This is a genomic window from Hahella sp. NS-SX17, assembly GCF_057367735.1.
In genome coordinates this window covers 340,819-571,504 of sequence record NZ_CM170632.1, presented here as the reverse complement: position 1 = coordinate 571,504, position 230,686 = coordinate 340,819, and the positions used below count along the sequence as shown (strand labels likewise).

General features: G+C 54.4%; 196 protein-coding genes, 2 tRNA genes, 1 pseudogene, 1 riboswitch and 1 other annotated feature (2 of these 201 running past the window's edge). Of the genes and pseudogenes, 112 read left to right on the top strand and 87 right to left on the bottom strand.

The genetic code is table 11. The features are described from left to right. The 3 genes in view from AC2IBB_RS02600 to AC2IBB_RS02590 are tightly spaced (each overlapping or abutting the next) and all read left to right on the top strand, a layout consistent with a single transcriptional unit that may run on beyond the window. Nucleotides 1-306, top strand: partial view of an ABC transporter permease gene (locus AC2IBB_RS02600; protein WP_486331354.1) — the final stretch only. The gene continues 828 nt to the left of window position 1, outside the view; 306 of the gene's 1,134 nt are visible here — the last part of the coding sequence; its start codon lies off the left edge, out of view; its stop codon occupies nucleotides 304-306. After that, nucleotides 303-1,370, top strand: a complete 1,068-nt coding sequence (locus tag AC2IBB_RS02595; protein WP_486331353.1) for an ABC transporter ATP-binding protein — start codon at nucleotides 303-305, stop codon at nucleotides 1,368-1,370. Before AC2IBB_RS02600 ends, AC2IBB_RS02595 begins: the two co-directional genes overlap by 4 nt. Next, nucleotides 1,370-2,095 carry an ABC transporter permease gene (locus AC2IBB_RS02590; RefSeq protein WP_486331352.1) on the top strand — a complete coding sequence of 242 codons (726 nt, stop codon included), beginning with the start codon at nucleotides 1,370-1,372 and terminating at the stop codon, nucleotides 2,093-2,095. Before AC2IBB_RS02595 ends, AC2IBB_RS02590 begins: the two co-directional genes overlap by 1 nt. Before the next feature lie 5 nt (nucleotides 2,096-2,100). Here AC2IBB_RS02590 and recQ read toward each other — a convergent pair whose 3' ends face one another. Both recQ and AC2IBB_RS02580 read right to left on the bottom strand, forming a co-directional pair. After that, nucleotides 2,101-3,912 carry a DNA helicase RecQ gene (gene recQ, locus AC2IBB_RS02585; RefSeq protein ID WP_486331351.1) on the bottom strand — a complete coding sequence of 604 codons (1,812 nt, stop codon included), beginning with the start codon at nucleotides 3,910-3,912 and terminating at the stop codon, nucleotides 2,101-2,103. A 139-nt stretch (nucleotides 3,913-4,051) separates the two neighbouring features. Continuing rightward, the gene (locus tag AC2IBB_RS02580) at nucleotides 4,052-6,196 is read right to left on the bottom strand and encodes a ricin-type beta-trefoil lectin domain protein (RefSeq protein ID WP_486331350.1); all 2,145 of its coding nucleotides are present in this window, start codon (nucleotides 6,194-6,196) and stop codon (nucleotides 4,052-4,054) included. Between the two features lie 663 nt (nucleotides 6,197-6,859). Here AC2IBB_RS02580 and AC2IBB_RS02575 point away from each other — a divergent pair. The 4 genes from AC2IBB_RS02575 to AC2IBB_RS02560 all read left to right on the top strand — a co-directional run bounded on the left by AC2IBB_RS02575 (nucleotide 6,860) and on the right by AC2IBB_RS02560 (nucleotide 10,182). Further along, nucleotides 6,860-7,132: an RNA recognition motif domain-containing protein gene (locus AC2IBB_RS02575; protein WP_011394151.1), complete on the top strand. Its 273-nt coding sequence runs from the start codon at nucleotides 6,860-6,862 to the stop codon at nucleotides 7,130-7,132. A gap of 337 nt (nucleotides 7,133-7,469) precedes the next feature. Further along, a complete protein-coding gene (locus AC2IBB_RS02570) occupies nucleotides 7,470-8,204 on the top strand; it encodes a glutathione peroxidase (protein ID WP_486331349.1) in 735 nt (244 codons plus the stop codon). A gap of 93 nt (nucleotides 8,205-8,297) precedes the next feature. Continuing rightward, the gene (locus tag AC2IBB_RS02565) at nucleotides 8,298-9,740 is read left to right on the top strand and encodes a dihydrolipoyl dehydrogenase (RefSeq protein WP_486331348.1); all 1,443 of its coding nucleotides are present in this window, start codon (nucleotides 8,298-8,300) and stop codon (nucleotides 9,738-9,740) included. Between the two features lie 25 nt (nucleotides 9,741-9,765). Then, entirely contained in the window at nucleotides 9,766-10,182 is a 417-nt protein-coding gene (locus AC2IBB_RS02560; RefSeq protein ID WP_486331347.1) for a CBS domain-containing protein, read from the top strand. A 19-nt stretch (nucleotides 10,183-10,201) separates the two neighbouring features. On the opposite strand, the gene AC2IBB_RS02555 is transcribed toward AC2IBB_RS02560, so the two are convergent. Then, nucleotides 10,202-10,675 carry an acyl-CoA thioesterase gene (locus AC2IBB_RS02555; protein ID WP_486331346.1) on the bottom strand — a complete coding sequence of 158 codons (474 nt, stop codon included), beginning with the start codon at nucleotides 10,673-10,675 and terminating at the stop codon, nucleotides 10,202-10,204. A gap of 322 nt (nucleotides 10,676-10,997) precedes the next feature. Between AC2IBB_RS02555 and AC2IBB_RS02550 the strand changes: the two genes are divergently transcribed. Beyond that, a complete protein-coding gene (locus tag AC2IBB_RS02550) occupies nucleotides 10,998-11,330 on the top strand; it encodes a hypothetical protein (protein ID WP_486331345.1) in 333 nt (110 codons plus the stop codon). 117 nt (nucleotides 11,331-11,447) lie between these two features. On the opposite strand, the gene AC2IBB_RS02545 is transcribed toward AC2IBB_RS02550, so the two are convergent. After that, on the bottom strand, nucleotides 11,448-12,104 hold the full coding sequence (locus tag AC2IBB_RS02545; protein WP_486331344.1) for a DUF2959 family protein: 657 nt from the start codon (nucleotides 12,102-12,104) through the stop codon (nucleotides 11,448-11,450). Nucleotides 12,105-12,378: 274 nt separating this feature from the next. Between AC2IBB_RS02545 and AC2IBB_RS02540 the strand changes: the two genes are divergently transcribed. From AC2IBB_RS02540 to AC2IBB_RS02525, 4 genes are all read left to right on the top strand, one after another. Next, a complete protein-coding gene (locus AC2IBB_RS02540) occupies nucleotides 12,379-12,801 on the top strand; it encodes a DUF4399 domain-containing protein (protein ID WP_486331343.1) in 423 nt (140 codons plus the stop codon). Nucleotides 12,802-13,061: 260 nt separating this feature from the next. Further along, complete coding sequence (locus AC2IBB_RS02535) at nucleotides 13,062-14,318, top strand: endonuclease/exonuclease/phosphatase family protein (RefSeq protein ID WP_486331342.1); 1,257 nt, start codon at nucleotides 13,062-13,064, stop codon at nucleotides 14,316-14,318. Between the two features lie 151 nt (nucleotides 14,319-14,469). Then, nucleotides 14,470-15,144 (top strand): hypothetical protein, encoded by a 675-nt coding sequence (locus tag AC2IBB_RS02530; protein WP_486331341.1) that lies wholly within the window; start codon nucleotides 14,470-14,472, stop codon nucleotides 15,142-15,144. A 196-nt stretch (nucleotides 15,145-15,340) separates the two neighbouring features. Further along, complete coding sequence (locus tag AC2IBB_RS02525) at nucleotides 15,341-17,146, top strand: ABC transporter ATP-binding protein (RefSeq protein ID WP_486331340.1); 1,806 nt, start codon at nucleotides 15,341-15,343, stop codon at nucleotides 17,144-17,146. Nucleotides 17,147-17,182: 36 nt separating this feature from the next. Here AC2IBB_RS02525 and AC2IBB_RS02520 read toward each other — a convergent pair whose 3' ends face one another. From AC2IBB_RS02520 to AC2IBB_RS02485, 8 genes are all read right to left on the bottom strand, one after another. Further along, a complete protein-coding gene (locus AC2IBB_RS02520; RefSeq protein WP_486331339.1) occupies nucleotides 17,183-17,980 on the bottom strand; it encodes a substrate-binding periplasmic protein in 798 nt (265 codons plus the stop codon). A gap of 212 nt (nucleotides 17,981-18,192) precedes the next feature. After that, nucleotides 18,193-19,656, bottom strand: a complete 1,464-nt coding sequence (gene thiE, locus AC2IBB_RS02515) for a thiamine phosphate synthase (RefSeq protein ID WP_486331338.1) — start codon at nucleotides 19,654-19,656, stop codon at nucleotides 18,193-18,195. Then, nucleotides 19,653-20,444 carry a thiazole synthase gene (locus AC2IBB_RS02510; protein WP_486331337.1) on the bottom strand — a complete coding sequence of 264 codons (792 nt, stop codon included), beginning with the start codon at nucleotides 20,442-20,444 and terminating at the stop codon, nucleotides 19,653-19,655. Before AC2IBB_RS02510 ends, thiE begins: the two co-directional genes overlap by 4 nt. Nucleotides 20,445-20,491: 47 nt before the next feature. Beyond that, complete coding sequence (gene thiS, locus AC2IBB_RS02505) at nucleotides 20,492-20,701, bottom strand: sulfur carrier protein ThiS (RefSeq protein ID WP_486331336.1); 210 nt, start codon at nucleotides 20,699-20,701, stop codon at nucleotides 20,492-20,494. Continuing rightward, on the bottom strand, nucleotides 20,691-21,770 hold the full coding sequence (gene thiO / locus AC2IBB_RS02500) for a glycine oxidase ThiO (RefSeq protein ID WP_486331335.1): 1,080 nt from the start codon (nucleotides 21,768-21,770) through the stop codon (nucleotides 20,691-20,693). Before thiO ends, thiS begins: the two co-directional genes overlap by 11 nt. Next, a complete protein-coding gene (gene thiC / locus AC2IBB_RS02495; RefSeq protein ID WP_486331334.1) occupies nucleotides 21,760-23,691 on the bottom strand; it encodes a phosphomethylpyrimidine synthase ThiC in 1,932 nt (643 codons plus the stop codon). Before thiC ends, thiO begins: the two co-directional genes overlap by 11 nt. A gap of 109 nt (nucleotides 23,692-23,800) precedes the next feature. Further along, nucleotides 23,801-23,905, bottom strand: a riboswitch (TPP riboswitch). 82 nt (nucleotides 23,906-23,987) lie between these two features. Next, on the bottom strand, nucleotides 23,988-25,814 hold the full coding sequence (locus tag AC2IBB_RS02490) for an Lnb N-terminal periplasmic domain-containing protein (RefSeq protein WP_486331333.1): 1,827 nt from the start codon (nucleotides 25,812-25,814) through the stop codon (nucleotides 23,988-23,990). A 12-nt stretch (nucleotides 25,815-25,826) separates the two neighbouring features. Then, the gene (locus AC2IBB_RS02485) at nucleotides 25,827-26,192 is read right to left on the bottom strand and encodes a hypothetical protein (RefSeq protein WP_486331332.1); all 366 of its coding nucleotides are present in this window, start codon (nucleotides 26,190-26,192) and stop codon (nucleotides 25,827-25,829) included. 319 nt (nucleotides 26,193-26,511) lie between these two features. Here AC2IBB_RS02485 and AC2IBB_RS02480 point away from each other — a divergent pair, with 319 nt between their 5' ends. Together AC2IBB_RS02480 and AC2IBB_RS02475 are read left to right on the top strand one after the other, a co-directional pair. Further along, on the top strand, nucleotides 26,512-26,940 hold the full coding sequence (locus AC2IBB_RS02480; RefSeq protein WP_486331331.1) for a hypothetical protein: 429 nt from the start codon (nucleotides 26,512-26,514) through the stop codon (nucleotides 26,938-26,940). 2 nt (nucleotides 26,941-26,942) lie between these two features. After that, nucleotides 26,943-27,383, top strand: a complete 441-nt coding sequence (locus tag AC2IBB_RS02475) for a hypothetical protein (protein ID WP_486331330.1) — start codon at nucleotides 26,943-26,945, stop codon at nucleotides 27,381-27,383. Nucleotides 27,384-27,590: 207 nt separating this feature from the next. Here the strand turns inward: AC2IBB_RS02475 and AC2IBB_RS02470 are convergent, their stop codons facing one another. From AC2IBB_RS02470 to AC2IBB_RS02460, 3 genes are all read right to left on the bottom strand, one after another. Then, the gene (locus tag AC2IBB_RS02470; RefSeq protein ID WP_486331329.1) at nucleotides 27,591-29,354 is read right to left on the bottom strand and encodes a DUF4153 domain-containing protein; all 1,764 of its coding nucleotides are present in this window, start codon (nucleotides 29,352-29,354) and stop codon (nucleotides 27,591-27,593) included. 136 nt (nucleotides 29,355-29,490) lie between these two features. After that, the gene (locus AC2IBB_RS02465; RefSeq protein WP_486331328.1) at nucleotides 29,491-31,254 is read right to left on the bottom strand and encodes a hypothetical protein; all 1,764 of its coding nucleotides are present in this window, start codon (nucleotides 31,252-31,254) and stop codon (nucleotides 29,491-29,493) included. A gap of 18 nt (nucleotides 31,255-31,272) precedes the next feature. Further along, nucleotides 31,273-33,015 carry a hypothetical protein gene (locus AC2IBB_RS02460; RefSeq protein WP_486331327.1) on the bottom strand — a complete coding sequence of 581 codons (1,743 nt, stop codon included), beginning with the start codon at nucleotides 33,013-33,015 and terminating at the stop codon, nucleotides 31,273-31,275. Nucleotides 33,016-33,194: 179 nt separating this feature from the next. Between AC2IBB_RS02460 and AC2IBB_RS02455 the strand changes: the two genes are divergently transcribed. Both AC2IBB_RS02455 and AC2IBB_RS02450 read left to right on the top strand, forming a co-directional pair. After that, on the top strand, nucleotides 33,195-33,923 hold the full coding sequence (locus AC2IBB_RS02455) for a pyridoxine 5'-phosphate synthase (RefSeq protein WP_486331326.1): 729 nt from the start codon (nucleotides 33,195-33,197) through the stop codon (nucleotides 33,921-33,923). A gap of 19 nt (nucleotides 33,924-33,942) precedes the next feature. After that, entirely contained in the window at nucleotides 33,943-34,497 is a 555-nt protein-coding gene (locus AC2IBB_RS02450) for an RNA 2'-phosphotransferase (RefSeq protein WP_486331325.1), read from the top strand. Between the two features lie 2 nt (nucleotides 34,498-34,499). Here AC2IBB_RS02450 and AC2IBB_RS02445 read toward each other — a convergent pair whose 3' ends face one another. After that, nucleotides 34,500-35,240: a DUF6901 family protein gene (locus AC2IBB_RS02445; RefSeq protein WP_486331324.1), complete on the bottom strand. Its 741-nt coding sequence runs from the start codon at nucleotides 35,238-35,240 to the stop codon at nucleotides 34,500-34,502. A gap of 136 nt (nucleotides 35,241-35,376) precedes the next feature. Between AC2IBB_RS02445 and AC2IBB_RS02440 the strand changes: the two genes are divergently transcribed. Next, nucleotides 35,377-36,000: a LysE family translocator gene (locus AC2IBB_RS02440; RefSeq protein ID WP_486331323.1), complete on the top strand. Its 624-nt coding sequence runs from the start codon at nucleotides 35,377-35,379 to the stop codon at nucleotides 35,998-36,000. A 39-nt stretch (nucleotides 36,001-36,039) separates the two neighbouring features. After that, complete coding sequence (locus AC2IBB_RS02435; protein ID WP_486331322.1) at nucleotides 36,040-36,831, top strand: SDR family oxidoreductase; 792 nt, start codon at nucleotides 36,040-36,042, stop codon at nucleotides 36,829-36,831. 20 nt (nucleotides 36,832-36,851) lie between these two features. Here AC2IBB_RS02435 and AC2IBB_RS02430 read toward each other — a convergent pair whose 3' ends face one another. The 4 genes from AC2IBB_RS02430 to AC2IBB_RS02415 all read right to left on the bottom strand — a co-directional run bounded on the left by AC2IBB_RS02430 (nucleotide 36,852) and on the right by AC2IBB_RS02415 (nucleotide 42,637). After that, nucleotides 36,852-37,544, bottom strand: coding sequence for a DUF2461 domain-containing protein (locus AC2IBB_RS02430; RefSeq protein ID WP_486331321.1), 693 nt, complete (start codon nucleotides 37,542-37,544; stop codon nucleotides 36,852-36,854). A gap of 168 nt (nucleotides 37,545-37,712) precedes the next feature. Further along, nucleotides 37,713-39,332 (bottom strand): endonuclease, encoded by a 1,620-nt coding sequence (locus AC2IBB_RS02425; protein ID WP_486331320.1) that lies wholly within the window; start codon nucleotides 39,330-39,332, stop codon nucleotides 37,713-37,715. A 253-nt stretch (nucleotides 39,333-39,585) separates the two neighbouring features. Continuing rightward, nucleotides 39,586-40,545, bottom strand: a complete 960-nt coding sequence (locus AC2IBB_RS02420; RefSeq protein WP_486331319.1) for a fatty acid desaturase family protein — start codon at nucleotides 40,543-40,545, stop codon at nucleotides 39,586-39,588. 175 nt (nucleotides 40,546-40,720) lie between these two features. Then, nucleotides 40,721-42,637, bottom strand: a complete 1,917-nt coding sequence (locus AC2IBB_RS02415) for a PhoX family protein (RefSeq protein ID WP_486331318.1) — start codon at nucleotides 42,635-42,637, stop codon at nucleotides 40,721-40,723. A 180-nt stretch (nucleotides 42,638-42,817) separates the two neighbouring features. On the opposite strand from AC2IBB_RS02415, the gene AC2IBB_RS02410 reads away from it, so the two are divergent. Further along, on the top strand, nucleotides 42,818-43,678 hold the full coding sequence (locus tag AC2IBB_RS02410; protein ID WP_486331317.1) for a dienelactone hydrolase family protein: 861 nt from the start codon (nucleotides 42,818-42,820) through the stop codon (nucleotides 43,676-43,678). A 3-nt stretch (nucleotides 43,679-43,681) separates the two neighbouring features. On the opposite strand, the gene AC2IBB_RS02405 is transcribed toward AC2IBB_RS02410, so the two are convergent. From AC2IBB_RS02405 to AC2IBB_RS02395, 3 genes are all read right to left on the bottom strand, one after another. Continuing rightward, nucleotides 43,682-46,909, bottom strand: a complete 3,228-nt coding sequence (locus tag AC2IBB_RS02405) for a DUF2339 domain-containing protein (protein ID WP_486331316.1) — start codon at nucleotides 46,907-46,909, stop codon at nucleotides 43,682-43,684. A gap of 272 nt (nucleotides 46,910-47,181) precedes the next feature. Continuing rightward, nucleotides 47,182-48,186: a serine/threonine protein kinase gene (locus AC2IBB_RS02400; protein ID WP_486331315.1), complete on the bottom strand. Its 1,005-nt coding sequence runs from the start codon at nucleotides 48,184-48,186 to the stop codon at nucleotides 47,182-47,184. 92 nt (nucleotides 48,187-48,278) lie between these two features. Beyond that, complete coding sequence (locus tag AC2IBB_RS02395) at nucleotides 48,279-49,034, bottom strand: Lcl C-terminal domain-containing protein (protein WP_486331314.1); 756 nt, start codon at nucleotides 49,032-49,034, stop codon at nucleotides 48,279-48,281. Nucleotides 49,035-49,486: 452 nt separating this feature from the next. Here AC2IBB_RS02395 and AC2IBB_RS02390 point away from each other — a divergent pair, with 452 nt between their 5' ends. Next, nucleotides 49,487-50,851: a substrate-binding domain-containing protein gene (locus AC2IBB_RS02390; RefSeq protein ID WP_486331313.1), complete on the top strand. Its 1,365-nt coding sequence runs from the start codon at nucleotides 49,487-49,489 to the stop codon at nucleotides 50,849-50,851. Between the two features lie 42 nt (nucleotides 50,852-50,893). Here AC2IBB_RS02390 and AC2IBB_RS02385 read toward each other — a convergent pair whose 3' ends face one another. The 4 genes from AC2IBB_RS02385 to AC2IBB_RS02370 all read right to left on the bottom strand — a co-directional run bounded on the left by AC2IBB_RS02385 (nucleotide 50,894) and on the right by AC2IBB_RS02370 (nucleotide 55,760). Then, nucleotides 50,894-52,324 (bottom strand): serine/threonine-protein kinase, encoded by a 1,431-nt coding sequence (locus AC2IBB_RS02385; RefSeq protein ID WP_486331312.1) that lies wholly within the window; start codon nucleotides 52,322-52,324, stop codon nucleotides 50,894-50,896. Nucleotides 52,325-52,674: 350 nt separating this feature from the next. Further along, nucleotides 52,675-53,559 (bottom strand): Tll0287-like domain-containing protein, encoded by an 885-nt coding sequence (locus tag AC2IBB_RS02380; RefSeq protein WP_486331311.1) that lies wholly within the window; start codon nucleotides 53,557-53,559, stop codon nucleotides 52,675-52,677. A gap of 100 nt (nucleotides 53,560-53,659) precedes the next feature. Beyond that, nucleotides 53,660-54,580: a hypothetical protein gene (locus AC2IBB_RS02375; protein ID WP_486331310.1), complete on the bottom strand. Its 921-nt coding sequence runs from the start codon at nucleotides 54,578-54,580 to the stop codon at nucleotides 53,660-53,662. A 409-nt stretch (nucleotides 54,581-54,989) separates the two neighbouring features. Continuing rightward, nucleotides 54,990-55,760: a glutathione S-transferase N-terminal domain-containing protein gene (locus AC2IBB_RS02370; RefSeq protein ID WP_486331309.1), complete on the bottom strand. Its 771-nt coding sequence runs from the start codon at nucleotides 55,758-55,760 to the stop codon at nucleotides 54,990-54,992. A gap of 254 nt (nucleotides 55,761-56,014) precedes the next feature. Between AC2IBB_RS02370 and AC2IBB_RS02365 the strand changes: the two genes are divergently transcribed. From AC2IBB_RS02365 to AC2IBB_RS02330, 8 genes are all read left to right on the top strand, one after another. Then, nucleotides 56,015-56,557, top strand: a complete 543-nt coding sequence (locus AC2IBB_RS02365; RefSeq protein ID WP_486331308.1) for a glutathione peroxidase — start codon at nucleotides 56,015-56,017, stop codon at nucleotides 56,555-56,557. Between the two features lie 205 nt (nucleotides 56,558-56,762). After that, nucleotides 56,763-57,440 carry an SIR2 family NAD-dependent protein deacylase gene (locus AC2IBB_RS02360; RefSeq protein WP_486331307.1) on the top strand — a complete coding sequence of 226 codons (678 nt, stop codon included), beginning with the start codon at nucleotides 56,763-56,765 and terminating at the stop codon, nucleotides 57,438-57,440. A 69-nt stretch (nucleotides 57,441-57,509) separates the two neighbouring features. Continuing rightward, nucleotides 57,510-59,423: an NAD(P)H-dependent oxidoreductase subunit E gene (locus AC2IBB_RS02355; protein WP_486331306.1), complete on the top strand. Its 1,914-nt coding sequence runs from the start codon at nucleotides 57,510-57,512 to the stop codon at nucleotides 59,421-59,423. Beyond that, nucleotides 59,420-60,178: a 2Fe-2S iron-sulfur cluster-binding protein gene (locus AC2IBB_RS02350; protein WP_486331305.1), complete on the top strand. Its 759-nt coding sequence runs from the start codon at nucleotides 59,420-59,422 to the stop codon at nucleotides 60,176-60,178. Before AC2IBB_RS02355 ends, AC2IBB_RS02350 begins: the two co-directional genes overlap by 4 nt. Continuing rightward, nucleotides 60,175-60,738, top strand: coding sequence for an NADH-quinone oxidoreductase subunit B family protein (locus tag AC2IBB_RS02345; RefSeq protein ID WP_486331304.1), 564 nt, complete (start codon nucleotides 60,175-60,177; stop codon nucleotides 60,736-60,738). The genes AC2IBB_RS02350 and AC2IBB_RS02345 overlap by 4 nt, the downstream gene beginning before the upstream one ends. A gap of 11 nt (nucleotides 60,739-60,749) precedes the next feature. Beyond that, the gene (locus AC2IBB_RS02340) at nucleotides 60,750-62,222 is read left to right on the top strand and encodes a Ni/Fe hydrogenase subunit alpha (RefSeq protein ID WP_486331303.1); all 1,473 of its coding nucleotides are present in this window, start codon (nucleotides 60,750-60,752) and stop codon (nucleotides 62,220-62,222) included. A gap of 18 nt (nucleotides 62,223-62,240) precedes the next feature. Then, complete coding sequence (locus tag AC2IBB_RS02335) at nucleotides 62,241-62,717, top strand: hydrogenase maturation protease (RefSeq protein WP_486331302.1); 477 nt, start codon at nucleotides 62,241-62,243, stop codon at nucleotides 62,715-62,717. 10 nt (nucleotides 62,718-62,727) lie between these two features. After that, nucleotides 62,728-63,051: a hydrogenase maturation nickel metallochaperone HypA/HybF gene (locus tag AC2IBB_RS02330; RefSeq protein WP_486331301.1), complete on the top strand. Its 324-nt coding sequence runs from the start codon at nucleotides 62,728-62,730 to the stop codon at nucleotides 63,049-63,051. 27 nt (nucleotides 63,052-63,078) lie between these two features. Here the strand turns inward: AC2IBB_RS02330 and AC2IBB_RS02325 are convergent, their stop codons facing one another. From AC2IBB_RS02325 to AC2IBB_RS02310, 4 genes are all read right to left on the bottom strand, one after another. Next, nucleotides 63,079-63,408, bottom strand: coding sequence for a hypothetical protein (locus tag AC2IBB_RS02325; RefSeq protein ID WP_486331300.1), 330 nt, complete (start codon nucleotides 63,406-63,408; stop codon nucleotides 63,079-63,081). A 155-nt stretch (nucleotides 63,409-63,563) separates the two neighbouring features. Further along, on the bottom strand, nucleotides 63,564-64,880 hold the full coding sequence (locus AC2IBB_RS02320) for a sulfite oxidase (protein ID WP_486331299.1): 1,317 nt from the start codon (nucleotides 64,878-64,880) through the stop codon (nucleotides 63,564-63,566). Nucleotides 64,881-65,006: 126 nt separating this feature from the next. Beyond that, the gene (locus tag AC2IBB_RS02315) at nucleotides 65,007-65,810 is read right to left on the bottom strand and encodes a rhodanese-like domain-containing protein (RefSeq protein ID WP_486331298.1); all 804 of its coding nucleotides are present in this window, start codon (nucleotides 65,808-65,810) and stop codon (nucleotides 65,007-65,009) included. 696 nt (nucleotides 65,811-66,506) lie between these two features. Continuing rightward, entirely contained in the window at nucleotides 66,507-67,832 is a 1,326-nt protein-coding gene (locus tag AC2IBB_RS02310) for a hypothetical protein (RefSeq protein ID WP_486331297.1), read from the bottom strand. A gap of 311 nt (nucleotides 67,833-68,143) precedes the next feature. Between AC2IBB_RS02310 and udk the strand changes: the two genes are divergently transcribed. The 4 genes from udk (at nucleotide 68,144) to AC2IBB_RS02290 (ending at nucleotide 71,085) form a co-directional block, all read left to right on the top strand. Continuing rightward, nucleotides 68,144-68,770, top strand: a complete 627-nt coding sequence (gene udk, locus AC2IBB_RS02305) for a uridine kinase (RefSeq protein ID WP_486331296.1) — start codon at nucleotides 68,144-68,146, stop codon at nucleotides 68,768-68,770. 224 nt (nucleotides 68,771-68,994) lie between these two features. Next, the gene (locus AC2IBB_RS02300) at nucleotides 68,995-69,357 is read left to right on the top strand and encodes a hypothetical protein (RefSeq protein ID WP_486331295.1); all 363 of its coding nucleotides are present in this window, start codon (nucleotides 68,995-68,997) and stop codon (nucleotides 69,355-69,357) included. 65 nt (nucleotides 69,358-69,422) lie between these two features. Next, complete coding sequence (locus tag AC2IBB_RS02295) at nucleotides 69,423-70,355, top strand: MbnB/TglH/ChrH family RiPP precursor modification enzyme (protein WP_486331294.1); 933 nt, start codon at nucleotides 69,423-69,425, stop codon at nucleotides 70,353-70,355. After that, complete coding sequence (locus tag AC2IBB_RS02290; RefSeq protein WP_486331293.1) at nucleotides 70,342-71,085, top strand: hypothetical protein; 744 nt, start codon at nucleotides 70,342-70,344, stop codon at nucleotides 71,083-71,085. Before AC2IBB_RS02295 ends, AC2IBB_RS02290 begins: the two co-directional genes overlap by 14 nt. A gap of 52 nt (nucleotides 71,086-71,137) precedes the next feature. Here AC2IBB_RS02290 and AC2IBB_RS02285 read toward each other — a convergent pair whose 3' ends face one another. From AC2IBB_RS02285 to AC2IBB_RS02270, 4 genes are all read right to left on the bottom strand, one after another. Then, nucleotides 71,138-75,481 carry an Ig-like domain-containing protein gene (locus AC2IBB_RS02285; protein WP_486331292.1) on the bottom strand — a complete coding sequence of 1,448 codons (4,344 nt, stop codon included), beginning with the start codon at nucleotides 75,479-75,481 and terminating at the stop codon, nucleotides 71,138-71,140. A 13-nt stretch (nucleotides 75,482-75,494) separates the two neighbouring features. Further along, a complete protein-coding gene (locus AC2IBB_RS02280; protein WP_486331291.1) occupies nucleotides 75,495-77,102 on the bottom strand; it encodes an autotransporter domain-containing protein in 1,608 nt (535 codons plus the stop codon). A 678-nt stretch (nucleotides 77,103-77,780) separates the two neighbouring features. Beyond that, on the bottom strand, nucleotides 77,781-78,404 hold the full coding sequence (locus AC2IBB_RS02275) for a class GN sortase (RefSeq protein ID WP_486331290.1): 624 nt from the start codon (nucleotides 78,402-78,404) through the stop codon (nucleotides 77,781-77,783). Then, nucleotides 78,401-80,602 carry a marine proteobacterial sortase target protein gene (locus AC2IBB_RS02270; RefSeq protein ID WP_486331289.1) on the bottom strand — a complete coding sequence of 734 codons (2,202 nt, stop codon included), beginning with the start codon at nucleotides 80,600-80,602 and terminating at the stop codon, nucleotides 78,401-78,403. The genes AC2IBB_RS02275 and AC2IBB_RS02270 overlap by 4 nt, the downstream gene beginning before the upstream one ends. Before the next feature lie 709 nt (nucleotides 80,603-81,311). Between AC2IBB_RS02270 and AC2IBB_RS02265 the strand changes: the two genes are divergently transcribed. The 3 genes from AC2IBB_RS02265 to AC2IBB_RS02255 all read left to right on the top strand — a co-directional run bounded on the left by AC2IBB_RS02265 (nucleotide 81,312) and on the right by AC2IBB_RS02255 (nucleotide 87,796). Next, nucleotides 81,312-82,910, top strand: a complete 1,599-nt coding sequence (locus tag AC2IBB_RS02265; RefSeq protein WP_486331288.1) for a cellulase family glycosylhydrolase — start codon at nucleotides 81,312-81,314, stop codon at nucleotides 82,908-82,910. 160 nt (nucleotides 82,911-83,070) lie between these two features. After that, on the top strand, nucleotides 83,071-85,305 hold the full coding sequence (locus tag AC2IBB_RS02260) for a glycoside hydrolase family 6 protein (RefSeq protein ID WP_486331287.1): 2,235 nt from the start codon (nucleotides 83,071-83,073) through the stop codon (nucleotides 85,303-85,305). Nucleotides 85,306-85,417: 112 nt separating this feature from the next. Continuing rightward, on the top strand, nucleotides 85,418-87,796 hold the full coding sequence (locus AC2IBB_RS02255; RefSeq protein ID WP_486331286.1) for a glycoside hydrolase family 9 protein: 2,379 nt from the start codon (nucleotides 85,418-85,420) through the stop codon (nucleotides 87,794-87,796). A 71-nt stretch (nucleotides 87,797-87,867) separates the two neighbouring features. Here the strand turns inward: AC2IBB_RS02255 and AC2IBB_RS02250 are convergent, their stop codons facing one another. Then, the gene (locus AC2IBB_RS02250; protein ID WP_486331285.1) at nucleotides 87,868-89,493 is read right to left on the bottom strand and encodes a methyl-accepting chemotaxis protein; all 1,626 of its coding nucleotides are present in this window, start codon (nucleotides 89,491-89,493) and stop codon (nucleotides 87,868-87,870) included. A gap of 261 nt (nucleotides 89,494-89,754) precedes the next feature. Between AC2IBB_RS02250 and AC2IBB_RS02245 the strand changes: the two genes are divergently transcribed. From AC2IBB_RS02245 to hypE, 12 genes are all read left to right on the top strand, one after another. Then, on the top strand, nucleotides 89,755-90,933 hold the full coding sequence (locus tag AC2IBB_RS02245) for a glycosyltransferase (protein WP_486331284.1): 1,179 nt from the start codon (nucleotides 89,755-89,757) through the stop codon (nucleotides 90,931-90,933). Further along, nucleotides 90,934-91,782 (top strand): hypothetical protein, encoded by an 849-nt coding sequence (locus tag AC2IBB_RS02240; protein ID WP_486331283.1) that lies wholly within the window; start codon nucleotides 90,934-90,936, stop codon nucleotides 91,780-91,782. It begins immediately after the preceding gene. Nucleotides 91,783-91,786: 4 nt separating this feature from the next. Further along, nucleotides 91,787-92,176 carry a hypothetical protein gene (locus tag AC2IBB_RS02235; RefSeq protein WP_216735299.1) on the top strand — a complete coding sequence of 130 codons (390 nt, stop codon included), beginning with the start codon at nucleotides 91,787-91,789 and terminating at the stop codon, nucleotides 92,174-92,176. A 10-nt stretch (nucleotides 92,177-92,186) separates the two neighbouring features. Continuing rightward, the gene (locus AC2IBB_RS02230) at nucleotides 92,187-93,350 is read left to right on the top strand and encodes a glycosyltransferase family 4 protein (RefSeq protein WP_486331282.1); all 1,164 of its coding nucleotides are present in this window, start codon (nucleotides 92,187-92,189) and stop codon (nucleotides 93,348-93,350) included. A 12-nt stretch (nucleotides 93,351-93,362) separates the two neighbouring features. Beyond that, nucleotides 93,363-93,977 carry a hypothetical protein gene (locus tag AC2IBB_RS02225; protein WP_486331281.1) on the top strand — a complete coding sequence of 205 codons (615 nt, stop codon included), beginning with the start codon at nucleotides 93,363-93,365 and terminating at the stop codon, nucleotides 93,975-93,977. Between the two features lie 2 nt (nucleotides 93,978-93,979). Then, entirely contained in the window at nucleotides 93,980-94,837 is an 858-nt protein-coding gene (locus AC2IBB_RS02220) for a hypothetical protein (RefSeq protein WP_486331280.1), read from the top strand. 75 nt (nucleotides 94,838-94,912) lie between these two features. After that, on the top strand, nucleotides 94,913-95,686 hold the full coding sequence (locus AC2IBB_RS02215; RefSeq protein ID WP_486331279.1) for an EAL domain-containing protein: 774 nt from the start codon (nucleotides 94,913-94,915) through the stop codon (nucleotides 95,684-95,686). 145 nt (nucleotides 95,687-95,831) lie between these two features. Further along, nucleotides 95,832-96,581, top strand: a complete 750-nt coding sequence (gene hypB, locus AC2IBB_RS02210; RefSeq protein ID WP_486331278.1) for a hydrogenase nickel incorporation protein HypB — start codon at nucleotides 95,832-95,834, stop codon at nucleotides 96,579-96,581. Further along, on the top strand, nucleotides 96,548-98,905 hold the full coding sequence (gene hypF, locus AC2IBB_RS02205) for a carbamoyltransferase HypF (protein ID WP_486331277.1): 2,358 nt from the start codon (nucleotides 96,548-96,550) through the stop codon (nucleotides 98,903-98,905). The genes hypB and hypF overlap by 34 nt, the downstream gene beginning before the upstream one ends. Next, entirely contained in the window at nucleotides 98,896-99,162 is a 267-nt protein-coding gene (locus tag AC2IBB_RS02200) for a HypC/HybG/HupF family hydrogenase formation chaperone (protein WP_486331276.1), read from the top strand. Before hypF ends, AC2IBB_RS02200 begins: the two co-directional genes overlap by 10 nt. Next, nucleotides 99,159-100,271: a hydrogenase formation protein HypD gene (gene hypD / locus AC2IBB_RS02195; RefSeq protein ID WP_486331275.1), complete on the top strand. Its 1,113-nt coding sequence runs from the start codon at nucleotides 99,159-99,161 to the stop codon at nucleotides 100,269-100,271. The genes AC2IBB_RS02200 and hypD overlap by 4 nt, the downstream gene beginning before the upstream one ends. Further along, nucleotides 100,272-101,300 (top strand): hydrogenase expression/formation protein HypE, encoded by a 1,029-nt coding sequence (gene hypE / locus AC2IBB_RS02190; RefSeq protein WP_486331274.1) that lies wholly within the window; start codon nucleotides 100,272-100,274, stop codon nucleotides 101,298-101,300. Between the two features lie 110 nt (nucleotides 101,301-101,410). Here hypE and AC2IBB_RS02185 read toward each other — a convergent pair whose 3' ends face one another. The 3 genes from AC2IBB_RS02185 to AC2IBB_RS02175 all read right to left on the bottom strand — a co-directional run bounded on the left by AC2IBB_RS02185 (nucleotide 101,411) and on the right by AC2IBB_RS02175 (nucleotide 104,852). After that, nucleotides 101,411-102,661 carry an ABC transporter substrate-binding protein gene (locus AC2IBB_RS02185; RefSeq protein WP_486331273.1) on the bottom strand — a complete coding sequence of 417 codons (1,251 nt, stop codon included), beginning with the start codon at nucleotides 102,659-102,661 and terminating at the stop codon, nucleotides 101,411-101,413. Nucleotides 102,662-102,771: 110 nt separating this feature from the next. After that, nucleotides 102,772-103,740, bottom strand: coding sequence for a glutathione S-transferase family protein (locus AC2IBB_RS02180; protein ID WP_486331272.1), 969 nt, complete (start codon nucleotides 103,738-103,740; stop codon nucleotides 102,772-102,774). 125 nt (nucleotides 103,741-103,865) lie between these two features. Next, nucleotides 103,866-104,852, bottom strand: coding sequence for a GlxA family transcriptional regulator (locus AC2IBB_RS02175; protein WP_486331271.1), 987 nt, complete (start codon nucleotides 104,850-104,852; stop codon nucleotides 103,866-103,868). Between the two features lie 126 nt (nucleotides 104,853-104,978). On the opposite strand from AC2IBB_RS02175, the gene AC2IBB_RS02170 reads away from it, so the two are divergent. Then, nucleotides 104,979-105,587, top strand: a complete 609-nt coding sequence (locus tag AC2IBB_RS02170) for a LysE family translocator (protein WP_486331270.1) — start codon at nucleotides 104,979-104,981, stop codon at nucleotides 105,585-105,587. 73 nt (nucleotides 105,588-105,660) lie between these two features. On the opposite strand, the gene AC2IBB_RS02165 is transcribed toward AC2IBB_RS02170, so the two are convergent. Then, complete coding sequence (locus tag AC2IBB_RS02165; RefSeq protein WP_486331269.1) at nucleotides 105,661-107,004, bottom strand: SPFH domain-containing protein; 1,344 nt, start codon at nucleotides 107,002-107,004, stop codon at nucleotides 105,661-105,663. Between the two features lie 236 nt (nucleotides 107,005-107,240). Between AC2IBB_RS02165 and AC2IBB_RS02160 the strand changes: the two genes are divergently transcribed. From AC2IBB_RS02160 to AC2IBB_RS02150, 3 genes are all read left to right on the top strand, one after another. Then, nucleotides 107,241-108,623 carry an ATP-binding protein gene (locus AC2IBB_RS02160; protein ID WP_486331268.1) on the top strand — a complete coding sequence of 461 codons (1,383 nt, stop codon included), beginning with the start codon at nucleotides 107,241-107,243 and terminating at the stop codon, nucleotides 108,621-108,623. Nucleotides 108,624-108,663: 40 nt separating this feature from the next. Beyond that, entirely contained in the window at nucleotides 108,664-109,335 is a 672-nt protein-coding gene (locus AC2IBB_RS02155; protein WP_486331267.1) for a response regulator, read from the top strand. A 103-nt stretch (nucleotides 109,336-109,438) separates the two neighbouring features. Continuing rightward, the gene (locus tag AC2IBB_RS02150) at nucleotides 109,439-109,825 is read left to right on the top strand and encodes a Spy/CpxP family protein refolding chaperone (protein WP_486331266.1); all 387 of its coding nucleotides are present in this window, start codon (nucleotides 109,439-109,441) and stop codon (nucleotides 109,823-109,825) included. Nucleotides 109,826-109,901: 76 nt separating this feature from the next. Here the strand turns inward: AC2IBB_RS02150 and AC2IBB_RS02145 are convergent, their stop codons facing one another. Continuing rightward, nucleotides 109,902-111,377: a cryptochrome/deoxyribodipyrimidine photo-lyase family protein gene (locus AC2IBB_RS02145; RefSeq protein WP_486331265.1), complete on the bottom strand. Its 1,476-nt coding sequence runs from the start codon at nucleotides 111,375-111,377 to the stop codon at nucleotides 109,902-109,904. A 181-nt stretch (nucleotides 111,378-111,558) separates the two neighbouring features. Beyond that, nucleotides 111,559-112,695 (bottom strand): succinylglutamate desuccinylase/aspartoacylase family protein, encoded by a 1,137-nt coding sequence (locus tag AC2IBB_RS02140; RefSeq protein ID WP_486331264.1) that lies wholly within the window; start codon nucleotides 112,693-112,695, stop codon nucleotides 111,559-111,561. A 97-nt stretch (nucleotides 112,696-112,792) separates the two neighbouring features. Here AC2IBB_RS02140 and AC2IBB_RS02135 point away from each other — a divergent pair, with 97 nt between their 5' ends. The 3 genes from AC2IBB_RS02135 to AC2IBB_RS02125 all read left to right on the top strand — a co-directional run bounded on the left by AC2IBB_RS02135 (nucleotide 112,793) and on the right by AC2IBB_RS02125 (nucleotide 116,855). Continuing rightward, nucleotides 112,793-113,491, top strand: coding sequence for a hypothetical protein (locus AC2IBB_RS02135; RefSeq protein ID WP_486331263.1), 699 nt, complete (start codon nucleotides 112,793-112,795; stop codon nucleotides 113,489-113,491). Between the two features lie 464 nt (nucleotides 113,492-113,955). Further along, nucleotides 113,956-115,725 (top strand): hypothetical protein, encoded by a 1,770-nt coding sequence (locus tag AC2IBB_RS02130; RefSeq protein ID WP_486331262.1) that lies wholly within the window; start codon nucleotides 113,956-113,958, stop codon nucleotides 115,723-115,725. 41 nt (nucleotides 115,726-115,766) lie between these two features. Next, a complete protein-coding gene (locus tag AC2IBB_RS02125; RefSeq protein ID WP_486331261.1) occupies nucleotides 115,767-116,855 on the top strand; it encodes an SMP-30/gluconolactonase/LRE family protein in 1,089 nt (362 codons plus the stop codon). Between the two features lie 16 nt (nucleotides 116,856-116,871). Here the strand turns inward: AC2IBB_RS02125 and AC2IBB_RS02120 are convergent, their stop codons facing one another. Beyond that, nucleotides 116,872-117,111: a hypothetical protein gene (locus tag AC2IBB_RS02120; RefSeq protein ID WP_486331260.1), complete on the bottom strand. Its 240-nt coding sequence runs from the start codon at nucleotides 117,109-117,111 to the stop codon at nucleotides 116,872-116,874. A 279-nt stretch (nucleotides 117,112-117,390) separates the two neighbouring features. Between AC2IBB_RS02120 and AC2IBB_RS02115 the strand changes: the two genes are divergently transcribed. Then, a complete protein-coding gene (locus tag AC2IBB_RS02115; protein ID WP_486331259.1) occupies nucleotides 117,391-117,747 on the top strand; it encodes a hypothetical protein in 357 nt (118 codons plus the stop codon). Nucleotides 117,748-117,776: 29 nt separating this feature from the next. On the opposite strand, the gene AC2IBB_RS02110 is transcribed toward AC2IBB_RS02115, so the two are convergent. From AC2IBB_RS02110 to AC2IBB_RS02090, 5 genes are all read right to left on the bottom strand, one after another. Further along, a complete protein-coding gene (locus AC2IBB_RS02110; protein ID WP_486331258.1) occupies nucleotides 117,777-119,042 on the bottom strand; it encodes a serine hydrolase domain-containing protein in 1,266 nt (421 codons plus the stop codon). A 118-nt stretch (nucleotides 119,043-119,160) separates the two neighbouring features. Next, entirely contained in the window at nucleotides 119,161-120,060 is a 900-nt protein-coding gene (gene cyoE / locus AC2IBB_RS02105) for a heme o synthase (RefSeq protein ID WP_486331257.1), read from the bottom strand. Continuing rightward, nucleotides 120,057-121,145: a COX15/CtaA family protein gene (locus AC2IBB_RS02100; RefSeq protein WP_486331256.1), complete on the bottom strand. Its 1,089-nt coding sequence runs from the start codon at nucleotides 121,143-121,145 to the stop codon at nucleotides 120,057-120,059. The genes cyoE and AC2IBB_RS02100 overlap by 4 nt, the downstream gene beginning before the upstream one ends. Nucleotides 121,146-121,239: 94 nt before the next feature. Then, entirely contained in the window at nucleotides 121,240-121,863 is a 624-nt protein-coding gene (locus AC2IBB_RS02095; protein ID WP_486331255.1) for a hypothetical protein, read from the bottom strand. Next, nucleotides 121,841-122,578, bottom strand: a complete 738-nt coding sequence (locus AC2IBB_RS02090) for an SURF1 family protein (protein ID WP_486331254.1) — start codon at nucleotides 122,576-122,578, stop codon at nucleotides 121,841-121,843. Before AC2IBB_RS02090 ends, AC2IBB_RS02095 begins: the two co-directional genes overlap by 23 nt. A 132-nt stretch (nucleotides 122,579-122,710) precedes the next feature. Between AC2IBB_RS02090 and AC2IBB_RS02085 the strand changes: the two genes are divergently transcribed. Then, nucleotides 122,711-122,914, top strand: coding sequence for a twin transmembrane helix small protein (locus AC2IBB_RS02085; RefSeq protein ID WP_041598329.1), 204 nt, complete (start codon nucleotides 122,711-122,713; stop codon nucleotides 122,912-122,914). Between the two features lie 77 nt (nucleotides 122,915-122,991). Here AC2IBB_RS02085 and AC2IBB_RS02080 read toward each other — a convergent pair whose 3' ends face one another. From AC2IBB_RS02080 to coxB, 3 genes are read right to left on the bottom strand one after another with little or no spacing between them, the layout of a single operon-like run. Then, nucleotides 122,992-123,876: a cytochrome c oxidase subunit 3 gene (locus tag AC2IBB_RS02080; RefSeq protein ID WP_486331253.1), complete on the bottom strand. Its 885-nt coding sequence runs from the start codon at nucleotides 123,874-123,876 to the stop codon at nucleotides 122,992-122,994. 53 nt (nucleotides 123,877-123,929) lie between these two features. After that, on the bottom strand, nucleotides 123,930-125,510 hold the full coding sequence (gene ctaD / locus AC2IBB_RS02075; RefSeq protein WP_486331252.1) for a cytochrome c oxidase subunit I: 1,581 nt from the start codon (nucleotides 125,508-125,510) through the stop codon (nucleotides 123,930-123,932). A gap of 39 nt (nucleotides 125,511-125,549) precedes the next feature. Further along, a complete protein-coding gene (gene coxB, locus AC2IBB_RS02070; protein ID WP_486331251.1) occupies nucleotides 125,550-126,671 on the bottom strand; it encodes a cytochrome c oxidase subunit II in 1,122 nt (373 codons plus the stop codon). Nucleotides 126,672-126,917: 246 nt separating this feature from the next. On the opposite strand from coxB, the gene AC2IBB_RS02065 reads away from it, so the two are divergent. Then, on the top strand, nucleotides 126,918-128,252 hold the full coding sequence (locus AC2IBB_RS02065) for an MATE family efflux transporter (protein WP_486331250.1): 1,335 nt from the start codon (nucleotides 126,918-126,920) through the stop codon (nucleotides 128,250-128,252). Between the two features lie 93 nt (nucleotides 128,253-128,345). Continuing rightward, complete coding sequence (locus tag AC2IBB_RS02060; protein ID WP_486331249.1) at nucleotides 128,346-128,993, top strand: hypothetical protein; 648 nt, start codon at nucleotides 128,346-128,348, stop codon at nucleotides 128,991-128,993. 126 nt (nucleotides 128,994-129,119) lie between these two features. Here AC2IBB_RS02060 and AC2IBB_RS02055 read toward each other — a convergent pair whose 3' ends face one another. Both AC2IBB_RS02055 and prlC read right to left on the bottom strand, forming a co-directional pair. Beyond that, nucleotides 129,120-129,359 carry a YheV family putative zinc ribbon protein gene (locus AC2IBB_RS02055; protein ID WP_486331248.1) on the bottom strand — a complete coding sequence of 80 codons (240 nt, stop codon included), beginning with the start codon at nucleotides 129,357-129,359 and terminating at the stop codon, nucleotides 129,120-129,122. Between the two features lie 69 nt (nucleotides 129,360-129,428). After that, nucleotides 129,429-131,462 (bottom strand): oligopeptidase A, encoded by a 2,034-nt coding sequence (gene prlC / locus AC2IBB_RS02050; RefSeq protein ID WP_486331247.1) that lies wholly within the window; start codon nucleotides 131,460-131,462, stop codon nucleotides 129,429-129,431. Nucleotides 131,463-131,672: 210 nt separating this feature from the next. On the opposite strand from prlC, the gene AC2IBB_RS02045 reads away from it, so the two are divergent. Then, nucleotides 131,673-132,215 carry a gamma carbonic anhydrase family protein gene (locus AC2IBB_RS02045; protein ID WP_486331246.1) on the top strand — a complete coding sequence of 181 codons (543 nt, stop codon included), beginning with the start codon at nucleotides 131,673-131,675 and terminating at the stop codon, nucleotides 132,213-132,215. A 229-nt stretch (nucleotides 132,216-132,444) separates the two neighbouring features. After that, complete coding sequence (locus tag AC2IBB_RS02040; protein WP_486331245.1) at nucleotides 132,445-132,894, top strand: Hsp20/alpha crystallin family protein; 450 nt, start codon at nucleotides 132,445-132,447, stop codon at nucleotides 132,892-132,894. A gap of 74 nt (nucleotides 132,895-132,968) precedes the next feature. On the opposite strand, the gene AC2IBB_RS02035 is transcribed toward AC2IBB_RS02040, so the two are convergent. From AC2IBB_RS02035 to AC2IBB_RS02000, 8 genes are all read right to left on the bottom strand, one after another. Next, nucleotides 132,969-133,277: a PA4642 family protein gene (locus AC2IBB_RS02035; RefSeq protein WP_486331244.1), complete on the bottom strand. Its 309-nt coding sequence runs from the start codon at nucleotides 133,275-133,277 to the stop codon at nucleotides 132,969-132,971. An 84-nt stretch (nucleotides 133,278-133,361) separates the two neighbouring features. Then, the gene (locus AC2IBB_RS02030) at nucleotides 133,362-134,189 is read right to left on the bottom strand and encodes a flagellar motor protein MotB (protein WP_486331243.1); all 828 of its coding nucleotides are present in this window, start codon (nucleotides 134,187-134,189) and stop codon (nucleotides 133,362-133,364) included. Then, nucleotides 134,186-134,974: a motility protein A gene (locus tag AC2IBB_RS02025; RefSeq protein WP_486331242.1), complete on the bottom strand. Its 789-nt coding sequence runs from the start codon at nucleotides 134,972-134,974 to the stop codon at nucleotides 134,186-134,188. Before AC2IBB_RS02025 ends, AC2IBB_RS02030 begins: the two co-directional genes overlap by 4 nt. A 109-nt stretch (nucleotides 134,975-135,083) precedes the next feature. After that, entirely contained in the window at nucleotides 135,084-135,896 is an 813-nt protein-coding gene (gene aroE, locus AC2IBB_RS02020) for a shikimate dehydrogenase (RefSeq protein WP_486331241.1), read from the bottom strand. A 48-nt stretch (nucleotides 135,897-135,944) separates the two neighbouring features. Further along, nucleotides 135,945-136,850, bottom strand: a complete 906-nt coding sequence (hemF, locus tag AC2IBB_RS02015) for an oxygen-dependent coproporphyrinogen oxidase (protein WP_486331240.1) — start codon at nucleotides 136,848-136,850, stop codon at nucleotides 135,945-135,947. A gap of 10 nt (nucleotides 136,851-136,860) precedes the next feature. Then, the gene (gene tsaC / locus AC2IBB_RS02010) at nucleotides 136,861-137,415 is read right to left on the bottom strand and encodes an L-threonylcarbamoyladenylate synthase type 1 TsaC (protein WP_486331239.1); all 555 of its coding nucleotides are present in this window, start codon (nucleotides 137,413-137,415) and stop codon (nucleotides 136,861-136,863) included. A gap of 79 nt (nucleotides 137,416-137,494) precedes the next feature. Then, the gene (dprA, locus tag AC2IBB_RS02005) at nucleotides 137,495-138,664 is read right to left on the bottom strand and encodes a DNA-processing protein DprA (protein WP_486331238.1); all 1,170 of its coding nucleotides are present in this window, start codon (nucleotides 138,662-138,664) and stop codon (nucleotides 137,495-137,497) included. Between the two features lie 58 nt (nucleotides 138,665-138,722). Then, nucleotides 138,723-139,751 (bottom strand): LysM peptidoglycan-binding domain-containing protein, encoded by a 1,029-nt coding sequence (locus tag AC2IBB_RS02000; RefSeq protein WP_486331237.1) that lies wholly within the window; start codon nucleotides 139,749-139,751, stop codon nucleotides 138,723-138,725. A gap of 163 nt (nucleotides 139,752-139,914) precedes the next feature. Here AC2IBB_RS02000 and def point away from each other — a divergent pair, with 163 nt between their 5' ends. The 5 genes from def to AC2IBB_RS01975 all read left to right on the top strand — a co-directional run bounded on the left by def (nucleotide 139,915) and on the right by AC2IBB_RS01975 (nucleotide 145,648). Next, on the top strand, nucleotides 139,915-140,421 hold the full coding sequence (gene def / locus AC2IBB_RS01995) for a peptide deformylase (RefSeq protein ID WP_486331236.1): 507 nt from the start codon (nucleotides 139,915-139,917) through the stop codon (nucleotides 140,419-140,421). Nucleotides 140,422-140,489: 68 nt separating this feature from the next. After that, nucleotides 140,490-141,446, top strand: coding sequence for a methionyl-tRNA formyltransferase (fmt, locus tag AC2IBB_RS01990; protein WP_486331235.1), 957 nt, complete (start codon nucleotides 140,490-140,492; stop codon nucleotides 141,444-141,446). Nucleotide 141,447: 1 nt separating this feature from the next. After that, the gene (gene rsmB / locus AC2IBB_RS01985) at nucleotides 141,448-142,791 is read left to right on the top strand and encodes a 16S rRNA (cytosine(967)-C(5))-methyltransferase RsmB (RefSeq protein ID WP_486331234.1); all 1,344 of its coding nucleotides are present in this window, start codon (nucleotides 141,448-141,450) and stop codon (nucleotides 142,789-142,791) included. Between the two features lies 1 nt (nucleotide 142,792). Beyond that, complete coding sequence (trkA, locus tag AC2IBB_RS01980; RefSeq protein ID WP_486331233.1) at nucleotides 142,793-144,166, top strand: Trk system potassium transporter TrkA; 1,374 nt, start codon at nucleotides 142,793-142,795, stop codon at nucleotides 144,164-144,166. Between the two features lie 33 nt (nucleotides 144,167-144,199). Next, on the top strand, nucleotides 144,200-145,648 hold the full coding sequence (locus tag AC2IBB_RS01975) for a TrkH family potassium uptake protein (RefSeq protein ID WP_486331232.1): 1,449 nt from the start codon (nucleotides 144,200-144,202) through the stop codon (nucleotides 145,646-145,648). Here AC2IBB_RS01975 and AC2IBB_RS01970 read toward each other — a convergent pair. Beyond that, a complete protein-coding gene (locus AC2IBB_RS01970) occupies nucleotides 145,623-146,579 on the bottom strand; it encodes an alpha/beta fold hydrolase (RefSeq protein ID WP_486331231.1) in 957 nt (318 codons plus the stop codon). The genes AC2IBB_RS01975 and AC2IBB_RS01970 overlap by 26 nt on opposite strands. 268 nt (nucleotides 146,580-146,847) lie before the next feature. Here AC2IBB_RS01970 and AC2IBB_RS01965 point away from each other — a divergent pair, with 268 nt between their 5' ends. Further along, nucleotides 146,848-148,527, top strand: coding sequence for a hypothetical protein (locus AC2IBB_RS01965; RefSeq protein ID WP_486331230.1), 1,680 nt, complete (start codon nucleotides 146,848-146,850; stop codon nucleotides 148,525-148,527). Nucleotides 148,528-148,550: 23 nt separating this feature from the next. On the opposite strand, the gene AC2IBB_RS01960 is transcribed toward AC2IBB_RS01965, so the two are convergent. After that, nucleotides 148,551-149,447, bottom strand: coding sequence for a lysophospholipid acyltransferase family protein (locus AC2IBB_RS01960; RefSeq protein WP_486331229.1), 897 nt, complete (start codon nucleotides 149,445-149,447; stop codon nucleotides 148,551-148,553). A 230-nt stretch (nucleotides 149,448-149,677) separates the two neighbouring features. On the opposite strand from AC2IBB_RS01960, the gene glyQ reads away from it, so the two are divergent. From glyQ to AC2IBB_RS01910, 10 genes are all read left to right on the top strand, one after another. After that, a complete protein-coding gene (glyQ, locus tag AC2IBB_RS01955) occupies nucleotides 149,678-150,625 on the top strand; it encodes a glycine--tRNA ligase subunit alpha (protein ID WP_011394022.1) in 948 nt (315 codons plus the stop codon). Between the two features lie 4 nt (nucleotides 150,626-150,629). Continuing rightward, nucleotides 150,630-152,708: a glycine--tRNA ligase subunit beta gene (glyS, locus tag AC2IBB_RS01950; RefSeq protein ID WP_486331228.1), complete on the top strand. Its 2,079-nt coding sequence runs from the start codon at nucleotides 150,630-150,632 to the stop codon at nucleotides 152,706-152,708. Nucleotides 152,709-152,727: 19 nt separating this feature from the next. Then, nucleotides 152,728-153,303, top strand: a complete 576-nt coding sequence (gene gmhB / locus AC2IBB_RS01945) for a D-glycero-beta-D-manno-heptose 1,7-bisphosphate 7-phosphatase (RefSeq protein ID WP_486331227.1) — start codon at nucleotides 152,728-152,730, stop codon at nucleotides 153,301-153,303. Between the two features lie 51 nt (nucleotides 153,304-153,354). Beyond that, nucleotides 153,355-153,431 (top strand) — tRNA-Pro (locus AC2IBB_RS01940). A 261-nt stretch (nucleotides 153,432-153,692) separates the two neighbouring features. Then, a complete protein-coding gene (locus tag AC2IBB_RS01935; RefSeq protein ID WP_486331226.1) occupies nucleotides 153,693-154,187 on the top strand; it encodes a nucleotidyltransferase domain-containing protein in 495 nt (164 codons plus the stop codon). Beyond that, complete coding sequence (locus tag AC2IBB_RS01930) at nucleotides 154,174-154,617, top strand: hypothetical protein (protein WP_486331225.1); 444 nt, start codon at nucleotides 154,174-154,176, stop codon at nucleotides 154,615-154,617. Before AC2IBB_RS01935 ends, AC2IBB_RS01930 begins: the two co-directional genes overlap by 14 nt. 149 nt (nucleotides 154,618-154,766) lie before the next feature. Continuing rightward, on the top strand, nucleotides 154,767-156,902 hold the full coding sequence (locus tag AC2IBB_RS01925) for an SO2930 family diheme c-type cytochrome (protein WP_486331224.1): 2,136 nt from the start codon (nucleotides 154,767-154,769) through the stop codon (nucleotides 156,900-156,902). Nucleotides 156,903-156,952: 50 nt separating this feature from the next. Beyond that, nucleotides 156,953-158,509: a Na/Pi cotransporter family protein gene (locus AC2IBB_RS01920; protein WP_486331223.1), complete on the top strand. Its 1,557-nt coding sequence runs from the start codon at nucleotides 156,953-156,955 to the stop codon at nucleotides 158,507-158,509. Between the two features lie 81 nt (nucleotides 158,510-158,590). Then, a complete protein-coding gene (locus AC2IBB_RS01915) occupies nucleotides 158,591-158,965 on the top strand; it encodes a hypothetical protein (RefSeq protein ID WP_486331222.1) in 375 nt (124 codons plus the stop codon). Between the two features lie 46 nt (nucleotides 158,966-159,011). After that, nucleotides 159,012-160,361, top strand: coding sequence for a class II fumarate hydratase (locus tag AC2IBB_RS01910; RefSeq protein ID WP_486333916.1), 1,350 nt, complete (start codon nucleotides 159,012-159,014; stop codon nucleotides 160,359-160,361). 43 nt (nucleotides 160,362-160,404) lie between these two features. On the opposite strand, the gene AC2IBB_RS01905 is transcribed toward AC2IBB_RS01910, so the two are convergent. Next, nucleotides 160,405-160,779, bottom strand: coding sequence for a metalloregulator ArsR/SmtB family transcription factor (locus AC2IBB_RS01905; protein ID WP_486331221.1), 375 nt, complete (start codon nucleotides 160,777-160,779; stop codon nucleotides 160,405-160,407). A gap of 427 nt (nucleotides 160,780-161,206) precedes the next feature. Between AC2IBB_RS01905 and AC2IBB_RS01900 the strand changes: the two genes are divergently transcribed. From AC2IBB_RS01900 to AC2IBB_RS01880, 5 genes and pseudogenes are all read left to right on the top strand, one after another. Beyond that, on the top strand, nucleotides 161,207-162,775 hold the full coding sequence (locus tag AC2IBB_RS01900) for an ABC transporter substrate-binding protein (protein WP_486331220.1): 1,569 nt from the start codon (nucleotides 161,207-161,209) through the stop codon (nucleotides 162,773-162,775). A gap of 548 nt (nucleotides 162,776-163,323) precedes the next feature. Then, nucleotides 163,324-164,271: an ABC transporter permease gene (locus AC2IBB_RS01895; protein WP_486331219.1), complete on the top strand. Its 948-nt coding sequence runs from the start codon at nucleotides 163,324-163,326 to the stop codon at nucleotides 164,269-164,271. Further along, nucleotides 164,268-166,163, top strand: coding sequence for a dipeptide/oligopeptide/nickel ABC transporter permease/ATP-binding protein (locus AC2IBB_RS01890; protein ID WP_486331218.1), 1,896 nt, complete (start codon nucleotides 164,268-164,270; stop codon nucleotides 166,161-166,163). Before AC2IBB_RS01895 ends, AC2IBB_RS01890 begins: the two co-directional genes overlap by 4 nt. Then, nucleotides 166,160-167,149, top strand: a complete 990-nt coding sequence (locus AC2IBB_RS01885; protein WP_486331217.1) for an ABC transporter ATP-binding protein — start codon at nucleotides 166,160-166,162, stop codon at nucleotides 167,147-167,149. The genes AC2IBB_RS01890 and AC2IBB_RS01885 overlap by 4 nt, the downstream gene beginning before the upstream one ends. A 38-nt stretch (nucleotides 167,150-167,187) precedes the next feature. Beyond that, nucleotides 167,188-167,865: pseudogene (locus AC2IBB_RS01880) on the top strand (IS3 family transposase); the annotation flags it as partial. Beyond that, nucleotides 167,305-167,409 (top strand) — a sequence feature (AL1L pseudoknot). It overlaps the preceding pseudogene by 105 nt. 33 nt (nucleotides 167,866-167,898) lie before the next feature. Here AC2IBB_RS01880 and AC2IBB_RS01875 read toward each other — a convergent pair. From AC2IBB_RS01875 to dnaA, 9 genes are all read right to left on the bottom strand, one after another. Then, nucleotides 167,899-168,963, bottom strand: a complete 1,065-nt coding sequence (locus tag AC2IBB_RS01875) for a DNA cytosine methyltransferase (RefSeq protein WP_486331216.1) — start codon at nucleotides 168,961-168,963, stop codon at nucleotides 167,899-167,901. A 2-nt stretch (nucleotides 168,964-168,965) separates the two neighbouring features. Then, on the bottom strand, nucleotides 168,966-169,679 hold the full coding sequence (locus AC2IBB_RS01870; RefSeq protein WP_486331215.1) for an MAE_28990/MAE_18760 family HEPN-like nuclease: 714 nt from the start codon (nucleotides 169,677-169,679) through the stop codon (nucleotides 168,966-168,968). Further along, on the bottom strand, nucleotides 169,676-170,770 hold the full coding sequence (locus AC2IBB_RS01865) for a DUF262 domain-containing protein (protein WP_486331214.1): 1,095 nt from the start codon (nucleotides 170,768-170,770) through the stop codon (nucleotides 169,676-169,678). Before AC2IBB_RS01865 ends, AC2IBB_RS01870 begins: the two co-directional genes overlap by 4 nt. 204 nt (nucleotides 170,771-170,974) lie before the next feature. Then, nucleotides 170,975-173,392 carry a DNA topoisomerase (ATP-hydrolyzing) subunit B gene (gyrB, locus tag AC2IBB_RS01860; protein WP_486331213.1) on the bottom strand — a complete coding sequence of 806 codons (2,418 nt, stop codon included), beginning with the start codon at nucleotides 173,390-173,392 and terminating at the stop codon, nucleotides 170,975-170,977. A gap of 23 nt (nucleotides 173,393-173,415) precedes the next feature. Then, the gene (gene recF / locus AC2IBB_RS01855; RefSeq protein WP_486331212.1) at nucleotides 173,416-174,543 is read right to left on the bottom strand and encodes a DNA replication/repair protein RecF; all 1,128 of its coding nucleotides are present in this window, start codon (nucleotides 174,541-174,543) and stop codon (nucleotides 173,416-173,418) included. Nucleotides 174,544-174,560: 17 nt separating this feature from the next. After that, nucleotides 174,561-175,163, bottom strand: a complete 603-nt coding sequence (locus AC2IBB_RS01850; protein WP_486331211.1) for a MarC family protein — start codon at nucleotides 175,161-175,163, stop codon at nucleotides 174,561-174,563. 72 nt (nucleotides 175,164-175,235) lie between these two features. Continuing rightward, on the bottom strand, nucleotides 175,236-176,513 hold the full coding sequence (locus tag AC2IBB_RS01845) for an ABC1 kinase family protein (protein ID WP_486331210.1): 1,278 nt from the start codon (nucleotides 176,511-176,513) through the stop codon (nucleotides 175,236-175,238). A gap of 139 nt (nucleotides 176,514-176,652) precedes the next feature. Further along, nucleotides 176,653-177,756, bottom strand: a complete 1,104-nt coding sequence (dnaN, locus tag AC2IBB_RS01840) for a DNA polymerase III subunit beta (protein WP_486331209.1) — start codon at nucleotides 177,754-177,756, stop codon at nucleotides 176,653-176,655. Nucleotides 177,757-177,857: 101 nt separating this feature from the next. After that, nucleotides 177,858-179,255, bottom strand: coding sequence for a chromosomal replication initiator protein DnaA (dnaA, locus tag AC2IBB_RS01835; RefSeq protein WP_486333915.1), 1,398 nt, complete (start codon nucleotides 179,253-179,255; stop codon nucleotides 177,858-177,860). Between the two features lie 879 nt (nucleotides 179,256-180,134). On the opposite strand from dnaA, the gene rpmH reads away from it, so the two are divergent. From rpmH to glmS, 22 genes are all read left to right on the top strand, one after another. Then, nucleotides 180,135-180,269, top strand: a complete 135-nt coding sequence (rpmH, locus tag AC2IBB_RS01830) for a 50S ribosomal protein L34 (protein ID WP_083769858.1) — start codon at nucleotides 180,135-180,137, stop codon at nucleotides 180,267-180,269. Between the two features lie 31 nt (nucleotides 180,270-180,300). Continuing rightward, a complete protein-coding gene (gene rnpA / locus AC2IBB_RS01825) occupies nucleotides 180,301-180,693 on the top strand; it encodes a ribonuclease P protein component (protein WP_486331208.1) in 393 nt (130 codons plus the stop codon). After that, entirely contained in the window at nucleotides 180,650-180,940 is a 291-nt protein-coding gene (gene yidD, locus AC2IBB_RS01820) for a membrane protein insertion efficiency factor YidD (protein ID WP_486331207.1), read from the top strand. Before rnpA ends, yidD begins: the two co-directional genes overlap by 44 nt. Nucleotides 180,941-180,955: 15 nt before the next feature. Beyond that, the gene (yidC, locus tag AC2IBB_RS01815) at nucleotides 180,956-182,659 is read left to right on the top strand and encodes a membrane protein insertase YidC (RefSeq protein WP_486331206.1); all 1,704 of its coding nucleotides are present in this window, start codon (nucleotides 180,956-180,958) and stop codon (nucleotides 182,657-182,659) included. 100 nt (nucleotides 182,660-182,759) lie between these two features. After that, complete coding sequence (mnmE, locus tag AC2IBB_RS01810; protein WP_486331205.1) at nucleotides 182,760-184,124, top strand: tRNA uridine-5-carboxymethylaminomethyl(34) synthesis GTPase MnmE; 1,365 nt, start codon at nucleotides 182,760-182,762, stop codon at nucleotides 184,122-184,124. A 17-nt stretch (nucleotides 184,125-184,141) separates the two neighbouring features. Continuing rightward, a complete protein-coding gene (locus tag AC2IBB_RS01805; protein ID WP_486333914.1) occupies nucleotides 184,142-184,474 on the top strand; it encodes a DMT family transporter in 333 nt (110 codons plus the stop codon). Nucleotides 184,475-184,592: 118 nt separating this feature from the next. Beyond that, nucleotides 184,593-185,369 carry a substrate-binding periplasmic protein gene (locus AC2IBB_RS01800; RefSeq protein ID WP_486331204.1) on the top strand — a complete coding sequence of 259 codons (777 nt, stop codon included), beginning with the start codon at nucleotides 184,593-184,595 and terminating at the stop codon, nucleotides 185,367-185,369. Between the two features lie 491 nt (nucleotides 185,370-185,860). Beyond that, nucleotides 185,861-187,750, top strand: coding sequence for a tRNA uridine-5-carboxymethylaminomethyl(34) synthesis enzyme MnmG (mnmG, locus tag AC2IBB_RS01795; protein WP_486331203.1), 1,890 nt, complete (start codon nucleotides 185,861-185,863; stop codon nucleotides 187,748-187,750). Between the two features lie 2 nt (nucleotides 187,751-187,752). Then, nucleotides 187,753-188,406 (top strand): 16S rRNA (guanine(527)-N(7))-methyltransferase RsmG, encoded by a 654-nt coding sequence (rsmG, locus tag AC2IBB_RS01790; protein ID WP_486331202.1) that lies wholly within the window; start codon nucleotides 187,753-187,755, stop codon nucleotides 188,404-188,406. After that, complete coding sequence (locus tag AC2IBB_RS01785; protein ID WP_486331201.1) at nucleotides 188,407-189,198, top strand: ParA family protein; 792 nt, start codon at nucleotides 188,407-188,409, stop codon at nucleotides 189,196-189,198. Between the two features lie 29 nt (nucleotides 189,199-189,227). Further along, nucleotides 189,228-190,103: a ParB/RepB/Spo0J family partition protein gene (locus AC2IBB_RS01780; RefSeq protein WP_486331200.1), complete on the top strand. Its 876-nt coding sequence runs from the start codon at nucleotides 189,228-189,230 to the stop codon at nucleotides 190,101-190,103. A 406-nt stretch (nucleotides 190,104-190,509) separates the two neighbouring features. Continuing rightward, nucleotides 190,510-190,854 carry a F0F1 ATP synthase subunit I gene (locus tag AC2IBB_RS01775; RefSeq protein ID WP_486333913.1) on the top strand — a complete coding sequence of 115 codons (345 nt, stop codon included), beginning with the start codon at nucleotides 190,510-190,512 and terminating at the stop codon, nucleotides 190,852-190,854. Nucleotides 190,855-190,883: 29 nt separating this feature from the next. Next, on the top strand, nucleotides 190,884-191,714 hold the full coding sequence (gene atpB / locus AC2IBB_RS01770; protein WP_486331199.1) for a F0F1 ATP synthase subunit A: 831 nt from the start codon (nucleotides 190,884-190,886) through the stop codon (nucleotides 191,712-191,714). Nucleotides 191,715-191,783: 69 nt separating this feature from the next. After that, nucleotides 191,784-192,038, top strand: a complete 255-nt coding sequence (atpE, locus tag AC2IBB_RS01765) for a F0F1 ATP synthase subunit C (RefSeq protein WP_011400738.1) — start codon at nucleotides 191,784-191,786, stop codon at nucleotides 192,036-192,038. Nucleotides 192,039-192,095: 57 nt separating this feature from the next. Next, nucleotides 192,096-192,566 (top strand): F0F1 ATP synthase subunit B, encoded by a 471-nt coding sequence (locus AC2IBB_RS01760; RefSeq protein WP_011400737.1) that lies wholly within the window; start codon nucleotides 192,096-192,098, stop codon nucleotides 192,564-192,566. Between the two features lie 12 nt (nucleotides 192,567-192,578). Further along, nucleotides 192,579-193,115: a F0F1 ATP synthase subunit delta gene (locus AC2IBB_RS01755; RefSeq protein ID WP_486331198.1), complete on the top strand. Its 537-nt coding sequence runs from the start codon at nucleotides 192,579-192,581 to the stop codon at nucleotides 193,113-193,115. Between the two features lie 61 nt (nucleotides 193,116-193,176). Then, a complete protein-coding gene (gene atpA / locus AC2IBB_RS01750) occupies nucleotides 193,177-194,721 on the top strand; it encodes a F0F1 ATP synthase subunit alpha (protein ID WP_011400735.1) in 1,545 nt (514 codons plus the stop codon). Nucleotides 194,722-194,796: 75 nt separating this feature from the next. Continuing rightward, nucleotides 194,797-195,660: a F0F1 ATP synthase subunit gamma gene (gene atpG, locus AC2IBB_RS01745; RefSeq protein ID WP_127974367.1), complete on the top strand. Its 864-nt coding sequence runs from the start codon at nucleotides 194,797-194,799 to the stop codon at nucleotides 195,658-195,660. Nucleotides 195,661-195,738: 78 nt separating this feature from the next. Further along, on the top strand, nucleotides 195,739-197,118 hold the full coding sequence (gene atpD / locus AC2IBB_RS01740) for a F0F1 ATP synthase subunit beta (protein ID WP_486331197.1): 1,380 nt from the start codon (nucleotides 195,739-195,741) through the stop codon (nucleotides 197,116-197,118). A gap of 28 nt (nucleotides 197,119-197,146) precedes the next feature. Then, complete coding sequence (locus AC2IBB_RS01735; protein ID WP_011400732.1) at nucleotides 197,147-197,572, top strand: F0F1 ATP synthase subunit epsilon; 426 nt, start codon at nucleotides 197,147-197,149, stop codon at nucleotides 197,570-197,572. A 223-nt stretch (nucleotides 197,573-197,795) separates the two neighbouring features. Then, nucleotides 197,796-199,169 carry a bifunctional UDP-N-acetylglucosamine diphosphorylase/glucosamine-1-phosphate N-acetyltransferase GlmU gene (glmU, locus tag AC2IBB_RS01730; RefSeq protein ID WP_486331196.1) on the top strand — a complete coding sequence of 458 codons (1,374 nt, stop codon included), beginning with the start codon at nucleotides 197,796-197,798 and terminating at the stop codon, nucleotides 199,167-199,169. A 95-nt stretch (nucleotides 199,170-199,264) separates the two neighbouring features. Further along, complete coding sequence (gene glmS, locus AC2IBB_RS01725; RefSeq protein WP_486331195.1) at nucleotides 199,265-201,100, top strand: glutamine--fructose-6-phosphate transaminase (isomerizing); 1,836 nt, start codon at nucleotides 199,265-199,267, stop codon at nucleotides 201,098-201,100. 150 nt (nucleotides 201,101-201,250) lie between these two features. On the opposite strand, the gene AC2IBB_RS01720 is transcribed toward glmS, so the two are convergent. Beyond that, a complete protein-coding gene (locus AC2IBB_RS01720) occupies nucleotides 201,251-201,577 on the bottom strand; it encodes a hypothetical protein (protein WP_486331194.1) in 327 nt (108 codons plus the stop codon). An 89-nt stretch (nucleotides 201,578-201,666) separates the two neighbouring features. Between AC2IBB_RS01720 and AC2IBB_RS01715 the strand changes: the two genes are divergently transcribed. Together AC2IBB_RS01715 and AC2IBB_RS01710 are read left to right on the top strand one after the other, a co-directional pair. Then, complete coding sequence (locus tag AC2IBB_RS01715; RefSeq protein WP_486331193.1) at nucleotides 201,667-202,086, top strand: hypothetical protein; 420 nt, start codon at nucleotides 201,667-201,669, stop codon at nucleotides 202,084-202,086. 160 nt (nucleotides 202,087-202,246) lie between these two features. After that, entirely contained in the window at nucleotides 202,247-202,888 is a 642-nt protein-coding gene (locus tag AC2IBB_RS01710; protein WP_486331192.1) for a YopT-type cysteine protease domain-containing protein, read from the top strand. Nucleotides 202,889-202,911: 23 nt separating this feature from the next. On the opposite strand, the gene AC2IBB_RS01705 is transcribed toward AC2IBB_RS01710, so the two are convergent. The 4 genes from AC2IBB_RS01705 to AC2IBB_RS01690 form a co-directional block, all read right to left on the bottom strand. Next, the gene (locus tag AC2IBB_RS01705) at nucleotides 202,912-205,095 is read right to left on the bottom strand and encodes a transglycosylase domain-containing protein (protein ID WP_486331191.1); all 2,184 of its coding nucleotides are present in this window, start codon (nucleotides 205,093-205,095) and stop codon (nucleotides 202,912-202,914) included. Between the two features lie 9 nt (nucleotides 205,096-205,104). Next, the gene (locus AC2IBB_RS01700; protein ID WP_486331190.1) at nucleotides 205,105-211,227 is read right to left on the bottom strand and encodes an alpha-2-macroglobulin family protein; all 6,123 of its coding nucleotides are present in this window, start codon (nucleotides 211,225-211,227) and stop codon (nucleotides 205,105-205,107) included. Between the two features lie 414 nt (nucleotides 211,228-211,641). Then, nucleotides 211,642-212,055, bottom strand: coding sequence for a hypothetical protein (locus AC2IBB_RS01695; protein ID WP_486331189.1), 414 nt, complete (start codon nucleotides 212,053-212,055; stop codon nucleotides 211,642-211,644). Nucleotides 212,056-212,065: 10 nt separating this feature from the next. After that, nucleotides 212,066-212,950 (bottom strand): CPBP family intramembrane glutamic endopeptidase, encoded by an 885-nt coding sequence (locus AC2IBB_RS01690; protein ID WP_486331188.1) that lies wholly within the window; start codon nucleotides 212,948-212,950, stop codon nucleotides 212,066-212,068. Nucleotides 212,951-213,071: 121 nt separating this feature from the next. On the opposite strand from AC2IBB_RS01690, the gene AC2IBB_RS01685 reads away from it, so the two are divergent. Continuing rightward, nucleotides 213,072-214,151, top strand: coding sequence for a cyclic nucleotide-binding domain-containing protein (locus AC2IBB_RS01685; protein ID WP_486331187.1), 1,080 nt, complete (start codon nucleotides 213,072-213,074; stop codon nucleotides 214,149-214,151). 71 nt (nucleotides 214,152-214,222) lie between these two features. Next, complete coding sequence (locus AC2IBB_RS01680; protein WP_486331186.1) at nucleotides 214,223-216,007, top strand: CPBP family intramembrane glutamic endopeptidase; 1,785 nt, start codon at nucleotides 214,223-214,225, stop codon at nucleotides 216,005-216,007. A gap of 8 nt (nucleotides 216,008-216,015) precedes the next feature. Here AC2IBB_RS01680 and AC2IBB_RS01675 read toward each other — a convergent pair whose 3' ends face one another. Next, on the bottom strand, nucleotides 216,016-216,900 hold the full coding sequence (locus AC2IBB_RS01675) for a LysR family transcriptional regulator (RefSeq protein WP_486331185.1): 885 nt from the start codon (nucleotides 216,898-216,900) through the stop codon (nucleotides 216,016-216,018). 138 nt (nucleotides 216,901-217,038) lie between these two features. On the opposite strand from AC2IBB_RS01675, the gene AC2IBB_RS01670 reads away from it, so the two are divergent. The 3 genes from AC2IBB_RS01670 to mddA all read left to right on the top strand — a co-directional run bounded on the left by AC2IBB_RS01670 (nucleotide 217,039) and on the right by mddA (nucleotide 218,991). After that, nucleotides 217,039-217,554: a hypothetical protein gene (locus AC2IBB_RS01670; protein WP_486331184.1), complete on the top strand. Its 516-nt coding sequence runs from the start codon at nucleotides 217,039-217,041 to the stop codon at nucleotides 217,552-217,554. A 27-nt stretch (nucleotides 217,555-217,581) separates the two neighbouring features. Beyond that, the gene (locus tag AC2IBB_RS01665; RefSeq protein ID WP_486331183.1) at nucleotides 217,582-218,109 is read left to right on the top strand and encodes an HD domain-containing protein; all 528 of its coding nucleotides are present in this window, start codon (nucleotides 217,582-217,584) and stop codon (nucleotides 218,107-218,109) included. Between the two features lie 120 nt (nucleotides 218,110-218,229). Further along, entirely contained in the window at nucleotides 218,230-218,991 is a 762-nt protein-coding gene (mddA, locus tag AC2IBB_RS01660; protein ID WP_486331182.1) for a methanethiol S-methyltransferase, read from the top strand. Nucleotides 218,992-219,021: 30 nt separating this feature from the next. Here mddA and pepQ read toward each other — a convergent pair whose 3' ends face one another. Continuing rightward, entirely contained in the window at nucleotides 219,022-220,338 is a 1,317-nt protein-coding gene (pepQ, locus tag AC2IBB_RS01655; protein ID WP_486331181.1) for a Xaa-Pro dipeptidase, read from the bottom strand. A 268-nt stretch (nucleotides 220,339-220,606) separates the two neighbouring features. Between pepQ and AC2IBB_RS01650 the strand changes: the two genes are divergently transcribed. After that, on the top strand, nucleotides 220,607-221,767 hold the full coding sequence (locus AC2IBB_RS01650; RefSeq protein ID WP_486331180.1) for an RNA ligase (ATP): 1,161 nt from the start codon (nucleotides 220,607-220,609) through the stop codon (nucleotides 221,765-221,767). 95 nt (nucleotides 221,768-221,862) lie between these two features. On the opposite strand, the gene AC2IBB_RS01645 is transcribed toward AC2IBB_RS01650, so the two are convergent. Further along, nucleotides 221,863-224,217 (bottom strand): hypothetical protein, encoded by a 2,355-nt coding sequence (locus AC2IBB_RS01645; RefSeq protein ID WP_486331179.1) that lies wholly within the window; start codon nucleotides 224,215-224,217, stop codon nucleotides 221,863-221,865. 15 nt (nucleotides 224,218-224,232) lie between these two features. Then, nucleotides 224,233-224,308, bottom strand: a tRNA-Ile gene (locus AC2IBB_RS01640). A 320-nt stretch (nucleotides 224,309-224,628) separates the two neighbouring features. On the opposite strand from AC2IBB_RS01640, the gene AC2IBB_RS01635 reads away from it, so the two are divergent. After that, on the top strand, nucleotides 224,629-226,476 hold the full coding sequence (locus tag AC2IBB_RS01635; RefSeq protein ID WP_486331178.1) for an ABC transporter ATP-binding protein: 1,848 nt from the start codon (nucleotides 224,629-224,631) through the stop codon (nucleotides 226,474-226,476). Here AC2IBB_RS01635 and AC2IBB_RS01630 read toward each other — a convergent pair. From AC2IBB_RS01630 to AC2IBB_RS01610, 5 genes are all read right to left on the bottom strand, one after another. After that, nucleotides 226,473-227,405, bottom strand: coding sequence for a hypothetical protein (locus tag AC2IBB_RS01630; RefSeq protein WP_486331177.1), 933 nt, complete (start codon nucleotides 227,403-227,405; stop codon nucleotides 226,473-226,475). The genes AC2IBB_RS01635 and AC2IBB_RS01630 overlap by 4 nt on opposite strands. Before the next feature lie 200 nt (nucleotides 227,406-227,605). After that, on the bottom strand, nucleotides 227,606-228,745 hold the full coding sequence (locus AC2IBB_RS01625) for an AAA family ATPase (RefSeq protein ID WP_486331176.1): 1,140 nt from the start codon (nucleotides 228,743-228,745) through the stop codon (nucleotides 227,606-227,608). Beyond that, a complete protein-coding gene (locus tag AC2IBB_RS01620) occupies nucleotides 228,742-229,611 on the bottom strand; it encodes an RNA ligase family protein (RefSeq protein ID WP_486331175.1) in 870 nt (289 codons plus the stop codon). Before AC2IBB_RS01620 ends, AC2IBB_RS01625 begins: the two co-directional genes overlap by 4 nt. Nucleotides 229,612-229,880: 269 nt before the next feature. Continuing rightward, nucleotides 229,881-230,645: a thioesterase II family protein gene (locus AC2IBB_RS01615; RefSeq protein ID WP_486331174.1), complete on the bottom strand. Its 765-nt coding sequence runs from the start codon at nucleotides 230,643-230,645 to the stop codon at nucleotides 229,881-229,883. Nucleotides 230,646-230,673: 28 nt separating this feature from the next. Beyond that, nucleotides 230,674-230,686: the 3' end of an ADP-ribosylglycohydrolase family protein gene (locus AC2IBB_RS01610; RefSeq protein WP_486331173.1), read on the bottom strand. 923 nt of this gene lie beyond the right edge of the window; the window shows 13 of its 936 coding nt (coding positions 924-936); its start codon lies off the right edge, out of view; it ends in the stop codon at nucleotides 230,674-230,676.

The window sequence follows — 230,686 nt, the reverse complement described above, 5'->3', positions numbered from 1 at the left end:
GAACCGGTTCTGGAGGCCGCCCGCGGGATGGGCATGAATGAAAGCCAGGTTTTCCTGCAGGTGCGCCTGCCCCTGGCCGCGCCAGTCATTTTGGAAGGTCTGCGCATCATGACTGTGCAAACCATCGGCCTGACCGCCGTCGCTGCGTTAATCGGCGCCGGGGGGATGGGAACTTTCATCTTTCAGGGCCTGGGTCAGGCGGCGATGGATCTGGTGCTGTTAGGCGCTATTCCCACTATCTTATTCGCGCTGATCGCTGACGCTCTGTTTGCATTCTTGGCCGCCACCACTCGAGACGCCCCATGATCAGATTGGACAATGTATCCATGCAGTACGGCGCCCAGTACGCCGTGCGCAACCTCTCTCTGGATATCGCCCGCGGCGACTTTTGCGTGCTCGTGGGCACATCAGGATGCGGTAAATCCACCACGCTGAAAATGATCAACCGATTAGTGGAGCATAGTGAAGGGCGCATCCTGATCAATAACCAGGAAATCGCCAGCTTTGAAATCAACGCGCTACGTCGCCGAATCGGCTACGCTATTCAAAATATCGGCTTGTTTCCCCACTGGAGTGTGGCGAGGAATATCGCCGTCGTCCCCCGATTGCTTAATTGGGACGAGCAGCGCATAAAGAATCGGGTAAATGAGTTGCTGGAGCTGTTCGCACTTGATCCCGCCATTTTCGCAGAAAAAATGCCTCATGAATTGTCAGGGGGACAGGCGCAGCGGGTTGGCGTCGCGCGTGCGCTGGCGGCGGACCCGGACATTTTGCTCATGGACGAACCCTTCGGCGCTCTCGACCCCATCACCCGGGAAAATCTGCAGGACGAAATGTTGCGGATTCAGTCACAGATAAAGAAAACCATCGTTTTCGTCACCCATGATATTGAAGAAGCGCTGAAGCTCGCCACCCGCATAGTCGTGATGGACGCAGGCCAGATCGTGCAGTACGACACCCCGGAAAACATCCTGCACAACCCCGCAAACCACTTCGTCGAAAATATCATCGGCAGCCAGGATCGGGGGTTAAAAGCTGCGTCCTGCAAACAAGTGCGCGACATCATGCGATCTGACCCGCCGCGAGCGCAGGGCGCGCCGCCGCCATGTCAGGGAGCCGGCAGGCTATGGGCGGTCGATGCGGCGGGGGCGCCTGTGCGACTGTTGCAAGCGACCGTCAACGGCGACGCCAGCTATCGCTGGCGGGAAATCGACGTCACGCCGGATATGCGCCTGCAGGCGGAAGACAGTGTCAAACTGGCGATATCCAAGATGTTATGGCGCAAAGTGGCGGCATTGCCGGTGTTATCCTCTGACGGAGTCCTATTGGCGGAGGTTCGTATGGCGGACTTGGTGGGAGGCTGCGCCTGATGTGGCGAACCCTGACGCCTTGGCGAGCGTTAATACCTGCGTTGCTGCTAATTCTGTGCGCCAGTTTGTTTCCCCACATGGAGCCGCTGTTTCGCTGGCTGCAGCCTGATTCCGCACAAGTGGTTTATGACCGTGACAGCTTTTGGCGCCTGTTATTAAGCCATGCCGGGCTGGTGTTGCTGTCCGGGGTGATCGCCACGGTGGTTGGCGTTGTTTCCGGCATACTGGTGACTCGGGAATCCGGACGGGATTTTCTACCCCTGGTGAATAATGTCGCCTCCATTGGTCAAACGTTTCCTCCCGTCGCGGTACTCGCGCTGGCTGTTCCAATGACGGGCTTTGGCGGTGCGCCCACAGTAGTAGCCCTGACGCTGTATGGTTTGCTGCCAGTGGTGCGTAATACGATTGCTGGCCTTGAAGGCGTCTCCGGCGCGGTGCTGGAGGCCGCTCGCGGAATGGGCATGTCCCCGACGCAAGTGTTATGGAAGGTGGAGCTGCCGCTAGCCTTCAAAGTAATCATGGCGGGCGTGCGCACCTCAGTGACCATTAACATCGCCACCGCAGCCATTGGCTCCACCATCGGGGCCAAGACCCTCGGCGATCCCATTGTGGCGGGTTTGATCAACGGGAACACCGCCTATGTGCTGCAAGGCGCTATCCTCGTGGCTTTGCTCGCAGTGGCGGCGGACTCCATCTTCGAACGCATAGAAAGCGCCTCTGCCTGACCCCCTCAGGCGTTGCGGACAATCTCCATGAAGTCTTCGCCGTAACGCTCCAGCTTGCTCTTACCGACGCCATTAAGAGCCAGGAACTCCATGTCGTTTTGTGGACGATGGCGCAAGATCTCCATCAGCGTGGCGTCATGGAAAATCATATAGGGCGCTACGCCTTGTTCCTCCGCCAACTCCTTGCGGCGGATACGCAACGCATCCCATAAAGGCTGATCTTCCTCACGCAAAGATTCGCCACTGCGGCGCGGCGCTTTCGACATCACTTCTTTGACGTCTCGTCGCAACCGCACTTCCTGTTCGCCGCGCAAAATAGGCCGACAGGATTCCGTCAGTTTCAAAGCGCCGAAACCATCCAGATCCACATTCAACAGTCCCCGCGCGGTCAGCTGGCGTAATACCGAACGCCACTGCGCCACATCCAGGTCTTCGCCAACGCCGAAGGTAGGAAGGCGCTCATGACCGAATTGTCTCACCTTGTCGGTCAGTTCGCCTCGCACTACATCAATAAGGTGATTGACGCCAAAGCGCTGCCCCGTGCGATAAATACAGGACAGAACTTTCTGCGCCGCCACCGTCGCATCCCAGGTTTCCGCTGGGTTCAGGCAGGCGTCGCAGTTGCCGCATTGCTCAGGCGCCGTCTCGCCAAAATAGCGCAACAGCGCCCGGCGACGGCAGCTGACGATCTCACAGAGTCCCAGCATGGCGTCGAGCTTCTGCCTCTCCGCCCGTTTGAATTGCTCTGCGCCAGGAGAGCCTTCCATCATCTGCCGCAGTTTGATCACATCCTGCAGCCCATACGCCATCCAGGCGGTGGACGGCAATCCATCACGGCCCGCACGGCCGGTTTCCTGATAGTAGGATTCAATGCTTTTGGGGAGATCCAGGTGAGCGACAAAACGCACATCCGGCTTATCTATTCCCATACCAAAAGCGATGGTGGCCACTACGATAACGCCGTCTTCCCTTAAGAATCGCTGCTGGTGTTCCTGTCGCACATCCGCCGGCAAGCCAGCGTGATACGGCAACGCGTTGAAACCTTCCTTGCACAGCCATTCCGCCACTTGCTCGACTTTATTGCGGGACAAACAGTAAACAATGCCTGCATCGTTAGCGTGTTCAGCGCGTAAAAAGCGCAATAACTGCTGCCGCGCGTTTTGTTTCTGCGTGATGCGATATTGAATATTGGGACGATCGAAACCGCTGATGAAATGCTGTGCGTCCGTCAACCCTAGGCGTTCGGCGATTTCCTTTCTGGTGCGTTCGTCGGCGGTGGCGGTTAAAGCAACCCGGGGGATATGAGGAAAACGTTCCTGCAGTAGACTCAGCTGTAGGTAGTCGGCGCGGAAGTCATGTCCCCATTGGGACACACAGTGGGCTTCATCAATGGCGAACAGGGAGATAGGCGTGCGTTGCAACAGCTCCAGCGTGCGCTCCTGAGTCAAACGCTCAGGCGCGATATAGAGCATGTCCAGTTCCTGATCCAGTAGCGCGCGCTCCATATCCCGCAGCTCCGTCAGGCTGAGGCTGGAGTTCAGGAAACCAGCGTTAACGCCGACCTGTCTCAGAGCGTCCACTTGGTCCTGCATCAATGCGATCAAAGGGGAAATCACTACCCCCACGCCCGTGCGCAAGATGGCGGGAATTTGATAACACAGCGACTTACCCCCGCCGGTAGGCATCAAAACCAAGGCGTCCCGACCAGCCATCAGCTCGCCGATGACGGCTTCCTGCGGGCCGCGAAAAGCGTCGTACCCGAATAAAGTCTGCAAAGCCTGCAGCGGCGATTGAAGAGAAGATGATATGCGGTTCATAGCCGCGCATTATACAGGTTGGAGGCCAGGCTCACAGTAGAGATAACCCTAGCGGATTATCCTCTTTTCTCATCCATAGCGCATTGTCACAAAAGCTGAGCATTCAAGGAGTGAAAGCAGGAAAAGTGACACCAAAAACTCATTCGCCCCACAACCAGAGTTGATTGGCGCCGCCGTGGAACATCCACTGCCCTACCAGGCCCCCTTCTTCAGACCCATATGCATCGACGACAATCGCTGCATCCGTCGTCGCTCTGATAGCCCCGTCCGCAAAGTCGAACGACTGGCTTACCGATGTAGAGCAAGACTCCACGAATAATGTCGCGCCGTTATAGTTTTCACCATGATGACTCAGACAGTCTCCCTCCGCGTTGTATAGCGTCCGCGCCACACTGTCATAAAACCAACGCTGCTGGGAAGCGCCGCCACATGCCTGCAATTCAGGGGACGAACCATCCGCCTGCACGCCCAGACACAATCCGCTGCGCGCGCTCTTCAATGGACGAAAGTGAGAGGCGACGACGCCGTTCACACGCTCCTCCTGTCCCCATTGCGCAAACTGTTTCTCAGTATTTTCTTTCAGGCTTTTCAACTGGGCGTAATCGAGCCAGTTGAAAATATCTTTTTCATAAGTGACGAACAGCGCTTCATTGCGCTTATTGCGCATACGGCCTTCTTCGAAGATCCATTCCTGATTATCGCCGCCATGGCAGCCCCAGAGCGCCAGATTCACGCCTGCCGTGACGCCCAGGCCATCAATGCAAAGTTTCGCGTTAGCTTTGGGATGGACTGCGCCATTCATATCCCACCACCACTTTTGCTTATCGCCTCCATTGCAGGCGACTGGGCGAATCATCGCGAGATGGCCGACATAATCCGGTTGCAGGCAGCGACCGGCGATTTTCAGTTCCCGCCAACGGGGACGGGCATTGGCTTCAGCCACCGTGTAGCCGCCAGCGGAATCATCTTCGTTGGCGGCGAGGCCTTTGACCAGGTCCACCAATTCTCCAGACAGGTTATCGCGAATAATGTCTTCACCGCTAACCAGCTTGCCCTGCATGGCGTCGCCAATGACGCCAATCACTCTGCCCGTCCCTGGCGGCGCCAGACCGTCATACTCAGACGAGGCGACCAAGCCCTCATAGCCAATCAGGTTGGATTCGTGAATCTTAAACAGTGTCTTATCAAACGCTTCCACTCGGAACGAAGCGCCAGCCTGCGCGCCCGCCCACAACTCATAGCTGGATTTGACGGGATTGATGGCGTCCACATCTGCATTCATGCGGGAAAAGACGTAAATGTTGGCGCCAGGACCAGCAACGCCGTAGAACATGAATTCCATTTCCGGGCCGGCATATACGCGAGCGTTAGCGGCGCCGTCGCCCTGAGGCAAAGGCATGTCGAACTTCTGTTGGCTTTCGTTCACAGTGGACCAACGATTGTCGGCATAAAGCAGACCAACCTGCGCGCTTAACTCATGGCTTGCGCTGATATCCACATTCACGTCGACTTTGCCATCTACGCCCATTACCAACACGATTTCCGGCACGATTACCACAGGTATAGGCCCAATCTGAAAAGTTATCGGCTCCACGTCAAAACGCGCCAGCTCGACCTTTTCATTAATGCTGGCCAGCGCCACATCGGACTTCAACGCCAAAGCGCCGCCGATTTTGCTATCCACTACGAATTCTGCGCGCGTCGCCTGAAAGCGCTCGATTTCCAGATCAAAAATGAAATTGCTGCTGAAGCCTACACACCCCGTAACGGTGACGTATGGCGCCGCTTCAGTGGCTTCAAAGGCGACGCGAAAATCCTTGTCCGCACAGGCGCCGGGAAGATCCGCTGACTCGCCGGGAGAATATACAGTGACGCCTCGCACGGACAGGTCCGCACCCTTGGCGGCCAATCGTGGCGTCGGGGAGGCGCTGGGGTTTAGCGCACCACTCAGAGAAACGGCGGCTTCCTCCACCACATCCGTAAGTTGCGCATCTTCCACTGACAGCACCGTGGAGCCGTCCACTTCCGTCTTGCTCTTAACCCGTTTCAGGAATCCATAAGGCGCATTATCCGAAGCGCCAGATACAATAACCGAACCTGGCTTCACATCAGCGACCGCTTTCTCAGATTCAAACACCATCTCAGATGAGCGCACAGTTTCCGGACGCAACGCCTCCGCGTCTTCAATCACCTTAGCGTCTTTAGACACCTTAGGGCCGTCGCTACAAGCAGCGAGCAACATTGTAAGCAGAGTTAGCGAAAGCATCCTTCTGAGCGTGGTCATCGCGGTCATCCCGGAATTAAGTATTTGGCAAGTATGAAAAAACCTTAATTTTAGGTGAAGAAACAACCTCGCGAAACGACAATAGGGCCTAGTCTCTAAAGCCTCGGGCTAACAAATACGGCTGGTTTATAGGGCCTGGCGGCGTAATGGCGTCATCATTCCTTAACATACTTCCTTCTTAATGCTCCCCGGTCGGCATGACATGACAAGCAGGTTGTGGAAAGTATTTTTCCACCAGGATCGCTGAAAAATTGATCTGGACGAAAAAGATGCTATTTATATGCTGCGACAATGGCCGCCCTTGAATTTCCTGCAATTGGCGCGATTACATCCGCCGGTTGCATTCTGCGGAAGCAACGAATGCTAAAACTCCAGTTGGAGTTATTTTCCGGGTCGCTCTAAGCGGCCCTTTTTTTGATTAAATGGGCGCATTTGAGGCTAAAAACAGAGCCAAAAAATCACACTAAAATCTTTAAAATCATAAAGTTATAACCAACATCAAACTTTTTTAATAAAAACCTGAATAAAATGCATACAACCTTAAAGATTACTGCTAGACTGCTTTCTGTTAGCTTAATCAGCTGATGGCGACTCCGCGAATTTGTGCGTTTGCTTGCGGCGTCACTTTATTTGTGGAAAACGCATAAATCACACGAGATCGATATGAATATTTACGTTGGAAATCTGGCCTACGGCGTCACTGAAGAAGAATTGAGAGAAGCTTTTTCCTCTTTTGGAGAAGTTACCAGCGCTAACCTGATCATTGACCGTAATACCGGCCAGTCCAAAGGTTTCGCGTTTGTCGAGATGTCGAACAACTCTGAAGCGGACGCCGCTATCAAGGGTCTGAACGACACAGCGTTGAAAGGCCGCAATATCAAAGTAAACCAAGCTAAGCCACGTGAAGAGCGTCCAGCTCGCAGACCACGTTACTAAGCAGTTTACTGCGGTCTGCGCAGTTTCGGCAGACTGACAAGGCGGGCGCTTCGGCGCCCGTTTTGTTTTTAGGCTTTTGATTTTCCTCCTCTCCCACTTATCTCTCTTTCTAATCTCCTCGACGCTTAGCTTAACGCTCTCAACTCTGCTCTCCCTTAAAGCCCGTTAGCGCCTATCTATCAATGCGCCTCTTTCAATAGCAATTAACAATCAAGTTGATATTTTTTTATAAATTTATTCAATCGTCCATCTCTGCGACACTGCTCCTCGTCTTAAAGATTAAGCACTTAGCTACCAGCTCAAGTGAATGAAAAACGAAATTATAGAGGCTCAATAAATGTTACAGAGTAAAGAAGGACAAACCGTACCCAGCGTTACTTTCAATCTGCGTGAAGGAGAAAAATGGGTTCAGGTAACCACCGACGATCTGTTCAAAGGCAAAAACGTCATCGTATTCGCATTACCAGGCGCGTTCACACCGACCTGCTCCAGCACGCATTTACCGCGTTACAACGAACTGGCTCCTGTGTTCAAGCAGAACGGCATCGACGCGATTATCTGTCTGTCCGTCAACGATACCTTCGTCATGAATTCCTGGAAGGCGGACCAGAAAGCAGAAAATATCTACTTCCTTGCGGATGGCAACGGAGAGTTTTCTGAAGGCATGGGCATGTTGGTGGAAAAAAGCGAGCTAGGCTTCGGCAAGCGCTCCTGGCGCTACAGCATGCTGGTGCGTGACGGCGTGATTGAGAAAATGTTCATCGAGCCGGAGCTGCCGGGCGACCCTTTCAAAGTAAGCGACGGAGACACCATGCTCAACTACATTAATAAAGAAGCGGTATTGCCCAGCCGTGTCACTGTATTCAGTAAACCTGGATGCCCGCACTGCGCCCGTGCGCACAAGCTGCTGAATGATCGCGGCATCAGCTTCGAGAATATCGTTCTGGGCGCCAACGGCCTGAGCTACAGCTCACTGCAGGCGGTAACCGGACAAGGCACCACGCCGCAAGTATACATAGACGGCCAGCGTATCGGCGGGGCTGATGATCTGGAAGCCCACTTCGCTCAGTAATGAGCGCAACCCATGTCGGCCCGGAATACTATGCACAAACCCGGGCCGACCGCCTCAAAGTTCAGGAATACAGCAAGCAGGGGAGATAACCCAGTGCAAACACGCAAAGTGGACGTAGCTATTATCGGAGCAGGCACCGCCGGACTCGGTGCTTACCGCGCCGCACGCGAACACACACAGAATGTGCTTTTGATCGAAGGCGGGCCTTACGGCACCACTTGCGCGCGCGTCGGATGCATGCCCAGCAAGTTATTGATCGCAGCGGCTGAGGCCGCCCATCACCACCGCCACTCCGATGTGTTTGGCGTCGCTTCCGACGACCCTTTTATCAACGGCCGCAAAGTCATGGATCGAGTGCGCAATGAACGAGATCGCTTCGCCGGATTCGTCGTCGATTCCGTGGAAGGATTTCCTGCCGAACATAAAGTTCGCGGCAAGGCGAAATTTATCTCACCGCATCGATTGCAGGTAGACGACGACCTTATCGTTGAAGCCCAGCGCATTGTCATCGCCACTGGGTCACGTCCCAATGTGCCGCCCTTTCTGAAAAACGCGGGCGACCGACTGATTATCAATGACGATCTGTTTGAATGGCGCGATCTGCCCTCCAGCGTCGCGGTGTTCGGCCCCGGCGTCATCGGCCTTGAGTTGGGTCAGGCCCTGAGCCGCCTTGGCGTACGAGTGCGTATGTTCGGCGTCGGCGGCGCCATTGGGCCCATTCAGGACCCGGACATTCGCGCCTATGCGGAGAAAGTCTTTAATCGAGAGTTTCCTTTAGACCCAGACGCTAAAGTCAGCAGCGTGAGACGCACTGAACAGGGAGTGGCGATTACTTTCCTAGACAAAGAGCAAGGAGAGATCACTGAAACATTCGAATACGTTCTCGCCGCCACAGGTCGCCGGCCTAATGTCGATAACCTGGATATCGAAAAGGCGGAACTGAGAATGGACGCCAGAGGCTTGCCGATATTCGACCGTTACACTATGCAGTGCGGCGACAGCCCTGTTTTCATCGCCGGCGACGCCAATAATGATCTGCCCTTACTGCATGAAGCGGCTGATGAAGGCCGTATCGCCGGGGACAATGCCGGCCGCTATCCTGATATTCGCGCCGGCAAGCGACGCACGCCGATTGGCGTAGTATTTACTGACCCGCAGATCGCGTTTTTGGGATTGAATATCAATCAAGTGAAAGAGCGTTGCCGCAGTTGCTATGCTGAAGGAGAGGTGTCTTTTGAAGACCAGGGACGCAGCCGGGTGATGGGCAAAAATCTGGGCATGCTGAAAGTGTATGGCGAGCAAGGCACGGGCTTGTTTTTGGGCGCTGAAATGTTCGGCCCGGCGGCGGAGCATATCGCCCACCTGCTGAGCTGGTGCGTACAGCAACGCCTGACGGTCAGTCAGATTCTGGAAATGCCTTTCTATCATCCGGTAATTGAAGAAGGCGTGCGCACGGCGCTGCGCGATCTGAACAGCAAGCTCCATTTAGGGCCGGACGTCATCGAGCGCTGTCTGGATTGCGGACCCGGCGCCTAAGTCACTAAACCGCAGGAGGTAAGCTATGAACGCAGATATCAAAATCAGCGACTTTATGGACACGCACCCCGCGTTCGTCGCCGCCGACGCTTCGATCATCGAAGCGGTGGACACCCTTCTGAAAAAAGGGATATCCGGCGCGCCAGTGGTGAATGAGCACATGCATGTCATCGGCTTCATATCCGAGAAAGACTGCATCAAGAAACTGCTGTTGAGCAGCTACCATTGCGACACGCCCGCTACAGTAGGCGAGGTCATGCATAAGGCTACGGTGACGGTGGACCCGGAGGCCAGCATCGTCGACCTGGCCAACTACATGGACGACCATCGCCCCAAAGTCTATCCCGTGGTGGACGACGGCAAGTTGGTGGGCGTCATCAGCCGCACTCACGTGCTGATGGCGCTCAAACAAAAGCAGTTACAGTGCAGTCAGCACTCCTGACGCATCCCTGCGTCATCGCTCAATCCAACGACGTCGTAAGGCCATGGGCTTCCATGGCTTTGCGGTGCGCCTCTACAAACTCCTTCGGCATACGGGTCGGCTTGCCGCTTTTCATATCGATGCAAGCGTAATGACTGTTGGCGCGAACAATGGTTTTGCCATCCGCGGGGCGGAAAATCTGAAAGTGACGACTGGACTGCAGGCGCCCGTCGCATGCTGTAATCCAAGTGCCGATAAACAACTCATCGTCGGCATGGGAAGCAGCAAGGTAATCCACTTCCGTACGGGTGATCGCCATGGCCCTGCCCAGTTTTTCATGGGCGGCCCAACTCATCCCGAGAGGATCAATATGGCGCCAGCTGACTTCCTCCATCCAGTTGAGGTAAGTCGTGTTGTTGGTGTGTCCCAGCCGGTCTGTGTGCGGCTCGAGAACTTTGATGGGCATGATGAAGGGGTTAAGCATGTCCCAACTGATTGCATCGACATAGGTCATTTCACGTTTTTTCCGTTTTTTGTTGGTTTGCAGGCTGCCGCCACCGGGTATGGGGAACCGGTAGCAGCCCTTTTAGATTAACGCAAACGGGATTTATGTGAACTCATCCAACAAGATTACGTTTTTCAGATTTTTGAAGCAAAAACACAACGGAAATAGGGACTTGCCGCTGTCTACACTGCATAGTGACTCAGGATCTTTTGCAATCCTGAGATGACATCAACCCGAGTTTATTTGCAGGAACGCTCCCGGTGGTTTGGGAGTCCGGGACGGTAAAGAACTCAACTGCGGGCGCTGAGCCGCCCGATACAAGGAGCGGGCAATGTTATACACCAACGAAATGTTTAATATTCTGAAGACCCTGCGTCGCCGTTTCAAAGAGGAAAACCTGGGAACCTTGCGTCTCACCGATCCCGATGTTCTGCAGAATGTCGTCGAATTCGCCAAACTCTCTGACATAAGCATGACCAAGGATATGGCGCACACACTATTGAAAATGACAGGGACCCCTGTCAGCAGAGTGGAGCTGGAAGGGCGGGACAATCACCCCGCCGCGCACTTGCCCGCAAATTTTCACGGTGAATCCATTCGCGGCCGCGTGGACGCAAGTCGAGAAGCCCACCTGAACGTCATGCCGGGCCGCGCCACAGCGTGAGCCTTACCTCCGTCCGCCGGGTGACAATAGGAATTGTCCCTTCAGCGCAAGCTTGCAGCTGGCCCGGCAGAGCGTAATTCCATCGGGCGCCCTCTTCGCCGCCCCCGCCCCTCGATATCAGCCCTTATCGCTCAGGGTCTCGATAAAAGACTCCGCTTCGGCGATGGATTTCTCCATGTCCGCGATCAACCGGGATACGTTGCTCTCCACTGAACGCAATTCTCCTTTCAGACCATCAATGGCGGAAGCGTTAAGGTTGTGTTTGAGATATAACACCTGATCGCGCAGCGCATTAAGCACCGGCTGCATACGATTTTCCGCCGCCCGCATAGCGGTAATGAGCCGTTGATACTTCTTTTTGGTGGCGGCCAGCTTGGCGGCGCTGTCCTGTTTCAGTTTGGGGCTGGTGTAAAGCTCCAGCTCCTCTTCCCACTCTTCAAACAAGGCTTCGGATACATCCTCCACCGCATCGATGCGTTTGCTAACCTCTTCCGCTGCATCTTCACTATCTTCAAACGCTGAGCTGAGCTGGTCGTATTGCTTCTGTAGAGAGGACTCTTTCTTTCCGAACATGCTTTGGAAGCGATCCAGCGCCGACTTGAACTCTTCCTTGGCTTCTTCCTGGGCGTCCCGAGCGGCGCCGACGCGGTCCACCATGATGTCGCGCTTATGCACGCCCACTTTCTCCATGGCGCTGTAATAGGCGCTTTGACAGGCGGATAGTCCCAGCAATAGACATATCAGCAGGGGTAGGCGAAATAACAGAGAAGACATGGCAAGTTCCTTATCCTGATTTCATAACAGTGCGCCCCGGGATTGTAGGCGTTGGATTCTGGCGCTGCAAATCGCCAGCGACGGCGAAAACACAGACTCCAAGCCTATACTATGTATACCTGCCCTGACGGGGAAAGCGATATCATGTCGCTTCGGAGTTAAGCCTGCGCATTGACGCGCGCGATATAAAGACGACCGGCCAAGCATCCACAATCATAATCAGGCCGGCGACCGTTTCTGCAACAACCTCAACCATTCATAATGGAGGCAATCCGTGAATATTCGTCATTTGGTTTCCGTATCCTTGCTTGGACTCAGTAGCGTCGCGATGGCGGCGGGCCTTCCCAAGACCGACAATCCTGACAACGCCAAAGCTTACATCATCTCGCCAACCGACGGCGAAACCGTACCCAGCAAGTTCGTGGTGCGTTTCGGCTTGGAAGGCATGGGCGTAGCGCCAGCTGGCGTTGAACGTGAAAACACCGGTCATCACCACTTGCTTATCGATGGCGAAAAGCTGCCGGACATGAACATGCCTCTGGGATCAGACGTCAAACACTTTGGCGGCGGTCAGACAGAAACCACGTTGGAGCTGCCGCCCGGTGAGCACACTCTACAATTGATTCTGGGCGACCACCTGCACCAGCCTCACGCTAACCCGGTAGTGTCCGAAAAGATCACTATTACGGTGAAGTAAGCTATTTAGAAAACGGAGCGATAGTCTTACAGCTATCATCTTTTCTTAATAATGCGTCTCTATAAAAGGAAACGACGCCCCTTAGAAACGAACGCCGACCCGTCCTTCGAGCTGTAAACGGGTCCGGCGGCTCTTTGACATTGGTTGTCTTCCCGCAACGGCTCGATTCATACCCCGCTCCTTTCTGGCCTTTCCAGAGTGCGACGCGCCGTTCGCTTATTCATACGTGTCAAACATTGCTGCATATAAAGAGGATTATCATGAATGCGTCCAAACTGCTTGGGACAGCAGCCCGCTTTTTCTTGGGCGGCGCACTGGCGGCTCACCCCTTCCTGGCTTCCGCAGAATCTCATTGGCGTGACCGTCACGCCACGGAAACGGTGAGATTCGCCACCTTCAATGCTTCGTTGAACCGTTCCGCGCCGGGAGAACTCATCGCAGACCTGAACAGCGGCGACAACGCCCAAGTACAAGCGGTGGCGGAAATTATTCAGCGCACCCAGCCCGATGTGCTGCTGATCAACGAATTCGACTATGACGCCGCAGGAGAGGCCGCCCGACTGTTCCAACAGAATTACCTGTCGATCAGCCAGAATGGCGCGGCGCCGGCGATCTACCCTTACGTTTACTCCGCGCCTTCCAACACCGGCGTGGCCTCCGGTTTTGACCTTAATAACGACGGCGTCGTTGGTGAGTCAGGGTTCGAGCTGGCCAACGACGCTTTCGGCTTTGGCGTATTTGAAGGACAGTATGGCATGCTGCTGTTGTCCAAATACCCCATTCAGGAGCATCGAACTCGTACTTTCCAGAATTTTCTCTGGCGGGATATGCCCAACGCCTTACTGCCGGATAATCCCGACACAGACGCGCCTGCGGACTGGTACAGCCCCGAGGAGCTGGAGGTGGTTCGACTGTCATCCAAGAGCCACTGGGATGCGCCGATCAATATTCGCGGACGCCGCATCCACGCTTTGGTCAGCCACCCCACGCCCCCTGTATTCGACGGTCCGGAAGACCGTAACGGGACCCGCAATCATGATGAAATTCGTTTTTGGGCGGACTACCTATCCGGCCGCCGCATCAGCCGTTACATAATAGATGATCAAGGACGCCGCGGCGGGCTCGGCGATAGGGAGAGCTTTGTGATCATGGGCGACGAAAACGCAGACCCGTTTGATGGCGACGCCACTCAGAACCCCATGGCGCAGTTACTGGAGCACCCTCGGGTCAATGTCAAACATACGCCAATGAGCGCCGGTTCGGCGGACGCCGCATTCAGGCAGGGACAGGCAAATGCGCTGCAGATCGGCAATCGGGCGCAGGACACCGGCGATTTCAATGATGAAAACCCAGGCAACCTGCGCACTGACTATGTATTACCCTCAACCGACCTGAACATCGTCAATTCCGGCGTGTTCTGGCCCAGCGCGGACGATGAGCTGTATCGACTGGTTGGCGAAGGCGGAGCAGTCAGTTCCGATCACCGCCTGGTCTGGGTGGATATCCGTCTGCGCTGAGCAAGCGCGCCCTCCTGATTTCCCTCTGAAAAACGCAGTTACACTCAGTAACTGCGTTTGACATTGTTTAACCTACATTTAAATAACTAACGCGTACAATTGCCAACAGTTTTATAACGTGACTTTCTAACTGCTTTTGTAAAGGTAACGCATGTCCAAGTTGTACGCCGCTCTCAGTTCGCTTTTGCTGACCGCTTTCCTGAGCAGCGCCGCTCAGGCCACGCCTGTCGTTTTGAACGCTTACGATTCCGGCTGGTATAAATCCAACGGCTATCACTCGCCGAGCAACACTAACTACTACGTCGGCAAGAAGCACAATAACTTCTTCGCTTTTGATATGGGCGACGTGGAAGGCTCCATCGTTTCCGCCACATTGAGCATCTTCAATCCCTGCAACGGTTACGAATCCAACGACTACTCCGAGTGGTTCGCGCTGTTTGACGTCAACACCGATATCAGCACATTGCTGTCCGGTTTTGGTGGCGTGAACGCCTACAATGATCTGGGCTCAGGCGAACTGTTCGGCGCTACTCGCGTGTCCTGGAGCAGCAACTACAGCTATATCGATATCGTGCTGAACAGCGCTGCGCTGACTGCTCTGAATGCAGCCAACGACCTGTTCGCTCTGGGCGGCAGTCTGATCACCGCCAACGATGGCGTCGACTTCCTGTTCGGCTACTCTGACAGAGGCTATAACGGCGGCAATATCAAACTGAAGCTGGAAACTGAGTCCGTGCCAGTGAGCGAGCCTGGCGTCCCAGCCCTGATGGCGATCGCTTTTTTCGCCTTCATCCTGAACCGCAGAGCCTCCGCCAACAAGGCCTGATACCTGTCGCGGCGTACGAAAACCGGAGCATTGCCTCCGGTTTTTTTTGTCCGTCATTTTCTCCCCGGCGTCGAACGCCATCCACTCACCCATATCAGAATAATTACCACTTGCATTTACGCCGTCACAGGATAGGCTGATGTGTCTGTCGCACCGCACGCGGCGCGTCCCTCCCAGTCTGTACACAAGGAATCCTATGGCCTCGCAATCCCAGTCCAGCTTTCAGGCGCTGCTGAGCCTGCTGCGTTACGCTCGCGGCTACCGTCGACGCATCATCGCCGCCGGTTCCTGTTCCATCATCAATAAACTCTTCGATATCGCCCCGGAAATTCTCATTGGCATCGCCATCGACGTGGTGGTGAACAAAGAGCAAAGCTTCGTCGCTGCAATGGGATTCAGTACCCCCCAGCAACAAATCCTCGCGTTAGGGGTTTTGACGTTTTTCATCTGGGCCGGCGAGTCCATTTTTGAATACCTCCACCTGATCATGTGGCGCAACCTTGGCCAAGTGTTGCAGGCCGATCTTCGACAGGACGCCTACGACCATGTTCAGCGCCTGGATATCGCGTTTTTCGAGTCGCGCAGCTCTGGACAGCTCGTTTCCATCATCAATGACGATGTAAATCAGTTGGAGCGCTTTCTCGACGGCGGGGCCAATAACCTGATTCAGGTGTTCGTCACCGTGGTTGCGGTGGGGGCCGTCTTCCTGGCGATCTCGCCCTTTATCGCATTACTGGCGTTCACCCCTATTCCTATCATTGTCTGGGGCGCATTTTTCTTCTTGAAGCGGGCCAATCCTCTGTACGCCGATGTGCGTGAAAAGGTGGGCGGCCTGGCTTCTCGTCTGGCCAACAACATTGGCGGCATCGCCACCATCAAGAGTTTTACGGCGGAAGCGCAGGAATCTGAGCGCCTGCGCGAGGCCAGCGATGCTTATGTTCAGGCTAATCGCAAAGCGATCGCCGTCAGCTCCGCCTTCATTCCGGTTATCCGGATGGCGATTCTGGCGGGCTTCCTGGCCACCTTCACAGTGGGCGGTCTACAGGCTTTGTCCGGCGAACTCAATGCTGGCGCTTACGGCGTACTGGTGTTCCTGACCCAGCGTCTGCTGTGGCCGTTGACCAATTTGGCGCAAACCGTAGACCTGTTTGAACGCGCCATGGCCAGCACCCGCCGTATCCTGGGTGTGATAGAGACGCCCATCGACGTGCGCGACGAAGGCGCTCGCTCCCTGCCACAGCCTGTTCGCGGGGAAGTCGACTTCCAGAACGTCAGCTTCGAGTACGCCGCTGGCGCTGGCGGGGTGGAAAACGTCAACTTGCAGGTCAAAGCTGGTTCTACCCTGGCGCTGGTTGGCGCCACCGGGTCTGGTAAGTCAACGCTTATTAAGTTGCTGCTGCGCTTTTATAGCCCCAGGCAGGGCTCGATACTGGTGGACGGCGTTCCCATTGAGCAGTTGCCGCTAAAGGAGCTTCGCGGCGCTATCGGTCTGGTCAGCCAGGATGTCTTTCTGTTTGAAGGCAGCATTCGCGAAAACATTGCTTATGGCCGTCCCACTGCCAGCGAAGAGGAAATCATCGCCGCCGCCAAGACCGCAGAAGCCTGGGAGTTTATCGCGCGTCTGCCGGAGGGGCTGGATACCCCAGTCGGCGAGCGCGGCGTCAAATTATCCGGCGGCCAACGCCAGCGTCTGTCCCTGGCGCGCGCACTGTTGAAAGACCCGCCGATTCTGGTGCTCGACGAAGCCACCAGCGCCGTCGACAACGAAACTGAAGCCGCGATTCAGCGTTCCCTGAAGCATATCGCCCACGGCCGGACAGTCGTGATGATTGCACACCGTCTTTCGACAATCGTCCACGCGGACAATATCGTGGTGGTCGATCACGGTAAGGTGGTGGAGCAAGGCGACCATCGCCAGCTGTTGGAGCGCAAAGGCATGTACTGGTCGCAATGGCAGGTGCAGACCGGCGGAGAGGCGGAAGTGGAAACCGTATTTTCCTGACCTGAAAACGGGCTGAGGCGTGCTTGCCGCAACGCCTCAGCCGCCGTCTAGGTAACGATTGACGATAGCGTCGAACTCGCCGCTCTGTTGCAGATGCTGCAGCGCCTGATTCAGGTTATCCATGGTTTTAGGCGACACAGAGGCTTTACTGCCCATGATGTAAAAAGTGGAAGAGACAAGGCCTAAGGGGTGCATCTCAATCTCGCCATTCCTTCCAATATCTTTCGCCAGACTGTATATCACGATGGGATCGGCGAATATGCCGTCTACACGTTTGGCCAGTAGCTTCATCAAATTCAGTTCATCGGACACCACGTCTTCCACGTGCAATTTTCCATCGCCTGTTTTGATGTATTCGTTAACGTCATCGCCGTAGAAATAGCCCCGGGTCACGCCTAACCGAAACCGGCTTTGCGTCATCGCTTCGAAGGAGTTGAAATGATATCGGTCGGCGTCTTCCCGCCGGATAATCAGATTGGAGGCGGAAGTGCGATAAGTCTGGGAAAACCACGCATATGCTTCCCGCTCCGGGGTCTTTTGCACTGAAGTGGCGAGATCAATTTTACCCTGACGTAATTGTAGAAGATGCCGTTTGAAAGGCGTTTCGGCGAACTCCAGCCGACATCCCATTCGATCCGCCACCGCCTGAATCAGCTCTATGTCCAACCCGCTCAGGCGTCCTTCCTCGTCCTTGAACATGTATGGTCGCCATGATTCCCAGCCTACGGACAGTGGACGCTCACAATCGGCGACGACCGGGGCGGCCAACGCCAGCCATAACAAAACGCCCAGAACGCCAGCTCTCTGACCGTATTCGCTTCTAGAATGGGCCATTGCGTTTATCCCGAATGTTGTGATTTTCCATTTCAGGAGTTTTCAGTATTGACCCTGAACACAAATTGTTCAATTTCTCTCTGGACAACCGCTGCAATCTCACTGAGACACTGACTCCCCGCCGACTTTTCACGCTCTCTGCAACCCAATCTACGAGCAGGCTGCACAGCCTTCCATCGACCGGTGTCGCACCGGGTCGGCATAATGCCGCGTTAATCCCACCCTTTCAAAAATTTGCGGTTCAGGTTCGTCACCGCCTCGCGGTAATCTTGCGCCTGGGTAATCGCGGAAACTACGGCGACCGAGTCAACGCCTGCGCCCAGAACCGCTTCCATATTGCTGAGATTAACGCCGCCAATTGCAGTGAGGGGGTAATGATTTTTCAGCAGCGCGGCCCAGCGGGCCAGTTTCTGCAGACCGACGATGCGCACCTCCTTGGTCTGAGTCGGAAAGATCGCGCCAATAGCGATGTAACTGGGCTGGATTGTCGCCGCGCGCGCCCACTCAAAATCGCCATGGGTGCTGACGCCGAGTCGCAGCCCTGCATCGCGTATGGCGTCCAGATCTGCGTCCGCAATGTCTTCCTGGCCCAAATGCACACCGTAAGCGCCATGCTTGATCGCGAGTCGCCAGTGATCGTTGATAAACAGGCGGCAGCCATAATGCCGACCTAATTCCGCCGCTTCTCTGATCGCATTTTCCAACAGCGTCTGGTCAGCGCTTTTGATGCGCAGCTGGCAGGTACTGATGCCCAGGGGCAATAACTTTCGCAGCCACTCCACCGAATCCACCACCGGATACAGCCCCAGGGACGAGGCGCCGCAATCTGGAAACGCGGAAAAATCCAGCCAATCCAAGCGGTCAGCGATCCGAGGAAAATCCGTCATCAGAGAGGGCCAGCCTTGACGCGCGATGGGCCCGGGTCCGGGGCCGATTGCGTATCCCTGACGCAGCCCTTGCTTCACATAAGCGCTGGCGAGTGACGCAGCATCAAGCAGGCGCTCTCCTCTGGCGACAAAAGCGGCCAGAGCGCTGGCGAGCGTACAGCCGGTGCCGCGACTATGGCGAATAGACAAGCGCGATTGCGCAAACCAACTGGGCGACTCTGAGAGCCAGACCAAATCCAGGCACTGATCGCCCTGGCCCAGGTGACCGCCTTTCAGCCAGACGCCTTTGGCGCCCAGCTCACGCAACCGGCTGGCGGCGGAGAGCATATCCGGCGGACTGCTGATACGCATATCCACCAGCTGCTCCGCTTCTGGGATATTCGGCGTCACCAGGTCGACATAGGGCAGCAGAGTTTTCAACGCCGCCACCGACATGCCAAAGCCCGCGCCAGTAGAGCTGCTCAATACGGGATCAAGCACGGCCAAACCGGAGTATTCACACAGAAATTCCCGGATGACATCGACCTGCTCCGCATTGCTCAGCAATCCGATCTTAATCGCCGCGGCGTCGCCGTCCGCACGCAACGCCCGTAACTGGTCCCGCAATGCGGCCGTAGAAACGGGATGGCTGCTGATGACTTCCTGCGAGTTTTGCGCGGTGACGGCGGTCACAGCGACGCCGCCATGGACTTCCAGGCCATGCAGCGTGGCGAGATCCGCCTGTATGCCGGAAGCCCCGGCGCTGTCCGATGCGGCGATTATCCATACTTTGGGCGTAGGGTTCGTCATTGCGACTGCCGCCGCCAAAATGGCATGCCGATAGTGGGCGTGCTGGGGCTGGCGGTTTGCCGCTTCAACATCAGGCCGGCGTTGTAACCGACGCGACCGGCCTCCACCGCCAGTTTGAACGCCCCGCCCATGCCGACCGGATCATGGGCTTTGGCGATTGCTGTATTCAGTAAAACGGCGTCAAAGCCCATTTCCATTGCTTCCGTCGCATGGGAGGGCGCGCCCAGCCCGGCGTCGATGATCATCGGCGTATCCGGCAACCGCTCCCGCAGCATGCCCAGATTGTATTTGTTCAACAATCCCTGACCGGTGCCGATTGGCGCGCCCCAGGGCATCAGCGCCTCGCAGCCTGCATCCAGCAGCCGTCGACACAGCACCAGATCTTCCGTGCAATAAGGCAACACCTTGAAGCCGCGTTTGTTCAGCTCCTTCGCCGCCTCGACCAGTCCATAAGGGTCCGGTTGCAGGGTGTAATCATCGCCAATAACTTCCAGCTTCAACCAGTCCGTCTGGAAAATCTCCCGGGACATTTCCGCCAGGGTCACCGCTTCTTTCGCAGACTTGCAACCAGCAGTATTCGGCAGCAGCTTGCAGCCGCTGGAGCGAATGTAATCCCAAATCGCCTTGCCATCCTGCTGCGCCGGATTCTGTCGCCGCAGGGATAATGTAATGATTTCCGCGCCGCTGGCCCGCACCGATTCCAACATGATGGCCGGTGACGGGTACAAAGCCGAACCGATCAGCAGACGGCTCGCAAAAGACTCTCCATACAGAGACAGCTTATCCACGTTTTACCTCCGGTGGCGATGGCCACCTGTACTTGTTTCACGGCGCGTCAGCCACCCGCCACCGGGGCCACCACATCCACCAGATCGCCTGCGTTCACGGCGGTTTGCGCATAAGCGGAGCGCGGCACAAACTCGCCATTGATGGCGACGGCGAAGCCAGCCCCCGTATAGCCGTACGCCTGCAGCACCTCGGAAAGGACATTGCCGCGAATCTGAGCGGTTTCGCCATTCAAGGTAATTTCGATTTCAGGCGGCATATTGTTTCTCGCTTTGAAATTGATCCAACACCTGCCCAGCCACCACTGGCCCCAGCAGATAGCCGTGACGATACAAACCATTGGCGCAGATCAGCCCCGGCTCCCGCGTTACCCGGGGCAGATTATCCGGCAGCGCTGGGCGGCAATTGACGCTGGTTTCCACCACTCTCGCCTCCGCAAACGCCGGGTTCAGGGCGTACAAAGCACTGCTCAGTTCCAGTGTGGATTGCAGACTGATGGGCGACATATCAGCGCTTTCTATTTCCGTCGCGCCAATAATGATCTGGCCATTCAAACGCGGTACTGCGTAAAGCTTGTAGCGGGGGTGCATCAGTCGCACAGGGCGGTTCAGGCTGACTTCAGAGGTCTCGATGATCATGACTTCACCTCTCACGCCGCGCAGTCCCGTCATATTGCGGCCAGCACCGAGCCCTCGGACGTCGATCACCCAGTCGAAGCGCTCGCTGCCGCTGTTCCAGTGAATGCGGTTCGCTGAACATTCCACCAATGTATCGGCGACCAGTCGCACGCGGCACTGCCTCAGTGCGACGAGCAACGCCTGCAGCAACAGACGGCTGTTAACGTCGGCTTCCGACGGCAGGTACAGGCCTTGCTCAAAGTGCTCCGCCAAACCAGGTTCAAGGGCGGCCACGCCCTCCCGATCCAGCCATTGCAGCGTCTCTCCAGCAGGCAGCTTGGCGTTGAGGTCGCTCTGAAACTGCGCCAGTTCCGCCTTATCCAGCGGGTGCGCCACCACTACGGAACCCGCCTGACGATAGCAGGCCGACAAGCCGGTCTGGCGCTCCAGCTCGGCGATCCACCGCGGCCAGATCTCCAGGCTGCGCATGCCCATGCGGTGCACCTCAGCCTCTGCTGACACCAGCTCGCTCAGGGGAGAAATCATGCCCGCCGCGGTCCAGCAGGCGCCGCCGGGACGCTCAAAGTCTCCGGCGTCAAACAGCGTGACCTCATGGTTTCGCAGCGCCAGCCGCCAGGCGCACAAACGCCCGAGCAGTCCGCCGCCGGCGATCCCGATGCGCAGCCGAGACCTCATGGAATTAGACTTCATGATACAGACGCCGCCCGGCGTCTTTGTATTTCTGCGACATCTCCTGCATGCCCTGCTCCGCTTCCTGCTGCGACGCGCCTTCGGCCTGCGCGCCCTCAGCCTGCGCCTTCTCGGCCTCCAGTTTGGCGGAATAATCGCGCACATCCTGAGTGATTTTCATGGAGCAGAATTTGGGTCCGCACATGGAGCAGAAGTGCGCCAGTTTGTGACCTTCTTTGGGCAAGGTTTCATCGTGATACGCACGGGCGGTATCCGGGTCCAGAGCGATATTGAACTGATCCTCCCAGCGGAACTCGAAACGCGCTTTGGACATGGCGTTATCCCTCAGTTGCGCGCCAGGGTGGCCTTTCGCCAGATCCGCAGCATGGGCGGCGATTTTGTAGGCGATCAGACCTTGTTTGACGTCATCCTTGTTGGGCAGCCCCAGATGCTCCTTGGGAGTGACGTAACACAGCATGGCGCACCCGTACCAGCCAATCATGGCGGCGCCGATGCCGGAGCTGAAATGGTCGTAACCCGGGGAAATATCCGTGATCAGCGGCCCCAGTGTGTAGAAGGGCGCTTCTTTGCAGTGCTTGAGCTGCTCTTCCATGTTTTCCTTGATCATGTGCATGGGCACATGGCCGGGGCCTTCAATGATGGTCTGCACGTCGTGCTTCCAGGCGATCTCGGTGAGTTCGCCCAGCGTGCGCAGCTCACTGAATTGCGCCTCGTCATTGGCGTCGGCGATACAGCCGGGACGCAGTCCGTCTCCCAGCGAAAAGCTGACGTCATAGGCTTTCATGATCTCGCAGATTTCCTCGAAGTGGGTGTAGAGGAAATTTTCCTTGTGATGCGCCAGACACCACTTCGCCATGATGGAGCCGCCTCGGGAGACAATCCCTGTCAGACGTTTGGCGGTCATGGGCACATATCGCAACAGCACGCCGGCGTGAATAGTGAAGTAATCCACCCCCTGCTCCGCCTGCTCGATCAGGGTGTCGCGGAACACTTCCCAGTTGAGATCTTCGGCGACGCCGTCGACTTTCTCCAGCGCCTGATAAATCGGCACTGTACCGATGGGAACCGGGCTGTTGCGGATGATCCACTCACGGGTTTCGTGAATATTTTTACCCGTGGATAAATCCATCACCGTATCCGCGCCCCAGCGGGTCGCCCACACCAGCTTCTCCACTTCTTCTTCGATGGAGGACGTTACCGCGGAATTACCGATATTGGCGTTCACTTTCACATGAAAGTTGCGGCCGATGATCATCGGCTCCGCTTCCGGGTGATTGATGTTGCAGGGAATCACCGCCCGTCCCGCGGCCACTTCCTGACGCACGAACTCCGGAGTGATGTAACGGGGCGTGTTGGCGCCGAAGCTCATACCGGGATGCTGGCTGCGCATGGCGCTTTCGATTTCCGCCTGCTCCAGCGCCAGATTTTCCCGAATGGCGATGTATTCCATCTCCGGCGTAATAATGCCTTTACGGGCGTAATGTAACTGGCTGACATTGCCGCCTGCCTGCGCTTTACGAGGGGCGTGGCGATGTTCAAAACGCAGATTGTCCAGGGACAGATTCTGTTCCCGGCTTTTGGCGTAAAACGAAGTCGCGCCGGTGAGATGTTCAGTGTCGGCGCGGTCATTGATCCAGGCTTCGCGCATTCGCGGTAAACCGCGTCGCACGTCGATCTCGACAGTGGGATCGGTGTAGGGACCAGAGGTATCGTATACCCGCAGCGGCGGGTTCTGTTCCGTAGCGCCCTCCTGCAAAGGAGTCGGCGTCAGCGTGATCTCGCGCATCGCCACCTGAATGTCTGGGCGACTGCCTTCGGCGTAAATTTTCTTGGAAGCGGGAAAGGGTTGCGTCGACAGCGCGTCCACCTGCGCCGACTCACTGAGTTTGCTGATTTTATTGATATCGATTGTGCCGCCCACAGTACTCTCCTAGTTGGTTGTATGGGGTAGCACCAGGGAGGAGAGAGGGCATCAACGTCTTGGTCTGCAATCGGGCCCGTATCACAAGGATGGAGCGCCGCTAAGAACTTTTGATGAACTACTTGTTTCCTACGCTGGTACTAACCAGATCAGGTTCTACGGGCCCCACTGTTGTGGTCTCAGCCTGTTACTCCAGGCACCCCGACAAGATGTGCTGATTAGTTTAGGCTCAGCGGCGGGTGGATGGCAAGTGGGCGTGACTCATCACGCGTTAGGGGGAGAGGCGGCTCCATCGCTTAGAAATAGTATTTAAATATGGCTTCCACGCCATCATTGGAATAAGAGCCGTTCCAACGCCGTTCATAATCAAGAATGATTGCATAGTCATCGCCGATGAACTTTGACTGCTTCAGGCTGAAAGAGTGGTATGCCTCGCCAGAGTCAAGCTGATTCCATACTGTCTGATAAGAGATGATGGATTTCATGTCATAAACTTCATTGATGATCATTCCTGCTTCTGGGTTCAGATACAGGTAAGAAGTTCCATCACCAAAGCCAACCCCTCCCATCGCAAGGAAGTAAACGCTCATATCTCTGTCTACGGCAAAAGTCACTCCAAGACCTCCGCTGATATTGGCTGCGCTATGTCGCCGTATACGCTCATCATAATGCTGCGCCAGCCCAACTTCTAAGCGACCAGACAGGCCTCCAGTGAAGCTATCCCATGGGATCAGAGAGGAGACCGAATATAACTGAAACCTATCAAGTTTCAGGTTCCCGTTTTCAGGTGAAACCAAGATAGAAAGATCGCCTAACTTCAGCTCATTTTCACTGAAAAACTGCCGATTATCGTCTTCGATACCATGAGATGCGGGCAAAAAGCCTATTCTAATGAATGCCTCATCATCGATGAACGCTAAGCCGCTATATATCTGGCTGTCCTTTGGCGTCTTTAAAGGATTTTTATACTCCGAGATATCAATTGCGTAGGCTTTTTCTTGCTTCGCTTTTCTCTGTTCCACTTTACCCGATAAACTGCGCCACGAGCGCGCGTCAATTAAGTCAGTTTCATGCAGATAATCAGCATAATAACCTGCGAGCTGAAGCATAAGAAAATCTTGCTCTGGATTATCTAAATCAGGGAGATCATTAATTTCATCATGATCAACGGACTTCTTAACGTTATCGGCCACGCTAGGAGGAAGGCTTTCCTCCAGCATACGAATTTTCCACCGATTTGACGGCAATACCGAAACGTGATCAATAATCCCTGCTTGATGCGCCTGCTTGACCACATCAAGCGGAGTCATCCATAGACCCTCCATCTTCAATACGCCGGGGTCAATAAAAGAAATCATAAAACTGGTTAGCGTTGCACAGTTATAATCGTGAAAGAAGTAATCCAGTTTTGTTTGCTTTAATTCCCATATATGATACTGAATTAGTTTTCTTTGGAACTCAGTCGAATCCAGTCTATACTCCCATACATTCCTCTGCTCACGCCTTAAATACTGATCCAGCTTGTCAGAATAAGGAGTCAGCGCAAAATATCCGGGTTTACCTACTACTAAGCTATCAAACATTATTTTAGGAACATTGACGCCTTTTACTTCGGTGAAAAAGGAAACGCCATGCTCAACTATCTGACTTTCAGCATTCTTGCCAGATATCTTTAGCAGTATATGTCCCATCATGCTTGATGGCTGCGACAGGTTTTCAGATGAATAGACCAGATCTATATCGTCAATGGGAGCGCGACTAATATAGTCTTCCAGATCAGAACAGTTTTCTAAATTCTTTGTATCTATCGACAATTTCTCGCCAAGCCAGTAATAGCGAGCAGGAAAACGGCATATTGCCTGACTATCTCCCGAACTATTCAATAAATAGTTTATTGTAAGTACAAGCTCATTCTTAGGATTAAATTCTGAACCAGACAATATGAAAGATTCATCATGAACTTTCGTATTACCATCCTGAAAGTGAATCAGCGACTTCCAGACAGGGTCTTGATATAACTCTTTTTTTAAGGCGAGGTCCACCACGTCTTTGACTGATGCGGCGAATACGGAAGATGCTAAAAAAAGGGAAGCAATTAAGCCCCCCTTAAAAATATTTTTCATCGCGAAAAATAATTACTTACAACTAACAGTGATTGAATCTTGGTATTTCCACATTTTCTCAGTTGAGTAGTCAGTGGTGGAACCAAAGGCGCCGCCAGACAGAACATTCACGAAGAATACTGGATCTACGCTCTTAGTCATCACGGTTTCTTTGGCGCATTCAGATGAGTCCACAAGGATTACTTGGTCTCTGTTCGCACGCTTTACTTCAACAACGCCAGGACCTTCAAAAGGAACGCCATCGATTGTACCGGAGAACTTCTCTCCGCTAGTGGACAGTACATTAACTTTCTGAGTGTCTTCGTTCAGGATAGATGCGCAGCCTGCTGAGAAAACCATTGAGGTAAGAGCGATTGCCTTTACTGCCTTAACTAACATTTAAATTCCTCTAAAACTTATGTTTTTCCTAACCCCATTTCAAAGGGGCAGGCAGTATACATAACTTGCATTTTAGGGAACAGATCAAGATCTCACCTTTAGGCCTCAGCTTTGTATCTATTTAGTTAATCCATTGTTTTGAAAATGTATTACGTCGACAAAACACGCTTACCAAGCCAGCTTTTCGGCATTTCCGGTTAGTCGCTTTTTCTTAAACCAAAACACCGATTCTCTTGTGCTTTTTCCTGCTTTATTTTCTTAAAAGCAATATTTATTGCCAATAAAAATTGAACTTAACAGGCTTTTGAGGAAATATGAGATGAATCCGACGCGGGCTGAGTTGAAGATTTCTGTCGCCAAACTGATTGAAACGGCTTATTCGACAGACAAGGGGCTGACGGCGAAGATTGTGCGTAGTAAGGGGCCGTTTAAGCTGGCGGTGGATCAGGACGGTAAGGCGACGCTGTCTGGTTCAGCAGGAGTGTTGACCTTCAGCGGAGACCCTGCGTTAAAGGCGATTGGCGCCAAGGTGAAATGGGTGAGCATTGCGTTCGCCAATGGCGAAGGCAATTTGATCAAGTACAACGCCACGTTCTCGATAGGGCTTATCAGTATCACCGTAGGCGGCAGTTTTGATCTTGAGGCGTTGATAACCTCCTGCTCCGGCCTGTTGTGCCGCGCCGCCAAAGCCATGCAACAGCGCAACCACGCTTACGACGAACAATTACGGAACATCATGGGGAACTGAGCATGAAAACCTGGGGACTGATTCTATGTCTGCTTGCAACAGGATGCGCATCCGTTGGCTCGCTCGATCCCTTATATCCGAGTTATCGCCTGTACGCAGAAGCCGTCGACGCCAACGCTCTGAGCGCAGACTATCCGTTGTACTTTTCCCGACAGATTGTGGACCAGGTGGAGGACGATCCGGCGGCGTTCGCACAGCTGGGCTTCAAGGCCTACATGCTTCGCGAGCACTCACACTCCACCGTAGCAGGAGAAGATAATGGCTGCCTGACGGTCAATGGCTATGGCGTCGGCGGCGAACCGCTAACCTTTTATCTGGCGTATGTACAGGAAGGCGCCGAATGGCTGATTGATGACGTGAATGTGGTGTTTCTGGAGCCGGAACAGGCATTTAGCGCCGCCGCAAAATGTCCGGCGGAAACGCGAGTGGACGCAAACGGCTAGGTGGCGAAAATGAGCCCCTTTCTGCGCGGATCTCTCCTTATACATGGCGACACCCAGCGCATGATCACGCCTGTAAGGCTACTCGCCATGGAAGATAGGACCTGACATACGCAGGCCCTATCATTTCAGACAGGTAGAAAGGCGCTAATTTCCTGCTGGATTAATAAAGCCCATTGCAAGCAGACGAACGCACCATTATTGCTTGATCTAATCAGGCGAGAAGGAAAATAGAGTGTCGCCGAGACGCAAAGATTGGTAGCGCGGTTGCTGCAACTCAAAGTCTCTGCTCTTCAATAGCTCGACGATATCCCTATTGCAACACGACGACGCTCTAGATAAGTCCAGCTGGCCCATTTTGCGCCACACACCAGCATTGTCAGCATCGTAGACTTTGAGGTCATACACGTACTCGGTCTCTTCCGCCACCAATACTTCTTTATCGCCGTCCTCGTCGAGATCTACCGTGAAAGCGAAACACAATCTCTCCCGACACATCTCCAACTCCACGGCGCTTTCAAATGCTGCAGTATCGGCGACGCCTTCATCCAGCCACTGTAACCCTATTGGCTTTGAGTACAGTTCCGCCAGACGTTCTTTCTCTTGCCAGTCATAGTAATAGTTGGCGGTTTTTAGTACTTCAAGACGTTGAGAGAGTACTTGCGCCTGAGCTTGAGACAGGGAGCTTTCGCCTTCCGCCATCGCTTTTATTTGCGTTAAATATTCTTGGCCGGAGCGGCCCAACTGAAAACGGAACAAGCCCAGATCGACATTTTCCGCCGTACTTTTTCCCGCCGCCAGTCTCGCAAACTGGTTGCTTGCACTGACTTCCTGAGAGTTCAGCCAAGGGGTAAGCGTTAACATCGCCATCAGCATCGCCGCCAGAATAACCGGGGTATTTACCGTATTCAGCGTCGTCCGCCAAGGCCCACGTTTCATGATAAACATGACGGCATAGCTCAAGGTCAGCGCCAGCGCCAACACAACCAATAATGCGGGGTAATAACGGTCCGGAGTCAGACCGTATTGTTCGATACGCTGATAGAGCGAGTAACCGGCCAACAGCGCGAATATCGGCAACAAACCCACCAATACATAAATCCCGACCCGCAGCCATTGAGGATAGGGATTACGATCGCCGCCGCAGAGCGCAGCCCCATTCAAGGACACCACCGCCACCAGAATCATCGCCAGCAGCATCGGTGTGGAGCGACCAGTACTCCAGATCATTTCCAGGCCTACAATGGGCAGGGTGACGGCGAAGGCAATCATGAACGCCGCCACTGGAGGCAGGATCGCACGACACACTGTAGCGATCAGACCGCTTAACATGTTCAATAAGTTAGGATAACGACATCCCAGGCTGATTCCCAAGGCGAAAATGATTGCTGACGCAGTCCAACCTACAGGCTCGTATTCAATAAACCGCCCCAGCTCAAAAACCTTCAGGATATCGAACAAAGCCGCGCATAGCGTCGCAACCAGCCAGTACAACCCGACTAACAGGCCGGCAAACGCCAGAATAAACAGGTTTTCCCAATACTTGCGATACAGCTCTACATTGAGAATATCGCTCATAAAACTCTGATTCTTTTGAAAATCACATTGAACAAAGGGCAGCAGCGCAAATAGCAGCGGCACGATTGTCACCCACCATGAGGTGACCAGATCTGAGGAACCCTCGTAGCTACCGCCCTCTGGTTTGAACGTGTTGGCGATTAACCCGACCGCGGATAAGCCAATTACAATGGCGATGCCCGTCGCCAGCGCCCAATTCGAAGCGCTCCTGCGCGTTCTGCCGGTAAACAAAAATGCGCCGGCGAAGACAAAAATAAAAGTGATCGCGACAGCCGCGGCCTTCTGAGCCATGAGGCCTTCCGGCCAATGCTCCGTGCCCAGCCAGGCGGCCACCCCCGTCGCGATACCGGCGAACAAGGTGGAGAATAGGGGAAAGCGGGTTTCTTGAGGGGTCATAGTGTCCACAACCAAATAAAGTCACAGGTTAAAGCGTCAGATTACTCAGCAATCCTGTCCTTAGGGAGGTGAGATTATGGCGAATTATGGCGAGAGAAACAGGGCGGGCGATAATGACCAGCCTACCCTCCGTCAATCAAGGCTGGAAAGCATTCAATATAGCCGGCTTTAGTTGCTCATGATACTGATTGTTCAAACCTGTATCGGACATCGTTATGCGTACGAAGCGGCCATACTGCCCTTGGGTTTTAGCGCCATAATACAATACCGCCAGCGGCCGGCCTTGCGCATCCTCATAGCGATTGAAATAGGTCATAAAGCCAGCGTCCCTATTGCCCCATTCGCCCTTCATCCTGGGTTGTCCGAGATAGGAAAAGTTTTGCGTAACGGCTTCTTTAAACCAATCATTCAACGACATGCCGTCCAGTTCATCTGTTGACGAAAACACCACGCGAAAGATTTCTCCTTCCTTAAGCTTCTTCGGAACGTAGTAACGCTCTTCATTGATACTGATCTGCATGCGCCATTCACGAGGCAGCTTGTCCTCCGGTCCTGATTTACTCATCCAAAACAGCGTGCCGCCAAAGAAAGGCTGTGTTCGATCGTTATAACAAAAGCCGAATAGACGCCTATCCGTCTCGCCATTATCGTAGGCCAGCTCCATGGCGTAGCCGTTCAAGCTGTATCGCCCCCGATTCCTGGAGCCGTCATTGCGTTTTTTCTGAGAGGCGACGCCGACGCCTGGGGAGTTTCCACTGACAATAGAACTATCCCCGGCGTCATCGCTGTAGGAAGCGGCGTAAACGCTGGTCCCCGCCGTGACGGAAGCCATCATGCCGCTGTTGAACAGGCTGGAGCGGCCTCGGGTGAAGCGGCCGGAACCGAGAAAGGTCCAACTGTTAGTGAATACCCCTCCGCCTCCGACCATGCCCATATTGTCCGAGGAGGATTTGTAAATGTAGCGGTTGAGTCGTTCGCCCATCCGCGCAGGCGCCAAGCGTCGGCTCTTGTATAGCGGGCGCCATTCCTCCGCGCTGGCGGGAATCTTTACCTTGTATCGCTTATCGTCATCTTCTTTCCAGATTCCCCAGCGGTCAGGCTCCTGACGACGTGACACCTCTATATTCAGATCTTCAGGCGGCGCCGTCAGACCTTTGTAGGCGGTTCCGTCTTTAAGCAACAGCACAACATAATCGTAGTAGGTGTTATTCAGCCTGTTCTCAGTGAAATCGCACACCAGCGCCTGATATGGTTCAGGTAGAGAATATTCAGGGGCGGAAGCATTATCGATTCGTTTTAACTCTGATGAAGCCGCGTTGGAAGTTTGCTTGGTTGCAGTGGTGGAGTCCGGCGCTGACTTTTCAACAGGCGCGTCGGACGCCGTCTGGGAAACGGCCACTCCCTGCAAGCGTTGCGGCATGGTCTCTCTCATTACCTGCTGCATACCGCTGGCGTAGCGCGCTACCAAGGTGCTCGCATCCGAAGACAGAACACGCAGGTATACCGCCTTGCCTTGTCCAAAGAACCCCATGTAGTGCGCGTAACGTGCGGCGCCATCCCGGCTCTGCAACATATAGGTCGCCGTCATTACGCCGCCCTCATTTTGCTTGAGCTCCGGCTTCGCCAATACTTCGCCCCACTTACTGGCGTCCAGACCGACGCGTTTTTTGAACCACTGCGGATAATCGCTTTGCGGAAGCGTCTCCGCCGGGGAAACAAAGAGGCGATATTCTTCTCCGCTGGCCAAATCACCTGGGATAAATATCTCTTCCCCGTTTTCGACCAGAACCGACCAGCCGTTTGGGGCCGCGGGAACGGCAGAAGCGGAAAACACGAGCGGCAGCGCGCCGATGACCATAGACACTCTGCGAACGGTTCTCAGGAAACGTTGGATGTTCAACTCGATTACCTCTGGCGACTACTGTCGGAAAGCCTCTTTGAAAGCAGGCTGCAGTTCCTTGGTGTAACGCTTAGCCATGGCGGAATCGGAGATGACGAGACGAACAAAGCGGCCGAATCGACCTCGCGTCTTCATGCCGTAATACACCACATACAGGTCTCTGCCATTTTCCTTAAACGCATTGTAGTACTGGTGCAGCCCCTGTTGGCTTGTCCAATTGGGCGAGAGTAGCGGGTCACCGAGATACGACAGATTTTGCGTCACGGTCTGCTTGAACCAGTCGTCCATTGAGCGACCGTTTAATTCCACTTTCGGAGAGATCACCAGACGATAGACTTCTCCTTCCTTGAGGTCCCCGGGAATATAAAACTGGTCCTCATTCTCAGTAATCACCATTTTCCAGTCGACGGGTAAATCACGCTCAGCCTCAGACTCCTTCATCCAATACATCGTCCCGCCCAGGAATGGATCGGTACGATCGCCATTGCAAAATCCAAACAGCATGCGCTGTTTTTCACCATTATCGAAGTTCAGCGTCATGGTATGGCCGTTCAGCTCGTATAGGCCGCGGTTTTTAGCGCCATCCTTGTTCTCTCTGGTAGTGGAAGTCACCATACCCGGCGCCATCCCGCCAGCCACCGAACTATCGCCATGCTCATCGCTTTTGCTGGAGGCGTATACGCTAGTGCCGGTCAGGGCTGACGCCGCCCCCCCCGAGCCATGCAGGCTGGATGACCCTTTGGTGAAACGTCCTGAGCCGTGAAAGGTCCAACTGTTGGTGTACACGCTGGTGGTGGCGGAGATGCCCGCCATACCATGCGCATTCATGATATAGATGTAGCGATTCAGGCGTTCGCCGATACGGGCTGGAGCCAGAATGGCGCCGCGCTTGACTTCACGCCACTCTCCGCCAACTTTCACTCGGTAACCATCGCCGTTCTTCTTCCATACCCCCCAGTTTTTCGGGTCCTCTTTGCGTGCTTTGGCGACGTTGAAATCCTCAGGAGGAACCGTCAAACGCTTGTATGCGCTGCCGTCTTTAAATAACAGATAAACATAGTTATCCACTTTGTAGTTGGAATTGGAGATGCCCGTTGTGTAATCGCACACCAGCGCTTCGTAGGTATTGGGCAAAGAGTAGCGAGGCGCTGCGCCGTTATCGACTTTTTGGATATTCGACTTTTTCGGCGCTGTCGCAGAGGGCGTTGCAGGCTTCTGCGCCGTCGCCGACTGTTGCGGCGGCGTAGCGCCGGACTGGCTGACGCCCTTGATCCGTAAGGGCAGAGTTTCCTTCATTATCTGTTGCATGCCGGCAGAGTAACGGGTCACCAATTTGGAGCCATCGGAGGTGAACATGCGCAAGTACACCGCCTTTCCCTGACCGTAGAACGACATATAGTGAGCGAAGCGGGCCTTGCCTGCGGTTTGCATCATTACTGTCGAGCTTAGCGTACCGGCGTTATGTTCTTTGACCGCCAAAGTGTCCACCACTTCGCCCAACCTGGCGCCGTCTTCCTTGAGCACCTGTTCAAACCAGCCGCGGTATTCGTCTTCCGGCATCTCCTCCGCCAGGGACAGGAACAGACGATATTCTTCGTCCGCCTTCAGGTCTCCGGGAATAAACAGCTCCTCGCCATTCTCCACCAGCACTTTCCAACCCTCCGGAGCGGCCAGGGCGGAAAAGGAAAACAGGAGTGCGAGCAATGCAGCGCTGCGTTTTATGAAGCGCGATATCTGTAGGGGACAAAGTCGTTGAGTCATCAGATGGGTGACCTCAATACCGGTTATTGGGCGCTTTATTTAACCATAATAAATACTTACAGACTGCTGGGGGAAACCCTTGGCGCCAGAACCCGACCTCGCGCCGCTGTGGGTTTGTCCGCAAGGGGGTGCTATGATCTTGCAGCGTTGCGTGACCGTTTAATAAGGACTCTGTAGATATGAAGACCGTTCTGAGTGTAAACCTCAATAAGATCGCCCTGATTCGTAACTCCAGGGGGCGGGATTACCCCAGCGTGAAAGCCTTCGGCCGTCGCGCATTGCAGGCCGGCGCCGGGGGGGTCACCATTCATCCGCGGCCGGATCAGCGTCACGCCCGTTACAGCGACATCGCCGACCTCAGCGAGCTGGTGAAGGAGTTCGGAGAAGCCGAGTTGAACATCGAAGGTTACCCGGAAGAAGAACTGATCGAGCAGGTGCTGCGTTACACGCCTCATCAATTCACACTGGTGCCGGACAAGCCCGACCAGATCACTTCCGATCACGGCTGGGACTTAAACCAGGACGGTGAATTCGTCACCGATATCGTACGCAAAGTACAGGCCGCCGGCGTGCGCGTCAGTCTGTTTATGGACCCCGACGAAGCCCAGATCAAACTGGCCCAGAAAACCGGCGCCAAACGCATCGAACTGTACACCGAAGAATACGCCCACGCTTATGGAACGCCGCAATTCGACGCCATCGCCGCCAAGTACCTGGCCTGCGCGCAATACGCCGTGTCTCTGGGCCTGACCGTGAACGCCGGTCACGACCTTAATCTGGAAAACCTGGCGCCGCTGGTGGCGGAAGGGTCCATCGCGGAAGTGTCCATCGGCCATGCATTGACGGTGGAAGCGCTGGAAATGGGCTTCGACCAGGTTATTCAAAAGTACGTCGACATACTCTCCTAGACTCTAAAGACAGGCGTCCATGGACAAGAAGCTGAAATCGAAAAGCAAATTTCTCAGCCTGGTGCTACGCCATCAACCGGAACTGATTCAGCTTCCTCTGGACGCCAATGGCTGGGCCGATATCGACGTATTACTGGCGGGCGCCGCCCGCCAGGGCGTGACTATCAGCTTAGAAGAGCTGCTGGAAATCGTCGCCGCCAATGATAAACAGCGCTTCGCCCTGTCCGAGGACAAACGACGCATTCGCGCCAGTCAGGGGCATTCCATCGACGTGGATCTACAGTTGACGCCCGTGGCGCCGCCGGATGTGTTGTATCACGGCTCCGCCACGCGATTCGCAGACGCTATCCTGGCGACGGGCTTACAGCCCGGCCAGCGTCGTCATGTGCATCTGAGCGCGGATGTGGAGACGGCCCATAAGGTGGGGAGCCGACACGGCAAACCCGTGATTTTTCGCATCGACGCCAGAGCATTGTCTCAGGCGGGGCATGCGTTCTACCTCTCCGCCAATCAAGTCTGGCTCACCGACACCGTGCCGCCGCAGTATCTGAACCTGCTCAGCGCCTCGCAGTAAAACTAATCCAGCTCTTTACCCGCCTGCTCCAGCACTCTGTCGAACAGCTCCGACATATAAGTATCAAACCAGCCGCGTATGTCTTCCAGATTGTCTTCGATGATGATGGGGATCACCGTGCTGAAGAGATCCAGCAGGACGACGGCGTTCACGGAAGAGTCCGCTTCCGACGCCGCGCGCAGGCGCTTGGATATGCATAGATTCAATTGGTGCAGATTGCGATAAATCGTCTTCAGTCCACGCAGAGTCAAATCGACATCCCGACCTTCCGCCGCCCGAAAATACTGCGCCAGCAGATACATGCCGGCGGCGCGAAACACAGTATCCTGCTCCGTCGCCATCGGCAGATGCAAGCGCGCCATAGGCCGGAAAAAGTCCAGATGCGGACAGCCGCTGGTGGACATCAACAAACCAATCAACGCGCTCAAGGCTTTTTGCGCCGAGGTATGCTGACTGATTTTCTTGTCCCCTATCGTCACCTCAAGATCCACCTGCTCGTAAGACATAATGTCCTGGCAACGCTGCACCACCTCCACCAGGCTTAACGCCGCCGGGCAGTGAGGATGGTACATGGAGTCGAGTGGACAATGAGGGCATTTATGACAATCCAGTTGAGTCCACTCCGGAAAGTCTTTTATATTTCGGTCAAGAACTTCTACATTGTTCTCATCGAGCGTAATTTCAAAATTTTCGCTGCGCGACTTATCGAGCTTGAACCGATATCCGATTTTGATGGGTTCCATTTCCGGCCGCCTTTATTTGCCGTCAGACCTTCTCAGTATAGTTGCCCAGTCTGAGGCAGGCGCAAAGATGGAGCGGAAAAAGCGCGGCGGCGACTCATGCGAGACAGCGCATCATAAACAACAAGGAGAATAACCCATGACGGAATACCTGATATTCCTGGCCATTGTCGCCACCGCCATCGCCAGCCCCGGACCGGCGGTATTTCTGGCGGTGAAGAATGGGGCCCAATATGGTCTCAAAGGCGCCAGCGTCAGCATCGCCGGCAATGTCACCGCCGTACTGATTCTGGCGGCGGTCTCCGCACTGGGATTAGGCTCCGCAATTCTGGCTTCAGCCACCTTGTTCACGATCATCAAAGTACTTGGCGGTCTCTATCTGATTTATCTTGGCGTCAAAGCCTGGCGCAGCAAAGAAGCGCTGCCGATTGATGCGGACGGCGCGGTTTCCGCACTGTCCTACGACCGCTGGGAGCTGTATCGGGAAGGTTTTTTGACAGGCGTCAGCAACCCCAAGGCCATCGCCTTCTTCACTGCCTTGTTTCCCCAGTTTATTGATGTATCCAAACCTTTCATTCAGCAGTTTCCGCCCCTGGCGCTTACTTTCGCCGTGTGCTCATTCGGATTCCTGTCTTTTTACGCCGCTCTGTCCACCCGGCTGCGCGCCTATTTAAGCAAAGAAAAAATCATGAGCCGCTTCAACAAGGTCACCGGCGGCGTATTCATCAGTTTCGGCCTGGTGATGGCTGGCTCCAGCCGCTGACGCCAGCCGCTCCTTGTCAATTTAAAGAGGTAACCGACGATGGAATTTGGTTTGCAGAATAAAACCGTCATGGTGGCCGCCGCCAGCTCCGGCCTGGGCTTCGCCATAGCGATGGAGTGCGCGCGTCAGGGCGCCCACTTATCCATTATGAGCCGATCACAGCAAGGCATTGACGCAGCGGCGGAAAAAATCCGCGCCGTCACTGGCGCCAAAGTGTTGGCGATGTCCGTGGACGCCAAAGATGCCTCCGCCATCAGCGCCTGGGCGCAACGCACCGCCGATGAACTGGGAGCCCCACAGGGGTTGGTGGTAAACGCCGGCGGACCTCCCGCGGGCCAATTTGACGACTTTGACGACGACGCCTGGAGCGATGCTTTCGAACTCACCTTAATGAGCAGCGTGCGCATGGTGCGCGCGGTCCTGCCCGCCATGCGCGGACAGGGCAAAGGCAGCATTCTCAGCATCACTTCTTCCTCCGTGAAAGAACCCATCGACATGCTGTTGTTGTCCAACGTCATGCGCTCCGGGGTGACCAGCCTGATGAAGAGCTTGTCGCGCAGCCTCGCGAGCGAAGGCATTCGCGTTAATAACCTGATTCCCGGACGCATCGATACGCCTCGGGTGCAATCCCTGGACGCCACCGCCGCGGCGAAAAAAGGCGTTCCAGTGGAGCAACAGCGCGACGCCTCCGCGTCCAGCATCCCCCTGGGCCGTTATGGCAGCCCGGAGGAATTCGCCAATGCAGCGGTATTTCTGCTGTCCGACGCCGCCAGCTACATCACCGGGACGTCATTAGTGGTGGACGGTGGAACCATGAAAACGCTGTTCTAGCGTTTCTCCCGAAGCGGCGGTTAGAACTGCACGTTCATCGCGCCGCACAAAAACTCCACCAGAGGTCCCGCCGCCGCAAAGCCGGCGGCGACCTGTTTGTGAAAATCCTTCTTCATCGCTGCATCCACAGGGCATTGCGTCATGGCGAAGAAACTCTTGCGCTTGATGTCTTCGATATAGGGCGTATCCGCATCAAAACCTTTCGGCGGCCGGGTTAGTCCATCTCCAGTGACGCCGCCATGCGCCTTTTTCAGTTGCTTATCCGCCAGCACTCTCTCCCAAGCCGCAGGCTTGTCGCGGATACGTTCACGTATACTCAACAGCTCTTTCGGTTCCGGCATCCAGATGCCGCCGCCGAAGAAAATTTCGTCTGTCGCCAAATGCACATAAAAACCGGGGGTATGCACGTTCTTGTATTGTTGATGCCGGAATTGCGCGGCGGCGTGGGTTTTGTAGGGCGTCTTGTCTTTGGAGAAACGAGTGTCCCGGTAGATACGAAAGATCGAGCCGCCGTTCAACCGCGGGTCCGCCACAAAATAGGGAGAGACTTTCATCAACTCCGGCGCCATGGCTTCAATAAAACGCACCAGCGGCTGCTGCACCTCCTGTTTGAAGCGCGCTTTGTTCTCTTCAAACCATTCCTTGTTGTTATTTGCCTGCAACTGCTGAAAAAACTCAAAAAAGTCCGGTGAAAATCCAGAAAATTCCGCCATGGTAACGCCGCCTCCTTCTTTGCGAGTGCTCGCCTGAATTCGAAGTACAAAAGCATAAACCCACGTTTATAACAGGAAAGTTCCCGCTTCGACTATGACGAATAAAGCGAGTGGATAAATCGCCGCGATCTCCACGACCGCGGCGCGCCTTTGCACGATTGGTAAGCGTTACTGGCAGGAAGCAGTGTAGATTTCCTGAGCCCACCCCGGATTATCAATAAACGGATTGCGATTACCCTGGCGTTCATAAATACGCTGGTTGCGGCGTTTCTCCCAGGCGTCCACCGGGTCCTGGTTATGCCATTGCAACAGCTGGCATAGCTTGCCCAGTTTGGGGTCGTTGGTTCCGGTGCCGGAATAATTGACGAGCTGCAAATTGGGCGTGCCGCTGTCATCGCCGCCTTCATAGCGCACGTCCATGTAGAAAATCATGCGCGCCACATCGCCTTTCACCGCATTTCTGGGTTCAAAGCTGTCAGCGTCCGTCTTGTTCTCCGGAGCCTCACTGATCGGGCTTCCGCCCAGATCGAAGTCTTTATTGCCGCGATCGCCATTAATGGAAACATCCGCCGGACGCAGGTGGTGGATGTCCGTATGCGCGTATTGGCTACTGCTGCTGAAACCATGACTCTTGGGCCATACATGCTCCCGGTTCCAGGCGTCGCCGGAATTGGACTGGCCGGCATTGTCGTCCTTGTCGATGGAGCGGCCGGAATACAACAACATCACATTCCCACTGTCGTCAGGGTCTTCATCCGTATACTTGAGGGCGTCCCAGACCTGGGAGTAACTCATTGCCGTGTGGTCACGCAGAATTCCATTGAGCGCAGACTTCAGCGCCGCCCCGGTTTTCCCCATCGCGGAAGAGTAATAACCGTCAACGTCGTCGTATCCATCATCGCCTCCGTTGTCGGCGCTGTAGCTCATCCGCAGGCTGAGCCCGCTGTAATCACTGTAACCGCTCACCATGACGTGATAATCCCCCGCGGCTGGGCCTTTAAATTCACAGGTTTCGTTGTTGCCCCCCGCATAGGGGCGACAGTCATAAACGGAGGAGGTCGGCGCCGCGCCGAAACGCACGAATAAGTCCGCATCGCCTTTGCCGCCATACTGCTCGAATTTAAGACTGACCGCGCCGGCGGGAACGCTGCCGACATAAAACGTCTGCGAGCCCGCCGCGCCCGCCAGTCCTGTCTTGGCCACGCCATTGACGAGCGTCGCCGTTGAGGAAGAATCGTCGCCAGGGCCTTGATCAGGTCCGCCGCATCCAGCGTCAAGATCGCCCACGCCCGGGTCGCCCGCTGTGGTGGCGACGACCCAGTCCTGTTGGGTGTCCGTGTCATCGCTGGCGAAGCGCATCAGAGACACATTCTGCGCACTCAAATACCACTGGGAGACCGCCCCTTCCCAGGCCACCATGTCCACTTCCTGAGACCCTTTCATCAGCTTGACGAAGTCCCCGGAATTGCCCAGGCTCAGAGACATCCCGGAAAGCGTCGGATTCATCCCGAACAGGCCCTGGAATCCAGTAGAGTTCTTCGCCACGCTGACGTAGGCGCCGGCGCCAATCACACCGCTCAACGGATAAGCGCCGCCGTTGTCCTGCAAACTGTAGTCCGCCAGATTGACGTTCTGGCAGGACGGATTGAATATCTCCACCCACTCTTGCGACGCATCGTTATCTGGCGCGTCGTACAGCACTTCACTGATCAGCAATTCCCCATGAGAAGACGGGCAGAGCATTTGCCCCATCGCCCCCAGCAGGATCATCCATAGGTTCTTATTCATTTAACTGGCTCCAGGTTAGTAATGCCGGGCGTACAACTGGAATACCCTACGTGGCCGCTATGACAGCTTATGGTTATTTTTATGACGATATTGATAGCCGGTTTTTGGACAGCAAAGAATAGGCCGTACAGGTGAAATGGTAGACGTTATATGGACTAAGACCGCTAAAACAGGGAGCTACAGATGAATTACGCGCATGTAAAATGTGCGCAGAGAGGCGCAAAGACGGGAATGAGAAAAAAGAAAGAGAGAATCAGGCGGAAGCGGCTTTACGGATGATCTCAGGATAACCAACAACCAACGCTTCGGGCTTATCCTGATAAAAGCCGCGCTCGCGCAGCATCTGATGCATACGCGGCAGGTTATAACCGGGAACAGTGGGCAAAGCGTGATGCTCACAGTGATAATTCACATAATGCGGCGCAAACAAGAGACGCTCCCACCAACGCGCCAGCGTGGTGCGCGTGGTGTCGCGCACGTCATCGGAGGACAACGCCGGCATGGCCCCATGCTCGGCGACCTGGCGCACGCGAATAATAAAGGGATACGTAAAGATATAGGCGACCCACCACAGCAGATAGACCTCCCAGTGGCCCAACGCCAGGCAAAGCCCCAAAAAGCCGCCGTGAACCAGCAGCAGATGGCTGAAATTACGCAGCGTGGTGCGACGCACCTCCGCCTTATCCGCCTGACGTGTCTGCACGCCCATGGATACCGCGTTGCCGGGTCTGCCGGTATTCACATACAGCAGCAGCGCCAACGCATTCTTCAGCCCGGACTGCCCGGTGAAGTCACGAAAAATCTTACGTCGCATACTGGTTTTACTGACCGGATAGCTGCGGATATTGCCCACGTCCGGATCTTCGTCCTCGCCAGTCTTAACGTGATGAATAAAGTGATATTTGCGATAGAAAGGCAACGGAACCAGCACCGGAACGCCAGCCAGCCAATGGCCCAACTGATCATTCAGCCACTGGCTGCGAAACCAGGATCGGTGCGAACAATCATGCAGCAGAATGCCCAGCGCCAATTGCCGGTTGGCGAGCACGACAAGCGCCAGAATCAGAGTGAAAACATTAGTATAGAGAGCAAAAAGCGCGCTCACACCGACGATCAGCCCCCAAGTAGTCACGAAGCCCATCATGCCCCGAAAATTGGAGCCCTGTCTTAGTTCTTGTTGTTCTTGTTTGGTGAGATAGCTGTCGAGTTTCATCGCTGTCGTCTAAAGTGTGAACGCAGATTCATACTATTAAGTTCGCCAACGTCAGAGAATGGCGTATTCTTCCAAACCATTGGCGAAAACGCTCAATAAATACTCATCCATAAAAAAACCGGTGTTGTTTCCAACCCCGGTTTTTTCGTTACCCTCAGATTATGCAATCGAAGCGTCAACTACCGATGCGGCCGCCGCCGGACTTATTGATCGCCACCACGGAAGGACGCGGCGGCAGATCGTTGCGGAAGTCAGGCCAACGGGTGGTAGGCTGATCGTAAGTACCTTCTTCCCCGGGGTGTTGCACCGAACAGAAGAAAGACTGATTGTCCGGGGTGAAGAAGGGTCCGCACAGCTCCGCCTGTAAGGGCGTACGCAGGAAGTGTTTGGTCAGCGCACGCGCTTCGCCGGACACCGCACAGGCCCATACGCCGTCAGCGACGCCGTCTTTGTAGGCGCCGTCAGTGGCGATCCAAAGGTTGCCGTGATTGTCGAAAGCGCAGTTGTCCGGGTCGGCGAACCAGCCGTTGGCGGAAATATCCGGGTGATATTTAGCGCCTTCCGTCTGCGGATTGCCGGCGACAATGAACATATCCCACATAAAGCGATCGGCAGTATGGTCGCCATCCGGCGGCGTCATTTCGATGATATGGCCGGACTGGTTCTTGGCGCGCGGATTGGCGGCGTTGGTGTCGTCTTCCTTACGCTTGCTATTGTTAGTCAGCATCACAAACACTGAACCGGTTTGCGGGTTCACCTCCACATCTTCGGGGCGATCCATGCGGGTGGCGCCGAGCAGATCCGCCGCCTTACGCACGTCAATCATGACATCGCCCTGATTACGGAATCCGTTGGCCGCGGTCAGAGGACCCTGGCCGAATACCAGCGGACGCCAGGTCACCAGACCGCCGTCCGTGAATTCCGCCACATATAAAGTTCCTTCCTCCAGCAGGCGCATGTTAGCGGCGCGATTGCCGGGATCGTATTTGTTCTTGCTCACGAACTTGTAGACATACTCGAAGCGTTGATCGTCGCCGGTGTAGGCCACCACTCGATTGTCCTTGTTCACAAAGACATTGCAGCCTTCATGTTTGCAACGGCCCAAAGCGGTGCGCTTTTGCGGCTTGGAGTCAGGATCGAACGGATCGATCTCCACCACCCAGCCCACATGCAGCGGCTCGTTGGGGCTTTTCGCCAGATTCCAGCGATCATAAAAGTTAGCCCAGGCGTACTCATGTTCGCCGGACAAGCCGAATCGCTTATAGTTTTCCGCTTCTTTGGTTGTGCTGGGATCGCCTTTGAAATAATTCTGCACGTTTTCTTCAGCGGTCAATACCGTGCCCCAGGGCGTCACGCCGCCAGCACAGTTGCCGTAGGTGCCCAGGGTTCTCACGCCATCCTGAGAAATTGCGGTGCGCAAACGGTCGCTGCCGGCGGCGGGACCTGTCATACGCATTTCCGTTACCGGAGTAATGCGACGGTTGTATTTTGAGCCTTGAACCACCGCCCACTTGCCGTCGGTTTTCTTGATTTCGATGATGCTGAGGCCATGCGCCATCATGTCGATATCCGCCTGCGCCTTGCTCATCTGGTCAGTCTTCGGCGAACCGGGGAACATTAGCTCAGAGATAGTGTATTCGTGGTTCACAGCCAGCAGGCCGTGATCCGAATTGTCGGAGCCCAACGGCAATGACAGGAAACCAACGAAGTCGTTGTTGTAACCAAACTGTTTGGATTGCGCTAGCGCGCTCTGGTTACGAGGATCAAACGCCGGCGCATCCGCTAACACTTTATCGCCCCAGCGGATCAGGATGTCGTGCTCATAACCGGGCGCCACGTGGAATGTTTCATCCTGGCCGTGAGGCAGCTCCGTGAAAGTCAGCTCACCCTTGTCCGAGCCGGCCATGATGGCGCTGCAACCAGTCAGAGAAACGCCTGAAGCCGCCGCGCCCGCGGCGAAACCGCGCAGTACGCTGCGACGGGAAGTCCGCGCCTGCAGGATGTCAAAGAAGCTCCGGCCCTGCTCAGGACTGGAGGGAATGTCATCAGAGTCTTTTATTTCCCAACCATATTGAGGATGTTGTACAGTCATTTTTTATACCTTAACAGCGTTGATCCGACAGCACTTTTACTGCAAGTAAATGACAGTTTCGTGAACTGCGCGATTACGGCTAAAGATTTTCGTTAGGAAAGCAGTACCCCAGAACAAGCATGCGCCTGCACGGCGACAAGTCGCGGTTCAACAGCTGATCAATAAGAAAAGGAGCTTTCCATGGAACAGAAGTTCATCCGGCTTTACGACGAATACACGCACTCCACCATGAGTCGCAGAACCTTCATGGAGCGCCTGACCAGACTGGCCGGCGGGACCACTGCGGCCATGGCGCTTCTGCCCCTGCTGGAAAACAACTACGCACGAGCGGAAACCATCGCCAAAGACGACGCGCGCAACAGCAGCGAATATGTTGAATACCCAGGCGGCGAAAGCGCCATCCGCGCTTATCTCGCCACACCCAAAGACACAACCGCATCGCTGCGCGGCGTGGTGATTATTCATGAGAATAAAGGTCTGCATCCTCACATTGAAGACGTGGCGAGACGGGCGGCGCTGGCGGGCTTCATCGCCCTTGCTCCGGATGGATTGTCCACTCTCGGAGGCACGCCGGACGATCAGGACAAAGCCCGCGGAATGATTGCGCAGTTGGACGGCGACAAGGCTCGCCGCGACTTTGAAGCGGCGGTCTCCTTCGTCAAAAAGCGCGAGGACTGTAATGGCAAAGTGGGCTGCGTCGGTTTCTGCTGGGGCGGAGCCATGGCTAACCAGTTGGCGGCTCACTCTCAGGATCTCGGCGCCGCTGTGGCCTTTTACGGCAGGCAGGCAAGCGCCGCTGACGCAGCCAGGATCAAAATCCCGCTACAACTCCACTATGCGGGGTTGGATGACCGCATTAATCAGGGCATTCCCGACTACCGTAAAGCCTTGGACGCCGCTGGCGCGCGCTACGAACTGCACATGTACGAAGGCGTCAATCACGCCTTTCACAATGACGCCAACGCCGCCCGCTATGACGCGAAAGCCGCTCAATTAGCCTGGGAGCGCACCATCGCCTTCCTTAAGCAGGCATTGGTCTGACGCTTACTCCGCGCCACGTTCCGCTTCCGACTCAGGCGCTTTCTCAGCGCCTTCCCGAGGCGGGACCGGCGCGAAGTAACCCACCAGCAGCAACACTACGCCAACACTGATAAAGGCCACGATACGGGCCACAGTGCCCGTACCGGAAAGATCGAACAGGAACAGTTTGGCGACTACCGCCACCATCAAGCCGCCGCCGACCATCCACACCGAGCGATGCAACCTGCGCGCGCCGACCAGCATGCACAACATACCCGCAATGCTCCACAGCAGACTCATGCCGCTCTGCACCACAATGGACGACACCATATCATCGAAGCGGTAAGGTATCGCCAGACTGAAATGGAAAGCGCGAAACAGGGCCGCATTGAGCCACAGGAAGCAAAACGCCGCCACTACGCCATAAGCAGCCACTCTCTGTTGCAGCGCATCCAGCGCGCCATGGCGGCGCACTTCCGACCAGAGCACCCACAACGCCAGCAGATTGACCAGATCAAGCGGATTCAACAGCGCCAACCCCTTGTCCGCCGGCGCAACCATATTGCTCCACAGCAGCCACAAGCCAACACTCGCCAGCAAGGCGCGTGGCAGCCATTGCAACAGTTCACGCGGGTAGCGGGCGAAGGGCCAGATGGCGGTCAGCGCGCGCCGCAAAAGCAGCAACGCAAGGGCCGGAATCAATCCCCACACCGCCTGCCCGGTCATGGTTTCGGGGTCAAATGCGCCAGTGATTTCAAAATGAATCTGCCAGGTGACCGCAAACACCAGAGCGAATAACATCACACAGTGAAACAGGCCAATTGGCGCATGGACACGGTCCTGCATCAAACGCAGATATCCGAAATGCGCCGCCCAGGCCACAGGGAACGCCAGCCAACCGACATTGGCGTACAGCGCCTGGTATTCCACCACGTAGACGAACAATACATACAGTATCGCCGGCGCCAGCAGTAACGCCGGATACGCCGCCATCGCCCATTTAAAACGCATGAACGAAAGCGCAAAAACGCCGATAAAAAACGTATAGAACAGCAGAAACGCCGCCGGCTCCAGCGCTGACGAATATTGCTCAATGGCCTCGGACCCGCCCGCCAGCGACCCTAACGCCACCGCCACGCCCAACACCAGCGCATTGACCATTTCCGCCGGCGCAAAATACCGGCTCTGCTCGCCGCGCCAGGCGAATATTCCCGCCCATAACGCATACGCCACCAATACCATGGACGCCAGGAAGTCCGCGTTCAGCCACGCGATAGCCTGTGCGTCTACTTGATAGTGAGTAAAGAGGTAAACCAGGCCAATGACAAAGCTCGCCATCGCCAGCCAGGGCAAATGCGGTGAACGCCATCTTCCCGCAAAAAACTGGCAGGACATCGCTGTCAACACCGTGAACAGACTGCCAGCTATCGGCAGGTGCGTATCAGCGATGTGGCGATGAATCTCAAATAAACCGCCCGCCATCCACCATGCATAAGCCCACAGAGACAGAATAATCGGCGCCCACTGTACTTCCTGACGCAACAGGCGATCCTGGTAACGCGTCGCGATGCGAGCGGCGAGACCGCCTGCGATGGTCACCAGCAGAGTACCAATAAAGTCGGCGTTCAACACAAACCATTGTGGTTCCTGGGATGGCGGCTCAGTGAGATACATCGCGCCGCCAAACAGCATCAATCCCAGTCCGGAAAAACGCGGCAACAGCCGCTGCTGGCGCGCGCCCACCCAAAACAGGGCCACACCCTCTACCGCCCACAGTGCAGACGTAACGCGGCCGTCAAAGGCGAGAGGAATCGCCAGAGTGAGAAACGCCACCGTCAGCGCCAGGTAACATTCGTACAACAGGCGCATCTGAGGCCGCGCGCGCACCAGCAAACTCAGGGTCAGATAGAAAATACCCACGCCTGCGCTGCTCCAGGCCATAGCGTATTGCGTGTCTTTAACCATCAACGATTGCAGGGCGATAAATACCGTAGGCGTACCGAACACCAGAGTTCCATCCACCAGCCCCTTCAAATTGGGGGGCTGACGCAAGGCGAACAGCAGGGCGATCAAGCTATACATCACCGCGAAAGCGATCAGGAAAGGCTCGGTGGAATGGAAAAACATGGGGGTGTAATACTGCGCTCCCCAAATCATGCCAACGCCGAAGGTGAAAACAAATCCCAGCCAGTTCAACGTGCGCCAGGACTTAAACCAGGCGATGGCGGTAACGCCCAGATTGAGAATCAAGTAGTAGGTGAACAGCTCCACATGTGAGCCCTGCCCGGTGGAAGCAAGAATAGGCGCCGCGAAACCGCCAATGACGCTGACCGCCGCCAGCGCCGGCGCATTTTGCAAGACGGCGATCAATACGCCGCAACAAACTACCGCCACCATCAAGGAAAAGCTGGTCAGCGAAGACAGTAAGCCATGCAGGCGGAAAGCGGCGAAGATAGTGATGTACAAAAGGCCAATCGCGCCGCCTTGCATAATGAGGCCATAGCCCTGGTTTTTGCGACGCAAGCGCCAGCCGATGGCGAACATGGCGGCGGCCCCCGCCGCTACCCCCAGATAACGCAGCTCCAGAGGAATAACCACTTTTTGCGACGCGTACTTCAATAGAAACGCCACGCCGAAAAACAGGATAATCACACCCACTCGCACGACAATATTGCCGCCGGTGAAATAGTTGGTCACCCAGGCGACCAGCTTATCCGCCACATTGGGAGCCGCCGGCTCAGCAGGCGTGGGACGTGGGGGGGCAGGTTGAGCAACCTCAACGGGCGACGCCGGCGCAACAACGGGTTCTTCCTGCGCAGATTCAGTTTCAGTCACAGGTGATGGAGTAACGGACGCCTGCTCTATCGCGACGTCTCGCACTGGAGGCTCTAAATCAAGTTGCAGGTCACTGATATCAAGGGAAACGTCTTCCTCTTTTTCTTTGACCTCATCCAACGTCTTCACGTTTTCCGACACAATGGTCGGGACCGCCGTCATAGGCTGCGATGAGGCCGCTGTTTCCATGTTTGAGACAAGAGGGGTATCCACCGTTGGCGGAGGTGCGGCGACAGATTCTGAACGCGCCTTTTCAAATGCGCTGACTTTTTTCTCCAGCTTTTGCACTTTCATCTGCAGGCGATGAAAGCTGGCCGCCAAAGCGCCCAACGCAGCGCCCATCAGCGCACCGCCAAAGGACTGCAAAGCGGCTCCGCCAACCGCGGCGCCGACTATTAGAAGAATAAGTATGTCCATGCTGACCACGCACCTTGAATAGTTTTACGAGCAAAGCTGAAATCGCCTATTTGAACTCACCATCCGCGCGCCGCATCTACGCCGGCAAATAGCGCAAAGCAACGTTTTTTTCTTTTACATCAATTATTAACGGTAGAGCTGATTTCAGCCATCTCTCAACATGTAGGAGCGTTAAAAAAAGCGGAAGCTGAAACTGGGAAGTGTTGGAATCCGCCATGCAAGGTATCGGTTTTCAATACCTGCATGGCGATTCCAATAGGGTGGTTAGGGTTTTAACGCACCTGATAGGAAGGAAGCTGCAATGGCTCTTCATTTAACGCCGCAAGTTGCTCCCGTAATTCCAGTATGTGGTCTCCCCAATAACGCGCGGAGTTGAACCAGGGGAAATTACGGGGAAACGCGGGGTCGCTCCAACGACTGGCCAGCCAAGCGCAGTAGTTCAGCATACGCAAGGTGCGCAGCGCCTCCACCAACCGTAATTCTGAGGGACGAAAATCATAAAACTCATTATAGCCCTCGACGATTTCCACTAGCTGCGCGGTGCGGTTGGGGCGGTCGCCGGACAGCAGCATCCATAGATCCTGTATGGCCGGCGCCATGCGAGTGTCGTCGAAATCCACAAAATGCGCCGCGTCGTCACGCCACAGCATGTTGCCTACGTGGCAATCGCCATGAGTGCGGATATAAACATAATCACCGCCATCGCCGATGATCTCCTCTAACGCCTGCAGCAGATCGCGAGTCAAAGAGTCATAGGAAGTGCGTAATTCACTGGGAACGAACTGCTCTTGCACCAGGGCTACCGCGTCACGGCCGTAGCTTTGCGTGTCGATGCGCGGGCGATGCTGGAAAGGCTTTACCGCTCCCACCGCATGAATACGAGCCAGCAGGCGGCCCAAGGTCAACAGACTGTCGAAGTTATCCAGCTCCGGCGCGTGACCGCCCTTGCGGGGAAACAGCGAAAAGTGAAATTCTCCCGCCTGCGGCAACGTTCCCCCATCATTCAGCCGAAGCGGCGCCACCACAGGCAGTTCCGCCTCCACCAGCTCGTAACAGAACTCATGTTCTTCGAGGATCTGCTCCCGGCTCCAGCGATTAGGCCGGTAGAATTTGGCGATAAGGGGCTCAGCGCCTTCGACGCCAACCTGATAGACGCGGTTCTCGTAGCTGTTGAGAGCGAAAATGCGCCCGTCGCATAAATAGCCCTGACTCTCGACGGCGTCCATGATGAATTCGGGGGTTAAGGCATCGAAAGGATGTGTGTTCGGCGCAGTCATGTTGAGGTCCTGTATCCAAGTGCGCCCAACATAACAGATCTGAACCGGTTCAGCGATAGTGGAGCTTACCCACCAAGCCCCCGGCGGCGGCCTTAGCGCGGGGGCCCGGAAGTCAGCCTGAGATGATGCGCCAGACGCTTTTCCGCAATGTAGGGAAAGCCATTATTGAAGTCCACGGACCATGCCAGGGTCCTGGCTTTTTCCACTTCCGTCGAAGTCCAGTAATTGCCGGAAACAGTGTTGGGAAAGAAGTCCGTATCAATATCCGGATAATAGCGAGTGGGGTGCTCCAGCGTTCGCAGCTCCGCCGCTTCCGGCATACGCCAATCAGCTGTTCCACACAGATGGGTTTCCCTTACTTCCCGCACATACGCCGCGGTATCGCACTCAGAATACAGACACAGACCACGGTTATAGACGCTGCCACCCGGTGGTGATGCGTCCGGCTCTGCTTCCGGGCCCGGCAGATCGCCATCACGCGCCCAGGAATAAGTATGTTCGGCGTCCTGCAGGCCGCCGTCAGTTCGCTTGACCTCCCACAGTAACCTTGTGCTTCGATCAAACACACAGGACCAGTCATTCGCCGCCATTGACAGCTCCGCGCCGCTGGCGTCGATTTTTACAAACCTCGGCGCGTCCTCTTCCTGCTCAGCGATCTGATCCTGCTCTCCCGAGCCGCTTATAATTTTTGGTAGTTGCGGAGACTCCTGTTCCAATGCTCCCCCCTCCTCCTGCAGTGGCCTCTCCGGCGTATTGAATATGTACAATAACGCGGCGATCAAAGCCGCCAGCAGCAGAATCGCGCACAGCACTTCCAGAAATGTGGCCCAAGCAACAGATCGACGCATGGCAGGCTCAACTCACTATTAGAAAGCAGATGATTCGGCCCTGAGGATAGCTTATTAACCAATTTATCAACATGGCAATGAAATTGGCATGTTGATAATCAGGCGCATGGACGCGCCTGCCCGGCCGCTAGCCGTGGGAGACAAAGGTCTGACCTGTGCAGGCCCTGTCGTTGCAGACAAATAGAAGGAAGCTATTCGTCTGCCTGATTATATTCGTCTGCCTGATTAATAGTATGGATGCTCAGGAAAAGAACGCCCCTTATCTATCATATTTTATTCATTTAGCGGGGCTATGCTTTCCCACACATGCGTGGCGAAGCTGAAACAATAGGGCTCCCAATCTGGAACCTTTTGTTACAGTTCTGTCATATTTTTGTCATAAATAATTAATAGCATCTACGCTCCTTTCCAACCTGACACACTGTTCTTTTCAAATGAATGATAAAAAAATTATGCGCGCACGTCGGTTCACTGCTTTTGTCAGCCTGGCGCTAATCTTCGCCAGCCTGCGTGTTTATGCGTTAGACCCCTTCAGTCAGGAAGACGTCCCCACAAAAGGATATTTATTCGAAGTTCATGGCTCCAACACCATTGGCGCCGCGCTGGCGCCAGCTTTGGTAAAACGCTACTTAGAGGAGCGCGGAACGCAAAATGTCACGGTGAAAAGCGCCGGCAAAGAAAATGAAGCCGTCGTCAGCGGAACCGTACAAGGCAAGACCATGGCGGTCAAAGTCGCCGCTCATGGCTCCAGCACCGGCTATAAGACATTGAAGTCCAGAGAAGCGGATGTCTGGGCGTCATCCCGTCCCGTCAAAGACTCTGAAGCACAGGAGCACAAAGCGCGCGCTGACCTGAAAGCGCTGGAATCAGAGCATGTTATCGCCGTTGACGGTCTCGCCATACTCGTGCATCCGCGCAATCCGGTGAAATCCCTCACCACCACTCAGGTAGCGGAGTTGTTTTCCGGCAAAATCAGCAACTGGAAACAGATCGGCGGGCCGGATATGGCGGTCTCCGTTTACGCACGGGATGAGCGTTCCGGAACTTGGGATACCTTCTCCAGTCTGGTGCTGAGCAAAGACTACAAATTGGTGAAGACCGCCAAGCGTTATGAGTCCAATGACCAGTTATCCGATGATGTCAGTAAGGATCGCGGAGCCATAGGCTTCAGCGGTTTCGCTTCCGTTCGTAGTAGCAAAGCTCTGGCGATAGCGGAAGCAGGCAGCCCAGCCATCACCCCGGACCAACTCAGCCTGGCCACGGAAGATTACCCGCTGGCGCGGCGTTTGTTCTTCTACACCAGCGGCCGTCCGGATAAATCCGCCATTGACGAATTTATCCACTTCACTCACTCCGCTACGGGACAAAACATTGTTGCAGAAAGCGGCTTTGTTTCTCAGAACATTGTGGAAGTCGAGCCTACGCTGGATAACAGCGTCCCGGAATCTTTCCGCCAGTTAACCCGTCAATACAATCGGTTGACGGTGAACTTCCGCTTCGCCGCTGGACGCAGCAAGCTCGATAACAAAGCCCACCGCGATCTGGAACGTTTATTGGCGTATTTGCGCGAAAGCGGTCGCTCGTCAACGGATTTGATGCTGATTGGTTTCGCAGACAAAAGCGGAGATGAACTGCGTTCGCAAATGGTGTCTGAGCTACGCGCGACCGCAGTCAATCGGGCGTTGAAAGAGCGCGGTGCAGAGGTGAAAGCCATTACTGGCTATGGTCAGTACATGACTGTCGGCGCCACCGGCGGCGAGCATGGCGCGAGCCGTAATGGGCGGGTAGAAGTCTGGGTGCGCAAAGACGCGAAGTAATCGCCAATCGCCGCTGGGTTCACTCGCGGCGATCCTGTCCTTTTAGATCGATTTACGCGCTTTGGAAATAAACTGGGTGCGTTCCGATTCGTCTGGAATGCTGTTGGCCAAATCCTTGAACAGCGTCTCCATATCCGATGAGCTTTTCACCGATTTACGCACCAGCCGCGACGCTAAAGGGCCAACATGATGCGCCAGCAACTGGGTCAGCTTCTGCAGGGTCTCTCCACTCAGCGTTAGCGGACCAGCGCCGGGCTTGATGGACGTACGCGACCCAATGGTGGTGATGCGCGATGCGCCGCTGCCAGTGGTTTCGCTGGGCATAGAGCGAATGCCGGTGCGATTCAGCGTATTGAGGAAATTTCGACGCTCCGCCTCATTAGGAATATGACGGGAAAGCTTCTCAATCATCTCCTGCAAAGTCGCAGATGACGCGGCGGCGTTACGAATCATATGATGCGCCACCGGCCCAAGGAATGGCGCCAGCGTCTGACTCAGGATCAAAGAGACTTCCGGCGACAACGCAATTTGTGAGCTTGAAGTCGAACTGTATGTAGAAGGTTGATCCGACTGACGCCCGGCGAAAGTGACCTTGCTTTGGATCACCGTGGCGGCGAGATCGTTAAGGTCCGGTACATACACTTGATTAGGCGCCAGCAACGTCTTCAAGGCGATGGCGAATTCCTGCCCGGTTTCATAACGGTCTTTTGGATCTGCGGTCAATGCTTTCGCCAGCAAACCAGCGAAGGCGCGATCCAATTGCACCGGCAGCGTAGGGCTGTCAGCGATGAATTGCAGGATCTCTTTTTCCGTCCAGGGCAGACCGCCCTTTTGCGGACGTTTACCGGCGATTAATTCCAGCAGTACGATGCCAGCGGAAAACAAGTCGCTGCGCCCATCAACACGGTCGCCGCGCAGGGCTTCCGGAGACATGTAACTGGGCGTGCCGATCACGTCGCCGACATTGGTCAGCTCGGAGGTATCCAGTTTTGCGACGCCGAAATCCGTCACTTTCACATGACCGGACTCCAGCAAAAGAATATTGGCGGGTTTAACGTCGCGGTGCACCACCCCTTTCAAGTGGGCGTAATCCAGAGCTTCCAGCACCTGAATAGCCAGATCGCCAATCTGGCGCACGGAGAGCTGCATGCTTTCCCGTAAAAAGGAGCGCAAATCTATGCCGTCGACGAACTCCATCACCATATAGGGCGAGTTTTTAAAGACGCCGAAATCAAAGACGGTAACGATATTGGTGTGCAGACAGCGGGCCGCCGCCTGGGCTTCCTGACGGAAACGGGCTAACAGGCCTCCATCAGTTTGGTCCACCATCAGGTGGGCGTGCAGCATTTTGATAGCGACCGGGCGATCAATATCCGGATCATGACCTTTGTACACCACGCCCATTGCGCCCTGGCCGATGGTGGTCTCAACGCTGTATTTTCCGATTACGTCAAATGGTGGTTTCGTCGACATAGTTCTTACGTACTGAGCAAAGCAAACCGCCACGCCGCTGATGAGCGGGCGCCGACAGCCGTCTTCCGTGTAACATCCGATTTAACCCGACTGCGCACAGAGCAGTGCGGCGTATCCCCAAAAGTCCTTCAGTATAGGTAAGCTTACTCTACGCTTACTCGAACCATACAAACCAATTCGTTGATTTTTGTAAGTTTGAGAAGAGGTCCCGGACTTGACTTACAGTGCGGCCAATATAACGCGAACCTTGATGCTATCGCCATAGCGGCCACTTAAAAGGTTGTAATCAAAACGCGCCCGGCACTGGCGTCGGGCGCGTCGGCGTCATGCCTGAGCAGGATATTTTATGCTCAAGGCTCGCCAGTTTCGTCTAACAATCTGACAGCGTTAGCCAAACTGCGGTGCATGCGGTTAAAGGACTGCGTCAGAGAAGAAATCTCATCGTTGCCTTTCACCGGCATTTCCTCCGCCTCAAGGGCGCCCAGACTGACCTCGTTGGCTTTATCGGACAACTTCTTGACCGGTCGGATAACCACGAAGTCCAGCATGACGTTCAGCAACACTGCAATAACCAGGAACACGCCCACCAGCAAGCCAATGAACAGTTTGAAGGTTTCGTCCGCCCGCTGCAGCGGCAGCGACATGGGCACCGATACGATCTGGGCGCCGACCACTTCATCCTGCTTCCAGCCAAAACCGTTAGAACTGCCATACATGTCGATCATTGTCTGCGGCGCCGCGCTGGGCGTGCTATGGCAGGCCAGACAATTCGGATCGGTGATCTTGATCGGGCGGCTCATGTACAGTGAGGGGCCTGTCGGCGTTGGCCGGGTGCCGACCAGCTCTGTCGCGCCATCGTTGTTGCGGAAGTGATTAATGATGTCCGCTTCCCAATCTGAAGCGCGATCCGCCGGGTTGGTTGGGTTTAATGTGGCTTCCCGATAGCTGTATTCAGGGTATTCCTTTTGCAGCTTGCCGATATAACGGTGCGCAGCGTATGCCGGCACGGTCTGCGGCAAAAACTGGCGTTTCTGCTGCAGCGCCAGCAGTGGGCGAACTTCATCAACGGTATAGCCACGAACGGCGAACGCGCTCTGCATCATGATCCGGGCGCTGTCGAGCACTTCTTCCCGCGCATTTTCCTGCAACAGTTTATAAACCAGGAAAGCCGCCAGAGCGATGCCCGCGCAAGAAGCCAAACCCAGTACAAGGTTAAATTTAAGTCTTAAGGTCATCCCCGAAACATCCTTCAGCTATGATTTACTTTATTATCAGGCTGGGCGGTCGTTGCAATTACCTTTGGCGCCGCCGCTCGTCCCGTATCTGGTCTTCGAATTACAGATTTTTGCAGTTGAGAAAAACTGGAATCGCCTGCTTCAATACCGACGCTGGTATTACCGCTTGCTGGATTTGGGTTTGCGGCCAGCTGGGCCAGAAACCTAATTTAACCGTCAGTTTGCTGGCGTTTAGCAGAGCGCGGCTATGATCCCCTTTTATCCGTGCGTTTGTGTCCTGAAACACTTCATTAAAGTCCAGGACTTTCTGTTCCGCTAATTGCAGCCCAACGCCTGGATAGGTCAGGTCGACATTCGACCTTGTGTAAACATTGACCTCTTTGGCCAACACCTCAATCCACACGCTGGAATTCTCATAGCCGTCGAAGATCGGATGACGCTCCGAGCGCAGTCGGCATACGCCGATGTGCGCGCTATCCCAATCCTTCTCCAACATCCAGCCGCCAAAATCATAGGGCAACATGCTACTGGTAATCTGTAGTCCTGATGTTTCTTTTGGTTGCGACAGCATAGCGGTCTCAACGACAGGTTTGGTCTCTGCGCTGGCTGCAGGCGCTTCTTTTTTCGTGGGCTCTTTATTTACGCTTTCTTTTGTCGTCGCCAACCTGGTTTGCGGCTTCTCCGCTTCTTTCTTTTTCGCGGAAGCGCCGTTTGAGGAGCTGGTAGTTTTTTTGGTCGCCGTTTTTTCCTTTACGGTCTTTTTAGCGGCGGGCGTGGCGCTTTTCTGTTTTGCATTCGGTGTGGTTTTCTGCGTACTGTCCCCTGCGCCTGCCTGATCAGCGCTGTCGACATTTTCCATTGTCGCAGATCCCGTTTCCGATGTTGCGTCGGTCACAACGGGCGTGATTCCTGTTTGCGAAGCCGTCGCATTTGTCGATTCAGGAGTAGTAGAGGCAGCGGTAGCGTATTGCTTGTCTTCCGTCGTGGCGCCGGAATCCGTCGAGGGTTTAAGCGACGACATGTTACAGCCACTGAGAGCGACCGCTCCCGCCAAAAGCAGATTACGCGGTATAGAGAAGCACAAGTCCTTCGCAGACAACTTATTTTTCATTTCTAGCCCTAGCACATTCATCCAGATAGTTATTCGAGATTCCATAATTGGCGCATCCGACCGCGTTAAGCGGCGCAGGCCGAGCTGCTAATCATGGCAATTGCCCGCGTTGGCTTCAATGCCTATTTTGTCAGTCATGAGAGTTTGTTGCGAAACGCCCTCCTCATTTCACCCACCCCCAAATGAAAGGAATCTCCCTGATCGAACACGCGGCGCACGTCCCACTAGGCTGCGAGGACGCGCGGTATGTTACGAAGCGACAGTATAACGCGGCGGGAATATGAATGCTTTCAAGTATTTATCAGCACAATCCGCAAGCTCAGACAGCGTAGGCGGTATTCAGATACTTGAGAATGTCGGCGGATTCAAACATTCCCGCGCCTTCTCCACGATTCGGATCAACCAGAAACGGCGCCTGCACCCGTCCATGCTCCTTGAGAAAAACCTCTCTTTTACTTCCCGGCACTGGCCTGTATTCACCCAAGTGCAGCCGCTGCAAAGCCGGTCCCAAATCCGCCCTCTGCTGTTTGCTCAAATTGATCAGACGATAGGGCAGCTCCAGCTCACACAGGCGTTCGCGCACTAATCGCGAATAGGGACTGGACTCAAAGCTGTACAGCGCCAGGGGCTTCCTCGGGGCACTCGACGGAGCCGCCTTCAGTCCTTTGCCCGCCCGCACCAGCGTGGCCAGCCTTGAGCCGGTCAGGTTGATGAAGGACTCCTTCAGCGCGGCTGGAGGCTCCTTGGCGCGATATTGACGAAACAGATAAATGATTATGTCCTGGGCGCCAGCGATTTTTTCATCCGTGTTAGGATCGTAGAGAAATGGGACCGTCTCGCTCCCGGAAAGTTCCTGCAAACGCTGGCGGTGTCTGACGCCGCCTTGCGGAACCGGATAGATCAGGGCGTCGAGGTTTAACTCCGTCAGCGCTTCCCGCACCAGGCGACAATGGGGACAGCCCTCACGATCAAATAGCTCCGGCGCTTTTTCAGGTTGCACCGTTTTCCGACTGCCCATAGTGCCCCGCCAGCGCCGCAGGGTGGACGCCAACGTGGAGCCGAACACATCAATGTTGTGGGAACTGAACATGGCGAACGCCTCGCAATGACCAAAGGTCAGTTATTCTAGGCCCGCTTTTTTCACCGGTTCAAGTGGCTCTCGCAATCTCTATGAAGGTGCGTGTCGTAAACACTATTAATCAGGCTGCCAAATAGCTTCCTTCTATTTGCGACGACAGAGCCGGCATAAGTCAGGCCCTGTCTCCCGCTGCTAGCCGTCGGAATAGACTTCCCACGGCTCCTTGACGCACAATCAGTCAGTCCTGACTAACAAGGAAAACAGTCATGTCCAAACTATTAAAACCCACGCTATTGAGTCTTCTACTTTGCCAGAGCGCCTCAGCGCTGGCGGGATGCCCCGCCTTACTGGACGGCGAGGTCAAGAAGCTGCACTCCAGCCAGACCATCAATTTATGTGAGCGCTTCGCCGGCAAACCACTGGTTATCGTCAATACCGCCAGTTATTGCGGTTTCACGCCTCAGTTCGAAGGCCTGGAGGCGATGTATAAACGTTATCAGGAGCAGGGACTGGAAGTCATCGGCATGCCGTCGGATGACTTCAACCAGGAAGATGATGACGCAGGAAAAACCGCTGAAGTATGCTTCGTCAATTACGGCGTGACTTTCACTATGACGGACGCTCACCCTGTAAAAGGCCCCAACGCCCATCCTCTGTTCCGGAATCTCGCAGAGCAGACCGGGCAACCGCCGCAATGGAATTTTCACAAATATGTGATAGACAAAGAAGGTCGCGTAGTCGCAGCGTTTCCCAGTCGCACCACACCGGAAGATCCAGACTTCGTCGCGGCGGTGGAAAGCGCGCTCTGAGGCTGATCCGTCCGAGCTTTACCCGGACGTCGCAGCGGGCTATGTTTAGCCGTAAAGGGCCGCTTATTAATCAGACAGACAAATAGCTTCCTTTTATTTGTCTGCAACGACAGGGCCGGCACAGCTCAGGCCCTGTCTATCGCGGCTCTTAACAGTCCGGCTTCAGCCGGTGAACGCACAGCGATACATAAACTGAGGAAAGCTCGTGACTCATATTGTCGTGCTCAGCGGCGCTGGCGTCAGCGCCGAAAGTGGTCTGCCTACATTCCGGGACGCAGGCGGGCTGTGGAATCAATACAGCATACATGATCTGGCGTCTCCCGGCGGCTGGGAACGCAACCCGCAATTGGTGCTGGAGTTTTACAACACCCGTCGCCAACTGGCCAGGGAAGCCCAGCCCAATGCCGCGCACATGGCCCTCGCCGCGCTGGAGTCGCAACATCGCGTCACCATCGTTACGCAAAACATCGACGACTTGCACGAGCGCGCAGGGTCCAGCAATGTTGTACACCTGCACGGTGAAATCATGAAAGCGCGCAGCAGTGTCGATGAACGTTATCTGGTTGATCTCGATGACCGTGATATTGCGCTGGGCGATCTATGTCCTCAAGGCAAACAAATGCGACCGCATGTGGTCTGGTTCGGAGAAATGGTCCCGATGCTGGAGACCGCTGCGGATATCGTCGCCACGGCGGACGTTCTATTGGTGGTGGGCACCTCTCTGCAGGTCTATCCCGCCGCGGGATTGGCGTACGCCGCGCCGCCCGGTTGTCCAATAACGGTGATCGATCCCGGCGAAGATGTGAAAGTCAAAGGCGCCACGATTATCCGTAAAACCGCCTGCGCCGGCGTACCTGAATGGATCGCATCTCTTAAGCTATAGATTTTTCAGGGAAAAACAGACGTAGGTCAAAATACCTTCCCTGTCTGACGATACTATGGAATACGCTGGGTGGCGTTGCGACCTGCGTTCGCCGCTCAGCGTCATCAACCCAATCGGGAAATCTCGCACGCGCCGACGGGACGAAGCATGGATAACAATAACGCAGCGCTCATCAAGCAAGCCTGCGCCGACTATGATAACGATCCGCGCCGGATGATGGATATCCTGTGGCAAGTGCAGGACAAGCTGCGCTGCATCGATGGCGAGGCGATGTCGCTGATCGCCTCGCTTACCGGCACCTACCGGGTGGAAGTGGAAGGCGTCGTCAGTTTCTATGCCTTTTTTTCCGACAAACGCAAAGGCGATATCACCATTCGCTTGTGCGATGACATCGTCGACCGTCATGCCGGCGCACAGGCGGTGGCCGAGGCGTTTTCCGACGCTCTCGGAATCCAGCCGGGCGCAACCAGCGCCGACGGCGCATTTTCCCTGGAACTTACGCCCTGCATCGGCATGTGCGATCAGGCCCCTGCGGCATTGATCAACGACGTTGTTGTCACCCGTCTGACGCCAGCCAAAGTCAAAAGCATCCTGCGAACCCTGCGCAAGACCAAAGACCCGCAAACGCTGATCGGCAAGACCGGCGATGGCGCTAACAGCCACCCTTTGGTCCAGGCCATGGTGCGCAATAATATTCGCCAGCCCGGACCGGTTCTTTTGACCGACGCCGATCCAGAACAGGGCCTACGCGCCGCTTTGCAATTATCTCCGCAAGAGGTGATCGCCCAGGTCGAAGAGTCGCTGCTGCGCGGACGCGGCGGCGCCGGGTTTCCTACAGGCAGAAAATGGCGGCTGGCGGCGAATACTCCCGCCGAAGAACGTTACGTCATCTGTAACGCGGATGAAGGCGAACCCGGCACGTTCAAGGATCGCGTGTTGCTGACCGAAAAACCTGATTTGCTGTTCGCCGGTATGACAATCGCCGCCTACGCGGTGGGCGCACGCCACGGCATTCTCTATCTGCGCGGCGAATACCGCTATCTGCGCGCCTATCTGGAAGAGATACTGCAACGTCGCCGGGAACAGAATTTACTGGGCTCGGGCATTCTCGGACGAGAGGATTTTACTTTCGATATTCGGATTCAGATGGGCGCCGGCGCCTATATTTGCGGGGAAGAAAGCTCTCTGATCAGCTCCTGTGAAGGCAAGCGCGGCGAACCCAAAAATCGTCCGCCATTTCCCGTGCAATCGGGGTATCAGGGCTATCCCACCGTGGTCAATAATGTGGAAACCCTGAGCTGCGTTCCACGCATCATGGCGCAAGGCGCACCCTGGTTTCGCGGCATGGGAACCACGGGCAGTTCCGGAACCAAAATGCTCAGCGTCAGCGGAGACTGCGCACGTCCCGGCATCTATGAAGTTGCTTTTGGCGTCACTCTGGAAGAAATTCTCGCGCAGGCCGGCGCAAAGGACGCCGCCGCTATCGTAGTCGGCGGCGCCAGCGGCCAGATAGTAGGACGCACCGAATTTCACCGCCGACTGTGTTTTGAAGATCTCGCCTCCGCCGGCGCCATTGTCTGCTTCAACAGTTCCCGCAACATTCTTGAAGCCGCCGCCTACTACATGGACTTTTTCATCGAGGAAAGCTGCGGCTACTGCACGCCTTGTCGCGTCGGCAACGTTTTCCTGAAAAAAGGACTGGAAAAAATCATGCACGGAGAGGGCGAACCGGAGGATCTGGATTATCTGCGCAACCTGAGCGACACCATCATCGCCACCAGCAGATGTGGGCTCGGTCACACCTCCCCCAACCCCATACTCTCCACTATGGAATATTTCCCCCTGGTGTACTCCGCCATGGTGAAAGAGCGACCCGGAGGCATGCAGGCGGGTTTTAATATTCAAAAGGCGCTGGACAAGGCCAGGATCATCGCCAAGCGGCGCTCGCTCATCTATGACCCGGCGTATGGAGACAAAGAATGAGCACAGAGTTCGAATTCACCGTAGATGGCGAAACCATCGTCGCCAAATCCGGCCAAACCATCATGGACGCCTGCGACGACGCCGGCGTTTACATTCCCCGTCTGTGCGACGCGGAGGGACTGGTTCCGCAAGGCAGTTGTCGCGTCTGTACGGTAAAGGTCAACGGTCGCACTGCCGCCGCCTGTACACAGCCTGCGGAACCTGGCGTCGTGGTGGAAAACGATACGCCGCAAGTCCAGGGATACCGCCGCGATCTGGTGCGCATGCTGTTTCACGAAGGCAATCATCTGTGTCCGATCTGTGAGGCCAGCGGTCGCTGCGAGCTACAGGCCATGGCGTACCGCCTGGGCATTTCCCAGGACAGCCAGTATCCCTATCTGCAACCGGTGCGCCCGGTGGACGCCTCCCACCCGGATATCGCCCTGGACACCAACCGCTGCATCTTATGCGGGCGCTGTATTCGCGCCTCCCGGGATGTGGACGGCAAGAATATCTTTGAATATGTGGGGCGCGGCATTCATAAGCGAATTGGCGTCAATGCGGAGAACCTGGCCGCCAGCGACGCCTCCATTGACGACTACGCCATGTCTCTGGAAGTCTGTCCGGTCGGCTGCATCATCCGTAAAAGAGAGGGCTTTTTCGCCCCGATAGGCCAACGCCAGTTCGACAACAAACCCATCGGCTGGGAAATCGAGTCCCGCCATAAAAACCGCATCGCCGTGCATCAGATCGATCCATCCGAGGAATCGTCATGAAACGTAAAAAGCGCATCGCCACGGTTTCTCTGGCGGGCTGTTTCGGGTGCCATATGTCCTTATTGGACATGGACGAGCACATCCTGGAATTGATGGAGCTGGCGGAGTTTGACCGTTCCCCGCTGACCGATTTCAAAACCTTTTCCCGCCGCTGCGATATCGGCGTAATCGAAGGCGGTTGCTGCAATGAAGAAAACGTCCACACCCTGCAGGAGTTCCGCAGGCACTGCGACGTGCTGGTGGCGGTGGGGCAATGCGCCATCATGGGCGGCCTGCCGGTGATGCGTAACGCCATCATGCATTCGGAAGACCCATTGCGAGAGTGCCTGGAAGAGGCCTATTCCAGCAGCGCCAAGGTGTATAACCCCGGTAATCAGATTCCCAATGACGCAGCGCTGCCGTTGTTGCTGGACAAGGTATACACCTGCGCGGAAGTGGTCAAAATCGACTACCAGATTCCCGGCTGCCCGCCTTCTGGAGAAGTGCTCTGGGCCACATTGGCGGCGCTGATCAAAGGCGAGCCGGCCCCGCAGGAATACCACATGATCAAATACGATTAGGACTGGCGCTGATGAATATTGATAAGCCCAAAACCCGCATTGTGGAAATCGAGCCGGTCACCCGCGTGGAAGGTCACGGCAAGGTCACCATTCACCTGGATGACGACAACAACGTGGCGGAGGCTCGCCTGCACATTGTGGAGTTTCGCGGCTTTGAGCGTTTCATTCGCGGACGCCTGTTATGGGAGGCGCCGGTGATCGTACAGCGTCTCTGCGGCATCTGCCCGGTCAGCCACCACATCGCCGCCGCCAAGGCGATGGATGTGATCGTCGGCGCTGACGCACTGCCGCCGACAGCGGAGAAAATGCGCCGTTTGATGCACTACGGTCAGGTGATGCAAAGCAACGTCCTGCATTTCTTTCACCTGAGCTCGCCGGATCTGTTATTTGGTTTCGACGCGCCTCGCGGCAAGCGTAATATCTTCAACGTCATCAAAGAGTTTCCCGATCTGGCCAAACAGGGCGTGCTGATGCGTAAATACGGCCAAGAGGTGATTCTGCATACCGCCGGCAAGAAAATTCACGGCACCGGTGCGATCCCCGGCGGCATCAACAAAAATCTGTCTCTGCAGGAAAGAGATCTGTTACTGCAGGACATTGAGCAGATGAAAGTCTGGGCCAAAGGCGCAGTGGACGTCGCCAAGGGTTACACGCTTGAACACCTGTCTCAGGTGGAGCAGTTCGCTAACTTCAACTCCAGCCATTTGTCCCTGGTGCGCGAAGACGGGGCGCTGGATCTGTATCACGGCGGCCTGCGCGCCACTGACGCCGCCGGCAATATTATCTTCGATCACGTGGATTATCAGGACTTTAATGACTACATCATGGAGGAAGTACGGCCCTGGTCGTACATGAAATTTCCCTTCATAAAAAGTCGCGGCGCGCTGGACGGCTGGTATCGCGTCGGCCCCTTGTCCCGCCTGAATAATGTCGCCTTTATCGATACGCCCCTGGCGAACGCCGAGCATAAGGAATTCAGGACGTTGACCCACAATAAGCCCAACCATATGAGTCTGGCCTATCACTGGGCGCGCATGATCGAAGTGCTGCACTGCGTGGAGAAGATTCACGAGCTGCTGCTGGACCCGGACCTGCAAGGCGCCGATCTGCGGGTCACTGGAGAACGTCGGGAAGAAGGCGTCGGCGTCATCGAAGCGCCGCGGGGCTCTTTATTCCACCACTATAAAGTCGACAAGAACGATCAGATCACTTACTGCAACCTGATCGTTTCCACCACTCACAACAACAACGGCATGAACCGGGCCGTCACGGATGTCGCGAGAAAATATCTGGGCGGTAAGAAGCGCATCACGGAAGGCATGCTGAACCACGTGGAAGTCGCCGTACGCGCCTATGATCCCTGCCTGTCCTGCGCCACCCACGCCTTGGGGCAAATGCCGCTGACCGTGGAGCTGTTCGATGCCGACGGCGCGCTCATACACAGCAACAGCCAGCATATGGGACAGGACATTGCGTCAGATTAAGTCCACAGGAACCCAGCTATGACCACGAAATTAAACTTGTCCACCCTGGTTATCGGTTACGGCAATCCCGGCCGCCAGGACGACGGGCTAGGACCCGCCTGCGCGGACCGCATCGCGGAGCTTAAACTGGCTGGCGTGACCGTGGAAACTAATTACCAGCTCACGGTGGAAGACGCTCTGGAACTAAGTCGTTATCAGCAGGTCGTCTTTATTGACGCCAGCCTGCGCGGATGCAAGCCCTTTTTTCTCCAGCAAATCGAAGCGGACGACGAGTGCCCCATGAGCAGCCACGTGCTGTCTCCGCAAGCAGTAGTGACCTTGTCCCGCACCCTGTTTCGCGCCGATACGGAAGCCTTCCTGATGGGCATTCGCGGATATGTTTTTGATCGCTTCGAGGAGGCGTTATCGCGAGAAGCCCAGCACAACCTCAATCAGGCTTTCGACTATCTGGCGAGCTGGCTTCAGAGCAGAGAGAAACTTAACGGCCATGCATGAGTTGTCGATCATGGAGAACGTCGTGCAATTGATTGAGGACAGCGCGGCAAAGGAATGCTTTCAGCGGGTGGTCAAAATCGTGTTGGAAATCGGCGAACTGTCACATGTCGAAACCAGCGCCATGGACTTCTGCTTCACCGCCGTCGCCAAAGGCACGGTTGTTGAAAACGCCACACTGGAATACCTCTCCATACCCGGCGCAGGCCAATGCCCCCACTGCCGTCAATCCACCCCGCTCCACCAACTCTACGACCCCTGCGCTCATTGCGGTGGGTTCGGCGTAAAAGTCACCGCCGGCATGGAAGTGCGCGTGCGCGGCGTAGAAGTGGCATAAACCTGAATCCGGCGTTGTATGGGCCCATCATGGCGCGTTATTGCGACGTTGCGCGTGCGTCTCCGGATTAAAGTTCGTCGACAGGTACTCCAAAATTAGACTGCGCAATTCCGCATTGAGTTCCGGCATGCCCTGTTCTTCCTGCATCCAGATAAGCACTTCATCCCAGCTTTCTTTGCTGAGCCCCTGCTGTTTCACCAGCGCCAGGGAATGACAGGCGCCGCACAATGCGCCGGCTTCCTGCGATCCTGGGCCTTCCGGCCAGTCCGCGCCAAAAGGAGACTCCGCGCTGGTTGTGGGACTCGTCAGGCTCAATGCGCTGGCGAACAAGAAAAGAGTCAGAGTTTTTATTGTCATGGTTTTTCCTCTTTTTAACGAGGATTAAAGTCGTAAGTATTCTGGTTAGCCAGGGTTACACAAGCACGCCGCTGGCTCTTCTTTCCAATGAGAGAAAAGCCAGGGGCGCTTCTGTCAGCATCCAAACATCATTGGGCGCTGACCACTTTCCCGGATCAGGCGTCCACAACCACCGCAATACGGTGCATGCTGTTGTTCAGGTACCCTTTAGGATTCCAGTTCACAGCGAAAGGCTGCATGTTGCCTTTGTCATCGGTGGCTCTGGCCCAGATTTCGTAGTATCCGCGGGTGGGGAAAGTCACTTCCGCATACCACTCCTGCCAGGAGTAGGGATTGGGTGGCGCTTTCAGGTCCGCCTGCACCCAGGTGACGCCGAAGTCATAGGAGATATCCATGCGCTTAACCACATTATCCCCCGCCCAGGCATGGCCATGCACTTTCAGGGTGCGCGTCTTGATAGTCTGGTTGGTTTGAGGCGTCGTGATCAGGGACTTGACCGGCATGGACTCTATGATTTGGTAGTCCTCGTCCGCAACATGCGCCCCCGGAGCCACGGGAAACCTGGGTACGCGATAGGAAGATCCGGTCATTTTGGGGCCATCATGCACCACCTCCCGCAACTGGATTCGGCTCAGCCATTTTTGCGAGGTGGACCCCGGCCAACCCGGACAGATGGTGCGCACAGGAAATCCATGCAGCGCCGGCAGAGGCTCGCCGTTCATCGCATAGGCGATGATGGAGTGAGGGTCCATCGCCTTGGAAATGGGCACGCCTCTGGAGATCGGGGTTTTGCTGGGATCGCCGGACAAGTGTCCGTCCAGACTGTGATGCGCGGTGTAAATCGCTGACGGTTGGACGCCCGCCGCCTTCAACAAATCCGCGTAACGCACCCCGGTCCACTCCGCGTTGCCGATGGCCCCCACCGTCCACTGATTGCCTTTCGCAGGAGGGTTAAACGCCGCGCGTCCATTACCGCCACACTCCAACTGCAGCTTCAGAGTGACCGGCTTAAACTTGGACTTGAGCTCATCCAGCGACAGCTCCAACACTTTCTCTACTTCACCATCGATGGTCAGTTTCCAGTCAGATGCGTCCATTCGGCGCGCAATATCCGGCACTACGCCGTTATTACGAACGAAATGACGGCTGGTGGGCGTAACCGCGTCATCAAGCAAGTGGGCGGGGGTTTCCGCATTGATCGGGCGATCATTCAGCAGCGTGAGTCCGTCTTTACCGCTGAACAAGCCTATTTCCGTGTCTTCCGCCATGGCGGCGGGTATCAGCCCGGAAGGGAAATTGCGATGAAAAGGAATCGCCATCCCCAACATGGCGCCCATAGCGCCGAGACCAGCGCCTTTCAGAAAACCGCGTCGATCGGAGTGAGCGCGTCGCCCGAATACCAGGTAATCCGCGCGTTCAGGATCGTCCGCGTACAACTCATACAGCCCCCGTTCTTTCTTATCATCCGTCATGGTGGTTCCTCACTTTTTATGTCCCTTGCCTAGGGTTTGTTTTATAAATTGGAATCAACGCTGATTTACGCTCAGGCGACGCGGAAAGCGCCCAGAAGGCCTTTCCGCGCGGCCGGCCAGATTCGCCTAGAGCGTTTTATAGTATTCGTCGATTCCTCCGGCCATGAAGTAGTAGGAAGATACGTTCTGCTTCTCCAGATAGTACTGCAGCCACCGGATCTGCTTGCCCGCCTGATCGTAGATCAGCAGCGGAACATCTCGCTTTTTCGCCTGATTGATGTAGCGATCGATTAAATCCGGGCGATCCAATGGCGCGCGCTTTTCACGCATGAAGAAAATGGCGATGCCTTCTCTTTGCTGCTTGTCGCGCACATCCAGAACAATGCCGTCAGTTTTGATGATTTTGTCTTCAAACTCCGCCACGGTGATCGTGTGCGCCTTGAGTTTATCCTTACCGATAAGACGCCCAGGGTCGCCCAGGACTTCCCCGAAGAGGTTGGTGTCTTGCGGATAGACTTTGGCGTAATCAAACACCCCCGCGTCGTAGACGATGACGTTCTCGATGCCGTATTTACGGCATTTGCTGGCGGCTTTGTACGACTTGAGACAGGTTTTTCCATTGCAGTACAGCGCCAGTTTCTTGCCGGGATGCTGCTTCTGCAGCGCCAGCATCTCTTCTGCAAAGTTGTGAGAAGTATAAGATACGTTGAAAGCGCCTTTTATATGCAGAGTGTTGTACTCATAGTCCGTCCGAACGTCGACGGCGACGATTTGGCCAGCAGCCAACTGCTGATAGAAATCCTGAAGTTCAACAAAATCAACCGCGGGGTATTGGCGACGACCAGGGAATTCGTCTTCCTCCGCATGGGCTGAGAGGGTAAAAAGAAGAAATACAATATATGCCAGATTGCGTGGCGAACATGTAAACATCTTATGACGTCCTTTGTTATAAAGCTGTTTATACCGAACTTATGTTTGCAAACATCAAGCGCGAACAGGCGTGTCGTCAGGCTTCCTTTTCTCTAAGCGGAGGGCGGCGCAATCTTTGTCGATACTCGCACAGACTGAGCGCCTGCGCAGCGAAAACGCAGGAAATTAGCCGAGCCGCTATGAATCCAGGGCAGCCGTACGGACTAAATGGTCAATCTGGAAAAGCTTGAGTGAGCGAAACCGATCAGGGGCAAGGTCGAGAGCATTCTATCCATGGGCAAGTCCATCTATATCCTCGTTTTCCATTAATAAAAAGCGCGCCGCTCACAGAGCTGCACGCGTCCGTTATGATTGCAGAGATGCGAAGCCACGTCATCTAACGTGATACTTCGTGGCGAACATTAATAAAACAATTGATGCGTGCAGATCAACTGAAATAACAGAATTTATTGAGATTAACGCTGTTAAGTAACATTTAAATCAATTCTGAAACATTTCTTTACATTACTACCTGTTTCTCCTCGATTTCCCACCTTATTCCCAATAATAAAAAAATCGCCTCTGACGCAGGCTAATCACCAACATCAGAGGCGCTTTTGTTTATGTATGGCTAACGCCAAGCTTGACCGCCATCAAAACACAAGTCAGCCCGCCATACTTTTTTAGGTTAAACAACTCAAGCTGTATAGTGCGCTATTAGTTGTTCGTTGTTTCTTTTTCGTAGAATCTAATATTACTGAATAAGCTATAGCCTGTTGGTGACGCTACGTCATGATCACGGATAAAGGTTAGATACCGGTATTCACCACTAAGGTATTCGCCGACAGGTATTTCATAGTGCTTTACTTTCTTATCGTTAGGGTAGTTATCGAAGTCACGAATACCAGCTCCCGTATTTTGAGTGCCGGAGAGTTTAAATGTTGCATTTTTATTATAATAGTTTGTATTAGCAAAGCCGATCGCTTCAATCTCAGCTTCCACATCACCGACATAATCAAACTCCAAGACTGTGTTAGGTGTGATAGTGTATGGCGCTTCAATTTTCTTCCAAGCATTTCCTGTTAGTTTAATGCCTAAATCATTATATCTATCTTCAGCCCCCCCTTTGTCCTGAGCAAGGTCATAGCTTGTATACTTCTCTTGAGGGAGTTTGAATAGAGTTGTATTCTTGTATACATAATCGTAAATATCTATTTTTAGATTATCCAAATAGAATACTGTTTCCTCTGAAAAGCCACTGTTTGACCACCCGAGAAGATAGCCTTTATCTATATAATTTCCGAATCCAGAATAATTATTCAAGTCTGATACAGCATAGTAAACACTACCATTTTTCCACCAAGTTATTTCTCCATTACTTTTTCCTTCTTCTGAAAACTTGACATGAACCTTATAGTTAACCCATTGCCCTGCATCAGATAGATCTATGATATGGTCTGTAGTTGGCCACTTATGACGATCATCATATTTTCCTGGCCCAAGGTGATAGTCAAGTTTAGAAGCACCATTCTGCAGTAGTGATGGGTGATATTCAAAAGCTGCAGAGTTATTAGACTCATAAGAGCTGTATATCCCAGACCACAATACTAAAAATTTATTATTATCTTGCCTTTTATTCGCATCAGCTACGTGATCTTGCGTTCGATGATAAAAGTTTTCTGGGATAAACAGATCATACTGAATTGTTAATTCAGAGGTTCCAGCAGGTATTTCAAAGCGCTGCTCTGAGCTTGAATCTACAGCATCAGGAGTACTCTTATACTCAAACTTCATTGAATAATTCCCGTCCTTCGGCCTTTCATTGCTCACTGAAGGATTATCGGGATTTCCCCACCAGCGAAAAACAGTCACTCCATCAATAACGACAGGGTCATAAGTCCTCATGCCTAATTCAAAATCCTGCTCAATAACGAAATGATGAGGTGTCGGGGCAGGCGCCGCCATAGCAGGCGCAGCAACAAATGTGAAAAGTGCGGCTGCAGCCAGGTAAGCGAACGGTTTCTTGGGATTCGTCGATATCATAATAACTCCATATTTCCTTGATATTTGCATAGCGAAATAGTGCCTTCGCCATAGATCCGCAGAGATGAGTGGGTTGTGACGGACGGCTGGAACGCAGTCTCTAGAAGGACGCCAGATCTGGCATATCACATTGTTTTTTATATAACTTATCTCTGCAGCGCTTAATTTACACGTTAAAACGACAGGCTATAACCTGGGGCGAACCCTATGCCGCTTACAAGGAATCTGGCAGGAATATTGACCCTGTTCATGACAGTTCAGGAGCAAGGCATTAAACTAGGCGGGTCTGACCACATTTGGATATTTCCTGCATGTCTCCCATTTTTATTGGCATCACCGGAGCCTCCGCATCCGGCAAGAGCCTTTTATCCGTCACCATCTATGACGAACTGAAAGAAGAAGTTGGCGCCCACCATATCGGCATTATCAAAGAAGATTCTTACTACAAGGACCAAACCCACCTTTCCATGGAGGAAAGGCTGAAGACCAACTACGATCATCCATCCGCCTTCGACCACGGTCTGCTGGTGCGCCATATGGACCAACTCAAGGAAAAGCGCGCCATTGAGGTGCCGGTTTATGACTACAAAGAACACAACCGGGCCAAAGATTCTATCTCCATGGAGCCGCGCCGGGTCATCATTATCGAAGGCATCCTGTTGTTGTCGGATAAAAATATCCGTAGTCGTCTGGACACCAGTATTTTTGTCGACACGCCCCTGGATATCTGCCTGCTGAGACGTTTACAGCGCGACATAGAAGAGCGTGGCAGAACCATGGAATCGGTCATCAAACAGTACAAATCCACTGTTCGACCTATGTTTCTGGAGTTTGTCGAGCCCACCAAGCAGTACGCAGACATCATCGTCCCTAAAGGCGGCAAAAACCGCGTCGCCATTGAAATGCTGAAAGCCCGTATCAAGCAGCTACTCGCTTGATTTTCAAGGACCCGCAGCCGCGTTAACGACGCCGCCGGGTCCTAACGCCAACGTTACCTTCCTCCCGTCAGCGCGAAACGTGAGTATTTCACAATTCCTTTGCGCCACATTACGCTGCCCAGTCGTTTCTCCAGATTTAAGCTCTGTCTTCAGGGGTTATTAAACGGGATTTTCCGTTTTACGCCCGGCCCCGCCAGACAATACAACCACAAAGGAGAGACACGATGTCCGACACAACTAACGACGTATCCACAAGCACTCATCCACAGGCCAGCGAAAGCGATCGCCGCACCTTCCTTCGCAATGCCGCGTTGGTGACCGGCGCCGCCTCGATCACCAGTTTCTCCGGCGTCGCTTCCGCCGCCGATGATAGTGGCGTATCCCGAGACCGTAAAACTGTCAGCGCTTCGTTCGATCCCCAATACGAAGTCAGTATCTGGGATCTGCAGAATATTCTGGAACAGATTCTCAACCAGTCAGGCTGCCCCACCTGCGGGCTGGTTGGCCTTGACCTGCGTCTGGGATTGGACCCTGTCGTAAAAATCCAGTCCAAGATTCCCGTCAACGTCACTATGTACGGTGGATAAGCGCCAATCACTTTGACCGGTCCGGGGCTTTCTGGACCGGCGATACAGCAGCCGGAGCCTTAGTCATGAACGCATTATCTTCCTTGCCCAAGTTGGGCGTCGGCATTAACTATCAGCCTGAGTTTATCCCCCTGCTACGGGCCTGTGGCGATGCAGTCGACTTTATCGAAGTCAGTCCGGACATCCTGTGTCAGGAATACTGGGACGGCGCGCAGCGGCGTACAGGGTTCAGCCCAGACCGACTCAGCGCAGCCATCGAATGGTGCCGGCTGTATCCAGTGGTCGCACATGGCCTGGGCTTATCGATAGGCTCCGCTAGTGGTTGGAATCAGGACTATATCCGCATTCTGGATGATTTTGCGGACGTGCAGGCGTTCCATTGGCACAGCGAACACCTGGGGTTTCTGCAGATACGTACGGCTGAGGGCGTCGGCTTACACGCCGGCGTGCAATTGCCCGTGCCGTTCACGGAGGAAGCATTGAACATCATTTGTCCGCGAATAGAAGCGATTCAGCAGCGTTATCAGGCGCCGTTTTTATTGGAGAACACGACTTATTACCTCCCCAGTATGCCGAATGACGCGGGCATGGACGAAATTGAGTTCCTCAACCGCATCACTGAACGAACCTCCTGTGGTCTCTTGCTGGATCTCTACAACCTGTACTGTAATGCGATCAATTTCGGCTTTGACGTCTATGAGGCGCTGGGTCGTCTGGACATGAGTAAAGTGGTGGAAATTCATGTGGCCGGCGGGGCTATCCATGAGGGCCTGCAATTGGACGTGCATAGTGACGAAACGCCGCAACCTGTCTGGGAGTTGCTGGATTGGACCTTGCAACACGCACCCAACGCCTGCGCGGTCACCTATGAGTTGCTGGAGCAGGCGCTGGATATCGTCAGCGAGAGAGGCGTCCAGCAACAACTGGAAAAAGCCAGGGAAATATGGCTGCGCCACCGCCAACCAGTCCAAGAGGAGCGTTGCTATGCCATTACTTGATCTGCAAGTTGCGATGGTGGAGATGATCCACTCTCACACCTCCGCATCCCCCGACAACCTGGATTTCAGCCGACTGGATTTGAACCCGGAGGAACACGCCTGGCTTCATAAGCTGAACGGCTCCAAGGGGTTTAAGGTAACTTGCGATGTGCAAAAATGGTGGCGCAAAGCCAGGCTGCAAATCGCAGCGCCGCTAACTCTGCGTCTGCTGGAAAGGCTGCAGTTGCAGGCGCTGATAGAGGAATACATTCGCGCAACACCTTGCCGCTCGCTCTATTTCGTGCCGGAAGCAATGTCGTTTAAAACATTTATATGCGAGCACACGGCGGACGCCCTGCTACAGGCGCTGGCTGTATTCGAGTGCGCCCTGAAGGCGGTTCACGAATATCGATTTTCGTCAGTGAGCCCTATGGAGTCGAGCAGTAATCGTTGCCGCAATTTTTCCGTCGCCCTCGCCCCCATGTCGCAATTGATAGAGTTCCCCGCTATGCCGGAAAAACTACTCTGCGCTCTGATGTTGAATCAGCCGCTTCCCACCATCGAAGGATCTCATCCCGTATTGGTGGCCCCTGGGATCAGGAAGTTCTGGCGCGCCGCCACTGCAATGGAAAGGGACCTGATACTTCAATGCGCAACGCCTCAGTCCTTGGACAGCCTGTTGGAGAAAGGTCCGCATATTATTCGAGTGGTGGAAAGGCTGGTCGCCGATAGAGCTTTAAGATTGGTTTAAATGAAAACGCCGGCGCATGGCCGGCGTTTCGTATGGATGACAATCCTTTGGGTTACATAGGCGTAATTTCCGGCAAGTACGAGAACTTAACTCTCACTAATCTGCGCCAGTCACTACCATCTGCTGAGCGCCACGTATCACCGAGCGGGATCACTTCCTCTATGTTGGACCTGCCGTCAAATAGCCACAGCTGTCCGCCGAAGACTAACGCCTGATGGGAAAACCTTGCAGTAAAGGAGGGAGTTTCTACAGACGTCCATGTTTTGCCATCCACAGAAGTCCAGATATCGTTGAACACAGCAAACTCATAACCCTTGCCGCCGATAATCCAAAGTTTCCCATCGTGTTCAAATAGAGTGTGGTCCGTCCTGCCGCTGAAAGGCGCCTCACCCTCCGCCAGTATTGGCGTCCAGTTAACGCCATCTGAAGTGGCCCACACATCATTCTGCAGCAATGGCCCGCCTTCAGCATCCGCCACCAGCCATAACTGATCGTTATGTACAGCCATCTGGTAGTCGCTGCGCAAGCTCATGCCTTCCATATCGATTTGCCGCGTCCAGTCAAACCCATCGCTGCTTTTCCATATAGAGGGGAAATCATCTCCCGAGGCGTAGCCGACAGACCACAATACGCCCTGAAACACCGCGAATCCCTGCCCTTCCATCACCCCAAACTCCGGCGCCAGGGAGTGTTTATCCCAGGTCACGCCATCGGCGGAGGACCAGATAACGCCTTCGTTATAAACAAATAGCGTATCGTTAAAGACAATGGCTTTGTGCCGCTTCATCCCTTCCGACTCAATAATCGCTCTTCGAGTCCAATAAATACCATCGGTGGAGTTCCACACCTCAGAGTTGGCTATATTGACCTCGCCATCATAGCCCATTCCTCCGATCATCCACAGAGACCCGCTGAACTCAACAATCTGGTGATCGTAGCGGCGCGGAATAGCAGCGCGAACAGTCGTCTCTTCACTTCCTGAGTCCCCGATTCCTGGCTGAATGGTGGCTGACGGGCTACTTCTTTCACCGTGCAACAACCAGTAATAGGCAGTTCTGTCGAGCAAAGCCGCATTTTCGGTGAACGTATCGCTGTCAATCAGCGTCATCGCTCCGTTTTCACACAGGCTGTAATTAGCGATGTCGCACTCCGGGTCAGTCGTACTGATAAGCGACAGGTCACTGACAGAGCTGTCAGCGCCGTATTTCAGCTGCACCTGTGTTTCTGTTGCGCCGACAAAAGCAGCGGCCCCTACACTTATCTCTATCGCAGAAATTCGGTATTGAAGAGAGACGGAATTATGATTCGCGTCTCCCGCTTTGGTCGCAGTCACCACGGCGTCGCCAATTCCAACGATGTTAAATACGCCTTCACCTGCGGCGGCTTCGACCACATCAGGATTATCAACGCTGTAGGTAATGACGCCAACGCCGCCTTCAACGGTGGAAGCTGGGTTATTGACTGCGTCTCCTACGGTAGCGTAAATCGGTCCTGAGTTCAGGAACGCAATGACCTGGTTTTTCTTGGCCACAGTAATCGTATAGCTGGCGGTAGCGGCTTCATAGGTCGCATCCGCTTCTTTAGTGGCGGTGATCGTCGCCACGCCGACGCCCACCAGCTGCACCACCGCTGTTTCACTGTTTACCGTCGCCACACTGGCGTTGTCAGACGCGTAGAGGACAGCGCCGGTTCCTGGCGCGCCTTCGTCTATTGCATTAGTCAGCGTGTCACCATAAACGCCATCCAACGGACCCGGTTGAGTGAAGACAATGGTTTGCGTTTTCTTAGATACATTCAGCGCATATGTAGCGCTTGTAGCATTGTGATTCGCATCACCCGCCTGCGACGCCGTAATTGAAGTGCTTCCAACCCCCAACGCTGTCGCCAGCCCGCTTTCCGAATCAACGGAAGCGATTGCTCCGTCCTCAACACTGTAGGTAATCGCCCCGGTTGAAGTACTGGTAGCAACGTTGGTCAGGGTTTCTCCGATGGTCAGGCTAAGGGGACCGGCGCTGCCAAAAGTAAGGGTTGGCGTCTTTTTCGCTACATTGATGGTGTAGCTGGCTTCCGCACTTTCATAGTTTGCATCCGCCGCTTTGGTGGCGGTAATCACTACACTGCCGACGCCAACCATGTTCACCTCGCCTGAAGCGCTATTTACCGTCGCAATACTTTCGTTGCCAGACGCATAGGTAACCGCGCCAGAGCCCGGGGCATCGCCAGTAATGACGTTGGTGTAGGTGTCGCCGTAGATGGATTCAACGGGCCCTGGCGTCGTAAAAGCAATGGTCTGAAGGCCTTTGCCTACAATCACTCGGTAACTCACGGAAGCCGCGTTATAGTTGGCGTCGCCTGCTTTGGTGATGGTGATCAGAGCTTCGCCAACGCTGACAGCATGGACTTCACCGGTTTCCCTATCCAGCTCAATCGCTGTTTCTGCGTCAGCGCTGTAGGACAAAGCGCCGGAGCCGCCCTCAACGACAGTCACGTCGTTAATGACCACCTCGCCCACGCTGGTTTCAATAGGGCCAGGATTTCTTAGCGAGAGCGTCTGAGCCTTCTTATTGACGGTTAAGCTGTACTTGGCGATTGCGCTGCTGTAGACCGAGTCGCCGGCCTTTTCGGCTGTGATCACAGCTGAGCCCGCTCCAACAAGTTGGACAACGCCGCTTTCGCTATTAACGAGCGCCACTGAGCTGTTGCTGGAGGTATAGGTTACGGAGCCACTGCCAGGAGCGCCTTCCGCGATGGGGTTATTAACGGTTTCACCATAGACGCCTTCTAGGGGCCCGGGATTCACGAACGCAATACTCTGAACTATTCTGCCCACCGAAACGGCGTAAGTAGCCGTCGCCGCTTTATAGAGTTCGTCATCCGCCCTGACTACCGTAATATGCGCATTACCCTCTCCAACGTAGGACACGAGGCCAGTTTCAGCATCCACAGAGGCGACCTCGGTATTGTCGCTGGAATAAGTCAGCGCGCCAGAACCTTTATTACCCAATAGCGTATTGGTATAAGTTCCGCCAACCACGCCCGCCACAGGGCCAACGTCTTTGAAAGACAAGTCCAGTTTTTTCCTATCCGCTTCTATTGCGTAGGTAGCGGCGGCTTCCTGATATACGTCGTCCGCCAGCTGCGTGGAAGTAATAACGGCGCTGCCCACACCCACAATAGTCACGACGCCGCCCGAGGTAACGCTGGCGACGGAAGTGTTGCTGGAAGCGTAGCGTACTTCGCCAGTACCAACTCCCGTAGCGATATTAGTGAAGGTATCCTCATAGGCGACAGCGTATGGTCCAGGCGTAGCGAATGTGACCGCACCAGGCCGTTTTTCAACAACCACGGTATACGTCGCCTGCGCGGCCTGATATTCAGAATCCGCCGCCTTAACAGCGGTAATTACTGTGGAGCCGGCGGACTTCAGTTGCACTACGCCTGAGGAAATATCCACGGTCGCGATAGTCTCGTCAGCGGACGCATAAGTGACAGCGCCGCTGCCCGGCGCCGACTCTTCGTCGATCACATTAGTGAGGCTGTCGCTGATCAGACCTGTCAGAGGGCCGGCGGACTCAAAGGCGATATTCTGCTCTTTCAATTCCGGCGTTGTATCCATCCCGTTACGAATGACGACTGTGCCCACAGCCGAGGCGACTACGCCGTTTTCCGTCGCGGTAATACGAACAGTAAAGGGTTCGTCCGCCTCTTCATCTTCGTCATCAATGATTTCAATGGCGATTGTCTTCTCGGTTTCACCCGGCTCGAAGGTGACCGAGCCGGAAGTCGCGACATAATCCACGCCACTGACGGCGGCGCCATCCTGGGTCATATACTGCACCGTGACCGGCGCATTAGAGGCTCTGTTCAGAATCAGTTTCAACGTCGCCTGACCCGCCGACTCATCAACGCTTGAGCCGGTCACTCGCACAAAACTGGCGAGCGGCTCCACCACAATACTGGCGATATCCGAGCTTTCTTTGCCCTTGGTGTCTTTCGCCGTCAATTTAAAACTCAGGGTCTGCGTCTTGGTGACGTCCGGAGCCAGAATCATATTGCTCAGGCTGTTAGGCGTGGACAGATGAACCGTAGGGCCGGACACCTGCGTCCAGGTAGTGCTTACGATTTCAGCGCCTTCCAGCGCCTCAGCGGTTCCCGCCAGAGACAACACGACATTAGGGTCGGCGTACTGATCGCCGCCAGCGCTGACTTTAGGCGCCGCGTCAGTGTCGCCGCCCGGCGAGGGCGTATCCGGATCGCCTGGGTCCGTCGGTTCCGTCGGCGTCGCGCCGCCATCCGTCGCTGGCGCATCGTCTGTCGAGCTGGAGCCGCCGCCACACGCGGAGAGCGACAACAATAAGATCAATAATGTGAAAAAGGATAGGCATTTTTTAAGCATGACTGACTCCCTGTTATAGCTCGTATCTCACGCCGGTCTGCACCTGATAGGCGGTGAGGTGCTCATATCCGAAAATCTGCTGGTACTCCACAAACACTGACAGGCCATGGGGCAAGACTGCGGTCGTTCCCACGCCGACCTGATAAAACAGTGATTCCTCTGAATCCGCCTGCAAATCAAACCGATTGTTCGGGTCTGGATCGTAGGAAAAACGCCCTGTCACCGCGTCGCGGTCAGAATGTACTTCACTCAAGGCGCTAAGCTGGAAGGAGGGAATCAATACGCCCCAGTCACGACTGATGGCATAGGTTCCCTGTACACCTGCCGCCAGCGTCAACTGATCAATGCTCTGTTCGCTGAGGGTCATGTTGAGACCGCCTGCGCCATTTTCACCATAACCGTCGATATTGCTGTTTAGATAATCGAAACGCACATACGGGCTTAAAGTCAAAGCGTTCCGCGACCACTGCCACTCAGCGCGTGTATTGAAAAGAAACTGGTCTCCGCTGGTTTCACCAATGGCGGTGACGTCCACGTCACCGGAGGGATCGGTATAGGCAATGCGACGCTTGGAGTCAAAGCGGGCGGAGCCATAACCCATCTGCACGTCAAAGCTGAAGTCGCCCACGAAGTAGCTGGCGTAGCCAAGGAAGGTGTATATATCCGTGTCCAGTTCGCCGCCTTGATTGCTGTAGTCGACGCCAGAGTGCGTCCAGCCGAAGGCACCGCCGACAAACAGGTCGCGACGCAGCGCATAGTCCGCGCCTAAAGTCAGCACCACCCCGGAGTAATCGTAGCCGCTCTCCAGGGACGTGCTATCGTATTCGCCGCCTTCCCGTTGAATGTTTGCAAACACCCCCACCCGCGACCAGGGGCTGGTTTCCTCTCCCGCCGCGCCGCCGCTGGCGGTATTGTTCCAGGCTACGCCATTTAAGGAAAAGCCTGTAGCGCCATTCTGTAATAACTTCTGGCGCTGACTGACTGCATTGCCCTGCGAGCGGCTGGTGGAGGCGGAGTTACGCATTTGCGAAGAAGTTTCTTCCGGCGCGATCTTGTTCAGCGCTTCCGCCACCAGTTCGGGATTATTAACGCCCAACTGGGAAAGACCCTCGCAACGGGCCAGCAGCAGGCTGCCGCCAGCAGAGATTTCATCGTCCGATTGAGCATTCAAACTACCGCAGGCGCTCTCGAACGCTTGCGCAACCTTGCGATCGTTATCACCGTCAGCCAGCGGCGTCACAGAGCTGTCCACCACATTAACGGTTACCGTGGCGGTAGCGCGAGTGGCAGGTTCAGCATCGTCTTCAATGGTGTAGGTAAAAGTATCTGAGCCGATAAAGCCCGAGTTGGGAATATAGCGCACGCTGCCGTCGGAATTGGCGGTAGTGGAGCCGTTATCCGGAGCTCCGACGCTGACCAGTCTGATAGCGTCGCCGTCAGAGTCAAAGTCATTCGCCATGACGTTGATGGTTAGCCTGCTGTCAGAAGCCATGGTGCGCGAGTCGTCCACTGCGCTGGGAGGCGCCGCCCACAAAGACTGCGACACAATGCATGAGCCCACGAGAATGGCGCTTCTGGAAGTCAAACCGGCATGCAATACACGAGATACGAATCTGATCATCTGACACCCTGATCTAAAACTATTGTTGTGGCGGCGCGCGCCCGCAGAAAAACCCGCCGTAACGGGCGCGGTCTCTTCTTGCAGGGTGGAAAGAGAGTGTGAATGGAAATTGTGATTATTTGAGGGCGATAAAGTGATTAACCCTTCAATGTCCGTATTGTCACCACACTCCGTAACCGATTGCTCAAACCGGCTATAGCAACCGCCACTTTTAAATTAGTGGCTTTATCAATCACCTATAGCGAGGGATTGTATGCAAAGGCGTCAAAAAAGTTAACGAAAATTTACATTAACTCTACAGAAGGGAGATTAAAAATGACAGGAATGGGAAGGGGTTCTCTCAGAGCCTGGAAATACATGCCTGGCGAGCAGATGAAACGTGATAGAAAAAGATTGTTTGGACCGCGCAAATAAAAAACGCGGCTTCCGTGCCGCGCTTTCGCATCAGATGCTTCCCTTGCCGTTCCTTATGGCTCGTTATTCATCCTTGTTGCTTCCCTGCATCGTGTCCTTACGTCTGATGAGTGTCCCTACGCTTTCTATGTTAGTCAGAAGCCCTATGACGTAACAGGCTACATATCCTCTGTGTGTTGTGAGAGATGTCTTATCGTCTTGAGACATGTCTCACCAAAGCCAGCGCCATTTCTTACAGTACGCTCATAAGCCCCTGTTTTTTATCTATAACGAAACAGTCTGAGGGGCGGGCTCCAGATAAAATAATTTCCTCAATGGCCCTCCCACCGGCCCGTCAAAGGGGTAACAGGTCGTCAGCACCAGTTGCGGCGGCGCAGCGGACGACGCTGAATCCGCTCCAGGCAACGCCAGCATGACTTCATCCGCATTCACCACCTGGGCCCCGGTAACGTTGAACTCAAGCCAGTGGCCTGCAGGCGTCTGCCAGCGCACGACATCGCCTTCACGAAGTTCACGCAGAGCCAGAAAGTGAGTGTCGCGGTGACCGCTGACCACGGCCATGCCTGGCTCCCCTACCACCGCGCTGGCTTCCATATGGGCCGGGCCAAACGCCAAGTTACGCCCACTAGCGCCCTCGAGCACAACCCAGCGCGCCGCCAATCGCGGCGCCTCCATAAGTCCCACGGGATAAGTGTCCGCCCAAGGCCAGGGTTTGTGGGTCACAGCCTCCTCTCCAGAGAAGGCGCGAGCCGCCAAAGTATCCCGCCATGCCTGTTCCAACAGTATTTGAGCCAGCCAGGCTTTAGCTTGGATGTATCCACCGCCGCCCAGACTTACAGCGCCGACAAGTAGAAATATCAACGCTGCAGTGCGCTTCGGAAGAGTCATGCGCGCCTCCCGAAGCGATGCTTACGGTTTCTCAGCTCCCGCAAATCTCTCCATCCCAATAAGCCCGCCACCGTCAGGCAGAATACGCCGACATGAATCATCAGCGGTGAAGCGGTCGCCGTTCTGGGCATACGCGCCATATTCGCAGACAGTCCCTGCGGCAGCAGATTCGGAACAGCGGAGCCTTCCAGCGCACTGTCCCGGGGACGCACAGGTGTTTCCTCCACTGCGACAAAGCTGGTATACGGACTCATCAAGGCGAAGTCCAAAGCCAGGGGCAGTACGGTGTCTCTCACATTCTGATCAGGCTCTCCCATGGTTTTGCGGTCCAGCCAATGATCGATCTTGCGACGGGCCCAGGCGCGGGCGACGCCATGACCTGAAGCCGCCTGTTGCAGATCCAGACTGCGCATCCACAAAGGTTGCTCATCCTGTAGCAGACCCACGCCGAATCCTTGCACCGCGGCCGGCAGTTCTGACGCCGCTGCGCCATCTTCGACTTTAAACAGCAGCTGCACCGGCTCACCGCGATAGAGATCAGGAATCGCCACCGGATACACTTCAGAATTCAGCGCCGACGGCATATCCAAATGCACATCCCGTAACGCCGGCTGTCGCAATGCAGCGGTCAGTTCCGCAATCTTGGCGCGGACTTCCGCTGTATCATTGATATGGCTGTACGCGCCGCGGCCAAATTGCGCCGCCTTACGCATGAAAAAGCGATTGGGCGATGGCCCGATGCCTACTGTGAATAAGCGCGAATCTCCTAATTGCTGGTCGATCTGCTTGAACAGCGCCATTTCGTTACCGACGCTGCCATCCGTCAAAAACACAACCTGACGCACGTACCCTTCAGGAGCCTTATCTCCCAGCGCACGATCCAGAGCCTCAGCGATCTCAGTGCCGCCATTGGCCTTGAGAGCGCGCACAAACTGACGCGCCTGCTGCAGAGCCCGCTCCTGGGCTGGGACCGCCTGAGGAAACAGTTTGGTCGCCGTCGAATTGAACTCAATCACATTGAAACGATCCCGGGGCGTCAACGTATCCAATGCTTGCAGCACTGCATCTCGCGCCTGCTGGAGGGAGACGCCTTCCATGGAGCCGGAGGTATCAATCACCCAGACCAGCTCTCGCGGCAGACTTAGTCCCTCATCGGAAATTTGCGGCGGCATCAGCAACAGTTGTGCGTAAACCTCATCCCCCACCACTTCTTTGAACAACGCCGCTTCCGGCTCAGCGCCCTGGCGCACTCGCCAGGTGAGCGTAAAGTCCCGATTCATCGGAATATCCCTGTCAGACTCCAGTGAAACCTCGTATCCGTTGGTTCGTTGCACCCATTGAATGCGGTGTGTGGCGCTTTCAATCGACTCCAAAGGCAGACCGGGATTCAGGTGTATGCGGATACGCGTTTGATGGGAAGGCGCAGCCAAATCTTCCGCCGCAATTGTCGGCGGCGTGATTTCCGGGGCATCCGCCACCTGATCCGTCGCTGGCGCCCAGCCGCTGTCGTTAATCAACGTGCGCTCATGAGAACGCAACTCGTTGCGCAGACGGTTTTTTTCTTCTTCAGACCAGGCAGGCGCCGCTGAGGACCCGGGGATATATCGCGGCGTCGCCGTTAAGGGCAAAGCCAAGGAGAATGCGCCAGAGCGATAGTTAATATTCTGCTGATAACGCAGCGTCAGTGTGATCATTTCACCAGGACCAATATTCGCCACCTTATGCGTGAACAGATTGGGCCGCTGTTGATGCACGACCGCAGCCCTTTTTCCCTCTGCTTTCGCCTGCTGATACACCTTTTCGGCTTTCTGCTTTTCTTCGATCTTGCCGACAATCAGCCGATCTCCCACCTGCATATTCATGCTGAATACCGCAGCGTCCTCTGGTAATGGGAACACATACACCGCCTCCCGCCACTGCTGAGAGTCATTACGGAATGTTTGCGTCATCTCTGTGGTAGCGATCAGACCCGCCACATTGGCGTCATAGCTCGTGGACAGAGTGACGGCGGGAAGATAGCTGGGGGATGCGGAAGCGTCATCTTGCAGGAAAAACAACTCTCCGGAGCCGACATCCGACCAGTCGTCGTTCAGGGCGCGGGCGAAACCGGTCCAACACAAGGTCGACAATAGTAGAAAAAACAGCGTCCAGGCCCGTGCCGGGCGGGACAGGATATGAGTTGCGTTTAGCGTTAGCATGCAGGCGTACCTTTTTTCTTGTAGAGCGAAGCGTGCCTGCAGTATGTGGTTCGCAAAAGGCGGCCACCGGGCCAATAAAGGCATGTGAAAGGATGAATTATGACGAAATGTGGCGAAGGGGATAGTGGTAGGGAGAAAGCTTTAAATGGATGCTTTTGAACGCAAAAAGAAAAGGCGCAGCTCCTTGCCGCGCCTTTTGATTTTGATGCCTTCCTGATCCATTCCTTTTGACTAAAATCGTCCTTGTCGCCTCCTTGCTGCGTTTCCTTACTTTGGCATCCGTGTCCCTACGCTTTCTATACTAATCATCTCGCCGTATGGGAGATAGCCGACTTGTCTGCAAAGCGTGTGAGATATCTCTCAAGCGCTCCCATAAAACCTAACCCAAAGTATCTATTGCGGGATGGGGGACCTGGGTCTAGGATTTTTACTGTTACAGCCCTTCGACTCGGGCATTTTTTTGAAATTTATTTGAAAACGTTTTCATATAGACAAGTGTCTAACCTAAACGCCTTGCGCAGCTTAGGCAAATAGTCAGATACCACTTTAATACCAGTAGGTTCTATGACTCAGGAAAGCATGCTGACAAGTCGAAAGAACGCATGAAGCGCAGTAAGTTCATGAAGCTATTTTTGAAAACATTTTCAAGCACGTCGCTCCTCTGGACATTTCCATTGATCAAAGGCGACCAGGAGATGAGGAATATTTTATGAAAGGAAAGCTTTTAAAAAGACTAACCCGCTGCAAACCGCGCCGATTACTGCTTGGCTGTCTGGCGGCGACGCTCGCGTCACCGAGCGCTTACGCCGGATTTCACGTGCAGGAGGGGCAGTTGCTGGATGGTTTAAACAACCCCTTTGTCATGCGTGGAGTCAATCATCCTCATGTCTGGTACGCCTATCGCACGGAGCAAGCGTTAAACGACATCGCCGCCGTGGGCGCGAACACCGTGCGCATCGTACTGGGTTCCGGCCATCAATGGCCCAGCACTTCCGCCGAGGAAGTCGCGCGCATCATCGCCAAATGCAAAGCCCGAAAGATGATCGCGGTGCTGGAGGTGCATGATGTCACCGGTTATGGCGAGAAGCCGGAAGCGGCGCCGTTATCCGCCGCCGTGGACTATTGGCTGAGCATTCAAGACACGCTCATGGGTCAGGAAGATTACGTCATCATCAATATCGGTAATGAGCCCCTGGGCAACAATGTTCCCACCACCGCCTGGGCGCAGATTCACCAGGAAGCAATCCAGCGTCTGCGGGATGCGGGGTTCACCCACACGCTGATGGTCGACGCGCCCACCTGGGGCCAGGACTGGCGGGAAACGATGCTGCAGGAGGCGCCGAATGTCTTCGCCGCAGATCCGCTGCAAAATCTGGTGTTCAGCGTACATATGTATCAGGTGTACGCCGAGCGCGAAAAAATCAACAACTACCTGTCCACCTTCGTCAATGTCCACAAGTTGCCTCTGGTGGTGGGAGAGTTTGGCGCAGATCATCAAGGGGAAGAGGTGGATGAAGCCGCCATCATGGAGCTGGCGGATTTCTATCGCATCGGTTACCTGGGCTGGTCCTGGTCAGGCAACAGCGGCGGTACGGAATCACTGGACATTACCCATGATTTTGACGCCAACCGCCTGACGCCCTGGGGAGATTTTCTCATCAACAGCGCTTACGGCATCCGCGCCACCGCCAGACCAGCCAGTGTATTCACCGGCGGAGAAACCGGACCCCAGCCGCCTAAAACGCTTCCTCAGTCCTTACAGGTCACACAAGGACGCTCTCTCGACATAACGCTTTTCGGCAGCGACGCGGACGGGGCTGTCGTCGCATTTCAGGTTGACGCCCAGCCCCGCCATGGCGTGCTCGTCGGCGCCGACCGTTTCTGGACCTACACTCCCGCGCCCGGCTTTGTCGGCGGGGACAGCTTCACCTACCTCGCATTAGACGACGACGGCCTGAGTTCGACTCCCGCGCGCGTAGATATACGCGTGGAAGCGATGTCCAACGCCAAAGCCCGCTGCGACTACAGACTCGTCAATGAGTGGGGCGCCGGTTTTATCGCATCCATGCGCATCACCAATACAAGCACAACACCTTTAAACGGCTGGGAAGTGGACTGGGCCTACGAAGACGCAACCCGCATCGTCAACGTATGGAATGGCGAGTTATCCGGGGAGAACCCTTATCACGTCTCCAGTATGAGCTGGAATGCGGAGATCCCTCCCGGCGCCAGCGTGGAGTTCGGCATGCAGGGCGTCAAAGGGGACGCCGCCAGCACACCCCGCGTTATCCAGTGCGGAGCGAACTGAGGCGTGTGCATTTTTCTGGTTTCTGTTTACTGCGGCGAGTTCAGCGGTATCGCCGCCGCCCATAGCGCCTTATGGCGCTTTTCCGGCGCACCGCGCCCCTAACGACAAAGCGAAAAGCTTGAATATCGGACTGACTTAATTCTCCAAAAAGGGAACGCCAATGAAACTTTCAATGAAATCGGGATACGGCCTTGCCGCCGCTCTTTCCCTGGGATTCGCCGCCGTGCAGAGTCCTCTCGCACAAGCCGCCAAGTGCGAATATGTCGTGCAGAATGAATGGAACAGCGGCTTCGTGGCGCTGATTAAGATCACGAACACCGGCGCCAGCGAAATCAACGGCTGGGATGTCGCCTGGCGTTATGACGACGGCTCGCTGCTAAGCAACTCCTGGAGCGCCCAGTTATCCGGCTCCAATCCTTATCGGGCCGCCAATATGAGCTGGAACGGACGCATCGCCCCTGGCCAGACCATCGAGTTCGGCATGCAGGGCGCTAAAGGCGCCGCAGCCGCCCCGGTTCCCGTCGTCACAGGAGACGTTTGCGATGATAATGGCGCGCCGGATAACCATCCCCCTGTCGCCGACTTCACCGCCTCCGTCAGCGTTGGCGACGCGCCATTGCCAGTGGTTTTCGATGCTTCCGCCTCCAGCGACCCGGACAACGATGCGCTCAGTTATCAGTGGGACTTCGGCGACGGCTCCAGCGCGACGGGCGTCAAGGTTTCCCATGACTACGCAAATCCTGGCGACTACAACGTCACTCTGACTGTCAGCGATGGCGCAGCGTCCGTCACTGCTTCCCAAAGCATTCGCGTGAAACAGCCGGATACGGCGGACCCGGTCACCGCCAGCTTCACCAGCAGCGTGGTGGATAAAACCGTCAGCGTGAACGCCGCCGCGTCGACCGGCGACAATCTCACCTATATCTGGGACTTCGGCGACGGCGCCACGGCCTCTGGCGTCAGCGCCAGCCATACCTATGCGGAAGCGGGAACCTACAGCATCCAGCTCACCGTCAGCGACGGCGAACAAAGCGATAGAGCCAGCAAAAGCGTCACCGTGGAGGAAGGCGATACCGATCCCGGCGACGATCCGGCGCACGTCAGCAATCCCTTCGCCGGCGCCAAGGCCTATATCAACCCGGATTATGCGAAGCAGGTGGACGCTTCCATGGCTAAAGTAGACGCCTCTCTGGCCGCGAAAATGGCGACATTGAAAGACACCCCCACCGCAGTATGGCTGGACCGTATCGACGCCATCTACGGCGGCGACGTCAACGGCGGTCGTCTGAGCCTTGAACAGCATCTGGAAGCGGCGCTGGCGCAAAAAGACGGCGATGAGCCGATCACCGCCACCTTTGTGGTGTACAACCTGCCGGATCGGGACTGCGCCGCATTGGCTTCCAACGGCACGCTGCATTCAGACCAGAATGGCCTGGCGATTTACAAGTCTGACTACATTGACGTGATCTATGACGTCATGTCCGACCCTCGCTTCCGCGATATCCGCATCGTCACGGTGATTGAGCCGGACTCGTTGCCGAACCTGGTCACCAACCGCGATATTCCCGAGTGCGCCAAGGTGGCGCAAAACGGCGTTTACGTCGACGGCGTACAGTACGCCATCAGTCGTCTGTCGCAACTGCCTAATGTCTATCTCTATCTGGATATCGCCCATTCCGGCTGGCTGGGTTGGGAAAGCAACTTCGCCCCCGCCGTGCAGTTATTTACGCAAGTGGTCAAAGGGGCTTCCGGCGGCGATTTAAGCGTCATTGACGGATTCGTTTCCAACGTCGCCAACTACACGCCAACAGAGGAAGTCTATCTGCCTGATCCGAGCCTGCGCATCAACGGGCAGGAAGTTCGCTCTTCCAAGTTCTATGAGTGGAACCCTCAATTCGACGAAAAAGGCTTTGCCAACAACCTGCATCAAGCCTTCGTCAACGCCGGCTTCCCCAGCGATCTCGGCCTGCTGATCGACACCAGCCGCAACGGCTGGGGTGGAAACGAACGCCCCACGGGACCGGACGCCTCCGCCAGCACGGTGGACAACTATGTTACCGCCGCCCGCCTGGATCGTCGTTTCCATCGCGGCAACTGGTGTAACGCCGACGGCGCCGGGGTGGGCGAACGTCCCCGCGCTGCGCCATTCGGCGCCGACGCGCCCGTGGACGCCTTCATCTGGATCAAGCCCCCCGGCGAGTCTGACGGCGCCAGCGATCCTTCACAAACCACGCCCGATGACGAAGGCAAGAGCTTCGACCCCATGTGCAGCCCCGATTACGTCGGCAAATCCGGGTACCCCACCGGCGCCAAAGCGGGCGCGCCCGCGGCGGGACATTGGTTCCACGAGCAGTTCCGCATGCTGGTGGAGAACGCTTACCCGCCGATTGAATAAATCGCGTTAAACGCCGGACCGGTGATTCGGTCCGCTTGCACGAACCTGAAACAGGGCGATCAGGGAGGATCGCCTGAGGACCAACAAAAAACCTGAAAAGGAGACGCTGATTATGCGCACGCCAATGTTTTTATTAAGTTCTATAAGTTTGGCCCTGGCCGCCGCCATGACCCCGATCCAGGCTTATTCCGCCGACGGCAACCCTCGCGTCAACCAGCGCGGTTATCTGCCGGAAGCGCCCAAAGTCGCTGTATACGCCACCGCAAATGACACCGCGCAAACCTGGGAATTATGGCGCAATGGCGCCCTGGTGGCGTCCGGCATGACCACCCCCAAAGGCGCCGACGCCGCTTCCGGCGAGCGCCTGCACCAGATCGATTTTTCCAATGTGGATATCGAAGGAGAAGGCTATGAACTGAAGGTCGGCGGCGACCGCAGTTATCCCTTCGCCATTGACGAGCAGGTCTTTTCCGGCCCGTTGTACGACGCCATCCGCTACTACTATCACAACCGCAGCGGCATTGAGATCGAACCCCAGTTTACCGGCGGCGGACGCAGCAGCTATGCGCCGGACGCCAAGCTGGCGCGCCCGGCGGGACACATCGGCGTCACGCCTAACCTGGGCGATTACAACGTTCCCTGCTGGCCGGGAACCTGCAATTACTCGCTGGACGTTTCCAAGGGCTGGTATGACGCCGGCGATCACGGCAAATATGTCGTCAACGGCGGTATTTCCGTGTGGAAGCTGTTGAACGCCTATGAACGCAATCAATACTTCGGCAAGCATAAAGAGGCTTTCGCCGACGGAACCCTGAATATTCCCGAAAGCGGCAACGGCGTCCCCGACCTGCTGGACGAAGCCCGCTGGCAGATGGAGTTCCTGCTGGCGATGCAGGTTCCGGAAGGCGAAGCCCTGGCTGGCATGGTTCATCACAAAATGCATGACGATAACTGGACCGGTCTACCGCTGGCGCCCCATGAAGACCCGCGTCAGCGCTATCTGGTTCCTCCCTCTACCGCCGCCACCCTGAACCTGGCCGCCACAGCGGCGCAAAGCGCGCGAATATGGAAAGACATTGATCCGGATTTCGCAGCCCGTTGTCTGACGGCGGCGCAACGGGCCTGGCAAGCCGCCAAGCAGCACCCCGATGTCATTTATAAAGACGACTTCAACAATGGCGGCGGCGGATACGGGGATCAGGACGTTAGCGATGAATTCGTGTGGGCGGCGGCGGAGCTGTTCGTCACCACCGGCGACGCCAGCTACAAGAACGACATTCAATGGGATGATGATCTCGCGCCGGACTGGGCCTGGCCGCAAACCCGCATTCCCGCGTTGATGTCCCTGGCCATGGTTCCCGGCGATCACAGCGCGACCTTGCGCGAGCGGGCCCGAGGTACGCTGGTGTTACTGGCGGACAAACTGGTCGCGGTCATTGATTCGCAAGGGTATCTGTTGCCATTGGGGAACGAGGAATATTACTGGGGCTCCAATAATGTATTGGCCAACAAACTGGCCATCACCGCCCTGGCCTATGATTTCACCGGCGAGGACAAATACGCCCAGGCTACGCTGAAATCCGTGGATTACCTGTTCGGCCGCAACGCCTTGTCTTTGTCCTATGTCACCGGGCATGGCGCGCATGCAGTCAAACAGCCTCATCATCGTTTTTGGGCCGGCGTTCTCAATAGCAGTTATCCCTGGGCGCCCCCCGGCGCACTGGCGGGAGGACCTAACCCCGGTTTAGAGGATGATGTGGCGAAAGCGGCGTTATCCGGCTGCGAAAGCAAACCACAGACGTGCTTTATCGACGATATCGGCTCCTGGTCCACCAATGAAATCACCATCAACTGGAACGGCGCGCTGGTGTGGACCCTGGCGTTCGTCAATGACCTGGCGGAAGGGGGCGATGAACCTGATCCAGACCCCAATCACGATCCAGTGGCGGCTTTCACCGCAAACGCAGCCGGCCTGACGTTGAATCTTGACGCCAGCGCCTCCAATGACCCTGACGGCGACACGCTCAACTATCAATGGGACTTCGGCGACGGCGCTGTCGGCTCAGGTAAAACCGCCAGCCATGATTACGCTGCGCCCGGCGTGTATAAGGTCACGCTTAAAGTCGCGGACGGCCGCGGCGGCGAAGCCAGTTTGACGCAACAAGCGACCCTCGACGACAGCGACTCGCAAGGAGCCTGCGAATACATTGTGCAGAACGAATGGAACAGCGGTTTCGTCGCGCTGATCCGTATTCACAACCAGGGATCAACGCCGTTGGACGGTTGGGAAGTCAACTGGGAGTACAGCGACGGCACGCTGATTAACAGTCAGTGGAACGCCAATTTATCCGGGCAAAATCCCTACAAGGCGAGCCCTCTGGGTTGGAATAAAACCATCCAGCCCGGCGCCTATGTGGAGTTCGGCATGGTAGGTCAGAAAGGGTCCGCTACGGCGCAAACACCGACTGTTACAGGCGACGTCTGCCAATAGCGCGAGAACACCTCCGCCACCTCAACATGCAGGGGTGGCGGAGCGCGATGGCTACGACATAACTACGCTGACTACAGCTTAAACCCGGCGACGATGCCGTTGAGGTCCTGGGCGAGATCCGCCAGCTCATGGCTCGCCGCCGACGTTTTCTGCGCGCCTTCCGCGGTGTGGTCCGCCACATCGCGGATATTCACCAGATTGCGATCCACTTCCCGGGCCACATGCGCCTGCTCTTCCGACGCACTGGCGATGCTCAGGTTCATCTCATTAATGCGTCCCACCATACGCATGATTTCCTCCAACGCGCCATCCGCCGCTTCCGCCAGCGACAAGGTTTTATGCGTGTGCTCATTGCTGGCGGTCATGGAGCTCACCGCGTTGCGGGTGACGCTTTGAATATTGTCGATCATCTGGGTGATTTCACGGGTGGATTCCTGGGTGCGATGAGCCAGTGCGCGCACTTCATCCGCGACCACTGAGAAACCGCGTCCCTGTTCCCCCGCCCGCGCCGCTTCAATGGCGGCGTTAAGCGCCAGCAGGTTGGTCTGGTCGGCGATGGAGCCAATCACGTCGAGCACCCGGCTGATTTCACCCACCTGGGTGGCCAGCGCCTGAATTTCTTCCCCGGTGCTGGTGACGGAGTTGGTCAACTCTTCCAGAGACTGTTTGGTTTCGCCCACCTGCTTGCGACCGCTGGTGGACGCGGACTCCGCCGCTTGTGAGGCCTCCGACGCGTCGTTGGCGTGTTTGGCCACATCGTCCACGGCAGTGGACATTTCCGTGACGGCGGTGGCGGCCATCTGAATCTCGCTGTTTTGCATATTCAGAGCGTTGGTGGCGTCCTCCGTCAGCGCGTTGAGGTTTTCCGATGCGGAGGCCACCTGAGCAGCGGCGGAAGTGACTTTCTGCAGCGTTTTACGCAATCGATCCTGCATTTCCGCGAGAGCTTTCTGAAGGTCGGAAATTTCATCCTGGCCTTCCACTTCGATGCTCTGAGTGAGGTCGTTCCTGGCGATGCGACGGGCGGCGGAGAGAACGGATCTAAGCGGCCTGTTGATACTGCGGGTCAACACCAGAGCGAAAGTGAACGTGATGACCGCCGCCAGCGCGATGGCGATAATCAACCATTCTTTCGCCCCCGCATACAGTTCGGTGGCGCGGGTCTTGGCGGAATCTGCGCCAGACCCCACGAAATCAGACAACTCCACATACACCGCGCGCAGCTGCTCCAGACGCTCATTGCTGGGCCCGGTCATCATCTCTCTGGCCTCTTCCTTGAACTTGACCCGGGACAGGCCAATCATTTCGTCATGGCTCTCCAGATAGCTCTTCCAGGACGCCGTCAACTTTTCGAACAGCTGCTTTTCCTGTTCAGACTCAATGAGCTTTTTGTAAGAAGCCATTTGCGCTTCCAGCTTGCTCTGAGCCGCCTTCATGCGTTCATCGGCGTCGATGATCTCCTGGTTGAACTCCGCCATCACATGCAGCAGTTCCTGAGTGCGGAAAAAGTTGAGAGAAGACTGTATTTCCCCCAACACCCGCTGACGCGGCAACCAGTCCTCGGCTATTTCCGCAGAGGATTGCGCGATCTCAGACATCTGCTTTAATGAGAACAAACCTAGACCAAGAATGAAGGCGAGGGCGACCACAAACCCGGCGGCGGTGCGATGGCCGATTTTGAAACGTCTGAAGTGCATGTTCACAACCCCGGAATATATACGTTTTCTCTAAGTCTAGACAGGGATTCGAGTTCTTACAGTCAAATTTACTGGAAAAACAGATAACTCTTGCGGAAATTGACGCTCCAGGGTGAAGTTCTCGCCCGCCACAGCTGGAGTGGAGACTCGATACAGGTTTCTGCTAGTATCCGCTAACGCTCCAGTGCGCGGGCGCAAAAACGCCCGCCAACGCCTGATTAAAAACACTCCGCAACCGCCTCATGGAATAAGCGCAACAACGTGAATTTACCCCTGCAACCTCATCCTGCTCTCTATGCCGCGTTCGATGTCTATCCTTCCGCCAAGGGCGCCGCCACTCACATCCAGCAAGCCGCCCAGACGCTGTTTGACGCCGCCGGCGGAGGCTTGCTTTACGTGCTGGGTAATGAGCGTCTTCCTCGCTATCAACGGGAGAACGCAGTGGAGATTCTGCGTTTCGGACGCCTGCTGGATAACTATCTGCATCGCGCGCTGGCCTACAGCAGCGAGTTGCATGGCGTACTGGAAAACGGCTTGCAGGACAGCCTGAAGATCGCCCAGTTCCGCGATCCCTGGGGAGGCGTTCCGTTGGTGCGTCGGGCGGCGGGATGCTATCGCACCGTCTATGAGGTCAACGGACTGCCTTCGGTGGAGTTGCCGATGGCGTATCCCAATGTGGCGTCGACGACACTGGCGAAAATCCGCACCCTGGAAGACGAATGCCTGACCCGGGCGGACCGCATTGTCGTTCCGTCTGGCGTAATCCGCGATAACTTAGTGCGTCGCGGCGTCGCGGCGCAACGTATCAGCGTCATCCCTAACGGAACGGAGCTTAACCATGGACATGCGCGCCCCGAAACGGCGCCAAAGCGCTATATTTTATATTTCGGGGCCGTACAGGCCTGGCAGGGCCTGGATGTCCTGTTGCGGGCGCTGCAGCGCCTTCAGGATATGCCGGACCTGCATCTAGTGATTTGCTGTTCAGTGAAGTCACGACGCGCCAAAGGCTACCAGAAGCTAGCGGATAAATTAGGCGTGGCGGAGCAGGTCACTTGGCTGCACCGGTTGACCAAAGAGGAGTTAGCGCCCTGGGTCAGCAACGCCTATGTCAGCGTAGCGCCGCTCACAGAGTGCGCCCGCAACATCGACCAGGGGTGTTGTCCGCTGAAAATCCTGGAGTCCATGGGGGCGGGAGTGCCGGTGATCGCCTCCGACCTGCCGGTGGTGCGCGAGCTGGTGAGCCACCGCGAAAATGGCTATCTGGTGGCGCCGGAACGCCCGGCGGAGCTGGCCCGCGGCTTGCGGGTGCTGCTGGACTATCCAGACGCCGTGGCGCAGATGGGCGCAGCGGCGCAGCGCAGCATTGCGGAGGGCCTGTTGTGGTCCCACGCCAATGCTGCGCTGAAACATATTCATGTAGAACTGATATCGGGGAAGTAGATGGCTAAAACTAAGCAACAAAGGGCGCTGACGTCCACCCCAGAGCTGGAGAAGTACTTTCGTGAAGTCAGACGCACGAAAAAGCTTACCGGGGAACGAAGCATCGATGAGTGGCTTGAGTGTCTCCGTTTTATCGCCGCGCGCGATAAAGGCGGAGATAAGATAAGGAAACGAGTTGCAATCGCAATGGCGCTCTGGATTGTGGGATTTATACTCTCCCTGGTCGTGGAATTCCCACCTGCCGCCGCAGGGTTCGCGGTTATATTCATCATAAACCTGATCATATTCTTCGCTCTTCAAAGTAAAGACGTTCCCAACCGGTTGCGCGACTCGGTGCTTCCTCTGTTGACGATATTACGTCAGGACACAGAAGCGAATGCCCGTCTTACCCTGAACGTTGACCTGGTTGGCCCCGAGCTGGTCTCCAAACGCACGGATCACCGCACTCTGGGCGGAGGCCCCCGCATAGAACAGTCCATCTTTCGCGATCCATGGTTCCGGGGAAGTCTGGGCCTCGCCGATAACAGCATATTGTCATGGGAAGTGCTGGACGTGGTCCGACGCCGTAAAATTCGCAAGCGCAACCGCCGCGGCAAGACCAAAACAAAAACCAAGTACAAGATTAAAACGCGTATGGACGTCAGCCTGAGCTACAAAAACGACCGCTATCAGGCGCAGGTCAGCTCCGGCGCCGCAGCGCCGCAGGTCAAGAAAGAAGGAGAACGCAGAAGCGTGCTCAGATGTCGCCGCCAAGCGCCGGGAGGCTCCAGCCCTGGCCAGAAAATGGCTCTCAAAGAGCTACTGATCGGCGTGTCCATGATTTATAAAAGCTTAAGACCGGTAGGGTGATGCAATGGCAAAATGTGAAGTAAAAGCTGGATTTTTCGTACTGCGCCCCTGTGAAGCGCTCGCAGCTCTGCAATGTTCGATTTGCGAGCGCCCGGTGTGCGCCCTGCACACCATGCCCGTTGAAGGCGAGATGCTGTGCACCGAATGCGGCGCCGTGCAGGGCGAAAGCGATACGGGCGATGATGAGATGTACATGGACGACGGCGGTAATTCCACACGCTGGTTTTACTACTACCGCCAGCACTACTACACCGAAACCGGCGACGCCGACATGCTGACGGAAGACCACGGATTCGGCGCGGACGAAGCCGCCGCCTTCGTCGGCGCCGATATGCTGGACATGCAGGACGACCTGAGCGGCGACGATGATTCCGCCGACCTGTTCGACAGTTGAAGGCGCGCTCATGACCGGAACCTTACTCTGGCTGACCCAGAATCATTTCCCACAACAGGGCGGTATGGCGCAAAGCTGCGACCGTATCGTATCGGGATTGCGTCGCCAGGGCTGGCGCATTGATCTGGTCCATTTCAGCAGCAAGTGGAGCGACCTGAATGCGCAGCGCAAGCTGGGCGGAGTCAATATCCGCTGTCCACTGGAGGCGGACGTCAGCCATACTCTGAATCGTCTTTGGTGCGCGCTGCCTCACCTCGGCGCGGAAAGCTATGATGGCGTGATCGCCTTCGGCGGCTATGTACCCATGCTGGCGGGACCGGTGTACGCCGCCTGGATGCAAAAACCACTGTCGGTGCTGATCCGCGGCAACGATTTCGACGCCGCCGTATTCGACCCGAAACGCTTCTCCGTATTGGAAAACGCGATTCGCGCTTCCACACGAGTGGCGGCGGTCAGTCGCGACAAAGTCGCCAAAATTCAGCGCCTGTGGCCAGGCGCAGCAGTGGAGTGGATCGCCAACGGCATCGATCTCGCCGCCTGGAGCCCCATTCACTCGGATCAGGAGCAGGCGCAGGCGCTGCGGCAAGAGAGCATTGGCGACGACAAGCGTCTGATGTTAGGTATGTTTGGCCATATCAAGCGTAAAAAGGGCGGCGACTACTTTATCAACGCCCTGCTGCGTTCAGGCCTGGCCAAGCGAGCCCATCTGCTGATCGTCGGCGAGATGGAGCCCATGTTGCAGGAGCAGCTGGCGAACGCCACTGAGCTGCATTACACCCACATTCCTTTCGCCGACCGCTACGCTTTGCTGCCCTATTATCTCGCCTGTGATTTTGTCTGCATCCCTTCCTATTACGACGGCATGCCCAACGTGATGCTGGAGGCGGCCGCCCTGGGCGTCCCCATGCTGGCGTCACGCGCCGGCGGCATGGCCGACGTGCTGGAGGACAACCGTCACGGGTATCTGTTTGAACCGGGCCAGACCGACGCCTGCGTCGCGGCGATCAAGCGCGCCTTTAGCGCCGCGTCGTCGCAACGCGAGGAAATGGCCCAGGCCTGTCGCGAACTGACGGCGCGACGCCTGAATCTGGAGGCGGAGATCAGTCGATATGAGGTTCTCTTCCGCGACCTGATCGGTCTGGAGCATAAAGTCAGTCACCTGCACAGTCTTTGAGGAAAATTCAGTATGTTTCATCTCTTATTAAAACCCTGGCGCATACTTTGGCTGCTGTGTCTGACGATGATGCTGGCGCAAGGCGCCGCAGCGCAGACACTCAAGGTCGAAGACGATCGCGGAGACTTAGTGGCGGAGTTCACGCTGTCTTATGACGACCTCTCCATACGCTATCGGCAACATGGCGTCATGACTCGGCTCAGCTCCAGGCTGAAGGGCGATAAACGCAAGTACTACGGACCGGGCGGCGCACTGGTGGCGGAAGTCAAAAGTAAAGGCGACGACTTCAAGCTGCGGGCGGACGACCTCAATGGCGACATTAAAGTCAAAGGGGACATAGAGAAGCTGAAAGTCGTCGTCAATGGCGACGAGGCGCGCCCAGTGAAGATCAAGGCGAAAGACGACAAGCTCAAGGTGTACCGGGTGTCCGGCGAAACGGAGATCTTTATTGGTCAGGCGCAGCTGACCCAGGACGGGAAGGAGGTGAAAGTCAAAGACGCCGACAAGGGTGAGCGTTATCGCATCAATGATTTCCGTCTGTCCTCCGCCTATGGACTGCTGCTGGACGAGCGTATCCGGCCTGAGCACCGCTATATCCTGATGGCGGAAATTCTGATGCGGCAGTAGCTATGATCTTCATCTACGCCTTGGGCGGCGGCCTCGGACACATCACCCGCGCCCAGGCGTTGGTTCATACGCTGGGGCTGGATGACCCCGTCACGCTTGCGATGAGTTCCGCCTGGAATGACACAGAGCCGCCTTTATCCCACCAATTCCACACACTACGGGCCCCACAGGAAATCAGCAAAGATCCGGACGGCGTGCGTCAGTGGCTGACCACAGCCCTGATGCAGAAAACCTACCGGCGCATCATCATCGACGCCTTTCCCGGCGGCCTGCTGGGAGAATTGTGCGACTTTCCTTTTCCTGCTGACGCCGAGCTGATCCACTGCGCCCGCCTGCTGCGTTGGCCAGTTTACGCCCCCATGCTCAAGGGCGCGTTGCCGCGCTATCAACGCTGCTTTCAACTGGAGTCCATTAACGACGACCACGCCGCCGCGTTGACCGCCAGCTGTGACCGCATCAGCTCTCTGCGTCTGATTGACCCGCCCCTGTCGACAACGCAGGAGTCCCCGCTGGAATTACCGGGGGCGACGCCGCTATGGCTGATTCTGCACGCCGGCGCCGACGAGGAAATTCTGGAGCTGACCGCTTTTGCCCAGGACAACGCCGCTATGGAGAGAGCCTCCCCGCAGCTGGTCCTGTTGTCGCCGCGACGCCCGGACGGCCTGCCGCCGGAGGTCATTCACCGCTGCGATTATCCCGCCACACACTGGACCGCCAAAGCGCAGCGCATCTTCAGCGCCTGCGGCTTTAACACCATGCGTCAATTGCAGCCTTATCGACACAAGCACCGCTTCCTTCCCTTTCCGCGCCGCTTCGACGATCAATTCGCCCGCGCCGCCGCCCTGCGTGAGGAAAGCTGACGGCAGACCTGAAAAACACGCTGTCTGTACTACACTGACAACAGATTGCGACTAACAACAGGAGGCTGCCAAAGGATGAAGGCGCAACACAATTTCAAATCGTTGAATTGTTCAGAATGCGCCCACGGGGCGGGTTTGAGCTTCGACTTTACCATGGCGTTCCAGCCCATCGTCAATTTACACGAGCGCAACCTGTACGCCCACGAAGCTCTGGTGCGCGGCGTCAACAATGAAAGCGCCGGAGTCATACTGGATCAGGTGGATTACAATAACCGCTATCGTTTCGATCAAGCCTGCCGGGTAAAGGCCATTGAGCTGGCCGCCAAGCTGAACCTGGATACGCGGGTCAGTATTAATTTCATGCCTAATGCGGTGTATCGCGCCGAGCTTTGTATCCGCACCACTCTGGAGTCCGCCCGCGCCCATGACCTCCCTCCTTCACGCATCATTTTTGAGTTTACCGAAGGTGAGCAAATCAAGGATCTGCCTCATGTCAGCGAGATCGTAGACGAATATAAAAAGCAGGGGTTTCTGATCGCTATCGATGATTTTGGGTCCGGCTATTCTGGTCTGAATTTGCTGGCGGAATTGAAAACAGACATTATCAAACTGGATATGCAACTGGTGCGCGACCTGCACCACCACAAACCACGCCAATCCATTGTCAGAGCCATCACGGAAGTCTGCCGCGAGCTGGATATCACTGTCATCGCCGAAGGCGTGGAGACCCTTAACGAGGCCAAAGCGCTGCGGGATTTGGGGATTTACCTGCTGCAGGGTTATTACTTTTCCAAACCGCAGTTCCAGTCTCTGTTTCAAGCCCAGCCGGATACCTTCACCGGCCTGTAAACGTCCACGTCATGACAACAAGTTTGACTTGGGGCAAGATACGGCCAAGCGCCCGCCCCAAATCCTTTGCCAAGGGGTACAATCGTCAAGGCTTGCAATGTGACGTCAATCAGCCCGCTGAAGGGCCAGCGAGAGGGAGAAAAACATGTGCGGCGTTTGCGGATGCGGCGATGAAAACACCAGCCTGAACGGCCGTCCTCTGGCGCCGGCTCACGCCCACGCGCCCGGCCTGGGACAAACCCGTATGGTGCTGATCGAGCAGGATGTCATGAACAAGAACAACCAGTTCGCCATGGCCAACCGGGATCTGCTCGGCGTCCATCAGGTGCTGGCGCTCAACCTGGTATCCAGTCCCGGCGCTGGTAAAACCACCTTGCTGACCCGCACTATCGCCGAGCTCAGCGAATCGCTGCATATGGCTGTAATCGAAGGCGACCAGCAGACTGAGTTCGACGCCGAACGTATTCGCGCCACCGGCGTCGAGGCCATACAAATCAATACCGGCAAAGGCTGTCATCTGGACGCGCATATGGTGGGCCACGCCCTGGAGCGCCTGCCTTTGCCGGAGCTGGATGTTCTGTTTATCGAGAATGTCGGCAATCTGGTCTGTCCCGCCGGTTTCGATCTGGGCGAAGCCGCCAAGGTCGCGATTCTGTCCGTCACCGAAGGCGAAGATAAGCCTCTCAAATATCCGGACATTTTCCACGCCTCCCAACTAATGCTGATCAATAAAATCGACCTTGCGCCTTACGTCGACTTCGACGTGGACAAAGCGCAGGAATACGCGCGTCGGGTCAATCCGAACATAGAAATCATCCATCTGTCCGCCAAAACCGGCGCCGGAATGGAGCAGTGGCGACAATGGCTGCAACAGCGTCTGCCCGGGAAATCCTGACCCTCAGCGGGGTGGTGCAGGGCGTCGGTTTTCGTCCTTTTGCATATCGTCTGGCCACCTCGCTGGGACTCGTCGGTAAAGTCTGGAATCAAGGCGGAGATCTGCTGATCGATATCCAAGGTTCGCCCAGTCAATTGCAGACCTATAAAACGCAACTGTTGGCGAATAAACCCACGCAAGCACAGGTTCGCGCTTTCGCCGCCCGCCCAGCGTCGGTGATTCCTCATCAAAATAGCTTTGCTATTGTCGCCTCCAAACCCGGCGCCATGCATGGCGCGCTCCCCACCGACCTGCGTTTGTGCGCCCAATGCCTTGCCGAATTATTTGATGCCCAGGATCGCCGCCACCTTTATCCTTTCATCACCTGCGCCGAGTGCGGCCCCCGCTACAGTTTGATGCGCAGTCCGCCCTTTGATCGCGCCCGAACAAGCATGAATGCTTTCCAGCAATGTCCAGAGTGTCTGCTGGAGTACAGCGACCCCGAACAACGGCGCCAGCATGCGCAAACCAACAGCTGCGCCGCTTGCGGTCCGACATTGAGCTGGCATGACGCGCAAGGCGCACTTTGTCCTGAGCCTGATCCCATTCACGCAGCCTGGCGACAACTGAGTCAGGGAGGGATCATCGCGGTGAAAGGCGTCGGCGGCGTCCACCTGATGTGCGACGCCAGCAACCTCCGCGCCGTGGCGACACTGCGCCAGCGCAAACAACGCGCCCATAAGCCCTTCGCCGTCATGGCGTTGAACCGCGCCTCGCTCACAGCGCTGGCGCAGATTGATGACCAAACGGAACACTTGCTGCAGGGTGTGGACGCTCCCATCGCGCTGACGCTCAAAGGCCCCGATTGTGACGCCCGCCTGCCCGGCGCAGCGCCCCAGTGCGCGGATGTAGGCGTCATGTATCCTTATGCGCCGATTCATTACCTGCTGTTTCACCAAGCCTTACAACGTCCCCCAGGCCTGAATTGGCTGCAGCAGGCGCATCCTCTGATCCTGATCGTCACCAGCGCCAACCTCAGCGGCGAGCCGCTGATCACCGATAACGCGCAATGCCTGCGAGAGCTGCAAGGCGTCGCCGACGGCTTCCTGTTGCACAATCGGGACATCCTGGCCCGCGCCGATGACTCCGTCGTACAACATTCACAGCCCGCCGTGTATGTCCGGCGCGGCCGCGGACTCGCTCCCCAAATCATCGAGCTGACGCAGAAAGGCCCCTCGACGCTGGCTTTCGGCGGCTTTCTCAAGAACAGCCTTTGTCTTACCCGGGATGACCGTGCTTATCTGTCGCCCTATATCGGCGATCTGGATCGCGCCGCCACCTGTCGCGACATGGATCAAAACGTGGAGCATCTATTGGCGACATTGGGCATCCAACCCGAAGTCGTCGTCTGCGACCTGCACCCTGACTTCTACAGCACCCGGGCCGCCCATGAATTCAGCAAACGTCTGAGGATTCCGCTATTGCAGGTACAGCATCACCACGCCCATTGTCTGGCGACCATGGCGGAAGCGGGGCTGCGCGATCCGGTCCTGGGACTCGCGCTGGATGGGTTCGGGCTGGGCGACGACGGCGGCATTTGGGGCGGCGAGCTGTTATGGATGAACGGCGCCGATTATCAACGTCTAGGTGGACTGCGTCCGCTGCCGCTTCCCGGTGGCGACAGCGCCGTGCGCGAGCCCTGGCGTCTTGGCGTCGCCGCCTTGCTGTCGCAAGGCCGAGAGGAGGACGCAAAGCGCCTGTTTGGCGCGCATCCGGGTTACGCGACGCTGCGCCAAATGCTGGCGAAGAACGTCAATTGTCCCCTCACCAGCAGCGCTGGACGTTACTTCGACGCCGCCGCCGCCATTCTGGGGGTGCGCCATCATACAGATTACGAAGCTCACGCAGCGATGACGCTGGAGTCCCTGTGCCGACAAACACCGCCGACTCCGGACCCCCCCCCCTTGTTTGAGATTACCTCTGAAGGCGATCTGGACCTTTATCCTCTGCTGGAAGCGCTGATTGACTGCGCTCCCCATGTCGGCGCGCGCCGGTTTCATGACCTGTTGGTTCGCGGGCTGCTGGCCTGGGTGGAGGACGCGCGCGCCAGGACTGGCGTCGACGCTATTGTGCTCGGCGGCGGCTGCTTCCTGAATCGCGTCTTGCGCGAGTCGCTGATGACCGGCCTGCGCACGCGGGGCATGCAGGTTTATCTCCCTCGCCAACTGCCGCCCAACGACAGCGGGATCAGCCTGGGTCAGGTCTGGTATGCTTATCTCCGCGCCCATCAACAACAACCTGCGCCTAACGCAACTACGGAGACGGACCAACCCGCATGTGCCTAGCCATACCGGTGCAGGTGGAAAGCCTGCTGGACAACGATGAAGCCCTGGTGGATATCGGCGGCCTGAAAAAGCGCATCTCCCTGGCGCTGGTGGAGAACGTCAACGTCGGCGATTACGTCATCCTGCATGTGGGCTACGCGCTCAGTAAGATCGATGAAGATGAAGCGCTGCGCACGTTAGCGTTATTCGACCAGATGCAGGCGCTGCAAGAAGAGCTGGACGCAAACCTGGAGCCCGGCGAGGGCGGCGACCGATGAAATATATCGACGAATTCCGTAACGGCGATTACGCCGCCGAAGTGGCGCGCCGCATCTGCGCAGAAGCGAGCCCCGGGAGACGTTATCGCTTCATGGAGTTTTGCGGCGGCCACACGCACACTCTGTTCCGCTATGGCGTCCCGGACCTGCTGCCTGCCAATGTGAACATGATTCACGGGCCCGGCTGTCCGGTGTGCGTGCTGCCCATGGCGCGCATCGACGCCGCCATTGAGCTGGCCGTGCGTCATCAGGTTATTTTGTGCAGTTATGGCGACATGTTGCGGGTTCCCGGCGCCCATCGCAGCAGTCTGCTGAAAGCGAAAGCCCAAGGCGCCGACGTGCGTATGCTGTATTCTCCGGCGGACGCATTGCGCATCGCCCAGGAACACCCGCAGCGACAAGTGGTGTTTTTCGCCATCGGTTTTGAAACCACTACGCCGCCCACCGCCGCCGTACTGCTGAAAGCGCAGGAACTAAAGCTGCGCAACTTTTCCGTCTTCTGCAACCACGTCCTGACGCCACCGGCGATCACCGGCATTCTGGAGCCCGCGCAGCAGGCTGGCGAATCTGTTATCGAGGGTCTGGTAGGACCCGGCCATGTCAGCGTCATCACTGGCGGCGACGCTTACGCTTCGCTGGCGCGGCGCTATCGCACCCCCATCGTCATCGCCGGCTTTGAGCCGCTCGACATCCTGCACGCAATCCTGTTGCTGGTGCGCCAGTGCAACGAAAAACGCTACGACGTGGAAAACCAATACTCCCGCGCCGTGACCGCGTCCGGCAACGCCAAAGCCCAATCAATGGTGGCGCAGACCATGACACTGCGCGATAGCTTCGAGTGGCGCGGCCTGGGCTGGATGCCGCACAGCGCCTTACAAATCAGGCCGCAATTCGCCGATTACGACGCGGAGACGCGTTTTGAATTGAGCCCCAGCGAGGCGCGGGAGAACAAAGCCTGCGAGTGCCCGGCGGTGTTGCGCGGCGCGAAGTCGCCGACTGACTGCAAACTGTTCGCCACCGTCTGCACCCCCGACAACCCCATCGGCGCCTGTATGGTGTCTTCCGAAGGCGCCTGCGCCGCCCACTACAGTTACGGACACGCCCGTTAGATGAGCCTGCAACCCGACTTTCGCCACGGCTGCGTGGAGATGATTCATGGCGGCGGCGGCCGCGCCATGCGACGATTGATTGACGACCTGTTTTTACAGGCTTTTGATAACCCGCTGCTGCGCGCCGGCGACGATCAGGCCTGCTTTCAGGTAGCGCCGGGGCGTCTCGTCATGACCACAGACAGTCACGTGATATCGCCTTTGTTCTTCCCTGGCGGGGATATCGGCGCTCTCGCCGTGCACGGCACAGTCAACGACGTCTGTATGGCCGGCGCGGTTCCCCTGTATCTGTCCGCCGCCTTCATTCTGGAAGAAGGGTTTCCACTGAGCGACTTGCGCCGTATTGTCTTGTCCATGGCGGCAGCGGCGCGGGAGGCGGGCGTCGCCATCGTCACCGGCGACACCAAGGTAGTGGAGCGGGGCAAAGGCGATGGTGTATTCATCACCACCACCGGAGTTGGACGACTGCCGGCAAACGTCAATTGCAGCGTGGCGCGAGTGGCGGTTGGCGATCGTATTCTGGTGAGCGGCTTCCTCGGCGATCATGGCGTTGCGATACTGTCGCAACGGGAAAATCTGGAGTTTGAGGCCAGCCTGCGCTCAGACAGCCAAAGCCTGCACGATCTGGTGGCGACCATGATCGATATCGAGCCGGATCTGCACTGCATGCGCGACCCCACCCGCGGCGGACTGGCGGCGACGCTCAATGAAATCGCGCAGCAGGCGCAAGTGGGTATGCGCCTGCACGAGCGCGCGATCCCGGTTCGTGAAGAAGTGCGCGCCGCCTGTGAGTTCCTGGGACTGGACCCGTTATACATCGCCAATGAAGGCAAATTGATCGCGTTCTGCGCGCCGGAGCGGGCGCAAGCCTTGTTGGACGCAATGCGTGAGCACCCGAAAGGAGGTGACGCCGCCATCATCGGCGAGGTTATGGAGGACCCTCGCTGCTTCGTGCGACTGCGCACAAATTTCGGCGGAGAACGGGTCGTGGACTGGCGCAGTGGCGACCCCCTGCCGCGCATTTGTTAGCAACAGATTAAGCTTCGGCGTCAAACGTTAATAACCAGACGCATACATGCGCCTGCGCGGCGGCTGGCCGCAGAAGTCAAGTAATAGAAAAAAGCTATGTGTCTGCCTGATTAATAGTGTTTTTCCCTGGCCCGCTCCAATGCCGCCTGAGTACGCTCAATATCCCGCACCACCATGAACTCGGTGAAAATTCTTACGGCCTCATCCGCCATCGCCTTAGGAGAATCCCGGTCGTAAAACTGGGAAATGCCCGCCGCTGACTGTAACAACTCCGCACCGGCGCGAATGAAGTAGTCGTCGCCGTGCGGCGCGCGTCGATGCGTGGAGATCTTGCCGACTTTGTCATTCAGAGCCGCCTGCACGTCCGCTCGGCCGATAAAAGCCAGGAACTTCCTGGCTAACGCTTTGTTGCCAGAATTGGCTGGCAGCAGAAAGACATCCGTCGGCGCCTCTTCGTAACGCGGCAAGTCAGGATTAATGACCGGGAAAGGCGCGAACCGGAAGTCCGCCGCCAGGTCATCCGGCAACGTGCTGCTGAAGAAATTGCCCATCAACAACATGCCCGCATGACCGCGATAGAGCAACGGCAGCGATTGCTTCCAGTCCCACTCCCTATGCAGCTTGTGATCGATAAAGCAGTCTTTATCCAGCAGGGTTTTCCAGTGCTCGAACACATTGCGTACACGCGGGTCTGTGTAGGAAGCAAGTCCACTGGTCAGCTCACGATGGAACGTCAGCCCGTTGATGCGTAGATTGAGATAGTCGAACCAGGCGGCGGCGGTCCAATGATAATGGGTGCCGATGGTGATCGGCGCAACGCCGGCTTTGCGCATGTCGCCGCATAGTTTTAACAGTCCATCCCAATCCTGAGGAGGTTGCAGCCCGAGCTGATTGAATACAGAGCGCCGGTAATATAGCCCCCACTGATAATAGGAGTAGGGAATAGCGTAAACGCGCCCTCGCCAGGATACGGTGTCTTTGATCGCCTCGGTGTAATCCGCATCGAAGTTTTCCGCTTCCCACAAATCGTCGAGAGGCTCGACAAAACCTCTACGCACATATTGCAGCAGACGTTCTCCCGCCTGCCAATAGAGCACATCCGCCGGCTCGTTTTTACTTAACCAGCGCTCAATGCCGCCTTTGTAGGCATCTTCGTCATAGGCCAGCCAACGTATGCTTAGACCAGGATTTTCCTTCTCGAACTGACGGGACAATTCATTGAACGCCGCTCGCTGATCTCCGCTGAACACCATCAGCGCCACTTTAAGATCCTGCGCCTGCGCCGTATGGGCCTGCATCGACATTGCAATCGCCAGCCACAGGAACGCGAGTAACCACTTTTTATCCTTGCCGCCTAACATAGCGCCATTTCGCCCTCCAGGCGACGCAGTGAGTGCTCGCGCCGCTCCGTATTATTTCAGGTAACCGCTAATAGCCTAGACCCTGTCGCCGCATCCAGCCACCCGACGATTTACGCCATGACCCGCACCGGTCCACGGTCATGCGGTCCGTTCAACACGCACTCCGGCCCCACAGGAACGATGCGCGTGGGGTTGATGGTGACGTGGCTGTAGTAGTAATGGCGCTTGATATGCGCCAGATTGACGGTCTCCGCCACTTGCTCATGCTGATACAGCTGACGCATGTATTGGCTCAGATTGGGGAAGTCGGCGATTCGCCGCAGGTTGCATTTGAAATGGCCATAGTAAACGACGTCAAAGCGAATCAAGGTGGTGAATAAACGCCAGTCCGCCTCCGTCAGAAACTCCCCCGCCAGGAAAGATTGCCGCGCCAGAATCGCCTCCACTCTGTCGAGGGCGGCGAAGAGTCCTGTGAATGCTTCTTCGTAGGCTTCCTGGGTGGTGGCGAAGCCACAGCGATACACGCCATTGTTGATCTGGGCGTATACCCAGTCGTTGACGGCGTCGATGCGCTCACGCAGCGGTTCGGGGTAAAAGTCGGCGTGATTGCCGGTCAGATCGTTAAAGGCGTCATTGAACATGCGGATGATCTCCGCAGACTCGTTATTGACGATCGTCTGCGTCTGTTTGTCCCATAACACCGGTACGGTGACGCGGCCGCTGTATTGCGCATGCGCCTTCAGGTAAAGCTGATACATGAAATCAACGCCATACAGGTGATCCGGCAGCCCTTTGGCGGCGTCAAACTCCCACCCGTTGTCCAACATGTCCGGAGATACGACGGAAACGCTGATATGAGGCTCCAGTCCTTTCAGCTTGCGGAAAATCAGGGTGCGATGAGCCCAGGGGCAGGCCAGACTGACATACAGATGATAACGACCCGACTGCGCCGGAAATCCATCTTCCCCCGCAGCGCTGACGCGGCGACGGAAGCGCGACGCCTCACGCTCGAACCTGCCTCCGCTTTTGGCGGTGTCGTACCATTGATCGCGCCAGACTCCGTCTACCAACAACCCCATAACCCACTTTCTCCCGGTGAACCTGTCAAACCCTCACATTAGAAGCTATACCATTGAATAAAAAGCTTAAAAATTGTGTTAAAAGGTTCGAATAAAGGGAAAGAACGGCCGGGCGAAAGCGGGATTCAGCCGCCGTTTTTACGAAACGCATCTGGACTGACGCCGAAACGCTGACGAAACATCTTGCAGAGGTGGCTGACGTCCTGCGCGCCGATTTCATCAGCCAGCGCAGCCAGACTGTGGTGGGAGTTCAGCAAGCGCCAGCGCACATGCTGCAAGCGCATTTCCCGCCAGTAAGCCCGCGCCGTACAGTGAAACTCAGCGATAAAGAGACGGTCCAACTGGCGGCGGCTGACGCCGATAGCCACTGCGATGTCTTCAATAGTAAAAGAGCCCTCCAACCACTGTCGCATCAGACTGACTGCGCGCCCCAGGTTGCGACCCAGTCCGCTCTCATGGGCCAGAGATTTCAACGAATGGGTTTCGCTGCGGGCTTCGTCCACCAACATATCCGCCAACCCTTTCAACGCCCGCGTTTTGCCACAATGACGCGCCAACAGCTCCACCGCCAGGTCCACTGCGGCGACGCCTCCCGCACAGCTGATGCGCCCGCCGTCGAAGCAATACAGCTGCCCAGTGCGGACTTCAATACGCGGGAAGGCGACCTGAAACTCCTGCACATGGCGCCAATGCATCGCGACTTTGGCTCCCTGCAACAACCCTGCGGCGGCCAGCAGAAAACAGGCGTTATCGATGCTGACCAGAGACAATCCCTGTGCGGCGGCCTTGCGCAGCACAGGCCCGTATTCACTGGCCAATTCCATGCTGCGACGGGCGGTGCGGCCGCCGAACACCACCAGATAGTCGAAATCAGTCAGGCGCGTATGCGCCGCCGTTTCCTGCACTTCGATCGCGACGCCGCTGCTGGAGACAATGTAACCCGGCTCCAGACCCAACACGCGCCAGGCGCAATAACGCTGCGCGCTGTAGTCCTCTTCATCCGCAGTAAAACGCAGCTTATCCAGAAAACCGCCGAAGGGCAGCATGGTGAATTCCGGCAGCGGCAATAGCAAAAAGCGCACGTCCGGGGTAGCGGGGCCGGGTTGGGTCATATTCACTCGTCGAGCTTCAGTCAAACACAATGTCGTAAATCTACCCTACTATGTCCAGTATCTACCATTCAAATCCGCGCTCTCGTCTTAGACTGTTCACATCACCCACTCACTAAGGCGTTAGCAATGACTCTGCAAACCTGGCTTTTATTCCTGGCCGCCAGCGCCGGCCTGTCCTGCTCCCCCGGTCCCAATGGTTTGCTGGCGCTGACCCATGGCGTTGTTTATGGACGCGCCCGAGCCATCTTCACGATTATTGGAGGCGTATTGGGGTTTCTTCTGTTAATGATGCTGTCCATGTTCGGCGTCGGCGCCTTGCTGCAATCCTCCGCCACGGCGCTGACCGTCCTGCAGTGGCTCGGGGGAGCGTATCTGGTGTGGCTGGGAATCCAGCAATGGCGGGCTCCGGGGCTGCGCCTCAATCCGAATGGGGAGACGGCGCGCACCAATGTCATGCTGTTCCGCCAGGGCGCCCTGGCGGCGCTGTCCAATCCTAAGGTACTGATTTTCTTCGCCGCGTTTCTGCCGCAGTTTGTCGACCCGCAACAAGCGCTGCCGGTCCAGTTCGCCGTCATGGCGCTGACCTTCGCCATGATTGAGTTCATGGTGGAGGCGCTGCTGGCGCAAACCGCGCATCACATCGGGCCTAAACTGGAACAACATGGCGCACGCTTCAATCAGGTTTGCGGCGGATTGTTTATCCTGATCGGCCTCGCCCTGCCGCTCTCACGCTAGGGACTGCGGACGTTTGACGGCGATTGTTATTAATCGGGCAGGCAAATAGCTTCCTTCCGCTTGTCTGCTACGATCAGTCGGCGGCTTTGCCGATCTCCCGCTCGTAGGCCAGTCGTTTGGCCGCGTCCAGCGTCAGCATTTGCATAAAGGCGGTGACTTCCGTATCGGAGCCCTGTGGGGCGCCGCCGGCGCTCCCCCCGCCAAAAACGTTGGTCGGCACCGCACGACGGGCGAAGGCGTCCGCCCACAGCTTGTGAATTTCGATTTCCGCATCCAGCTTCTGCGCCAGTGCGTTGTCCGCTTTCAGGATCACTTCTTTCTGGTAGGCTTCCGCTTCCGCCAGAGTGCGCTTGGTTTCCGCTTCAATGCGGGCTTTTTCCAGATTGATCTCAGCCGTTTCCTTTTCGATGCGCGCCTGCTCCTTGAGCTTGGTCGCAGAGGTCACAGCCAACTGTTTGTCCGTTTCCGCTTCGGTGGTTTTCTGAATCTGGTCCACCTTGGCCTTGGCCTGACGCTCTGCTACTTCGCGCTCGCCGCGGGCGATCGCCAGCAGGCGCTGTTCTTCTTCCTGAATACGCTGCTCACGGGCAATGGCGCGGTCGGCGCTGGCTTTCTGCTTCAATTGCATGCGCTCAATGAAACGATTGTTGGGGGTCATGTCGGTAATGCGCGCATCCACCACGCTGATGCCGAACTGGGTGAACTTTTGATCCTTGCGACGGGGAGCGCCCTCGCCATCCACCACTTTGCGCACCACGAACACCGCCTTGGCTTCGTCACCGTATTCTTCTTGAGAGGCTCCCATCGAAGCGTTGGCGGAACCGGAAATTTTACGCTGTGAGCTGATCAGCATTTCCTCGCGCTTGACGATGTAGATGCCGTTGGACATCTGGTTTTCGAATTCCGTGTTGAACTCAGTGCGTCCGCCGCTGTAGTAATCCTCTGCGCTCATCAGCGATGCGGTGGCCTGCAGGGTTTCCTTGAACGCCGGAATCAACGCCGTGCGCAACAGGTTAGCGGGAGTGCGGTACTCGTGCGCCAGACGAGTGAAACCTTCCTGATCAGTGGGAATGCTGAAGCGGACGGTGGCTTCCGCTGCGGCGTCCACCTGGTCCAGGAACATGATTTTCAGCGGCGGCAACGCGGCGCTGGTTTCTGAGTTCTCCACTTCGACGTAAGAAACGGAGCTGTCGCCGCCTTTCACCGCCTGCACGGTCAACGCGCGCTTCCAGGCGTTCCAGCGGCCCCACAGGTAAAACTGGTAGCCCACGTCAGACACCACGTGTTCATCCCCCAGAATCGTTCTGACGTGATACACATAGCCGGGCTCGGCGTAAAAGATGCTGTTCCAGGTGACGACGACAGTCAGAACAAGGCCTGTCAGGATGGATATCAATCCAATTGATAAATTGCGCATGGGAATTCCACAAGGTAGGTAAAAAAACCGGCGTATCTTAGAGAAAAATTAAATTTTGGTAAATAACGTCGAACCTTGGGTTTATGACCGCCTTCACACTCCTGTCGCGAGGGGGAAAATGTGAAAAAACTTAGGAAATCCCCCCACAGAGCCCGTCTAAGCTTAACGACGTCGGGAAAAGCCGCTAGATTAACCGGTGAAGCGACCTATCCCGACCAGGCCAACCGGAAACCGACGTGCGCATTCAAACCAAGCTTATTCTGGCGTTGCTGATAGCGACCACCGCGATGTTCGCCGCCATGTACTCCCTCATGCAATGGAGTTTCGACCGTGGATTTCTGGACTACGTCAATCGCCGCGACCTGCAGCGACAGGAGACGCTGATCAAAAACCTGCAACGGTTTTACCAGCATACGGGCGGCTGGGAGACGCTGCGCCGGGACCATAATCTGTGGCGCAGGCTGCTGGAGGCGGAGGACGAAGACGAGCAGCCCTGGCGGCGCTCCCGGCGCGACGAGGGCGCGCATCCGGAGCGTCCCCGTCCGCCGCGTCCCCCCACATTGCTGGACGCCGACAAACACGTAGTGATTGGCCGCTACCGCGACGACTTCATCATGGCGCCGATCAAGCTGAACGATCAGATTATCGGCTGGCTGGCGTTGCCGCCGCGGGTGCGGGTGACGGAACAAAACGACCTGGCGTTCAGCCAAAGCCAAGACAAAGCATTCCTGATCATAAGCACCCTGATGGTGGCCATATCCCTGTTGATCGCGCTGCCGCTGGCGCGCCAATTCGTTATTCCCATCAAACGTCTGGCCGCAGCCACCCGGCGCCTGGCGCAGGGTGCTTATGACGTGGAGCTGAAAGTCTCAGGCAAAGACGAACTGGGACAGTTGGCGCGGGACTTCCACCAACTGGCGCAAACGCTCGAATCCAATGAAACCGCCCGACGCCGCTGGATTGCAGATATTTCCCATGAGTTGCGCACGCCTTTGGCCATCGCCAAAGGCGAACTGGAGGCGCTGGTGGATGGCGTTCGCCCCACCAACCGGGACAATCTGTTATCAATCCAGCAGGAGATCGAACACCTGCAGAAACTGATCAACGACCTGTATGAACTGACCAACGCCGAAGTGGGGGCGCTGCGCTATCAGAAAGACGAAGAAGATCTGCGCCTGATTCTGCAGCACGCCCTGGACAGGCATCACGCCAATATCACCGCCGCCGGCTTTCAACTGATCACCGATCTGGCGCCCAGTCCGGCGATGGTGTGGGCGGACGCCACACGGCTGAGCCAGCTGCTGGACAACTTGTTCAGCAACACGTGCAAATACGCCGACCCAGGCGCTCAGGTGCGCGTCGCCCTCAGCGTGGACCCTGGCCATGTGCGACTGCGTATTGAAGACTCCGGCCCCGGCGCGCCGGATGAGGCGCTGCCCAAACTGTTCGACCACCTTTACCGGGTGGAGAACTCGCGCAATCGCAACACAGGCGGCTCCGGGCTTGGACTGGCGATTTGCCGTAAAATCGTCGAAGCTCATGAGGGCGAAATCAACGCCTCCCGCTCTCCTCTCGGCGGACTGGCCATAGACGTGACCCTGCCGGCCTGCAACGAATGAGCCCGGCCTTCTTATCTGAATGACAGCGGAGACATCGCACATGCCTCAGACCCGCATATTCATCGTGGAAGATGAACCAAAACTAGCCAGTCTGATGAAAGACTATCTGCAGCAGGAAGGCTATCAATGCGACATCATTGGCGACGGTCAGCAGGCGCTGGAGAAGATCCGCGCCAGCGCGCCGGACCTTATTCTGCTGGATCTGATGTTGCCGGGTCTGGATGGCCTCTCCGTATGCCGGGAAGTGCGCCGTTTCACCGACACGCCCATCATTATGGTGACCGCCCGGGTGGAGGAAATCGACCGCTTGCTTGGTCTGGAGCTGGGCGCGGACGACTATGTCTGCAAACCTTTCAGTCCACGGGAGGTGGTAGCCCGGGTCAAGGCTATTCTGCGACGCGTACGCAACAGGTCAGCGGAAGATGAACGCCCGCTGCTGCTGGACCCCTCGCGCTATCGCGCAGTCTTGCAGGGCAAACCGCTGGAGCTGACCGCCATTGAGTTTCAACTGCTGAAAATGCTGGCGGACGAGCCCGGTCGTATCTTTTCCCGCAGCCAGCTCATGGATGGCATCTATCAGGATCATCGCATCGTCAGCGACCGTACCGTGGACAGCCATATCAAGAAACTGCGCAAGAAGATGACGGAGCTGTTCCCCGATCAGGATTACATCCACTCCGTGTATGGACTCGGTTATAAATACGAAGGATGACAGCCCTGTAATCTCCGTTCCTTAATGCCTCCACATTTTCTGCACATTTCAGGCTTAGATTGAAACTCACACAAAGCCAAACAGGAAATTGAGGAAAACGGTTATGAAAAAATTCGCTGCATTCACCCTGACTTGTTTAATCGCCGCCAGCGGATTCGCAGTGGCCAAGGGCGGCCCCCACCAAGGCCCGAACATTGACCGTCTGGCGGAAAAGCTGTCGCTGACGGAAGAACAGAAATCACAGTTTCAGACCATCATGGAGGAAAGCCGCGAACAGCGTCATACCCTGATGGAGCAATACAAACCGCAACGCGAAGAGATGCGCACAGCGATGGAAAGTCTGCGTACGCAGACCGACGCGAAACTGTCCACAGTACTGAACGCGGAGCAAATGGAAAAACTGAAAGAAATGCACGAGGCGCGCGGCAAGCATAAAGAGCGTCGCCGTCACCCTGAAAACTGCGACAAAGAAGGCGACGAAGAGGCATAACGCTTCGTCCGTTGCAGGCTCCCCTTCTTCGCCGGCCGCCTCAGGGCGCGCCGGCTTTTTTGCGTGTGCGTGACGCTCAGTCCAGCTTGATGGAACGCAAGTGAGCCGCGCGCACGCGGGCGGTCTCCATCGGGTCGAGTCGCTCCTCCAAATGCGCTTTCAAACGCTGGCCGGCGATAAGCGAAGCATCTTCGTTATTGATGATAGGCAAAGGATAATCCTGCCCTAATACGCAACCGGACATGATTTGCTCCGCATGGGGCATTTTCCAGGGCGCATGCAGATAAGCGTCGCTCACTTCCCGCAACGCGGAACATTCCGCCCGGATAAATTTGCCGGCGGGATCAAGTCGATGAGACTCCGTGACCGGATTGTGGATCTTCTGCTCAAACATCCCCGTGGTGCCAGCGAACTGCTGGGTGAGAGGAAAGTGCACCGCAGGGTCGTAGTCCGTTGACAGGCGCGCCATATGCAACGCCGGTTCGCGCCAGTGCAGCCATAACTGATTAGCGGCGAAGGACAGCAACAGCCCACGTAACTGGTGGTTGATCCAACCGTAGTTGGTCAGCGCCTTCATGGCGGCGTCGATAAGAGGAAATCCGGTCTCGGCATTTTTCCAGGCTTCGAATTTAGCCTCGTCAAATTCATGCTCGCGCAGTCCGTTAAAACTTTTGTGCAGATTGAGGGACTCCATGCCCGGCTCATCCTCCATCTGCTGCATGTAGTGACTGCGCAGATATAAGCGGGACAGAAACTCGTTCATGGACTTCACCCAGTCCGCAGAGCGACGGGTATGATACGTCTGCAGGGCCCGCCTTGACTGCTGCACGGTCTCCCGTAAGCTGATCACGCCGTGCGCCAGATAGGGGCTCAGGCGGGAACCGCCTTCAAAGGAGGTGGCGGGGTAATGGGCGTCACGAAAGTAATGCTTACCTCGCGCCTGCAGAAAGCTCTTCAACTCCTCGGCGGCGGCGGCGCGTCCGCCTGCCTGTCGCAACACGCAGGGGCTGGGGTCCGCCCCGATGGTCTCCGGCCAGGTTTCAGGCTTGAGCGGGGACGTGCCCACCATTGGCAACGATTTGGGGCTGGGGTAGCGGGTCTGCGCCATGAAATCCTTCCAGGCGGCCTGCCAGCGCTCAGCGCCCGTAGCGCGACGCAGTACGCCGCAGACTGGCCACTCCCGCCACAGCACGCCATTACGGCGACACCATTCGCGAACGATCTGGTTGCGCCGATTGCACCACTGCACCCCGGTTTCCTGGTGGGAATACAGCTCAAAGACGCCAAACCGGTCTTTCAGGTACTCAAGCACATTGATCATGCTGTCATGCATAAACCACAGAGGCTGGCCCAGCTTGGTCAGCGTCTGGTCCAGCTCCAGCAGCGTTTCCCGCACAAATGCCCAACGCCGCTCGCCAGCGTCGGGCAACGCCCAATATTCCGGCTCCGCCACATACAGTGGCGCGACCGGACCTTGTCGGGCGGCGTGATATAGCGGCCCATGATCGGTGACCCTGAGGTCACGTTTAAACCAGACAACCCTTACTGTCACTGACTCCACACCTGATCAGACTCACACCATCAAAACGCTTAGACTCCCCGTTATTATGTCCCGGTTCGCTGTCCATCTCTGTCGCGGAGCCGGGATGTCCCTTCGCCATACGCAGCCTTTTACCGCGTTTAGACGTTCACAGCCAAATAAATAGTTGTAATCTAAGTGTCGGCAATGGCGCTTAAAGTTGCAACAAATTGCCGATTTTGCGATGCGGCAGCGGTTTTTCACCGCACACCTTGGCGATCTGATCTCCCGGCCGCACCAGTCGACGGTGGGTGCGCGCCATCAGATATCCCGCCGTGCGCGCCCGCACAAGCGTGCGCTGATTGGGCTGGTCGCTGTCCAGGCTGACGATCTCAGCAAAAACCTCCCCTTGCTCCAGCCAGGCGTCCAACGGCTTTTGAAACACCAGCAAACCGGCGGTCTCCGCCTTCATGGAATCCACGGACTCCAAGGCGCTGACATGGACGTCCTCCAGTTGCGGCGCCTGTGCGTCGCCCACAACAAGATTTTCGCTGACCAGAAAATTGTACAGATTGGCGGCGTCGACGGCGGCCAGTTCATCTGATACGTCGTATTGGCCGCGATATTCCACCGTCACCGCCAGCTTGGGCATTTCCATAGGGTTATCAGGGAAGTCCTTCTGCAGCCAGTGCCAGGGCTGCAAGTGAGAACCATCGAAAGCGACAACGCCATCCAGGTCCTCCGTCAACAGGTAACGGGCGCCGATATGGCGACACAGATCCTGCGCCTTGTCCGCCTGACGTTTGACGGAATAGACATGGGCGCTGGAGTGATCGTCGCAATGCAGATCGAAAACATAGTCAGCGTCGATGGACAGGGCGAGCAGGGTTTTCTTCAACGCGGTGGTTTCATCTTCCGCCAGCTCCGCCGCCACCGCGGCGCGTAAAGCGCTGCGCACCAGCTCATTGTTGCTTTCCAGGTCAGAGCCAAGTCGACCTTCCACACTGTCGCGAGTATCCAGATAAAGATCCGCAAAGTTGCGGTTGAAATTACCAGTGCCAGTCAGGTCGAATCGACCCGCCACATAGCCGAATACATTCTGAGAAAGACCAATGGGGTTGGCGTAGGGGACCACAATGATTTCCCCTGGGATCGCGTTCCGGCGCTCCGACTCCTGCAATAACGCCAGCAGATGTTGCAGCACCAGCAGACCAGGCCACTCATCCGCATGCAGACCCGCTTGGAAATACACTTTCGGGCGCGCATCCGCCTGTCCCAGCCGATGGACAAGCAACTCCCGACGGGTGCCGGGGGACGGGCTCATCAATTGAATACGCTCGGTTCGCATCATTCACCTCTGAATAAATTCCATGCCTTAATAGCGCAATCGTCAATTGCGCACTATAGCATTAAAGTGTCAGCTAAACGCGATGCCACAGCAGGCCGCCATGCAACCGCAACGAATCGCCTGGTGCAATTTTTTTCTACCCATGCTGGTGGCGCACGCCGCCTGGCTCTGGAGCAGTCTGGTCGGCGCTATCGATGGATGTCTGCCGTACTGGGACGGTTGCGTATCCATCAGCAAGTCGGCGCGCTCCAGCGACGCGTTGTATCTGTTTCGCGCCGGCATGATCATCCATGCCGTCCTGTTAGTCGTCTTCTGGTTCCAGGCAGGCTCTTTTCTCAGGCTCAGCCAGAACAGGGGCGGCGTCCCGCTCGCCATGCAGTGGCTGGGCGCAATCGGCGCCCTGTTCCTGGTGTTATACGCAGACTTTCTTGGTGTGGACGGACGTTTTTATCGTTTACTGCGGCAGTATGGCGTCACCATTTATTTCTCTTTCACCGTGCTGGCGCAAATGCTGTTTTTACGAAGTCTCTTGACGCTGTCGCGCGTCCCCGGATATCAGATCGCCCGCGTACGCATATGGCTGCGCGCCAAGTTCTGGCTGTGCTGGTGGATGCTGGCGCTGGGCCTGGCCAGCGTCGCCAATAGCCTGCTGCTGGAGAATCCCGCCAAGGACCGTTGGGAGAATGTCATCGAGTGGTTTTTCGCCTCCAGTATGACCACTTACTTCGCTTTCACCGCCATGATCTGGCGTCGCCTGGGCTATCGGCAGAGCCCGCAGCTGGACGCCTCCTCCCGCTAGAACCTGACCAGAGGGACAAAATGCACCGCAATGGAGCAGCCAGGATTAGATTTAGGGCATGACAACTTTATGCCGGCCTCCGTAAATTCTACTCAAAGATATAAAAATACTTTTATTATCAATCTGTTAAACAAACACCATGGAATTGGCACAGTCTGTGCGATAAACAGGGTGAAGAGATTTCGCTAAGTTGTTACAGGCTTAACGTTTCTTCATCAATAGTCAGGGTACTTCTTTTGTACAACGACTGTTACCTCTACGCTCGTGCCTTAAGCCTCGCGATGGGACCAGGATGGACTTTTTAATAGGGACACCCCGGAAGCGAGGCATTTTTTTGCCTGCGCGGCGGATGCCGCCACTTTCCTCTTGTCCTTTGTAAACATTTGTTAAACCTATCAACGAATTTCCGCTTGCTCCCCGCTAGATTGATTCGCTGACAAAAACAAAAAAGGACAGGGACCACCATGCGAATCCACTGTGGCGCACTGCTTATCGTCAGCCTGCTGACGCCGCTTCTGAGCGCCTGCGGCGGCGAAGAATCCGATGTATCCACACTGCGCGAACCTCGCGAGCCGGAGCAACCGCCGCCGCCCAACGCCAATTTCCACGGAGTCGTGTTGGATGGTTATCTGCGCCAGGCCAAGGTATGGCTGGACCTGAACGGGGATTATCTCGCCGGCGATGACGAACCCTCGGTGATGAGCGGCGCTGGCGGCGAATTCGAGTTTATTCCTGAGCAGCTGGCCAATGTGGATGATCCCAAGCAATATCCGCTCATGGCGTATGCGCTTCCCTGCGTCACTCAGGATGAAGATCTGATGAACGCCGCCGTTCCCCTCGCCACGGATTGCGCTTCCACCGAACCGGGATTGGTGGACAGAGCCTATTTCCTGATGGCGCCGCCCGGAAGCCCGGTCATCTCCCCGCTGACCACCCTGGTGCGCATGCAATACGACCTGATGCGGGAGAAGAACCCGGCGACCACGGTTGAGCAAGCTCATCAACGCACGCGGGAGCGGGTAGGCTTCAATAACAACTACCTGTTCGATTACGTCAAAGGCGGACAGTATCGTCACCATGTCTACGCGAAGGCGTTCGCCACAGCGCTGCAGAACATGATGACGGAGGAAGCGCAAAGTATCGACGCCGCACAGCGTCTCGACAATCTGGACGCCGCCAAAGTAAAAGTGATGAGCGCCAGTCTGCTGCATAACGCCCCTAAGATCGCTTACGCGGCGTCAGGCGTGATGAAGGATATACGCTCCACGGACGACTTCGCAGCCTATGACTTTTCTCCCTGGAAAACATCGTTGCAGTATGAAAACGCCCTGGACGACCCCCTGCTGATCAAAGAAATAAACTGGTACGTGCATACGGACACGGAAAGCGCGGCGATAGAAGGACGCAATGACAACGAGGTGAAGCTATTCGCCCTCGCCGGCCTACAGGACCCACAACGCAAACATGTCGGTCGCGCCGGACTGACCTACGACTCCAAAGGCGAGGCCGCCGCCGTGCGTCTGGACGGCGGCGTGGATATGAGCCGGCGCGCCTTGTCCCTGGACGCCTATGTCTCTTCACTGAGCCTGGACCCGTTGTATACGGAGATTTCCCCGGCGGATGGCGAGTGGGACGTCGTCAACGCTCTAACGCTGGATCGCGGTCGTTGGGTGGAAACGTTCAGCAAGGTCGGCGACGCCCTATTGAGTCAACGCACCAGTGAGACAGTAACCGGCCAGATGAGACCGCAAAAAGACGCCGGCGCGGGACTCGTGCGCATCAATTCCTATTCCACTGACAGCACCACCCACAATCAAGTGCTGGTCAGACGCTCTTTCGTCTTTGACGGCTACGGGCGCCTGTCCCATGACACTTATGATAACGACCTGGAAAAACTCACCACGCAATACGCCTACGCCAGTGACGGCCGCCTGAACGGCGCCCGCACCTTTACGGACAAGCCGGAGACCTCCTGCGTTACGGAGCCGGGATGTGAGATGGCGATCTCCAACTATAGCTACGACGCTGACGGCCGCAGACTGACGCGACGCTATGCCGACATTCACGATCGCTATTTCGAGTGGTGCGAGCACTACGTGTACCGGGAGGACGGGCTGCTGGATTACGTCTACCTGGAACGTTACGCCGCAGGCGCCGAGCCCCAGGGCGAAGACGGCGACGTCATTGTGCTGGCGACTTACGAGTATGACGCATTACATCGCCTGATGGAGTAACCTATCCCCTTTAACGAACGGACAGGAACCGACGCAGGATAATGAAAGCCTCCTTCAGACTATTGGCTGTGGTAGGGGTCATCTTACTGACCTATTTTGTATTCTCACCCGCAGTCATCAATCCGGAAGCCTACGATGCGCCATCGGCGCCGGATCTGGAAGGCCCCTACGCTCCCAATCAGCGCCTGCTGGAAGCGGAACTGATTGGCGAGGGACGCCTGGACGGCCCCGAAGACGTGGACCAGGACGCCGACGGCGCCGTTTACGCCGGACTCGCCAACGGCGACCTCATTCGCATCAGTAAAGATGGCGAGTTAGAAGTCCTCGCCAATACCGGCGGACGTCCACTTGGCCTGGAGTTCAACCCGGCCGGCGACCTGATCGTGGCGGACGCGGCTAAAGGGTTATTGCAACTGGATAATGAAGGCAAGCTCACTGTGCTGACCAGCAAGGCGGATAATTTGCCTTTCGGCGTCGCCGACGATGTGGATGTCGCCAAAAACGGCGTTATTTATTTCAGCGACGCCAGCTGGCGCTGGGGCGTGCATGAGCATCGCCTGGATTTGATAGAAAGCCGTCCTCACGGAAGGCTGCTCCGTTATGATCCCGGCACCGGGGTCACAACGGTTTTGCTGGAAGATTTGTACTTCGCCAACGGCGTCGCTCTATCCAAAAACGAAGACTTCGTGGCGGTGTGCGAAACCGGACGCTATCGGGTGCGCCGTTACTGGCTGCAGGGTCCAAAGCAAGGAACCAGCGACATGCTGATAGAGAACCTGCCAGGCTTTCCCGACGGCGTCTCCAGCAATAAAGACGGAATGTTCTGGATTGCCCTGATCGCGCCGCGTAATGGCGTGCTGGATTTCCTGCATTCCTTTCCCTGGCTGAAAAGCCGCATGTCCAAATTGCCGGAAGCGATGCAGCCGCAGGCGGAGCGTTATGGATTCGTGCTGGGAATCAATGAGCAGGGGGATGTTTTGCATAACCTGCAGGACCCTGAGGGCGAGCGCCTGCACACCATCACTTCTGTGGAGCAAGTCGGCGACGTCCTGTTGATCGGCACGCTCACGGGAGACCGGATCGGCCGTTTGTCTTTAACCCGCGACGAGAACGCAAGCCAGGAACAGTGATCCAGGCATGGCGGATCTACGCCATGCCGTCCGCCAATTTGGCGATACTGGCTGCTTTGTCCGTGATCCAATGGGATGAGTGACTGAGATGCGTATCGATCATGCGAATCAACTCACGATTGCGCACCAGCAAATCGCTGTAGAAATTCACCATCGTTTTGTTCGGGTTCGGGGAGCGTAATAACTCTTCGAGCTCTTTTTCCGCCAACGCTAACTCTTCCTGCAAGCGACAACGCTGAGCCTCAAGGGTGTTCATGGCTTACGACTTCCTGTAGTTATTTGGCCTCCCGGAGCGCCCGCCTTCGGGATAGGTAGAAACCAGTATATCCACAATCCTTCCACAATTGGAGAAATAGTTCAAAATTTAACCTTAACACACATTCCTGTTACATAACGCCAGCCCTGGCCAAGTCTAACGTTACCGCCGCCACGGCGACTAAATCGGGCGGGAATGTCCTGTTTTCAGGCGCCTGCGCCAGTTTTTGCTATGCTGAATGTAGAACGTTCCAAGCTTATCCGTAAATTTGAGGCGCACATGACACCCGCAAAAATATCCGATGCCTGCACCGAGTTCCTCAGCTTGATAGAAGTGTTGGACGACGCTTATTGGGAAGCGTCCACCATCACTAACAAGGATACGATTTATGATGTGCTGAGCGTGTTCCAGCAGGAGGCGTCCGAACTGAATAAACTCAGTATCCAGGACCACCATTACCCTTATGAAATGATCACGGAGGGCATCCGACAGGTCAGCCCCAAACTGCATCGTTTGCAGGCGTCGGTCTCCCAAGTCGTGGAGCGCACCCAAACCCAGGTCAGACTGCGACAGTTATTGAAAAACGTCATGTTGATTATCGAGCAGCAGGCTAACCGCTGGTCCAGTCACGAGTAACTACAGGCCCCGAATTCGCGTCGCTCCAACTACAGAGCGAGCGGCGCGCACTGCAGATTGATTTGCCGGATCAACGCCGCCAGTCGCGGCAGATGGTGCGCCAATAAAGCCAGACCGGTCGTGAGCAACGCCACTGAAATATCTCTACCCGGGTCCGCCCAACAGAATTTATTGATCAACCCGATATGGCCGAATGCGCGCTCTGTCTTCGGCCCCCATAATCCCACAGAATCGCCTCCCAACATGAATCCCGCGCTGTAGCGCATGGGAATCATCATGGTGCGGTCAAAGGTGCAGCCGCCAAATTCCTGAGTCGCCCGCTTAACCGTGACAGGTTGCAGAATCCGCCGCCCCCGCCACTCGCCGCCATTCAACAGCATCTGGAAAAATCGCGTGGTTTCTTCCGCCGTGGCGTACAGATTGGCGGCGGGAATAACGGCGTCCATCCAACGTCTTTCATTGGAGATTTCCGCAGCGGCGGACATATTCGCGCCCAACGCCCGCTTAAGCGCCCAGGACACCGGAAACGGCGCGTCAGGGCCGGTGGCGTAGTTGAGCGCGACGGCACTCTTGCCAGCCTCCTGCAGGCCAAAGGTAAAGTACTTCATCTCCAATGGCGCGCGCAGCGTCTGCTCCAGATAGTCCGTGATACCCGCGCCGGTGACTTTTTCCAACACCCTTTGCAGCACAAACCCGCCGGTAATAGCGTGATAAGCCAGCTTGCCGCCATCCACCGCAATGGGCTTGGCGGCGCAAAGCAGCTTCCATACCTGCTCTTGATCGTACAACGTATCCAGAGATTCGTGAGCAGGCAGACCGGGGATGCCGCCCCGGTGTGAGAGAATCTGATGAATGGTGATATTGCGTTTGCCGCACTTGCCGAATTCCGGCAGATAAAAGCTCACCGGGTCCAGCAGATTGATCAGTCCCTCTTCCGCCAGCTTATGCATCAACACGGCAGTGACCGCCTTGGAAGCGGAAAACAGGCATACCGGGGTGGCGGTGGTCATCGGTTGACGGAGCGCATCAGACGCGTCGCCGGGGCCGCCGCCGCTGGCGTAACCAATAGCGCGATTGAGAATAACGCATCCTTTGCGGCGTATGCATAGACTGATCGCCGGCTGGGTGCCGGTGGCGTACAGGCGCTCCACCGACCGCCAGATCTGCTGCACGCCTTCCGGCGCAACGTCCACCCGCTCCGGGCAGACTTCCAGACCTTCATCAATGACGCTCACCTGCGCCGGATCGGCGGCGACCTTCGCCAGGCGCAGAGGGTTTCGCAATAGGCTCAACATAACAGCACTTCCACGTTGGCGGAAAAAACGTCCTACGTAGCTGTTAAATTCTAGACGCTTTTACGCAGAAGCCCAGAGCTAAACGACGTCTTTCCCCTGGGCGTCTGCGATTGGTCTGCTATGACAAAGTCACCGGAATATAGTGATCCGCCAGCAGCGCCACGAATAACAGCATCAGATAGGTGATGGAGTAGCGGAAAGTCTTGATAGCCGCATGCTTGCGCGAATCCCGCCACATCGCCCAGGCCCAATCCAGAAAGCGCAGCCCCAACGCCAGCGCAGCGACGAAGTATATCCAGCCGCACATGCCGGTGATAAAAGGCAGCATGCTGGCGGCGAATAACATCAGGGTGTACAGCAGAATGTGCAACTTGGTGTAGCGGTCGCCATGGGTCACCGGCAGCATGGGCACGCCGGCCTTGGCGTATTCGTCTTTGCGATGCACCGCCAGCGCCCAGAAGTGCGGCGGCGTCCAGGCGAAAATGATCAACACCAGCAACAGCGCATGGGGGTCCACGGTTCCGGTTACAGACGTCCAGCCCAACAGGGGCGGCGCCGCGCCGGCCAGACCGCCCAGCACAATATTCTGCGGTGTAGCCCGCTTCAGAAACAGGGTGTAAACCACTGCATAGCCGATCAGCGACGCCAGAGTCAGCCAGGCGGTCAACGGGTTCACGCCCCAGGCCAGAATCGCCATGCCCACCACCGCCAGAGAGAAGGCGAACGTCAGCGCATGTAGGTTATCCACCCGCCCTTGCACTATGGGACGTTTCTGCGTGCGCGCCATCACCGCATCGATTTTCTGGTCGACGATATGGTTGATCGCCGCCGCCGAAGAAGCCAGCAAAGCAATGCCGAGGTTACCCAGAATCAGCGCATTCCAGGGCATCCCCTGGTCGCTGGCGAGCAGCATGCCCACCACCGCGGTCAGCATCATCAGCGCCACCACCCGGGGTTTGCACAGTTCGTAGTAATCGCGCCAGCCGGCGGCGGCCGTAGTGGAAGCGGTATTTTTCATGAGCGCACCTCTTTGGCAGTCCATAAACGGTATGTCACCCATACCAGGGAAATCAGCAGCAACGCCGCAACGCCGTTGTGGGCCACCGCTACCGGCAGCGGCACAAGCGCCACCACATTAGTCACGCCTAACGCGATCTGCAGGAGCAGCAACGCCCCGGTCAGAGCCAGGCTGCGCCTGAGAGGCGAACCCTGCGAGCGCCGCCAGGCGGCGATCAGAAAGCCGCCCAATACCAGCAGCACCGCCACGGCGCCCAGGCGATGGGTCATATGAATCGCAACTCTGGCTTCGTTATGCATCAGTCCGCCGAGATAATTGGGGCCGATGGTTTGGGTGAGATTAAAACCATGTTCGAAGTCCATCTCCGGCCATAGTTTTTCCTGACAGGTAGGGAAATCAGGGCAGGCCACGGCAGCGTAGTTCGATGTCACCCAGGCGCCGAGAAATATCTGCATGACCAGAAACGTCGCTGCGAGCAACGCCAGGGGCCTGAGTCGACGCCAGCGCTGCAACGTATCGGGAGAAACCGTCAGTGGCTGACTCATCAGCCGCATGGCCGTCAGCGCCAACAGGGTCAGCGTGCAGAAACCGCCCAGCAAGTGCGCGCTGACTATTTGCGGCCAGAGTTTGAGAGTGACGGTCCACATGCCGAAAAGGCCTTGCAGCACCACCAGGGCGCACAGGAAAAGAGAGAGTTTGCGAGGCGGCCGGCGGCCGGCGGGAGCGGCGCTGGGTGAGATATCGCGCCAGCAGAGCGCGGCGATGGCGAAAATCAGCAGACCCAGGGCGCTGGCGAAATAGCGATGCACCATCTCCGGCCAGCCTTTATGAACCTCCACTGGCGCATGAGGAAAACGGGCTTCCGCTATTTCAATTTCATGCGCTTCATTCGGCACCGTCAGAAAGCCGTAACAACCCGGCCAATCCGGACATCCCAGACCAGCATCCACCAGACGGGTGTAAGCGCCGAGCAGAATCACGCAGAAGGCCCAGATCGAGGTCAGTATGACCAGGCGACGCAGCCACTGCAGACGCGGGTTTACGACAGCCGACGTCACTACCGCCGGCGGGGCGACATAGTCCATTTTCCAAACGCCTCTTGTTATTGTTGTTACTGCATTCAGAAGTCGTTGATTTTACTGCCGGCTCAACGGCTCCCAGAGGAAGTCTTTCCTCACTCTAACCAATCTTGGATACTTTGAGAAGCCGCTTCAGATCCTCCAGGATCGCCTTGCCGTCGTGCTTCTCTGAATAATGCATCATGATATTGCCCAGCGGGTCCATCAACAGCATATCGTACGGTTGCAATTGAATATTGTGCTCGTTCAACTTCGCGCGCAGCCCCTCCATATCGACGCTGGAGAAGGGCGCGGGCAGCAGACGCGGATAATCATTCAGCGCTCGCCGCAACGATGCGTCGCCAGCGTCCGCCAGCAGCGCGCGGCCGACCCGGTCAGCTTCTCTTCCCAGGGCGATATTGACCTGACGAGTCAGGTATAACGCCTGCGAGCAACGTTCGCTACAGGCCTCTCCGGCGACGGTCAACATCAGCCACTGGCGTTTGCCGTCAGCCTGGGTGATTTCCTCCAGCCGCTCTGCAGGCAGATTCACGCCAATCTCAATGGCGTCCAAAGGCGGAATAATCAGGTCGCCATGATTGGTGGAGCCGGAGGGAATGCCGATGCGACCGAAATACATAACCATCGCGGCGATAAGCGGCGTCGCAGCTACCAGAATAATGCCCCAGAGTTTGAGACGCCCACGGGACGAAGGCGCGTTTTCAGCCATGGCCAGTTGTTCCAATGTCAGTTTCTCCTGCTTCTTCCAAGTTCTTATCTTCGCTATCGCCACGTCGCCATTTCCAGAACGTCAGCGCCACCAGCGCCAACGCCATGGCGAACCACTGCACAGCGTAGCCGTAATGTTTCTCCGGTCCCATCACCACCGGCTCCCATACCGGCGTCAGCGCGCCGGGCTGGTCAGGATCAAGCCGCAGCACCCAGCTCGCCAGCTGACCGGACATACGCTCACGCACCTCCTCCAGCTTGAGGGTCTGCACCCGGTAGGGCGCGGCTGTCGACGCTTCATTCGGGCCCATGGAATAGCTGTCCGAGAGCGTATCCGCACGCCCCTGCAAGGTCAGACTTCCCAGGGCCGCCGGAATCTGCGGCAGCACATTGCGATCCAGATCGCCCTGAATCCAGCCCCGCTCCACCATGACGCAAGCGTCGCCGCCGCGCAGGCAAAAGGGCGTGAATACCCGATATCCGAAGCGGCCTTCATGTATCTGATTGTCCAGCAGCCAGTCGCCTTCCTGGGCGTACAGGCCGGACAAGACAACGCGGGCGTAACGAGGCGGCGCTTCCAGGCTGTCATGACGCCGCGGCGCTTTGTCCTGCATCGTCAGATAAGCCTGCAGCCATTGCTCTTTTTCCTGCGCCCGCGATAGCTGCCAGCACCCCAGTCCCAGCAGGACCGGCAGCAGCAACAGGCTAAACAGCAGGATTTTCCAGTTCACGCATCGCCATCCCGACATACCGGCCGCACGCGTGCGGACAAACTTTTCAGCAACGTTTCAACGCCGCTGCGGAGTGCGTAGTCTGTCTGCAATGTCTTTGCTATAGTGAGCCGAAAAAATAAGAGGGAACCCATGAAAATCCTTGTTTTATTACTACTTACAGGCGCAGTCGTCAGTCTTTTCAGCGGTTTGTTTTTTCTGGTCAAGGATGACAGCACCAGTAAACGCACCGCTAAAGCGCTCACCTATCGCGTGGGCTTTTCCGTCGCCCTTATCGTCGTGCTGCTCGCCTTGTTGTTCAGCGGGCATTTGCAGTTGAATCCGACGCCCCACTAAACGTTAGGACGCCGCCGGAGCTCAAGGCTCCGGCGCAGTGAAAAGACCCAACGCAGGCATCGGGCCGATCATCAGAACTACATGATGTAAACCAGCACAAACAGACACACCCAAACCACGTCCACGAAGTGCCAATACCAGGCGGCGGCCTCAAAACCGAAATGTTGTTTTGCGGAGAAATGGCCTTTCATGTAACGCAGCATAATAACGGTCAGGATAATCGCCCCAAGGGTGACGTGCATGCCGTGAAACCCGGTCAACATGAAGAATGTCGTGCCGTAGATGCCGGACTCCAGCGTCAGATTCAGTTCGTGATAAGCCTCAATGTACTCATAGACCTGAAAGCCAAGGAAGATCGCGCCTAACAGAATGGTCAGCCCCAGCCACAATTTCACCTTTTCCCGCTCGTCCTTCTTGATAGCGTGATGCGCGAAGGTAATGGTCACACTGGAAGTCAGCAGCAGCACAGTGTTAAGCAGCGGAATGCTCCAGGGATTGATGACCGCGTCCGGCCCCGGAAACGCTTTCGGGTCGGGATTACTCATCAAAGGCCAGGTCCCCTCAAAATCCGACCAGAGCAACGTATTCATGGCGCCGTCGCCTTCCCCCGCCAACCAGGGGACAGCCAGGTAGCGCACATAGAAGAGCGCGCCGAAGAAAGCGGAGAAGAACATCACTTCGCTGAAAATAAACCAGGACATGCCCCAACGGAATGAGCGGTCCATTTGCGCGCTGTACAAGCCGGCCATGCTCTCCTTGGCGACATTGCCGAACCACCCAAACAGCATGTACACCATCACCAGGGAGCCAATGCCGAACATCCACCACCCGGTGCTGGTGTCGCCGCCGCCTTTGTTCACCATCACCGTCGCCAAACCGGACAGGGTCAGAAACAACCCCACCGTCGCGATGATGGGCCACTTACTCTGTTCCGGTACGTAATAACTTTGTTGCGTCGCCATAGGTCCTCCTGTGGCAGTTATCTTGTTCTTGTTATCTCAATACCCTTGCGCGCCTACTTCACAGTAGGCGGCTCAGAGAAGCTGTGATAGGGAGCCGGCGACGGCAGTGTCCATTCAAGACCGTCCGCGCCTTCCCAGACCTGAGCGGTGGCTTTTTTCCCGCCCCGGATGCATTTGATAACAATAAACAGGAACAGCAGTTGGGTGGTTCCAAAAACAAACGCGCCAACGCTGGATATCTGGTTAAAGTCGGCGAACTGCAGGGCGTAATCGGGAATCCGCCGCGGCATGCCGGCCAGCCCGACGAAGTGCATCGGAAAGAAGGTCAGGTTCAAGCCAATGAACGACATCCAGAAGTGCACTTTGCCAAGCCCCTCGTCATACATGTTTCCACACCATTTCGGCAGCCAGTAGTAGGTGGCGGCGAAGATAGAAAAGATCGCCCCCGGCACCAGCACGTAATGGAAATGCGCCACTACGAAATAGGTGTCGTGATACTGGAAGTCCGCCGGAGCGATCGCCAACATCAAACCGGAGAAGCCGCCGATAGTGAACAGAATCACAAAGGCGATGGCGAACAGCATGGGGGTCTCAAACGTGAGGGAACCCCGGAACATGGTGCTGACCCAGTTGAACACCTTCACCCCGGTAGGCACGGCGATCAGCATGGTGGCGTACATGAAGAACAGCTCCCCGGCCAGGGGTATGCCGACTGTGAACATGTGGTGCGCCCACACCACGAACGACAGGATCGCGATAGAGGCGGTGGCGTAAACCATGGACGGATAGCCGAACAGCGGCTTACGACTGAAAGTGGGAATGATATGAGACGCCACGCCGAAGGCGGGCAGGATCATAATGTAAACCTCGGGATGGCCGAAGAACCAGAATACGTGCTGGAACAACACCGGATCGCCGCCGCCCTCCGCTTTAAAGAAGCTGGTGCCGAAATTGATATCCATCAGCATCATGGTGACGACGCCGGCCAATACGGGCATAACCGCAATCAACAGGAAAGCGGTGATCAGCCAGGTCCAGACGAACAGGGGCATTTTCATCAGGGTCATGCCCGGCGCCCGCATGTTCAGAATGGTGGCGATGACGTTTATGGCCCCCATGATGGAAGAAATCCCCATCATATGCACCGCGAAGATGAAGTAATTCACGCTGTCCGGCGCATAGGTAGTGGACAAAGGCGCATAGAAGGTCCAACCGAAGTTGGGACCGCCGCCTTCCATAAACAGGGTGGACAGCAACATGGCGAAAGCAAATGGAAGTATCCAGAAGCTCCAGTTGTTCATCCTGGGCAGCGCCATGTCCGGCGCGCCGACCATCATCGGAATCAGCCAGTTAGCCAGCCCTACGAAGGCGGGCATGACCGCGCCGAACACCATGATCAGTCCGTGCATGGTGGTCATCTGGTTAAAAAATTCCGGATGGACGATCTGCATACCTGGCTCGAACAGTTCCGCCCGGATTATCAAGGCCATGACGCCCCCGGTGAGAAACATGGCGAAACTGAACCACAGGTACATGGAGCCAATGTCTTTATGGTTGGTGGTTAGTAGCCACCGCTTGAAGCCTTTAGCCGGACCGTGATGGTGATGCGCGTCAGCGCCTAGTACCGCACTCATGGTCAAACTCCTCTTAAATTGGTTGTGTGTCGCTGAGAACTACTTGTTCTTTAACTCTGCAACTTGTTGCGGAGTAATCATGTCGCCCATGTTGTTGCCCCAAGCATTACGCTCGTAGGTCACGATAGCGGCGATATCAACTTCACTCAGCTGCGCTCCGAACGCCTGCATGGCGGTGCCGGGCACCCCGTGCAATACGATTTCGGTGTGTTTCTCGATCGGGCCTTTGATCACGCCGTTGCCGATAAGGGCAGGGAATGTCGGCGGCAGACCGGCGCCATTGGCCTGATGGCACACAGCGCAACTGGACGCGTAGGTTTTCTCCCCGCGTGCAACCAATTCTTCCATCGTCCATTCTTTGTTTTTCAACTCGTATTCCTGACGAGCCAGTTCCTGTTTGGCCAGGAGCCATTCCTGATACTCTTCCTCAGGCACGGCTTTCACCACAACGGGCATGAAGCCATGATCCTTGCCGCACAGTTCGGCACATTGACCGCGGTATATACCGGGCTCCTGGATGACCGTCCAGGCCTCGCGGATATAACCGGGAATGGCGTCGCGCTTGACCGCAAGACTGGGCACCCACCAGGAGTGAATGACGTCTGCGGAAGTAACCAGAAAACGAATTTTCTTGTTTATCGGCAACACCAGAGGCTCATCCACTTCCAACAAGTAGTGCTCGCCCTTGTCGTCGCGGTTGTAGATCTGGTCCTGGGAAGTAGACAGATTACTGAAGAAGTTGACGTCCTGGTTCAGGTATTCGTATCGCCATTTCCATTGGTAACCGGTGATTTTGATATCCATATCCGCTTCACTGGCGTCATACATTTTGACCAGCGTACCGGTCGCGGGTATGGCCATGCCAATGAGAATAAGGAAGGGAATAACAGTCCAGATAATCTCGACTGTCGTACTTTCATGGAACTGGGCGGGTTTCGCCCCTTTACTCTTGCGGTGATTGAAGATCGACCAGAACATGACTCCAAACACCACTATCCCTATGATCACGCAGATCCAGAAAATAGTCATGTGGAGGCTGTATACTGACTGACTCACTTCCGTCACCCCGGGAGTCATATTCAATTCCCAGGCGGCCGAAGCGGACGCAGATACAAACGGAACGGGCGAAGCCACCGCTATTGCGCGTCTTCGTGACATCATATTATTGTGTCTCCACAGCTTAGTTTTTATTGTTACTGCCGGACACTTCCTGCAAGACGGCCCGCCTACAACGGTCCGTCGACTACTTTTGTAGGAAGTCAAATGCAAGGTACAGCGCCAGTATAGACAAACTTGGATCGGGCTGGCAATTGTTCAGTCATGGTTTAGGTAAAAAAGCTATCCAGCTGATTTCATGCACAAATCTGGTCACTTTCAGGATCTGACCATCACGTCTTCAGGAGTTTCATGAGCAATCCCCCGGCAACGCTTCACTTGCGTTTGTGGGCCCTCGCCTGGCCGTTAATTCTGAGCAATATCACCACGCCGTTGCTGGGTCTGGTGGACGCCGCCGTACTGGGACACCTGGACTCTCCGGTCTATCTCGGCGCCGTGGCGCTGGCGGGAAACCTGTTCACATTTCTGTTCTGGGCGTTCGGCTTTTTGCGCATGGGCGCCACCGGGCTGGCGGCGCAGTCCTGGGGCGCTGGAGATCAGGAAAGATTGATCCGCGAGTTTTTGCGGGCGGCGGCCATTGCGCTCGGCATCGGGTTATTCATGATCCTCAATCGCGCCTGGATTTTACCGCTGGGGCTGGAGTGGATGCAGGCCACTGGCGACATTTGGACGCAAGCGCACAACTATGCGGAAATCCGTATCTACAGTGCGCCCGCTGTGCTGATTCAATACTGTGTGGTGGGCTGGCTGATCGGCTGTCAGCGTACTCGCAGCGCATTAATTCTGGCGGTCAGCGCCAACATCGTGAATATCGTGCTGGACCTGCTGTTTGTGGTCGGCTTCGGCATGCGCGCTGACGGCGTGGCCTGGGCGTCGCTCATCGCTGAATACTACAGTCTGATCCTGGGTCTGTTCTTCGTCGTACGCGCCGATATCGGACAGTTTCTCGCACAAATGCGCAGTTCAGAGTTGTGGGCGCACAGCGCGTTCGCCAAGCTGCTCAGGCTCAACGGCGATCTCTTCATACGCACCATTCTGTTACTGTTCACCTTCGCCTTCTTCACCGCCCAAGGCGCCCAGCTGGGGACCAACGTGCTGGCCGCAAACGCCGTCTTGCTGACCTTTTTAATGATCATCTCCAACGCCCTGGATGGCTTCGCCAATGGCGTCGAAGCTCTGTGTGGAGAAGCTGTCGGCAAGCGCGATCAGGCCAAATTGCGCCGCATCGCCAGAGTAGGGGGAATCTGGTCGCTTTTCACCGCACTGTTGCTGACTCTGGCTTTCTGGCTGGGGGGCGACTGGCTGATCCACCGCCTCACCGATCTGGAAGTCATCCGCACAGAAGCAAGCCGTTATCTGATCTGGCTGATCCTATGCCCGCTGATCGGCGTGTGGAGTTATCTGTTTGACGGCGTTTTTGTCGGCGCGACCCAAGGCAAGGCGATGCGGGACACTATTATCGTCGCCACTTTGCTGGTGTTCCTGCCCAGCTGGTGGCTGACCCAGAGCTGGGGCAATCACGGCCTCTGGTTTTCACTCTGCTTATTCCTCGCGGCGCGGGGCGCCTATCAGGCGTGGCTGTACAAGACATTTTGTCAGCATGAAAAGTGGTTCATTACAAATTAGTATTACGCACTTTGCCAGCCCTTGACTAAACTGAAGTCATGCGTCTGGATTGATACAGTTTTTTATAGTTGTCACTTAGGGAAATCGTTATAGATGAGCCTCGCTGCAGTATACGAGATCATCAATCAGGCTAAGGCCGCAGAGCTTAAAACTCAAAACTACGCCAAGTGGCTTCGCCAGCAACTGGATTCTCTGCACCGAGTCATTGAACTGAATGGATCACAGCCGGTTGAGGATCTCAGTCGTTTCGTCGTCGATTATATCGAACTCGCTCCACGCCTGGTGGAATGCGTGACCTATTGCGCTGCGGCGAGCCAGACGGAAAAGTTGTTTGCGCCTTTCATTGAGAAGTCCATCCACTATTTCGCACATCCTTCCGTACTGGTATTGCGACATACCGGGCTGGACTGCCTGTTGATCATGGCCTATCAAAGCCATCGTTTGGTGGAAGAGCTGTATGAAAACAATCGCAGTCTTCGCAATAGCCCGATCTGCGACCTGCAGGCCACTCAGGCAAACCTGTTGGCCCATCATCTGATCGGCGAACCTTTCGCCAATGAGCTGGATCAGGCCACACACCTGACAGTACGCCAGATGGTGAGTCTACCGGACTTCTACCATCTGGACCTGTCGCCCTTTCTGGCGAAAACCAATACCAAACGCTGGCGGCCTCTGAACGAGGACTGGTTGAACCTGTTGGACAAGCATCACATCCGCATGAGCTTTCAGCCTCGTTGCTGACAGGGTTCCGATTATTAATCAGACAGACAGATATAATCAGACAGACAGATATAATCAGGTAGACAAATAACTTTCTTCTATTTGTCTGCAACGACAGAGCCTGCACATGTCAGGCTCGCATCGTCGTTACTGCTCTTTCTTGGGAGGGGGGTAGAACTTGATGGTCTGCACTTGCGCCTCCGCCTGTTTCGGTCGGGTGACGCGGGTTTGCAACTCTGCTGGCCCGTCAGCTTCGCGCAGCTTCTCAAAGAAGCCGCATGCGACGCACTCACGCACTTGCCGCCGCTCTTCGTCCGCGTAGCTGACAATCTTGTCCATCTCACCACAACGGGGGCACACCGCCCCCGCGATAAAACGCTTCACCATATACACTACTCAGGTAAATACGATCGCTGAATGTAGACAAGGCCTGCGTTCCAGGCCTTGTTATTTCTCTCAGGCGGCGATGCCGCTTTGACGCAGCAGCGCCTCCACTTCCGGCGGACGTCCACGAAACTCAATGAACAGATCCATCGGCTCCCGGCTGCCTCCTTTTTCCAGAATCGAGTGCAGGAAGCGTCGCCCCGTCTCAGGATCGAATACGCCGTTTTCCTCGAACAGGGAAAACGCGTCCGCCGCCAGCACTTCCGCCCATTTATAGCTGTAATAGCCTGCGGCGTAGCCGCCTGCGAAAATGTGGCTGAAGCCGTGCTGGAATCGGTTGAAGGCGGGCGGTTTGATCACTGCGACTTTATCCCGCACTTCGTCCAATACCTGCTGAATGGCGTAACCTTCCGAGCCATCGTATTCATGATGCAAGCGGAAGTCGAACAAAGCGAATTCAAGCTGACGCACCATCAGCATGCCGGACTGGAAGTTTTTCGCCGCCAGCATTTTCTCCAGTAGTTCTTTCGGCAACGGTTCACCGCTTTGGTAATGACCGGAAATCAGCGCCAGCGCATCTTCCTCCCAGCACCAGTTTTCCAGAAACTGGCTGGGCAGCTCCACTGCATCCCAAGGCACGCCGTTGATGCCGGAGACATCATTACATTCCACCGTGGTCAGCATGTGATGCAGAGCATGGCCGAATTCGTGGAACAGCGTAGTGACTTCATCATGCGTCAGCAGTGCGGGATGCTCTTCCGTCGCCGGGGCGAAGTTACAAGTGATAAACGCCACCGGTTTCTGCACGGAGCCGTCGTCCAGCCGGCGACGTACCGCATAGTCCGCCATCCAGGCGCCGCCGCGCTTATTCTCACGCGCGAACAAATCCATGTAGATCGAGGCGATTTCTTCGCCGTCGCGGCGCACTTTGAAGTAACGCACGTCCGAGTGATAGCTATCAAACTCAGTGACTTCATCAAGGGTGACGCCGAACAGACGCTGCACCACAGCGAACATGCCGTCGATAACTTTGGAGGCGGGAAAGTAGGGCTTCAGCTCTTCTTGAGACACCGCGTAACGGTGAAGGCGCAGTTTTTCGGAGTAAAAGCTTACATCCCAGGACTGCAGCTCCGCCTGACCCTGCTCTTTAGCGAACGCTTTCAGCTCATCAAATTCCTGTCGCGCCACCGCCACGGATTTTTCCGCCAGCTCATTCAGGAAGCCCAGCACCTCGTCCGGCGTACGCGCCATCTTGGTCGCCAGTGAATACTCCGCGTAGGTGTTGAAGCCCAACAGGCGCGCTTTCTCCAAACGCAACGCCAGGATTTCCTGCATCACCACGGAGTTATCCCAACGGCCCGCGTAAGGTCCTTGTTCCGAAGCGCGGGTGTTGTAGGCTTCGTACATTTCCTGGCGCAGTTCGCGGTTTTCGCAGTAAGTCATGACGGCGTAGAAACTGGGAAAATCCAGCGTCAGCACATAGCCTTCTTTGTCGCGGGATTTGGCGGCCTGACGCGCGCCCGACAACGCGGAGTCAGGCATGCCTTTAAGCAATTCCACATCTGTGACCTGTTTGGTCCAGGCCTGGGTTGCGTCGAGCACGTTATCGCTGAACTTGCTCCCTAACTCCGCCAGGCGCTGGGAGATTTCCATGTAGCGCGCTTTTTTGTCCTCCGGCAGATCAACGCCGGCCAAATGAAAATCGCGCAAGGTGTTGTCAATAGATTTACGTTGCGCTTCGCTGAGTGAACTGTATTCGTCAGACTCTTTAATGGCGTGATACGCGTCGTATAACGCCTTGTTCTGGCCAATCTCCGTGCCGTAGCGGGACAGCTCGGGAATGCAGGCATTGTAGACCTCGCGCAACGCTTCGCTGTTAAGCACACTGTTCAAATGGCTGACTGGCGACCACACATGGTTCAGTTTGTCCGACATGTTATCCATTTGCTGCGCCAGATTATCCCAGTTGAAAACGGGCTGGGCCGCCAGATTGGCGATGCGCTTTCTATTTTCGGCGAGTAGTGCGTCCATCGCCTCTTTGACATGTTCGGCGCGAATCTGTGAAAACGGGGGTAACGCCGTATCGGCGAGCAATGGATTGGTCATTGAAATATTCCTGAATTGACAAGTCTTCCGGGGTTGCTGATCGCAACGCCCCCGAACAATCAAAATGTGGGCGTTGGCGGCGGCTTTCAAGTAATACGCCGTGGAATCCTGCTTTAGAATAGTCCGATCAATGCTAAAGTAACAATCCGCCATTCGGGCTCTTGAGCCCATCCACGGCGCCTCAGTTTTTTTTCATGCTTGGAGTCCACCATGCCTGTGCGCACTTATCAGGGAATCACGCCGACGCAGGGAGAACGCGTCTTTATCGACCCCACCGCCGTCGTCATCGGCGATGTTCATCTGGGGGACGACTGTTCCGTATGGCCCACCGCCGTCGTACGCGGCGACATGCACCGTATCCGCATCGGCGCACGCACCAGCGTGCAGGACGGCTCGGTGCTGCATATCACCCATGCCGGACCTTTCAACCCCGACGGCTACCCGTTAACGATCGGTGAGGACGTGACCATCGGACACAAGGCCATCCTGCATGGCTGCACGCTTGGGAGCCGCATCCTTGTCGGCATGGGCGCCATCATCATGGACGGAGCCCATGTGGAGAGCGATGTAGTTATCGCCGCCGGCACACTGGTTCCTCCCGGTAAGCGTCTGGAAAGTGGTTACTTATACGTTGGCGCGCCAGCGAAACAAGCACGCCCGCTTAATGACAAGGAAAAAAAATTTTTCCAGTACAGCGCCGCTAATTACGTCAAATTGAAAGACCTGCATCGGCAGGAACACAGGAGCGAGTAAGGTGGACTCAGAGGGTGGGAGGAAATTGACGTAAATCAGAATATGATTTTTTTGTCATCAGGGCGCCCCTTGAAAACATTTTTAACGCCATTATTTCTATTATCACGATACGCAGCGTAACCGGGGCAAGACGTCACCCCAATCAGCAGTTTCAGGTGTAAATGATTACAGAGGGCCTGTCCCATCAGGCCAACCGATTTGTGCTTAAACTCTTTTTGGAGATAGAACTATGGCGATTACCCGTTGGAACCCGTTTTCTGAATTCGAAGATATTCTCGACCGTTATAACCGCTCTTTGCAGGGCCAGGCTCGCACCAGCGAAAACGGCAAAGAAGTGATCCGCAAGGCCGACTGGGCTCCTGCCGTGGATATCACGGAAACCAAAGAAGCGTTCTTGATCAAGGCTGAGTTGCCTGGCGTGGATAAAAGTCACGTCAAGGTGGCCGTGCACGAGGGCGTGCTGTCCATTCAGGGCGAGCGCAAGCTGGAGAAAGAAGAAGGCGATAAAAAACACCATCGCGTTGAGCGTTTCTACGGCGCTTTCGCACGCTCCTTCACGCTGCCGGATAATGTGGATGAAAACAACATTCGCGCAGAATACCGGGACGGCATTCTCACCTTGCATTTGAACAAGGTGGAAAAGGCGCAGCCTAAAGCGATCGAGATCAATGTGCAGTAAGTCGAACGACTTACCGTCACCGCCAACCATCTGGGGCGACACATAGTTCGCCCCTTATTTTTTAATCCTGCTTTTTACAGCTCAGCCGCTTTTTTACCGCCGGCGTCACGCAGAATTTGCGCATATTCAGCGCCACGAGCGTGCTCATCAACCCGATCCAGCATGGTTTCGCCTTCTGGACTCAACGCATTGATATTGCGGCCAGCTTCCGCAAAATAAGCGACAAAACGCGCATAATCGCGGGCCAGCATGTATTCATAGGCCTGCCGCAAAACATGATAATCGGGATCGGTTGCATCCCGCGGTTTCAGTTCCAGAAAGTCCTGAACCCGTTCATCGCTCCACTCCTCATCCACCACCTTCGGTTGTGAAGGACCGCTCATATCGTATTCACCTGCATATCATAGTTATTTACCGGGCCGAACATTCTACCTCGATCCTGCGCGGATATTGAAGGCTGCGCATACTCAGCTCAGCCTGCATTCCGCGTTTTTGATATGAATCTCCACACGCCGGTTTTGCGCCCGGTGATCATCGCTATCGTTGGGAACCAGGGGACGGGTTTCCGCCTGTCCTATGGCGCTCACGCGGCTGGCGTCGAGACGTCCATCCAACACCAGACGATGCACCACACTGACCGCTCTGGCTGCTGATAAATCCCAGTTGGAGCGGAACTTCGCCGACTCGATAGGGCGATCGTCAGTATGTCCGGTCACCAGAATGTCTCCCTTACAGTCGGCCAATACATCGGTGACTTTCATCAGCACCGGCAGCATGTATAGCTTCAACTCTTCGCTGCCGGAGGCAAAGGTGGCGCGCTCGGTAAAACTGAGCACGACGCCCTGGTCGTCAAACTTAATGTCCACCGCCTGATCCTCTATTTCATTCTCCAGCAAACTGATCATGCGCGACGCCAGGCGGTCATTCTCCATATAGGCCGCTTCACTCACGACTTCCTGACTGATATCCAAACTGGGTTCTACGCTGGATTGCGGCTCCGGTTGCTCCGTATCGCCCTTATCACGAATCACAGGCTCCAGTGGTACGGTAGGCGCGATATCGCCTCCCAAGGGATACATATCCGGCGCCCCCTGAGAAGAAGGAACCCAGGCCACGCCAAAGGCTTTACTCATGGAATAGGCGATGGCGCGATATTTTTCCGCATCCAGGCTGGAAAAGCTCAGCAGCAGAATGAAAAAGGTCAACAGCAATGTCATAAGATCGGCGAAAGTGACGATCCAGGCCGGCGCACCGACAGGCAATAATCCTCCGGATTGCTTACGCGGCTTGATCATGACTCTTCTTGCGCCGGCGTCGACCCAGGAAAGTCATCCATGGCGTCCAGCTCTGGCAGATATGACGCCAGCACATCTTTGATAATGCGCGGGTTCAGCCCTCTCACCATACTTAGAATGCCGCTGATAACGATCATGCGGTTACGTACTTCATCCTGGGTTTTCAGTTGCAGTTTGTCCGCCAGGGGCAACACGATAAGCTGGGCGATAAAGGCGCCATAAAAGGTGGTGAGCAATGCAATCGCCATGGCGGGTCCGATGGAGGAGGGGTCCTGCATATTGTTCAGCATCTGCACCAGCCCCACCAGGGTGCCCAACATACCCAGCGCCGGCGCCGACTCCCCCAGACCACGGAATACTTTCTCCGCCGTCTGCAGGCGCTCGACATACTGATGCGTATCTTCGAGCAGGACTTCTTCGATGAATTCAGGGGGATGGCCATCAACAGCGAGACCGACGGCTTTGCGTAGAAAGGGATGCGTAATATCAACCTTGTCCAGCCCCAGTAAGCCTTGTTTGCGCACAACATCCGCCAGTTGCCGCGCTTCGCGATACAGCTCCCATGGGTCCTGGGTTTTCTCAAGAAATGTGGTGGAGAAGGCCAGACGCACACTGCCGAAAAAATTACGCCAGCGGTACTTCACCAAGGTGACGGCGATGGAGCCGAAGACCACTATCATCAGCCCGGGAACATTGACGAAGTCCCAAAGCCCGGAGCCGGAAGCCACCGCTCCCAGCACCACGCCCATACCGAACAAAAGTCCCACCCAGGTGAGTATATCCATGTCGACCGTCCATACTTCGCGATGCCCAAGTAACAGGCTCAGGTTCGGCTAAAGCGAATCTAAGCGATTAAAATCATTAGCTTAAGCATAGTCAAAGTTGGCCGCGGCGCTAATCTCCCTGCCGTAATGCGGCCAGTACCGGCGCTGTATCCGGACGCACGCCGCGCCACAGGTGAAACGCCGCCGCGGCCTGCTCCACCAGCATGCCGAGCCCGTCACAGCATTGTCCCGCGCCGCGCGCTTTGGCCCAAGCGACGAATGCGGTGTCGCGCAGGCTGTACATCATGTCATAGGTGAACGTATGGGAAGCGATAACGGAATCCGGCAGGGGAGGAATGTCCCCCGCCAGACTTGCTGAAGTGCCGTTAATGATCACGTCGAACGGGCCTTCCAAGTCCCCGAACGCACTGGCGCTGACAGCGCCATTGCGGCCAAAGATGCGCGCCAGATCCTCCGCCTTGGAAACCGTACGGTTGGCGACCACAATAGAAGCGGGACCTTCATCCAGCAGCGGCGCCATAACGCCTTTTACCGCCCCGCCGGCGCCGACCAGCAAAATCTTCTTACCGCTTAACGCAACGCCCTGATTGACGCAGATATCACGGATCAGGCCTTCACCATCGGTATTATCGCCGAACAAACGCCCATCCCGGTGCAGCAATGTATTCACGGCGCCGGCAAGCTCCGCTATATGTGAGCGCTCACTTACAATATTCCAGGCCTGCTCCTTGAAGGGAACCGTAACATTCAGGCCTTTGCCGCCGCCGATAAAAAACGACTCCACTGTTTCCCGAAAACCGTCCAGCGGCGCCTGAATCGCCGTGTATTCGAGACATTCTCCCGTCTGCTGCGCAAACATCCCGTGAATTTTAGGGGACTTGCTATGGCTGACCGGATTGCCGACAACCGCGTACATATCCATGCTATACCTGCCTTTATTTGCGCTGATTTGGGTTTTGGCGTTGCGGGTTTACACCCAGTCCCGATGCTTCAAGTAATATTCCGTCAGACGGGCCTCATCCGAGCCCGGTTCCGGCGTCCAGGCATACTCCCAGCGCACCAGCGGGGGTAAGGACATCAGAATCGACTCGGTTCTGCCCCCGGACTGCAAACCGAACAACGTGCCCCGGTCATAAACCAGATTGAACTCGACATAACGACCGCGCCGATAGAGCTGGAAAGAACGCTCCCGCCCACCATAAGCCACATCTTTGCGGCGCTCCACAATGGGCAGATAGGCGGGCAGATAGCTGTTCCCGACTGCGCGCATGAAGTCGAACGAGCGCTCAAACCCCCAGGCGTTGAGATCATCGAAAAACAGTCCGCCAACGCCGCGGGCTTCATCGCGATGTTTCAGGTAGAAGTAGTCGTCACACCACTTTTTGTATTTGGGGTAAGTCTCCGCGCCGAAGGGCTCGCATGCCTGCGCCGCCGTCCGGTGCCAGTGGGCGCAGTCTTCATCAAAGCCGTAATAAGGCGTCAGATCGTAGCCGCCGCCAAACCACCACACTGGGTCTTCGCCCTCTTTTTCCGCCACAAAAAAGCGTACGTTGGCGTGGGAAGTCGGCGTATAAGGATTACGCGGATGCACCACCAACGAAACCCCCATCGCCTCAAAACTACGTCCCGCCAGTTCCGGACGGGCGGCGCTGGCGGAGGCAGGCAGTTGCGCGCCGCTGACATGGGAAAAATTGACGCCGGCTTTCTCAAACACGCCGCCCTCGCTGAGCACCCGGGTGCGCCCTCCGCCGCCTTCCTCTCTCTTCCAGGCGTCTTCTACAAATCCGTCGCCACCGTCAATGGCGGCTAAACCATTGCAGATCTCGTCCTGCAATCCCAGAAGATAATTCTTAACCTGCGTAATCTGTTGCTGCATGAAGTCGCCTTTATTGTCTGAGAATGGCGCCGGTGACGGCGTCGCGGATTTGACTGGGCTTATTCAGTCCACTCAGCCTGCCGGGAAGATAGTGGTCGACGCCGGACTTAAAATAACGGCGACAGTCGAAAAGCGTGCGCGCCGGTTCCCTGGTCGCAGGGTTGGCGGAAGTGGAAACGATAGGCCCGCCAAACGCTCTGGTCAGTTCCGCCACCAGAGGATGCGCCGTCACACGAATGGCTATGGCGTCGTGGGCGCCGCGAACCAATGGCGCATATACGCCGGGATCTGGAACTACCCAGGTAACGGGCCCTGGCCAGGTCGCCTGCATCTGGTCTTTCTGTAGCTGCGGCAGCCTGTCCAGCAAAGGAGCAAAGTGCTCAATCTGACCCGATATGAGGATCAACCCTTTGCGCCAGGGTCGACGTTTAAGTTGCAGAATGCGGTTCACCGCGTCTTCGCACGAGGGATCACATCCCAACCCCCATACCGCTTCTGTGGGATAAGCAAGTACGCCGCCACGGCTGAGAACGGACACCGCTTTCTGAATAAACCACGCTGACAAGTTTTGCCCCTCCGGATACCAATCTGGCGCAAAGTAACCGAAGGCGACCCCGGGGGCAAGCTCTAAAGGGAATGGACAGTTAACGGGCGTTGCGAATGAAGCCCCCCGCCACTTCCTGCACCCAGCCTTCCAGTTCCAGTTCGATCAACACGCTTCTGATTTCCGCAATAGACAGGCCGGTTCGCTCCACCAGAGCGTCCGGCGGCGTGCAGTCATAACCCATCCCCTTGAGCACCACTTCCGCCTGCTCCGACAAGGGGCCCAGCGACGCCGGCTCAGGCTGGCTTTGCTGATCCGGAAACTCTTCCACAGCGAACACCTCACTCCAAGGTTCATTCAGTGATCGATACAACCCCATCAAGGCAGGCAGCTCAGCGAGAATATCGTCCGTGCACTCCACCAGTTTCGCCCCCTGTTTAATTAGATGATGGCAACCCCGCGCCTGGGGATTATGAATAGAACCAGGGATGGCGAATACTTCCCGATGCTGCTCCAAGGCATTGCGCGCAGTAATCAATGAGCCGCTGCGCAAGCTGGCCTCCACGACCAGAGTTCCCAAAGAAAGACCGCTGATAACGCGATTTCGTTTGGGAAAATGCTGCGACCTGGGCTGGGTATCCGGCGGAAACTCACTGACCAACAAGCCGTTCTCCATCATTTTTTGGGCAAGGTCACGATGCTTGGCGGGGTATATAACATTTAGCCCTGACCCCAACACGCCAATAGTGCTCCCCAGAGTCCCCAGCGCCCCGGTATGAGCGGAGCCATCGACTCCCGCCGCCAGGCCACTGGTGATAGTGAAGCCGCTTTCACCCAAGGAACGAGCGAATTGGCGAGCGGTTTCCTGACCGTGCACACTCGGGTTGCGCGACCCCACCATGGCGATTTGAGGCTGATGAATCAACTCGTGTCGGCCACGCGCATACAACACTGCGGGAGGGTCCGGCAGCAAACGCAGCAGACTGGGATAATCTGCGTCAGGCAATAAAAACAGGCGACTCCCCGGCTGTTCACCCCATCTCAGACTGTTCGCCACTTGTGCGTTAATCGGGCGATCGCCATGTGCAATCACCTTTTCGATAGCGCGCCACAGCTCAGTGGAAAAAGATAGATTGGAAGATACGCCCAGTTGAAAATCATCAAGCTGCAACGACTCTGCAAAATGTTGCGCCAGCAAAGCAAGGCGACTATCGCCCAGAGAAGGAATAGTGGTGAGGTTTAACCAGACAATAGGAGTGAAAGTAGACATGGGATCATCCTTGATCGGCTGAGACGCCAGCGTGACGGCGTCTCAGAATATTAACAAATTATGGATTGCGAACTTCGTCCATTATAGCAAGAGGGCGCTCGGCTTTTAAGATCAGACCATAGCTGACTTTCTCGAATGTGCGGAACACCATCAGCAGGCCTGCGCGGTCAGCCGGCAACAAGAGGATTTCCTTGGTGTAAGGATCACGTACCTGCTCACCCGCTTTGTAGATAGCCAGCACGTTGCCAATTTTCAAGCCTTCGCGCGCGCCTCTATTGATGACCACCACATCGTACTGGCCAATCTGGCTCACCCCATCGATCACGGATATCATCTTGCCATGGATATCGCCCTCAGGGTTGCTGGGATAGAACGTGGAATTAATTTCACGATCCTCTTCCTGCAATAAACGATCGCCCTGGCGGATTTCCTCGTTGGAGCGGCGAATCTGTACTGTCTGAACGTCATCTTGCTGCGCAACAACTTTGCCCACCGCAATGGAACGGGCCTGAATTCCTAAAAACTCCTTGGTGTCAGGGTCGACATAAACATCATCACGGCGATAAATGCCATAGGAAGCTTCCAACACGGCATCGCCTCTGGCGTAAACCTGATCACCTGCGCCAACGATCAGGTTGCCCTTTTTGCCCAGCAAAACATAAGGCGCATTATTCAACTCTTCTTCCGTCACGACGCGACTGTCTGTCAGAAAGGGGTTAATGGCTTCTAGCGGAATAGCGGGAATAGCGCTTTCCAGCGGCGTGATGCGTTTTTTCGGGGAAAGTTTCACTGTGCGCCCGAGGTCGCCGCGCTGGGCGATAGTGACATGGGGTCTGCCGTCAATGTAAACCAACGCCAGTACATCGCCAGGGAAAATCAAATGGGGGTTTTCTATTTGCGGATTAACATGCCAGATCTCCGGCCAATACCAGGGATTCCGCAAAAAGCGCGAAGATATATCCCACAAAGTATCACCTTTGACGACGGTGTAGCGATCTGGATGGTCGTCGCGTAGCTCAGGCGCGGCCAGCGCAAACTGGCTCAACGTTAGCATCACTACGAACACAAAGGACAGCAGTTTCCTCATGATACATTCCCTTAGGTCATAACCGGGCAGTTTGGGATGAAATCAGGCTATAATGACGATTAGCCTATTCAATTTTGTTTAGTTTGTACTCATTCTTACACTAATAGATAATACTAGCAGGCGTTATCCAATCTGTAATGGAAATTTTTTCACAAATTTAATTATGAGTAAGCTCCAAATTCTTGAATTTCCTGACCCTAGGCTGCGTACAGTGGCCAAGCCCGTACATACCTTTGACGCTGCTTTGGGTCAGCTAATCGACGACATGTTTGAAACTATGTATGAAGCCCCCGGAATTGGTCTGGCGGCCACCCAGGTGGACGTCCACAAACGTATCGTCGTCATTGACGTATCCGAGGACAAATCCGAACCTTTGGTGTTCATCAACCCTGAAATCGAAGTATTGGACGGCGACCCCGAAGAAATGCAGGAAGGATGCTTGTCCGTTCCCGGTTTCTACGAGTCGGTCACACGGATTCCCCATGTCAGGATCAAAGCCCAGGACCGTAATGGCGAATCCTACGAGATGGAAGCCCGCGGACTGCTTGCGGTATGCCTCCAACATGAGGTTGATCACCTCAACGGCAAACTGTATGTCGATTACTTGAGTAATATTAAACGGACTCGAATCCGGAAGAAACTGGAAAAGCAGCATAAAATGCGCGCATAAGTCCACAATTCCGAAAGAATTTTTAACCGCCCGCCCAGGCGGTTTTTGTTTTTAAGGCCTGAAACTTCATGTCATCACCCCTGAAAGTCATTTTCGCCGGCACCCCAGACTTCGCCGCTTCCGCACTGCAAGCGCTGCTGGACGCCAAGTATCAGATCGTTGCTGTATACACTCAACCTGACCGCCCCGCCGGCCGCGGCAACAAGCTTCTCCCGGGCCCTGTTAAACAGCTTGCGCTAAAACACGATATCCCGGTGGAACAGCCGCTGAACTTCAAAAATGAAAAAGACCGTCAACGCCTGCGCGATTATGACGCGGATGTGATGGTGGTGGCCGCCTATGGAATCATTCTGCCCCAAACGGTGCTGGACGCCCCCAAACGCGGCTGCCTCAATATCCATGCCTCACTGTTGCCGCGCTGGCGCGGCGCGGCGCCAATTCAGCGGGCGATCATCGCCGGAGATAAAGAATCCGGCATCACCATCATGCAGATGGAAGCGGGTCTGGATACAGGGCCAATGCTGCTTAAAACCGTCACGCCAATTACTGCTGACGACACTGGCCGCACACTGCATGACCGCTTGGCGCAAATGGGCGGAGCAGCCATTGTGGAAGCGCTGACGCTATTGCAGGAAGACAAGCTACTGGCCGAGAGACAACAAGACGATCTCGCCACCTACGCTCATAAGCTGCAAAAAGAGGAAGCCCGAATCGACTGGTCAGAACCCGCAGCGCTGATTCAACGTAAAATCGCCGCGTTCAATCCCTGGCCCGTATGTTTCACCGAAGATAACGGACAAACCATCCGCATTTGGGCGGCCAACGCGTCCAACGATGTTAGCAAAGCGCAGCCAGGGACGATTATTGAACGCACGACGGAAGCGGTTAAAGTCGCTTGCGGTGAGGGCGCGCTGTCCATCACCAGCCTGCAACTGCCCGGCGGTAAGCCCATCAGTTGTCAGGATCTGATCAACGGCGGCAAACCTTTGATGCAATTAGGCCAGATCCTGGAGATAAACCGCTGATATGAAGCGACGCAAAACTCTAAGCGCCCGCGCCGCCGCAGCCAAAACCCTCCGCGCAGTAGTGGAAGAAGGACGCTCATTATCCGCCGCCTTAGCGGCATCACTGGAACTGGTTGATGAGAAGGACCGCAGCTTTTTACAAGCATTGTGCTATGGCGCTTGCCGCCATTACCTGACCCTGGAGCATTGGCTCGGCCAGTTATTACGTCAGCCCATCAAAGCCAAAGAACGGGATATTCATTTCCTTCTGCTCAGCGGCCTTCATCAATTGGCGTTCATGGATAAGCCCGCCCACGTCAGCATCAATGAAACCGTTAACGTCACCAAGGAGCTTAACAAGCTCTGGGCGACTAAACTGGTCAACGGCGTACTGCGCAGTTTTCAACGCCGCAAGGAAGAACTGCGGGCGCACAGCGACGAAGAACCAGGCCTCCGCTACGCGATGCCTCAATGGCTATTGGACAAACTGGCCGCCGCCTATCCTCAACAACTTGATGAGTTGCTTACCGCCAGCAGTGATCAGGCCCCGCTGACGCTAAGAGTCAATTTACAGAAAGTCCGGCGAGATGATTACCTGGAACAGCTGCGCCAAGTGGAAGTGGAGGCTCATCTCTGCAAATGGTCGGAGACTGGAATCCAGTGTGAGCAGGCGGTGGATGTGAGCCGCCTGCCAGGATTTTTCGACGCGGGCTTGTGTTCCGTGCAGGATGAAGCGGCGCAGCTCAGCGCCTCTTTGATGGACCCGCAACCCAATGAGCGGGTGCTTGACGCCTGTTGCGCGCCGGGAGGCAAAACCGCAGCGCTACTGGAACGGAGTCCCAATATAGCCGTGACCGCTGTAGACGTAGACCCCGAGCGCCAGTTACGCACCCGCGATACGCTGCAGCGTCTGCAACTGGAGGCTGACGTACGCACAGCGGATGTCGGCGACCTGCGACAATGGTGGGATGGAACGCCCTTTGATCGCATTCTGCTCGATGCCCCCTGCAGCGCGACAGGAGTCATACGCCGCCACCCTGACATCAAGCTGCTGCGCCGCAGCGAAGACATTCCCCAGCTGGCTGAGCTGCAATTGAAGCTGCTGCGGACTTTATGGACTACGCTGAAGCCCGGGGGCCTATTAGTCTATGCGACCTGTTCTATTCTTAAAGAAGAGAATGAGCATATAATTGAAAGCTTTATCGCCAACGCGAAGGACGCGGAGGTCATACCGATTGAAGGGAAATATGGAATTCAGTCGTCTTTCGGAGTGCAGCTTTTGCCGGTGACCGGCGGCCATGACGGCTTTTTCTACGCCAGATTGCGGAAACAACCAACACCGAAAGTCTCAGCTGTGGACGCTTAGCATGAAAATCATAATTCTTGGCGCCGGCCAAGTTGGGGGGACCCTCGCTGAAAACCTGGCCAGCGAGGCGAATGACATCACTGTGGTGGACTCCAATCCCCAGCGCCTGCGATCTTTGCAGGATCGGCTGGATATCCGCACCGTACAGGGACAGGCATCCTATCCCAACATCCTGAAACAAGCGGGAGCGGACGACGCGGATATGCTGATCGCCGTCACCAACAGCGATGAAGTCAATATGGTGGCCTGTCAGGTCGCTTTTACGCTATTCAAAACCCCTACCAAAATCAGCCGGGTGCGGACATCCGCGTACCTCACCAAAAAAGGCCTCTTCAACACCGAAGCCTTTCCTATTGACGTCATCATCAGCCCTGAGCAGGTGGTTACCGAACATATCACCCGCCTGATTGAAAACCCCGGCGCCTTACAGGTGCTGGATTTCTCCAAAGGGCTGGTGCGGCTGGTCGGCATCAAGGCCACCAAAGGCGGTCCTTTGATAGGCCACGAACTCGCCTACTTGCGCCAGCATCTGCCCCATATCGACACCCGCGTCGCAGCTATCTACCGCAAAGACAGAGCGATCATCCCCCAAGGCGACACGGTCATTGAAGAAGACGACGAAGTATTCTTCATCGCCGCCAGGGATAACATCCGCAAAGTCATGAGCGAACTGCAGCCTCTGGAAAAACCTTACCGTCGCATCATGATCGCCGGCGGCGGCAACATTGGGGCGCGGCTGGCGGAAACCCTGGAAGGACGTTATCAGGTCAAACTGATCGAACATAACCAGGATCGCTGCATCCAGCTCTCAGAAGAGCTCAACAAGACGATCGTTTTGCATGGCAACGCCGCCTATAAAGAACTGTTGCTGGAAGAAAACATCGAAGACACCGACGTTTTCTGCGCCGTCACCAACGACGACGAAGCCAACATTATGGCCTCCATGCTGGCCAAACGACTCGGCGTGCGCAAGGTAATGACCCTGATCAATAATCCGGACTACGTCGACCTGATTCAGGGCGGCGAAATAGACGTCGCCATTTCGCCTCAGCAAACCACTATCGGCAGTTTGCTTACGCATGTGAGACGAGGCGACGTAGTGAGCGCCCACTCACTTCGACGCGGCGCGGCGGAAACCATTGAGGCGATCGCTCACGGCGACCATCGCTCTTCCAAAGTGGTAGGCAAGCGCCTGGATGAAATTTCATTGCCGGCGGGCTCAACCATCGGCGCCATCGTAAGGCGAGGCGAAGTGTTGATCGCTCACGATCATCTGCGTATCCAACCGGATGACCACGTCATTCTGTTCGTGGTGGATAAACGCAGGATCGCCGAAGTTGAACGCCTGTTCCAGGTGGGACTCGCATTCTTTTAACGCATATATCAAAAATAAGCGCACGACAGTTCAATGCATTATTCGGCGATAGCTAAAATTCTGGGCGTCCTGCTGATGTTGTTCAGCACCACCATGATCCCTCCCATCGTGGTGTCGCTGATCTACGAAGACGGCCATATGCAACCTTTTGTTACCGCCATGTGCGGTATTTTTTTGACCGGCCTCATGGTCTGGCTGCCCGTATTTCGCCACACCAGCGAGCTACGCATTCGCGACGGATTTGTGGTCACTGTGCTGTTCTGGGTGGTGCTGAGTCTGAGCGGAGCGGTCCCTCTCTATCTAAGCGAACATCCCCACCTGAGTCTGGTGGACGCCATCTTCGAGTCTGTCTCCGGGCTGACCACGACCGGCGCTACAGTGATGACCGGCATCGACATTTTGCCCAAGTCCATACTCTGGTATCGCCAGCAGCTGCAATGGCTGGGCGGCATGGGAATCATCGTGCTGGCGGTGGCGATCCTGCCAATGCTGGGCATCGGCGGCATGCAGTTATATCGTGCGGAAGCGCCAGGCCCGGTAAAGGACAACAAGCTCACTCCCAGAATCACCGAAACCGCAAAAGCGCTCTGGTATATCTATGTCTCACTCACTGCGCTGTGCGCCCTGCTGTATTGGTGGGCGGGCATGGACGCATTCGACGCCATCGGCCACAGTTTCGCCACCATCGCGATCGGCGGCTTTTCCACCCACGACGCGTCTATCGGCTACTTCAACAGCCCGCTGATTGAGTTCATCTGCATCATTTTCATGTTCCTGGCCGGGATCAACTTCGCCATGCACTTTTTCGCCTGGCGCCGCCGTTCCGTGCTGGTGTACCTGAAAGATCCCGAGTTTATTTTCTATTCACTGATCCTGATAACTGTTTCGGTCATTACCGTCGGGGTATTAATCGGCACCGGCACTTACGATCCATTTACCGCCATTATCCGTGGCGTATTTGAAGTCGTCAGCATCGCCACCACAACAGGCTTCGCCACAGCGGACTTCGCCCACTGGCCGCATCTGCTGCCGTTCCTGTTGTTCGTTGTCGCCTTCATCGGCGGCTGCGCCGGCTCCACCGGCGGCGGCATGAAAGTGATCCGGGTGCTGTTGATCTTTAAGCAGGGCATGCGCGAAGTGAAGCGTATCGTGCACCCCAACGCCGTGATTCAGGTGAAGCTGGGCCGTAAACCGGTGCCGGACCGGGTGCTGGAGGCCGTGTGGGGCTTCTTCTCCGTTTACATGTTCATGTTCGTGTTTATGTTGATGGGCCTGCTCGCCACCGGGCTGGACCAGGTTACCGCCTGGTCCGCCGTCGGCGCCTGTATCAATAATCTGGGTCCAGGTTTAGGCGGCGTGGCGCTGCATTACGGCGAGCTGAATGAGCCCGCCAAATGGATACTGTGCTTCGCCATGCTGCTGGGCCGTCTTGAAGTGTTCACCCTGCTGATTCTGTTTACGCCTGCTTTCTGGCGTCGCTAGTCTCAGGCGTCACCAAATGACGCCGGATGGCGGACATCAGTTCACGCTGAAAGTCCGCCTCTAACGGAAACATATGACCGGCGTCCGTGATCATGCGCAAGTCCGCCAACGGCAGGTTATCCGCGAGATGCTGTGCGAAACGCCAGGGCACGAAACGGTCTTTCACGCCCTGATAGATATGGGTCGGCAGGCGGATCTCTGACAATGAAAATCCCCAATGCCGATACTGCGCCAACAAATCCAGCATGACGCCTTGCACTCCCTGATTGAAAGCCTCGCGCTGGTTATCCATGAAGCGTTCCAGTACGCCGGTATCGCGCAGCAGCGTTAAATCCTGCTCCGTGCTCGAGCTTTCAATGAACTTCAGATACAGCTTGGGACTGTAGCGCTCCGTCAGCCTCAGCAGCGTCAACAGAGTGCGAAACAGCCCTGTACTGACTTCAGCAATCTTCGGTCCGCGCTGTTCATTACGCCATAACAGATCTTTCGCGACGCTCATTTCGCCAAAATTGGTATAGCTGGCCATGACAGCGACAAAAGCGATGCGTTTGGGGATTTCAAAGGCGCAGGTCAACGCATAGGCGCCGCCGCTGGACCAGCCCGCCACCGCGAACTGATCAATCCCCAGGGCGTCGGCGACAGCGCTGACGTCTCTGGGATAATCCAGCAATGTGTAATTGTCCCCCGGGGAGGAAGCGCCCATGCCCGGTCGATCAACGACTATCCAGCGTAAGCCGGCGGCCCGCGCCGCTTCATGAAAAAAAGCGCCTTCCAAACGCGAGCCTGGCGCGCCGTGGGCGTAAAATACCGGCGCTCCAGCGGGATCGCCCCATTCGCCATAGGCGAGGGTTCGTGACCCGGAAAGTTGCAACAGGTTGAGTGCGCCTGTCGCGGGAAGGGGGGAAACATTCCTTCGCCAAGGCATGTTCATGGATGCCTTACCTCTCTACTTCTTCCAACTGCTTAAGCAACAGCGCCCGGGATCGCCGGCCGCTTCCAAATCCTGAATGCGGATCGCATCACAAAATATAGCAAAGGGCCTCACATTGTCTAACCAGCAGGCTCCCAGGGCTATGGGCAACTCGCAAGAACCAGGGCTGGTTCAAATTTTCGCAGCGAAAATTACTGTAAATTTATGTATTTGTAGGTAAATGCGCGTAAACAAACCAATAAAAATCGTGGCGGCATGCGAGGCAAATATGGACAAACTCCAGCGCAATATTCTGTTGTCTTTGTGCTTAAGTTCTCTGGCGTTGGGGGGCTGTGAGCAGTTGGGGCTGGAGGATGACGACAAGAAAGACGACTCCAGTCCACCCGTAGTGGTTGAACCGCCGGATGTCATTGTGGAAGAGCCACAGGAACCTTTTCCCGTCACCAAAAACCTGTTTTTCTCGGGTCTGCAAAACCCCGGCGATGACACGGAAAAGAACTTCGCATTCCGCTACGACATCGCCGCCGGCAGCGTATACCGGCAAAGTCCCAGTCAGCCGACCTCCACGCTGGCGCCAGTGATTCCGCTGGGCAAAAGCCGCGCCAGCGCAGGCTATATGCTGATGATCGAGTCTGGAAAACTATTCCTGGGTCGACCTGATCAATCCTCCCTGACCCAGGTCAGTACGCTCGCCTCAGCCGTCTGCGCCGCCATCGTTCTCCCAGAAGGCCTGGGATACGGCAAGACCAAAATCACCGTGCGTACGCCAGGCGTTGACGCCACATGCGCCAATGAGGACGACGCCTACTTCAAAGTTCCACTCAACGCGGCGGTCACTGACGCGCCGGGCAATGGCGCCGCTAACGACCTCAACCTGACGCCTTTCTGGAAACCCAACTGGGCGTTGGCGGGTTACCTGCGGCCCACGGCCGACTCCCTAGAGATACTGGACGCGCAAGGCGCTCTGGCGCGAAGTATTGATGGGCTGGCGAACGCCGACTTCGACTACGCCTTCTCCTCAGGCGAACTGGATATGTTGCTGACCACAGACGGCCAGATCTTCGCCAACAGCGGCACAGAACTACTGGATACAGGCATGGCGTTGACCGCGCTCACCACTATCGACGCCAATGTCATAGACCCTGCAAAAACGGTCGTAGATGGCGACAAGGTATACCTGGTTGATGGCGCACAGGTGCGCAAAATCGCTCTGGATGGCGGCGCCAATGACATCTTGCATGACTTCTCCAGTGAGGGCGCTATTACTGGACGCTTGGCGCAAACGACGGATTATCTGGTTATTGCTCTGGATGGCTCGCGCTTGTATTTAATGGATAAAGTGACTGGGGAGTCGCGGGAAATCCTCAATCCGATCAGCGGCGATTACCTGACCGGCGCCTCCCGCATCTATGCAAACTATCAAGACGTGACCAACGCCAGCGCCTATCTGATAAACCTGGACATGGCTGCAACCGCCTGCCCAGGCGCTCACTGCGCCGTTACGGATAACGCCCACTGGCTGTATTTCCAGACCTTCAAGGAAGTAGGCGTCGGCTATGCGCCAGTATTGATGACGGGAGAAGAAACGCCAGACCCGAATCCAGACGATTCCGTCGACAGTTACGTGCCCGCCTTCGAAAACGGCTATTACAATCGCCCGTTTTTTTATTCGTACAACCTGAATGAAGGTTTACCCGTACTCAACCTTGGCCGCTTGAACGGTCAGAATAAGCTGGTGCAAACGGGAGTTGTGGAGCAAACGCACGGTCTGTTCACCATGGAGAACAATCCAGACAACGGCGATGAACTCGCTGACGTGATTTACTTAAATCTGTCTCTGGCCAGCTCTCTGAAAAATATCAGCCGTTCTGGCTCGATTGACGAAAAAGTGCTGCGGGAAAGCGATCTCTCCCAGCGATCGCCACTGCGGACCGGCAACCGCTTTTAAGAGGCGCCGGTCCGCTGGGACATTCAGACGTAGAAATGGCGTTCGCCGTCCGGACGCCGTTTGAACCGCTTGTACTCCCATTGATACTGTTCCGGCGTCTCCCGCACGCAGGCCTCCACCGTGGCGTTCAACGCAGCGGCGGAGATTGCCAGATCTTCGGAGTAGATATCCGCAGCCACTGGCCGCACCGTCATCACAAAGCCTTCTCCATCCGGTAAACGCTTGGCGTAAACGCAAAGCACTTTGGCGTCGGTGCGTTCAATCAGTTTGGACACCAGCTTAATGGTATTGGCGGGAATGCCGAAAAAAGGCGCGAACACGCCGCCGCTAAGCTCCGGCTCCTGATCCGGGAGAATGCCGATCACGCCCTGATCCCGCAAAATATGGAACAGACGCATGACGCCGCGCTTATTGGCGGGCACAAGTTCCGAGCCATTACGCTCGCGTACGGCGCGCATATAGTCGTCCAGTTCTTCGATTTTAGGCGGCTGATAAAGGGCGGCCATGGAGTAACGCGCAGCGAAAAACAATCCAGCCACTTCCCAGTTGCCCAGGTGCGGCGCCAGCAGAATCAACCCTTTACCGGCGTCTTCCGCTTCTTTGATGTGGTGCTCGCCATCAATGGATTTGATCAAAGACAGCGTTTTCTCGTCGGGCCATTCCCATACTGCGCCGGTTTCAAACGCCACCTTACCGGTTTCGCGCATACTGGCGGCGCCCAAGGCATTGATTTCAGATTCGCTTTTTTCTGGAAAACAGCGTTGCAGATTGGTGCGCGTCACCCTTGCCGGGCCGGCGTTGCAGCGCCAGGTCAAAGCGCCCAGCCAACCGCCCAAACGCTGCGCCCAGCGCAGGGACAGTTTGGAAACCAGGCGAATCAGAAAGATGATCAGCGTGGCGATGAGTTTGGATTTGTTCAAGAGATACCTGTGAATTCGGGGCGTGCGCCGCCTTAAACTGGCGTCAGATAGCGTCTTTTTTCCGCAGAAACCGCAATTTTCGCGTAATTTCGCGGCTATATCCTATGGCTATCTGCAATCGGCGCGCACACGTAGTATAATTTGCCGCTTTATTCTACAGGCCGGCGACGTCCTGACAAGTAAGCGCCTGCGGCTAAAGAACCAAACATGCACAGCAAGTGGTGTAAACCGTGACTGATACAAACAAGCCAGATGTAAAAACCTTTCAGGGATTAATCCGAACTCTCCAAGACTATTGGGCTCGTCAGGGCTGCGTCATTTTGCAGCCGCTGGACATGGAGGTAGGGGCAGGCACCTTTCACCCGGCCACGTTTTTACGCGCTATCGGTCCGGAAACCTGGAACGCAGCCTATGTTCAGCCCAGCCGCCGTCCCACTGACGGCCGCTACGGCGAAAACCCCAACCGCCTGCAGCATTACTACCAATATCAGGTAGTGCTGAAGCCTTCTCCCGATAATATTCAAGAGCTGTATCTTGGTTCTCTGCGTGAGATGGGCATTGATCCTCTGGTGCACGACATCCGCTTCGTGGAGGACAACTGGGAGTCCCCGACACTGGGCGCTTGGGGGCTGGGTTGGGAAGTCTGGTTAAACGGCATGGAAGTAACCCAGTTCACCTACTTCCAGCAAGTGGGCGGCCTGGAATGTTATCCCGTGACCGGCGAAATCACTTATGGTCTGGAGCGGATCGCCATGTATCTGCAGGGCGTCGACAGCGTATATGACCTGATCTGGACTCATGGCCCGCAAGGCCCGGTCACTTACGGCGATGTGTTTCACCAAAACGAAGTGGAGATGTCCACTTACAACTTTGAAGAAGCGGACACCACCGAACTGTTCCGTCACTTCGACACTTACGAGCGCGAGAGCAAGCGTCTGATCGAAAAAGGCCTGCCGCTGCCCGCTTATGAAATGGTGTTGAAGGCGTCGCATACATTTAACCTGCTGGACGCACGGCACGCGATCTCAGTCACTGAGAGACAGCGTTTCATCCTGCGCGTGCGCGGCCTCGCCAAAGATGTGGCGCAAGCCTACTTTGACCGCCGCAAACAACTGGGCTTCCCATTGGCCGAAGCCTCTATCCGTGACGAAGTGCTAGCCAGCGAAGGGGAGAAGTAAGTCAATGAACCACCAGGATTTTTTAGTAGAAATCGGCGCTGAAGAACTACCGCCGAAAGCCTTGCGTCAATTGGCGGACGCCTTCGCCCAAGGCATCCGTCAACGCCTGGAGAAAGCGCAACTGTCCTTCTCTGAGCTGACGTGGTACGCCGCCCCCAGACGTCTGGCGGTGCATGTTTCAGGACTGGCGGAAAAGCAGCCGGATCTGGAAGTGGAAAAACGCGGCCCCGCTCTGCAAGCGGCATTCGACGCCGCCGGCGCGCCCACCAAAGCCTGTGAAGGTTTCGCCCGTTCCTGCGGAACCACGCCGGAGAAACTGGAGAAACTGGAAACGGACAAAGGCGTTTGGCTGGTGTTTCGCAGCAAACAGTCCGGCGCGCCAACCACTGGTCTGTTGCCGGCCATCGTTGAAGAGTCCCTGGCGGCGCTGCCGATTCCCAAGCGCATGCGTTGGGGCGCGCGTCGCACGGAATTCGTGCGTCCCGTGCATTGGATCATCATGCTGTTCGGCGAAAAAGTCATCGACTGCGAAATTCTGGGTCTGAAAGCGGGCAATACCACGTTGGGCCACCGTTTCCACCACCCTGCGCCCATCGAAATCGCCACGCCCGCCAATTACAAAGACGCGTTGAAAAACACCGGCTATGTCATGGCGGACTTTGAAGAGCGTATTACGCTGATCAGACAACAGGTGGAAGCCATCGCCAAGCAAACTTCCGGCATGGCCGTTATCGACGAAGCGCTGTTGGAAGAAGTCGCCAGCTTGAATGAATGGCCAACCGCATTAATGGGACGCTTTGAGGATCGCTTCCTGGAAGTCCCGGCGGAAGCCTTGATCTCCACAATGAAAGGCAACCAGAAATACTTCCACGTGGTGGATGCGGAAGGCCGCATGCTGCCTTACTTCATCACCGTGGCCAATATTGAAAGCAAAGATCCGCAGCAGGTTATCGACGGTAACGAGCGAGTCATCCGCCCCCGTCTCAGCGATGCGGCGTTTTTCTTCTCCACGGATAAGAAGCGCCCCCTGGCGAGTCGACTGGAAGACCTGAAACCCATCGTTTTCCAGCAGCAGTTGGGAACGGTGTACGACAAAGCCATTCGCGTCGGCAAACTGGCGGCGAAAATCGCGGCGCAGATCGACAGCAATCCAGAATGGGCGCAGCGTGCCGGTGAACTCAGCAAGACCGACCTGGCTACGGAAATGGTCATGGAATTCCCCGAACTGCAGGGAACCATGGGCCGTTACTACGCCGCTATCGACGGAGAGCCGGAAGAAGTGTCTCTGGCCCAGGAAGAACAGTACCTGCCGCGCTTCGCCGGCGATCAGCTGCCAACAACCTTGACCGGCTGCGCGGTATCCCTGGCGGATAAACTGGACACCATCGTCGGTATTTTCGGCATCAACCAACCGCCGACTGGCGCTAAAGACCCGTTCGGTCTGCGTCGCGCCGCCTTGGGCGTACTGCGGATTCTGGTGGAGAAAAAACTGGATCTGGATCTCGCCGAGTGCGTGCAATGGGCGCAGGAACTGCATGGTGACCTGCCTGCGGAAAACCTGGAAACCGCTGTGGTCGACTACATGCTGGATCGTTTCCGCGCCTGGTATGAAGAAGCCGGAGTGCCTACTGAAGTATTCCTGAGCGTGTTGGCCCGTCGCCCCACCAAACCGGTGGAGTTTGATCAACGCGTGCTGGCGGTGGCGGAGTTCCTGAAGCTCGACGCGGCGCAGGCATTGGCGGCGGCGAACAAGCGGGTCTCCAATATCCTCAGCAAAGAGCAGGTGGAAATCTCCGCAGAGTCGGCGAATCCAGAACTATTCACTGAGGAAGCGGAGAAGAACCTGTTCCGCGCCTTGCAGGAGAAATCCGAGTCTACGCGTCCGTTTATCGAACAACGCAATTTCACCCAGGCGCTGCAGCAATTGGCGGAGTTGAAGGACGTCATCGACCTGTTCTTCGACAAGGTCATGGTGATGGTGGATGATCCGGCTATCCGCAGTAACCGTATGACGCTGCTGGCCAGCCTGCGTCACGTGTTCCTGCAGGTGGCGGACATCTCCTTACTGCAAAACAAAGCGTAAACCACACAGGGAAGAGCAGGTGAGCATCAATACACTGCTGATATTGGACCGGGACGGCGTCATCAACGAAGACTCCGACGACTACATCAAGTCGGAACAGGAATGGCGGCCGATTCCGGGCAGTATTGAAGCCATCGCGGCCTTATCCGCCGCAGGCTTCACCGTCGCCGTCGCCACCAACCAAAGCGGTCTGGGACGCGGTTATTTCGATGAAGCCGAGCTGGGCAGGATGCACGCCAAATTGCTCGATCTGGTTGCGAAGCACGGCGGCGCTATCGCCGCCATCGCCTTCTGTCCCCATGTGCCGGACGATCAGTGCGATTGTCGCAAACCGAAACCCGGTTTAGTGCGCAATATAGAGGCGAAAACCGGTATGTCCGCCGCAAACGCCTGGTTCATTGGCGACAATGTTGGCGATATCGGCGCCGCCCGCGCCGCAGGTTGCCAGCCTGTGCTGGTGAAAACCGGCAAAGGTGAGCGCACCCTGGTCAAGTTGACGCAAGAAGAACTGGATGGCGTGCCCGTTTTTACGGACTTGGCGGACTTCGCCAAGCATGCCATCGCAAGTCTCAAAGAGAGCCACTCTGAGAGCTAAACGAAGCTTGATTTTAACTGCCGCATTATCTATGTTAAGCGGCACGGTTTACGGCGTGTAGCGCAGCCTGGTAGCGCACTTCGTTCGGGACGAAGGGGTCGGAGGTTCGAATCCTCTCACGCCGACCACGTTCTTACTAGCGGTTTTTAAAGAGTACTTTGTAGACCGACTGTCAAAGCCTCATATCGTTGCACTTTTTCTTTCCTTCAGCCCCTTAAAGGAAAGAGGCTCATACAAAACTTGCCTTTTGAAGCCTTAAAAGCTACAAATGAAGCACAAAAGGCTTCATTAGGTCAAATATGCCAGTTACACTTGTCGAAGTACTATTTAAAGAATACCGTCGGAGAGCCTTAAGCTTACTGCTATCGCACCCAGATAGAGCATTGCATGTGAGAGAAATAGCTCGCCTAACCGGGACTGTTGCTGGAACGTTGCACAAAGAGCTTAGTAAGTTGGCCGAAGCAGGCTTGCTATTAAAGACCAGTCAAGGGAACCAAGTATATTACAAGGCCAATAGAAATTGCCCCATATTTGAAGAACTGGCAAGTATCTTCCGTAAAACCACTGGCGTGGTGGATGTTCTAACTGAGCACTTGCAACCAATTGCTGGCGACATCAATGTCGCTTTTGTATTTGGATCTATCGCCAGTGGCAAAGCGACAAGTAACAGCGACATTGACCTGCTTGTGGTTGGAGACGTTAGTTTCGCTGACATAGTAAGAAGGCTTTACCCAGCGCAAGAGGTCTTAGGACGGGAAGTTAATCCGAAAGTATACTCCCCTAAAGACTGGCATGACTTACTGACGGAAAACAGTAGTTTTATACAAGATATAATGCAGAAGCCCAAACTAATCGTAATGGGGGATAAAAGTGACATTGGATAATTTGGTTGGTAAGAGCCTAGAAACCATAAAGCCAGATGCGGCGGCCATTCAGCGTTTACTTGAAGCAGCGCGGAGAAATGCTGGCGATGCCCGAATTAACGGTTTAAGTAATGAGAACCAGTTTGACATGGCATACAAATCTATTATGCAGTTGGCTAACGCAGCCCTCCAAGCATGCGGCTATCGCACACTAACGAGCAAACCTGGGCACCATCAAACGATGATACAATCGTTACCAAAAACGGTTGGAATAGAAACCAACCAAGTGATCATCTTGGATTCCTTGCGAAAACAACGCAATATAGCTGATTATTCTGGGGATTTAATTTCGATTACCACTGTAGAGGAGTGCCTTAGACAAGCAGACCTTCTTCTGGAAACCGTTTCTACTTGGCTGAGTAAAACACATCCAGACTTGTTTCAAAGTTAACAACCAAAGACTTTGAGCGCTGTCCAAAAACACGCCTAAACTAACTACACCAAAACATAACACAGTTACACGTCATAATCGGCCAAATTCCATACTGATTCCTCCCATGCTATGAGTTACGCTTAGTCATAGCGCCGGAGGAGGAATGCATGATGCTGCGTGTTCTGTTTGTCTCTGCTTTAGTTCTGGTTACGTCGGGATGCGGATCTGGAGAAGGATCGGATCAAGGCGCAAATACGCCCGTCGGCATATCAGAGCGACCGGATAACGCCACCTGTCTGGCTTTCAACAATACCGGCTCCAGCGCCATCAAACTCACGCCTATCGCATCGGAACTGGACTTCTCCAGCCCGATTCTGATGCTGCCCCATCCCAGCCTGAGCCATATCTTCTATGTCGTGCAGCAACGGGGCCGGGTTTACCGGGTGAACCTCAACGACGACACCCGCACCACGCTGATTGATCTCTCCGAGCACTATAGTCTCAGCACTTGCGGCGAGTGCGGCTTACTGGGGATGGCGTTTCATCCAAACTTCGCAGAGAACGGCTATCTCTATTTTTCCTTCACGGAAAACGTCTCAGGCATGACCTCCTTTGTGGCCCGATTCGAAAGCGCAGACAACGGCCAGACTCTTCGTTCCGATAGCGGCGGCGATCTGCTGCGGGACAATCTAATTGAAGTCAGCCAACCCTATTCCAACCACAATGGCGGACACATCGCTTTCGGACCGGATAATCTGCTGTATTACGGTCTGGGCGACGGCGGTTCCGGCGATGATCCTGACAATAATGGCCAGACCGTCTCCACCCTACTGGGCTCCATGTTGCGCCTGAATGACGATGGTTCTCCCGCCTCCGGCAATAACGTCCCCGGCGCGCTACCGGAAATCTACGCCTATGGTTTGCGTAATCCCTGGCGCTGGAGTTTTGACAGCGAAACCGGCAACTTATGGCTGGGAGATGTCGGCCAGGGTCAGTATGAAGAGGTGGATATCATCACCGCTGGCGGCAACTACGGTTGGCGTTGTTACGAAGGCATGCACCGCACCGGTAACAGTTGCACAAGCACTGGCCCCTACATAGCGCCAGTGGCCGAATACGACCATTCCGAGGGCATATCCATCACAGGGGGTTATGTCTATCGCGGCGACGCCATTCCTGGTCTCAAGGGAGTGTATGTATTTTCCGATTTCGGTTCTGGAGCCCTTTGGGGGTTGAGATCCAATGGCAGCGGCGGCTATGACCGGGAGACTCTGCTGGAAAGCGGCCGCAACGTCGCTTCTTTCGCAGAAGGGGCGGATGGGGAACTCTACGTGGTCACTTTTTCCGGCCTCTTCCGAATTGATCCAGACACCTCAGGCGGCGACTCTGATAACGTCCCAGAGTTATTATCACAAACCGGCTGCGTCAATCCAGACAACCCCATGCAGCCAGCCGCTGGACTGATTCCCTATACCGTTATTGAGCCTTTCTGGTCCGACGACGCAGACAAACAACGTTTTTTCGCACTGCCCAATAATACCTATATTGACGTCAACGCAGCGGGCGAATTTCTATTTCCCGATGGCTCCGTACTGGTCAAACACTTCTACCTCAACGGCGCCATAATCGAAACCCGCCTATTCATGAAACAGGCGGAAGGGGACTGGCGCGGCTACAGTTATCAGTGGAATGAGACGAAAACAGACGCAATGCTGGTCGCAGAAGGGAAAGACGTGGATTACAGCGGACAAACCTGGCGCTTTCCCGGTTCGGGTGAATGCGCTCAATGCCACACGAGCGCGGCGAACTTCAGCCTGGGCCTGGAGACAATGCAGTTGAACCGGGAGCTGATTTATCCACAAAGCCGTATACGGGCTAATCAGCTACAAACGCTGGCGCACATCAATGTCTTCTCAGCGCCACTGAGCGACGCGCATCTGTCCAACGCGCTTCCCGCCAGCAACAATGGCAACGCAACCCTGGACCGTCGCGCCCGCGCTTATCTGCATAGCAACTGCGCCAATTGCCACCAACCCGGCGGCACGTCGCAGAGCGCGATGGATCTGCGCTTCACCACGGCGCTGCCTTCAACGCAAGCCTGTGACCAGGAGCCATTGAATGGAGACATCGGCGTCGATAATGCGAAGTTAATCACCCCGGGAGACGCCTCCATGTCACTGATCTACCTGCGCATGACTCATTCTGGAGAATACCGGATGCCGCCGCTGGCGAGTAATTTGATCGACACGGAAGGCGGCGTCTTGATTCAGGACTGGATCAACAGTCTGACGTCCTGTGACTGAAATTTAAGACAATATATTTCTAAAATAACGCAGTAAGGGAGAATGAAGGAATGCTCGCGCATTTTTTGGGAGGCGTCGGCCTGTTTCTATTGGGTATGACCTTACTGACTGACGGACTCAAGCTCGCCGCCGGTCCCGCTTTGGAGGTCATGCTCAGCCGCTGGACTTCAACCCGCTCACGGGCGCTTGCCAGTGGTGTGGCGATTACGGCGCTGGTGCAATCCTCCAGCGCCGTCACAGTGGCGACGCTGGGTTTCGTCAATGCGGGACTTTTACTGTTTGAGCACGCCGCCTGGGTGATCTTCGGCAGCAATGTCGGCACTACGCTCACAGCCTGGCTGGTCGCCCTGCTAGGTTTCAGCATTAAAATTGACGCTTACGCATTACCGCTGATCGGGATCGGCGCCTTTATACATCTTGGCGGCCGCAGCCCTCGACTGAAGGCGGCGGGAACGGCGATCGCCGGATTCGGTTTGTTGTTTCTCGGCATCGACGCCATGAAGTCGGCCTTCGAAGGCCTCGGCTCCAATTTTGCTGACGGCCTTAATATGGACGACAACCTTTCCCTGTTATGGATGGTCGTAGTAGGCGCCATATTGACTGTACTGATGCAATCCTCCAGCGCCGCCATCGCCATCATTCTCACCGCCATCGCAGGTAAAATGCTGCCCCTGGAAGCCGGCGCGGCGGCGGTGATCGGCGCCAATATCGGCACCACATCCACCGCTATTCTGGCGTCATTCGGCGCAACCGCTAACGCCAAGCGCCTGTCGCTGGCGCACGTGCTGTTCAACCTCATTACCGGGGCGGCGGCGCTGGCTCTGCTACCGCTGTTTCTCTGGTTACTGGGGGCGCTCAGCAACATGCGCCAGGACCTGAATAACCCTGCGGTTTTGCTGGCGGCGTTCCATACCCTGTTCAATCTGCTGGGCGTCGCCCTGATGTGGCCGCTGGGCGCTAAAATGACCACCTGGCTGAAATCCCGCTTTCAGAAAGGCGGCAAAGTACTCTCGCTGCAGCACCTCGACAAAAGTGCGATTGTGGTGCCGGACGTCGCCATTCACGCCGTTGTCATGGAGCTGGAGCGCTTCCAGGGGCTGCTGTCCGCCCATATCCAGAATTCGCTGCTCAACCCCGGCGACCAACGCACATTGGAAACCCGTCGGGAACTGAGAGGGCTGTTAGATGAACTCAATCAGCACATCACCCATATTCTGCATCAGCCTTTGCGCTTACCGTTGACGCAACAGCTGCCGCAATGCCTGCAGGTCATTCAATACGCCTATAATCTCCTGGAAACGCTGGATGAAGTGGAGCAGGAACCATTGCTGGATCGATCTCTGACCGCCCCTATGAACGATTGGCTGAATCTGTATTGCCATCCCTCCATTGTGACGGAAACGGCGCAGGAAGGCGCTGACAGCGCGGCTCAGGCGGAGCTCTCATATCGTGAGGCCAAGCAGAGATTGCTGGACGACGCGCTGGAGAAAACGCTCAAGTTAACTACGATGAATCAGGCTCTACAGCGATTGAGCCTGTATAAGCGGATGCAGGAGCAGATGTTAAAAGCCGCCCGCTTGGTGGCGGGCCTGAAACCCGGGACTTAGTGGACGTCCCGGCTTGACAGTCCGCTTCGGCTCAGAGTTAAATGATAATCATTATCAATTAATGACAATAGCATCCGATTCATGACAGGGACTTTCAACGGCTTCGACACACAAGAACCAGCGATCCATGAGCTACGCCGAAAAATCCGCTACGCCGCTGAGGAGGATAATCCTCAATTGCTGGCGTTGTGGTTGTCGATGGAGGAAACCCTGGCGCCGGCTTCCGCCGCAGCCCGTTGGCGACTGTACGCAGCGGAGTTCCATCTTCTGCTGGATACACTCGCCGATGACTTGATTCCTGACCACTGGCGCAGTCTTTGCCTGGACCAGATCTACCGTCCCCTGGCGGCGCTCAGCCGCATCGCCGATGGCGAGTCCCGCCGCCGCCAACTGAACCGGTTGCTCTATGAACTCAGAGCCACAAGCCAATTCTTTCAAGCCAGCCTGACCAGCTGAAACACTCAGGAGAGACAGTGTGAAAACCCGTATCGAAAAAGACAGCATGGGCGAACTGCAAGTACCGGAAGACGCCCTGTACGCCGCGCAAACCCAGCGCGCCGTCAATAATTTTCCTATCAGCGGAGAACGTCTACCAGACGCCTTCATCCGCGCCCTGCTGTTGGCCAAATCCGCCGCGGCGCGCGCCAACGTCAAATTGGAGCTGATTCCCGCCAAAATGGGCGACGCCATTTGCAAAGCCGCGCAACAGTTGCTGTCCGCCGACGACATGATGACTCACTTCCCGGTGGATGTATTCCAGACCGGCTCCGGCACCAGCACTAATATGAACGCCAACGAAGTACTGGCGAGTCTGGCCAGCCGTAACCTGGATGAAAAAGTCAGCCCTAACGATCACATCAACTATGGGCAAAGCAGCAACGACATCATTCCCAGCAGCATCCACATCAGCGCAGCGCTGGAGCTGAACAAACAGTTGCTGCCGGCGTTGCGCCACCTGTTAAAAACCATTCAGGACAAAGCCGCGCAAACCGACGGCTACATCAAAACCGGCCGCACTCATCTGATGGACGCCATGCCAGTGCGTTTGAGTCAGAGCCTGTTAGCCTGGGGCGCACAGATAGAGCAGAACATCGCCGCGCTGGAGGCTGCGCAACCCGCGTTGCAAACCCTGGCGCAAGGCGGCACTGCGGTGGGAACCGGCATCAACGCGCACCCGGATTTCGCCGCGGAGTTCAATCGCCAGCTTAGTGAGATGACCGGCTTGAGTTTCAAACCTGCCGCCAATTTCTTTTCCCATATTGGTTCACAGGATATCGCCGTATCCTTGTCCGGCCAGTTAAAAACCACCGCCGTCGTTCTCATGAAAATCGCCAATGATCTTCGCTGGATGAACTCGGGACCACTGGCGGGTCTGGGCGAAATAGAACTGGAAGCCCTGCAGCCCGGCTCCTCCATCATGCCGGGAAAAGTGAACCCGGTCATTCCAGAAGCCGCCGCCATGGTGGCCGCGCAGGTCATCGGCAACGACGCGGCCATCACTATCGGCGGCCAGTCTGGCAATTTTGAGCTGAACGTGATGCTGCCGCTGATCGCACGCAACCTGCTGCAAAGCGTGGAGTTACTGGCGAACGCCAGTCGCTTGCTGGCGGATAAAGCCATCGCCACCTTCAAAGTCAACGAGCCCAAGTTACAGGAAGCGCTATCCCGCAACCCAATACTGGTCACCGCATTGAACCCCATCATTGGTTACCTGAAAGCGGCGGAAATCGCCAAACAGGCGTACAAAGAAGGACGCCCGGTCATCGATGTGGCGGAGGAGCAAACCGATCTGTCCCGACAGGAACTGGAGAAGTTACTGGACCCCGCCAAACTGACCCACGGTGGCCTGTAAACGTCGCCTCACCGCTTAAGAAAAGTCTCGTGACGCCTGAGCGTCACGACTTTTCCACGATTGCCGTAAGGGCGTCCTGTTCGCCTTCGGACTCTTCCTGCGCCAGTTCACAAAAAGCATTCCTATCTGCGCGTTCCTCTTGGGTAAAACGATTAAATGAGCAAACTTCAGAAAGGAAGCTCATCAGTGCGTTAGCGACATTTTCCTCTACCAAAGAGTAAGTGACATAAAGTCCTTTTTTTTCCTCCTGAACCAATCCTGACGCCAATAATATGGAAAGATGTTTGGAGATGGCAGGCTTTGAGATATCAAATCGGTCGGCGATTTCTCCCGCGGTCAGCGGCGACTTAGAGAGGTACGCCAGAATTCTTCTACGGGGGGTGGAGGACAGAGCCTTAAACACATTATCCGTACTCATAATAGTCCCTGCTACGCTTATCAGTTCTAATTGTTTTTAACGACAAGGTTCATATAGAACCATCCCGGGGGGTAAATCAATGGTTAACGTCACCCCGCTTACCTTTCTTACAGACCATTTTCTTAGCGACCGGTTCCCTTGAAGACCTTCCTTGAGGTTTAACTCCGTCGACGCTGAGAACCAATGAGAACGGCTTCAATAAACCGATGAGGGAGGCAGTTGCAAGCGTCATTCAGCCTCAACCGATTCGCCGTTAAGGCATTGAGGTTGTGAAAAATGTTCTTTAAGGTGTAGTAAGGATGCGTCAAGGATAGTACCGAACCTTTCTTCATCAGATCTCCTTATCGCCGATCAGGGTTGGACGTTAAGGCAAGACCAAGAAGGCGCGGGGACGCGAAAGTTACGCTTCGCACTCAAGGAGAGAATCATGGACCGGCTGTCGGGCGTTATACGCGTCCTCGTATGCTGCCTCTCATTTATCGCATTATCTTCGCCCAGTACGGCGCAGACCCCCGCTAACGTACTCGTTGTTGGTCAGATCGCCGAACCTAAATCTCTCGATCCCCACGCCGTCACAGCGCTCAATGACTTTCGCATACTGATTAACCTCTATGACGGTCTGGTGCGCTTTCGAGACGGAACGCTGGAGGTTGAGCCCGCTTTGGCGGAATCCTGGACCATCAGCGAAGACGGCAGGACCTACACTTTTACTCTACGCAGCGGAGTGCAATTCCATGATGGCGCGCCGCTAAACGCACAAGCGATAAAGTTCAACTTTGAACGGATGCTTGATGAGAAGCATCCTTACCATGATACAGGCCCATTTCCCCTCGCGTTTTTCTTTAATCCGGTGCAGAAAGTAGAAGCGCTGGATGAGCTTCACGTTCGGTTCACACTGAACGAGCCCTTCGCCCCCTTTTTATCAAACCTGGCTTATCCAACCGGCTTAATAGTTTCTCCGGACTCAGTGAAGAAGTTCGGTAAGGATTACGGCCGCCATCCAGCCGGAACCGGCCCCTTTCATTTCGCCGAGTGGGTCAGTAACGCCAAGGTCGTCATTGTGCGCAATAAGGGCTATTGGGATGGCGCGCCGCCTCTGGAAGCGGTGGTGTTCCGGCCGATAACCGACGCCAACACCCGCATGGCGGAAATGCTTTCTGGCGGCATAGATCTCATGGTGGAAACGCCACCGGACAATCTGGCCGTGTTCGAGAAAGATCCGGAATTTCAGGTCTATCAACAGGCCGGACCCCATCTTTGGTTCCTGATCCTCAACAACAGGAAGGGGCCACTGGCGGATCGCCGCATGAGACAGGCCGTCAATTACGCTATAGATAAAAAGTCATTGGTGGAGAATCTATTACAGGGTACGGCGGAGGTCGCTGCAGGGCCCATTCCACCGGCTTTCGCCTGGGCCTACAACCCGGATCTTAGTCCCTATTCCTATAACCCCGACAAGGCGCGCGAACTGATCAAAGCAGCAGGCCATGAAGGGGCGCAGCTGACCTTCTACGTAACCGAAGGCGGCTCCGGCATGTTAGATCCCGTTGCGATGGGCGCGGCGATTCAGGCGGATCTCGCGAAGGTAGGGCTACAGGTGAAGATCGAAACCTACGAATGGAATACCTTTCTGGGCAAAGTAAATCCAGGGTTAGCGGATGGCGTCGATATGGCGGAAATGGCCTGGATGACTAACGACCCCGACACCTTGCCCTACCTGGCATTGCGCAGCGACGCCTGGCCGGAGAAGGGCGGATTTAATTCCGGCTACTATTCCAATCCCAAAGTGGATGACCTGCTGGAACGCGCCCGCCGCGCCACGGAACAAACGCAGAGGGCGATCCTTTATAAGGAAATGCAGCCTCTTGTCCACGAAGACGCTCCCTGGGCGTTTATTGCTAACTGGAAACAAAATGCTGTCGCCAATTCCCGGGTACAGAACTTCAAGCTACAGCCCTCATTTTTCTTAAATTTACGAGAGATAAATAAGCCTTGACTTCTAACATGAAAAGCTAAGCGGCATTTTTTGTGTTTATACAGGACTTTGCTTTCGTTTTTAGTATTAGATGAGATAGAAACGTATAAAGATAACGGCTTATATTTCTATCATAATAGGTAAAAATCTATTATTTACAGATAGATACAAAATAAAAATAGGATTAAAAGATTTGAAAATTATTTTGCCGGTCACTAAAAATGTTATTAATTATCACAATATTAATAACGGATATTATGAGCGTCCAAATCTACTTTTAAATCTGGTTTCCTAAGTGGAAATTCGTCAAAAAAGTCGAGAATTTTGCGCAAAGTAGCGCCTGAAAATAAGGTAATTAAGTAGCTTAAACCCAGGATCTCCCGTTAACGCTTCACTGACAAAACGCTCAAAGGATAGACAATGTCATTCATGTTTCACCTAAAATTCCTCTCCAAACTCTCCGAGCAGTCACAAGTATTCTTGGAAGCAAGTCATAAGCGCATAACGCGAATATCCGCACTCTCCCGCCATCGATTTGCTCGACTCTCTCTCAAGACAAATTAACGCCTATGTGGAGTTATATCCTCAAACGTCTGTTGTTAGCGGTTCCTGTAATGTTTGGGCTGACCGTCATCGTTTTTCTGATTATGGCGATGATTCCCGGTGATCCCGCCACAGCGATACTGGGAGCCTATGCAACGCCGGAGAATATCGCCCGAATTAATCACCAATTGGGGTTAAATCGTAGCCTATTTGAACAATATTTAATCTGGTTGGGACATATTCTGCAAGGGGATTTCGGTCGCTCTTACAGCTTGAATCGCCCTGTATTGGATGAGGTTTTAGAACGTTTTAGCGCCACACTGGTTCTCGCTGGCGCATCCTTTTTGCTCTGCTCCCTGTTCGGTCTTCTGGCGGGAATAGTCTCCGCAGCGCGTCAGTTCGGCTGGGCGGACAGAATTATTACACTGCTGGTGCTAGTGGGTATCTCCATCCCTTCATTCTGGCTCGGGCTCCTGCTCATACTGATATTCGCCGTAGAGTTGCAATGGTTGCCCGCCAGTGGGATGTACGCCATTTATGACGGCGGCGATTTCCCTGACTTGCTTTCACACCTCATTCTGCCCGCGATCACCCTTGCTGTGGTTGCAACCGGTGTGATCGCCCGGCTGACCCGCAGCGCCATGCTGGAGGTGTTACGCCAGGATTATATCCGCACCGCTCGCGCCAAAGGGCTGAGCGAGCGTCGTGTTATCTACCGCCATGCTTTCAAAGCTGCGCTCGTCGCCATCATCCCTGTGCTAGGAATTCAGGCTGGCTTCGTACTCGGCGGCGCCGTCTACATTGAAACGATATTCCAATGGCCCGGCATAGGACGCATGTTAGTGCAGGCGATCGCGACTCGGGACATCCTGCTGGCGCAAGGCGGCGTATTGGTCGTCGCAGCGTCATATGTTCTTTTTAACCTCGCTGCGGATGTATTGCAGCATCGACTTGATCCCAGACTCGCCTCATGAATACCTCATCACGCCCAAGCGCGTGGAAGCTGTTTCGGCATAATCACACCGCCTTCTTTGGCCTCTGCCTGTTTTTGCTTGTGGGGTTGCTTGCTTTAGCGGCTCCGGTACTACCGTTGTCCGATCCTGACGACACTGCGCCAGCTGAGCGGTTATTGCGACCGCTGAGTGAGGAACGCTTACTGGGAACCGATCATTTGGGAAGAGACCTGCTGTCCCGCTTGATTTGGGGAACGCGAGTCAGCATCTCCGTCGGCCTTTCCGCCACCTTGATGGCATCCGTCATCGGCTCCGCGTTAGGCCTGATCGCAGGCTTCATTGGAGGGCGAACGGACAACGCAATAATGCGCGGCGTCGACATGTTGATGGCGTTTCCCTATATCCTGCTGGCATTGGCGATTGTCGCCGCACTGGGGCCTGGATTATCAAACGCTCTCTACGCCATTGCTCTGGTGAATATCCCGTTCTTCGCACGTAATATTCGAGGCGTGACTTTAAGCCTGACAAGACGTGACTTCGTAGACGCCGCCAGACTGTCAGGGAAGAGCCCATTAAATATTCTTCTAACAGAAGTTCTGCCCAACGTGGCCCCAATCATCGTCATCACCATGTCGACCACACTGGGATGGATGATCCTTGAAACCGCCGGGCTCAGCTTTCTGGGCTTGGGCGCGCAGCCGCCACAGGCGGACTTGGGCTCTATGCTGGGGGAGGGACGCAAGTTACTGTTCACCGCCCCTCATGTGTCAGTGGTTCCCGGTCTGATGATTTTTGCGCTGGTCATGAGCGTCAATTTGATAGGCGATGGCGTCAGAGACGTGCTTGACCCCAAATTGAAGTCCGGTTCGTTAGCGCGCCCCGCCGCTGTGACGGAAGTGCGAGCCGGCAAGGAGCCCGTTGCTTCCGCCGTGGCGGACGCCAGTCTGGATGTGAGTGACCTACATACCGAGTTTCAAGTGGGTTCAGAGATATACAAGGCGGTAAACGGAGTCAGTTTCGAACTAAGACAAGGCGAATGTCTGGGGCTGGTGGGGGAATCAGGGTCCGGCAAATCCGTCACGGCGATGTCTCTTCTCAGGTTGGCCCCCACACCGCCTGGACGCATCGTGAAAGGCCAGGTCTGGCGACAGGGCGAGGATTTACTGACGTCATCGCAACAGCGTTTACAGGCTCTCAGAGGGGGAGAGATCGCCTATGTGTTCCAGGATCCGCTCTCCAGTCTGCACCCGCTCATTACAGTCGGCGCACAAATTACCGAAGCCATACGGGCGCACCAACCTCACTCCTATTCAGATGCCTGGCGCGTCGCGGTCTCATTGTTAGAGCAAGTACGGCTGCCCAACGCCGCCTACAGGGCGCATAGTTATCCTCATGAATTGTCCGGAGGCATGCGGCAGCGGGTTTGCGTCGCAATGGCCCTCGCCAATCATCCACAGGTCATCATTGCGGACGAACCGACAACCGCCTTGGATGTAACCGTACAGGCCCAAGTGCTAAAGCTGATGAACCAGCAACGTACGCAAAGCGGCGCCGCGTTATTGTTTATCACTCACGATTTCGGCGTGGTTTCCGAAATCTGCGACCGGGTGGCGGTCATGTATGCGGGCCGCATTGTAGAAGTCGGCGTCGCCAGCGATGTGCTTGCCAATCCCGCCCATCCATATACCCGATTACTAATCGACTGCGTTCCTATTCCAGGCGGCAAACAAGAACATCTGCCCGCCATTCCCGGATCTCCGCCTGGGGTAAACAGGCTCCCGCCCGGATGTGCATTCGCCGACAGGTGCCCTTACGCGGAAGCTAACTGCCGAGACGGCGATATTGCACTTCGCACCCTGAGAGATGATCGAGAGGTCAGATGCATCAAACCCCTATTGGAGGCAGCCCCATGAATGAATCTCTACTCGTTGCTTCCAACCTTACCCGACGCTTTGGCGGTGGACGCAGTTGGCTCGGCAAGCGCAAACCAATCATACAGGCGGTGCAAGACATTGATTTACGAGTAGAGAAGGGCGTCACACTGGGTATTGTGGGTGAATCCGGTTGCGGCAAATCAACGCTGGCGCGTATGCTGGTAGGTCTCGATTTACCCAGTGACGGCCATTTAGCGTTGCAAGGAGAAGTATGGCGCGCGACTAATCATCAGGAGCGTAAACATCTGCACGCCCGGGTTCAGTATGTGTTTCAGGATTCACTCAGCGCTCTGAACCCTCGTAAGACCATCAGAGCCATTTTGGAAGCGCCTCTGAAGCATCTTCTGGGGATCAATAAGAACGCTCGCTACAGGCGCTTACAGGAGCTTATGGATGCAGTCGGGCTACGCCCGGAGCTATTGGAGCGCTACCCCCATGAATTTTCCGGTGGTCAGGCGCAGCGCATTGGCATTGCACGAGCGCTGGCGGCGCAGCCTCAAGTTATTATTCTGGACGAGCCTGTGTCTGCGCTGGATGTTTCGATACAGGCCCAGGTCCTCAATCTGCTTAAGGATCTGCAGCGACGTTATGGACTCGCTTACGTGTTTATCAGTCATGATCTCGCAGTGGTGGAGTCGATCAGCGATATCGTTGCCGTGATGTATTTCGGGCGTATCGTGGAGCAGGCGCCGGCGGATGGACTATTCCGATTCCCTAAACATCCGTACACCCGACTACTGCTTGATTCAGTACCCCTTCCCGGCAAAAAGAGCCTGAATGGTGAAAACGAAACCATTGAACTCCCAGATCCCACCGCTCCGCCTAGCGGTTGTCCGTTTGCGCCACGCTGCGATAATGCGCGAGACAAATGCCATCATGAGCCCCCCAGACTTCGTCCCATGGATGGGGAGGGGCGTATAGCAGCCTGCCATTTCCCAGTGGGCGAAGATCCGTTAACGCCCTGATTGCTCATTTCCCCGAAGTACGTGAACGCGCTGTGCGCATGGTGTTGACCGGCGAACACGAACACAAATCCCGCTGGGCGGCGATACAGTCTGAAAGAGCTGGAGCGGGAAAACCGTGAGCTTAAACGCGCCAATGAGATTTTGCGAAAGGCGGCGGCTTTTTTCGCCCAAGCGGAGCTCGACCGCAAACCGAAGTAATGGTTGAGTTTATTGACCAGGAACGGGAAGCACACGCTATCTGCAACGTCTTGCCGATGGCGCCGTCCACGTACTACCGCCGAAAACATCTGGCCGCCAACCCGGAACAACGCTGTGATCGCGCAAAGCGGGATGAAGAGCTCAAGCCAGAGATTACACGAATGCACGAAGAGAACTTACAGGTCTACGGCGCCCGCAAGATCTGGAAGCAGCTAAACCGCGAGGATATCACTGTGGCGCGTTGTACTGTCGCCCGGTTGATGGGAGAAATGGGGCTGGAAGGCGTGCGGCGCGGTAAGTCCTGTCGCACCACCCTTCCCGATGAACTGGCCGACAAGCCGCAGGATCTGGTGAATCGCAGCTTCAGCGCCGAGCGCCCGAACCAGTTGTGGGTCGCCGATATTACCTACGTTGCAACCTGGTCAGGCTTCGTTTACGTGGCGTTCGTTGTGGACGTTTTCTCGCGCTATATCGTAGGCTGGCGTGCGCTCAAAAGTCTGCAGACGGAGGCTATTCTGTGAATAGGTTAGGGAATATATTGACTTAGAATATTATAGCCTGTTTTCAATGTCGGCTACATGATCTCTAATTAACTCTCCAATAACTTTACCCAGCGTAACAGGCACAGCATTTCCGATAAGACGACCAATTTTAGCAAAACTAACTGCTTCACTATCAGGTATAAAGGAATAATCTTGAGGAAATCCCTGAAGCATAGCTGCTTCTCTTAAACTAATAGCTCGATCTTGAGCTGGGTGGCCAAATCTTCCATTTCCATATCCAAAGCACTGGGTGGTTATAGTGGGGGCAGGAGAGTCCCATTCCATTCTTCCATACACTGAAGGATAAGTAGCCCCCGTTTCTTTAAGATGGCACTTAGCACGCAAGTGGTCAGGCCAATCTCTCCAACTACCTCCTGGAGTAGAATTACGAATTCGTTCAAGATTAACTTTGCTTAGGCGACTTGCTTTATGAAGCCTATCTTTTGGATCTTGTTCTCCAGCATTAATAGCTGGTAGGCATCCTAATACTTCCCTGACTGTTGTTTGGGGAGCGTTAAAATCTGGAATTTTTATTGGGCCAAGTCTAGAAGCTACTACTACCAGACGCTTACGCGTTTGTGGTAGACCAATAAATCTACATTCCACTATCTTCCAATCAACCCAGTAATTATTCTTCTCTAATACTTTAATAAAACTTGTAAAAATCTCTTGTGAAGCTAGTGGAGGCACATTCTCCATTGTTACTAAATCAGGCTTTAAAGCACTAACGAAGTCGCCAAAATAACCAACTAACTGCCAATCATTGCTCTTACCAGTATTTTTTTCTTCATGCTTCTGTCTGGCTGCTCTTGAATAGGTTGAAAACGGCTGACACGGCGCACACCCAGCAAGAAGTTTATATTTCCCAGTTCTAAGAGATTTCTCTATTACTGAAGCATCAAGTATTGACACGTCAGCCTTCAAAAATCTGGATTGAGTATTTTCTTCAATCGGATATTTGCAGTTGGAGTCAATATCAACACCAAGTTTTACAACAATTCCAGCAGATTCAAGTCCATAAGTTAACCCTCCAGCACCACAAAAAAGGTCAACTGCATGAATTTTATTATTCACTGTCAATTTGCAGCCACCATAAACTTTCTTTCATCAAGAAAACGCTGAAACGATTCCACTGCTAACTCCATATATTCGATAGTAACTTCAGCTAATGAACTTATATCCTGAAGCGTTAGATCTTTCGCTCCATCCTCGAATGTCCTCCGGCCATGAGAAATAGTATTTCTTCTATCTGCGAGGAATTGTAATGGAGTTTTATCACCGTATTGAGCTGAGCGTTGAATTTTCCTGGCAATTTCCGGAGTTAGTCTAAAATCAACTTTTAGGCGTTCAGAAAACGTATGTATAACTTTATCGGACCAAGTACCCGAGGGTTTTTTAAACTTTAGCTCTTCAATAGACTCTTTAGCTAATAGTTTCAACGCAGCTTTATGAACAATTTCTAACCTTGAATCTTCTGTGCCTTCAATTCCAGCAGAAGCATTAAATCTAAGCCATTCCTTCAGTGTATCGTTTGACCAAGATATGGGATCAACCGATTTTACCGCTAAGCCAACCTCTTTTATGGTTAAATTCATAATAGATTCAACAATATTGTAAAGGTGAATTACGAGACCAGACTTAATCGTAAGCAAATGACGCGCAGTCAAAACGGTCTCACCAATTGACATTGGTTCACCCTCAAAAAGTTGTCTTTCCATCGCTAGTGCTAAGTCTAGGTGATCTTGGAATTCATCCTTACGTTCGGCAAGTATGTCTAGTAAAGCTGTCATTCCTCTACCAACAAGGTTTTTACCAAATCTATTCTTCCTTCTAATTTTGATCTTACATTGGCTCCATCTGAAACTACTATGCGATCAAAGTTAGCATGACCCATTTTTTCAGTAACAATCTCTGAATTCAAACTGAGATCTGCTTTTTCTCTTAAAGCAATCGCAGAGCCAACTGCAATTGCCTCAAACCGAACTCTAGGAATGGTGTTAGCTGTTAAGGATTTTCTAAAACCGAGAGGGAATGTTTCTTGCACAAATGTCAGCACACGAAAGAACTCGTCACGCATATTTTGGATAAGAGCTGGATTTACATCTGCTTCTTGATTAGCGTCTTTGAGATAGTCATATAAAAACTTCTTTGGGCGATCTCTATATCCAGGAAATCGGCCTTCTGGTGTGCTATTTCTGTTCACATATGCAAAGAATCGCGTTATTAACTCTTCACGCTCTCTTTGACTAACGGCCTTAGCCGTTAATGGAGTCATTGCAATAAACCTAGGGTCCTCAGCTAACTCTTTAATCATTGTAGTTACAGGACCAGGTAATGACCCTCTACGTATTTCGGCTTCGTTTGCAGTAGTCCCCATGCGGTTAATTCGCGCAAACATTTCTGCTCGTGTAGAAGGATCAGTATCTGTGTCTAAAATAATTGTTCTTATTGTTACGTCTTCCAATTTATTTTTCCTATCATTAGGAAGGTCATTAAAAGTAAAACCATTTAATTCTGGAATCAGAACTAATCCACTTAATCGAAGGCCTTCAGATATAAAAGAACGCATAGCCCGCATCCTTTGCGAACCATCAACAATTTCCATTTTCCCATTCCCTGTTTGATAGAAAAACATGAAAGGGATAGGCAGGCCAACGATTAGAGACTCTATAAATTGAGACTTTTGCTCATCATGCCAAGATAAATTCCGTTGATATTCCGGGACAAAGTATCGATCTTCAGTGTCATTTTTAAATCGGCCCACATACATTGATACTGGGTATTCAGCAACGTTAAATTTTACTTGGCGAGCTACAGTATTTATTGCATTTTCAGCTATTTTCTTTTGATCGTCGTTTGGCTCAAACTTTTTCTTCACCATTATTGCCAACCATCTCCAAATTAGAGTTTTTATCCTTGTTCAATACATTAGAAATACATTGGTACTGAACACTCAATTCTGTAAATGAAAGGAAGGGACTCCATCTTTGAAATCCCATACAGACGGAAATGATCTAGTGTTACGAATCACACCAGTTCTAGTGAGCTTTAGGTTCACGAATTATGAGATCCCACAAGTGTGGAACTACACGTCCAGATTCATTACCGACAGCGCATTTGTCTGAATGAAATCACGGCGCGGTTCGACATCATCCCCCATCAACGTATTGAAGATTTGGTCTGCAGCAATCGCATCTTCGATGGTGACTTTCATCATCCGACGCACGGCGGGGTCCATGGTAGTTTCCCACAACTGCTCAGGGTTCATCTCACCCAATCCTTTATAGCGCTGGATGTTCAGGCCACGCTGAGCTTCTTTCATCAACCAGACCAATGAGTCATCAAAAGTTTCAATAGCCTGCATCTTTTCACCCCGCTTCACATACGCGCCAGACTCAACCAGGCCATCCAGTTTTTCCGCCATATCCGCAATATTTGCGTAAGAACTAGAGCTGAAGAAATCATGGTTGAAGCTGTATTTGTAGTCCACGCCATGCTGGACCAGTTCCACCTGTGGCAGGAACAGGCTTCTTTCCGCATCTTCCACTACGCTGATGACATAGTTGTTGCCAGTGCTATTGTCGTAGCCCAACTTCTCGTTCAGCAGGGCAACCCAAGCTTCAACCGCCGCTTTATCTTTCAGCTGTTCTGGAGTCAATCTGGGCACGTAAAGGAGTTGGTTCAGCACGCCTCTGGGATAGGCTCTGGACATCCGCTCAATGACCCCTGTCGCCGTACGGTAATCCGTCACTAACGTCTCCAGCGCTGTGCCGATAATGGGCGGAGCGTCTGGATTGACAAACAGCTGCGTGTTCTCAAGCGCGCTCTGGGTCAGGTACTGCTGTAACGCTTTCTCGTCTTTAACGTATTGTTCCTGCTTGCCTCTTTTCACTTTGTACAAAGGAGGCATCGCAATATATACATGACCGTTCTCGATGATTTCGCGCATTTGTCTGAAAAAGAAAGTCAGCAGCAATGTACGAATATGCGAGCCATCCACGTCCGCATCCGTCATAATGATGATGCTGTGATAACGCAACTTATTCACATCAAATTCTTCACGACCGATACCACAACCCAACGCGGTAATCAGAGTGCCAACCTCAGCAGACGATAGCATCTTGTCGAAGCGGGCTTTTTCCACGTTCAGAATCTTACCTTTCAGTGGAAGGATCGCTTGAGTCTTACGATCGCGCCCCTGCTTGGCGGAGCCACCCGCCGAGTCACCCTCCACTATATACAGTTCAGATAGGGCGGGATCTTTCTCCTGACAATCCGCCAACTTTCCTGGCAAACCGGCAATATCAAGAGCGCCTTTACGTCGCGTCATCTCGCGGGCTTTTCTAGCTGCTTCGCGCGCGCGAGCCGCGTCGATCATTTTATTGACTACGTTCTTCGCATCCTGAGGGTTTTCAGCCAGGAAGTCTGAAAAGTAGGCGTTCATTTCCTGCTCAACCGCAGTCTTTACTTCAGAGGAAACCAGCTTGTCTTTGGTCTGAGAGGAGAATTTTGGATCAGGCACCTTAACCGAAATAATCGCAGTCAAACCTTCACGAGCATCATCGCCCGAAGTAGCGACTTTGGTCTTTTTCAACATGCTCTCTTTTTCAATGTAGCTGTTAAGAGAACGGGTGAGGGCAGCTCTGAAACCTGCTAGGTGAGTGCCACCGTCACGCTGAGGGATGTTGTTGGTGAAACAGAAAATATTTTCCTGAAACGAGTCATTCCACTGCAGAGAAACTTCTACCGCTGTACCGTCTTCTCTTTCTTTCAGAAAGTGGAACACTTTGTTAATTGGGTTTTTAGTCTGGTTGAGGAATTCAACAAATGCTCTTAATCCTCCCTCATATTCGAAAGTTTCGGCTTTCGCTGAACGCTCATCTTGTAGCGTGATTTTAACACCAGAGTTCAAGAACGCGAGCTCACGCAAGCGCTTGGCTAGAATATCGTAGTGGAACTCAATGTTGTTGAACGTTTCTGCAGAAGGAAAAAAGTGGACTTCAGTCCCCGAACGATCTGTTTCACCGACAACCGTTAAAGGCGCCTGTGGTACGCCATGCTTATAGATCTGTTCATGCACTTTGTTGTCGCGGCGAATAGTCAGGCGCAGTTCTTTTGAAAGCGCGTTGACAACCGATACGCCCACACCATGCAGACCGCCGGATACTTTATAGCTGTTGTCGTCGAATTTACCGCCAGCGTGCAGCATAGTCATGATAACTTCTGCGGCGGAAACTCCCATTTCCTCATGGATATCAACAGGGATACCACGGCCATCATCGCTAACCGTAATGGATTCATCGGCGTGTATAGTGATCTTTACTTCTTTACAGTGTCCGGCCAAGGCTTCGTCGATAGAGTTATCAACTACCTCGAACACCATGTGGTGAAGACCGGTGCCATCGTCAGTGTCGCCTATATACATACCTGGACGCTTTCTTACCGCATCCAGGCCTTTTAACACTTTGATGCTTGAGGAATCATAATTTCCCGATGAGGACATATATCTCTCCTAACCGTCACACGCTAATTGTGGACTTTGGTGACAGCACCCTGTTCCACGTGAAACATTTGCGTGTCGTATTCTTGATTAAAATGGCCGAACAAATATTCTGACTGCTGTTTATCCAGGACCGTCACAAACACCTGGGCCCCTTTCTCCAACATTCTCGTTAACAGTGTTACCTGATTTCCGGTATCCAGCTCCGCTCCAACATCATCAATCAGCACAATGGGCCTTTGATTTGTCCGCCGCCGTAATATTTCCAATTGTGATAAGTACAGGTGAGTTATCAGGGTTTTCTGTTGGCCTCTTGATAACACTTCCTTCGCGTGAACCCCACCGACCTTTACTTTGATATCCGCCCGGTGCGGGCCTAAAGTTGTAAATCCCTTTTTTATATCGCCTTCTACCGACGACATCAGTTGCTCTATATGGCTAACATCGGTCTGATACCAACCATTGCTTAACGTGATCGTCAGCCGTTCGCCAATATCCCTGGTTTGCTCACTGGACTCATTTAGAGATTCGATGAGGATTTCCTTCAATTCAGCAAAGTAAGCGTCTCTGTACCGGCTTATTTCGTCTGAATACGCTACGTACTGGCTATCCCATGCACTTAACTCAGAACGGCTAATATTACCACTTTTCAGCAATTTATTCCTTTGCAATAGCAATTTGCGCCAGTTCTGCCAGACCACTTTGAACGGGTGTTCCACGTGAAACACCCCCCAGTCGACAAAGCGCCTTCTCTCTCCGGGACCTCCATTAATAAACCCAAAGGTATCGGGAGTAACGATCAATATAGGTAATGCCGCCGCAAGTTCAGATAAGGTTCTGGCGCTCTCGCCATTGATCCTTACCCTGGTAGTTTTTCCAGTTCGATGACGACTAACGCCAATGCGAAATGACTTCCCTGCATCTTCATTGACGGCTTCGCCAAAGCAGATCATCTCATCTGATTGATGTGAAACCGCGTAATCCAGCTCCTTGGTTCTAAATGACGCGCCTCTTCCCAGCAAGTAAACGCCTTCCAAGAGACTACTTTTTCCACTTCCGTTATTCCCGTGAAATAACAGTAATCTCGCCGATGTGTCCAACCGAAGATCTGAAATATTACGGAGATTTGTAAACGCGATACGACTAAGTCCCATTCAAACTATATCCCGTTTCAGGATACATGGGTCAGTTTGGACAGTAGAGGCTGCAAACCTGTCAGGAACATCTCCACTGATACCGCAATCAGCAGCATGCCCATCAAGCGCTCTATAGCGATGATGCCTCGCTTACGTAACACCCTATATAAAAAGGTGGAGCTCATCAGCGTAACCGCAGTAACGGACCAAGCCAGTAAAACGACGATAGACCAATCCATCATTCTTTCAGGTTCACGAGTGGAGATCAAAATCAGCGTCGCCAACGCAGAGGGTCCCGCCACGAATGGTATCGCCAACGGCACAATAAACGGCTCGCCATCTGGAAGGTCCTCAAGCCACTCTCTCTTCGCAGGAAAAATCATTCTCAACGCAATAATAAACAGCACGATAGCGCCGGCTATCCCTACGGATTCCTTACTCAAACTGAAAATTTTAAGCAGATACTGACCACAGAACAGAAACGCCAACAGAATCGCTAAAGCGATCAACAGCTCTCTGAACAGCACCTTCTTCCTTTTCTTGGCGTCCACACGCTCAAGAATACTTAGAAACAAAGGAATATTTCCCAGAGGGTCCATGACTACTATCAACAAAGTCAACGCGGATACGATATCCATCAACTTCCCCTTAAACAAAAAAACCTAACACAACACTGTGCTAGGTTTCTTAACTACATGAATAAGCCGTCGTTACTGGAGCAGGCTCAGCCTCTCATCCATGAACATGTCAAGCTCTGGAGCCAATACATGTACGTAACGGTCGAAATACAGAAATTGCTTCAGCAGCAGAGCAAACTCTCTGGGAAAGTGTAAACCATGCTGCTCGCCGATTTTCACCAGGTCCATCAGTATATTGTTTACCTCATCGTCGCCAGTCTGCTGATCATAATATATAGGAGGCATATCCGGCGTCATGGCGTCCATCTTCCTGTATACGTCAGCAATATCCGCCGCCAGATCATCCACACTCAAATGAGACTTCGTAATGCCAATACGCGACATGGCGTCCGCCATTCCGTGAAAGTTACCCATCATGATTGCGGTTATGAAGTCCGAGACTGCCTGCCAAGTCCCTGCGCCAATTCGACCCACTATCCCAAAATCAATAAATCCAATACGTCCATCTTCCAGCACCATCAAGTTGCCGGCATGAACGTCCGCATGAAAAAAATCGCATTGGGTCAAGCTGGCGAACCAGGTATTCATTGCAGTAATCAGCGTTTTTTCCGGGTCTGGACAATACTTGCGGATAGTTTCCAAATCCGTAAGCGGCACGCCGTAAAAACGCTCCATCGTCAATACCCGCATGCTGCTTGCTTGCTCATAAACCGCAGGAACAACGGCCTGATCGTTACCGCTGTTTGTTAAGAACTCTCTGAACTCTTTCAGGTTGTCCGCCTCCTGATAGAAGTCGCATTCTTCCATCATGGTTCTCTGGATCTCTTCCACTATGCCGGATAATGACGTCCAGGAAAGTTTGGGCGCCAGATACTCAATCACCCGCGCCGCAACATACAAAAAATTGAGGTCTGTCAGCAGAACATTGCGCACGCCCGGTTTCTGCACTTTGATCACTACATCTTCTCCCGTCACCAGACGGGCGGCGTGAACCTGTGCTATAGACGCGGAAGCCAGGGGTTTAGTATCGATATGCGAATAAATTGACTGCAGGGGTCTTTTGAACTCTTCCTTCAGTATCTTCTCTATTTGAGAGTAGGGAAGCGGTCTGGTCTTATCCAGACACAGTTGAAATTCTTCAACATAATCCGCCGGAAAGAAAGTTGGCGAACTGGCGATAAACTGGCCCAACTTAATGTATGTGGCGCCCAGCTCCTCAAAAGTCTGCCGTAAAAGCCTCGGTGCAGGAACACGATTACCTTTCAGCCAACCAAGTCCCACTTTAGATATGACCGCCGCCGTTTGGCCAATCCTGGCGGCTCCCTTTACTGCGTTAACAATTTTTCCCATAAGCTTTTCCACTCTCGCTGAGATTCAAACTCTGTCTGCATTCAGGGGCGATACATCCTTGCCATATGTCATAACTCAGTGGGCGACGCGCCATAACCCTTCGATTTCGAAGCAATCATGACGCGGTCGGATCAACCGACTACAGCCTCATCGGCATGACAACGTATACAGCATCTCTGGTGTCCACACCTTCCACCAAAGCACTGCTGTTGGCATTGGAAAGCGTCACTTTGACTTGCTCATCATCCAATGCGTTGAGAACGTCAATCAGGTAACCTACGTTAAAGCCAATCTGCAAGGCCTCATGAGGATATTCCACCTCCAGACTATCTTCCGCTTCTTCTTGATCCGGATTGTTAGCAAAGACTTTCAACAGGCCATCTTCAAACTGAAGGCGAACGCCACGAATACTTTCGTGAGAAAGAATGCTTGCGCGGGACAAAACGCCTTTCAGGAGCACTCTATCCGCCAACATAATTTTATCACCAGACCTAGGTATAACTCTTTGATAATCAGGGAACTTCCCGTCTATCAACTTAGAAGTGAAAGTAAAGTGCCCTACACTGGCGCGCACATGATTATCACCGAACACCAAGGTGCAGGACTCATCGGTATCGCTAAGCAAGCGGCCTAGCTCCAATATTCCCTTACGTGGAACGATAGGCTGACGCTTTTCACTAACGCCGGTTTGCAGGGACACATTGGCGAGCGCCAGACGATGCCCGTCAGTTGCGACAGCGCGCAAGCCTTGCTCATCCAGTTCCATCAACATGCCATTCAAATAATAACGAACATCCTGCTGGGCCATGGCGAAGGAGGTAGCATCTATCAGGCGTTTGAGCTCTCTTTGCGGTAGAGTGACCTTAACGCTTTCGGGCTCTTCCTCAACATTAGGGAAATGTTCGGCAGGCAAAGTGGACAAGATGAAATGACTGCTTCCGTAACGAACATTCAGGCGCCCGTCCTTCAACTCAATGCCAATAGCTGCGCCTTCAGGAAGTGCGCGACAGATATCCGTAAACTTCTTCGCGGGAACGGTAATTCTGGATTCGTGCTCAATGTTTACATCGCTAATTTCGGCAACCAGCTCTACTTCCATGTTGGTGCCGGTGATAACCAGCTTTCCTTCTCTGGCGTCAAGCAAAACGTTAGCGAGCACCGGCATGGTCTGGCGTTTTTCAACAACCCCGGAAATCATTTGCAATGACGTGACAAGCGCCTCTCTGGTTATAGTGAGCTTCATGTAATATCCCGTTTCTATAAACTCTTAAATCACTGAAAATATTGCTATTTTAAACTAATTTCTGTTTCGCCATCAGGTTGGCGGCGCATAGTTCAATTTAACTAGCTGGTTAACATGCGCATAAAGTTTTGATAATCGTCGCGCAGAGTCGGATCATTCTGTTGAAGCTCTATCATCACCTTACAAGCGTGCAGAACAGTGGTGTGATCACGCCCGCCAAATGCCTCGCCTATCTCCGGCAAACTATGGTTTGTCAGTTCCTTCGCCAACGCCATGGCCATTTGCCGTGGCCGAGTAATGGAGCGGGTGCGTCGTTTCGACAGAATGTCAGCAACGCGAATCTTGTAATACTCCGCTACAGTACGTTGAATATTATCGATACTGACCTGCTTTTCATGCAGCGCCAACAGGTCCTTTAGGCACTCGCGAATAAAAGCCGGAGTAATTTCTTGCCCGGTAAAATGAGCGTTTGCGATAACTAGCTTCAACGCGCCTTCCAATTCACGAACGTTAGAGCGGATTTTCTGTGCAATAAAAAATGCAGACTCGCTACTGAGATGAACATTGGCCTGCTCAGCCTTCTTCATCAAAATAGCCACCCTTGTCTCCAGCTCAGGGGGCTCGACCATTACCGTCAAACCCCAACCAAAGCGAGACTTGAGGCGCTCCTCCATGTGGTCGATCTCTTTTGGGTAGCGGTCGCAGGTCAGAATCATTTGCTGCCCCCCCTCCAACAGAGCGTTAAAAGTATGAAAGAACTCCTCCTGAGACCTCTCTTTACGCGCAAAAAACTGAATATCGTCAATCAGTAACGCATCTACAGACCGATACAATCGCTTGAACTCGTTGAAAGCATTCAACTGCAAGGCTTTCACCATATCTGCAACAAATCTCTCGGAGTGCAGATAGAGAATTTTCGCATTAGGATTCTTCTTAAAGATCGCATTGCCCACCGCCTGCATTAAGTGGGTTTTACCCAAACCAACTCCTCCATAAAGAAACAGAGGGTTATAAGCACTGCCTGGATTATCCGCCACCTGCATAGCCGCGGCACGAGCCAGCTGGTTCGATTTACCTTCGACAAAGGTTTCAAAAGTAAAAGTGGGATTCAGATAACTCTCATGTTTGATAGCGCCTTCCACCGTAACATTTCTTTCTCCAGACGGAGCAACATCAGTGACTACCGGCTTAGATGGAGCAGAGGTTCTCGTCGCAGCGGCTGTATCCTTTGCCTGCGCAGGTTTATTGTTCCCCGCAATGCTACCTATTTTCAGAGAAATTCGCGGGGCTTTCTGAGCCGTCAGCTCACTCAGAATTTCATTGATTCTGCCAATGTATTTTTCATTGACCCAATCCAGTACAAACCGGTTTGGTGCAAACAAAAGCAGCTCTTCCTCAGAGCCTTTCGCCTGCAAAGGGCGTAACCAAGTATTGAACTGTTGTGCTGGCAACTCGTCCTCTAAATAACCCAGACACTGATGCCACAGCTCAGACGTCACTTCCAAACCTCCAGAATTCGTACATGCTCGCTCTTTTTCGCGTAAATTAAAGACAGCGGTTTTCATCTATATAGGAAAACCGAATTTTGATGTTTTTCAGAGAAAACAAAACCCTGTGGCCAAAACCCACATCAGGTGGTTATTAATAAAGACGCTTTTCTCCGCCGTTCCCCACAATAAACGACGAAAATAGACTGAACCTAAACAGGTAGGGGAAAATTCTAGCCGGAAAGACTCTCCTTTACCACCTCGAAAATAAATCTTATTAGAGCCCCTGTGGATTATTTTTAATATAAAAATCAGTTAATTACTGAGTTACTAACAAGCTTGTTAACATTTTTCGACGTAAAAATATTTTTAGACCCTTTACTCATATTCAAAAGTCGTGTGATTCCCTGTGGATAACTTGTGGCGGACCTGAAGACAATTTTAGCCTGTGGAAAACTCGCCATCTCCTCCCCATGTTTTCAGCAGGTTTTCAAAGGCTAATCCCTAGCTTGCCAAGTCTTTTTGCTTTCAATAACCAAATGATAAATATGATTTTTCCACAGTTATCCACAGAATATGGCGAGACTAATCATAAGTCTTTACAACCATCCTTTCTTAAAATTCTAATATTTAATAACAGGTCCTCCTTCCCTCTTCTTGAACAAAAAGCGTTCGCTAGCTCACTTTTCACCCTTCTCAAATATCCACATTTATCAACAAACCCAGTTCAGAATTATTCACACTTTTCCACAGGCCTCCTCCTAAGCCTCGACAAATCCCTCATTTAAAATTTCTGCAACTCGCATTTGCTATTTGCCTCCAAATTCCATACAATTCCGCTCCCTGTTTTCTAGAACGAATTTCAACCAGTTATTTGCTAAAGAGTCGGATATGAAACGCACATTCCAACCTAGCGTCCTGAAACGTAAACGCACTCACGGTTTCCGTGCTCGCATGGCTACCGCTAATGGCCGTAAAGTTCTGGCCAGCCGTCGCGCTAAAGGTCGCAAGCGTATTTCAGCTTAATTGTCATCAGTTGTTTTAAAGCAACTCACAGATGGCTGGTTACGAATTCCCCCGTTCACTTCGACTTCTGAAGCCGGGGGATTTCCGTAACGTCTTCAATAATGCTTGCTATAAAGCAGGCCATCCTGGTTTGCTCCTTCTTGCTGTTCCTAATCAACTACCTCATTCTCGAGTAGGTCTCGTCATCGCCAAGAAAAACATCAAATTGGCGACAAAAAGAAACCGAGTTAGAAGATTAATCAGAGAAGCATTTCGTCTTCAGCAAGCGAATATACCAAGCGTCGACATTGTCGTCCTTGCCCGCAAAGCTGTTGCAGACATGAATAATGACGAAGTATTTCAATGTCTAACCAAGTTGTATTCACGAATTGGTCAGCAACATGCCAATGCCTCCACTAAAGCAGACGCTTCCTCAGCTACCTAAATACCTGCTTCTGGGTTTGATAAAAGCGTACAAGTACGCAATCAGTCCATTATTGGGACAACATTGCCGCTTCTACCCTAGTTGCTCGAGTTACGGATATGAAGCGATTTCAAAGTATGGATTCCTGCGAGGGAGTTATCTTACCGTTCGTCGTCTGCTAAGATGCCACCCTTGGTCAACGGGGGGTATTGATCCAGTGCCTGAAAGCCTGTCTCACAAACACTGCCCTCATTCATCATCCGAATAAAAGTTTGAATAGTTTATGGACTTTTTAAGAACCTCTCTCATAGTCGGTTTAATGGTTGTTTCCTACCTTTTGGTATTGGAATGGAATGAGGAGATGACCCCCCAGAATCAGCCAGTCGCCCAAACAACTACCGTCACTATAGACAGTAATGGGGCCGACTCTTCAGACCTGTCAAGCTCTCCCAATACAGGCGAGTTAGACACACCTGAAACTACATCCAGGGCAGCTACTACTGAAGATACAAATGTTTCCTCTACAGCATCCAGTGGTAAGACCATTACTATCATCACGGATGTTCTACGCGTAAAAGTAGACTTGAATGGTGGGAATATTGTCGAGACGTCACTGCTTGAATATCCAATTTCCTTAAAAAATCCCACTCCGTTGGATCTCATGCAGAAGAACAATGGCGTGTACTATGTTGCTGAAAGCAGCTTGATTGGCGCGAATGGATTTGATGCTTCAAAAAATGGGGGAAATCCCATTTATAGTGCTGATAAGAGCACTTATTCCTTGCAGGAAGGACAGGATAAACTAAATGTAGATCTCAGAACTGAGCGTAATGGCGTCACTGTCGTTAAACGCTATAAGTTTGAAAAGTCCAGTTACTCCATTAACGTCAACTTTAAAATCGAAAACCAGTCCGACGCTCCCTGGAAAGCTAATTTTTCAGCCAAGCTGGTTCGTGACAGATCCCCAGATCCTTCATCTTCCGGCGGCTTTGGCGCTACTTCTTACTTAGGGGCTATAGTTTCAACCCCTGAGAAGCCATATGAGAAAGTCGACTTTTCGGATATGGACGAAAGCGGACCATCCGGCGCTAAAGTTAATTCTTCCAATGGCTGGATTGCTTTCATACAGCACTATTTCGTAAGCGCGTGGATTCCTCTGTCCAACGACACCCACACCTATCAGACTCGCCTGAAAAATGGTCTGTATCTAATGGGGTTTGTTGATCCTGAGTTTACTGTTGAACCAGGACAGACCCATAACGTAGGCGCCAAACTCTACGCTGGCCCTAAAATTATGGAAACACTCAAAGAAATTGCTCCAAACCTGGACTTGACCGTAGATTTTGGCTGGCTGTGGTTAATAGCTAAACCGCTTTATCTCGTGCTTGAGTTTATTCACGATTATGTCGGCAATTGGGGTATCGCTATTATTCTGCTGACAGTTTTGATCAAGGCTCTGTTTTTCCACTTATCCGCAACCAGCTATCGCTCCATGGCGAACATGCGTAGAGTGACCCCGGAAATGCAGAGAATTCGAGAGCAGCATGGCGATGACAGACAGCGTATGTCACAAGCCATGATGGAGTTATACAAGAAAGAGAAGATCAACCCACTAGGCGGATGCCTTCCGATGTTAGTGCAGATGCCGGTGTTTATTTCTCTTTACTGGGTGTTGTTGGAAAGCGTGCAATTGCGTCAAGCGCCATTCTTCTTCTGGATTCAGGACCTTTCGATTAAAGACCCTTACTTTGTCCTGCCTTTGCTGATGGGCGCGGCGATGTTCCTTCAGACCTCACTGAATCCAACGCCTCCAGATCCAATTCAGGCGCGCGTCATGAAGATGATGCCTATTATCTTCACCGTATTCTTCCTGTGGTTCCCAGCTGGTCTGGTATTGTACTGGTTAGTTAACAACATACTTTCTATCGCTCAACAGTGGTACATCACCAAGAAGATCGAAAATGCCAGCTTGGCTACGAAAAAATAGCCTCTTGGTGAGGTTTATCAGACAGTGGTAGCCTGATGAGCTACTGTTAAACAAAGCCCGTTTTAACAACGGGCTTTTTTGTGGAAAAGCGAGAATTTTCATGTACGTCGAGAATGACACTATCGTTGCTATTGCAACTCCGCCCGGGAAAGGTGGCGTTGGCGTTGTCAGGGTATCAGGCCCTAAAGCAAAAGCGATTGCACGTCAGGTTTTAGGGTATGATCCGAAACCCAGATACGCTCATTACAGCCCGTTTCTAACCGAACAAGGCGACGTTCTCGATAACGGAATAGCCCTACTTTTTATAGCTCCCAATAGTTTCACAGGTGAGGATATCATTGAGTTTCAAGGACACGGCGGCCCTGTTGTCCTTGATCTTTTACTAAAACGTCTTGTCGCCATTGGAGCCAGACTCGCTCGGCCTGGTGAGTTTTCTGAAAGAGCCTTCATGAATGACAAGCTGGATCTGGTGCAAGCGGAAGCTATTGCGGACTTGATTGAAGCAACTTCGGAGCAAGCTGCTCACAGTGCTATACGTTCTCTACAGGGGCAGTTCTCCAAAGAAATCGAAAAGCTGATTGAAAGCCTTATTCAGCTGCGCATGTACGTCGAAGCAGCAATTGACTTCCCTGAAGAAGAAATTGATTTTCTCTCCGATGGCAAGGTGCTGCAGGACCTGGATACACTTCTGAAGCAAACTCAAGCCGTCTTCAGCAGCGCTAAACAAGGCGCGTTAATGCGTGAGGGAATGACCGTCGTCATCGCCGGTCGTCCCAACGCTGGTAAATCCAGCCTTTTGAATGCTCTGGCGGGAAGAGAAAGCGCTATCGTAACGGAAATTGAAGGCACTACTCGGGATGTACTGAGAGAGCACATTCATATTGACGGAATGCCTTTACACATTGTGGATACTGCGGGACTACGAGATAGCGACGATGTAGTGGAAAGAATTGGCATAGAACGGGCTTGGAAAGAAATAGACCAGGCGGACCGCATACTTTTTCTGGTGGATGCGACACAAACGAGCGAAGTATCTCCAGAGCGAATCTGGCCTGAGTTTTATGCTCGAATAGAGCACCATGACCACATTACCGTTGTGCGCAACAAAATAGACTTAAGTGACGAGCAACAAGGTATTGACCAAACCCTGTCACACCCCGTCATTCGCTTATCGGCTAAGGCTGAACAGGGGATTGACGTCTTGCGCGAGCATTTGAAATCCTGCGTTGGTTTTGAAAGTCATACAGAAGGCGGATTTATGGCGAGACGCCGTCATTTGGAAGCCCTTACTGCTGCGGAGAAACATATCCAGCTGGCCAAACAGCAATTGCTGAGCGCTAATGCGGGAGAGTTAGTCGCGGAAGACCTACGAGTGGCGCAGAATGCGTTATCTGAAATAACAGGCGCCTTTACTTCTGACGACTTACTGGGACGTATCTTTTCTTCGTTCTGTATTGGGAAATAAGTTCCATGAATCCAGTCTTGTCAACCTATATAGCCTTGGCCGCCGCCATAGTATTGGAGGTTATCGGCACCACTTTCCTGCAAAAATCAGAGCAGTTCAGCAAGCTGATCCCAACGTTGCTTATGGCCATATGCTATCTTGGCGCTTTCTACTTTCTGTCATATAGCCTCAGAACCATACCTGTGGGTATCGCGTACGCCATATGGAGCGGTCTTGGTATTGTATTGATTTCAGCCATTGGCTACATAGTGTTTCGGCAATCACTGGATTTGCCGGCGATAATAGGTTTGGGGTTTATTATCACTGGCGTCATTATCGTAAACTTGTTTTCCAAATCCATTAGCCATTGAACACCGGCAACGCCCGGCGCGCCTATCAACTAAACTGACTATTCAGGCTTAAGCGCTTCTTTTTCTCATTACCTTTTAAAATTGGGAAATTGAGGCGGATGGATAGGAAGGTGACCGGGTGCTTAAAATCGGACTGATTCACTACGTTTTTGTTATTTATTTACTCAGCCGTTCGTGTGACGTTGTCGCGCGAGAAGAAATACTGATCGCTATTGGCGAATGGGCGCCTTTCATGAGCGAGTCCTATCCTGACTATGGCGTTGTCCCTCGTATTATTTCGGAGATTTATCAAAACGCTGGCGTTAAAGTCGTATATGGTTTTTTCCCCTGGAAGCGTTCGTACACCTTGGTGCAAAGAGGTGAGTGGCATGCCTCGGCAATTTGGGGGAAAACGCCAGAAAGAGAATTGGACTGTTATTTCTCCGATGTTGTTTATACAGGCGAAATCGTTCTCTTTTATAGAAAGAATAAACCCGTAGTATGGACTGGGGATAAGGAAGGCGTCCTAGGGCTCACCATTGGTCTCCCATTAGGGAGCGCCAAGGCAAAGCCTCTGGAAGAGGCTGAAAAAGAGGGCCTTGTCAGCTACGATGTGGGAGTCGATCATATCCTCGTATTCAAAAAACTGCTTGCAGAACGGTTTGACGCTTTAGACGAAAACAAGGCCGTTGGATTGTACAATCTGCAGACACAATTCTCCCCTCAGGAAAGAGAGAAAATCAGCTATACGAAGCCAGTGGAAACTTGGCCCTATCATATGATTTTTTCACGTCAGTCGAGCGCCAGCCTTCGCTTTATGGAAATCTTCAATGTGGGGTTAAGGAAGTTGCAGCAGAGCGGACGGCTTGATGAAATATGGGAGGCGTTTTACAGAGGGGAATACACTTCCCCATGAGAAAAGTTGGCCGCCTACGTCATTAAACACACTTTTCAGGTCTGTTTTATATCATCAAGTTTTCTTCATAGCATTACGGTTCAGAACTGCCTTGAGTACGCTGGCTTAGTCTCTTTTCAGAGCGTAGTTATCCACTGTCAATAACTTTGACGCTCTGTGGATAACTTTATGGAGGGTTTGTCAATCTGTTTAAAATGGATTTTTTTTGTCTTTATAAAACAATATGTTATTGCCTGATAAATTTAGTAAGGCAATGGTTTTGCTTGTGGATAAGTTTATTAATAACTTGTCTAAAATATTTTTGCTAACTCCATGAAAAGGCTAGGCTATTTTTTAATCTGTATGACAGTGGCATGTCATAAGCCCCTTTAACGGAAGTGCCTTGAGCGTTTTTTAAACATTTTTCATGCCGCGCTCTTATTTTTGCCCTGTCCGCATAGTAAAATACGCGGTTCGTTTTAGGTCCGTTACCGATGAGGGTGTAAAAGTCTATGGACTTTCCAAAAAGTTTTGACGTCATAGTTATAGGCGGTGGTCATGCCGGAACCGAGGCTGCGCTGGCGGCGGCGCGCATGGGGCGCCAGACTCTGCTGCTGACTCATAACATAGAAACCCTTGGACAGATGTCCTGTAACCCCGCGATAGGGGGCATCGGTAAAAGCCACTTGGTGAAAGAAGTGGATGCGCTTGGCGGCGCCATGGCGTTGGCGACGGATCAGGCGGGGATTCAGTTTCGTGTGCTCAACTCCAGAAAAGGCCCTGCCGTGCGCGCAACTCGCGCCCAGGCGGACCGAGCGCTCTATAAGGCGGCGATTCGTGAGATTTTAGAAAATCAACCTAACCTCACCATCTTTCAGCAGGCTGCCGACGATCTCATCATGCAGGGTAATTGCGTTGCTGGTGTCGTCACCCAAATGGGGCTGCGTTTTCATAGTAAGACCGTCGTCCTGACGACGGGCACATTCCTTGGCGGCGTTATCCATATTGGATTGGAAAACCATTCCGGCGGTCGCGCAGGCGATCCGCCTTCCATCGCTTTGGCGAAAAGGCTGCGGGAAATGCCATTCCGTGTCGGGCGTTTAAAAACGGGAACGCCCCCGCGAATTGACGCGCGCTCTGTAGACTTTTCGGTGATGGAGGCGCAGCCCGGCGATACGCCAATCCCGGTCATGTCATTCATGGGTTCGGCAGACTTGCATCCACGTCAGGTTAACTGTTTTATCACCCGCACCAATGAACGCACTCACGAAATCATCCGTGGAGGAATGGATCGTTCCCCCATGTACACAGGAGTGATTGAAGGTGTTGGACCCCGCTATTGCCCTTCTATAGAAGACAAAGTGAATCGCTTTTCGGATAAGGATTCACATCAGATATTTATTGAACCTGAGGGGCTGAGTACTCACGAGCTGTATCCCAATGGTATTTCCACCAGTCTCCCTTTTGACGTGCAGCTCGAGTTGGTGCATTCAATTCAGGGTATGGAAAACGCGCATATCACCAGACCCGGCTACGCCATTGAGTATGACTTTTTCAATCCCCAGGATTTGAAGCACTCTCTGGAAACCAAGTTTATCGGCAACCTGTTTTTCGCTGGTCAGATAAACGGTACAACAGGCTATGAAGAAGCGGCGGCGCAGGGACTTTTGGCGGGCATGAACGCAGCCCTGCGCTCGCAGGAGAAAGAAGCGTGGAGTCCACGTCGGGATGAGGCGTATATTGGTGTACTGGTGGACGACCTCATCACTATGGGCACGCGTGAGCCATACCGTATGTTCACTAGCCGCGCCGAGTACAGACTGCTTCTCCGAGAAGACAATGCGGATCTGCGGTTAACCGAGAAAGGTCGCGAGCTTGGCATGATAGATGATGAACGCTGGCGTGTTTTCTGTGAGAAACGGGAAGCAATAGCCCGCGAGCAGCAACGTCTGAAATCAAGCTGGATTCAGCCTGCGACGGAAAAAGCCCGGAAAGCGGCGGAACTGTTGGAGACGGAATTGACCCGCGAGTATTCGTTACATGATCTGCTGAAGCGTCCGGAAATGACTTGGGAAAAGCTGTCCTTGCTGGACGAGGAGGTAGCGGCGACGCCGGTTGAAGTGGCGGAGCAGCTTGAGATTCAGGTCAAATACGCTGGGTATATTGATCGCCAGCAAGAAGAAATTGAGCGTTTACGCCGGAATGAGAACATGGCTTTGCCCCAGGATCTTGATTACAGCGGAATACAAGGGTTGTCTAACGAGATCAAGCAAAAACTGACGGAAGTGAAGCCGGAAACACTGGCTCAGGCCTCCAGGATTCCGGGCGTTACCCCGGCGGCGGTTTCCCTGTTGTTGGTGCATCTGAAGAAGCGTGGCTCCATTCAACGGAAGAGCGCTTGAGTATGGCGTTGGCTTTGAATCAAGCGGAACAGCTGGCGTCTGGCTTGAAGGCGATGGGAGTGAGTTTATCGGAGTCGCAGCAGGCTAGTATTCTGCGTTATCTGGAACTGCTGCATAAATGGAATAAGGCGTACAACCTGACTGCTGTGCGTAATCCTTCTCTGCATGTGAGCCGTCATATTCTTGACTCGCTGGCGGCGCTTCCTTATATCAAGGGCGCTCGATTTCTGGATGTAGGCGCTGGCGCAGGATTACCGGGAATCCCACTTTCCATTGCTCTACCTCAATCCAACTGGACACTGTTGGATAGCAATGGCAAGAAAACCCGGTTTATGGACCAATGCCGAATGGATATGAGCTTGGAAAACCTTCGGGTCGAGCATGCTCGTATCGAAGCCTTTGGCCCGGAAGCCAAGTTTGATGGAATAATATCCAGAGCCTTTGCGACCATAAGCGATATGATCGCCGGATGTCGTGAGCTGATCCTTCCCGAGACTCGCATTTATGCGCTGAAAGGCCTTTATCCCCACGATGAGATTGAAGCCATGCCAATGGGCTTTGAAGTGGTGGAATGTCATAAGCTTGAGGTTCCTGGTTGTGATGGGGAACGTCATTTGCTTATCATTGCGCGTAGCGGAAATACCGGAGGCTCATAAATGGCGCGAATATTAGCTGTAACCAACCAAAAAGGCGGTGTCGGCAAAACCACGACCTGCGTCAACCTGGCAGCCTCTTTAGCCGCAACCCGGCGTAAAGTCCTGTTGGTGGATATTGATCCACAGGGCAACGCAACCATGGGAAGCGGTATCGATAAAAATTCGATCGAATACACCGTTTACGATGTCCTTACCAAAAAGGCGGATGCTGCGCAGGTAGTGAAGACGTCTGAGGCGGCAGGGTACGATGTCATGCCTGCCAATGGCGATGTCACGGCGGCCGAAGTTGAGCTGATGAATGAGATCGGCCGTGAGTACCGTTTGCGCAACGCCATAAAAGAAGTGGCTGCGAACTACGACTATGTGTTGCTCGATTGTCCTCCAGCATTGAACCTGTTGACTGTAAACGCATTAGTGGCGGCCAACGGCGTTTTGATTCCCATGCAGTGTGAGTACTATGCATTGGAAGGTCTGGCGGCGTTGATGAACACCATTGAACAGATCCGTGAAACGGTGAACCCGAGTCTGGAAATAGAGGGCTTGCTGCGGACCATGTACGATCCACGTAATAGTCTAACGTTGGATGTATCGCGGCAAATTACGGATTATTTTGGTGACAAGGTATACCGTTCAATCATTCCACGTAACGTAAGGTTGGCGGAAGCGCCTTCTTATGGCGTACCAGCGTTGAAGTACGACAAAAGTTCAAGAGGCGCCATTGCTTATCTGGCATTGGCGGGAGAAATTATTCGCAAAGACAGGAAGGCGGCTAAAGAAGCCGTCCCTGCCTGATCAGTCGACTTTGGGGAACTACCTGAATAATGAAGAAACGAGGTCTAGGCGATCGCGGACTAAACGCATTGTTGGCCGGGTCGCGCACACGCACCAATGAGGAAGAGGAAAGCGTCAAACAGGATGGCGTTTTAAAAGAGCTTCCAGTAGAGCTAATCCAGCGTGGGCAATATCAACCTCGTCGGGATATGGACCCTGAGTCGCTGGAGGAGCTGGCGCAATCCATCCGCCAGCAGGGCGTCATGCAACCCATCGTAGTTCGGGAGATTAGCCCGAATCGCTATGAAATAATCGCTGGTGAAAGACGTTGGCGCGCGACTCAGATTGCCGGCAAAGACAAGATCCCCGTCATCATTCGAGATGTTCCTGATGAAGCCGCCATTGCAATGGCGCTGATCGAAAATATTCAGAGGGAAAATCTCAATCCAATTGAAGAAGCCATGGCTTTGCAGCGGTTGCAGGATGAGTTTGGCTTGAATCAATCCCAGGTAGCGGAGGCTGTTGGCAAGTCACGTCCGGCTATCGCTAACCTGCTTCGTCTTCTTTCTCTGAATGTGGATGTCAAAACCATGCTAGAGCGTGGCGATATGGAAATGGGGCACGCCAGAGCATTATTGTCGCTGGACGAACAAACGCAGCTTGCGGCGGCGAACGCTATAGTAGAAAAAGGCCTGTCTGTTAGACAGACTGAAGCCCTAGTGCGCAAACTATTGCAGGAACAAGAGAACCCGAAGGAAAAAATCAAGAAAGCGCTGGATGCGGACGTTCGTAAACTGCAGGAGAGTCTGGCGGAAAAGTTGGGATCGCCGGTTGTTATCGACTACAACAGCAAGGGCAAAGGTAAACTTGTCATCAAATACAGCTCACTGGATGAGTTGGATGGTATTTTAGCTCATATTAAGTAAGGCCTTTTTTTGTCTTTACGCTGGCATATTTGTTTCAGAAACTAGCCAGCGTTCCTTCCCTTTATATTTGATTCTTTTTTAGGCCTGATTCACTAAAACTGCATATCATCTGTGCAGCTTGTCATGGTGGCCCAGGCACAATATTTGGTGTCTTAACTTTGTATTTAGCATATTCAGTACCAAATGTTGATTTGTTTAAAAATTGTTAATGCTCCCATGTGTATGGAAATTATACAGTTTTGCTTTCATGGCGGTTGAATGCGTTACATCGACACAATATAATCACCTGCGCCTAAAGCTACGGGTCTCTGTAGTGTGAGGGCGGGGGGTAACAAGAACTAGGCAGAAACGTGATTTGAATAGTGCAGCTCGCTCGCTTATTAAGCGGCCGCCAGTCTTTAGGATTGTGGGATTACAATTGATAGCCACAGTCCTCATATCTTTAATCGCGTGGAGATGGAGCAACGTGCATGCATACTCGGCTTTGGTTGGGGGATTGATTTGCGCTGTGCCCAACATGTATTTCGCCCACCGCGCCTTTCTCTATCAAGGGGCTCAAGCAGCCAGGCAAATCGTACAATCTATTTATAAAGCAGAGGCGGTTAAGCTAGGATTAACGGCCATTTTTTTTGGCCTAGCTTTTAAGTTTATCCAGCCTCTGGAGCCGGCAAGTTTATTTCTGGCTTTTCTAGGTGTGCAGTCAGTGCATTGGTTCGCGCCGCTGATTGTCGGAAGGCGGCAGCGTAAATAACAATTGCAACAATCGATTAAGAGTGAAACATGGCAGGCGAAAATCCTACAGCGTCGGAGTACATTCAGCACCATCTTCAAAACCTGACCTTTGGCAACCACCCAGAGCATGGCTGGAGTTTTGCGCACACTGCGCAGGAAGCCAAAGAAATGGGGTTCTGGGCCGTCCATGTTGACAGTCTGGGTTGGTCAGTCGCCTTGGGCGCTTTGTTTGTCTGGTTATTCCGCAAAGCAGCGGTGAAAGCAACCAGTGGCGTGCCAAGCGGACTGCAGAATTTTGTTGAAATTATGGTCGACTTTGTCGACAAGAGCGTCAAAGAAACTTTCCACGGAAAAAATGCGGTCATCGCTCCTTTGGCGCTGACAGTTTTCTGCTGGATTTTCCTGATGAATTTGATGGACTTGGTTCCCGTAGACTTTCTACCGAGACTGTTCCAAGTCATTACCGGCGACGATCACGCATACTTTAAAGTCGTTCCCACCACGGATGTTAACGTGACTCTGGGAATGTCGTTGTCTGTCTTCTTCCTGATCATTTATTACAGTATTAAAGTCAAAGGCGTGGGCGGCTTCCTGGGGGAACTGACCCTGCAGCCATTCGGCAAGTGGATGCTGCCATTCAACCTGCTCCTTGAAGGCGTAGGCTTGATCGCCAAACCTATTTCTCTCGCTCTGCGTCTGTTCGGTAACTTGTACGCAGGCGAGCTGCTCTTCATCCTGATAGCGTTGATGCCGTTTTGGGCGCAGTGGGCGCTATCAGTGCCCTGGGCCATTTTCCATATTCTGGTCATTGTGCTGCAGGCGTTCATATTCATGATGTTGACCATCGTGTATCTGAGCATGGCGCATGAAGATCACTAAGAAGTAGATATTTCCATCAAAACTAAAAACTTTCTATCCACTAACTAACTGATAAATTTAGGAGAGACAATGGAAACTGTAGTTGGTATGACCGCGATTGCTGTAGCTCTTTTGATCGGCATGGGCGCGTTAGGTACTGCGATTGGTTTCGGTTTGCTGGGCGGTAAATTTCTGGAAGGCGCTGCGCGTCAACCTGAAATGGTGCCTATGCTGCAGGTCAAAATGTTCATCGTGGCCGGTCTGCTTGACGCCGTAACCATGATCGGCGTTGGTATCGCTCTGTTCTTCACTTTCGCTAACCCGTTCATTGCTTTGGTTCAGTAATTACACCTTTTAGGCAAACGAGTCATTTTATTCGACTGATAAGCGAGGGGTGTCAACGTGAACATCAACCTGACAATGATAGGGCAGGCGATTGCTTTCTTTATCTTTGTCGTATTCTGCATGAAGTATGTATGGCCGCCGGTCATACAGGCTCTGCGGGAACGCGAGAAAAAGATTGCCGATGGTTTGCAGGCTGCTGAGCACGCGCAAAAGGATCTTGAGCTAGCCCAAGAAAAAGTTGCCAAGCAGTTGCGTGAAGCCAAACAGCAAGCGGCTGAAATTATTGAACAAGCTAACAAGCGCGCCAATCAGATGCTGGAAGAAGCAAAAGATCAGGCTCGTACTGAAGGCGAACGTTTGATCACTGCAGCCAAAGCTGAAATCGACCAGGAAAAGAACCGTGCTAAGGAATCGCTGCGTGCTGAAGTCGCTGCGCTGGCGTTGGCGGGTGCTGAGAAGATCCTGGAAACCTCTGTGGACGCAGGTGCGCACAGCAACATGCTAGATAAACTAGCTGCGGAACTATAAGAGGTTTGCATTATGGCGGAAAGCACTACACTCGCCCGGCCATATGCGAAAGCGGCCTTTGAATTAGCTCGGGATGCGGGTCAATTGTCGGAATGGTCAGCGTTATTAGCGCTGGCCGCCGCTGTTGCTGAAGACAGCAGCATGCAGAAGGTGTTAAATCACCCAGCATTGACCAGCACTCAGAAAGGCCAGACGTTCCTTGACGTTTGCGAAGGCAAACTCAATGAAGCGGGCGCTAACTTTGTTAGAGTTCTCGCTGAAAACGATCGTCTGGTCCTGCTGCCGGAAATCGCAGCACTGTTCGAGCAGTTAAAGGCGCAGCAAGAAGCCACAATCGAAGTCACCATTGAGAGCGCATTCGAAATGAATGGCGAGCAGGAAAACAAGCTTGCTCAAGCTCTGCAGAAGAAACTATCTCGCAACGTCAATTTGCGCTCCCAGCTTAATAAAGAGCTGATTGGGGGGATTGTCGTACGCGCGGGTGACTTGGTGATTGACGCGTCCGTACGCGGTCGCTTGGCTAAGCTGGCCGAGGCAGTGAATTCCTGAACTGGCGCCTGCGGCTGAATTTCCGCAGAAAGGTAACTGAAGGGTTTTTGAGGATAAAGGCATGCAGCAACTGAATCCATCTGAGATCAGTGAAATCATCAAGAAGCGCATTGAGAAGCTGGATATTTCTTCTGAAGCAAAAACAGAAGGCACTATCGTAAGCGTTTCTGATGGTATCGTACTGATCCATGGTCTTGCCGACGTAATGTACGGTGAGATGATTGAATTTGAAGGCGGCGTATACGGTCTGGCTCTTAACTTAGAGCGCGACTCCGTGGGCGCCGTTGTATTGGGCGACTACAAAGATTTAGCGGAAGGTCAAAAAGTAAGAGTAACCGGTCGTATCTTGGAAGTACCCGTAGGCGAACAATTGCTTGGTCGCGTTGTTGACGGACTGGGTAATCCAATTGACGGTAAAGGCGCTCTTGAAACGACTCTGACTGAGCCTGTTGAGAAAGTGGCGCCGGGCGTTATCGCCCGTAAATCCGTTGGTCAGCCGATGCAGACCGGTTATAAGTCCGTGGACACCATGGTGCCTATCGGGCGTGGTCAGCGTGAGTTGGTTATCGGTGACCGTCAGACTGGTAAGACTGCTCTGGCGATTGATGCGATCATCAATCAGAAAGGCACTGGCATTAAGTGTATCTATGTTGCGATTGGTCAGAAGCAATCGTCTATCGCTAACGTAGTGCGCAAGCTGGAAGAGCACGGCGCAATGGACCATACCATCGTTGTAGCCGCTGGCGCTGCGGATCCTGCTTCCATGCAGTTCCTGGCGCCATACTCCGGTTGCACCATGGGCGAATACTTCCGCGATCGCGGTGAAGACGCACTGATCATTTATGACGACTTGACCAAGCAGGCTTGGGCGTATCGTCAGATTTCTCTGTTGCTGCGTCGTCCGCCTGGACGTGAAGCTTACCCCGGTGACGTATTCTACCTGCACTCCCGTTTGTTGGAGCGTGCGTCCCGTGTTAACGAGGAATACGTTGAGAAGTACACCAACGGCGAAGTGAAAGGCAAAACCGGTTCTTTGACCGCTCTACCTATCATCGAAACCCAAGCCGGTGACGTATCTGCGTTCGTTCCTACTAACGTAATTTCTATTACTGACGGCCAGATCTTCCTTGAGACAAGCCTGTTCAATGCGGGTATCCGTCCCGCGATGAACGCCGGTATCTCTGTATCCCGGGTAGGTGGCGCCGCACAGACCAAGATCATGAAAAAGCTGGGTGGCGGTATCCGTCTGGCCCTGGCTCAGTATCGTGAACTGGCTGCGTTCGCTCAGTTCGCTTCCGACCTTGACGAAGCGACTCGTAAGCAGCTGGAGCACGGTCAGCGTGTTACCGAACTGATGAAGCAAAAACAGTTCGCGCCGATGACCGTTGCTGAAATGGGCTTGGTTCTGTTCGCTGCAAACGAAGGTTTCCTGGACGATGTCGACGCCAAGAAAGTAGTTCCCTTCGAAGCGGCTCTGCTTTCTTACGCCAAGAGCGAATTCGGAGATCTTCTGGCGAAGATCAACGAAGCAGGCGATTACAACGACGAAATCGCCGCCGGCCTGAAATCTTGTATCGAGAAGTTCAAATCCACTCAAACCTGGTAATGAACTTCTAACCGTCGCCGCTTCTGCGGCGACTGGTTGTTCAACAGGTTCAGGATTAACGAAAGGCAGGTAAATATGGCCGTCGGAAAAGAGATTAAAACCCAAATCGCAAGTATTAAGAGCACGCAGAAAATTACTAGCGCGATGCAGCTCGTCGCCGCCAGTAAAATGCGTAAAGCTCAACAGCGAATGGCGGCGGGTCGGCCTTATGCTGATCGCATACGCAGCGTCATAAGCCATATCGCTACTGCGAATCCAGAATATCGACATCTGTATCTGCAAGAACGCGAAGCTAAAAGAGTTGGCTATATTGTGGTCTCTACTGACCGCGGACTTTGTGGTGGTTTGAACGTTAACGCTTTCCGCGAAATGATGCGCTCCATGAAAGAGTGGCGCGATAAAGGCGCGGAAGTCGATTTGTGCGCTGTAGGGCAAAAAGCGATCAGCTTTTTCCGTAACTATGGCGGTAACGTCGTCGCTGCATTGAGCCACTTGGGGGATGAACCATCCCTTACCAAGATCGTGGGCTCCGTAAAGGTCATGCTGGACGCTTATGCTGAAGGCAAGATCGACCGTTTGTACCTGGTCCATAACCGCTTCGTAAACACCATGACGCAGAAGCCTACCGTGGCGCAGCTGTTGCCTCTTCCTCCTGCGGAAGATGATGAAATGATACGTCGCCATTGGGACTACATTTACGAGCCTGACGCCAAAGGCTTGTTGGATGGGTTGCTGACCCGCTTTATTGAGTCCCAGGTATATCAAGCTGTCGTGGAAAATAACGCCTGTGAACAGGCCGCGCGGATGATCGCTATGAAGAGCGCGACCGACAACGCCGGCGGAATCATTAACGAGCTGGAGTTGGCGTACAACAAAGCTCGTCAGGCGGCGATCACTCAAGAGATCTCTGAGATCGTGAGTGGCGCAGCGGCGGTATAGGTTTCCTGGTATTTAGACGCGCCGCTGAAGGCGGCGGAGTCAGGCAGAACAGATTTAAGATTCAGTGAGGAACTGACAATGAGTAGCGGACAAATAGTGCAGATTATCGGGGCGGTTATCGACGTCGAATTTCCGCGCGATACAGTGCCCAAAGTCTATGATGCTTTAAAAGTTGAAGGCGGAGCCACAACACTGGAAGTTCAGCAGCAGCTGGGCGACGGTATTGTGCGCACAATCGCCATGGGAAGCACCGAAGGTCTACGCCGCGGTCTTCAAGTGGAAAACACCAACGCTCCTATCTCAGTACCAGTCGGAACCCAGACTCTGGGCCGTATTATGGACGTACTGGGTGACCCGATTGACGAAAAAGGTCCTATCGGCGAAGAAGAGCGTATGCCCATTCACCGTACTGCTCCTGGCTATGCGGATCAGTCTTCCTCTCGCGACCTGTTGGAAACAGGCATCAAGGTTATCGACCTGGTGTGTCCTTTTGCGAAGGGCGGTAAAGTCGGCCTGTTCGGCGGCGCGGGTGTTGGTAAGACTGTAAACATGATGGAACTGATCAACAACATTGCGAAAGAGCACTCCGGTCTTTCCGTATTCGCAGGTGTTGGTGAGCGGACTCGTGAAGGTAACGACTTCTATTACGAGATGGAAGAGTCCAAGGTACTGGATAAAGTTGCGATGGTTTACGGGCAGATGAATGAGCCCCCAGGAAACCGTTTGCGCGTTGCTTTAACTGGTTTGACCATGGCGGAGAAATTCCGTGACGAAGGTCGTGACGTACTGTTGTTCGTTGACAACATTTACCGTTACACCCTGGCGGGGACCGAAGTATCGGCGCTGTTGGGTCGTATGCCTTCCGCGGTGGGTTATCAGCCGACGCTGGCTGAAGAAATGGGTGTACTGCAGGAACGTATTACTTCTACCAAAGTGGGCTCCATTACTTCTGTTCAGGCCGTATACGTGCCTGCGGATGACTTGACTGACCCATCTCCAGCCACTACGTTCTCCCACTTGGATGCGACGGTTGTATTGAGCCGTGATATCGCAGCGAAAGGTATTTACCCTGCGATCGATCCTCTGGATTCCACCAGCCGTCAGCTGGACCCGCTGGTGATTGGTCAAGAGCACTATGACGTGGCGCGCGGCGTACAGACTGTACTGCAGCGTTACAAAGAGCTGAAGGACATCATTGCTATCCTGGGTATGGACGAGCTGTCTGAAGAAGACAAACAGATCGTATCCCGTGCGCGTAAAATCGAGCGTTTCCTTTCTCAGCCTTTCCACGTTGCGGAAGTATTTACCGGTTCTCCAGGCAAATACGTGTCTCTGAAAGACACCATCCGCGGCTTTAAAGGAATTCTCGATGGCGAATTCGACCACCTGCCTGAACAAGCGTTCTACATGGTTGGCGGTATCGATGAGGCAGTTGAGAAAGCCAAGAAGACTAAATAATATCCGAATAGGATAGAGGCCTAACCAAATGGGTATAAGTGTGCATTGCGATATCGTTAGTGCGGAACAGGAGATCTTCTCAGGTCTGGTGGAGATGGTTATCGCCGCCGGCAGCGAAGGCGACCTGGGCATTACGCCGGGTCACACCCCCCTGCTAACTGCGCTAAACCCCGGTCCGGTTAGGATCATCAAGCAAGGCGGTGAAGAGGAAGTATTTTTCGTTACTGGCGGATTCCTCGAAGTACAGCCGAACATGGTGACCATCCTATCGGATAGCGCGCAACGTGCGGGCGATATGGACGAAGCCGCTGCTCTGGAAGCGAAGAAAGAAGCTGAGAAGGCTCTGGCCAATCGCGGCGGAGACTTCGAGTACTCCAGAGCTGCATCGCAGTTGGCCGAGGCGGCTGCAAGACTCCGCACTATTCAGCAAATGCGTAATAAGTTGAAGCGCTAACAGCAAAGATTGCAAGATCGAACAAGGGGAAGCACAGTCTTCCCCTTTTTTGTATTTGAATGCCCACCCAGGCTGAAACTTGGCGCCCGCGCGCGGCTTTACTAGTCTATCTGGACGGCAGGAAATTTTTTTCCTAATCCCTTAAAGTGTCGATTAATACAAATTCAACTAACAGCGAAGCTGTTACCGGTTTAACTACTTTATCCATTCTTCGGAGACTGATATGAGTCTGCACATCATCATTCTCGCAGCCGGCCAAGGCACGCGAATGAAATCCGAGTTGCCGAAAGTGATGCATTGCGTCGCCGGCAAACCCCTGGTTCAGCACGTCATCGACACTGCACGTCGTTTGGAGCCGGAAAACATTACGGTAGTATATGGGCACAAGGGGGATGTAGTTCAGGAAGGGGTCTCTGGCCCAGGTTTATTATGGGCGCATCAAGCTGAGCAGTTGGGTACTGGACATGCTGTGGCTCAAGGGTTGCAAAACTTGTCTGATGACGGCCAGGCCTTGATTCTCTACGGTGACGTGCCGCTTACTTCCGCCGCTACATTGAAAAACTTCCTTGCTGTCAGTCATGGCAAACTGGGCGTGTTGACTGTGAAACTGGAAGACCCGGCTGGCTATGGCCGTATCGTCCGCAATGATGCCGGGTCGGTAGTCGCCATTGTTGAGCAAAAAGATGCGACAGAAGCGCAGAAAGCGATCAATGAGATTAATACCGGCATTATGGCGGTTCCCGCCAGTCGTCTGAAAGAGTGGTTGCCCAAGCTATCTAACAGCAATGCTCAAGGTGAATATTATCTGACGGATATCGTAGCTCTCGCTGTGGAGAGTGGCGTTGATATTGTCACTGCGCAACCAACTTATCTCCATGAAGTCGAAGGCGTTAATAACCGAATTCAGTTGGCTGCGTTGGAAAGGGCCCATCAACAGCAAGTTTGTGAAGAGTTGATGCTGGCCGGAGCCACGTTGCGGGACCCGGCTCGAGTTGATGTGCGAGGGACTTTGCATGTTGGCCGTGATGTGGAAATTGATGTTAACGCGGTCTTTGAAGGCGACGTGACACTGGGCGATAGAGTCAAAATTGGCCCTAACTGCGTGATACGAAATGCGGTCATCGCTAATGACGTGACAATTGAAGCCAGCAGTATCATAGAAGACGCTCGTGTTGACGCATACGCTGCTGTCGGTCCTTTCGCCAGGTTGCGTCCAGGCGCTCACTTGTTTGAGAAAGCGAAGGTCGGCAACTTCGTGGAAATTAAAAAAGCCGATATCGGACCCGGCAGCAAGGTGAATCATCTCAGTTATGTCGGTGATGCTACGGTAGGCTCCAACGTCAACATTGGCGCAGGAACTATCACCTGTAATTATGACGGAGCGAATAAGTTTAAGACGCTTATAGAGGACGATGTTTTCGTTGGCTCGAATACCGCTCTGGTTGCGCCAGTGACCTTGGGTAAAGGAGCGACTGTTGGCGCGGGCTCGACCGTCACCAAGGATGTATCCGACAGACAATTAGCCGTCGCGCGCGCCCAGCAGCGTAATATTGATGGCTGGACGCGGCCGGTGAAAAAGCAGTCCGAGCAAAAATAATGTTAAACGGGGCTTGCAGCCCTGTTTACTAAAAGAACATAAAACGTACTAAGATTCGTTTATTGAGTTAATCCAATCCGAAACAAGGAAAACATATGTGTGGCATAGTTGGGGCGATAGCCCAGCGGGACGTATCCGCTATCCTGCTAGAAGGCCTGAAACGTCTTGAATACCGCGGATATGATTCTGCGGGTATGGCCGTTGTCGAAGCTGCGAATAAAATCCAGCGTCAACGCGAAGTGGGTAAAGTCGCCGCGCTGGAAGAAGCCATCACTAAATACCCTCTTCCTGGCCGCACGGGTATTGCGCATACCCGTTGGGCGACTCATGGAAAGCCCAGCGTTACTAATGCGCACCCCCACATGTCCGGGGAAAACCTCGCCATCGTACACAATGGCATCATTGAGAACTATGAAGCTCTGCGTCAGGACTTACGCGATAAAGGCTATGAGTTCACATCTGAAACGGATACCGAAGTCGTCGCACACCTGATCGACAGCATGTATCAGGAAACCGGCGACATGATGCAGGCGTTCAAGAAGACAATTGAACAGCTACATGGCGCTTATGCATTGGCGGTGGTTCACTCCTCTGAGCCCAACCGTATCCTGGCGGCTCGCGAAGGCAGCCCGTTGGTGGTTGGCGTTGGCATCGGCGAAAACTTCCTGGCTTCCGACGCCTTGGCGTTGTTGCAGGTCACAGACCGCTTCATCTATCTGGAAGAAGGCGACATCACTGAAGTCACCATGGAAAAGATTACCGTTTGGGACGGCTCTGGCGCCAAAGTAGAGCGCCCGGTTGTGCGTTTTGAGCATGGCGGGCTCGACAGTGTGGAAAAAGGCGAATACCGCCACTATATGATGAAGGAAATCTACGAGCAGCCTAAAGTGATCAAGGCGACTCTGGAAGGCCGCATCAGTGGCGATCACATTCTTGAGCAGGTTCTGGGCGCGGACGCGGCCAATGTGTTTGACGGCGTAGGCTCCGTTCAGATCGTTGCGTGCGGCACCAGCTATCACTCGGGCCTTGTCGCCAGATACTGGATCGAAGAGTTGGTTGGCATTCCCTGCCAGGTTGAAGTCGCTAGCGAATACCGTTACCGCAAACACGTCGTGCAGTCGGACATGCTGTTTGTCACCATCTCTCAGTCTGGTGAGACCGCTGACACGCTGGCTGCGTTGCGTCAGGCTAAAAAGGCCGGCTTCAAATCTGCGCTGGCGATTTGTAACGTGCCTGGCAGCTCTTTGGTGCGCGAATCCGATCTGACTGTAATGACCCAGGCTGGCCCGGAGATTGGCGTCGCTTCAACCAAGGCGTTCACTACTCAGCTAGTTGCTCTGTTGATTCTTGCTATCGCGTTAGGGAGACGTCATGGTCTGACCAAAGAGAAAGAAGCGGAGCTGGTGGAAGGCCTCAAAGCCCTGCCTGGTCTGATCCAGAAAGTGCTGGATCTGGATGACGTCATCAACAAGACCTCAGAAGCTTTCGCAGAAAAACACCACTCTTTGTTCCTGGGACGCGGCTCCATGTATCCTGTGGCGATGGAAGGGGCTCTGAAGCTGAAGGAGATCTCTTACATCCACGCCGAAGCCTACCCAGCGGGTGAATTGAAACACGGCCCTCTGGCGCTTGTGGACAAGGATATGCCGGTTATTACCGTCGCCCCTAACAACGAGTTGCTGGAGAAGTTGAAGTCTAACCTGCAGGAAGTTCGCGCTCGTGGCGGCGAGTTATATGTATTCGCAGATGCGGAAGTGGCGCTGGAAGAAGAACCAGGCGTACACGTTATCCCCATCCCCGCAGTACACGATATCCTGGCGCCCATCGTTTACACCGTGCCGTTGCAGTTGCTGTCCTACCACGTCGCCGTACTCAAAGGCACTGACGTAGACCAGCCGCGAAATCTGGCCAAGAGCGTTACGGTCGAATAATTTTGTTGCACGTCTGCGGTAGTCACTGTGGCGGAGTAATAAAGTAGGTAACTGAACGCCATCTGGGCTGACCTGAAACCGGGTTGGCTCAGTTGGCTTTCAACGGTTAAGAATATGATGCCGTCCTTGTTTGGGATGTTGTATCAATGACTACCAAAGCCGTCCTTCTGATGAAATCCAGGCCGCTAAATGGGCGTCTTCTTGGCCACGTAGTTTTGTCGACATACTCCTAATTTTTGCTGTTACCAGTGCATCCTTAATCAGCGTTTCCGGGTCATAGGGTTGAGTTTTAATAATCTCTGTATCGCCCAGCGCTAATTCTTCAGCCGTCTCCAGAACCAACGCCTCCGCCCTCTGTGTTGAGGATGAACGCGCTATCCAGTAGGCGCTGTAAAACTCAGAGTTCTCTACCCTCACATAAAAGTCGCTTGGATTGGTTTGTGTCGACTGGACTATCCATAACCTGAGACTATTCAATATGCTCTCCATAAGAGATAAATGATTTGCCCGTCGGGTAAGTCAATAGAATAAATGCTATCTATTAACAGTAGATGAGGCGACGGACCTTGGTAATCCTGCTGCAATATAAACTTAGTTCTGAAGCGCAATGGCATTGTAAAAATTTATCTGTCGTTGAATATTTTGATTTAGAAGAAGGAGAAGTTCCTGAGGTGGACTCTGTTCCCCATAATATGCACGCAGAAGAATATTTAGATCATTCCAGAGAGGAAATAGAGCACACGCTTTTGCAAGTGGCGGACGAAACTGGATCAGAATGGCTGAAGGTAAAGGAAACATTTTGGAATGCCGGTGAAAACCGGATCATTGAGGTGCTCAGAACATCAGGGGATGAGGTTCTACACAATGAACTGATTATTCAAACCATAAAGCCCAACCCTGCGATGGGAGAGGACGTGGAGACAATCCGCTTCAACAGGGAAAAGCTCTGTAATACCTTGAATTTCCACTCAATTGACTGCATTTAGCCGCAATATTCCCGGCATTTTACAAAACTTTACACATAAAGCTGACGGCGCTTTGATCAGGTCGGCGCTTACCTGATTCGTCGGGTAGATCGCCCGTTAATTTTTCACTTTCATCGGAAAAGGACGTTCCGGCATTTTGTAAATCTGATGAGAGAGCCCTATGTCCTTTACTTCCTGGAAGACCATTTCCGCGCTGAAACAGTATCGTATTGCTAAATTCAAACAGCGCCGCCAAATTATGACGCGTCCGCTGTTGCAGCAGATGAAGAATATACAGGTAGGCGGCTGCACCGGCTTGTCATTCGCCTGGGTGCAGCGTCATCAACGTCAGCGCGGTGAAACCCCCGCTAATCGCATTACGTATCTGAACACGGACATCGCCTGGAAGAATACGGACTACTTCGCTGGTTACTTCAACAACACCAGGCATCATACCTATGCAGCCCGTATCGCTTCTGTTGCGCCCACATCTTTGGGAATGCGCCACGGCGGCGTGGTTATCGAAAAGAACTACGATACCTATGGCGCAGCGCTCCAGCACCTTAGCAACAACCCTGGCCATCACCTTGTCATGATGGTGTTGAGCGGTAAGGGTATTTCCACCAACCACGTTTGTGCGTTATATGTGGATGCAGACGGCATGAAGTTTTTCGACCCCAATTCTGGAGAGTACCGTTGCACGACAGGCAAGCGACTGGACTTCTTCAAGCAATTAACGGCTCAATACCATACTTATGTGTCTTCCTCTGGCGTCGCCATTGATATCACATTTAAAGAAGTGCAATTTCACCACGTGGGCTGATGGGAGCGGCGTAGCTACGCCGCTTAATTTACACGATATTGGATTTCTTCGGTGGTGACGGGATGTGTCCCGTCTGTAAAGGCGATCTCTGCTTTGGTGTGAAATTCGCCTTTGGACAGCTTCCAGTTATAGGTGGATTTATTGGTGGTGGCGACCAGCTCGCCATTGATGAACCACTTGACGCTTTGAATGTTATCCGCTGCTGTCAGAGCAAACTCGAAATATTCGGATTCATCTGGAATTCTCGGATCCATCGCCATCAGCAGGCCCTTGCTGGGTTTGCGAATCCTTACTTCGCCAGTATTTTTATGGGCGTCTCCTGGTAAGGTTCCGGGCAGAAACCATTCGTCCCGGGACTCACAACCGTTGTCGGCCAGCTCTCCTGTATTGATGCAGACAGATAACTTCTGCAGGTTATTGCTGAGGTAAAGCGGCTTTACTTCCCGGTTTTTATTCAGCTCATTGAATACGGAGCGCAGCACGTAAGCCGGCCCCATTGAGCCGGTGACTTTGCTCATCTCGGCGTAATCGAGATTGCCCATCCATACGCCCACGGTGTATTTGTCGTTGAAGCCAACGGACCACGCGTCCCGGTAGTCGCTGGACGTACCGGTTTTAACAGCGGTCTGATGGGGGAAGTTGAGGACGGAATCCCAGCCGAACTCTTTCTCTCTCGCGGCCGGGTCGGACATGATGTCGGCGATCAGGCTGGAAATATCTTCAGACAAAACGCGATGGCCACGGTAACCGCGCCCGCCTTCTATAAAAGACAGGGGTTTGAAATCCCCCATTCGAGCCAGTACGGAGTATGCCTGCACCAGCTCGTACAGCGTCATTTCCCCGTTGCCGAGAGCAAGTCCGTCGCCGTAGACGTTTGGGTGACCGGACAGGCTTTCGACGCCCAGGTCGTGCAGAAAGGTCAGAAACTCCCCAGGACCGACGTACTGTATGGCCAGGACGGCGGGGATGTTGAGAGAGTTGCCCAAGGCTTCCCGCAAAGAAATCGAGCCATAATAGCCGCGACTGTAGTTGTGGTAGGTGTGCATGCCCAGGCCGACGCTCTCCTGTAGAGGCGAGTCGTCCAGCATGGTGGCGGCGGTCCACCCCTTACGGATGGCGTTGGCGTATAACAGCGGCTTCAGCGTGGAGCCCGGTTGACGGGGCGTGGTGATGGCGTCGATGCGGTTGAAGGGCTTATCGTTGCGACCCGCATAGCCGACTACCCAAGACAGAATCTCATCGTTCTCATGGTCGACTACCAATACGGCGCCGTTATGCACCCGATGAGAGGCGAGATTATCCAGGCGATTGTCCAGGGTTTGCTGGATTTTGGTCTGCAGTTCCGTGTCGATGGTGGTATAGACCGCCCCATTTTCCAGATTCTGCGTATTCAGCCGGTTTTCCGCGAACCGGATGAAATGAGACAAATCATAGTGGATGTCTGTCTTCTGTAACTCCAGCGCCTGCGCAGTGATGAGGGCGCGTTCTTCCTCATCGAGATCCAGACGCCCCAGCAGATTGTCGATAGCGCGGTTCAGGTTGGCGAGCTGGCGTTGTGGATCGAGCCAGCGTGGGGACCTCACCAACACCGCCAGCGCCAGCATTTCCTTGTAGTTCAGCGTTGTGAGGTCACGTCCGAAATAGTACTCCGCGGCTTGTTCGACGCCTCTGCGGCGGGCGGAATAGGGAACCTGGTTCAGATAAAACTCAAGGATTTCTATCTTGGAAAATCGCGTCTCCAGGTTGGCGGCTTCAAACCCTTCAACCCAGCGCGACCAAGGCGTGCGCGGGCGGGGATGCAGCATGCGCACGACTTGTTCGCTAATGGTGCTGGCGCCGCGCACGACGCCGCCGGACATCAGGTTCTGGCGCGCCGCGTTGAGCCGCGCCAACCAGTCTGCGCCGCCGTGGGAGAAAAAGCGTTTGTCCTCCGACAGGATGAACGCCCGTCGCAGGAATTCAGGAATGTCGTGGTAGTCACTGACGTCATAGATATTCCACTCATTCTCATAAGTAATGTTCAAACGCTTGCCGCGTCGGTCCAGATAGGTGTTCTTGCTGGCGCTGGCGATGACGGTTGAGAGGTCTTCCGGCAGTGGTTTGATGGCGAAATAGGTAGCCCCGGCCAGAGCGGCGCAGGACAGGGTGACTGTCACTGCGACGCCGGCCGCCAGTTTTTTCCGGGCGCGCATCAGTTTTTTCAACATAGACGCGAACTACTCCCCCACGTTCAACGTGGCCGGCAGCCCTTTGCCATAGACGTCCGGATCATACATTTCCTCGGCATGTACAGGCATGACGCTGAAGTCGCCTTCCGCGATGGCTTGGGCCGTGTAGGAAAGGAAGTAGTTACCCGCCGGCAGATAATCCGCGTAGAAGCGGGCTGAGTCATGGCGCAGCTCTTTGTGATAGAAGCTCCAGAAATAGCGCCCGTAGTAGGACCAGTCCGAGAAGGTGTAGAACCAGGACCCTTCCGCGGCTTTGAACTTACCTTTATCCGCATCCACCTGTGACGCAGTGGCCAGATCGGCGTTCACGGGCTCCAGGCCTCCGGGGATAGGGTCATTCACCACGACGAAATGGCGCGCGGTGGGGATGGAGACAAAGAGGTCCACTTTCACCAGCTCGCCCCGCCGAATCTTCATGGGGCTCTTCAGCAGCTCAAACTTGCCGTTGCGTTCAACGGAATATTCCCGACGAATTTCGACGCCGGAGTTGATGCGCGCAGCGTTATCCTCTTTCAGGTCGTAAGCGATGCGGGCGGAGTAGTAGAGCCTGCCTTTCCCTTCTTTTTCAATAGTGAGGGTGGCGGCTTTGCCCGGATCGGCGGCGGTCAGTGGGCGACTGACTGTCGTCATGGGGTCTGATTTCTTGTTGAAGGATGCAGCGCCGAGGCGCTTGCCGTCGAAACTGACGGACACTTTTATGGCGGGATCTTCCTTCTCATAAATGGACGCGTAGCTGACCAGCGCATTCAGGCAGAACACGTTTTCCTGGGTATTTTCCCAGTGATCTCTGGCGCCGCGACTCTGGGTAATGCTTCTGACCAGTTTGAAGGGAAAATCGCCGATGGTTGCGCCCATACCCGCTTCCGTTTGCGCCGCCAGCAGGCTGCTCAGAATGGCGCAATTAGAGCGCAGCGGCGTCGCCAGGATATAGCTGTAGCTGTCGTCCCAAGGTTCGTTGAACTGGAACTTGCCGCCGCTTTGGCTGGCGTGACCCAGAATATCGTCCATGGATTTGCTCACGACACTTTGCGGAACATGCTCGGTGCGCACCGCCGCCTGCAGGAAGTGCGCTTTGCCGAACAGGTCCATTTCCGGCGTATGGCGCTCGTAGCGACTGACGTCGCTCTGGTCGATTTTGCCAGCTTCCGCCAACGCCGCCAGAGCCACTGCTCGCACAGATGAGGACATGCCTTTGCTGTAGAACGTGGGGAAGCTGTCCTGACGCAGCAAGGTCAACAGATACTCATGTAGCCGCTGCTCCACGCCAGCGGGGACTTCATGGCCGCTGGCGCGCATCCAGTTAAACGCCATGGCGGTGTAAGCGGACAAGTAGGGGCTGACATAAGCGTTGGACGCCACCCAGTAAGCCATGCCGCCATTCGGCGCTTGGAAGTTGGCGGCGACATTCATGGCGTTGTCGATATCCTTCTGAGCATCCGGCCACTGCGTATCTTCCGCCAGGTATTCCTTCAGCTCCAGGTAGGATCGGGCTACCGTGGCTTTGGTAAGCCGCTGCTCCCAACTCATGTACGGATAGTCTCTGATGTAAGAGAAAGCGCCGTCGAGATTGCCTATGACGGAAGGCGACAGTACCGCGCCAATATAGCCGACGTCTTCGAATATGCCTTCAGGAACCTGGACGTTTTCACTGACGCTGGTCGCTGTAGTGGTTCCATACGTCGCCGCCGTTTCCAGTGAACGGCGCTTGTTAACGATGGTTTTGTGCTCCAGCGCATCCGTATCCAGCCGGTCGCCGCCTTTGGCGATGAAAACCAGTTCGCCGCCGCCTTTGGTGTCAATCGGCAGCCAGACGTTTTCCCTTTTGTAGGGGCCGATTTTCAACTCGCGGGAGAAGGCGTGCTCGGCTCCCTCCGCGAGTGGGCCTTTGACGCGCACGTCCATTTTGATGGTGCGTTCTTTATCCGTCCGGTTCATCACGTTGAAGCCGGCTTTGAAGCGATCGCCCTCGATCACCTGATTAGGCATGACCGGACGAATCTCCGTTGGACGATTTACTTTGAAAGTGACGTCGCCCAAGCCCATGCGATCTTCCCGGGTTACCGCGAAGGCGAAGATGCGCCAACCGGTAAGGTTGTCCGGCACGTTGAACTCGATCTCAGCATTGCCGTTCGAGTCTGGTTCGATAGAAGGATTCCAGTAACTGACGAACTTGAATTCGTTACGCAGTTGCGCGGAGGCCGCGCCGCCGCCGCCAGGGTTGGCGCCTTTCTTCTCGAATTTCTGACGACCCACCAGTCGGCTGATCAGGTTGTAGTTATACACATCAGGTTGGTCAAGGCGATTAAATCCGGCATAGGGGTCGTAATAGTTGTCGCCGCTGCGGTTAAGCGCCAGAACAGACTCGTCGATAACCGCCACTGCGATTTCATAGCCCTCGGCGGGATCGCTTTTCTTGCGATTAATGTGGATCTTCGCCTTCACCTGCTCACGGGGTTTATATACTTCTTTATCGGTGGCGACGCGGATATCCAGCTCTTTGAGCGGGTCCACCACTTTGGCGCTGATATAGCCCATGCGATAGCTGGGTTTGCCCAGGTCCACATGTCCAGGACCCAGTGGCTTTTCGACCCGTGGCGACACCACGACGACGGACAGATAGAAACCAGGCAGATAGTCCGCCTTAACGGGCACTTCGATGACTGGCGTGCTGGAGTCCAGCGTTTGCACCCAGCTATCAAGAATGCCGTAACGCTCTACCGAAATCAGAGCTTTGGTGCCTGGGAAGGGGTTTTTGATCAGGTAACGGGCGGTATCGCCGATTTTGTACTTGGTCTGCTCGGGAACGATCTGCAAAGTGGCGTCGTTGCTCTGATCCCACACCACGGAGCCGCTGCCAGTCACCCAGCCATATAAGGTGGTGCTGTGATCCCGGTTTTCCGTGTCCTTGACGGTGGCGACGAACTGGTAATAGCCTGGCTTCTGCGGTTTGAATTCGCACGTCGAGGCGGTTTTATCGCTCTTCAGCTCGCACTGGGTTTCTTCCACCCACTCCATGATGTTTTGCGTCAGATAGGCGTTGCCGGGGCCTTTTACTCGTGACGCCTTGTATTCGCGATGGTTAATGGCGATGCGCACGGACTCGCCGGCGACCGGGGCGCCGCTTTGATCCACCACTAAGGTTTCCAGACGCGCAGGCTCGTCTTTTTTATACAGCCACTGAGTATTGCGCAGACCGACATAGCGGGTTCTACCGGCGTAATCCGCGGTAGTGGAGGAGGCTACGAACTTACCGCGCTCGTCCTTCACCGCCGCTTCCACCATCAGACGGCCATAGAACACGCCGCTATCTGGAAGGGTAAAAGCTTCCACGTACTGGCCGGCGTCATCCAGTTTACGACGAATATCGAGCAAGTTGTTTTCGCCGCCAGTGTCATTGTCGCCGCCAAATGTGAAGCCTTTGGCGACAGGGTTGTCGGTGGAGAACTCCTGCGGCGTCAGCTTGGCGGTCAAGCGCACTTCCGCTTCCGTGTAGGGGCCGCCAGAGTGCAGCGTGGCCAATGACGTGACTTGTACCGAGTCGTTGGCGCGGAACAGGGCGCCGTTCAATTCTGTCTTCACTTTGAAGGGCGAAGGCGTAAAGTCGCTCACCAGCACAGACATCGGCGACCAGGACGTTTCCTGCACCTCGCTGCCGGACGGGGCATTCAACGTCAGGTGGAACTCATGCCAGCCCACCGCGCCCTGCTCGGGAAGGGTGAACTCGCCATCGAAAGCGCCGTATTTATTCAGGCCGATGTTTTGGCGTTCGTAGACGATTTTGTTCTGCGGATCGAACACCTTCAGGGAGTAATTCGACGCATAGGGTTCAACCCAGTGCTTGTTGCTTTGCTCGCGCACATAAATTTTGAACTGAACCTTGTCGCCCAGTTTGTAAACGCCCTGAGCGGTGGTTCCCCAGGCATGGGCGTGACCGCCCTTGCGCTTCAGGCTAGGGTAAAGATCCCGGTCCCACACGGTGAAATTGCTGTTCAAAGGTACTATGGCGATGTCGCCGGCGTGTTCCACTTTGACGAAGAAACCTTCCCGTTCTGCGCTTCTGCCGCCGTAGATGCTTTCCAGTTGCGGGTCAATCTGCTCCAAACCAGGCATTGACGCCATACCGTTAGGGTCGGTTTTGGTGGTGATCTTCAGGTTACGCAAGCCGGGCAGGTTTTCATAGGAGCCGAACCACAGAGAGACGTTTGCATTCGCCACTGGTTCGCCTGTGCTGAACGAGGTCACCCAGGCCATGGAGTTGAAGTGGCCAAGTTTGAAGTGCACCTGATAGGGCGTGACTTCTGCGAAAATCTTGGGATCGTAATACCAATCCGGCGGCGTTGGGCTGGGAGTGAGCGAGCCGAACAGGGCGCCGCTGGCGTCGCCAAGAAGATCCCTGACGCCCATAGGGGTGGCGTAGGAGATATCCTCCGCAGGGGCCACTGGAATCACTTTTCTCTGGTTGAGTCCGGATTGGTTGGCCCCCAGTGAGTTATAGGCGATGTCAATTTTGCTCAGGTTAGTGACGTACAAAGGCACATCGCTTTCCACGCCTTTTTCCAATATGGCTACGTCGTGGGCGACTTCCAGTCTGGGCTCCCGGTGACCGGTGAAAAAGTTGAAGCTGACTTTGTTGTTCAGTTTGCGGCCGAATTCGTCGGTCAGGTTATTGATATTCAGATTGACGGCGTACTTTTGATCCGCCTTAAGTAGCTCCGGCAACCAGATCTGATAAAAACGTCCGTTACGATGGGGAGAGGTCAGGTGAGTCCAGTCCTGGGTATTTTCCCAGGGATCATAGTCTTTGCGTCCGCCGTTCAGAGGCGGATCAAAAGTCACCTGATCCCGCACCATGGAATTCGCCACCGGTGAAGTGAACAGCAGCGCCACTGAGCGCAGCGGGGCGCATTCGACAAAGTTCTCCGTGTCCTCACTCATTGAGTCCAGTTGCTCCATCCATATGTCCGTCGCTTCGCTCGCGCCTTTTGGGGTACAGCGAATGCCGACAAAACCGAAATTCGGATAGGTGTCGAATCGTTCCAGTATCCGGTTTTCCGCCCCCGGCTCAGAACCTTCGCTGGAAACCAGGCCAGGCTTGATCTGCAAGGTGATGTTCTGATCCAGCGGCAACTCTTTTTTCGGCTCGATGACCCAGACGGAACGGGCTTCGTCGCCATCTAATTGGGTAAGATGGTCGTTGACCTTGGGCTGCTCTTCGTCGTTGGCGATCGCCATCCACCAGGGTTGTTGGCGGGGAAGGTTATCTGGATAAGCGATGACGTTTACTGGCGGCTGGCCGGTGCTTTCTGCGCGCATGGTCAGGGCTTTTTCCACGGACGACTTGGTGACCGGCTGGTTGAACGTGATCTGAATCATCGGCGCGCCCGGCGACAGCCAGTTAACGAACCGTTCGTAGGTGACTTTGGGACGAGCGGTGGTGAAGCTATGCTCCACAGGCTGTTTCAGCTGTGCGCCAGTAACGGTTTTGATGCCGGGGCGCATGGTGATTTCGTAGTAGGTCGCCTGCTGCATTTTGTCTTCGTTGCGCAGTTGGCAGGCCAGCGCGCTGGTATTGAGCCAGCGCCATTCGCAATTGAGCGAAGGCGTGATAGTGACGGGAATATCTTTACTGTTCCGCTCCATACGGCCGATGGGGACGACAGGTCGATCAAACTGAAACACCACTTGTTGCGCGGCGGGCACATCTGCGCCGCTGGGAGTGATGCGCATGATGCGGAGTTCGCCGTCAGCAGGCTGGCTGGACGAGTCAAAAGCCAGCATCGCTGACAATTCCGCATTGCGCTGGCGATAACGACCAAGCAGGCAGGACTCGCCAGCGTCGCCATTTAATTCGCAATCCCGGTTGCGGTTTCTAAGCCACTCCCTTTGTTCGGACTTCAGCTTGTCTTTGGCGCTTTCGTCCAGGCTCTTCATGACATTGCCATACAGCTTGGCGAGCTTTGCGTCCTGTGCGGCCAGGGCCTCCGAGTTGCAGATAATATGCTCCACCTGTTGCGACGCTTTGGCGCAATCGAAGCTGGGTTGTCCGGCCCAGGTCAGGCCGCTGGCGCTAAAAGCGAGTAGAAATAGGAAACCGGATCTTGCGCTTGTCATGTCCTTGTAAAACCCCCGGAAGACGCGTGAGCGACAATGTTTGGTGTGTGCCGAGCCTCCCAGCCCTTCAGTCGTATTGAGGCGTAGACGATGTGAAAGCGTACTACGGATGAAGCGCCGGAATATTTGCTGCAGGCGTTAAATGACCCTATGAACTATTAACTTGGCGGACAAATAGCTTCCTTCTATATGTCTGCAACGACAGGGCCTGCACATGTCAGGCCTTGTCTCCCGCGGCTGGCCGCCGCGCAGGCGCATCCATGCGCCTGATTATTAACTGGCCAATATCATTGCCAAGTTAATAATGAGTATAACCTGCATTTCAAAATGAAAGGTGGCGCATTATGGCAGAAAAATAGCGAATAATGGCGGGGAAATTTGTTGTTTTTTTGCTTCAAATCCAGATGCTTATCTCTACTCCAGGGTAGCCGGGTCATACCAGCTGCAATGCTCGAAACCCGCCTCGCAGCAGACTTCCCCGCAGGCCAGTATGCGGCCGTCCGCAAAATAGAAAATGCCGCTGTAGTCGAAGCTGAATGGCGTGGAAGCGCCATTGATGCTCAGGCTCCCCGTTACGGAGCAGCCGGAGATGGAGTATTCATCGTGTATTTGGCGGTGGCTGACGAGTTCGCCTGTTCGCAGTATGTGTTGTAAATCGGTGGGGTTCACTGGCCCACATTGCAGGCCATTCAGGTCAGTGATCGCCGGCTTCAGGCGCAGGTTGGAGAAACGCAGATTGTCTTGCGTGCGCGTGAGGGCAGGATCGGCTGCGCAGGCCGTTAGCCCAAGCAACATGGCCGCTAACGCAGGAAGCTGGCGTGGAGACATAAAGACGCTCCTAAAAATCCGCTGGGTAAACAAACAGGCTGATGTGAATAATATTCACCAGGAAGTGCAGTAAAACCGACAGCCATATGTTATTGGTTTTATAGTAAATCCAGGCATAGCAATAGCCCGCTATGGTGATCAGCGCCATGCGTTGCAGGGCGCCGGGGCCGGTATGGAAATGGGCCAGACCGAATAGCGTTCCCGCCGCGAATACCCCCCATATCCCCACTCGTTTCAAGTTTGGCAGGCAGTGGACAAAGCTGCGCTGTATCAGTAACCGGAAGAAGGATTCTTCTGCGATGCAGGTTACGAAAAGATTGAAAAACGCAAACACCCAAACATAGTCGCCGGTCTTCATATCCAGATTAACGCCCAGTGCGACGCCAAATCCGAAAATAATCGCCAGGGAAGCAGCGATCAGTGGCCAGTATCGACGCAGATCCGCACCGGTTTGCCGCCAAGTGGAGAGATAAGGAAGAAAAAGGGCGATAAGCAACAGCCCGGCGAAGGCTTTATCCAGTTTGGCGCTCAATGTGAACGGCAAAGTGGCGGCGCCGAGATGGCTGGTGGGGATCACCGTCTGGTGAAAGAATCCTGGCGCCAGGTGCAGCGCTAACGCCAGGGATAACACTGTCGTCGCCAGCCAGGCGAGCAGTTTTCTCCAACCGGACAGCTTCGCCATGGCGCCCCCCGCAGCCCATAACGCCGCCAAGGGCAATAGCGCGATCCAGGCGGCGAGACTGAAATAAAACGCAGCGCCCAGCGACGCGGAGGCGGGAAGCATCCAGGAATAGGCGGGGATCTTTCTGGAGCGTTCCAGAACTAAAGCGATCAACGCGAGGGCGTAGAGGCTGAATACCCAAATGACTGCGGGCGTCAGGGTGAACGAAACCATGTCGGTGAAGATCTCCATCATAGGGCGGGGCGCGAAAAATGGAGGTTAACGGTTGTCAGAGTTTGATGCTATTTTTAATTCTGTAGGCAACTTAGATTCACCTTTCAATCGAGTAGTCCCCATGTCGCTACACGCCAGTTTGAACATCACTGATCAGCTGATGTCCCGGTACTCCCCGTTGAGCCAGCTATCCAAGAAATATCTGAATCAATTGATCAAGCGCAGTAAGGTCATGACGTTCGGTGGAGGGGAAGTCGTTTTCGATAAATCCGCCAAGCGCACTGACACTTATTATTTGCTCAAAGGCGCGCTGAAAATTAAAAAGAACATTCTTTCCTCCAGCACCATAGACAGCGCTGACCCGGATTGCCTGTTTCCGTTGAACGGCAAGATGCCGGAGGGGGTCACGGTGACTGCTCAGGAGCCGGGACATATGCTGGCGGTGGATGGTGTTTTTCTGGACCGCGCCCTGGCCTGGACGGAAGCGGAGGCAAAGCAGGATCAGGAAGACAAGGCGGCGAGAGAGCAACAAGAAGAAGCAGAAGCTGTGGAAGAAATCAGCGGAGATTTTGACGAAGCTTACTTCGACTGGATGGCCAGCCTGCTGGAGTTTCCGTTGTTCTTTAATCTGCCGCCCGCCAATGTGGAGAAAGTATTCGCCCGCTTTGAAAGGGTTGAGGTTAAGAAAGGCCAGGTCATTATCGAGGAGGGGGATGAGGGCGATTATTTCTACCTGCTCATCGACGGCAGCGCGCGGGTGCTCATTGGCGGCGATGAAAGCAAACCCATTCGCGTCAGTAAAGGCTCCTATTTCGGTGAAGAAGCTCTGGTGTCCGATACCGTCCGCTCCGCCACTATCATCATGAGCGAAGATGGCGTGCTGGCGCGCCTCGATAAGAAATCTTTCCAAAGCCTGCTGCATGATCCGCTGGTGAATTATGTGTCTCTGGCTGAATACCGGAAACGGGCGGCGGAAGATTCTAAGTCCACATTGTTGGATATCCGCTCCACCGAGGAGTTTGAACACTCCCCTTTGCCCAAGTGCCTGCATGTGCCTCTGGCGGACCTTCGCGACAAAATAGCCGGCCTGGATAAGTCCGCCATCTATTATCTGTCGCAGGAAGGCGGTCGTCGCAACGACGTCGCCGCGCACATCCTCTATCAAAATGGGATTCAGGCTTTTGTTATTCGGGACGAGTAACGCAAACAGGCTGGTTTCCCTCTCTGCGCTGGGGTAGATTGCCGGTTCCCTGAACCAATGCAGTCTATCCCATGAAAGTTGTACTCTCCCTGCTGCTGAGCGTGCTCTTTTACGCCGGCTCCGCCTTTGGCGCGACTTCCGACTTTGCGGATTTTGAAAAGGAAGTAACGCGTCTTTATCAGAAAGAGGTGGCGTCGCGGTTAGTACAACATCCGCAAAACGCTTGGACGGCGAGCGAGCTGGCGAACCTGTGCCGGTTGATTGCGCAAGTCTATCGCCTGAAAGGGCTGCACGTGGAAAACTCTGAACAGGATGGTTTGCTATGTCGCAACCGTCTGCGTGCGGATTTCCCCGATGAGCCTGCAACGCAGTTATATTTTCTGGAAGAACGGGATGCTCCTTTACGGCGCTTGAAGGCCCTTTCTCTTCTTGACGACGCCAAGGGTTGGTCGTTAGCGGATCAATATCGGCTTAATGTTCTGCTGGCGAATACCTACCTAATTGACCCCTCCCAACATCACGCAGCGACTGTTTACGCCATGTCGGCCTATGCATTGATCCCTGGTGTTCAGGCGACGTCGATTTTGGTCGACGCCAGTGTAAGGGGCGGGAATTTGGAAAGAGCCCAACAGCTGGCGAAGGGGATGTTGGCGCGGCCCTTCCAGGAACATGAGAAAGCCGACGCCATTAGTATTCTGACAAAAGCGCAACTCTATGAAGAAGCGCTCCAGTTAAGCCGTAGCGCGCATTCAGCAACTCTGAAGAGAGTGGATGCAATAACAAGAGCCCGTTTGGTTCAGTTTACCGGAGGAAACGAGGCTTACCGTGATCGCCTGACTTTGGAACTGGTGTTGGCTGCCCCTGAAAAACACACTGAGTTGGCGCGCCTGTGGTTCGAATATGAGCTTTCCCATGGCGACGAGAAAGAAGTGAGGAATGCCTATGCCGCACTTGTTGGAAGAACGCCTGAGAATGACCAGTTTCTAATTCAATGGTCACGCTTGGCGATCAGTTTCCCTGGTGCGGCTTTAAGCGCCATTGCCGATATGCCAAGTTTGTTTATCTATAACCTTGGATGGCTACTGCTGCTGTTCTGCTACCCTCTATGCATTCTGGCGCCCGTGCATTATTTGGGATTATGGCGGATGCGCAAGCTGGGCTCTTATGGTGAGCCGACGCGGGTTGACTGGGGATTGGGACGAGCTTGGTTAGCGCTGGGCCTTTTCAACGTTGCGGCCAATGTGTTGACGGAATATTGCTACCCGGGCTCTTTTAATGACCCGAGCATCGCACAGTATCCCACCGGTAATGGTACAAACTTATACCTGATCATAGTCCCTTTGATGTTCACCATTGTGATGCTGACGGCGGGTAAGCGGCTGAGGAGCGCGATTTTCAGCAGCTCTAGTAATCCTGTCATTGGTGTTGCTATGTCGATCATCCTGGGAGGCGTCTTTATATTTACTGCTCCCAGTTTGAGTCTGTCGGAGAAATCGCTGTCCAGTATTGCCAATCCCAGCCTCTATATTAAAGACGCCTATGAGTCCTACGGCATGCTGCTGTGTTTGTTTCTATTTGGCATGCTGGGACCGATATATGAAGAAGTATTGTGCCGTGGATTGTTGCTCAACTCCGTACAACGTCATGTCGGCTTTTGGGGCGCCAATGCCGTGCAGGCCGTCATCTTCATGTTGTTGCATACGAGCCCGGCGAATTACCCTTATTATTTGGCTTCGGGACTCGTCGCAGGATGGTTGTACCGTTATACGGGAGGCTTGTATGCGCCGATATTGATGCATATGACCATAAATATTACGGTGGTTATTTCTGTTGTATTGGCGATCCTTGGCCAGTAGAACACCGGCTAACCCCCACGTCGCTCCCGCCAGTCCCCCTTGTGGTTTAACAGGCAGCTTTTTAACTCTTGCGCGCCGGTGGTTTTCCATCGGCCTTTGCGTTCGATGATGTAGTAGGAGATTTTTGGTAAGTCCTGAATGGGAATGGCGGTCAGGGCGGAGGGGATGTTGCAGCAGCCGTTGACAATGCTGACGCCCACGCCCAGCTTCACGAAATGCAGCATCAGTTCCCACCCGCGCGCCTCTACGGATGGCGTCCAGTTGACGCCGTTGCTCATCAACGCCTGTTCCACCGCCATGCGTTGCGGCAGGCCTGGCGGCGGCAGGATCAGTTTTTCTCCGTTCAGGTCCTTAAGACTAAGGTGTCGTCGTTTCGCCAGACGGTGAGACGTCGGGACCGCCAATGTCTGTTCCACTTCCGTCAGCAAAGTCAGCTCCAGTCCTTCTGGCTTTGCGCTCAACGCAGCGACGCCGAGATGCGCTGAACCGTCTTCGACGGCGCTGATAGTCGCCGCTTTATCCGAGGTGATAAGGCGTAGTGGGTGCTCACTTATATTCTTGAAATCCTGAATCGCCATGCCCAGCAGGTACAGAAATGCGCCTTCACCCGCAGCGAGCACAACGGGCTGCGCGGAACCGCCGTGTCGTAGCTCTTCAAAAAAGGTGCTGGAGCGATCGCGCATTTCTCTGGCGAAGGTCTGCACTTTTTTACCTTCTTCCGTCAGCACCAGTTCCTTGCCGGACTTTCGATAGAGCGGCGTCTGCAATTGCTCGGACAACTTCTTTATTTTCACGTGCAGCGCAGGCTGAGAGATATGCAGGCGTTCAGCGGCGTGAGTGAAGTTCATGCACTCACTAAACACTAAAAAAGACTCAATCCAGTCGTTTTTCATAGTTCCATTTTATTCGGGGCGCTGCTCTCTGATGTGGTTGCTACAGGGCTCGCTAAGAGATTTCAACTATAACCTATTTTTATAGTCACTACATAAACAATAGTTCTGGTATAGAGTCCGCGCCGATATGATTTCCACATGAATACGAGAATAGAACATATACACAAATTAGGGGTCGATATCGGCCGAGTAATTATCTCTCCAGTGAAAGATGGGAAGTCCGACACGGCGTTTTTATCGGGAGGCATTGAACAGGCGCTGCAGACGCCGCCGGCGGAAGGGGCGATTGAAAGACTGTCTCGCCTGGTTGAGGTGTTTGAAGGGCGGGTCTGGCTGGTGTCCAAAGCGGGTAAGAACACTCAGCACAAAACGCGGCTGTGGCTGGCGCATCATCGGTTCTTTGAGCGGACCGGCATGGCAGCTCATCACTTGCGGTTTTGTTTTAAAAGGCACGAAAAAGCAGGGCATTGTGCTGAGTTGGGTCTGACCCATTTTGTCGATGATCGGCTGGATGTCTTGCGACATCTGCAAGGGCTGGCGCCGCACCTGTACTTGTTCGGCGAGCAGCTTAAATCACAACCGGCGCCCGATTGGGTTGAGCCTACGTTGAACTGGGACGAAACATTTACCGCGATCTGTCGGTCACTGGATTGAAAGAGCAAGAATAAGAGGAGTCATCACATGTTTACCGCATTGAATACTCCCGCGTTTCAGCGGGACTACGCACAGCTGGCAAAGGTAACGCTTAACCCGGAAAGGCATACGGCGGAGAATGCATTGACCCACTGTGAAATGGTGGCGTCTCGGGCGCTGCAACTGGCGGATTTGAATGGGTGCCTGGAGCAAGAGAAGCGAATTCTGGAGGCGCTGGCTAAAGTACATGACATCGGCAAGATCAACGGTTCCGCCAATCCGGAAGAGTCGCTTAAAAATTTATCGTTATACGGCGAGTTTGAGGAAAGCTTTGTTAATCTGGTGAAGTACCACGACATTAATTTGCCTTGGTATATCTCCAAAACCAAAGGACAACCGCCCAGCGACAAAGCCTGGAGGAAGATGGCCTCGAAAGTGGACGTACAATTATTGTGTATGTTCATGATCGCCGACCGCGTTGATTGCCCCGGCGGCTGGACGGCTAACAAGGCGCTGACGTGGTTTTTAGAGGAGGCCGCGGAGCGGGGATATTATGTGCCAGTGCTGACGCAGTAAGGCGGCGTCCGCCGCCAGTAATTCTCGCCCTGGTTCGGTCGCTCCGTGCCGGTCACAATGGTCAACGCGTTGTTGTCTGATAACAAAACAAACATTGAGCGCCAGGGAGCTTGGCCTGATATGAAACATTCCCGCATCACTGTTTTTGCTGAGCTGGCGTACGCCGCCGTTTGCTATCTGGCCGCTGTGGGGGCGATGTTTTATTTCATCGCCTTCATCAACGGACTGCCGGTTCCGAAGGCGGTCAACGACGGCCCTGCAATGGATATGCCGACTGCGCTTTGCCTCGACCTGGGTCTGATTGCCTTATTTGGGATTCAGCACAGTCTGATGGCGCGTCAATCCTTCAAACGGTGGCTGACGCGGCGCATTTCTCCTGCGATTGAACGAGCGACTTATTGCCTGGCAACTGCGTTGGTTTTTGCGGTGATCTTTTATTTCTGGGCGCCGCTGCCCGCCATCGTATGGTCGATAACCGGGGAAGCGGCGAGCGCGTTTTTCCTGACTCTGGCTTTCGCCGGATGGGGCGTGATGTTTCTCGCCACCTTCATGCTCGATCACTTTGAACTGTTTGGCTTGCGTCAGCCCTGGCGTAAATTCAGGCGACAATCGACGCCGCCCTCTGAATTTCGCGTCAGCCAGTTCTATCGCGTCGTGCGCCATCCGATCCAAAGCGGCATTCTGGTGGGCATGTGGTCCACCTCTGTCGCCACGGTGGGGCACTGTGTTTTCGCCGGCGGCATGACGCTCTATATCTTGATCGGGCTGTATTTTGAAGAACGGGATCTGGTGCGCGAATTCGGGCGGAGCTATCAGGATTACAGGCGGCGCGTCGGTATGTTGTTCCCCTTGCCGAAGCAGGAGAAAACCGACGCGCGCTGATAGAGGGCGTGTTCGCCAGCGAAAGGACTGTTAAGCCTGAAGTTCGGCGAACGCCTCGCGGGTCAGGTTGCGGCTGCGTCCTTCCTGCACCACTACATTGTCTTCGATGCGAATGCCGCCGTAAGGTTTTAAGCTGGCGATCAGGTCTAAATCACAACCATGACCGGCAATATTTTTCACCATGTTATCGAGCAACATGGGAATGAAATACAGCCCCGGCTCAATGGTGATCACCATGTCTTTTTCCAATGTGCGGGTCAGACGCAGGAAGGGCGCTGATTCGTCCGGTTTACGCAGGGTTCCGTTTTTATCCTGTTGATGGCCGCCTACGTCATGCACCTGCAGACCCAGTAAATGACCCAGACCGTGCGGGAAAAATACCTGCGGGATGCGTTTGTCCAGCTGCGCCTCGACGCCAAGTGAGCAAATACCCGTTTCTTGCAGAATGCTGGCGACGCCCGCCAGCGTGGCCTGATGCAATTCACTGAAGGCTTTGCCATGCACGGCTTGAGCGGCGATGGACAATTGCAGTGTGTTGACGCGTTCGATCAGCTCTGCAAACAGGCCTGTGTCTGCCGTGTAAGTGCGGGTGATGTCGCTGGCGTATCCGCCGTATGCGGCGCCGGCGTCGATTAATAACGTACGCATGGCGTCCGGCGTCAGAGGATTTTTCTTCTCGTAATGCAGCACCGCTGCGTTTGCATTCAGCGCCACGATGCCGGGGTAGGGCTCCTGGTTGGATAGCTGGCCGCTGGCGGCGAGAAAGTCGCGGTAGACGTCGCATTCACTTTTACCCGCCATGAAGGCGGCTTGAGCGGCTTTGTGTCCCGCTGCGCCCGTTTGATTGGCGCGCCATAAACAATCAATTTCGAACTCGGTTTTATAGGCGCGCTGGTAGTTCAGTCTGTGTAGCAGCGCTTCAGGATTGACGCTCAGATTCGGATTAAGCCCTGGCGCTTCGTTATATTCCGGTCCAATCCAGGCGGTCTTGCCGTCGATCTGCGGCAGCCATTCCTGTAAGGAAGAGACGGGCTCTATACGCCACTGGTCGCTCCAGTCCCCTTCTGGAACGGCGTGCACTACGTGCCAGAAGTCCTGCTTCGCCGGCCACAATAACCGCGGCGTTTCGCCACGCGGAAGGTGGATAAACACATCCGGCATCAGGTCGAACGGCGCCCACTGTTGCGCCATGGCGTAAGGATGAAAAGGGTGAGAATGGTCATCGCCAAAATAGTAAGTCAATCGGCCTGACGCCAGCACCACGCTGTCGAAATCCGTCTCAAGCAGAGCCTGATCAAAGCGTTTGCGCAGGATGGATAAATGGTTTTGATATGCCGAATCACTCATTGAAAAAGCCTCTGCCTGATCCCGAAAAGGAACAAGTCTACTCTTGTTGGCGCCGTGCATGAAAGTGGGGCGTACGACGGCTCCGGGTCGTTCTTCTGTATTGGAGCCCATCTGCCCATCACAGTATTAGTTAGAAGATTTCCGGCGTAACGCATACAATGCTGGGCGCAATCACGGATTGCGATGCAAAAGCACACCTCCTTTTCGATTTTTAGTATCCCGCCGTTAGTGCTGTTCGCCGGGAATGAAGCAGGCACGCTTAATTTTTATGTCTAAATTTTCTGTACCTATAAAACGTATACGTCAAATTGAGCCGCACCCGAATGCGGACGCCATTGAGTTCGCCGTGATCGACGGCTATCGCTCCATCGTCAAGAAAGGCGAGTTCCAAGCCGGGGACCTGATCGCCTATATCCCAGAGGCCTCGCTGCTGCCGCAGTGGCTATTGAAAAAATTGAATTTCTGGAACGCTGAGAAAGGCGTTGGACGTCTGAACGGCAAAGACGGCAACCGTATTACTGCGATCAAACTGCGTGGTGAACTGAGCCAGGGTGTTTGCTATCCCGTGCATATGGACGGCGACACCGCCGTAATTGAGCACAGCGACGGGGACTCCGAGCTGATGCGCTTGAGCCCGGTGGAAGAGGGCCAGTGCGTTGCAGAGCTGTTGGGCGTACAAAAATATGAGCCGCCGATTCCTACTTCCATGGCGGGTGACATTTTCAACGCCGGACAGCGCTTAACGGTCCATTTTGATGTGGAAAACTGGAAGTCCTATCCAGATATTCTGCAGGATGGCGAAGAAGTCGTGTTCACCGAAAAACTGCACGGCACATTCACTGGCGTCGCCATTCTGCCGGAAAAAGACGCTCGCCCAGAGGCGTTCGGCGTTAAGCGCAATGTGCTGATCTTTTCCAAAGGTCTGGGCGCCAAAGGCCTGGTGCTCGCCAATACCGACGGCAACAGCGCCAATGTCTACGTACGCGCCACTACCGGCATGGTGGCGGTGATCGACGCCTTGCTGGCGAGCGGTGAATTGCGGGTGGAGGATGAGCCCTTGTTTATCCTGGGGGAGACATTTGGCCCCGGCGTTCAGGATCTGGCGTACGGCAAGGAACTCGGCTTCCGCCTATTCGCCCTCGCCAGCGGCTATCGTGGCGCCCAACGCTACCACGACTTCGACGCACTACAGGCGATGGCGGAGCAACTCGGCGTACAAACCGCCCCCGTTCTCTACCGAGGCCCCTTCTCACAGGAAGTCATGAGAGAACACACTGATGGCGCCACAGAACTCGACGCTGATCACATCCGAGAAGGCATCGTCATCACCCCTACCCAGGAAAGGCGCGATCCGGAACTCGGCCGCGTGTGTTTGAAGTCCGTGAGCGCTGCGTACCTGTGCCGGAAGGGTGGGACGGAGTTTAGTTGATTTATTGAAGACGGTGCGAATTGAGCGCCGTACAGGCGGTGAGGCGGATCGGGAGACTGCCGCCTCCGCTCTGTTAAGCTTGAAAGTAAACGGAGTTAGGGGATGTATGTTGGCATTAAAGGATGTTTCCCTACCGCCCAACCTAAAAATTGTATCGCCTCTGAATCTGTCTTTTGCAGGCGCTGACCGTTCACAGCTAACTGAAGACCAGTCATTATGGGAGCGAACCGCTCCCTGAACTCAGGCGCTTGCTCCGACAAATGCGATTGCATCCAGGATAGGTGGTCATGATGCTCTTCAGGTGGCAGCTGTGTTAGGAAAAAAATCATTTGTCGCCACGCATAAGCGCTTTTTTTCATTATGTTCAGTCCAGCATGGCTACTATCCATTTTTAACTGCTGGCGTCTACATACCCACTTGAAGCAGTCTTTCACCATAAGTGAGAGATTTTCTCCCAACTTAGTCTTTAGCCCCAATGCCTGAAACAGTACCGCCAGGTTTTGCGTGGTTAAGATCTGTTGTTGCTCGATAACGACGGCGTTGCTGGCTACACTCCAACCCTTCCCAGGAGCGCCAGCGCGTTTTGAACATAGGTTGGAAAAGTTTTTAGCAGTCATTCTTCTGCCGCCAAACAACGTTTTCTTAAGAAAAGATGAGTAGTCCACGTTGTAGTACCTTGCATATAGTGTGTCCTGAAGCAGCTCGGCGGCGTATTCACAGGCATTCGCATACTTCTGAGTGAACTCGCCCATAAAAATATCGGCGGCTATTTCATCGACAATAGGAACTTTGAGCTTTGCCTGGTCAGCCAAGCTTCTAATTTCCTGAAGCAACTTATTTGGAAGAATAGAATAAGGAAAGTTTACAAGGGCCAAGATCACTATATCCGACAGAATAGTTATCGCTAACTCTTGGTTTCTTGGTTTGGTATTACGGTACTTCTCTACATTTGAAATCCACGGAAGCTCAGTCACCTGGACTTGGTTTTGTAAGTTAATGAGCAGCAAAGAGCGGCGTTGCCGAAAAGCCTGATAAATACTTGAGTAAATATTCTTCAGCCCAGAATCGTCAAAGCAGGAAGCTCTTATATTTGCAGACAATTGCGGTAATACGTTAGCGATAGTATCCGCAGAGGTGATATAGCCTTGCTGTATAAGCTGGTAGATAGTGGCGATTTGGGTGCGTTCCACTTTCTTGGCTAAATATCGGGGGATCAATGATCCAGCAGGAGCGTTGTGCGTCGATTCATCTGAAGCGATGGGGGCAATGGCGCGACTGACACATTCAAGTCCTTTATCCTGGGGAAGAGGTAGTAATCGCTGTACCAGGATTTTTGCAATTTCATGGTATTTTTCTGGTCTACACTGCTGAGACTGCCTGAGTCGTGACACAAGTTGCTTTCCCTCTCCAGGCGCGCCTCGTTTGGCGATATAGCGCGCCAAGTGTAAACGAATATATCCGCGATCCCGTTCATGCAGTGTTGTTGGGCTATCAATACATTGTCTAAGAAAAGCCAGCATTCGCGCATGGGCTGAACCGGCTTTCAATCTTCGACTGCCTAAAATATGTTGCGAAGCCATTTGTTCATGGCGCCCGGATAATGATGTGGCGCGTTCAGTCCAGCCCGCAGGAAATCTCTTACCAGGAAACCCACCTTTTAGGTCATAGTGGCCGAGGTGGTCTCGTACTGGCTTTCCTGCATCATCCACCCTGACTGAAGGCAATTCACCTTCCACGGTTTCAATGAGCAGTCCGACGAGTTGGTCATATAAAGGAATCCAAATTCGGATTGCTTCTTCTTGTGCGGTGATGCGCTTATTTGCTTCGACTTTATTAAGCTTTTCTATGGCTGATCTGACAGGTTGTAGAAATACAAATCCATTACTTGCAGTAAACTGACCGGAAAGAGTGGGATAGAACTTTAGTTCGGAGAAAAAAGGAAGTATTTCTGCAAGAATCGATTTAGCGCCAGACACATCTCCGTGTTCAAGCAGCCAAGCAACAATTGCCAGGGCTCCTTCCTCTGGAACGCTGATGGAAAACTTGCCTTCAGAGATATGTTGATTTAGGAGCTTTACGCCCTCTTCGCTTAAAAAGTAACTGTTCAGGGCAGCCCGTGTTTCTGTATTTATTGGAAGCGTTAGCCTTTTCGCAAAGGCGATCTCGTTCTCCGTTAACGGCGCTCCGGCTAAGAAATTCCCAGTCGCAAATCCGCCAGTCGCGACTTCCAATGTCACCCATGCAGGCGTATTGGAGACGGGAGTGCGAGAACCTATACTCAACTCGCCAGAATACATGCTCGCGAGAATTTTCTCCCATCGCGCCACTTTCTGCCCTGAGCTTTGGGACGGATTGCTAAGATTATTTTGCAGCGCCTTTGATAGCTGAAATTCAGGGTAAGTAGCATCAATGGTGATTGTGTCTTTTTCAGGCTTTTTATTACTTGGCATATCCAGTCTTATGGATGGGTCCGGGGGCTGGATTTGCACCAGCGCCCTCTCGGAAATCAGCCGAGCGCTCTCCATACTGAGCTACCCCGGAACAGTTCTTCATTGCGTCCGTGTCATTGAGGCTAGAGTATAACGATTACTTCTATTCTTTTTATAGCGCGCAATCAACTCATTACCAATCTGGTAAAGGTAGAGCCCCAGCATTGAGAGAAGTGGCCAGCGGCCGTAAGGCCTGAATTTAGAATTTCATTAAGCAATAACCCGCCTTACATTTCCCTCCATCCTTGGTTACTCTGATTTTTCTCTGGCTTTACGCCGCACTTTCCGGGCGCCATGCTTGCGCTGATCGCTCTTCGCTGCTTTGCACACTGCTAACCCTGTTGTTTGATCCGATGGATGTGGATTGTTTCTATGCTGAGTTTGTTTGAAAAGTTTATTAAGCCTTTTCCTCCTGATGAGCCGGAGCAGCCGCCTGTCGGGTTGTTCGCATTTTGCCGTTATTACACGCGGGGGATGGAGGTTCCGTTATTCCTGATGTCGCTGACGTCTGCGTTTCTGGCGTTATTGGAAGTCTCATTGTTTGGTTTTATGGGGCAGCTGGTGGATTGGCTGGTGGACAAGAATCCTGAGACGTTGTTTCAGGAGGAGGGCGGTCGCTTGCTGATTATGACGCTGGTGGTGTTGGTTGGCCTGCCTGTCGGGGTTTTATTCAGGGCGTTGTTGATTCATCAGACATTGCTGGCGAATTATCCCATGCAGATCCGCTGGAAAGCGCATCGCTATCTGCTGAAACAGAGCGTGTCTTTCTATCAGAACGACTTCGCTGGCCGCATCGCCACCAAGGTACTGCAAACCTCTCTGGCGGTGCGGGAAACTGTGATGAAGCTGCTGGATATCATGGTGTATGTGCTGGTGTATTTCAGCACCATGCTGGTGATGATCGGCAACGCGGATACGCGCTTGTTGATTCCCATGATGGTTTGGTTGGGCGCTTATGTGTGCCTGCAGATGTATTTTGTGCCCAAGCTCAAGCGCAACTCGATGAAAAATGCGGATGCTCGCGCTGCGATGACGGGCCGCATCGTCGATAGCTACACCAATATCACTACGGTAAAACTGTTCTCCCATACCCAGCGGGAAGCGGATTACGCACAGGAAAGCATGCAGGGGTTTCTAAAGACGGCCAGGCGGCAGATGCGTCTGGTGACCGGCGTCAACGTCAGTGTGCATACCCTGAATTATCTGCTGACGTTTGTCATTACGGCGCTGGCGATCTGGCTGTGGACACAGAGCGCTATCACGGTGGGCGCGATCGCTGTCGCCGTGAGTCTGACTTTACGGCTGAACGGCATGGCGCAGTGGATCATGTGGGAAGTCAGCGCGTTGTTTGAAAATATCGGCACCGTGGCGGATGGCATCAATACCTTGTCCAAACCGCAGGAAGTGACGGACCGACCCGATGCGCGTCGACTGCAGGCGACTAAGGGGCATATCAGGTTCGATAAAATCGGCTTTCACTATGGCAAAGGCGAGGGCGTCATCGAACAACTAACCCTGGATATCAAGCCCGGCGAGAAAGTCGGCCTGGTGGGGCGTTCCGGCGCGGGTAAATCCACCCTGGTGAATCTGCTGCTGCGCTTTTACGACCTGGAGCAGGGACGCATTCTCATTGATGGCCAGGATATCAGTGAAGTCAGCCAGGAGAGCCTGCGTGAGCATATCGGTATGGTGACCCAGGACACATCGCTGCTGCATCGCTCCGTACGCGACAACATCCTTTACGGTCGCCCCGACGCCACGGAAGACGAGATGATCGCCGCCGCAAAAAAGGCGGAGGCGCATGATTTTATTCAGACTTTGTCTGATCCACAGGGAAGGAGAGGCTACGACGCCCAGGTCGGCGAGCGCGGAGTGAAACTCTCAGGCGGACAGCGTCAACGTATCGCCATCGCCCGCGTTCTGTTGAAAGATGCGCCGATCCTGATTCTGGATGAGGCCACTTCCGCGCTGGATTCCGAAGCGGAAGCAGCGATTCAGCGCAGCCTGTATGAACTGATGGAAGGTAAAACCGTTATCGCCATCGCGCATCGTCTCTCCACAATAGCCGCTATGGATCGCCTGATCGTGCTTGATGACGGCGCTATTATCGAACAGGGCTCACACCAGGATTTGATCAATAGCGGCGGTATCTACGCCCAGTTATGGGCGCATCAGACCGGCGGGTTTCTGGGAATGGAAGAGGATGAGCTGGTTACCTAGCCTGGCGGGAATTGAACAGCCCTGTCCAACAATGGAAGTCCTTGGATTAGCAGCTCGCTGGTCATATAACCTGTACTGACGCGCTCAACAGTCGCCAGACCAAAAAAGTGCGCGAAGCGGAACAACGCCCGATTACTGTATGCGCTTCTCAAAGTGTGGTCTCTATGGTTCGGTCCCAGCATCGGGTTATTTGGTAATTCTTTCAGGGCGTCGGGGTAGGCTTTTATGAAGCGGTCTTCATAAAATGTACTCCCCCTTTTTTCATTGGAGTACTTCTTAAGTAAGTACAGGGTAAAAACAAATGACCGCTGGATGATATAAAACTCTGGATAGCCGTCTACGTACGCCCAGTTAGACTTCTCGGTATAGGCTCTGAGCAACTCGTGATAAATCTTCCCCTTGTTGTTCCGGCCCAACCAGTCCCGGCACTTCCGGCTCAGTATCAACTTGCCTTTATATTTGCGAATCAGGCCCGCCAGCTCGGCGATCAGTTTCGTAAGATGCAGCTCAAAAAATTGCTCTTCCTGGTTGATGGCCCCGTACTTCGTGTTCTCCAGATAAAGCTCCTCGCCCCAATAAGCCAGCGCTGTTTCCTGGCATAGTTTGCGAGGTAAGTTGCCTTTAGCGGTAGGCTTTATTCCTTGTTCCCCTATCTGCTCCGCCAGCAACAGGAATAGCTTGATGATCGGCGCGTCGATGTCGGCGTCAGGGATTTCCGGAAAGCGGACGATTTCAGGCGAATCGTAGGGGTGGTACAGCAGGTCGTACATCTGCACCGCGGACAGGCCTGCGAAGTCCTCTAAAGGTTGTGAATTCCTTGCATGCATGGCTCGTTCCACATGCCTTTGCAATTCCTCCGGGGATTGAAACGGCGGCAGATCTTTTAACCCGAGTAACTCCGCGAAGGGATTCTGACTTTTTTCTTTCATTCCTGGCTCATTATGATGTGTTGAGACAACGGTTTTACCGCTTCCGCAGCGGATGGGATCATTTCTACCAAGTGATACAGACATATGACTAAACTGTAAAGTTGGTAGATTTTCTGGCGACAGCCTATCAAGAGTCAAGGGACCGTCTCGGCCCCTTGGTTCGTATTTTCAGACAGATTGGCTGATTAAGTGGGCATAACCTACTCCACCACGTACTCCACCCAATGCGCTTCGCTCGGCAATGGAATTTCCCAGCGATACAGCAGACGGTCGATCACTTTGTCGGTGACTGTGCTATCCCGTTTGCGATTGCGGGCGCGCAGGGTTTTCTCTGCAGCCTCCAGATAGACGATGCGGATTTTCGCATGGTAGGCGTACAACAGGTCCAGAGCATTACTGCGCATTTCCTGGGACAGGTGCGTGGCGTTCCACACAAAGGGCTGCTTGCGCCGTAAATGCTCTTTGGCCATATCAATGGCGTGATGAGCCACCTTGCCTTCATTCTGGCCGTATTTGAGTCCCATCTCCTCGCGGGCGTCGTCGTAGGAGACGGTGGGCCAGTCAGGTCGATGCCGGCTCGCCCAGGTATTCTTACCTGAGGCGGGAAGTCCGCATAACAACACCACCTCGGAGCCTTCCGGTTGCTGGTAGCCATAATCCGCCGCTGTGGCGCCGTCGGAGCGAAAGTATTGCTGCCGCACCACTTCGTCGGGAAAGACGCGGGGTTGCTCCCAGCAGGACTCTTGAAGCGCCAGCTCACGGAACAGCGCGATGTCTGCGATGCTGTCCGTTTTTTTCTCATAGGTTCTGCCGCTCATATCCGCCAGCGCCACCGCATAAAGCTCCTGCAGGCTCACCTCCCAGGACATGCGATGCGCCAGAAACTCGGGACGTCGTTGCGCCCGGTCATCGAAGATGAAAAACGGAACCTGATGCTGGGCGATAATGCGACAAATGCGTTCCCGCAAGGCAAAAGGAACGCCGGCGCGCCACAACAGTATCCGGGCGTCCACCGCACCGCGTCGGGAGTGTCGGGGACTGCCGACGCCGCCGTCGGGGCGCACGATAGTGGTGGCCGGTTTGGCGATGTCATGCAACAGGGCGGCGTAGAACAGCACAAAGCGCTGCTCCGCATCCGCCTGTTGATAAGTCTCCCCCGCCAACAGCTCGTTCACCACCATTTTGGTGTGCGTCCATACGTCCCCTTCCGCATGGTAATACGGGTCCTGAGGCGTGGTCGCGAGGGGCTGCAGATCAGGCAGACCTTCCCACAGTGCGCGCCAGTCCGGCTCGGCGCCATCGGCGGGCATCCAGTTTTGGAGTTGCTGATAGCTGATCATGAGCATGTCTCCGCTGTGGCGCCCGGCTCCTGAGAATCCGGCTCAGAATGGCCGAGATCCTCCCATTTCAAGGTTAGTTGCGGAGCGTACATATCCACCCCCTGCGCTAGCTGGTTGGGGAAAATCGGCCGGTTCAGATGGTGGCTGCCGCTGTCCAGAATGGCCTGAATGAAATCATGGCGCACCCATTTTAATCGGCCGACAGTACGACCGTTTTCTTCGATCTTGATATACAGGCCTTCAGACAAATCCGAGTCGTCGGTCTGCCGTTTAACCAGATCAAAATCCAGCGCTTCCTGATGGGCGACCTGCTCCAGGCTGTTGCGCCATTGTGTGGTTTTCGCCAGTGATGGGCGCACCAGTTTTTGCAGTTCCGCCAAGCGCCTGGGCGCCAGGCCAGCATATAAAACCGGTACGGAAAGCACCGGTGAATCCTTTAACATGCGTCGACGCGCCGACGTGGAGAGAAATTCGCCCGTTTCGGTGTCGAGAATATCGAACTCGGTGAATAGATGCGGCAAGCGGTCATAAAACACCGTGTGCTTCGACGCCATCCATTCCCCGTACAGGGTGTAACGGGTTCCCAGAATTTCGAACAAACGCTCCTGATGCACTGTGGCCCAGGACTTAAACTGCGCGAATTGCGACTCGCGCCCGCCGCCGGTCAGCACATGCCCGCGACTTTGCAGACGCAGTGCGCCAGATGCGTCGAAACTGACGCCGGCATTGGCGCCGTCGAGTTTTTCTTCGATGACCAGATAACGCCCGCTCAGTTGCGAATAGGGAACCTGATCCGACGCGCTGTCCCCCGGTTGCAGCCGTGACCCTTGCAGGTGGGGCGTACGGGGATATTTGCGGATAAACATACCGCCTCCTCAAAAACAAAATCCGTATTGATTCCTCTACAGGAAAATGTCCTGCGGAGATTCAAAAGAGTCAGCTTGCTATGCGCTGAAGACGAGGCGAAACAATAGCGTCGTCAGTTAAGACGCCGTAGCAAAAGCTGATGTTGAGGGTGCGATCGCCATTACATGACCGTATCCGATGTGAACTGGGTAAATCTGAAGTGGAAAACGCAAAAGTTTAGCGGCGTTGGAACCAAGGTTCCAGTAGGAATTGACGTATGTGTCCGATATTAAGCCGGAAGCAATGCGTTTTCCAAAAGTACCTGGCTGATAAAGGCTGTGACTTCCTGTTCGCTGCTGCGGATGAAAAAGTGGTCCCCAGGGAACGTGCGCAATTGAAACCGACCGCTGGTGTAATCTTCCCACTCGTGCATGCGCGTGGATGCGTCGATGGGGTCGTCCTGCCCGCTTAGAGCGGTGATGGGAACCCTTAGTGTCTGCGACTTATCGCCGCTCCAGCATTCTGAAAGTTTGAAATCCGCACGCAGCATGGGCTCCAGCAACGCCATCAGTTGCTGGTCCTGTAGCGCAGCCTCCGGGGCGCCGTTCATTTGGCGGATTCTTTCGATCAGCCCTTTCATTGGCAGCTGGTGTATGAACGGCTGGCGACTGTTCAGATGAGGACAACGACAGCCGGAAATAAACATATGTTCCGGCAAGGGCCCGCCATAGGATTGCAGACGCCGGGTCAACTCGAAGATAACGCGGCCGCCGAAGCTGTGCCCGAAGAAAGCGAAAGGCTGATTCAGGTAGGGGACGATCGCTTGTAGCACGGCCTCCACCAATGGCGGCCATTCGCTGAAAGGCGCTTCACTGATGCGGTTTTCTCGGCCGGGCAGACGCACTACGACGACATCAATGTCGTCTGGGAAGCGTTTTACCCAGCTTCGAAATGCATTGGGACTGCCGCCGGCGTAGGGAAAGCAAAACAGTCTGATTGCTTTGCCTGACTGAGGCGAGGGCATGAACCAGCGATCCTGCGCGCGATGGGGCATTCTAAACTCCTTGTCTATGCATTGGACGTTATGTCTGCGGT

Bases quoted from the DNA above. Each gene is read 5' to 3' on its own strand.
- AC2IBB_RS02595 (WP_486331353.1), top strand. From the start codon at position 303: ATGATCAGATTGGACAATGTATCCATGCAGTACGGCGCCCAGTACGCC.
- AC2IBB_RS02590 (WP_486331352.1), top strand. From the start codon at position 1,370: ATGTGGCGAACCCTGACGCCTTGGCGAGCGTTAATACCTGCGTTGCTG.
- recQ (WP_486331351.1), bottom strand. From the start codon at position 3,912: ATGAACCGCATATCATCTTCTCTTCAATCGCCGCTGCAGGCTTTGCAG.
- AC2IBB_RS02580 (WP_486331350.1), bottom strand. From the start codon at position 6,196: ATGACCACGCTCAGAAGGATGCTTTCGCTAACTCTGCTTACAATGTTG.
- AC2IBB_RS02575 (WP_011394151.1), top strand. From the start codon at position 6,860: ATGAATATTTACGTTGGAAATCTGGCCTACGGCGTCACTGAAGAAGAA.
- AC2IBB_RS02570 (WP_486331349.1), top strand. From the start codon at position 7,470: ATGTTACAGAGTAAAGAAGGACAAACCGTACCCAGCGTTACTTTCAAT.
- AC2IBB_RS02560 (WP_486331347.1), top strand. From the start codon at position 9,766: ATGAACGCAGATATCAAAATCAGCGACTTTATGGACACGCACCCCGCG.
- AC2IBB_RS02555 (WP_486331346.1), bottom strand. From the start codon at position 10,675: ATGACCTATGTCGATGCAATCAGTTGGGACATGCTTAACCCCTTCATC.
- AC2IBB_RS02550 (WP_486331345.1), top strand. From the start codon at position 10,998: ATGTTATACACCAACGAAATGTTTAATATTCTGAAGACCCTGCGTCGC.
- AC2IBB_RS02545 (WP_486331344.1), bottom strand. From the start codon at position 12,104: ATGTCTTCTCTGTTATTTCGCCTACCCCTGCTGATATGTCTATTGCTG.
- AC2IBB_RS02535 (WP_486331342.1), top strand. From the start codon at position 13,062: ATGAATGCGTCCAAACTGCTTGGGACAGCAGCCCGCTTTTTCTTGGGC.
- AC2IBB_RS02530 (WP_486331341.1), top strand. From the start codon at position 14,470: ATGTCCAAGTTGTACGCCGCTCTCAGTTCGCTTTTGCTGACCGCTTTC.
- AC2IBB_RS02525 (WP_486331340.1), top strand. From the start codon at position 15,341: ATGGCCTCGCAATCCCAGTCCAGCTTTCAGGCGCTGCTGAGCCTGCTG.
- AC2IBB_RS02520 (WP_486331339.1), bottom strand. From the start codon at position 17,980: ATGGCCCATTCTAGAAGCGAATACGGTCAGAGAGCTGGCGTTCTGGGC.
- thiE (WP_486331338.1), bottom strand. From the start codon at position 19,656: ATGACGAACCCTACGCCCAAAGTATGGATAATCGCCGCATCGGACAGC.
- thiS (WP_486331336.1), bottom strand. From the start codon at position 20,701: ATGCCGCCTGAAATCGAAATTACCTTGAATGGCGAAACCGCTCAGATT.
- thiO (WP_486331335.1), bottom strand. From the start codon at position 21,770: ATGAAGTCTAATTCCATGAGGTCTCGGCTGCGCATCGGGATCGCCGGC.
- AC2IBB_RS02490 (WP_486331333.1), bottom strand. From the start codon at position 25,814: ATGAAAAATATTTTTAAGGGGGGCTTAATTGCTTCCCTTTTTTTAGCA.
- AC2IBB_RS02485 (WP_486331332.1), bottom strand. From the start codon at position 26,192: ATGTTAGTTAAGGCAGTAAAGGCAATCGCTCTTACCTCAATGGTTTTC.
- AC2IBB_RS02480 (WP_486331331.1), top strand. From the start codon at position 26,512: ATGAATCCGACGCGGGCTGAGTTGAAGATTTCTGTCGCCAAACTGATT.
- AC2IBB_RS02475 (WP_486331330.1), top strand. From the start codon at position 26,943: ATGAAAACCTGGGGACTGATTCTATGTCTGCTTGCAACAGGATGCGCA.
- AC2IBB_RS02470 (WP_486331329.1), bottom strand. From the start codon at position 29,354: ATGACCCCTCAAGAAACCCGCTTTCCCCTATTCTCCACCTTGTTCGCC.
- AC2IBB_RS02460 (WP_486331327.1), bottom strand. From the start codon at position 33,015: ATGACTCAACGACTTTGTCCCCTACAGATATCGCGCTTCATAAAACGC.
- AC2IBB_RS02455 (WP_486331326.1), top strand. From the start codon at position 33,195: ATGAAGACCGTTCTGAGTGTAAACCTCAATAAGATCGCCCTGATTCGT.
- AC2IBB_RS02450 (WP_486331325.1), top strand. From the start codon at position 33,943: ATGGACAAGAAGCTGAAATCGAAAAGCAAATTTCTCAGCCTGGTGCTA.
- AC2IBB_RS02445 (WP_486331324.1), bottom strand. From the start codon at position 35,240: ATGGAACCCATCAAAATCGGATATCGGTTCAAGCTCGATAAGTCGCGC.
- AC2IBB_RS02440 (WP_486331323.1), top strand. From the start codon at position 35,377: ATGACGGAATACCTGATATTCCTGGCCATTGTCGCCACCGCCATCGCC.
- AC2IBB_RS02435 (WP_486331322.1), top strand. From the start codon at position 36,040: ATGGAATTTGGTTTGCAGAATAAAACCGTCATGGTGGCCGCCGCCAGC.
- AC2IBB_RS02430 (WP_486331321.1), bottom strand. From the start codon at position 37,544: ATGGCGGAATTTTCTGGATTTTCACCGGACTTTTTTGAGTTTTTTCAG.
- AC2IBB_RS02425 (WP_486331320.1), bottom strand. From the start codon at position 39,332: ATGAATAAGAACCTATGGATGATCCTGCTGGGGGCGATGGGGCAAATG.
- AC2IBB_RS02420 (WP_486331319.1), bottom strand. From the start codon at position 40,545: ATGAAACTCGACAGCTATCTCACCAAACAAGAACAACAAGAACTAAGA.
- AC2IBB_RS02415 (WP_486331318.1), bottom strand. From the start codon at position 42,637: ATGACTGTACAACATCCTCAATATGGTTGGGAAATAAAAGACTCTGAT.
- AC2IBB_RS02410 (WP_486331317.1), top strand. From the start codon at position 42,818: ATGGAACAGAAGTTCATCCGGCTTTACGACGAATACACGCACTCCACC.
- AC2IBB_RS02405 (WP_486331316.1), bottom strand. From the start codon at position 46,909: ATGGACATACTTATTCTTCTAATAGTCGGCGCCGCGGTTGGCGGAGCC.
- AC2IBB_RS02400 (WP_486331315.1), bottom strand. From the start codon at position 48,186: ATGACTGCGCCGAACACACATCCTTTCGATGCCTTAACCCCCGAATTC.
- AC2IBB_RS02395 (WP_486331314.1), bottom strand. From the start codon at position 49,034: ATGCGTCGATCTGTTGCTTGGGCCACATTTCTGGAAGTGCTGTGCGCG.
- AC2IBB_RS02390 (WP_486331313.1), top strand. From the start codon at position 49,487: ATGCGCGCACGTCGGTTCACTGCTTTTGTCAGCCTGGCGCTAATCTTC.
- AC2IBB_RS02385 (WP_486331312.1), bottom strand. From the start codon at position 52,324: ATGTCGACGAAACCACCATTTGACGTAATCGGAAAATACAGCGTTGAG.
- AC2IBB_RS02380 (WP_486331311.1), bottom strand. From the start codon at position 53,559: ATGACCTTAAGACTTAAATTTAACCTTGTACTGGGTTTGGCTTCTTGC.
- AC2IBB_RS02375 (WP_486331310.1), bottom strand. From the start codon at position 54,580: ATGTCGTCGCTTAAACCCTCGACGGATTCCGGCGCCACGACGGAAGAC.
- AC2IBB_RS02370 (WP_486331309.1), bottom strand. From the start codon at position 55,760: ATGTTCAGTTCCCACAACATTGATGTGTTCGGCTCCACGTTGGCGTCC.
- AC2IBB_RS02365 (WP_486331308.1), top strand. From the start codon at position 56,015: ATGTCCAAACTATTAAAACCCACGCTATTGAGTCTTCTACTTTGCCAG.
- AC2IBB_RS02350 (WP_486331305.1), top strand. From the start codon at position 59,420: ATGAGCACAGAGTTCGAATTCACCGTAGATGGCGAAACCATCGTCGCC.
- AC2IBB_RS02345 (WP_486331304.1), top strand. From the start codon at position 60,175: ATGAAACGTAAAAAGCGCATCGCCACGGTTTCTCTGGCGGGCTGTTTC.
- AC2IBB_RS02340 (WP_486331303.1), top strand. From the start codon at position 60,750: ATGAATATTGATAAGCCCAAAACCCGCATTGTGGAAATCGAGCCGGTC.
- AC2IBB_RS02335 (WP_486331302.1), top strand. From the start codon at position 62,241: ATGACCACGAAATTAAACTTGTCCACCCTGGTTATCGGTTACGGCAAT.
- AC2IBB_RS02330 (WP_486331301.1), top strand. From the start codon at position 62,728: ATGGAGAACGTCGTGCAATTGATTGAGGACAGCGCGGCAAAGGAATGC.
- AC2IBB_RS02325 (WP_486331300.1), bottom strand. From the start codon at position 63,408: ATGACAATAAAAACTCTGACTCTTTTCTTGTTCGCCAGCGCATTGAGC.
- AC2IBB_RS02320 (WP_486331299.1), bottom strand. From the start codon at position 64,880: ATGACGGATGATAAGAAAGAACGGGGGCTGTATGAGTTGTACGCGGAC.
- AC2IBB_RS02315 (WP_486331298.1), bottom strand. From the start codon at position 65,810: ATGTTTACATGTTCGCCACGCAATCTGGCATATATTGTATTTCTTCTT.
- AC2IBB_RS02310 (WP_486331297.1), bottom strand. From the start codon at position 67,832: ATGATATCGACGAATCCCAAGAAACCGTTCGCTTACCTGGCTGCAGCC.
- udk (WP_486331296.1), top strand. From the start codon at position 68,144: ATGTCTCCCATTTTTATTGGCATCACCGGAGCCTCCGCATCCGGCAAG.
- AC2IBB_RS02300 (WP_486331295.1), top strand. From the start codon at position 68,995: ATGTCCGACACAACTAACGACGTATCCACAAGCACTCATCCACAGGCC.
- AC2IBB_RS02295 (WP_486331294.1), top strand. From the start codon at position 69,423: ATGAACGCATTATCTTCCTTGCCCAAGTTGGGCGTCGGCATTAACTAT.
- AC2IBB_RS02290 (WP_486331293.1), top strand. From the start codon at position 70,342: ATGCCATTACTTGATCTGCAAGTTGCGATGGTGGAGATGATCCACTCT.
- AC2IBB_RS02285 (WP_486331292.1), bottom strand. From the start codon at position 75,481: ATGCTTAAAAAATGCCTATCCTTTTTCACATTATTGATCTTATTGTTG.
- AC2IBB_RS02280 (WP_486331291.1), bottom strand. From the start codon at position 77,102: ATGATCAGATTCGTATCTCGTGTATTGCATGCCGGTTTGACTTCCAGA.
- AC2IBB_RS02275 (WP_486331290.1), bottom strand. From the start codon at position 78,404: ATGACTCTTCCGAAGCGCACTGCAGCGTTGATATTTCTACTTGTCGGC.
- AC2IBB_RS02270 (WP_486331289.1), bottom strand. From the start codon at position 80,602: ATGCTAACGCTAAACGCAACTCATATCCTGTCCCGCCCGGCACGGGCC.
- AC2IBB_RS02265 (WP_486331288.1), top strand. From the start codon at position 81,312: ATGAAAGGAAAGCTTTTAAAAAGACTAACCCGCTGCAAACCGCGCCGA.
- AC2IBB_RS02260 (WP_486331287.1), top strand. From the start codon at position 83,071: ATGAAACTTTCAATGAAATCGGGATACGGCCTTGCCGCCGCTCTTTCC.
- AC2IBB_RS02255 (WP_486331286.1), top strand. From the start codon at position 85,418: ATGCGCACGCCAATGTTTTTATTAAGTTCTATAAGTTTGGCCCTGGCC.
- AC2IBB_RS02250 (WP_486331285.1), bottom strand. From the start codon at position 89,493: ATGCACTTCAGACGTTTCAAAATCGGCCATCGCACCGCCGCCGGGTTT.
- AC2IBB_RS02240 (WP_486331283.1), top strand. From the start codon at position 90,934: ATGGCTAAAACTAAGCAACAAAGGGCGCTGACGTCCACCCCAGAGCTG.
- AC2IBB_RS02235 (WP_216735299.1), top strand. From the start codon at position 91,787: ATGGCAAAATGTGAAGTAAAAGCTGGATTTTTCGTACTGCGCCCCTGT.
- AC2IBB_RS02230 (WP_486331282.1), top strand. From the start codon at position 92,187: ATGACCGGAACCTTACTCTGGCTGACCCAGAATCATTTCCCACAACAG.
- AC2IBB_RS02225 (WP_486331281.1), top strand. From the start codon at position 93,363: ATGTTTCATCTCTTATTAAAACCCTGGCGCATACTTTGGCTGCTGTGT.
- AC2IBB_RS02220 (WP_486331280.1), top strand. From the start codon at position 93,980: ATGATCTTCATCTACGCCTTGGGCGGCGGCCTCGGACACATCACCCGC.
- AC2IBB_RS02215 (WP_486331279.1), top strand. From the start codon at position 94,913: ATGAAGGCGCAACACAATTTCAAATCGTTGAATTGTTCAGAATGCGCC.
- hypB (WP_486331278.1), top strand. From the start codon at position 95,832: ATGTGCGGCGTTTGCGGATGCGGCGATGAAAACACCAGCCTGAACGGC.
- hypF (WP_486331277.1), top strand. From the start codon at position 96,548: ATGGCTGCAACAGCGTCTGCCCGGGAAATCCTGACCCTCAGCGGGGTG.
- AC2IBB_RS02200 (WP_486331276.1), top strand. From the start codon at position 98,896: ATGTGCCTAGCCATACCGGTGCAGGTGGAAAGCCTGCTGGACAACGAT.
- hypD (WP_486331275.1), top strand. From the start codon at position 99,159: ATGAAATATATCGACGAATTCCGTAACGGCGATTACGCCGCCGAAGTG.
- hypE (WP_486331274.1), top strand. From the start codon at position 100,272: ATGAGCCTGCAACCCGACTTTCGCCACGGCTGCGTGGAGATGATTCAT.
- AC2IBB_RS02185 (WP_486331273.1), bottom strand. From the start codon at position 102,661: ATGTTAGGCGGCAAGGATAAAAAGTGGTTACTCGCGTTCCTGTGGCTG.
- AC2IBB_RS02180 (WP_486331272.1), bottom strand. From the start codon at position 103,740: ATGGGGTTGTTGGTAGACGGAGTCTGGCGCGATCAATGGTACGACACC.
- AC2IBB_RS02175 (WP_486331271.1), bottom strand. From the start codon at position 104,852: ATGACCCAACCCGGCCCCGCTACCCCGGACGTGCGCTTTTTGCTATTG.
- AC2IBB_RS02170 (WP_486331270.1), top strand. From the start codon at position 104,979: ATGACTCTGCAAACCTGGCTTTTATTCCTGGCCGCCAGCGCCGGCCTG.
- AC2IBB_RS02165 (WP_486331269.1), bottom strand. From the start codon at position 107,004: ATGCGCAATTTATCAATTGGATTGATATCCATCCTGACAGGCCTTGTT.
- AC2IBB_RS02155 (WP_486331267.1), top strand. From the start codon at position 108,664: ATGCCTCAGACCCGCATATTCATCGTGGAAGATGAACCAAAACTAGCC.
- AC2IBB_RS02150 (WP_486331266.1), top strand. From the start codon at position 109,439: ATGAAAAAATTCGCTGCATTCACCCTGACTTGTTTAATCGCCGCCAGC.
- AC2IBB_RS02140 (WP_486331264.1), bottom strand. From the start codon at position 112,695: ATGATGCGAACCGAGCGTATTCAATTGATGAGCCCGTCCCCCGGCACC.
- AC2IBB_RS02135 (WP_486331263.1), top strand. From the start codon at position 112,793: ATGCAACCGCAACGAATCGCCTGGTGCAATTTTTTTCTACCCATGCTG.
- AC2IBB_RS02130 (WP_486331262.1), top strand. From the start codon at position 113,956: ATGCGAATCCACTGTGGCGCACTGCTTATCGTCAGCCTGCTGACGCCG.
- AC2IBB_RS02125 (WP_486331261.1), top strand. From the start codon at position 115,767: ATGAAAGCCTCCTTCAGACTATTGGCTGTGGTAGGGGTCATCTTACTG.
- AC2IBB_RS02120 (WP_486331260.1), bottom strand. From the start codon at position 117,111: ATGAACACCCTTGAGGCTCAGCGTTGTCGCTTGCAGGAAGAGTTAGCG.
- AC2IBB_RS02115 (WP_486331259.1), top strand. From the start codon at position 117,391: ATGACACCCGCAAAAATATCCGATGCCTGCACCGAGTTCCTCAGCTTG.
- AC2IBB_RS02110 (WP_486331258.1), bottom strand. From the start codon at position 119,042: ATGTTGAGCCTATTGCGAAACCCTCTGCGCCTGGCGAAGGTCGCCGCC.
- cyoE (WP_486331257.1), bottom strand. From the start codon at position 120,060: ATGAAAAATACCGCTTCCACTACGGCCGCCGCCGGCTGGCGCGATTAC.
- AC2IBB_RS02100 (WP_486331256.1), bottom strand. From the start codon at position 121,145: ATGGACTATGTCGCCCCGCCGGCGGTAGTGACGTCGGCTGTCGTAAAC.
- AC2IBB_RS02085 (WP_041598329.1), top strand. From the start codon at position 122,711: ATGAAAATCCTTGTTTTATTACTACTTACAGGCGCAGTCGTCAGTCTT.
- AC2IBB_RS02080 (WP_486331253.1), bottom strand. From the start codon at position 123,876: ATGGCGACGCAACAAAGTTATTACGTACCGGAACAGAGTAAGTGGCCC.
- ctaD (WP_486331252.1), bottom strand. From the start codon at position 125,510: ATGAGTGCGGTACTAGGCGCTGACGCGCATCACCATCACGGTCCGGCT.
- coxB (WP_486331251.1), bottom strand. From the start codon at position 126,671: ATGATGTCACGAAGACGCGCAATAGCGGTGGCTTCGCCCGTTCCGTTT.
- AC2IBB_RS02065 (WP_486331250.1), top strand. From the start codon at position 126,918: ATGAGCAATCCCCCGGCAACGCTTCACTTGCGTTTGTGGGCCCTCGCC.
- AC2IBB_RS02060 (WP_486331249.1), top strand. From the start codon at position 128,346: ATGAGCCTCGCTGCAGTATACGAGATCATCAATCAGGCTAAGGCCGCA.
- AC2IBB_RS02055 (WP_486331248.1), bottom strand. From the start codon at position 129,359: ATGGTGAAGCGTTTTATCGCGGGGGCGGTGTGCCCCCGTTGTGGTGAG.
- prlC (WP_486331247.1), bottom strand. From the start codon at position 131,462: ATGACCAATCCATTGCTCGCCGATACGGCGTTACCCCCGTTTTCACAG.
- AC2IBB_RS02045 (WP_486331246.1), top strand. From the start codon at position 131,673: ATGCCTGTGCGCACTTATCAGGGAATCACGCCGACGCAGGGAGAACGC.
- AC2IBB_RS02040 (WP_486331245.1), top strand. From the start codon at position 132,445: ATGGCGATTACCCGTTGGAACCCGTTTTCTGAATTCGAAGATATTCTC.
- AC2IBB_RS02035 (WP_486331244.1), bottom strand. From the start codon at position 133,277: ATGAGCGGTCCTTCACAACCGAAGGTGGTGGATGAGGAGTGGAGCGAT.
- AC2IBB_RS02030 (WP_486331243.1), bottom strand. From the start codon at position 134,189: ATGATCAAGCCGCGTAAGCAATCCGGAGGATTATTGCCTGTCGGTGCG.
- AC2IBB_RS02025 (WP_486331242.1), bottom strand. From the start codon at position 134,974: ATGGATATACTCACCTGGGTGGGACTTTTGTTCGGTATGGGCGTGGTG.
- aroE (WP_486331241.1), bottom strand. From the start codon at position 135,896: ATGGATATGTACGCGGTTGTCGGCAATCCGGTCAGCCATAGCAAGTCC.
- hemF (WP_486331240.1), bottom strand. From the start codon at position 136,850: ATGCAGCAACAGATTACGCAGGTTAAGAATTATCTTCTGGGATTGCAG.
- dprA (WP_486331238.1), bottom strand. From the start codon at position 138,664: ATGTCTACTTTCACTCCTATTGTCTGGTTAAACCTCACCACTATTCCT.
- AC2IBB_RS02000 (WP_486331237.1), bottom strand. From the start codon at position 139,751: ATGAGGAAACTGCTGTCCTTTGTGTTCGTAGTGATGCTAACGTTGAGC.
- def (WP_486331236.1), top strand. From the start codon at position 139,915: ATGAGTAAGCTCCAAATTCTTGAATTTCCTGACCCTAGGCTGCGTACA.
- fmt (WP_486331235.1), top strand. From the start codon at position 140,490: ATGTCATCACCCCTGAAAGTCATTTTCGCCGGCACCCCAGACTTCGCC.
- rsmB (WP_486331234.1), top strand. From the start codon at position 141,448: ATGAAGCGACGCAAAACTCTAAGCGCCCGCGCCGCCGCAGCCAAAACC.
- trkA (WP_486331233.1), top strand. From the start codon at position 142,793: ATGAAAATCATAATTCTTGGCGCCGGCCAAGTTGGGGGGACCCTCGCT.
- AC2IBB_RS01975 (WP_486331232.1), top strand. From the start codon at position 144,200: ATGCATTATTCGGCGATAGCTAAAATTCTGGGCGTCCTGCTGATGTTG.
- AC2IBB_RS01970 (WP_486331231.1), bottom strand. From the start codon at position 146,579: ATGAACATGCCTTGGCGAAGGAATGTTTCCCCCCTTCCCGCGACAGGC.
- AC2IBB_RS01965 (WP_486331230.1), top strand. From the start codon at position 146,848: ATGGACAAACTCCAGCGCAATATTCTGTTGTCTTTGTGCTTAAGTTCT.
- glyS (WP_486331228.1), top strand. From the start codon at position 150,630: ATGAACCACCAGGATTTTTTAGTAGAAATCGGCGCTGAAGAACTACCG.
- AC2IBB_RS01925 (WP_486331224.1), top strand. From the start codon at position 154,767: ATGATGCTGCGTGTTCTGTTTGTCTCTGCTTTAGTTCTGGTTACGTCG.
- AC2IBB_RS01920 (WP_486331223.1), top strand. From the start codon at position 156,953: ATGCTCGCGCATTTTTTGGGAGGCGTCGGCCTGTTTCTATTGGGTATG.
- AC2IBB_RS01915 (WP_486331222.1), top strand. From the start codon at position 158,591: ATGACAGGGACTTTCAACGGCTTCGACACACAAGAACCAGCGATCCAT.
- AC2IBB_RS01910 (WP_486333916.1), top strand. From the start codon at position 159,012: ATGGGCGAACTGCAAGTACCGGAAGACGCCCTGTACGCCGCGCAAACC.
- AC2IBB_RS01905 (WP_486331221.1), bottom strand. From the start codon at position 160,779: ATGAGTACGGATAATGTGTTTAAGGCTCTGTCCTCCACCCCCCGTAGA.
- AC2IBB_RS01900 (WP_486331220.1), top strand. From the start codon at position 161,207: ATGGACCGGCTGTCGGGCGTTATACGCGTCCTCGTATGCTGCCTCTCA.
- AC2IBB_RS01895 (WP_486331219.1), top strand. From the start codon at position 163,324: ATGTGGAGTTATATCCTCAAACGTCTGTTGTTAGCGGTTCCTGTAATG.
- AC2IBB_RS01890 (WP_486331218.1), top strand. From the start codon at position 164,268: ATGAATACCTCATCACGCCCAAGCGCGTGGAAGCTGTTTCGGCATAAT.
- AC2IBB_RS01885 (WP_486331217.1), top strand. From the start codon at position 166,160: ATGAATGAATCTCTACTCGTTGCTTCCAACCTTACCCGACGCTTTGGC.
- AC2IBB_RS01870 (WP_486331215.1), bottom strand. From the start codon at position 169,679: ATGACAGCTTTACTAGACATACTTGCCGAACGTAAGGATGAATTCCAA.
- AC2IBB_RS01865 (WP_486331214.1), bottom strand. From the start codon at position 170,770: ATGGTGAAGAAAAAGTTTGAGCCAAACGACGATCAAAAGAAAATAGCT.
- gyrB (WP_486331213.1), bottom strand. From the start codon at position 173,392: ATGTCCTCATCGGGAAATTATGATTCCTCAAGCATCAAAGTGTTAAAA.
- recF (WP_486331212.1), bottom strand. From the start codon at position 174,543: ATGGGACTTAGTCGTATCGCGTTTACAAATCTCCGTAATATTTCAGAT.
- AC2IBB_RS01850 (WP_486331211.1), bottom strand. From the start codon at position 175,163: ATGGATATCGTATCCGCGTTGACTTTGTTGATAGTAGTCATGGACCCT.
- AC2IBB_RS01845 (WP_486331210.1), bottom strand. From the start codon at position 176,513: ATGGGAAAAATTGTTAACGCAGTAAAGGGAGCCGCCAGGATTGGCCAA.
- dnaN (WP_486331209.1), bottom strand. From the start codon at position 177,756: ATGAAGCTCACTATAACCAGAGAGGCGCTTGTCACGTCATTGCAAATG.
- rpmH (WP_083769858.1), top strand. From the start codon at position 180,135: ATGAAACGCACATTCCAACCTAGCGTCCTGAAACGTAAACGCACTCAC.
- rnpA (WP_486331208.1), top strand. From the start codon at position 180,301: ATGGCTGGTTACGAATTCCCCCGTTCACTTCGACTTCTGAAGCCGGGG.
- yidD (WP_486331207.1), top strand. From the start codon at position 180,650: ATGCCAATGCCTCCACTAAAGCAGACGCTTCCTCAGCTACCTAAATAC.
- yidC (WP_486331206.1), top strand. From the start codon at position 180,956: ATGGACTTTTTAAGAACCTCTCTCATAGTCGGTTTAATGGTTGTTTCC.
- mnmE (WP_486331205.1), top strand. From the start codon at position 182,760: ATGTACGTCGAGAATGACACTATCGTTGCTATTGCAACTCCGCCCGGG.
- mnmG (WP_486331203.1), top strand. From the start codon at position 185,861: ATGGACTTTCCAAAAAGTTTTGACGTCATAGTTATAGGCGGTGGTCAT.
- rsmG (WP_486331202.1), top strand. From the start codon at position 187,753: ATGGCGTTGGCTTTGAATCAAGCGGAACAGCTGGCGTCTGGCTTGAAG.
- AC2IBB_RS01785 (WP_486331201.1), top strand. From the start codon at position 188,407: ATGGCGCGAATATTAGCTGTAACCAACCAAAAAGGCGGTGTCGGCAAA.
- AC2IBB_RS01780 (WP_486331200.1), top strand. From the start codon at position 189,228: ATGAAGAAACGAGGTCTAGGCGATCGCGGACTAAACGCATTGTTGGCC.
- atpB (WP_486331199.1), top strand. From the start codon at position 190,884: ATGGCAGGCGAAAATCCTACAGCGTCGGAGTACATTCAGCACCATCTT.
- atpE (WP_011400738.1), top strand. From the start codon at position 191,784: ATGGAAACTGTAGTTGGTATGACCGCGATTGCTGTAGCTCTTTTGATC.
- AC2IBB_RS01755 (WP_486331198.1), top strand. From the start codon at position 192,579: ATGGCGGAAAGCACTACACTCGCCCGGCCATATGCGAAAGCGGCCTTT.
- atpA (WP_011400735.1), top strand. From the start codon at position 193,177: ATGCAGCAACTGAATCCATCTGAGATCAGTGAAATCATCAAGAAGCGC.
- atpG (WP_127974367.1), top strand. From the start codon at position 194,797: ATGGCCGTCGGAAAAGAGATTAAAACCCAAATCGCAAGTATTAAGAGC.
- atpD (WP_486331197.1), top strand. From the start codon at position 195,739: ATGAGTAGCGGACAAATAGTGCAGATTATCGGGGCGGTTATCGACGTC.
- AC2IBB_RS01735 (WP_011400732.1), top strand. From the start codon at position 197,147: ATGGGTATAAGTGTGCATTGCGATATCGTTAGTGCGGAACAGGAGATC.
- glmU (WP_486331196.1), top strand. From the start codon at position 197,796: ATGAGTCTGCACATCATCATTCTCGCAGCCGGCCAAGGCACGCGAATG.
- glmS (WP_486331195.1), top strand. From the start codon at position 199,265: ATGTGTGGCATAGTTGGGGCGATAGCCCAGCGGGACGTATCCGCTATC.
- AC2IBB_RS01710 (WP_486331192.1), top strand. From the start codon at position 202,247: ATGTCCTTTACTTCCTGGAAGACCATTTCCGCGCTGAAACAGTATCGT.
- AC2IBB_RS01705 (WP_486331191.1), bottom strand. From the start codon at position 205,095: ATGTTGAAAAAACTGATGCGCGCCCGGAAAAAACTGGCGGCCGGCGTC.
- AC2IBB_RS01700 (WP_486331190.1), bottom strand. From the start codon at position 211,227: ATGACAAGCGCAAGATCCGGTTTCCTATTTCTACTCGCTTTTAGCGCC.
- AC2IBB_RS01695 (WP_486331189.1), bottom strand. From the start codon at position 212,055: ATGTCTCCACGCCAGCTTCCTGCGTTAGCGGCCATGTTGCTTGGGCTA.
- AC2IBB_RS01690 (WP_486331188.1), bottom strand. From the start codon at position 212,950: ATGGTTTCGTTCACCCTGACGCCCGCAGTCATTTGGGTATTCAGCCTC.
- AC2IBB_RS01685 (WP_486331187.1), top strand. From the start codon at position 213,072: ATGTCGCTACACGCCAGTTTGAACATCACTGATCAGCTGATGTCCCGG.
- AC2IBB_RS01680 (WP_486331186.1), top strand. From the start codon at position 214,223: ATGAAAGTTGTACTCTCCCTGCTGCTGAGCGTGCTCTTTTACGCCGGC.
- AC2IBB_RS01675 (WP_486331185.1), bottom strand. From the start codon at position 216,900: ATGAAAAACGACTGGATTGAGTCTTTTTTAGTGTTTAGTGAGTGCATG.
- AC2IBB_RS01670 (WP_486331184.1), top strand. From the start codon at position 217,039: ATGAATACGAGAATAGAACATATACACAAATTAGGGGTCGATATCGGC.
- AC2IBB_RS01665 (WP_486331183.1), top strand. From the start codon at position 217,582: ATGTTTACCGCATTGAATACTCCCGCGTTTCAGCGGGACTACGCACAG.
- mddA (WP_486331182.1), top strand. From the start codon at position 218,230: ATGAAACATTCCCGCATCACTGTTTTTGCTGAGCTGGCGTACGCCGCC.
- pepQ (WP_486331181.1), bottom strand. From the start codon at position 220,338: ATGAGTGATTCGGCATATCAAAACCATTTATCCATCCTGCGCAAACGC.
- AC2IBB_RS01650 (WP_486331180.1), top strand. From the start codon at position 220,607: ATGTCTAAATTTTCTGTACCTATAAAACGTATACGTCAAATTGAGCCG.
- AC2IBB_RS01645 (WP_486331179.1), bottom strand. From the start codon at position 224,217: ATGCCAAGTAATAAAAAGCCTGAAAAAGACACAATCACCATTGATGCT.
- AC2IBB_RS01635 (WP_486331178.1), top strand. From the start codon at position 224,629: ATGCTGAGTTTGTTTGAAAAGTTTATTAAGCCTTTTCCTCCTGATGAG.
- AC2IBB_RS01630 (WP_486331177.1), bottom strand. From the start codon at position 227,405: ATGAAAGAAAAAAGTCAGAATCCCTTCGCGGAGTTACTCGGGTTAAAA.
- AC2IBB_RS01625 (WP_486331176.1), bottom strand. From the start codon at position 228,745: ATGATCAGCTATCAGCAACTCCAAAACTGGATGCCCGCCGATGGCGCC.
- AC2IBB_RS01620 (WP_486331175.1), bottom strand. From the start codon at position 229,611: ATGTTTATCCGCAAATATCCCCGTACGCCCCACCTGCAAGGGTCACGG.
- AC2IBB_RS01615 (WP_486331174.1), bottom strand. From the start codon at position 230,645: ATGCCCCATCGCGCGCAGGATCGCTGGTTCATGCCCTCGCCTCAGTCA.